We start from the raw sequence: 196,905 nt of genomic DNA on the forward strand, positions 1-196,905 counted from the left end.
GCCCCAACCTCCAATTGCTAGTCTGACTAACAAAAAACCTATACTCATATCCGAGTTGAAAGGAGGTAGCTGCACTTCCGATTAGTCCCAGTCTGACAGATCCAAAATGTCTCGGAAGGGTGTTTGAAGGTTCACTAACCTGAGCGCTAGCGCATAGGGAACTTAGCAGTATTAGAAAACAGACGAGTCGTTTCATAGAGAGAGTATTAGAAATTCTCGAATTATCTGCGTGAGCGAACTTCGCTCGATATGATTATCCTAAAATAGCTATTTCAAGCTGAGCTGGATAGGCGTGCAAGTGCCTTTGGTTATTACCTGGAGCAAACCCGGTAAGGTGTCACCTTCAGCTTCTTTTAGTTCGTTGACATCGTAATCCGACAGTAAATCAGTCACGTCTTTACTTAGGCCATTTGCTAACCAAGGGTGCATGTTCACCGGAGCATTGATCATGTAGATGGCCGTATCAGCATCGTAAACCGCCACATCAGCGGTGTTGTAGTCACAAGAACCACCTTCTTTGTGTCGTATTGTGCAACTGAAGAGTACAAGCGATAAGCTTGCAATTGCTGCTATGCGAAGCGCTTTGCTCATGATGCACTTTCGATTTGAGATTGTAGCTCTTTTTTCTCCTTTTCCCATGATTTCTTGTCAGCCTCATGCGCCTTGCGAGCAGCATCTAGATCACCTTCTAATTCGGCAACTTTCGACTCCAAAGAAGAAACTGATTTCTTCAATTTCACAATGGTCTCATCGCGTTCCGCTACGGTGTGAATGAGCTCGTCACGTTTCTCTTCAAGACCATCAATCATCTGTCGACTGCGTTGCTGCGTGAGGAAGACATAGCCCACGTAAATAGCTACGCCGACACCCAAAGCATACTGCATGTACGTCATGGTCTTAGGAGAGGCCGACGAGAAGAGCAGCGCGGCATATGCTATAGCGAGTAGTACGGCTACGGAGAGGACGAATAGTTCAATCTGCTTGATTTTCATCGAGGTAGGTCTTGGAGTTGTTCGTTGTTCTAGTGGTCAAGTTAACAATTCTCTCAATTCCTACTTCATTTTACACTTGTCTTCTTCTCAATAAATAGGGCGGAGGATACCCGTAGGCGTGCAGCACCCGCATTCCTACCACCAGGTGAATATCAGTATAACGGTCTACGGATATCCCCACGCCACATTAAGTACTAATCAACTGCTTCGTCCGAATTCGTCTCAGTAGCGCCCAAGTACCCACCACACTCCCCAAAAGAAGGAGCACAATCTCAAACTCATCTAGTGGAGCAGGAGTTGCTGGGTTGTCGGGCTGAGCGATCACAACGAACGACAGGCACGTGAATAGTCCCATCATTACTTTTCTTTTCATTGGCTGGTGATGTTTTGGTTTGATGCAAACATCCTCCATTTCGCAGGTTAATAACCGAATCTCACGGGGACAAATCGTGGACAATCACATCTTTTGGGTGGACGGATGGTGGACAAGCACGTGATTCAGGTAGGCATCAAGCGAAATTCCATCGGGAAGGTCTAGTTTCTTTTTAAGTCTGTATTTCGACTTTTTTACACTGTCTGAAGCCATGTAAAGCTCCTTTGCTATGGTGTGGTTCGACAATCCACGCGCCGTAAGAAGCGCAATTTGCAGATCACGTTCGCTTAGGTGGGGGTTCTTCGACATCAAATGCAATTCAAAGCTCACGGGTGGGCGACTGCTTTGCCACTTGCGATGCCACAGTATCGCGGTTGACAGTACGAAGAATAGGTTGAGGAGAATGGATACGGCTTGCCATCCTCCGATGCCAAGTTCGAGCAATGTAGTTTCCATGGTTGTTTGATTTGGTAGTAGCAATTTACCTCAAACCAAATGGGAACATTGGATTCTCAAACCACAAAAAAAGGGAGACACTTTGCAGTGGCTCCCCGGTGTTTTAGTCCCTAGAAGTCAGAACTTAATCTACATTGTCATGTAAGAAGCTGTTGTTGCTTCTAAATTCGAGATCATCTCCATCGCCGCCAATGCTCGTACCGCCCATGCGGCTTTGCGTACTCTGGCGAGAATGGTCGATCTCAACGCCTTGGCGCTTATACGCCGGCTCCTTTTCGCTGTCAATCAAGTTGCTCTGCAAATTTTGAAACTTGTAGTTGAACTGCTTCAAGCGTTGGCTGCGCTCTTCATTTCGTTGGCGCATAGCCTCTTCAATCGGACGTTCGAGCGGATCGGCCTCGGTTTGAGATGAAGCTGCGGCTGGTTTAGATTCAGCTTGACGTACTTCAAACTTCAAAGCTTCGTCTTCCTCCTCTTTTGGTTTTTCAACTTTCGTTTGACTAGAAGACATGCCCAATCGCTGCTCTAGTTCGCGAAGGTCGTCCAGCGTATGTACAACTCTGTCGCCCTTTTGCTTAGGCTGAGGTTCTTCGGAAGCGCGAGGGAGTTCTGCTTGTTCCTCTTCAATCTCATCGTTGAGGTTGAAGCGAACTTCCTCATAGTGTTCCTGGCTTGGGATGTTTTCTTCCTCTGAAGTTACTTCAGGTTCAGATTCATTGGTGTTCACAACATCCCATTCCATGGAAGCTTCTTCCGCAGTTTCTCCAGTAAATGCCTCGTCAATCGAGAAGTCGAATACATCTACTTCTTCGGTTTCGGCAACCGGTTCTTCTTCAACTTCTGGCTCAGCAGATGGTTCGTCTTCAATCACGAAGTCGGTCTCCGCATCGAGCTCAAAGTCGCCTAGTTCAAATACTACGCGCTCTTCAGTTGAGTTTGATTCAGCAGGCTCCTCGATGTCTTCGATTTCCGCTTCAGGAGTAGAAACCTCTGGCATCACAGCTTCGGCCGTTGGCTTAGGTGTCTCTACTTGTATCTCTTCGTCGATGGTTTCATTGATGGTTTCACCAATTACCTCTGGAGTTGGCTCCACTTCAGGAATTGGCTGATCCATTGGGTCAACAATCGCCTCTGGTTGTGCTGGAGCCTGCGGTTCGTCTAAATCAAAGAGTCCTCTTTGAACAACGGCTTGCTTCGGCTCCTCAGGCTTTTTTTCTTGCTCAGGTTTTTCAGAGATAGGTTGGTCTGTTGCAGGGGCGTCGTCTAGCGTGTGTACAACTCTTTCTGGGGCGCGTGTAAACGGTTGAACCGTTGCCTGGGCGCTGAATCCAGTGGCGATAATCGTGATGCTTACCGCGTCGCCGAGTTCTTCATCCTGACCGATACCCATGATGATGTTGGCGTCGCCGCCAGCTTCGTTTTGGATGTAGTCGTTTACCTCACCAATCTCGTCGAATGTGATTTCGTGATCGTCGCTACCACATACGATAAGGAGTAGCACATTCTTCGCACCAACAATGTGGTTGTCGTTTAGCAGTGGAGAATCTAAAGCGCCTCGGATGGCATCCATCGCGCGGGTTTGTCCCGATGCTTTTGCAGAACCCATGATGGCCGTACCTGAATTAGCCAATACGGTCTTGGCGTCCTTCAAGTCAATATTCGCCGTGTAGTGATGGGTAATTACTTCGGCAATTCCCTTTGCTGCGGTAGCCAACACTTCGTCTGCCTTTGCAAACCCAGCTTTGAAGCCTAGGTTGCCATAAACTTCGCGAAGCTTGTTGTTATTAATAACGATGAGCGAGTCGAGATGCTGCTTGAACTTCTCAATACCGTGCTTGGCTTGTTGGAGGCGAATCTTTCCCTCAAAGGCAAAAGGGATAGTTACGATACCAACGGTTAGGATGCCAAGTTCCTGCGCAACACGAGCGATAATGGGTGCTGCTCCTGTTCCAGTACCACCGCCCATTCCGGCAGTGATGAACAACATCTTGGTGTTGTGTCCTAGTACTTCTTTGATTTCCTCTACGGTTTCAAGTGCGGCACGTTCCCCAACTTCGGGGTTAGCTCCAGCCCCCAATCCTTCGGTGAGGTTGGCCCCAAGTTGGATTCGGTTTTCAACCGGACTGTGTTCTAGTGCTTGAGCGTCGGTATTACACACCACGAAGTCCACTCCATTGATGCCCAAACGCTTCATGTGATTCACGGCATTGCTACCGCCACCACCTACGCCAATCACCTTGATTACGGATGATCTGTTCTTTGGTAAATCGAAATTCAATCCTTCTTCCATCACTTACTCAAATTGCCTTTGTTGTTACTCTAGCTCTGGATTCTATACGTCGTTATCTAAAAACTGCTTAAACTTTTCAACCCAACTTTCGAAGACACCCTTTCTCGGTTTTGCAGGGGTAGTAGGCTGTTCTTCTTCGTTGGTGTCATCTTCGTTCTCTGCGGTAGCTTCTGCCTCTGCTTCCTCTTCGGCAGCTTTGGCGTCTTCAACTTCTTGAGCCGCTTTCACCGCTCGTTGTATTTCTTCTGGATCTGCCCCTGGCTCCGTTGCCATGATGTCTACCTGATGCGAGGTGAGTCCCTTCATAAGTAGACCGATGGCCGTTGCATACTGCGGTGAGCTGAGGTCTTCATCCGAGCCGCTTGCCAAATGCTCATTTGGGAAGCCAATTCTGGTGTCCATACCCGTGATGTATTCCACCAATTGCTTTACGTGTCGCAATTGTGAACCTCCACCGGTTAGAACGATGCCGGCAATGAGCTTCTTGCGTTGCTCGTCGTATCCGTAATTTTTAATTTCTTGAAAAACCGATTCAATGATTTCCACACATCGTGCATGGATAATCTTCGACAGCATTTTCAATGAGATTTCCTTCGGTTCTCTGCCTCGCAATCCAGGGATAGAAACGATTTCATTCTCCTTGTTTTCGCCAGGCCATGCCGACCCAAACTTGATCTTTAATAGTTCGGCTTGCTTCTCGATAATCGAGCAGCCTTCCTTGATGTCGCTAGTGACGATGTTGCCACCGTATGGAATCACGGCGGTATGACGGATTATACCATCCTTGAAAATGGCGATGTCCGAGGTGCCGCCTCCAATATCGACAAGAACAACCCCAGCTTCTTTTTCTTCCTGACTCAAGACAGCCTCTGCAGATGCCAATGGTTCCAATGTGATATTGGCAAGCTCGAGACCAGTATTTTTCACACAGCGACCAATGTTCTTGATGCTGGATATTTGTCCCACTACAATGTGGAAGTTGGCTTCTAGTCTGCCGCCGTACATGCCTCGTGGTTCGTGGATTTCAGGCTGACCATCAACTTTGTATTCCTGAGGGAGTACATGGATGATTTCTTCACCTGGCATCATGACCAGCTTATGCACGTTTTGAATGAGGTTGTCGATGTCGGCATCCTCAATCACACTTTCAGCGTCCTCACGCGTGATGTAATCGCTGTGTTGAAGGCTGCGGATATGCTGTCCAGCTATGCCTACAACCACGCTTCTGATTTTGAGGCCAGAAGCCTCTTCGGCCATAGTAACGGCCTTTTCGATTGATTCGATGGTCTGCACGATGTTCGTGACCACACCGCGCTGAACACCAAGGCTCTTCGCCTTGCCGATGCCGAGCACCTCAATTTTGCCATGCTCGTTCAGCTGACCCACTACTACCACAATTTTGGTAGTACCGATGTCTAATCCGACTGCTATGCGTTTCCCTTCCATATCGTGGTCAAAACTTCGTACTTACTACTTGATCATTGAACCTGAGGTCAATGGTCTTTACTTCGTTCATCTGCCCTTCCTTCTCGAGGAATGAGTAGAAAACAGCCAACTTCTGGAGCTTAGATTCAGAATCTTCTAAATCACCCCAAATGATGTGATGCCTTCCGATTCGTGGATACACCGTGTAGTGCCCAGTTGAATCGCGCTGTAATGCTTCGAGATTTCCACCGAGCCAAGAAGAGTCGTCGAGCAGCTGGAGGAAGTGATATGCTTCCTGCCAATGACTGCTGTCGATGTGCCCGGTAATCATGGGTACGTTGGCTGAGTGGTTTTTACTTCGTGGAAATCGCTCTCCATATTCGTTCATGTAAACATCTTCGCCTCCAGAACGCACTCGCGCTATGGCTCGATGCTGCACGACGTCTACAGATATACGACCGTCCAATGTGAAATATACCTCCGCTTCATTGATAAGCGGGTGATTCTCAAGGCTTTCTTCTAACAATGCAGTGTTAATTAAATTCAATGCCTTGCCAACTATGCTATCTTCTTGATTATCAACTATTTTAGATATATTTTCTATTGTGAGGAAGTACTGGTTTTCAGGTTGTTCTAGGTTGATATTCAACTCAGTAACCACCGATTCATCTTCCTGCGATGACGCAAATCCCATTGCAACCGCAAAAATTGCGATCCCTAAAAGCCAAGATGCGGCCTTCAATATCCGTTTCATTTTCATGATTGGAGGGCGTTTACAATGGGTTCAACTAATCTATCGATATCCCCGGCGCCAAGGATTAAGAGCAGCTCCGGATCTAAAGCGCAAATTTCGTCAACTGCCTCTTCACGAGAAAGTACCTTGCCACCTTCAATCGTGCACTTTTTCAACAATGTCGAACTCGTGATTCCAGGGATAGGTTCCTCTCGTGCTGGGTATATTTCTAAGAGCCGCAATTCATCAACTTCGCTGAGCACCTTTGCAAATTCTACCAGAAAGTCTTTCGTCCTAGAGAACAGGTGTGGTTGGAACATCACCGTAAGTTTTCTGTCGGGGAAGAGCTCTCTGGCCGACCCGATGATGGCTCTTAACTCCTCCGGATGGTGTGCATAGTCGTCTATAACAACACGATTGTCCTCGCGCAACACGAAATCAAACCTGCGCTTTACACCTTTAAAGGTTTCAATGCCGCTTGCAATGTCTTTTGCTCGTGATCCGGCCAAATAGGCCAAGGCCGCGGCTGCTACAGCATTTTCAACATTATGTCTACCCGGTAGCCCCGCCTTAACGCCCTGAATGGTCATGTGGGGGAATTTCAGGTCGAATACAAACCAGCCGTCTTCTACCCGAACGTTTTGCGCGGTGTAGTCCGCATCAACCTCAACTCCATAACTCGGTCCTTCCAACGGCAGCCCATGGCGGTGTATAACCGTTCCACTTTGGCTAGCCTGACGAGCAAAATCGTTGTAGGTGGCTACCATTTGTTCCGGACTTCCATAGATGTCCATGTGGTCTGGGTCCATAGACGTGATAGCGGTATGCTTCGGATGGAGCCACATAAACGAACGGTCGTATTCGTCGGCCTCAACAACTACTTGCTTAGCTCGGCCAATGACCAAATTGCTGCCGAAGTTGTTGGCGATACCACCTAAGAATGCGCTTGCGTTTATGCCTGCATGATGTAGGAGGTGTGCCGCCATACTACTCGTGGTCGTCTTTCCATGCGTTCCTGCAACCGCAATACCTTCGCCGGCGTTCACAATCTCCCCGAGCACCTGGCTACGTTTTCGCATTTCGAATTTATTCTCAGCGAAATATTTGAAGAGGTTGGTGTTCTTTGGAACTGCCGGGGTGTAGACAATCAAGGTCTTCTCTATATCTCTAAAGTCACTTGGCAGATGACTCCAGTTGTCGTCCAAGGTGACCTCAATGCCTTCTTCTCTCAGTTTATTAATGAGGGGAGAATCGGTTTTGTCGTACCCAGCAACAAGCTTCCCCTTTGCATGGAAATACCGTGCAAGGGCGCTTACGCCAATCCCTCCGATACCGAGGAAGAAGATATGGTTGTACGAACCTGTTGTCATCCGATTAATGGCTCAATTAGGTCTACTATGCGTGTTGTGGCATCTGGAATTGCCATTTTTTTCAAATTCTCTGAAAGTTGCTTTCTCCGAGGTTCGTCGTTTAACAACCGCTCTAAGTCTGCCTCTAATCGCTCATCTATTTCACTTTCGCGGATGAGCAATGCCGCCTTTCTTTCCACCAGGGCCAAGGCGTTTTTAGTTTGATGATCTTCTGCCACATTAGGCGATGGGATCAATACCGTGGGTTTCCCCACTATAGCCAGCTCACTGATAGTTCCAGCTCCAGCTCTCGACATAATGATATCGCCTGCCGCGTAGGCCATTTCCATCTTGCTGATGAAGGCGTGCAAGTGAACATTTGGATTGTCTCCTATGCGCTGTTCAAGCTGCTTGTAGTAGAGCTTCCCACATTGCCACAGTATCTGAAGTCCCGCCTTTTCGGCCCAAGGCATAATTTGTTCAACGGCTTCATTAACCCTGCGAGCGCCAAGGCTACCGCCAAGTACTAGGAGGGTTTTCTTTTCTGGATTCAATCCGAAATAAACAAGCGCATCCGCTTTGCTGGCGTGGCTGTCTACAATAACTGGACGTACCGGATTGCCGGTGAGGTAGATGCTATCCTTCGGGAAGAAGCTCTCCATTCCTTCATAGGCCACACATATAGCTTTTGCCTTCGCGCCAAGTCGCTTATTTGTAATGCCAGCGTAGCTGTTCTGTTCCTGAATGACCGTAGGAATCCCCATTCGTTGAGCCACGTAGAGCAATGGACCGCTTGCAAAACCGCCGGTTCCTATCACTACATCTGGACGAAATTCTTTGAGGATTTTTCGGCATTGGGCAACACTTCGAATGAGCTTCACTGGAAACTTCAAATTCGCTGCAATGCTCGATCTGTTCAATCCTACTATGGGAAGACCATGGATTTTGTAACCTTCTTTTGGAACACGGTCCATTTCCATTCGCCCTTCCGCACCCACAAATTCAATGGCCGCGTCTGGATAGCGACTCTTCAATTCGTTGGCAATAGAAAGTGCCGGGAAGATGTGGCCTCCGGTGCCGCCACCACTCACCATAAATCTCTTCTTAGGCATAGGCATCTTGAGGAATACTTTCGTTAAACATTTCCGTGTCGTTCACAATCTCTGGGGAGGCATTTAAGCCTCGCGCCACACTTTGAACCATTCCGAGAGCGATACATGTCATCCACAAGGATGATCCACCCGATGATATGAACGGAAGTGGTTGTCCCGTTGTGGGCAAAAGGTTCACCGCAACGCCCATGTTGATGAAGGCCTGGAAGGCTACGCCTAATCCAACCCCAAAGGCGAGTAATCGGCCAAACTTATCTTGGGCTTTCATGGATATTCGAATCACCCTTAAGGTGAGCCATACGTACGCCATGAGTATGAATAGCCCGCCAATCAATCCAAATTCTTCATTCACAATGGCGTAAATGAAGTCGGATTCGCTTTGAGATAAAAAGTTCTTTTGAGCGCTTTTGCCGGGACCTGTTCCAAATACGTTTCCACGGGCTATGGCCATCTTGGCGTGCTCAACTTGGTAGTTGGCTTCTTCATCTCCTGAAATGAAGCTTTCTATCCTCGTTTTAGCCGTGTCAATCCGGTTGCTCATGTTTGGGAATGCCATCACAAGGAGCACGAATAGGCCGAGTCCCGCGATGCCGAGTCCGAAAATGCGCATCATATACTTCAATGGGAATCCACCCACAAAGAGAACGATCATGCTCAAAGCAAAGACTATGGCGGCTGTACTGAAGTTTGCAGGAAGAATCAATCCGCAAACAACCGCTATGGGTAGCAATCCGCGCATGATGGTCTGGCCAAAGTTTTCTATGGATTCTCTATACTTCGCCATATATCTTGCGAGGTAGGTGAGGAGTACAATTGAGGCTAGTGCTGATGGTTGAAAAGTGACATTAACGATAGGAATCTTTATCCATCGACTAGCATTGGCAACTTCATGTCCGCTCACCAATGTAACGGCCAATAGAATCGCGATCAAAGGCAGAATCAAAAGGCTTAGCGGGGCGAAATATTTGTACTGAACTCTGTGAACCAAATACATCAATCCCAAACCAAGCCCCATGTAAACCGCGTGCTTAATGAGCATGCTCATCACATGTCCGTCACCAAAGCGGAATGCAATGTTGCTGCTTGCACTATACACCGGTAAGAAGGAGAATAGTCCGAGCGCGAAGACAATCACCCACAGGGTTCTGTCGCCATCGAAGTATTTGAGCGTTCTGTTCATTAAAGTGCGCGCACTTCGTCTTTAAATTGTCGACCTCTATCCTCGTAATTCTCGAACAAGTCGAAGCTCGCACAAGCTGGAGAAAGAAGCACTACATCGCCTTTGTCGGCAAAGCGGTAGGCTGCTTGAACCGCGTCTTGCATGCTCTTCACGTCTGTGATGAGCTCTACTTCGCTTTCAAATTCGTCGTGAATTTTCTGAACGTTCTCACCGAGACACACTATGGCCTTTACATGCTCTGAAACAAGCGGTGTAAGCTGACTGTAGTCGTTTCCTTTATCCACACCACCTACAATCCATACCACCTGTTTCTTCATGCTTTCGAGGGCGTAGTAGGTGGAGTTTACGTTGGTAGCTTTTGAATCGTTGATGAATTCAATCCCGTGAATTTCCATTACAGGCTCGAGACGGTGCTCAAGGGCGTCAAAGTCGGAAAGGCTTTCGCGTATAGTCTCCTTGCGGATTTGAAGGAGTCGGCTTGCCATTCCGGCAGCCATGCTGTTGTAGGTGTTGTGTTTGCCTTGTAGGGCTAGTTCGTCAATGTTCATTGATTCCAAGTCTATCGTTAGTACTATTTGTTCTTTTTCAGTGTCGTAGTATGCTCCGTCATCCACCTTATGTTCAAGGCTGAAGGCGTGCGCATGTGGTTTGATTTTGAATCGACCAAGACCTTTGATCGTTTCCATGTCATCACCGCAGTAGATGAAGTGATTGTCTCTTTTTTGAGCTTGAATGATTCTGAACTTCGAGGCCACATAGTTCTCCATCTTGTTGTCATACCGGTCCAAATGATCTGGAGTAATATTGGTGATGATGGATATGTGCGGAGCGAATTTGTAGCAGTCGTCTAGCTGAAAGCTGCTTACCTCAAGCACGTAGTATTCATGAGGATCTTCGGCCACCATCCGGGCAAAGCTCTTCCCGATGTTTCCTCCTAATCCGACATCTAAACCGGCATTTTTGAGGATGTGATGGGTCAGGCTAGTGACTGTGGTTTTTCCATTCGATCCTGTAATGGCAACGATGGTTCCGCTTTGGTGCAGGAAACCAAATTCAATCTCAGAGATGATTTCTTTTTCCCTCTCGCGAAGCTTTTTAATCAGTGGAGCTGTCTCCGGTATCCCGGGACTCTTCACTACGAGTTTCGATTTGAGAATGCGCGCTTCGTCGTGCTGCCCACTTTCAAATTCAATACCTCGCTTTTTAAGCTCTTCGGCATAGTGCTCGGCAATAGCTCCCTTGTCGCTCACAAACACACGATACCCGAGCTTTTTCGCCAGAATAGCTGCGCCAACGCCGCTTTCGCCAGCGCCCAGAATGGTGATATTTCCTTTCTTCGAGCTCAACTTATCTCAGTTTCAAAGTGATGATGGCGAATACCGCGAGCATGATGCTCACGATCCAGAATCGGTTTACAATCTTGGCTTCGTGGTATCCTTTCTTTTGGTAGTGGTGATGGAGTGGTGACATCAAGAAGATGCGCTTACCTGTGCCCGTGCGCTTCTTTGTGTATTTGAAGTAGCTCACCTGCATAATCACGCTGAGGTTCTCAATCAAGAATACCCCGCAGAGGATTGGGATAAGAAGTTCCTTTCTAACTGCTATGGCAAAAACTGCGATGATTGCGCCAATGGCCAAGCTGCCCGTATCTCCCATAAATACCTGGGCAGGGTAGCTGTTGTACCACAAGAATCCGATACATGCTCCGATGAATGCGGCAGCGAAGATTACCATCTCGCCCGAGAACGGGATGTACATGATGTCAAAGTAATCTGCGAATATGACCGAGCCGGAAACGTAAGCCAGTACAGCTAATGCCGTGGCGACAATAGCCGAGGTTCCCGTGGCTAATCCGTCGAGGCCATCCGTTAAGTTCGCGCCGTTCGATACCGCCGTGATTATAAAGATGATAATCGGGATGAAGATGATCCACGTATATCCTTCGAGGTCCTCATCAATCCATGTAATTAAGCGGTTGTAGTCAAATTCGTTGTTCTTGAAGAACGGAATGGTAGTCTTAGTCGACTTCTCAGCATCCATAAATACGGGAATCGACTGCACATTGTCGCCGTATAATTCAGAAGTTGATTGTTGATCGGCACCACGTGCTTCTTCCTTAATCGTAACATCCGGATGGAAGTAGAGCATAGAGCCTATGATGATGCCAAGCCCGACCTGGCCTATCACCTTGAACTTGCCACGTAGTCCTTCCTTATTCTTCTTAAATACCTTGATGTAGTCATCAATGAAACCAATTGTTCCCATCCATAGGGTTGTGATTACGAGCATCTGGATGTAGACGTTCTCTAGGCGGGCAAAGAGCAGAACTGGAATTAGAATGGCTGCCAAGATGATGATTCCCCCCATGGTCGGCGTTCCCTTCTTCAAGTCTTCGCCTTGAAGGCCAAGCTGACGCACCGTTTCGCCGATTTGTTTGATTTGAAGGAAGCGAATGATACGCTTGCCAATGATCATGGAAACAATCAACGAGGTAACTACTGCCATGGCAGCACGGAATGAGATGTATTGGAACAGTCCGGCTCCTGGGAAGTCGAAGTTCTGCTGCAAGTATTCGAAGAGGTATGTCAGCATTATTTCTTGAATTCAGTAAAGGCGTTGTTCAGTTCGGCTAGATCGTCAAATGGGTGTTTTACCCCGTTTACGTCTTGGTATTTCTCATGACCTTTCCCGGCCACAAGAATGATGTCTCCTTCGGATGCGAGTGAACATGCTGTTCTAATCGCTTCACGACGGTCAGTTATAGTGAGTCGTTTTCCGCTGTTTTGAGCTTCCACGCCTTTCTCCATATCACGTAGAATTGCCTCCGGATCTTCCGTCCTCGGATTGTCCGAAGTCAGTATGGCCTTGTCTGCCAATTGGGTGGCTATCTTGGCCATAACCGGACGTTTGGAGGCGTCGCGGTCGCCGCCACACCCTACGAGACAGTAGACCGTTTCATTGCCCGTGCGAATTCCGTTGATGGTTTCTAGCACGTTCTTCAATGCATCGGGAGTGTGGGCGTAATCCACAATGCCAATAAGGCCTTTGGGAGAGCGCACATATTGGAATCTTCCCTCTACTGCGTTGAGTGTGCTTAGGGCGGTTAGTGTTTGTAACTCGTCAAAGCCCAGCTCCATAGCTACGCCAAATACAGCGGCCATGTTGTACGCATTGAAGTCTCCAATCAGCTTGGTCCAGAACTCTTTCTCGTTGATGCGGATAAGCGTACCATTGAGCTGTTGCTCCATGATGCGCGCTTTGTAGTCCGACGGTTTTTTTAGTGCGAAGCTTTTCTTTTCGGCCTTCGTGTGATGGAGCATGGTGTCGCCATGTCGGTCATCAATATTCACAAGGGCAAAGGCATCCTGCGGAAGGATGTCGAACAAAATCTTCTTGGCTAGAATGTAATCGTCAAATGTCTTGTGATAGTCAAGGTGGTCGTGGGTGATGTTCGTGAATACTCCGCCCGAGAATTTCAATGCATGAACTCTCTTCTGGTGCAAGCCGTGTGAGCTAACTTCCATGAAGGCATACTTGCAGCCATGATCCACCATGTCGCGCAAAATGCGATTGATGGTTACAGGGTCGGGGGTCGTATGTGTCGCTGGAATTTCGTGCTTTCCAATCTTGATTCTTACCGTGCTGATGAGTCCGGCCTTCTTGTCAAGCGCCGTGCACAGATCGTACATCAAAGTAGTGGTGGTGGTCTTTCCGTTCGTGCCCGTTACGCCTACCAGCTTAAGGTCCTTGGAAGGTTCGTCGTAGAAGTTGCTTGCAGCTTGTGCTAAAGCCTCGGCGGTATTCTTCACCAATACAAAGGTCACCCCGTCTTTCAGGTTCTCCGGTGTCTCTTCGCAAATAATAGCGCGAGCTCCGAGTTCAATGGCCTTGGCGATGTACTTGTGTCCGTCTACCTGAGTACCTCGCATAGCCACAAATAGGCTGTCCTTCTTAACGGCGCGAGAATCGAATACGATGTTTTGGATAGCCACATTCGTGCTGCCCTCAACATGAACAATCCCAGTTTTGTACAGTATGTCCTTTAGTATTTTCATCCCAATCGTAATCGAATCATTTGTGACTTCGGATGTGCCGTTCCTGCGCGTGGCCATTGCGACTGAACGCGTCCGGCTCCTTCAATTTCCACACGGTATCCCATGTTTTCTAGCGTGCTGATAACGTCCATTCCATTGAGCCCCTTGAGGTTTGGAATAACTCCTTCTTCTACCTGGTTTTGCCAGTTAGTTTCCACGTTGTCAGCTAGCTGAGGTTCTTCAATTACCTCTAGTTCCGTTTCCTGCGGTGTGCTTCGGTACACTTCGTCAGCAATCTCCCTGAATACCGGTGCTGCTACAGTAGAGCCGTAATATCCCTTGAGAGGGTTGGGCTGGTTTACTACCACAATGCAGCTGTACTGCGGATTATCCGCAGGGAAGTAACCCGCGAATGAAGCCTGGTAATCATGTGTGCCAGCAATCCAATAATTCTGTTGACAAGTCCCTGTCTTTCCAGCCATGCTGAAGGTTTCAGAGCGGATGTTAGTAGCCGTTCCTCGCTCAACGACCCCCGCGAGAAGTGTCTGGAGTTGTCGGAGAGTAGACTCGCTACAAATTGATGGATTGAGAATTTCTGTCGGGAATTCCTGAACCGTTCTGCCGTGCTGGCGAATCTCGCTTACAAGCTTTGGTTGAACCATCTCGCCATCGTTGGCAATGGCATTGTAAAATGCCAGTACCTGTAATGGCGTCATTCTCACTTCATACCCAAATGCAATCCACGGTAGGCTGGTGCCAGACCATGATGCATCACTTGGGGTGGGGATGCGTGGTTGAGATTCACCTTGAATTTGGATTCCCGTTTTTTCCTGTAGACCTATCTGATAAAGGCGATCGATGAAAGCCTGTGGATTGTCTCGATACTGCGGGTAAATGGCCTTGACAATTCCTGTGTTCGAAGATTTTCTGAAAGCTTCGGCAAGAGAGATTTCACCATAGCCGCCGCGACCCCATTTCACATTGGAGTCCTTCACCTTTCGATTGTAAATCTGGTAGATTCCATTCTCTGTGTCAATGATATCCGCAGTGTCGACAACCCCGTCTTCGAGTGCAACCATCAAGGAGGCAAGTTTGAAGGTGGAGCCAGGTTCCGTACTTTCCCAAACCGCGTAGTTCCGCGCTTCATAGTAGTTCCCGTCTTCGGTTCTTCCGAGATTGACAATCGCCTTGATTTCACCAGTGCTGACTTCCATCACAACAGCGCAGCCATGGTCCGCTTCGTAATTCACGAGTGCCGTGAGCAAGCTGCGGTGAGCCACATCCTGAATTCGGGTGTCTATTGTGGTTACCACATCCTGACCATTTCTCGGTGCGATGGCATTTGCGTCGTCAAGCGGCTTCCAGTTTCCATTGGCGATTTTCTGCATAAGACGATGACCATCTCGTCCCGATAGATAGCTTGAAAAGGACCCTTCAACTCCCGCTTGATCTGTTTCGCGCTCGTAGCCAATGGTTCTCTCCGCAATGCGGCCAAGTGGCATCATGCGGTAGTGTTGTTGCTCGGAAATCAGTCCGCCTCTATACTTCCCGAGTTTGAAGAGTGGGAAGCTGCGCACCTGCTGAAGCTGACTAAACGTGAGGTCTTCGCCGAGCCTTACATATCGATCTCCGTTGTCTCGTTTCGACTTCAAGTAAGAAGCCCATTGAGATGCGTTTTTTGATGGAAAAATGCGGCCTAGCTCTTGACTAAGTGCATTGATGTTTTCGTAGAAGTCGTCGTCCGATGGAGCCCCTGGGTCCATGAAGATGTCATACACCGGCATGCTCGTCGCCAGGAGTTTACCGTCTGCAGAGTAGATGTTTCCACGCTTGGCTTCCAGCACCATGTCGCGTGTAGCAAGTCGGTCTGCTCTTTCTCGAAGAGCTGGACCTTCTGCAAAAAGCACGAGGGAGAGTTTGACAACTATCGAGATCGCAAACACTCCCATGAGCACGCCAATTACAAGCGTTCTTTTGGTGATGATATTTGATTTCTGTTCAGTCATCCGATGCTCTGAGCTTTACCGGTGGGTGTTCAGGTGTTTCTAGTCCGAGAGGAGCTACCCGCTCTTCTACTTTTGATTCAAGTCCCAACTGCATGAGTCGAGACTTGGTGTCGTGGTGTTCCGACTCTAGCTCGTCTACTTGAGTCTGTAGTTTTTGAATTCGGTGAACTTTGCGATCTGCGCTATGGGCACTGTAGATAGCTACTAGGGAGAGGAGTAGGATATAGACCATTAGCGGGAAATGCCGTGTTACTCGCTCATTGGCGAGAAAACTTCCGCGGAGAAATGCGCCTATGTTATCTCCTATTTTGCTCATTCTACTTTTAGGTCGGTTCGTTCTGCAATTCTCAATCGAGCGCTTCTAGCGCGCGAGTTTGATTCTATTTCTTCTTCGTTGGCTACGATTGCTTTTCTAACCACGGGGTTAAAAGGCACGAATCGATTGCCGTACATATCTCTTTCTGCTTCGCCTTTGAATACACCTTCGCGGATGAATTGCTTCACCATTCGATCTTCCAGCGAGTGGTAGCTCATAACCACCAATCGGCCGCCTTCCTTTAGCACCTTTGGGGTGGCTTGGAGCATTTGCTCTAGCACTTCTAACTCTTTGTTCACCTCAATTCGAAGAGCTTGAAAGACCTGAGCTTGAAACTTGTGTCCTTTGAACTTGGGTGTCCATTTTTGAATCACCGAAAGCAGGTCATTCACGCGTACGATTGGCTCTTCTTCTCTTCGCTGTACGATTGCTCGCGCAATGGGACGTGAAGCTTTCACTTCGCCATATCGGTACAGGATGTTGGCAATGTCTGCTTCGTCGTACTCAGCGAGAACCTCTGCAGCAGTTTGCCCGGCCGTTGGATTCATTCGCATGTCGAGATCCGCGTCGCCACGAATGGAAAATCCACGCTCGATTTCATCGAATTGATGTGAGCTGACGCCTAGGTCGGCCAAGATTCCATCTACGGGAATGGCCTTGTAAAAGCGAAGGAACTTTTCGAGCAGTGCGAAATTCTGAGCGATTAGTGTGAACCTAGGGTCGTTCGGAACATTCGCCTGTGCGTCTGGGTCTTGATCGAAAGCGAAAAGCCTTCCATTGGGGCCTAGTTTCTCGAGAATAGCACGGCTGTGGCCGCCGCCACCAAAGGTGAGGTCGACATACGTACCGTCAGGATTGATGTTCAATCCATCGATGCATTCTTTGAGTAATACGGGATTATGATAGCTCATGGTCGGCACTATTAGCACCGCCCATCACATCCTCGGCCAAGGACGCGAAATCAACTTCAGGATCGTCCAGCACGGCTTCGTAAGCCGTTTTGTCCCAGATCTCAATCATATCTACCGAGGCGGAAAGGACGAGGTGTCCTGACAATCCGGCGAAATTCAAGAGGTCTTTTGGAACGAGGATTCTTCCTGAGCCATCAATCTCGATAACCTTGACTCCAGCAGTGAACATGCGGATGAAGTCATTATTCTTCTTGACGAATCGATTGAGTTTATTCACTCGACCCATCACAGTTTCCCATTCAGTCATTGGGTACAGCTCAAGGCATTTTTGAAAAACGCTACGCTTGAGCACGAATCCGCGATCCAAAACCGGCAAAAGCTGCTTTTTCAGCCCTGCTGGCAGGAGTAAACGCCCTTTGGCGTCCATCTTACATTCATGTACTCCTATGAGGTTCAATTAGTTGGATTTTGGATTCGCTTTGACTCAAAAGTAGAAATACATTCCCACTTTTTCCCACCAAATAGTCTACTGTTGATAACTTTCTGTTTATCGAGATATTGTTACCACTCCAAAAGTCCTACAAATACTGGAAATATGCAAGTGGGGAAATGTGGGAAGCAGTTGATAACTTGATAGACGGGGGTAGGGTGTTCATCGCGCACGTATGAACCCAAGGGGTATCATCTGTGGTTCACTTACATACCCTACCTTTGCGGCATGTCAAAAGAACTCTTTCCAATACACAGCGCAGACTTCGTAATAAGTAGTCCTCGCGCGGATAAATGTCCCGAGCCAGATATGCCCGAATTCGCGTTCATCGGAAGATCGAACGTGGGTAAGAGTAGCTTGATTAATATGCTCGTGAACCGGAAGGATTTGGCTAAGACTTCCGGAAGGCCTGGGAAGACCCAGCTCATCAATCACTTCCTTGTGAATGAGCAGTGGTACCTCGTCGATTTGCCTGGGTATGGCTACGCCAAGGTGAGTAAGGAAGACCGCAAGAAGTTTATGGGGATGATCAATCACTACGTGAAGGAGCGCCCGAATCTCATCAACCTTTTTGTGCTGATCGATTCGCGCCATACCCCACAGAAAAACGACCTCGAGTTCATGGCCATGCTAGGTCGCGAAGGGATACCATTCAGCATTGTATTTACCAAAATCGACAAGCTGAGCAGTAACCAAGTTCGCAAGAACATAGCTGCATATGGAAAGGAAATGCTGAAACAATGGGAGGAGTTGCCACCTCAATTCAAGACGTCGGCAAGCTCCAAAATTGGACGCATGGAAATTATGGCGTACATCGACAACCTCGTGGATGCCACCAAGGAGCATTTCAACAAAGGGCCGAAGCCCCTGTAAGTTACTTTTTGATCAAGTCGAGCTTGTCGGCAAAGTGCGCTGCGAAGTCACGCATATCGGCCGCCATATTTTTCTCGTCTGTTGCACGCTCAAAGCTATCTGCTAAACTCAAGATGGTTTGATGGTAGAATTGCTTCATTTCGTCCATCAACATATCCTTGGTCCACAAGTCGATGCGCAACGTATTCTTCGTTTTCTCGTCCCAAACACCAAGCATAATGGCTTTCGCTGCTTCGTTGGAAATACCACCATCTGTTGCATTCCAGTTGATCTTCTCTGGAACTCGATTTACGTCGAGTTCTACATCGATGGTAATCTGTGATTTATGACTATTGCTCATGTCTTAAGGCTTGTAGTTTGAATCTCTAAATAGTTTGCGGAAATCCGATGTGCTGAGTAATTCCTGTAGCGTCACATCATCGTGTTTGCGCATGTATGAATCAACAATATTCCAACCTATCCATTCGGCAATCCTGCCAGGGGTTTGATTGTCGATGTCTGTATAAAATTTTGAAAATGGCGCCTCCATCACAAAACGTCTCTTGAGGTCGATGTCACTTTCAAAGAGCATCATTCCCTCTACAAAGTAGCGCCATATGTTGAGCTCGTATTCGCGACAAAAGGCCAACTGCTCAGGTGTGTAGCCGAAAATGACTTCGTGCGGAGTGTTGCGCAATACGGCTGTCTGAAAGTACCGCACAATGCCCATCTGAACCATGTCTTCAATTAATCCCTCTTCTGAAGGTTGTGCCATGTGCGACTTCGCAATTTCTTCGAAGACATCTGCCGCAATGTGGCTTGGGTTAAGCCTGCGGGATATGTAGCTCGGGATATTCACATACGCTGGGTGATCGCTGCCGAGGTAGGTGTCTTTGGCGATAAATACCGAGTTCAGACTGTCGACGTATAGAACCGGGAAGTCGAACTGCAAGTTGCTAAGGTAGGTGTACACATCGTGCGACTCAGCCTCAGGGAAGTGGTAATAGTAGTGTTTAAACCCGTTTTCAATCTCGGATTTTACACTCGCTTCTACACCTGCAGTGAATGCGATTTTTGAATCTTGCCAAAGTTGGTTGAGCTGGCGGTCGAAACGCTGGTCAACCCAAATCATACTATCAGAGCCACGAAAGAAGTGTGGATATTCTTCCACCATCTGAGGCAAACGGGCAAAGAACGTAGCAGAGTCATTCTCGTAGTACATCTCCGCAAAAGCGTGGAATGTAGTTTCCTGCGGCACTTTGGAAACATCAACATCCCAGCGGTCTTCGCTGCATCCGCCTATGAGTAAAGCGGCTGAAAAAAGAAGGATGAACCGTATTGAATTTCGCATTGTTCTCTTTTGGTAGTCGTATTTTCGCTGCAAATGTAGCCACAAAGGTCGAGTCATGAATACAGAAGGAGTTATCAATCACATTGTAAATTGGATGAAGTCATACGCCGCGCAATCTGGCACAAAAGGATTCGTGGTTGGTGTGAGCGGTGGTATTGATTCAGCCGTAACCTCTTCACTTTGTGCCCTTACTGGATTACCCACTCTTTGCGTTGAAATGCCTATTCATCAGGCTGAATCGCAAGTAACAAGAGCCCAAGAGCATATCGCCCAACTACGAAGACGCTTCCCTAATGTGGAGGAACAACGCCTCGACCTAACGGGTATATTCGACGCTTTCGTATCAGCGCTTCCTGAGCCAGATAGCGATATGCACGACCATAGCCTGGTGAATACCCGAGCTCGTTTCAGAATGACCACACTCTATTACTTTGCTGGCCTGCGCAGTGCCCTAGTTGCCGGTACGGGGAATAAGGTGGAAGACTTTGGGGTAGGTTTCTACACAAAGTACGGCGATGGCGGAGTAGATTTATCGCCTATTGCAGATTTGGTAAAAACAGAGGTGTTTGCTTTGGCCAAAGATCTCGGAGTGCCAGAAGCGATTCAGGTTGCACCTCCTACAGATGGCCTATGGGGAGATGATAGAACGGATGAAGATCAGATTGGTGCGTCATATCCCGAGTTAGAATGGGCTATGGCGGAAGCCGACAAAGGTGCCAAAATTGATGATTTTGAGGGCAGAAAGCGAGAGGTGTATGAAATCTATACCCGCCTCAACAGATCCAACAAACACAAGATGGAGCCCATTCCAGTTTGTGAAATCCCAGATGAGCTTCGTTAAGCAACTACCGCCGGTTCTTCCTGTAAAGGGAACGAGAGCTCTACGGTTGTCCCTTTTTCTGGTCGGGATCTGAAGGCAATACTACCGCCATGGAGCGACACTAGGTCTTGAATAATCAATAAACCTATACCATTGCCCTTTTCGTTGTTCGTTCCCGGACGTGTATAGTGGTCGTTAATGTCGAAGATTCGTTCAATTTCCCCTTTGCTCATTCCCACGCCTTCATCTTCTACAAGCACGCTACAGGTATCACCATTGCGCTTCGCCTTGATTCGAATCGTTCCTCCGTCTTTCGAGAATTTGATGGCGTTGCTGAAGACATTTTGTAGCATCAGTCGCAGAAGGTGGCGGTCGGCAATTAGTTCAAAGCCTTCATCAACGAGATTCTTCACTTTTAACTCCTTGGTTGCAAAGAGCGGGGACTGAATCTTGATTTCTTCGTCGATTAACGACGTTACTGTAAACCTTTCCGGATTGAACTGGATTTCGGCATTTTGTTGCTTCGACCATTTCAGGACATTATCGACCAAATCGTAAAGCGATTGGGAGGTGTCGAGGATGGCCATTGAGGAATGTCGCAGCTCTTCGTCGCTAAGGTTATCCCAGTTTTTATCTAGGAAGTTGGATACATAGTGTAGGTACTTAAGCGGCCCTTTTACATTGTGGGAGATGATTGACATAATCTTCGCCCTGGTGTAATTTGTGGTGCGCAGTAAGTTCTCGGCGGCCTTTAAATCGTCGATATGGGACGCGAGGTCCTCCTTCTCTTTTAGGAGAATTTCGACACGATCTTCTAGGCTGCCAATGACGGTTGCAGACTTCTTTAATCGCTGTACTAGCCATACTACGGCTATCAATAGGAACGCAGAAGTCGCAATTAAAATTAGGTCAATAATTGACATTCTGGTGGTCTAGTTCAATAAGGTGTTCTCTTGCTCTCTTCTCAAAAGTCGCAAAAATTTTCCGATGTATAACATCCCACACATAATCCTTACATTAGCTTCAAAGCATTAAAAAAATGATCCACGTAGGAATCGCTGATGACCATGCAGTAATCCGGAGAGGAATACAGCTTTTCATTTCGCAAGAGTCGGAAATGACTCTAGTCATGGAGGCTACAGATGGAGAGGATCTTCACGCCAAATTAGCCGAAAAAGATGTAGATGTCTTGCTTCTAGACATCGATATGCCACGCATGAATGGCATCACTGCTATACGCGACATTCGCGACAATTATCCGGAGCTTAGGGTAGTTATTTTAAGCATGCACCCAGAAGAAATTTACGGTGTAACTGCCAGAAAACTAGGGGCTAGCGGATACGTGTCTAAAGATGTTGATCCCGCCGAAGTTATCAAGGCCATCAAGCTTGTAATGCGCGGTGATGAGTACTTCAATGAGAACCTCTACCGCAAGAATCGCCGTGGCGAAGTAAGCGCCATGAAGTTGTCTAAACGCGAGAGCGAAGTATTGAAACTTTTGAGCAACGGACTCACCAATAAAGAGATCTCAAATCAACTTGATATCTCCGAAAAAACGGTGAGCACATACAAGATTAGATTGATGAATAAGCTAGGTGCCAAGAGTGTGGTTGACCTAGTGAATTTTGGCCATCGCTTCATGGAAATGGAGGACTAAGCCAATTTTTTTTGTCTCTTTTTTCTGACCGATTCAGGATCAATTTGTCAGACTAATCTGATGAAAATGAGACTTCAAAGCACAAAAAAGCACGAGATATCCTCGTGCTTTTTTTGTGAAGTTATGTTGAGTTACGCTTTAGTTACCTCCGCCCGAATTTCCACCCTGGTTTGCGTTGTTTCCCCCGTTGCCATTTCCATTGTTTGGAAGGGTGACACTCTTGGCTTTAGAAGTAAAGATGGTCGCTCGGTCTTTGGCAGTCACCTCTCCATCCATATCCACATCAGCAGGGTCATATCCAGAGCTATTGCGCGCATTCCATGCGTTGTTGTAGCTGTTGTTGTCTACCTCAAAGCTAGTGCCGTCTGCTGTAGATTGACCTGACGAGGACATGATCGTACCATCGTCGCTCAATTCGGCGCTATTTCCATCAAACCATGACGACGGGTCACCCGCAAAATCGATTTTGTAGCGCAAGTTTCCGTCCAATGTCAACGTATCACTACTCACAATTGGCAGGTGATTTCGAGTGTATAGAATGGCAATGAATGAACCCGGATTATCGAACTGAATTTCTGGGAAACTCGTTCCATCCAAGGCTACAATTTGTCCGTTTTCTTTTAGGAACAAGGCACCGCGATAGGCGATTGTATTTTCATCTGCACTGTTGGTTGACGTAGCTCTTCTCAATTCCAACAGGCACCAATCGGCGATATCGTTAGCCGGGATACTCACCACACTTTCAGTTCCCACATGATTCCATGGGGCACTGCCAAAAGGATGGGAAGTAGGTAGTAGTCCTTTTTCTGCAAGCTGACTCACCATTCGGTTAGAGTCTGGATCGTAAACCCCGCCGAGGATAACTTTCATGTCCAGCTCAAACGGCGTGCGCAACGAATCAATTGAAATCGTGTATGAATCAAATTCGGCGTTGTCCAACGTGCCTAGGTATCCAACCGCTTGGACGTAGTAGTTTCTATTTGGACGCAGATTGCCAAGGGCTAGTGAGTCATTTTGACCTGTGTGTATGAGGCGACTTCCGTCGGACAAGGTGTCTCCTACATTTACTTGAGAACTGATGTCGGACGGGTTAAGAACTGGTTTGGTACCACTCCTCAATAGCACTACCGCACCGTCGGTTGATTCAACATTCACCTTAATGGCTGATTGCGTAGGAGTGATAGGTGTTTTTGCCTTTCCCACCGCTACTTTCGACATAGCTGCCTTCGCGTAGAGGTATCTTTTCGTGTGATTCGAACTGATACTCAAGTTGTTCACCGTCCCAATGAGGTTGTTGAACACGAAGCGATATTCGTCGAGGTTGTGGTTCAAGCTGTCTTGAAGCGTGAGGAAAATGAGTCGGCTATTCGGATTAGAAGCTACCGATACTACGCTATTGTTGTTATTTACCGAATAGTTGGAGACGTTCAAGACGGATGCCTGAGTGATTGGCTCGCTCATCTCAAATCGTACAACGAATGGAGATACAGAGGATACGCGGCGAACGAAAGGTGCTTCAGATGATATTTCATAAGCTCGGTCAGTGAGCACGCCCTGAATCTCTACGGTGCGCTGCATGGTCAAATCGAAACTCGAACCCGCACCCATCGTGCAAGAATTGAGGATTTGAACGTTGCTTACACTTGACTGTAAAGTGGTGTTGCCGTCCACAACCACATTGTAGAAGCTGACGTCTCCAGTAATGCTCTGCGAGGTTCCGCCGATGAAGTTTACGACTGAACTGTCTGCTGCAAAATCGGATTTTGTCCACAAACTCATGTCGCCATGAAGGTTGATAGAAGTCTTTCCAGCTGTAAACTGGGGATCGCCTTCTCGGATATTAAGCAGACCGTGAACATTGAGTGTTCCAGTGGTGCCCGTGAAGGTTCCGCTCTGTTCAAATTTGGCCTCCGAAGAAAGTGTAACAGTCCCTCCATTCAGGTTTATACCCCCACTTTGCTTTGCATTGTAATCTCCTCCTATGGCAAGTGATCCAGTACCTACATTGATGAATCCAGACTGCTTTGTCTCGGTCTTTCCAGAGATAGAAACGGTTCCTGCGCCAACATTCAAAACACCATTGTGGCTGAGTTTACATTCATCGTAAACGTTGAGTGAACCGGTGCCTAGAATACTTAGTGACGCTGTGTGTTTGAGTTCTAGCTTTTCTGATACCTCTAGGCTTCCGTCTTGTATGGTAATGGTTGCAGAGCTTTCAGCTTTCAGTTCATCGCTAATGTCAAAGTTTGAATTTTCAACGTGAAGTGTTGCGTTACTACTGAAGTCAAACTTGTCCAGAGCTCTAATTTGACCGGTTCCAGCATAGAGGACACCACCAGATTTAATCTTTAGGTCATCCTCAAAATCCACATCGGCTCCGTCAATATCCATAGTGCCCTCTATCTCACATTTATCCTTAAACGTGATGGAGCCACTTCCAGCAATAAAGCTCTTATTGCTTGAAACTTTTACATCTTCTTCAAAAGTGACAGTAGCATTTCCGGCATCGAATGTACCGTTGATGTCCATCTTCAGATGTGAAATGAACGTGCCCGACACTAGGTTGATGCGTGCATTCGTATAGGCAAATTCGAATGTGGCTTTGTTCTTTGTTTTGGTGAAGGATATGCTTCCGGAAAGCATTTTCAACTCGGCGTTGTTTACCAGGTTGACGTCTTCCTTCACGGTTAGAGAACCCCCGTCTACAGTGAGAATTGTGTTGTTATTCCAATCGCCAATAGTAAGGTTCTTTATCTCCACAGTGCCCGTGATTACTGGACTGTGAGGCGTGTTTCCAGGGATTGTAACAGTCGAATTAGAGCTAGGAACATTACCGCTCCAGTTGGATGAGTTCGACCAGTCTGAGGAGGACGTGCCGGTCCAAGTCTGCGCGTGGCCAAGTAGGCCAACACAGACACTCATTAAGAGGATGATGTGTTTTGCTATCGGTTTCAATTCTGTTGAATTGTAGGTCTTGTCCTACAAAAATACAGAAAATCAACTGCTTAGATGGGCAATTCGTCCTATTTCGATGGTTACACAGCAGGTTCTACGAACGGTAGCATTTCCTCGATGAATGGCAGAGTTATTCCGATTTATGGATTTTTCTTGCCGGGAATATTGGCGGTATTACCTTGCGAGTTGTATAGTTTCGCACGGTCGGCAGCAGTAACTTCACCATCGAGGTTAACGTCATATTCTGAGTATCCACTGCCATTTCTATTGTTCCATGCCTCCTGGTAATCGTCAGATTCTGGAACAAAACCTTGGTCTACAGCACGGCTGCTAGACATGAATTTTCCATCTCCACTCACTTGCGCCGCATTCGAATCAAACCAAGCGCTGAAGTTCGATGAGAAATCAAGCTCATACACCAAACTTCCATTGAGTTGAAGTGTGTCGGAGCTCATTGCAGGAAGGTGGTTGCGGTGATAAACAATGGCTACCAGCGGGTGGGCCGTGTTTAGTTTGAATTCAGGAAGTGAAGTTCCATCTACAGATACAATTCGTCCACTTTCGAGAATGAAACATGCCTTTCTAGCTACAATTGTGGTATCAAAGGCCTGGCTCGCTACGGTAGCTGATCTAAGCTCTACTAATATCCAATCAACGATAGTGTCGCCCGGTAAGCTAGTTACACTTTCTGAACCGCCATAGTTGAAAGGCGCCACATTGAAGGGTTGAGACAATGGCAGTAGATTTTGCTCAGCTAAATCGCTGTGCATTTTGCCTGTAGTTTCATCATAGGCTCCTGCCAAAACGTTTTTCAAGTCGAGCTGAAAGGCAGTACACTCCGTAAGTGTGCGCACATCCGTCACATTGTAAACTGCAGAAAGCAAACCAGATCCGTTGAAGGCATATGCTTTAAAGAAGTAGTTCTTATTCGGCTTTAGACCTTGGATGGTTACAGATGTTCCCGAGCCTGAGTAGACAGCGAACGAACCATCCGTCAAGCTTGTGCTCTGTCCATATGTGGAAGACACCTCCAGAAGTGAAAGGTTCGTTGGCACGAAACTCGGCATAGAGTTTTCCTTGGCTATAATCAGCACACCACCCGCTCCATTTAGGTTCCAATCAAGGTCTAATGAGGTCGTTTGCGTATTAACTACTCGGAAATTGATAACTCCATCACCTGGATTTGGAGTTGCAGGCTCGTACGTGTATCGGCGTGTGTGATTCACGCTCACGAGTTGTCCGTTGATAACTCCCGCTAAATTGTTAAATACAAAGGAATATTCTGTTCCTACAGTCATATTCCCAGAAAGGGTAACATGAATGATAGAAGCATCCGATTGTTGCGCTACCGCCGTTACTGTCAATCCTTGGTTCACGCTGTAATTGCCAACAACACCTGCAGTGGCCGTCGTGATATCCTCACTAAAATCTACTTCAATTTGATTCGGCGCAAGAGCTGTGATTGTACGCACATATGGACCGGTAGATACGGCTTGCTCATTCGGGTCAGTCAAGTTTCCTTGCACTTCCAAAGTGTTACCACTACCAACATTTAATGTCGCGGACGTATCAATTTTAGCATCGTTCAGTACGGTAACATCACCATTTGTGGTAAGTGTTCCCTCCGTTTCGAAGTTTACATTATAGAATGTTACATCCCCATTAATCGTCTGGGAACTTTGACCTGAGAAGTTAACTGTCGATGAATCGGGGTTAAATGTCCCATTGTTCGTGAAAGTTCCCCCTTCGAGGTTGATTGTGGAGCCACCAGCGTTGAAGACAGAACCGTTGCTTCCAAGAGTGAGGTTACCAGAAATATTAATGGTCGCGCTGTCTGCGTTAACAGTGCCGCTCTGATCGAAATTGGCATCTCCCGTAATATTGATTTCACCAGAACCAACATTCAAAGTACCAGACTGGCTGAATGTAGCGTTTCCGGAAATGCTCACAGTACCGTCGTCGATGTCCAATGTGCCACCTTGTTGGAAGTCTACATCACCAGAAATACTCAGATTACCACCACCAATATCTAGATTACCGTTCTGCTTGAATTCACCATTACCAGTGATAAGCACGTCACCTGATCCGTCTACTCTCAAGGTTGCACTCTGAAAGAGGTCAACATCACCTTGAAATTCGATCGAACCGTCATTTACAGTAATTAAAGCTGAATTCTTTGCTGAGATACTATTTGCAATTACAGTAGTCGCATCTTCACCGTTGTATGTACCATTGCTACCTACATCGAACGTACCGTAGATGTTGATATCACCAGAGCCAGCGTTCAACACACCGCCGCTTCCAATATCCAGTGTTCCATAAACGTTTAAGTCACTCGAACCTAAGTCAACAGTACCGTTTACAATGAAGTTCTGATTCATTGTCCAAGTACCACCATTCCCAGACGTAGCCACTTTGCCGGAAGCGATTGTAAGGTCTCTGTTCATCACAATGTCGGCCGTTCCAGTCGTCATTGTGCCGTTCACCTGAATCGCAAGATCGGATGTAAAGGTCCCTCCGAGCAGTGTCAATTTCGCATCTGTGTAAGCGAATGAGAACGACGCGTTGTTCTTGGTGCGGTCCAATAGAATCGAACCAGAAAGCATCTTGAGCTCACCGTAATTCACGATGTTCACATCTTCTTTCACAGTAAGCGAACCACCATCAACCGTTAGCGTAACTGGATTGTTCCAATCACCAATTTGGATATCCTTAACCGTTACCGAAGAAGTAATTACGGGTTGATTCGGACGATTTCCAGGGATGGTAGGAGTAGAGTTCGAACCTGGTACGCCACCACTCCAGTTTCCAGAGTTGGTCCAGTCGCTATTCACGTTACCGGTCCATGTTTGACCAAATGACGTTACCGTTCCGAGCATCATCATGCCCAGAACTAAAAAGTTCAAAATAGTATGTCTACTTCTCTTTGCGCTCATAAATGGAGGTGGTCACAAGTGTATACGCGACGTTTTCACCTTATGTACGCGAATGTAGAAGTCTTGGTTTTTTAAATTTTGAACTTTTCGATGTTATGCTGTCAATACTCGATGAATGGTAATGCCTCTTCGAGAACCTCGCCAAAAGCAGCGTGAGGTAGAGCGGTTCCAAGCATCAACGAGAGGGTGGGAGCGAGATCAACAACATGTACTTTGCGGTATACATTCCCAGCTGGAATCGACGGCCCCATCAGTAGCATTGGTACGTGAGTATCATACGTGTAACCCGATCCATGGGATGCACCCACACTGCTGTAAATGTAATTTCCGTCCCTCCATTCAATGAAGAGGCCGGCCGATCTTTCGTCCACAAGGTTCCTTCTCAATTTGGCTTGATACGAATCCGTAGAATTGATTTCTTCTAGGGTCCAAATTTTCTTAAATGCATCTACCTGAGAAAGCCCTAGCGCCAATTTCTCGCGAATTGCCGACTGTTCAATTCCTAACGAAACTACCTGACTTTCATCTAAATAGAGTGAGTTGTTATAGAATTTCTCAATGACATTTACGCCGAAGATATCCTCCGAGATTTCGACCATTTCCACCATTAAATCTGCACTAGAATGGTTGGTGGCATTCATCCTGAGCTCCTCACCAAAATGATTCGGGTTTTCCGCAACGCCATGGTCAGCCGAAAGAAAAACAACCCAGTTCCCTTCGCCATATTTGGCATCCATGGCATCAAAAAGTCGCTTTAATTCCAAGTCCAACCTCAGGTATGTGTCCATCACCTCTCTCGAACGCGGACCATACGCATGGCCGATGTAATCTGGAGATGAATAGCTAACAGAGATGAAGTCGACGTATTGATCATCTGCAATCTCGGCAGGAATGTTATCAATCATCGCTGTGGCAAAGTCGGTGAGGTATTGGTTCCCATAGGGGGAGGCTAGCATCGCCTTTGGACCTCTGGTTTTCACCCATTCAGACACATCGTGCGGAAAGGCTGAGCTGGAATTGCCAAAGGTCGATTCGTACGGGTTGTCATCGGGTAAGCAAGCCGAATATGCCTCTTCTTCAATCATGTAGTCCCAAATTCCGGTGTAATCGGCCAGACTGGCGTTCTTCGCATGAAAGCTTTGAACCCACTCTGGGGTTTCATCCGTATAGTATGTGCTCGTTACAAATTGGCCGGAGCTACCAAACCAATAGGCCTCATCCGCGGCGTGACCTCCAGGAAGGATGGCGCCTCTGTCTTTTATTGAAACCGCGCCGATGTACGATTGTCCGCCCGTCGATAAATGAAGCTCGTCCGTAACCGTCGTCGTACGTAGGTTTCGCGGTGACTTCATTCCATCACCTTCAGAAGTGGAAATACCTATGGTCGATTCAAGGGTATCCTCCACACAGTAGTGCTCCGTTTTGGTGATGGGGTCGTACCAATCGTTTCCAATTATACCGTGGTCTCTAGGCTGTGCTCCGGTAAAAATGGTGGCGTGACCAGGAGCTGTGTACGTTGGAATGTGGGAATAATGACAATTGCGGTAAATAAGTCCGCTAGATAAGAACTGCTGAAAACCACCTGTGAAGTGCGGTGCGAACCGCTCGAGATACTCTGCTCTCATTTGGTCGACAGTAATGCCGACAACAGCTTTGATCTCGTTTTGAGCAAGTGCAATTGTGCTAAAGAAACTAATTAAGACAAGGACTCCAGCTTTTCGTGTGTTTCTTCCCATGATTCCATTTTGGCGTGAAGATCGGACTTGGTCTTTTCGTAAGTGTTAAAGAAGCCATCTTCTTCACTGAGTTTCTTGTAGGTCTCCGGATCTTGAAGCTGTTCGTCCCATTCTGCCACCTGAGCTTCTAACTCTTCGATTTCCTTTTCGATGTTGGCAAGCTGACGTTCGTATTTTTTCCGCTCCTTTTCCGCTTCTCTAGCCGCTCTTTGGTCTTCTCGTGGATCTTTCTTCTTTTCCTTCTTCGCCTTCTCTTCCGAGCGTTTTTCAAGCAAGCGCATGTCTTCTACTTTTCGCTGTTCCAAGAAGAACTCAATGCCGCCAAGGTATTGCTTGATTTTCCCTTCGCGGAATTCGTAGGTTTTGTTTACCAATCCACTTAAGAAATCACGGTCGTGTGACACGAGAATTAGCGTGCCATCGTATTGTGCAAGCGCCGCTTTCAACACGTCCTTCGCACGCATGTCAAGGTGGTTCGTCGGTTCATCAAGCACGAGTACATTGGCTGGTTCAAGCATCATTTTACAAAGCGCCAACCTTCCTCGTTCACCACCTGAAAGCACTTTTACTTTCTTGTCCACATCCTCTCCAGAGAACATGAAGCTGCCCAGAATATTCCGTGCTCGCTTTCTTGTTTCATCATCAGCCGCATCTTCGATGGTTCTCAGAACGGTCTTATCACCATCCAGTGCATCGGCCTGATTTTGGGCATAGTATCCAACCTTTACCTGGTGTCCTTGGGTTACCTTACCACTGTATTCTACTTGCTCCAGAAGTACTTTTACCAGTGTGGTTTTACCCTGGCCGTTTTGTCCAACAAAGGCAAGCTTGTCACCACGCTCGATTTCAATGTCCACATTGGTAAGCACTTGCTTCTCACCATAGGATTTATGGATGCCCTCGCCCTTCAATGCGACCTTTCCTGAATGAGGTGCAGGAGGGAAGCGGAAGTGCATTTCGCGATCGTCGACTTCGTCAACTTCAATGACGTCCATCTTGTCCAATCGCTTGATCAAACTCTGTGCAAAGCTGGCTTTACTGGCTTTCGCACGGAATTTATCAATCAGTTCCTGGGTTTGCTTTATCTCTTTCTCCTGATTCTTCTTGGCGGCAATTTGCTTTTCGCGGATGTCTTTTCTCAACTCCACGAATTTGTGGTAGGGCACCGGGAAGTCATAGCTACGTCCGAGCGATATCTCAATGGTCCGGTTCGTTGCATTGTTGAGGAAGGCCCTATCGTGTGACACAATAATGGCGGCTTGCTGATTCTCTTTCAGGAATTCCTCCAACCACATGATAGATTCGATATCCAAGTGGTTCGTCGGCTCATCCAGGAGGAGAAGGTCATTGCTTTGCAGTAGAATCTTTGCAAGTTCTACGCGCATCTGCCATCCTCCAGAGAAGGTTTCGATGTTTCGTTTGAAATCTTCTTGGGTAAATCCCAAACCTAGAAGTACGCGCTCCATATCGGCTTGATACGTGTACCCGCCGAGTAGCTGATAGCGCTCTTGAAATTCGGTCAAGTCGTGGACGAGATCCATGTACGACTGGCTCTCGTAATCTTGGCGCTCGGCCAACGCGGTGTTGAGCTCTTCGAGTTTGCGTTCTAAAGATTGTATCTCCTCAAAACTGGTCGCCGTTTCCTCCCAAATGGTAATACCTTTTTTATGTTGAATATCCTGGGTTAGGAATCCAATCTTGTATCCGTTCGGTCGGGCAATCTCACCTCCGTCTTGACTAATCTTACCAGCGATGATTTTTAATAGGGTAGACTTGCCAGCCCCATTGCGACCAATAAGGCCGATTCTATCGCCAGGATTGATGAGGAAAGAAATGTCCTGAAACAAAGTCTCACCCCCAAAGTGTAATTCTATCTTGTTTATGCTCAACATCGGTGACAAAAGTAACACAGCGATTGTGCTCATGCATTACCTTTGCTTGAAAATCCAGACCCATGCTCGGAAAAGGGACGAAAGTCTACGGTATTCTGAAGAATAAATGCCCTCGTTGTCATGAGGGAGACGTGTTTCCAAACAAGAATCCTTATCAATTAAGCAAGCTCACTAAGGTGAATGACCACTGTGATGTGTGCGGGCAAAGTTTTGAGCCGGAGCCTAATTTCTATTACGGAGCGATGTACGTCAGCTACGGATTCAATGTGGCGCTTTTCGTAGCCTCATTTGTGATAGGCAAGTACATTCTTGGCTTAGAAACAGCCGGGGTAATTGCGCTCTTGGTGGGCGTAGTTCTGATTCTGACTCCTTATATCTTTCGCTTGAGTCGTATTACTTGGCTTCACATCAACGTGAAGTACAAGAAAGATGAGCTCACGAAAAACGACTGATGTTTACTTCCGGCGGTAGGTTCGTACCATCGGTAAGGTAGTTTACCATGTGGTTTGCGAGCCAGGGTGCCATGAGTATGCCGCGCGATCCTAGGCCGTTGAATATATATGAGTTCGGAATTTCATCCGAACGGCCAAGTAATGGTTTGCGATCCTTCACATTTGGCCGCACGCCAGCCTCGTGTTTCACAATCTCAAAGGGGCAGTCTACAAGTTTGGACCAAGCTTCTACAAGTTGCTCTTCTCCCTTGGTCGTGGGTTCCGTATCCAGCTGATCCCAAGAGTAAGTAGCCCCAACCTTGTACAGGTCACCTCCCCATGGCATGATAAACATGTTTCCATGCAAGATGTGATCGAGTTTTAGCTCGGGAGCTTTTACAATGAGAACCTCACCTTTAGTTGGACTAAAGGGTAAGTGAGGGAAATGGGCGTTTGCAGAGACAAAACCGTTACACCAGATAATATTACTGTATTGATTGCCATTCCATGTCCACACATGCTTGTAGTCAAGGTCTGCCATTTTCACTTGGTCCTCAATAAAGCTGTCTTGAGAGCTTAGAAACGCCTTCCAGGCCTCTATCATTCCTTCAACGTTCACTCGTCCGCTGCCACTTACTTCGCCTAGCTTGTGGGCGCGAATGCGTGGGTTGGGGTTAGGAATGATTTCGCCGATGAGTTCTTCGAACTTGGGCTTTTCGCTGAGCGCATCCCAATCATTTTCAGTACCAGGGTCTGGCAGAATCTCCCAAACGGGTTTGTGCTGCAGAAAGTTGGAATTAGTTAGCCGTTCCATTTCACGGTAGAAGGGAAGAAGGGCATTCAGCATGGCATGCGCTTGCCAAACTACTCTGCGTCGTTTTAATACAAGTGGATTGTACAAGCCGCTAGCCACTTTAGATGCCGTGCTTGGTTTGACATGGTCGACGACGTCGAAGCTCAACCCGCGCTTGTAAAGTTCGAAGCTGAGGGTTGTTCCGGCTATGCCTTGACCGATGATGAGATAGTCCTTCATGTGAAAACAAAAAAGGCCGCCCTAAGGGCGACCTTTTAAAATATCTGTTTGCTTAGAATTCCCACAAGTCGTGCTCGTAATTGCGCAATCTTTCTTTGATGCGTTGTGCCTCTAGGAGCTGATCCATTGCGGAAGCTCGTTTGTAGTCGGCTACGGTACGATCATATGTATTGTCTTCTTTGTAGATGACAGAGTTGAACATACGAAGGTGGAAAATCTGATCGAAAGTCAAACGCTGCTGATTGTTGTACGGGTTGTACGCTACGTGAGTAGCGAGAACCTGACGAGCATCTGGGAACCAAATCCAGAAGAGTGGATAGGTTACAGACTCGTTTTCGAGGTCACGTACAACAGGAGCAATTCCGATGATTCTGTTCTTCATCTCTCCACGCTGCTTGTCGAAGTACCAATCCGACTTAATCTGCCAGTAAACAACACTGTTAGATTTAATCTGTAGGGTATCTGTCGTCAAGGTGTCCATCGGGTTATCTGGATCCGTAATCGCGTTGATTTTGAATACAGACTGCTCGATTTCGCTTGGAGAAAGAGGAAGTGTGAACTTGTCATCACGGAAAACCTCAGTGATTTGGCCTTCTTCAACGATTCCATCGATAAGAGCTGAAAAGAGGCTCTTACGATCTGGAAGTGGCTGAATAGGATAATACAGCGGGTGATTAATCTTCTCACGGACGTCGATTCTCTCCCAGTGACGGGTTGACCAGAAGATATCGTCCTGACGCAAGAATGGGTAAGGAATCACACGGCTGTTCTGATAGTGCAACCCAAGGTCTCCCTCGCGAGGAACGATACCATCGTCCTCCGGAGTTAGTGCTTGTGCATGGGCTGCCAGTCCGAAGCCGATAAAGGCCAGACTGAGAATCCACTTATGTGAGCTGATTAATCGATTCATAATCGTTTCTTTTTCTCTTAGTTAAGGTCTAGAGGTAACGAAGCAACGTTCGTAACCTTGTTGTTAGTGCCCTTAATAACTGCCTCTACGTTTCTAATGATGATTGTAGAACCAGTTCTTGCAGCTTCGATGGCAGCACGAGCGTTAGACGTCATGCGGTTACCGTTGATGCGGAAAGGAGCGCTACCAGGTACGATAACTTCGAACTTAGTTACTTCCAATTCGAGGTCAAACGCGAAGTCTGGATAAGCAGCTTCGATTGGTGCACTTGCAATTGCAGATGCAGAGTATGGACCAGGAGTGCTACGACGGTAGATGCGTGCTTCCGCTTTCGGGAGACCCTTGATACGGAATGGACGTGAACCTACGCTACGAACAGTACCATCATCTTCACGAACACCTACTGAGATAGTAATCTCACGTTGGTTCAAAGTAGTAACGTCTGCTTCGTACACACCAGGTGACTTTTGACGTACACCAGGGCCATTTACTACGAGATTCTCTGGTTGTACACCTGGTACAGAAATCTCCAATGGGTTCTTCACCTGACGGTAAAGTACGTTCATCTTAGTTGGAGAGATTACTGCAGTTGGTGGAGCAACGATGTAAGATCCTTCGAAAGTAATCGCTGAATCAGCACCTGGAAGTAGAATAGAGCCTGAGAAGGTCTTTTCTCCAACACCAGTTCCTGGAAGTACAACTCGTGCACGACCTGCTTCGATATCTTCAGCAGCAATTTCCTGACCGTTCAATGTGAACGTAGGGTTTTGTGAATCGTCGTAAGCAGCAAGGAAGATTTCAGCTTCAAACTGGTCACCTTGGGTGATGTAGTTCGATTTAGCATCGATGAATGGACGAACCGTAGTAAACTTAACAGTTCCCATGTCGATACCTTGCATGAACTCTTCGAGCATGTCTGATTCCGCACGACGAACGTTGGATTGAATCTCGGTCAAGTTCGTGATCACACCTGCAAGTGGAAGTTCGGCAAACTTGCGCTCTTCCCATTGCTTCGGAGTGTCTTCGCCTTCAACCTTAACTGGATCGAAGTTGAACTTTTGCTCGATGCTTGCAATCATCGCAGCATCGTTACCAGCGTTTTCAAGTAGGAATGCTTTGTAACGCTCAAGTGCTTCGCGAATTTCTTTTGCTTTACCACCACCACCGATGTCTTTTGAATTCAACATTACGTTGGTTGGGGTGTCGCGGTCGTCAGAACCTTTGAACATCCCGTCCTCAGCTCTACCACCGGTTTTCTCAATCATTTCGCGTTTAACGTCCTCGATGAGCTGCCAGGTGCTTTGAGCAATTGGCTTCAACTGCTGAGCTCTCTCATTCCACTCTTCGGCACGCTTATTTTCTTTAGCCTCATTTGCTAATGAGGTATAGAGGACTTCGTTACCTCTGTCCACAGTGCTCACCGTTGCCTCCATACTGTCGTTAATCTCAGTAAGAGCTCGGAGAATCTCCTGTGATACGTTCAACGCCAGCATCGCTGTCAACACGAGATACATCATGTTGATCATCTTCTGACGTGGTGTTAATTTACCTCCTGCCATTTTTATTTACTTCAGTAGTGTTTACGTTCAGTTTAATGACAGGTGATTATGAGCGGTTTCCGCCCATAGCGCTCAACATGTTTCCGTATACGTTGTTGAGGTTGCTGATATTCTGGACCAATGAAGAAACTTCAGTAGCGAGTTTCTCAGAGTCGTTCATAGAAGTACCAAGCTTTTCCATAAGGTTGTTTTGCATCTCAACCTGGCTAGAAGTGTTTTCGAGTTGAACAGCGTAAAGTGCGTTCAAAGACTCCATGTTCTTGCTAGCTTCTAGAAGTTGAGTGCTGTATTCTTGAGTTGCACCGGCCGCATCAACAGCTGTGTTGAGGCTCGAGGCAGTGTCACCCAATCGACGCATTCCGTCTCCAAGGCTTTGAATCAATTCTGGACCAATCTTAGCGTCTTCGAGCATTTTGTCAAGCTCTTGAGTAGCGCTGAGTGCAGGAGTGTTACCTCTGCGATCGTCCATGTCTGGATCCTCCATTCCAGCTAGTTCAGGGTAAACCAATGCCCAATCGTACTCTTCGTGTGGCTTCTCAAATGCAGAGAAGAAGAAGATTACTGATTCCGTTCCAAGACCTACAATCAACATGTAGTTTGCACCTGGAAGGTGAAGAATTTTGAAGAGTGCACCTAGGATTACTACCGCTGCACCGATACCGTAGAGCTTCGCCATGAAGTTCTTGAAGCCCTTACCATTTACATCAATTAATGCCATTTTTCCAACAGATATTTAAGGGTTAGCAAATTTTTGGGGTACTTGGGAGAGATTTAGAAATCACCCGGATCTCTACCCAAGAAGTTTTGGACAGTACGGAAGCCGATGTAGCTCTTCGCGGTGTCCTGGAACTCGTATGCTCTAGAACCATTCTGCATGAAGTAAGCGATGTCTTTCCAAGATCCACCGCGAATTACTTTACGCTTCATAGTTTCAGATTCATAGTCGTATGCGTTGTATTTAAAATCAGGGTTGAAGTCGTTTACATAGTAGTAAGACGCTTCCTCATAAGCTGTGCTTGTCCACTCTGCTACGTTACCACCCATACAGTATAGGTTGTAGCCATTTGGTGAGTAAGAAGTAGCCTTCACTGGATAGAATCCTCCATCAGCAGTGAGGTTACCGCGCATCGGCTTAAAGTTGGCCAAGAAGCAACCAGAGCTGTTCGTAGCATATGGTCCACCCCAAGGGTACATAGTCAATTCTGATCCTCCACGAGCAGCGTACTCCCATTCAGCCTCAGTAGGAAGACGGAATTCGTGCTCTTGCATCATTTGGTTACGTGCAAGGAAGTCGTGACGATACTTTGAACGCCAGTTACAGAATGCATTTGCTTGCTTCCAAGTCACACCAACAACCGGATAGTCATCGTATGCTGGGTGCCAGAAGTACTTATCGTGCATAGGCTCGTTGAACGAGTATGAGAAGTCAGCAATCCATACCAAGGTATCTGGATAGATATTGATCACCTCTTTTTCGAAGAAGCTCGAACGGTCAGAGATTTCCTGGTTATCCTTGATATAATCCTGGTAGTTCCAAGTTCTTTCGTGGAAATCGTTGTCGTCAGACGGCTCTGGATCCATCGTGTAGTCAAACTCGGCACGGTTAGACTTACGCGCTGCCTTCACTTTATCGATCCAGAAGTATACGTAGTTCAACTGACGCGCATCAATCATCTTTCCTCCGAGGAAGCGCTCCTCAAATGGCAAGTACATTGACTCGATTACTTCGGTGTACTCAGGGCTGAGGTAGTTATCCTCTTCCCACTCTAGGTAAGGCTCCCAATTGAGGTGCTTTACCAATGAATCGTTACGAACACCTGCGAGGTACTCTTCGTAGAATGATTGTTCCCCGCCATCGCGTGGTCCATCCGCAGGGTTGATCCACTCAAATCCTTCAATTTCTTCCTCAGCGAGGCGGAAACGAGCGATTGAATCTCGAACCCATTGTACGAACTGACGGTACTCGTTATTCGTGATTTCAGTTTGATCCATGTAGAATCCACTGATTGATACCGTCTTTGATGGTGCGGCAAAGGCAGCCGGAACATCTGGGTCAGAATGGCCCATGTTGAACGATCCGGTGCGAACATACACCATACCATAAGGCTCCGTCGGGTACCACTCCGGGCGGTTTTGAACACCCACTAGTTCTCCGTGATCCGAGCTGGAACACGACGCCAACAAGGCGACTGAGATGATCGATAGTCCTAATTTATTCATAGCGAAACGGTGTTTCCTGTCTTTGTCTGATTCTCCTTCGAGTACAGCCTGCTATATTACATTAACTGATTGATAGTTACAATAACCAAGTTGGATTAGCGTAACGACCCGGCTTGCGCTCCGGAATAGCAATCTTAAAGCAATAGTTTACAGAGATCTCGTGACTACCACTACTCGAAGAGTTAAGGTCACTGGTAGTCAAGTCGTAAGAGTAGGCGAGTTGCAATTCTGGCAAAATTCGATACCCCGCCATAAGGGAAATCGCATCCTGCACACGATATGTAACGCCACCCCAAATTTGATTATTGTACATGGCCGATAGATTGATATCAGCCTGTGGATTCAATGCGCTTTCGTCAAACTTCACCATAGCCGCCGGCGTAAGAACGATGTTCGTGCCCGACAATGGGATGTCATATCCACCCATGAGGAAGTAGTGACGTGTATGCTGAAGCTCAGTTACGCTTCCAGCTTGTGAGTCGAATTCGGTTGTCGCACCAATCAATCGACGTGTACTAGCACCAAACCACATTGGTCCACCCTGGTAGTAGATACCAAAAGTTCCATCAATTGCAGTTCCAGAAGTTCCCTGGTTAATGATGCTTGGGTCAAGTCCCGCACCCGGATCAGGTACGATATACGATTCCCCAGACTTAATTTGGTTCGTGTATATGTCTACCGCTACACCAATGCCCAATGTTCCTTCACCCATTTCCATCTGGTAAGCATACCCCAATCCAGCGTAAACATTTTGGAAGAATCCAATCTGATCATTTACAATGTTTAGGTAAACCCCACCGTGCAAGAGCTTAATCGGAACATCTACATTCAAGTTTTGCGTAACAGGAGCATTTTCAAAACCCACCCACTGTGAGCGGTGCATACCTGTTATACAAATACTGCCGGAGCTACCCGCAACCCCAGGATTGTAGTACAAACGGTTATTCATAAACTGAGTAAACTGGATGTCCTGCTGTGCGAAAACGGGAACACCAGCACCCACTAGAAGTAGGAATAGTAGTTTCTTCATATGAGCGTGCTCTGAGCTAAATTCAGCCTTGTAGCCGCCTAAGATATCAATATTATTTCTCTTAGAAGGTTTCACGACGGCAATTTAAGTTGAAGAATTCTCACACATTGTGCGTTGTTTCGCACATAGTATCTTTTTTCAACCCCGAAAATCCCTACAAATCAGCAGTTTCTAAAGACCCTTTTGTTGGGCTTTCCACCACCTGTCTGGGATTTCGCCTTCCATCGCCGCTTCGTAGTCTTTTGCATTACATGGGATTAATGCGTGTCGCATGTGTTGCGCCTGACGAATCGGAACCTCGATCCACCACCTTTCACTAAGTGGACTTTTATAGAAGATAAGTTCAAGTTCACCTTCATCAATTAGAACGGTGAATTTCGTGTAGTCTTTCTTACTCGCAAAAGGATAGTCTCCTCGCCTTTGCTGTACCCCTTCAATAAAGTACCACGCCATCTGCGCCATCAAATGTGCGCTCATGCCCTGGAAGTCCAGGGCCGGATTAAACTCAAAAATCCCAAAACAAGAGACCTTATCACTCAATCCTACATATCTTGATATGGCACAGGCCTCCTCTCCCGAGAAGCCGTTCGGAGATGGCATTCCATGCGCCGGCGAGTCACCCTGGCGAACAGCGCTCATGTCGAACGTCACCATATCCGCATCGCGAACCACCGGTTCAACTTCGCTCATATCAGCACGGAGCTTCCCTATCCTGTGGGTTTCAAAGTGCATGCGCTCCATCAAGTCGATTTCTTCCGGTGGGATGAAATACGATTGGTAACCGAGGTTCGAAAAGTTAAAGAGGTTGTACGGCTTGTTCAGTACAATGTGGCTCAAATAATTGTGCGAGCCAAAACCGTCTTGATGCTGGCCTAGGTCAAACCGACTGTCAATAGAAACAAGGTTTACCGTTTGCTCCAACTTATCATATGCACGGTACATGGCATAGGTCAAATCTTGACTTCCGCCTATAACTAGTGGTATGACGTCTTGTTTGCGAAGCTCCTCGACAACAATGCGCAAACCCGCAATGCTGTCTTCAAGCGTTTCACCTTTATATATGTTACCGAGGTCGGCTATTTCGAACCCCCAGTGACCTAGCATGAGTTGGTAAAGGTACTGACGAACCTTATCGGGACCATCCGCAGAGCCTCTATTGAAATGGCTTCCGCGATCTTCCTGAACGCCAATAATGCCAATTTTCACTTGCTCGAGATCCGGCAGGCCAGAAACCTCAGCATGAATCTGAAGCTTTCTTCCAAGCGTGCCCGGATGCAAGTCCTCCGCTGCAGAAAGTATATGTCCAGGTACCGGAGAGAGGATGTCAGTTAGCATACCCTACTATTTCTTAGCCTTGCGAGGAGCGCGCTTTGGCTTTTTCTCTCCCGCTTCGGAAATGATTTTTTGAGCTTCTTCCAATGTCAATTCCTTCGGCTCAGTGTCCTTCGGAATTTTAAAGTTGCGTCGACCTTGCTTGAGATATGGGCCATAGCGACCGTTCAATACTTCAATGATTGGGTCAACATCTTCAAATACCTTGATGTTTCTATTGGCTACCTGCTCACGCTTTTCCTCAATCAGTTGAATTGCCGTTTCAAGGTCAATTGTAAGCGGACTCAATTCTCCCTTAAGTGAAGCAAAGATTTTCTCATGCTGAACATATGGTCCAAATCTACCGATAGCGGCCTTCACTGGTTTGTCTTTGTATTCCCCAACCACTCTTGGAAGCTTGAAGAGCTCAAGTGCGTCTTCCAATTTAATGGTGTCGATGTGCATTTCTTTCGGGATGGATGCAAACTGTGGCTTTTCTTCATCTTCCACATGTCCCATCTGAACCATCGGTCCGTAGCGACCCACTTTCGCGAAGATTGGCTTACCTGTATCCGGATGGTCGCCAAGGTGTCTTTCACCTGAGGCGCGTTCCGCATCTTCGGCATCCTCAATTTTCGGGTGGAATTGCTTGTAGAACTCATCAATCATATCAACCCAACCTTCGCTTCCGTCAGCGATACGGTCAAATTCAGATTCTACCTTCGCCGTGAAGTTATAGTCCAAGATTTGTTCAAAGTGTTCTACCAAGAAGTCGTTCACTACCATGCCGATGTCTGTAGGCATCATTTTGCCTTTGTCCGCACCTGTGCGCTCTTCCAGCGTATTCACTTCAACATTTCCCGCTTCCAAGACGAGTTGCTGGTACTTTCTCAATTCACCTTCGAGGTCCGATTTCTCTACGTACCCTCTTTTTTGAATGGTAGAAATGGTTGGGGCATAGGTAGATGGTCTACCAATGCCTAACTCTTCGAGCTTCTTCACGAGACTTGCCTCGGTGAAACGCGGAGGGTGCTTTGTGAATCTCTCGGTTGCAGAAATGCTCGTGTATTCGAGGACTTCATCGACGTGAAGTTTCGGCAGGATGTTTTTCTCTTCAACTTCTTCATCGTCCGTACCTTCTAAATACGCGCGAAGGAAACCGTCGAATTGGATAACCTCTCCTTTAGCCACGAACTTGTATGGGTTGCCATCGATTTCAATATGGACCGTCGTTCTTTCGAGCTTGGCGTCTGACATTTGAGAAGCGATGGTTCGTTTCCAAATGAGATCGTAAAGTCTTTTTTGCTGGCGATCGGCACCTGCGGCATGACTCGCCATGTTGGTAGGTCGAATCGCTTCGTGAGCTTCCTGCGCACCCTTGTTCTTTGTCGAATATCTGCGAGGGTTGCTGTACTCTTCACCGTAGTAGCTGCTGATCTCTCCCTTGGCTGCTTCAATGGCGTCATTCGAAAGATTGACGCTGTCCGTTCTCATGTAAGTGATAAGTCCACCTTCGTAGAGCTTCTGGGCAACCGACATGGTTTGAGAAACTGAGAAACTCAATTTTCTGGAAGCTTCCTGTTGAAGTGTAGATGTCGTGAACGGTGCCGCAGGTGAGCGCTTCGCCGGTTTAGTTTCTAGGTCGGCAATAGACAACTTCGAGTTCTTGCATTGCTCCAAGAACTTGAGAGCGTCTTCCTCTTTCTCAAACCTGTGGTTGAGCTCGGCTTGAAGTGTGTCGCCTTTGCTGTTGGTAAGCTGGGCAACCACTCTAAAGCTGCTAGAAGATTCGAAGTTTCTGATCTCGCGTTCACGTTCAACGATGAGACGAACGCTCACACTTTGGACACGTCCGGCGCTAAGACCGCGACGAACCTTCTTCCAGAGAACAGGCGACAACTCGAATCCAACTAAGCGGTCGAGCACGCGACGTGCTTGTTGTGCGTTTACGAGGTTTTGATCGATTCGACGAGGAGTTTGAACGGCGTTTTGAATGGCCGTCTTGGTGATCTCGTGGAATACGATGCGGTTGGTCGTAGCTGGATTGAGATTGAGAGCCTCGGCTAGGTGCCAGGCAATCGCCTCTCCTTCGCGGTCTTCATCGGAAGCGAGCCATACAGTTTCTGCTTCTTTGGCTAGCTTCTTCAGCTTTTTAACTACATCCTTTTTCTCTTTCGAGACTTCATATATGGGCTTGAAGCCATTGTCGATTTCAACACCCATTCCTTTTGAAACAAGGTCACGGATATGTCCGAAGCTAGATTCTACCACAAACTCATTTCCGAGAATTTTCTCGATGGTTTTGGCTTTAGCAGGGGACTCGACAATTACTAAGTTCTTCGACATTCGGTACTGATTTGGTCTTTAGCTCTCCTACGCGTACGTATGTGTGCGCAAAGTAAAGGACAATTTTTTTGAGGTTATGTTTCTCAAAAGTTAGGATTGTCTCCTACACCATATATATACGTACAGGTTCAAATTACGGTTCCATTATGATTTGCTGTCAATTTGACAGACCACACTTCATATTTCCTACATTTGCAATCTTCAACGAAAACGGAGTGCGTAATGCAGCAGGATAAGCTCGAAGAAAAAGTGATGGATGAGTCTCGCCAGGGCGAGGCATTGGTTATTGAGGGACAGCTCACTGGCAAAAAGAAGCTGTACATAGAATCGTACGGTTGCCAGATGAACTTCTCCGATTCTGAGATCGTGGCATCGATCCTACACAAGGACGGTTACGAGACCACGAGGAATATGGAAGAGGCTGACCTCGTTTTGTTGAACACTTGCTCTATTCGCGATAAGGCCGAACAAACGGTTCGCAATCGTCTCGCGAATTTCAATACCATTAAAAAGGAGAACCCCGATATGAAAATCGGCGTGTTGGGCTGCATGGCCGAGCGCGTGAAGAGTAAGCTTCTCGACGAAGAAAAGCTTGTTGACCTGGTGGTTGGTCCTGATGCCTATCGCGATCTTCCAAACCTCCTCGAAGAATTGGACGAAGGAAGAAAGGCTGTGAACGTCATTCTTTCAAAAGAAGAGACTTACGACAATATCGCGCCGGTGCGCCTTGGTGGGAATGGAATTACTGCCTTCATTTCAATCATGCGTGGATGCGACAACATGTGTACGTTCTGTGTGGTGCCATTTACTCGCGGACGTGAACGAAGCAGAGATCCCCAAACAATTCTGGAAGAGGCCATCGATCTTCGCGATCGTGGGTACAAAGAAATTACGTTGCTAGGTCAGAACGTTGACTCTTATTTATGGTATGGAGGCGGTTTGAAGAAGGATTTCGATAAGGCTTCTGACATGGCTAAGGCCACCGCGGTAAGCTTCGCCGGATTGCTAGAGAAAGTCGCAGAAGCTGTTCCTGAGATGAGAATACGTTTTTCGACAAGCAATCCGCAGGATATGACAGACGATGTGCTTCATGCCATCGCCAAGCACGACAATATTTGCAACTACATTCACTTGCCGTTCCAATCTGGAAGTACTCGCGTTCTTGAATTGATGAACAGAGGACACACGCGTGAGCAGTACCTCGATTTAATTCAACGTGTACGCCGAATCATTCCAGATTGCGGGATTTCTCATGATATAATCGCTGGATTCCCAACGGAAACGGAAGAAGATCACGAAGATACACTGAGCTTGATGCGCGAAGTAGAGTTTGACTTTGGATACATGTTCTTCTACAGTGAGCGTCCGAATACCTTCGCGGCCAGAAAGCTCGAAGATGATATTCCGCTGGAGGTGAAAAAGCGCCGACTGCAAGAAATTATCAAAACACAAAACGAGTGCGGTCAGCGCAGACTTCAGCGATTCGTTGGCACTGATCAAATTGTCTTGGTGGAGGGCACTTCGAAGAAATCCGACGACGATTTGTTTGGCAGGAACGACCAGAACAGTGTGGTAGTTTTCCCACGTGAAGACTATCAGCCTGGAGATCTCGTTAAAGTATCCGTAAAATCATGTACATCGGCCACGCTACTTGGTGAGGCCAAAGAACTCATTCGTCGATGAGAATTATACTCTGTATTTCATTTTTGATTGCCTCTCTTTCCTCCATTGCCCAAGTACAACGTGAAGACGGAACATGGTATGATGAGAACCTAGCCATCCGTGTGATGGAAGAGGATATTCGAAATGAAGGTACCCTCGAAATTTGCATTTACAGTACTACGAACGACCGCTGTATTCACAATCTCAAAACACCCTACGAAGTACTCGTTTACAACGAAGATGGGGAGCAGATTTGGAATTCAGCCTGGACGGGTCAGAAGATGAGCATCAAATTCAGCACTCCGCTGAGAGGCGCCGCTTACATTGTGGTGAATGCGAAGAATGACTACGTAGTAAATACCCTAACAGGCGAACGCATTTTTACAAATGGCGTTATGTCTGTTGAATATGAAATAGAATGACCGCTCAAGAGGTTAAGCAAAGATTTGGATTGATTGGTACTTCTGCGGGTTTAGACCGAGCAGTTGCGAAGGCTATTCAGGTGGCTAATACCGACATTTCTGTCCTCGTCACTGGGGAAAGTGGTGTAGGTAAGGAGTCCATTCCAAAGATTATCCACCACCTCAGTCATAGAAAACACGCTCCATACATCGCTGTGAACTGTGGTGCTATCCCAGAAGGCACGATAGATTCAGAACTCTTCGGACACGAGAAAGGCGCTTTCACAGGTGCAACATCTTCTCGCAAAGGCTACTTTGAAGAGGCTGATGGAGGTACGATTTTCCTCGATGAAGTAGGAGAACTTCCATTGCCTACCCAAGTGAGGCTGCTCCGTGTATTGGAGACGGGCGAATTCATCCGTGTTGGTTCATCGAAAATCCAAAAGACCAATGTTCGTGTGGTTGGCGCTACAAACGTTGGGATGATTGAAGCGATCCAGCGAAACAAGTTTAGAGAAGACCTTTACTACCGATTGAACACGGTGGAAATTCACTTACCGCCACTTCGTGAGCGTGTGGAAGACATTCATTTGTTGTTCCGAAAGTTCGCGATGGATTTTGGTGACAAGTACCATACGCCAACGGTTCGTTTGAGTGACGAAGCAGTTAAGGTTCTTGAAGATTATAGATGGCCGGGTAACATTCGTCAGCTACGCAACTTGGTAGAGCAAATCTCTGTTGTTGAAGGCGATCGCGAATTGGATGCCTCTACTCTGAAAGAGTATATCCCGGACATTACAGCTACGCGACTCCCTATGAGATTGGACGCTGCGGGAGGTGCTGCGGCATCTGCCAGTGGTGGCGATTTCGGTTCCGAAAGAGAAATCTTGTACAAGGTTCTTTTCGACATGCGTCAGGATATCACCAACTTGAAACAGCTCGTCTCAAAGTTGATCGACAAGGGGGATATTTCGAACGTTCAGGAGGAACACCCGCAGTTGGTGCGCGAGATCATTGGGAATTCGGGTGACGATACATTTAGAGACTTTGGCGAAAGCTACGTTCCAGTTATTGAGAAGCCGGGTGAAATCAGCAGGCAAGAGTTTGAAGAAACCGAGACTGTTGAAGATGAAAACCTCTCGCTTCAGGATAAGGAAGTTGAACTCATTCGCAAGGCCTTGGAGCGCAATCGTGGAAGAAGAAAAGACGCTGCAGAGGAGCTAGGAATCAGTGAGCGTACGTTGTATAGAAAAATCAAGCAGTACAATTTATGATGACTAGGTTCCTGACTTTCGTTGGAGTAGTTAGTCTCCTTATGTTCACGGGTTGCACAGGTGGATATTCATTCACGGGTGGAGATGTGGGTAAAGCCGAGACTATTTCGGTTGACATCTTTCCAAACTATGCGGATTACGTCAATCCCCAATTGAGTCAGGCCTTTACCGAAGAGCTACGTCAGATTTTTGTCCAGCAGACGCCACTTTCGCTGGTTAGTTCTGGAGGTGATTTGACCTTTGAGGGGTCGATTATTGGCTATCAGATTTCTGCAAAAGCGACAACGACTTCAGAAACTACGGCTCAAAACCGACTTACCATTAGCGTGAACGTTATATTTACGAATGAACTTGAGCCCGATAAAAGCTTCGAGCAAGTGTTCTCTCGCTTCCGTGATTTTCCGGCTGACCAAGACTTCAGTGCTGTAGAGGCTGATTTGGTGAGTCAGATTAACCGAGAATTGGCGGAGAACATTTTCAACCGGGCACTCGTGAATTGGTAAAACGTGAGGAAACAGGATCTGCATCAATGGTTGAATAATCCGGAGTCTATCGATGAAAAGGCGACGGAGAGTTTGGAAGGCGCGCTGCGTGATTTTCCTTATTCGTCCGTGCTTCAGCAGCTCTATTTACGCGGACTTGAAAATCAGAAAAGTTACTTGGCCACAGCTCAGCTCAAGAAAGCTGCTATGTGGTCTCCCAATCGTTTCAAGCTAAAGGAGTGGTTGGAGATTGATGAAGATTTGAGTGGCAAACTGGGAGATATTCCTGAGCCACCTAAACGTCAGCCTCAACCAAAACCAACACCGCCGCCGCAAGTCACATCACCCAAGCCTCAAGAGAAGAAAGTTGAAAATCCTTCCGTTGAGGTTCGCAAAGAGCAGCCAGCTCCTAAGCCAATTGAAGTACCTAAACCCACTCCGCCTCCAGCTCCGAAGAAGAGTGAATCGACTGTTGAGGCGCACCGCACTCAGTTAGGGGATGATTTGAGTCATCTACCGCCAAAAGTGAGGGAGATTGTAGAGAAGAGTAGGCGTTTAAAAAATCAATACGGAGGAACCGGAGTTCCCATTCCGGAAGAAGCGCCGGAGAAAGTGGAGCGGCCCGAGATTCCTCCAGTTGAACAAGTTCGAGAGGAGGCCCCTTCCGAGCCAGAAACTTTAGAAGAAGTAATAAAGGAGGTCGCCGAAGAGCAGGCGGAAATCGCACCGACATTTGATGAGCAGGTAGATACTACGGAGACGGAACCTATCGAAATAGATATGTCTGGGGTGACATTACCTCCATTGATTGACGTAGATCTAGTAGAGGAAGATGAGGAGGTTGAAGAGCGCACTTTTGCCAGACCTATTATCTTGGATGAATTAACGGAGGTTTCGAGACAGGAGGAGGCGGTTGAATTGGACTTCACTGCATGGTTGAGGATGAAGGCGGGCCGTTCTGAAGAACCTGTTGAAGAGGAAAAGCTGGAAGAAGTATCAACCGATATTCAATGGTCTGAAGTTGCAGAAAGTGCTACGGAAAAGGAGCCTGTTGAAGAGGTGGAAGAGGAGAAGAAGGCAGATTCGAAGTTGAAGAAGATGCAGTTGATCGATAAATTTATTGAAGATCAGCCAAAAATTTCTCCGATGAAGAAATCGGAAAACGTCAGCATCAATCAGCATGAAAAGCCCAAGCGCATTGATGTTTCGGCTATGGGAAGTGAGGTAGGCGATGACTTTATTACGGAAACTCTGGCTCAGGTATACAAGCAACAAGGAGCGCTCGATAAAGCATTGAGCGCCTATGAGATATTACGTTTGAAATATCCTGAGAAAAGTAGTTTCTTTGCAGACCAAATTTCTGAGATACGCCGATTGCTGCGTAAATCTGGGAATTGAAAATTGACTACGATAAGACGATAGATATGTTATTAGTTGTTAGTATTCTGATTGCGCTTGTATGCGTACTCCTCGTTTTGATCATTTTGGTTCAGAAGCCAAAAGGTGGAGGACTTGGATCATCATTTGGTGGTTCTGCGAACATGTTAGGTGGCGTTCAGAAGACGAATCAGTTTTTGGATAAAGCTACTTGGGGATTGGCTATTGCTCTTCTCGTTTTGGTGCTTACCACAAACTTGGGTGCGGTTGGTGATTCAGTACAGGGCCAGGAAGCTGGTACTTCTGTAATCCAGAGTGAAGATGTTCAAAACCAGGGACAGAGCTTTAGCCCTGTTGACGGTGCGGGAACAATCAATACCCAAATCAATACGGAAGATCAACAGGAGCCAATGGAGCCTGCAGAATAATATTTGACAGTTTTTTGTCAGACTCAGAATGCCACCCCTGTCAGGGTGGCATTTTTTATTTCCCCATTTCTGCCAAATGGCATCTTTACAGGTGTTGGCACATTTTCTGACTAATGGTCTGCATCTAATTAGTAAGTAATAATTGGTCTAACCAAAACACTAGATTCCATGGCAGACATTAACATCCGCCCAATTGCAGGAACGAAGAACAGAGTAGTAGTTGAACCTGCGGAAGCTGAAACTAAGACGGCTTCGGGAATCATTATCCCAGACACAGCTAAAGAGAAGCCACAGCAAGGGTTTGTACGTGCGGTAAGCGACGACGCTGAAGACGGCAAGCCTTCTGTGAAAGTAGGTGACCGCGTTTTGTATGGCAAGTACTCTGGAACGGAGTTCAAGTACGAAGGTGGAGATTACCTCATCATGCGAGAGTCTGATATCCTCGCGATTATCTAAACGAACACGAACGAAGTATAACATTTAACCTAAGGTAAAATGGCTAAGAACATCGACTTTGATGTAACCGCTCGCGACGGCATTCGTCGTGGTGTTGATGCACTTGCAAATGCAGTAAAAGTTACCCTCGGACCAAAAGGTCGCAACGTGGTAATTGAAAAGTCTTTTGGATCACCGCACGTGACAAAAGACGGTGTAAGTGTTGCTAAAGAAATTGAACTAAAAGACAAACTTGAGAACCTAGGGGCTCAGATGGTTAAAGAGGTTGCTTCCAAGACTGCTGACATTGCAGGTGATGGAACAACAACGGCTACTGTGCTTGCTCAGGCGATTATCAATCACGGTTTGAAGAACGTCGCTGCAGGTGCGAATCCAATGGATTTGAAGCGCGGTATCGACAAGGCTGTGGAGAAGATTGTTGCTGAGCTCAAGGCTTTGAGTAACGAGGTAGGTGACAACATCGAGAAGATTGAGCAAGTAGCTTCAATCTCTGCAAACAACGATGCTACAATTGGTAAGTTGATTGCTGAGGCGATGGAGAAGGTAACCAAAGAAGGCGTTATCACCGTAGAAGAAGCAAAGGGTACCGATACTTACGTGGATGTAGTAGAAGGTATGCAGTTCGACCGTGGATATTTGTCGCCATACTTTGTGACTGACACCGAGAAGATGCAGACGGAGATGGACAATCCACACATCTTGATCTACGACAAGAAGATCAGCACGATGAAGGAGTTGCTTCCTATCCTTGAACCAGCAGCTCAGTCTGGAAAAGGATTGTTGATTATCGCTGAAGACGTTGAAGGAGAAGCGTTGGCCGCTTTAGTGGTTAACAAACTGCGCGGTGGATTGAAAGTAGCTGCGGTTAAGGCGCCAGGATTTGGTGACCGTCGCAAAGCTATGTTGGAAGACATCGCCATTCTAACGGGTGGTACTGTGATCTCAGAAGAGCGCGGTTTCACTTTGGAAAATGCGACTTTGGATATGCTTGGTTCTGCTGAGAAAGTGAGCATTGATAAGGACAACACTACGATTGTGAATGGTGTTGGAAGCAAAGAGGATATTCAGGGGCGTGTGAATCAGATTAAGGCTCAGATTGAGTCGACAACATCTGATTACGACCGTGAGAAACTTCAGGAGCGTTTGGCTAAGTTGGCTGGCGGTGTAGCTGTACTTTATGTAGGTGCGGCCTCTGAGGTTGAGATGAAAGAAAAGAAAGACCGTGTTGATGATGCGCTTGCGGCTACTCGTGCTGCCATTGAGGAAGGAATTGTTCCTGGAGGTGGTGTTGCACTTGTACGTGTAAGCGATAGCATTGCTACCTATGAAGGAGACAATGCGGATGAAACAACAGGTGTTCAGATTGTATATCGCGCAGTTGAAGAACCGCTTCGCCAGATTGTGGCAAACGCGGGATTGGAAGGAAGTGTAGTGGTTGCCAAAGTAAAAGAGGGCAAAGACGACTTCGGTTTCAATGCGAAGAACGACGAGTACTGCAACATGTATGAGAAGGGTATTATTGACCCGACTAAGGTTACCCGTGTAGCATTGGAGAATGCTGCATCGGTTGCAGGCTTGGTTCTTACAACTGAAGCTGCGATTACAGAGATTCCAAGTGAGGATGGTGGAGTAGGAGCTGCTGCCGGAATGGGTGGTGGCATGCCAGGAATGATGTAATCCTCACCACTTGAGAATAGGAAGCCCCGCATTTTGCGGGGCTTTTTGTTTTAGTAAGAACCGCAAATTCGGTTTTCCATTAATTCAAAGGAACATCTTTGGGTTGAGGTCGACGATAGCTGAAGTCTTTAGATGTCTTTCTGGACAAATGCTAAGACCGATGTTATCTGGGTTGATGAGTCGGGGTGAACAGTCGACTGTGCACGCTGCGCTTGATTGGAACTCAAAAATGGAGGGTGATAGAACAAGTTTGTCTCCATCTATTTTTAAGAAGGAAATCAATTGGTGAGTGGTATTGTTATAGGTGGATTCACCCCGAACCAACAGGATGTCTGGAACTGAGCATGATTCAATTCTAATGTTCTCAATATCCGACTGAATTTGAAAGTTGTACTTCCAGAAGTTAACGACCTCCCTCTTTGAAAGTAGGATGAATTCATTTTGATAGAAGTAACCCGTCTTTAACAAAAAGGCTGGCTCTTCTTTTTTTGAATCAGCATTGGATATATCGTTAGCGCTAGTGCAGCTCATCGCGAGAATTGAGCAAAAAATGAATGAAAGAATAAGTCGGATCATAATATGTTTTATTTGTTTCACGGTTGTTTGATGACCAGTGAGTTTATGAGTTCTGGTCCTAGTTCGGTTTTGATTTTCACGACATACTTCCCGGGAGGGAGATCATGTATGGGGATATGTTTACCACTAGAAGCCTTACCGCTATGGAGACACCGTCCGTTCAGGTCGAGAATCGAGAACTCAGCGCTCGTCACGGCATGTGGTAAGTTGATTGAAAAGTAGTCAGAAGCGGGATTTGGATAAACATCGACTTCTGCTTCTCGCACGAATGCTCTTTCAGATAAGATTGAACCCTGATTGTCCAGAATCATCACGTGCACGCTAGTGTTTGGACTGGAGTAATTGGTCCAATCGTATTCATTTAGGACTAGGACGTAACGGTTTCCCGGGAGGATGTCGGTTGAAATTTGATTCCCAGTAGAATGCCGAGTGTAGATTCGACTCCAGTTTAGGGTATTTGTGTTCGTGTTGAGGTTGTACAGATAGACTTCATTGAGGGGTTTGATTTCAAAATGAGAACCGAACACTTCTTGTCCGGCGATGGCAATGAAGCAGCTATCTGTGTTGTTCATGGAGATAGCGTCGTTTCGAGGTTTGACACCCATTGTATTGAGGGTTCCGTCCAAGTGAGTATTGGCACCAGAGAATGCAAATGTGTCGATGGATTGAACTTGAAATTGACTCGTCAAATTGACTACACCTAAGTTGTAGTAAAAGTCAGCATATACGGGAGGAGGAAGGTTGTGGCTGAAGTGATTTACCGTTGTAATGAGTCTTGTGGTACTGTCATTGGATCGGACGAAATATCCTTCGTTATACGTTCCAAACTCGGGTTTAATGGGGTCTTGGATCTTTATGGTTGAAATGACATTCATATTGGTGTCTAGAAATGTCAACGGTCGATAGTAATCATAAGCAGAGATCATGGAGATGGCAAAGACACTGTCATTGTACATGGTTAAATCAGCAAAATGAACTGGGTAAGACTTGTCTCCTGCAATGTCAACAGATTCGAATCTTTCAATCGAACTGTCAAAAGATTGTTGGATTATAAGACTTCTTTGATTAGCATATGCGGTATCCCATATTGCACCTGTATAGAAAATTTTGCCGTTTGCGATGGAGATATCGGCTAGGGATATATTCAGGGAATCACTTCCGAGAATAATCGTATCAAGAATATTTAAAAAGGAGTCAACTTTGAGGATTACCGCCTCGTACCTGGGGTACGAGTTTCCTACATAATAGAACGAGGTGAGCAACACATGTAGCTGCCCATTTATACTCTCAATTTTCTCAACGTATAGCGACTCATTATTACGGTGATGATTCAAGCCTGAAATATCCACGCTGTCAATAACCTCGAGTGAGTCATTCAGCTTGATGATTGCCTGACCATGTGCATCCCAATTAAAGTATCCGTGATTTCCAACATTCAAGTACAAGTGATTGCCAAGGACAGCACAACTTGTAGAATAGGTGAAGGTGTGTGGGTTTAGGTAGCGCTCTGTCTCTTGACCAAAAGAGATACTGGAGATAAATGAGGCTATCAACGTAAGCATGAAAATCTTCTTCATAACAATGAGAGTTGAGGAGCAAAGGGAGTACGTATTTGATTAGCACTCCCTTTGCCAATTGATCTATTTTAGAACAGATTATGAGGTTCCATTCTTTGATGATTATTTGGAATTGAATACCACTTTAGAAGTTTGCATTTATAACCGTAATTGACTGAAGTGTTTCGGACGTTACCATTGTCGACTATCAGGTCCTTAACACCTTCATAGTTAGGTATGCCAGGTTTTCCAATAATGGTAGATAGTTGATTGACAATCTGCTGTGTATAGTCGTCATTTTGTGAAGCCGTCATGCATTCCGTTACATGGCAAACCGGCCTGTGGTTTAAGTGAATAGAATTCACGTGTCCTGGCAAATATGTTGGGTCAACTTTTCTCGAATTGGTTGCATCATAAGCTGCCGTCACCGTAAACACATTCGTCACCGACTTTAATCCATTTGGGAAGAGCAAAGTTCCATATTTCGAAGGTGGCATTGCCGCAAGGGCGTTGTTTCCCATTTCTTTCCATACCCCGATGTTGTTGAGGCCAGTGCCGCCGCATGCTGTTCGCTGACCTACCATGCCGTCAAACGTGGCCGGAGGAACTGGACCTGTGCCACCTAAATAAGGCGTTGTTCTTGGAGTTTGGAAGAAAACAGATACCACCTTTAATTTTGCAAGACCATCTGTAATACCCCAAAACTGCACATCTGTAATGCTGTGATTCAATCCCGCGGCTTCCTTCAAGATGACCAGATCGGAAGTGCTTTCTATTGCAGTTCTTAATGCATCGTTGGAGACATTTCCATTGTCTAGGGCAAGCTCAAACTCTACTGATTCCTCTATTCGCTTGTCATATTCGCTTACGAACACATTCGAAGAAGCAGTTACCTCGTCGATATGCAAGTAGTTAATCCCAGTTTCCCACGTCCAAATGGCCTTAGTGAGATCGGTATTTCCATTTTCAGCAGCTTCTGAGAAAAGGAAACGAAGCTCCGTCTCTAGCGCCTCATAAGGATGCTCTGTTCCCCAATTGTAATACTCGTATTCCGGATTCAGTTCGTGATCAGAATAGTTATTGTGACCAGATTCCGCTTGTAGTCCAGAGAGTCCCTCTGGAGTGTCAAATCGTTGAGTTTCCTCAATTTCTGGTGTGCATGCAATGAGTCCCGAGAGAAGTAGGACTCCTGTAATTTTGTTGTTTAACATGAAGTTTCGTTTGGTGTGCCTACTCTTATGGCTTTTCAGCTGCCGCCAATCTCAACCTTTGAGATTAGTGTAAAGCACAGAAGAAAATGCAGGCAGACGGTGCGCTAAAAGTTCAATGATTGAACTTCTAGCGCACAATTTTCATGTTTGAAATGGGCACTTATCCCGATTTGATTTCGTATCATCGGGTTACTACTAACTACACAGTTGATAATCTCTCATCAAAGTGTAGATCATGGAATATTCTCTCGTCGGAAATAGAATCCGACAAATCCGGGAACTGAAAAACATCAAACAGTCCTACCTCGCCATCCAACTCGAAATCTCAACTCGAGCATATTCGAAAATCGAAAGTGGTGAAAGTCATCTTACCGTCAGCCGATTGTATCGAATCGCACAGGTTCTGAATGTTGACGTTGCCGATGTCGTAAGTGCGCGCCCTATTAATACCGAATTCATCTCTGGCTCTCGGTACCAAGAATCCATTGTACATCAGCTCAATACTATCTCGCAAGAGCTATCATGGATCAGAAAACGTCTAGAATGTGATCAGGATTCAGAAGCCGAAGGTTCAACCTGAGTGTCAAGGATAGGAAGAGCATCCAATTCCGATTTAATCGGTCGCATGAATTCTAAATAGGTCGGACGTAGCTCCTCAGCAATCGGTTCAGCATCCGGTAGCTTTTGTCGAAGTGGATCAACCTGAACGCCATTCTTCCAGAAGCGATAACAAACATGCGGACCCGTAGCCAGCCCGGTAGACCCTACATACCCAATAACCTCACCTTGTTTCACGCGAACGCCTGCCTTAATTCCCTTAGCAAAGGCACGCATATGCAAATACTGGGTGCTGTAGACCGAGTTGTGACGAACCTTCACGTAATTGCCATTTCCACTTGTATAGCCAGCTCTTTCAACCACACCATCCGCTGTTGATAGAATTGGAGTTCCCGCCGGCGCCGCATAGTCCGTGCCCAAATGTGGTTTCCACCTTTTTTGAACCGGATGAAATCTCCTTCGCGTATATCGAGATGAAATTCTTCCGAATTGAAGCGGAGCTCTCAAGAATGCCTTTCTCAAACTCTGTCCTTCGTCGTCATAGTATTCCATGGTCCCATAGGTGGTATCCATGAACGCAAATGCATACTCTTCCTCCCCCATATGTGTAAGAGAGCTCGCAATGATTCTTCCCGTACCGACGAAGATGGTGTCATCAATGTATTCTTCCTCGAAAATTACCCGATACGTATCTCCCTCTTGAATGCGGAAGAAGTCGATTGTCCAGGCGTAAATCTCACTGAGTTTAACGGCCAAAACTGGACTTACATCCTGCTCCTGAAGCGATAGATATAAGCTTCCTCTAATGACCCCAGCGGCTTCACGTCTTTTGATGGTGATTTCACGCTGACCTGTTTCAACCCAAATAGAATCTGTCAAATGAAAGACTACATATTCTGTTAACGACTCTTCGTAAACAAGGTATTCCGCGGTGTTGAGAGAGTCGCGCTTTTGGAAGACTTTGTAAGGTTTGCCAAGCTGAACGTAACGGATGTCGAATACTGTGTCGAACTGACTCAGCGCGTAAACCGTACTGGAAGGAACACCATATCGGTCAAGAATTGCTCCGAAAGTCTCTCCCGATCCAATCGTCGCATCCGTGATATCGTACTCATCGATATCGATACCATATAGAGTGCGCGCCTCGATGGAGTCTTGAACGGCCGGTGCATTTGGGGTCTTGCTAATGACCGTGTCTTCCGGTAAGAATTGAGAAATCGCCGCAATAGCTACAATGGCCAACAATCCGCTTATTACTGCAAAGCGAATGGTGTTCTTCTTCCACTTCATTACTTGTCTGACTTCAAGTCATTCAATACATCATTCACCCAACCGCGGCCCCATTCAGCCTTCTCTGCATCTGTCCAAATCTCAGGATAGAAGATTCGCTTTTGAAAGCGTGGTGGCAAGTATTTCTGCCAGTTTGTACCCCCTGTGGCTCTCACGTCTTCATCCCTGCGGGCAAGATAGCGTACAGCTGAGCGGTAATGTTCAAGCGGCCAATTGATGTTTACGTTTACATCTAGCTGCTTGAGCTCTTTGATTAGGCCTTCATTCTGTTGGTCTTCTGCGCTCAGTTGTTTGAACTTTTGCCAAAGTGTTGAACCTCTCCATGCATCTGCCATTCGGATGAGTTCGTCGCTGTACTTTTCTTCGAACTGCTTTAGCGTAAGTGTCTTTTCCCCACTTGCAGCAATGGTAGCGCCATCCTGCCAATAAATCTCTTTGTACATCTCTGCGATGCTAGAGTCATTGTTGAATTCGGCTCGCTTTTCAGGCTTCACCAATTGGAAAAAGTCAGTAGAAGCGATTTCTATTTTGCGGTATTGTACGCTTTGAAAACCGCTGGCTGGAATGAGTGCCATTCTAAATTTTAAGAACTGCTCGCGGTCCATTCCATCTACCATTACGTTGAAAGAGTGTGTAAGAGCACCGAAGTAGCGGTTCATTCGGCGCACTTTCTCGCGCAGAAATTCTGCTGTAGGAGATGGATTGTTTCTCACTTGTTTCAGCTCATGTAAGGTGAGCTTGAAGTAGAGTTCCGTGATCTGGTGATACATGATGAAGATCTCCTCATCTGGAATTGGAGTCCTCGGTGTTTGCAGACTCAGGAGGGTGTCCAAGTGGATGTAATCCCAATAAGTAATGTAGTCTGCGTAAAGGAGTCCATCGAGAAAGGCAAGTAGTTCTTGGCCAGATGCCTGGTACTTTTCCGAGAGCTTCTCGATGCGGTCTTTAAGATCTTCGCTGAATTCCATGGAATGCTCAAGTGATTTCGGCGAATGTACAAACTTTTACGCCCTTCTACCTTGTCGATAGAAGGGCGTTTTAAGTGGTGGTCGGCATTTAGTTCCGACGTCTATTCAATGGATGAGCTAAGTTTTGGTAGCTCGACAAATCAACCTTGATGCTGCCAACAGCGAGTTCGGTTTGAAGGCGAACAGGTATTCTATTCTTGTCATTCGAAACCCAAATGGTCATCGTTTCACTTTCCTTGAATACTCGTCCTTCCTGTACTACCGGAAGAAATTTCATGCACGAGATGGTGAAATCTTCGAGCTCTACGTTCTCAACGCCCAAGTACTTCAACTTGAAGGGGAAGTTTTCGTGGTCTAAGAACACATCAATCACAATTTCATCTCCAATTTGAATCTCATCAACATCCATACTTCGCGCATAGTAGAAGGCGGAAAAGATGTCTTGCATGTTCTTTTCAAAACTGAATACCGTGTCTGTGCGATAGACGTCACGTGCACTCTTTTCGGCATGATTGAAGATAATGTGACGCTTAATTTCGAATCCTCCTTCGTCGATATCCCGGATGAACTCTACCGGGGCAAGGGAAGAGGTGTCTATGTAGGTTTCGTAACGATCTCGAGTGCGAAAGAACCAGTCCGTCATTCCAGTAGTTCTCCCGGTACCTACCATATGATAGGAAGGTTTGCTTCTTCTATTGGTAAATCTCTTTACTTCCAGAGTGGCTTCGCCAGCTTTTACAAGTCCGTAGCGAATGTTATAATCGAGTTTCTCTCCCACTTTAAACGGGAGGTCTTTGTTGGCTACTGGCTCAAACGTACTAACACCACCTGCGCGGACGCCGGCAGAGTTTGAGAAGGCCAATAATTGAAAAGCCAGTAAGCCGATGATGATGTTTAATCGTTTCATGATGTTGATATTTGTGCTAATCGATTAGCGTAAATCCAATTCTCGTGCCAGATTCTCATAATTTAGAACGCAAGCGGATTCTTTTCCTTGTCCTCAATTGGGGATTAGGACACGCTACACGTTCTGAGGTGTTAATCAACGAACTACTCCATAGAGGATTTGAGGTTCACATTGCCAGTGATGGTGACGCGCTACACGTTCTTCAAAAGAGCTTTCCCGAGCTCACTTTTCACGAGCTGCCGGGTTACGGTATTAAGTACGGCACGGGGGCTACCAATCTTCTCAAGTTGCTTTTGCAAGCACCTACAGCAATGGGGGTCATGAAGCGAGAACGAAAGCTTATTCAATCCCTACACGCTGAATTCGATTATGATGGATTGATTTCAGATAATCGCCCTGGGGTTGCTATTGAAAGTATTCCTTCGGTATATATCACGCATCAACTTAACATTAAAGCGGGATTGATGTCGAAGCAGGTGAGTGCCGCACACGCTAGATTTTATCGCTCCTTTGATGAGGTTTGGGTTCCTGATGATCCTGTGAGGAGCATGTCAGGGGATCTTTCAGAATCGGAGTCAAGTCTTCGCGTGAAGTACATTGGAACACTTTCCAGGTTGCGAAAACTGCCGATTCAAAAGCGTATTCCGTGGGCCGCAATTTTAAGTGGTCCTGAGCCAGCACGATCGGAGTGGGAGAGTGAGTTGAGGGCTGTTCGGAATTCCTTACCAGAGGGTGGAATCATTGTAAGAGGCAAACCGGGTGAAGGGATAGTAGAGGAAGGGGTGGTAGATTATATGAACAGCGAGGAGTTGTCACAGCTCTATGCCGATGCTGAGGTTATCATTACCCGATCTGGATACTCGTCATTGATGGATTTAGTCACATTGGGAAAGAAGGCACTTTTGATTCCAACACCTGGGCAAACGGAGCAAGAATACTTGGCGGTTCATCAATCGATGGTGGGGTGGAGCGCTTCGAAACAAGGAAGCTGTGATTACCTGAAGGAAATTGAAAAGCTACGCGACGAAACCGCCCCGAAACCTATTTCATCTGCCTTGCCGGCTGATTTATTTGGCCTTTTTGAGCGTGAAAGAGAAGGTTGATCCTACGCCTGAGGTACTGCGCACATTGATGGTTTGCTTGTGCGCATCTACGATGTGCTTCACAATGGCGAGACCTAATCCTGAGCCACCAACATCGCGGGAGCGGCTTTTGTCTACACGATAGAATCTTTCGAAAATTCTAGGGATATCAGTTTCCGGAATCCCCATTCCGTTATCCGCTACTTCGATGAGGAATTTGTCATCCATGTCGAAAATTCCCACTTCAACATATCCTTTTTCCTTTCCGTATTTCACGGCGTTCACAACCAGGTTGGCGAGAACTTGCTCGATGCGATGTGGGTCGCCTTCAACCTTCATCGGTCTGTCGTAATCCTTTTTAAGCTTGAGCTTGATGGACTTCTCTTCGGCCTTGTCTTCGAGCATTTCGAAAACGTCTCGGATGGTCTTGAGCACATCGAACTGTTGCTTGCGAACGTCCATTACGCCGGATTCGAGCTTGTTGAGAACGTCCATGTCTTGAACAAGAGCAATCATGCGATCTACGCTTCGGTTGGCACGATTTAAATACTTCTTGTTGATTTTCGGATCGTCAAGAGCGCCATCCAGAAGGGTGAGGATATACCCTTGAATATTGAAGATTGGGGTTTTCAATTCGTGACTTACGTTGCCGATAAACTCACGTCTGAATGCTTCACGTTCTTTCAGTTCGCGTATTTCGGTATTGCGTTCTTCGGCCCATTCCGAAACTTCGCGTTCGACCATTCGCAAGTCGGAAGTTCGAGCGATGAGGTCTTCTTCTTCATCGCTACCTAATTTCAATTCGTGAATGTTCTTGTAAATCAGTTTCACCTTGGCATAGATGAACTGTTGAATCACAAAACGAACGAAGATGAAAGTTAGGCTGGTAACGCCAATGAGTAAGGCTAACGCGAGGACATAATTGAACTCGATGCTCAAAATTGCCGTACCGAGCCAATATCCACCAGAAGTGAGCAATCCAAGTGCGATGGCAACAAGGGTGGCCAGTACTTCCGGCTTTTCGATGCGCATGGGTAAGATTTAGTCCTCGAATTTGTATCCCACACCTTTAATGGTGCGAATCTTTTCATCTCCAATTTTCTCTCTGAGCTTGCGGATGTGCACGTCGATGGTACGACCACCTACGATGACATCTGTGCCCCAGATTTTGTCCATGATTTCTTCACGGGAGAAAACTTTGCCTGGACGAGAGGAGAGGAGAGATAGCAATTCAAACTCCTTTCTTGGGAGGTCGAGTTTGTTTCCTTTGAGGCGAACTTGATACTTTTCTTGATCGATGACGAGGTCGCCGAATTCGAGCTTTGTTGAGCGTTCTTCTTCGCCGTTGTTGATGCGGCGCATGAGCGCGCGAATGCGGCTGATGAGAACTTTTGGTTTGATGGGCTTGGTGATGTAGTCATCAGCTCCTGCTTCAAAACCTGCAACTTGGCTGTAATCTTCACCTCTCGCGGTTAAGAAAGCGATGAGAGTGCCGTCGAGTTCAGGAATCTTTCTGAGCACATCACATGTTTCGATGCCGTCCATTCCTGGCATCATCACATCTAGAAGGATGAGGTGCGGTTTGTGCTTCTTCGCTTTTTCAACGGCTTGTTCGCCATTGTTTGCGGTTTTGATTTTGAAACCTTCTTTCTCGAGGTTGTATCCCACGAATTCTAGGATATCTGGTTCATCATCAACCAGTAGAATTTTCATGTCGCTCGTCTCCATACTATAGGATGAGTGTAGGTATAAATGTAGGCAAAAGCCTGAATAGACAGCCCAAAAGTAGACAATAATCCAACTAAGCCCTTGTGTTAACAATTACATAACCAAAGATTACATACAGTTCAAAAATGACGGGGTTTGTGGTGTGGAAGCTGTGAATGGATAGCACAAGTTTCAATCTGAGTTAACGAGGGCTTAACGTTCTAACTGAACCTTTGCACCGTTCGAAACACAAACAATTCTTGAAATGAACACAATCAAAAAATTCGGAAAGTACGCAGCTATGGCAGCTGTTGCTCTCACTTTTGCTTCTTGTGGTGAAGACGAGCCACCAGTAGTTAAAAAACCAGACAACGAAACACTTGCTGGACTTATCGCTGAAGATATGACTTTGACTAGCGACCGCGTATGGGAGCTTGCAGGTCGTGTTGTAGTTGACAACGGTGTTACTTTGACTATCGAGCCAGGAACACTTATTAAAGGTCAAACTGCTACAGGTTCTTTGGCTTCTGTATTGATCGTTGCACGTGGTGGTAAGATCATGGCTGAAGGAACTGCTGCTGATCCAATCATCTTTACTTCTTTGGCTGACAACATCGAAATTGGTCAGAAAGTAGGAACAAACCTAGAGCGCACAAACAACGAGCTTTGGGGTGGATTGATCATTTTGGGTGATGCTCCAACTTCTGCTGAGAACGGAGACACGGAAACAAACATCGAAGGTATTCCAGCTAACGAGACTTACGGTCTTTATGGTGGAGCAAATGCTTCTGATAACTCAGGTGTATTGAAGTACGTTTCTGTACGTCACGGTGGTACTCTTATCGGTGAAGGTAACGAGATCAACGGTATCACTTTCGGTGGTGTTGGTAACGGTACTGTAGTTGACCACGTAGAGGTTTACGCTACTTTGGACGACGGTATTGAGTGCTTCGGTGGTACAGTAAACATCTCTAACGCATTGGTATACTACCAAGGTGACGACGGTGTTGACCTTGACATGAACTACTCTGGTACATTCGACAACTTCGCTGTAATTCACGGTGACGGAATCGGAACTGACGAAGGTCTTGAAATCGACGGACCTGAGAACTCTACTTACACTGACGGTCTTTTCACTTTGATCAACGGTACTGTTATGACAGAAGGAGAAGGTTCTGCAGCTGACCTTAAGTCTAAGGCTCAAGGTACTTTGAACAACATCAAGTTCTCTGGATACTCAAATGGTGCTACTTTGAAGATCCGTGCTTCTTACCAGAACGATTGCGCTGACGCTAAGGAAGACGCTTTCACTCACTTGACAGACGCTACTCCAACTTTGATTGTTACTGGTTCTGAGTTCAACGCAGTTAGCGTTTACACAGGATCTACTGACAGCAACGACGACGATTGTACTGTACCTGCGGCTGACCAAACTGCTGCTGAAGCGTTGGTAGTTTCTACTACTGCTACAGGTGCTGACTTGAGCGTATTCGCTGGATGGACTGCTGCTGACAACAAAGGTCAACTTCCTCAGTAATTATAATCCTCTTCGGATTTAACAGAAGATAAATAAAAGCCTATCGCGGACTCGTGCCGCGGTAGGTCTTTTTCAATTAGAAAAGGAATGAAGAAGGCAATTTTCACCCTCACTCTAGTTCTCACCGCGCTACTTGGAAACGCACAGGACGGTTTCCTTCGCGGAACAGTTGTAGATCAAGATTATGGCGAGCCAGCCGTAAACGCAACCGTTGAGATTGAGGGAACAGCTATCAAAGGCCTGACAGACTTTGACGGCAACTATTCAATCACTCTTCCAGCCGGTACGTACAATGTGCGCTATACCATGTTCGGTATGCAACCCGTTGTAGCCAACGTTACCATTTTGGAAGGTGAAGTAACTATTCAGGACGCGGTTCTACAATCCGGATCACAAGTGATTGGTGACGTAGACATCGTTGTTCAAGCTACTCGCAACAGCGAAGTAGGACTCGTTCTTGAAAGAAAGAACACGTCTAATGTGATGGACGGTCTATCATCACAAACCTTTAGAAAAATCGGCGATAGTAACCTTAGTGGTGCGATTGGCCGTGTAACCGGTGTTTCTGTACAAGACGGAAAGTACGTTTATGTACGTGGTCTTGGCGACCGTTACACCAAAACAACTTTGAATGGAATGACGATTCCGGGTCTCGACCCAGATAAGAACTCTGTTCAAATTGACATCTTCCCTACGAAAACACTCGAGAACGTAATGATTTACAAGACGTTCTCAGCCAACCTATACGGTGACTTCACAGGTGGTTTGGTGAATGTTGAAACCAAGTCGTTCCCTGAAGTTCCAACTACTCAGATCAGTGTTGGTGCAACCTATTTCCCAGCGATGCACTTCAACAGTGATTTCATCCTTTATGATGGTGGTAATTTTGACTGGGCCGGGTTCGACGACGGTACCCGTGCATTCCCACTTTCTCAATATGAAGACGTTCCGGCTAACCCAACGTACCCACGTTCTACCGACCTTACCAATAGCTTTGGTAAGACTATGGCCGCGGAAAGTGCGCTTGCGCTTCCGAACTTCAGCTTGAGTTTCAATACGGGTGACCAAATCAATACGGAGAATGTAACCTACGGGTACAACTTCGTAATGAACTACCAGATTCAGAATACATACTACGACGAGTATGTTTCAAATGTGTTCTTGAAGCCAGTTGGTAGCGAGAACTACGAGCTCTTCCAAGACGAAGGTCGTGAGGGTAACCTCGGACAACGCTCTGTACTTTGGAGTGCGCTCGGTTCCGGTGCCATGAAATGGGGAACAAACTCACTCGAGGTTCTTCTACTTCACAGCCAAGGTGGTGAGTCTTCAGCATCACAGCGTTGGTCTCAGAACTACAACCAAACAGGTGCACTTCTTCGCGAAGAAATCCTCACGTATACTCAGCGTTCATTGACCAACAACATGTTGATCGGTAAGCACCAGCTTGATGACAACTGGAAGCTTGAGTGGAGAAACTCATTTACAGTTTCTAGAGTATACGACCCTGATTTTCGCACCACATCGATTTCTTACACTAGCGGCTCACCAACACTCAGCGTGGGTGATGGAGCAGGTATCAACCGTTTCTGGAGAGATTTGAACGAATGGAACGAGAGCTTTAGAGCTGACGTTAGCCGCAATTACGGCGAAGGAGGAAAAGTTAGCTTCGGTGGTGTAGTTGATTTCAAATCACGTGACTTCGTGATTTACAACGCAAACTTCCGCCGTCGCGAGACTTCAAACATCAGCGAGGATCCAAACTGGTTCTTTGAAGAAGAGAACATCTTCTCTGATGTGAATCCAGATGGCACCTACGTTCGCTATAACTTCGAACCTTCGAATGCCTTCACATCATCACAAAACATCTTCTCTGCATACGTATTGAATGAGCACTATCTCTCAACTCGTATCAAGGCGATTTACGGATTGCGTGTGGAGCAAGGCTTGATGTACTACACAGGAGAAACACAGCCTGGTCCGAGCTACGAGCAGTTCAACAATGCGAATACGCTCAATGAGTTGAACTTCTTGCCAAGTGCTGCTTTAGTATACGATTTGAACGAGAGCATGAAGCTTCGTGCATCTTACTCGATGACTTTGGCGCGTCCTTCATTTAAGGAGAAGTCTGCAGCTCAGATTTTCGACCCGCTTACGAAGCGTACCTTCATCGGTAACCTCGATCTAGAGCAAACGAACGTTAACAACTTCGACTTGCGTTACGAATGGTTCTTCGAAGGAGCTGACCTCTTTGCGGTATCAGGTTTCTACAAGACTTTTGAGAACCACATCGAGCTTGTGTCGTTCCAAACCGCTCCGGATAACATTACTCCTCGAAATGCAGGAAGCTCAACCGTGTTTGGAGCTGAGGTTGAAATCAGCAAATCACTTGAATTCCTTGCGGAGTCTCTGAAGAACTTCAAGTTGGGTGGTAACTTCTCGTATGTTGAATCACGCGTTGACCTTCACAGTGTAATTGTTGACGCAAATGGTCAAACTGAATTCGAACTTCGTCAGGCTAACTTGCGCGACGGTGAAGAATTGAAAGAATACCGTCCGATGGCTGGTCAGGCTCCGTACACCTTGAACTTGAATTTGAACTATGCTCACCCTGAATCGGGATTGAATTTGAGCGCAGCTTATAACGTTCAGGGAACTTTCCTAGCGATTGTAGGATCTGGTCGTGTTCCAGATGTGTACACGGTTCCTTTCCACAGCTTGAACTTCAACGCGTTCATGGACTTTGGTGAAGAATCAAGACACAGAATCACCTTGGGTGTTAACAACGCATTAAACGGTGAGCGTCACAACGTATATCGTTCGTTCCGCGCACAAGATGAAACGTACTCCCGCTTCCTTCCAGGAGTTGGAATTAGCTTGAAATACGGCTACCGTTTCTAGACAACACAAAACCTAAGCACACTAATGAGTAAGTCCCGCATTTAACGCGGGACTTTCTTTTTTGTGAACTTTTAAACTTCACGTAACAGTAAGTAAGTGGTTTCCGACGATTCTGTCTCGTATATTTGGGGGCATTATAAAATCCAACTGATGAGGAAGTTATACACACTACTTTTGACCAGCCTAAGCATCTTTGCCTTGGCACAGACAGGTCACACTGTGTTGGTAGGCTCTGGCGGCAACAACTTTAGTCCGTCGGCACTTACTATTAACCAGGGTGATACTGTTTATTTTGATTGCGTTTCCGGATTCCACAATGTGGACGGAACCACCAGTTCATATCCTAACAACCCAGTAGGGTTTGGAAACGGAGCGGCAGCTTCGGCTCCTTGGATGTACCAATTTGTATTTAATACACCGGGTACCTACGACTACGATTGCACACCACACGTAGGTTTGGGTATGGTAGGCACCATCACAGTAAACGCGGTAACTCCGCCACTTTCTGGAATGGTAAGTCAGAGTTTTGAAGGTTCTGATACATGGACTTACACCAACACTCCGGCGACATACAATACTTCAGGCGATATCTGGGATATTGTTTCTAGCTTGTCTTCTATCTCTCCTAGCGACGGATCTATGTTCTGGGGAATGCAAGACCTCAATAACGGAAACGGCGGTGGAGCATTCGACCACATCTTGGAGTTTGATCCTGTAGATGTGAGCGGTGTAACCAACGGATATGTTGAGTTCGACTACTACACAATCGGTTTCGACAGCTCGGATTCACTTCGTTATATCCTCGAATTCGACAACGGTACTACTTGGGGTCCAGCCACTCAATTGACCAAAGACTCTCAAGGTTGGATTACTGAATCTGTACAGATCCCGGCTAGCGCGCAGTACGTTCGCCTTCAGATTATCGGCTACCAAAATGGCGGTACCGATTACGCAGGTATCGATAATGTTAGAATCGCTCAGGGACCTCCAGTTCCACTTGAGCCGATTTCAGCTATCACTCCTAACGATATGAACAATGTGCCAACGCGTGACGGCGATACCGTTTATGTTGGAGGAACGGTCTTCACTATCGATTACGACGGAAGCGCAGGATACTCGTTCTACATTCAAGATGGAACTGACGGTATCAACATTTTCAATTTCAATGACCTTCCAAACTACACCAACCCACAAATTGGGGATAGCATCGAAGTATTTGGTCGCGTAGACTTCTTCAACGGTCTTACTGAAATCTTTGCAGATTCAATCAACCTAGTTTCTACCGGTAATAGCGTAGGAATGCCAATGGTTGTTACAACGCTTGACGAGACTACGGAAAGCAGCTTCATTCGCATGAACAACATGATGATTGCGAACCCATCCCAATGGTCTACTTCAGGTGGATCATTCAACGTAGATATTACGGACGGTACGAATACGTTCACTATGCGTATCGACAGCGACTGCGAAATTGCAGGAACTCCGGTACCAACAGGTATGTTCGATGTGATTGGTGTTGGCGGTCAGTTTGATGGCAGCAGCCCTTACACTTCAGGATATCAAATCTTCCCTAGAATTGCGGAAGACATCGCCTACCACTATGTTTCTCTCGACACAATCAATGCGGTAGACGCTAACGGTGTTGCTTCGCACGATGGTGATACGGTTCTTGCAACAGGTACTGTATTTACGGTTGACTACGACGGAAACACGGGTTATTCCTTCTTTATGCAGGATGCTACCGGTGGAATCAACATCTTCAACTTCAACGATGTTTCTGGTTACCAGGTGAACCTCGGCGACTCTATCCGAGTATGGGGTAGAGTTGATCAGTTCAACGGTCTTACTGAAATCGTTCCTGATAGCATTCAGTTGATCGCTTCAGGCAAGAATGTCGGAGCGCCGTTGGTTGTAACGACTTTGGACGAATCTACAGAGAGCGAATTCATCCGTATGAACGGCATGACACTCGCAACACCTTCACAATGGTCTACTTCTGGTGGGTCATTCAACGTGGACATCACTGACGGAACGAACACATTCACAATGCGTATCGACAGCGACGTGAACATTCACGGTACACCTGCTCCAACAGGTACGTTTGACGTGATTGGTGTTGGTAGTCAGTTCGACAGCAGCAACCCTTACACTTCAGGTTATCAGATTCTTCCTCGCTTTACAGCGGATATTATTCCTGCTGGTGCGGTTCGCTCTATTGATCCAATTGTTACTGTTGATCCAGCAGACGCAAACGGATTGGCTCTGCGTGACGGCGATACCGTAGCTATTCGCGGTGTTGTATTTACAGACGACTTTGACGGAAATACTGGCTATAGCTTCTTTATTCAAGATGCTACAGGTGGCGTAAACGTTTGGGACTTCGCTGATCAGCCAAACTACTTGACTCCAATGCGTGGAGACAGTTTGGAAATCATCGGTACTGTTACTCAGTTCAACGGTCTCATCGAAGTTCAACCAGATACTATCATTACACTCGGTACAGGAACGATTAATGGTCCAACTGTAGTTACCACACTTGGTGAAATGACAGAAGGTGAGTTTATCAGAATGAACAATGTTTCATTGGTTAACCCATCGCAATGGCAGACTTCTGGTTCATTCAATGTGGACATCACAGACGGTACGAATACGTACACGATGCGTATTGATTCTGATGCCAACTTCGGTACGTTCCCTGCTCCATCTGGTGCGTTCGACGTAATCGGTGCGGGAAGCCAGTTCGATAACAGCAATCCGTACACAAGCGGATACCAGATTCTTCCGCGTGATACGAATGATATCATTCTAGTTGCGCCTACTACGCCAACTGTGAACTTCGTATCCTCTTTGGTGAGCGTTTCAGAAAGCGCGGGTACGGTTGACGTTGATCTTTACATCAACCCAACCGTAGGTACTGCTGAAACGGTTGATCTTCAAGTTACACTCGGACCTGGCGTTACAATTCCAGGCGATGGTAGCATCACTCCTATGCCAAATATCACTACGGGTATCTTCACATTGAACGTACCAGCTAACGGTGATACAGTGAGCTTCCAAGTGAGCATCGTGGATGACATCATCACAGAAAGCAACGAGTACATCGATATCACGATCAACTCCGTTTCTTCTGGATTGACAGCTGGTATTATCGACAGCATGCGTTTCGAGGTAATCGACAACGACATCTTCATTCCAACTTACACAATCGATCAGATTGACGGTAGAGATGCTGACTGTGCTATCGACTCACTCCTTTCTTATGTTAGATTGAATGCAGTAGTAGTTGGGGTTGACCTTCAGGGTGCAGCTTCTTCGAACAGTGCATTTACCATTTGGGACGGTGAAGGCTTCGGTGTATTTGCCGGAGGTTTGAACTTCACAGTGAACGAAGGTGATTCAATCACACTTGTGGGTGAGCTTGATGAGTTCAACGGCCTTGCCCAAATCTACCCAGATTCAATTCGTGTATTGAAGAGCGGGTCTACATTGCCAACTCCGGTAGTTATCACTTCTTTGGATGAGACTACAGAATCTGAATTGGTTCGATTTAACAACGCCGAATTGGTTGACCCATCACAGTGGAGCTTGACAGGTTCATTCAACGCAGATATTACTAACGGAACTGATACCATCACTATGCGTATCGACTCTGACGTGAATATCTCGGGTACACCTGCGCCAATTGGCAAGTTCGACGTAATCGGTATTGGTGGTCAGTTTGATAACAGCACACCACGTTGTGACGGTTACCAGTTGTTGCCACGCTACTTGATGGATATCATCCTTCCTGAGCCGCCAACGTATGACCTTCACATTTCTGAAGTGATGGCGAACTCAAATGATCCGAATGGTTTGAACTTCGATTGGTTCGAGATTACGAACTACTCGACTACCGAAACGTACAACCTTGAGAACTTCTCGTTCGACGACAACAGCGAAATCGACGGATTGAATGTACTTCCAAACGTGAGCATTGCTCCAGGTGAAGCTATCATCGTGTTCGAAGGAACTGCTGCTGACGAGGCTGCTTGGATTCAGAACTGGAACATCGTGAACGGTGCACCACAGATCGTAGCGGTTGACGAACTACTCAATGGTTCATTCCCAGGATTGAGCTCTACAAGCGACGCGGTAGTGTTGTACGACAGCTCTTCTAATGTGATTGAGATCTGTAAGGTAGATTACAACAGTACCCTTCCAGGTCAGTCGCTAGAATTCGACACTGCATGTGCCTTTGTAGGATTTGCAGTTGATGGAACAAACGGAGCGCACACTGCTGATGGTGGTGATGTTGGTTCTCCGGGTAACGTTGCTCCAGGTATTGGTCTCGCTGAGGCACAATTGAGCAGCATTCGTATCTATCCTAACCCTGCTGTTCAGAACATCTTTGTTGACATGCCATTCGAAGGCGTGAAGGCAATTACGTTGATGGACATTCGCGGTGCGGTTGTAGAGGTTCTTCAAACAGAAGAAACACTCCTCAACATGGACTTGGCGAAGTTCGATGCAGGTGTTTACATGCTACAGATTGAATCAGGAGATGCGCAACGCACAGTTCGCGTGATTCTTCAGTAATCTGCAGACAAACATTTAGGGAAGCCGCTCCGGGAAACTGGGGCGGCTTTTTTTTTGAGTTTTGGACTGATGTACCGACCGAAGGGAGGTATCCCGAGAGGCGCAGCCGATTCGGGAGAGGGTTGGACTGCTAGAGGGTTAGATGGCCAGAGGGTTAGACTGGCAGACTGATGACCTTATTGGAGGGGGCGCCCAGTGAAGCGGTGCCGAAGTGGGAGACTATGATACTGCTGGTTGAACCACGACAGTAAAGAATGGGGGCTGATTGCCCCGCCCCGTCCTCAAGCTACGAATCCAGAAGCCGCTAGTCGGATTGTAAACGTTTACAATCGGATAGTTATTCACTTCGAGGAGTTGTCCTCTTTTTGTCCATGATTCGGATGAAGTTGTCCACCAGAAGTCCACGTGAGATCAGTTAGAATGTCACTAAAAGAATTGAACTTCGCCACATGGGGTGGGGTTGGGGCCCCCACAGGAGGAGGGTTAGAGGGTTAGATGGCCAGAGGGTTAGACTAGCAGACTGATGACCTTACTGGAAGGGGTGTCCCGTGAGGCGCACGCTATGCGGAGACTGTTAGAGGGTTAGACTGGCAGACTGATGACCTTATTGGAGGGGGCGCCCAGTGAAGCGGTGCCGAAGTGGGAGACTATGATACTGCTGGTTGAACCACGACAGTAAAGAATGGGGGCTGATTGCCCCACCCCGTCCTCAAGCTACGAATCTAGAAGCCGTTAGTCGGATTGTAAACGTTTACAATCGGATAGTTATTCACTTCGAGGAGTTGTCCTCTTTTTGTCCATGATTCGGATGAAGTTGTCCACCAGAAGTCCACGTGAGATCAGTTAGAATGTCACTAAAAGAATTGAACTTCGCCACATGGGGTGGGGTTGGGGCCCCCACAGGAGGAGGGTTAGAGGGTTCGATGGCCAGAGGGTTAGACTGGCAGACTGATGACCTTACTGGAAGGGGTGTCCCGTGAGGCGCACGCTATGCGGAGACTGTTAGACTGTTAGAGGGTCAGACACTTTGATTGATGGGCTGATGTACCGACCGAAGGGAGGTATCCCGAGAGGCGCAGCCGATTCGGGAGAGGGTTAGATTGTCGAGGCAAACACCAACCGTTAGCTTGAAGTCTTTCAAGGGCTATTCTAAAGTCCGTTTATATATTATTCTGTGGACTTTGTTAGTTTTGTCCAAACTCTCATCGCATGAAAAAGCTTCTCTCTATTGTGCTGTTCGCACTATTGTCCACTCCAGGATATTCCCAAACGTTGTCTGGAAAGAACTTTGTCGCATCGACGTATGCTGGCGTAGCACCTAAATGGACTTGGAGTAATTTGGGTTTCTCCGGGGGGATTGGCTTTCAATATCAGCACAGCGCATTGCCTGGAGTTTCAGTGGCCATGCAAGTTGGGACGTATACTCGAACCATCACTTTAATAAGTTTTGTTGATCCAAATTATGGGTTTTGCCGAACTGGTTGCGAGGAAACCATCGACTTCAACGTGTACAGTTTCTACCCGCGAATCGATCTGCATCCTATTTCTTGGTTCAGCCGAGAATTTCCGCTAGACGTTTACTTCGGAGCCGGCTATGGATATTTTTTTCACGACTATGACTCGGTAGACCTCAGTTCGTGGGACTACGCCATGCAAGGTGGCATCCGCTATTGGATAAACGATAGCTGGGGAGTGTATCTTGAATCAGGTATTCGCGACCAATCACAAGTGGTGATCGGCGGAAGCTTCGCCTTCTAGAGTGAAACCGATTCAGTCCAACAAGCCCCCAGCCCATAGCTTTAAGGCTGAGGCCTGTCACCTCCTTATCCTACAACGATATTCACAATCCTGCCAGGTACCACAATCACCTTGCGGATGGTCTTTCCTTCCGTCCACTTGGCGCTGCGCTCATCGGCCAATACAGCCTCTTCAATCCCTTTTCTATCGAGATCAGCAGCCACGGCGATATTGAAACGAGTCTTCCCATTGAATTGCACCGGATACTCGATGCTGCTCTCAACTAAGAATTCTTCGTTGTGCTCCGGATAGCTCTGCTGCGTTACACTTGGCTCGTGACCTAATTTTACCCAAAGCTCCTCTGCTGTGTGTGGGGCAAATGGCGAAAGTAAGATGGTCAACGGTTCTAGGATCTCGCGCTTACCACATTTGGCATCAGTGAGCTCGTTTACACAAATCATAAAGGCACTTACGGAAGTGTTGAAGGAGAAGTTCTCAATGTCCTCATTCACCTTTTTGATGGTCTTGTGCAACGTCTTGAGTTCATCTGCTGATGGCTTATCATCATTCAGGTTCTCAAAGAGTCGGGTCAATTTGCGAAGGAAGTTGGAAACTCCAGTGATTCCTTTCGTGTCCCATGGCTTCGATTGTTCAATCGGACCAAGGAACATTTCGTACATGCGGAAGACGTCGGCACCATATTGGTCGACCATGTCATCTGGGTTAACCACATTACCCCAGCGTTTTGACATTTTTTCCACTATTCGTTGAGCATAGAACTCCGATCCTTTGCTGATGAAGTAGTTTCTCTTACCAGTGTTATTGAGCTCCTCGCGTTCGAGTTTTTCGGTATCTACGATATCAGTAATGTCATCAAAGAATGAATTAAAAATGCGAACATCTTGCGGTTTTGAAATGACCTTGAATTCTTCTCGTGTTTGTCCACCTTGGAGTTGTTCCGATATCTCTTCCGCAAAAATCTTATTGATCCTTTCAAGTATCCAATCTTCTTTGTTGATCAAGGCCTTTTGTGCATCTCGATCAATGAAAATATCGAAATCAGAAGGGTTCAGTAGAGTAGCATCATCGGAAGAAGAGTCAGTCCATAGAACTGCATTCTTAATTACTCTGTACATGTATCCACTCACCCCTTGAATCATCCCTTGGTTTACCAATTTTTGAAACGGCTCCTGAGTGTTTACAAATCCTCTATCTGCCAAGAATTTGTGCCAGAAGCGAGAGTAAAGTAGGTGACCCGTAGCGTGTTCCGAACCTCCCATGTAGAGGTCCACATTCTGCCAGTAGTTTACCTTGTCTGATGATGCAAACTCCTCCTTGTTTCCGGCATCCATGTAACGCAAGAAATACCAACTACTTCCAGCCCAACCAGGCATGGTGGTGGTCTCAAGAGGATGTCCATCAGCCGTGTGCCAATTCGTCGCTCGGGCCAACGGCGGTTCGCCATCTTCCGTTGGCAAGTATTTATCCACCTCGGGTAAGGTCAATGGCAATTGATCTTCAGAAAGTGTCTTTGGAATTCCGTTTTCGTAATATACCGGAATCGGCTCGCCCCAATAGCGTTGGCGACCAAAGATGGCGTCGCGCAAGCGATAGTTGGTCTGTCCAGTTCCAATGCCCTTCGCTTCAATTTCAGAAATGGCTTTCGCAATAGCATCCTTCACCTCAAGTCCATTGAGGAAATCGCTGTTCATCACCTTGCCCTCTTTCGCATCAACGGCTTCTTCTTCAATGTTTCCGCCTTCTACAACTTGGACGATGGGTAGGTCGAAGTGCTTTGCGAAAGCGTGGTCTCTACTATCGTGACCTGGCACCGCCATCACAGCACCCGTACCGTAGTTTGCAAGCACGTAATCGCCAATCCAAATGGGAACTTTCGCTCCGCTGAATGGATGTATTACGTAAGCGCCTGTGAATGCACCCGAAACGGTTTTCGTATCCGTCATACGGTCGCGCTCACTTTTACGAGCTGCGGCTTCTACATAGGCGTCTATTTCCGAACGCTGTTCATCCGTAGTAATCACATCAACCAAGTCGTGCTCTGGAGCCAACACCATGAAGGTTACCCCAAAGATGGTATCAGGACGAGTAGTAAACACCTCCACGTTCGCATCGTGGCCATCCACTGCGAATTGAACACTCGCGCCTTTTGATTTTCCAATCCAGTTACGCTGTGTTTCTTTGAGGGCTTCCGACCATTCTATATCGTTCAAGCCTTGAAGCAAACGTTCCGCATATGCAGAAATACGCATGCTCCATTGCATCATTTTCTTTTGAATAACAGGGAATCCGCCTCGTTCGGAAACGCCGTCTTTGACCTCGTCGTTTGCGAGCACTGTTCCCAATTCTGGGCACCAATTAACCATGCTCTCTGAGCGATAGGCCAGTCGGTAATTGAGTAGAATCTCGCTCCGCTCGGATTCATTCTTAGCTTGCCATTCGCTTGCCGAAAAGCTCAGCTCTTCGTCGCAATGAGCATGTAGATTCGCTGTCCCCAAAGCCTCGAAGTGGGCTTCTAATTCTTGAATCGGACGAGCCTTGTCCATCTCGGTATCGTACCAAGAATGAAAGAGCTGAATGAAAATCCACTGCGTCCATTTATAGAACTTGGGGTCACTCGTGCGTACCTCGCGGTTCCAATCAAAGCTAAATCCGATTCGGTCGAGCTGCTGGCGATAACGCGTAATGTTCGCCTCTGTGGTAATTGCAGGATGCTGACCCGTTTGGATGGCATACTGCTCAGCGGGAAGACCAAATGAGTCGTATCCCATAGGATGGAGAACGTTGAATCCTTTGTGACGCTTGTAGCGCGCGTAAATATCGCTGGCAATGTAGCCTAGAGGGTGACCAACGTGCAATCCTGCTCCGGAAGGATAGGGGAACATGTCGAGCACATAAAACTTAGGTTTACTCGAATGATCTTCTGCTGCGTACGTATTGTTGGCTGCCCAGTACTGCTGCCACTTTTGGTCTATCTCGCGATGGTTCTCCATTGTTGTCAATTGTGACCGCGAAAATAGAGCTTTCCTAACGGATGCTCAAGCGTTTTGAGACTATCGGAGGTCTCTGCTAATCATCAAGCGCGCATTCGCCAGTAAGGTGATTCCCAACCAGGCAAGGGCAGGGTATACGTTCGACCATTGGACATGTTCGTGCACATACCAAGTGATGTACTTTCCAAGGGGAGAAGGAATCAAACTCCATGAAGCATCAATCGGTAAGAACACGGCCAAATCTGCCCATCCCTGTTTTGCGTGCATGAATCCCAAAATGCCCCAAGCCACAGGCTCTATGAAGTACATGTAGAGCAGGAAAATCAGAATAGTGAGGCCAACTTTTCGCATCAAGTTTATCGCCAGCATGGCAATGTTTAGATGTAGGAAAATGTGCAGCCAATAGGCGAAGAGGAAATCAATGTGAGAAACGATTTCATTCCAAGAGAAACCGCCCGACATGGCCCCTCCGAGAACTAACCCGAGGATGAGGAGCAGTGTGAAACTCAAGAAGCTCAAAAAGGCAAGTAGAATAACTTTCGAGAAAAAGTATTCGGTTCTACTCAGTCCATCAATCACGTTTTGGCGAATGGTTTTCTCCTCCCATTCTTGCCCTACATTCACAATGACAATGATGCACAGGAGCGGTGTGATGAGCTTGTATATGTAGCTCAAGTTGTGCCAAATGTCAATAAAGTAGAATACCGGAAAGTCTTCTGGCTTCACCCCTAAATCGGTAGAGATAAAGTCAGAACTATCGTTAATCCATGAGAGGAACTGGTCGATTCCGAATGGGACAACCAAGAAGGCGAATAGCCATAGTCCCATCATCCACTTGAAGTATCTCGAACGAGAAATCTTCAGCCATTCGATGTAGAATAATCTGATCATTGGTTGCTTTTCAAGAGTTCGAGGAATTTTTCTTCAAGGGTGTTGCGGCGCTCAGAGATTTGGCCCAAAACAATCTGTTTGTCGATGAATGCACGATTAATCGTTTGGCCATCAACATCGTCACCCACTTGAATGAGAAGTGAATCTTCTTGTTTCTCAACCTCTGTAATGAAGTTGATTTCACGGGCGGAAACTGCGAGTTTCTCGAGATCCGATGAAGATATCTCCCATCCGCCGTTTCCAGATAGGTCTTCTTTCACGTTCCCCTTGTGAATGCAGGTTCCTCGTTTCAGGACCGCGTAATCTTTACAAACACGTTGTACTTCATCGAGCAGGTGTGAAGCGAGCACGATAGATTTTCCGCTTTCTGCAATTTGTGTGATAAGATCTCGGATGTCGTGAATTCCTTCTGGGTCCAATCCATTCGTAGGCTCGTCAAGGATGAGAACTTCCGGATCTCCAACGAGTGCAGATGCTATTGCCAAACGCTGTTTCATGCCAAGGGAGTAGGCTTTAAAAGGATCTTTGCCTCGCTTTCCTAGCCCAACAAAATCGAGAACTTCCTCGATTCTGTCTGCACCGCTCTGTTTTATCGATGCGGCAATTTTCAAGTTCTGTGCTCCTGACAAGTGGGGGTAAAACACGGGGTATTCAAGGATGGCACCAACTCGTTTTCTCGCTTTCGATCCCGTTTGGCCATCAAACCAATGGAAGTCGCCTTCGGTAGGGCGAATGGCCCCGAGCACCATGCCAAGCGTTGTGGTTTTTCCACTGCCGTTAGGTCCCAATAGTCCGAATACCGTTCCCGCTGGAATGTCTAAATCAAGTTTGTTGACCGCTCGAATTCTACCGTAATCCTTCGTTAGTCCTGTGGTAGTAAGTACGCTCATTTTCCGAAGGGTAGAAGATTAGTTGATCCTGACTGTAATCCAGCGCGCATGAGCGACAACATTTTGTTCTGGAGGTTGTCACCCCGCAATTCGACGATGTGCAAGCCCTCATCATTTTGAGTGGCGATCAGGATATAATTGAGGCCGTTGTCTGACTTGTTTCCCAATAATTGAAATGAACCGGTGCCACGGTATACAGGTGGCAACAAGCTCTCGAGCTCCATGGCATCAATTTTTTCCATGATTTCGGTCGGGATGGAGTACTCGGTTGAGTCCAAGCGCTCCATAGTTATGTCGTACATGCAGGCATCGTGTATGCCGACGAACATCTCGCTCATGGAGCTTGAAGAATCCATGTTGGAGGCGGCCATGATCATGCTTGGTGAGAAATAGGAAAAGTTTCCTACTCTGGTATACTCTTCGTGAATGTCGGGCGTGACCAAATCAGGATAATCAGAGGTGCACGAGACGGCCAGGCATGCAAAAAGAAGAATGGCGATGTATTTGGGCATCGTCTATCGGTTAGAGGTTGAATTACGAATATCAGAATATTCTCGTAGCAGAAGGGATGTTAAATGTACGAACGGATTTTCTACCTTTCTGGTATGACATGGACCCCAGACCAACAAAAGCTCATCAATAGATTAAATAATCAGCTGGCATTTCGCTTCTTTACGAGGAAAATGGTGCCTGCCGCAGCGCACGCTGGAGTGCGTTTTATCAAGTTTGATGAACGGGAATGCCAGATTGCTATGCCGTATCGAAAGCGGAACAAAAATCCGTTTCGAAGCATGTACTTCGCGGTTCAAAGTATGGCTGCCGAAATGAGTACGGCTCTGCCAGCCATGATTCACATGAAGAAACACGATGTTTCGATTGCTTGGATTGTCATCGATTTCACAGCATCTTTTCCAGCAAAGGCCACGGGCGATGTAGTGTTTACTTGTCAGCAAGTCGACGAAATCGGTAAGGTTATAGAAGCCGCAAGCCAGTCAGATGAGGCGCAGACCATTGCCGTAAAAACCGTGGGCAAGATGTCAGATGGAACAGTAGTGAGTGAATTCACGTTCCACTGGTCTTTCAAAAGAAGAGCAAAGCGCTAGTCTGCCTTCGCGTACGTTTGAAGTATCTCAACTTCCAGCTTTTCTCCATTTGCAGCCTTGTCGAAATGAACCGTGCTACTCGTTATGAGTGAATCTTCAGTGAGTTTCACGATTTGATACGCAACGGTGTCTCCGAAGTTGGTAATCAATAGTTTTTGATCATTGACATACCACTTGCCATCGGTGCTCGTGTGGGTAGTCATTTCTTGAAAACTGTACGTTTTGTTTTCGCTGAAGTTCAGAACAGAAGACTTGTGAAGACTGTATTGCTTTTTGAAGATGCTGACGAGTGACGGGTCACTTGTAACTATCTCAACATCATGACCACGCCATGCGCCGGTGAGGTCGGATTCATCAAAAGATTCATTAGAGCAAGCAGCTGTGAGCAGGAGAATGCTCATCCATCCAAGTGTACGTTTCATCGGTAGCGAGTTTGAGTTAAAATAAACAGGAATTGTTAAATATTCCAAGCGCAGACCCGCACATATTTTATCAGGCTCTATTTTGCCTCAAGTGTTCACATCAACTCACTCTCCGTCTTATTCGCCAATTGTCCACATGCAGCATCGATATCCTGTCCTCGGCTTTGTCGAACTTTTGCAATTACCCCAACATCTTCTAGAGCTTTGATGTAGGCATCTACGCGCTCTTGAGGAGCTTGGGTGTAATCACCATTGTCGATAGGGTTGTATTGAATGATGTTCACTTTGGACGGAACCTTCTTTACGAAGGAAACGAGTGCGGCGATCTCTTCATCCGTATCATTCACACCACGCCAAACTACAAACTCGAAGGTCACCTTCCTGCCAGTTACTTTGTACCAATGCTGAAGCGAGGCAAGCAGATCATCCAAGTGGTTTTTTGAAGCTAATGGCATGATGCGTTCGCGTGTGCTCTGAATAGCTGAATGAAGGGAAACCGCAAGATTAAAACGGACCCCGTCGTCAGCCATTTTAGTGATGAGTTTAGGAATGCCTACGGTGCTGAGCGTGATGCGGCGTGCTGCCATGCCAAGTCCCTCCGGAGAGGTGACCTTATCCAATGCCGCAATTACATTCTTGTAGTTGAGTAGAGGTTCGCCCATACCCATCATCACAATATTCGTAAGCGGACGATCGAAGTATTTTTCTCCTTCTTTTTTAATGGCTACAACCTGGTCATAGATCTCATCTGGGTTGAGATTGCGCATGCGTTTTAGTCCAGCGGTTGCGCAAAAATCACAGTCCAAACTACATCCCACTTGGGAGGAAACACAGGCGGTGATTCTCTTTTCGGTGGGGATAAGAACACTCTCTACGATGAGGCCGTCGTGAAGTTTGACGGCATTCTTTATGGTGCCGTCAACACTGCGTTGCATTTGATCAACCTCTACATTGTTGATGACAAAATGGGCGTCGAGTTCTTCACGTAAGGCTTTGGAGATATTCGACATCTCATCGAAACGAACGTGCGATTTGTTCCACAGCCAATCGTAAACTTGGTTGGCGCGGAAAGCAGGGTGACCGTTCTCGGTGAACCAAGCTTTCAGTTCTTCTCTGGATAACGCTCGAATATCTTGTTTTGCCATGGGGCAAAGGTACAAATAGCCTACGTGGCAACGAAAGTTTGAAACAAAGCGTAAGGATTGATGTTGATCATCGTATTAGAGTTGTGGCCAACTTCAAAATATATCCATGAAACACATTTTACTCTCCGTATTTAGTCTGCTTACACTTGCTTCAACCGCTCAGGTTCAGAAAGCAATTGTAGTGGAACATTTCACTAATTCGCGTTGCGGAATTTGCTCGAGCCGAAATCCTGCGTTGTTCACCAACATTGACAATACAGGTGGTGTGATGCACATTGCGTATCACCCTAGCTCACCTTATTCTTCATGCATTTTTAGCCAGCACAACTCTAGCGAAAATGATGCAAGAACGAATCATTACGGCATTTATGGTGGTACACCCCGCATCGTGATAAATGGAGATGTGACCAATAAAAGTTTTGGAGACAACACGCTCTTCACTCAGTATCAAGGGCAGACTTCGGAGTTTGATGTTCGTATGCAGCACACGATTACAGCCGACAGTGTTTTGATTCGCTTGGTAGTTGAGAAGGTGAGCAGTGGAGCTTCATCTTATCAGCTTACAGTTGGATTGGCTGAAGACACCATTAATTATAACGCACCGAATGGCGAGGATCTACACAGGAATGTGTTCCGTGAGTTTGCCGTTCATGACCAGATGGAAACCGCTCCAATGATGAACGACTCCATCGTTTATACTTACAAAATTGAAAGAAGAGGCGCTTGGAACCCAGATGCCATTTACGCCTATGCTTTATTGCAAGAATCGAATGACGACCTCCTTCAAGCTGGACGAAGCATGAAAATGTCGAACAGTGTAGGTCTCGGAGAGATGAGCGCGGATGACTTCCGCGTATATCCGGTACCAGCGAATGACGAGGTGAAGTTCGACAAGTTTGTACACTACCGATTGGTAGATTTAACTGGAAAAGTAATGGCTGAAGGATTCAGTGATAGACTTAATGTATCCTCGATGCCAGAAGGATTGTACCTCTTGAATGTAAACGTTCAAGGGTCAGAGAGAACACTACGTTTGCCCGTAGTGCATTAGTTCGTGAGAATTGAGAGAGAGAGGAAGCTCCCTTGGCGAAAGCTGGGGGAGTTTTTTTATTCCGCCAACTACGAAAAAGGGTTACTCGCCAATCGTTCAATAGCCTCCCACATCGCCACCGCTTCACTGGACGCCCATTCCAATAAGGTCATCAGTCTCCCAGTCTAACCCTCTAACCCTCTGGCCCTCCAACCCTCTATTAGTCTCCCGAATCGGCTGCGCCTCTCGGGATGCCTCCCTTCGGTCGGCACATCAGTCTGCCAGTCTAACCCTCCGGCCATCTAACCCTCGAACCCTCTCCCGAATCGGCTGCGCCTCTCGGGATACCTCCCTTCGGTCGGCACATCAGTCTGCCAGTCTAACCTTCTGGCCCTCTAACCCTCGAACCCTCTCCCGAATCGGCTGCGCCTCTCGGGATACCTCCCTTCGGTCGGCACATCAGTCTGCCAGTCTACCCCTCCGGCCATCCAACCCTCGAACCCTCTACCTGAGGGGGCCCCAACCCCACCCCATGTGGCGAAGTTCAATTCTTTTAGTGACATTCTAACTGATCTCACGTGGACTTCTGGTGGACAACTTGATCCGAATCATGGACAAAAAGGGGACAACTCCTAGAAGTGAATAACTACCCGTATGTAAACGTTTACAATCCGACTAGCAGCTTTGAGATTCGTAGCTTGAGAACGGGGCGGGGCAATCAGCCCCCATTTCTATACTGTCATGGGTCAACTAGCAATATCACAGTCTCCCAGTCTAACCCTCCAACCCTCTAACCCTCTCCCGAATCGGCTGCGCCTCTCGGGATACCTCCCTTCGGTCGGCACATCAGTCCAACCCTCCAAAAAAAAAGCCCAGGCTTTCAACCCAGGCTTCTCATATCGAAAAAGGAGCTTATCCTTAAATAACCATAATCGCATCGCCGTAGCAAAGGAACTTGTAGCCCTCTTTAATAGCGACGTCGTACGCGTGCATGGTGAGCTCGTGACCCGCGAAGGCGGAGGTCATCATGAGTAGTGTAGACTGCGGCGGGTGGAAGTTTGTGATCAAACTATTGGCTACCTGGAAGTCGTATGGAGGGAAGATGAAACGGTTCGTCCAACCTTCGTACGCCTTTAGTTTGCCTTCCGTAGTAACGCTAGATTCCATGGCGCGCATTACAGTTGTGCCAACAGCACAAATACGCTTTTTACCTTCGATGGCCTTGTTTACCTTCTCTACGGTTTCATCGTAAATCCAGTACTGCTCGCTATCCATTTTGTGCTTGCTGAGGTCTTCTACCTCAACCGGACGGAACGTTCCGAGGCCAACGTGGAGAGTGAGTTCTGGGAACTCAATTCCTTTGATTTCGAGGCGCTTCATCAATTGCTTGGAGAAGTGAAGTCCAGCCACTGGAGCTGCAACGGCACCTTCAACACTTGCGAAGATTGATTGATAACGCTCTGCATCAAGTGCGGTAGGCTCGCGGTCGATGTACTTCGGAAGTGGTGTTTCGCCAAGTTCGTTCAACTTGTTGCGGAACTCCTCATAGCTTCCATCGTAAAGGAAGCGAAGTGTTCTACCGCGGCTAGTAGTATTGTCAATTACTTCGGCAACGAGGCTATCGTCCTCTCCGAAGTAGAGCTTATTGCCAATTCTGATTTTACGCGCTGGATCCACCAATACGTCCCACAAGCGTGACTCTGAATTCAACTCTCGAAGCAAGAATACCTCGATGCGTGCACCCGTTTTCTCCTTGTTACCCCAAAGACGGGCAGGAAAAACCTTGGTGTTATTCAAAACCATGGCATCGCCATCGTCGAAATAGTTGATTACTTCATTGAATTTCTTGTGCTCAATTTCACCAGTGTCGCGGTGAACGACCATGAGACGAGTATCGTCGCGGTGAGTGGTTGGTTCCTGAGCGATGAGTTCCTTAGGAAGCTCATAATTGAAGTTGGATAACTTCATTTTCATAGCTTACGGGCTTTGAAAGTGATACAAAATGGGAAGCTGCAAAGGTAAGAATTTTCAGCATGCGAAAATCAGTTTACGAGAAGTGGGTGCAACAAAAAAATCTTGAAGTCCTTTTGAACTTTGTGAACAGCTAATTGGTTTCCAGTATATTGTATCGACGAATTGAAATGCACGGGATTATGATGAGAGTGAATTTGCCGGAAGCGCTACAAAGAATTAGAAAAAAGGCGGTCGATTACCGTGAAGATGATGTCCTTGCAGCGTTCCGATCTATGCTTGAAGAGGATTCTCTAATGGAGATCAATTTAGAAAACGCTCTTCAGTCTCCACCCAATGAAAATCATGCTAAAGTAGACGCCTCTCAGCTCGATGAGAGTCGAGTATTCCATCTCGCACACATTAAAAGGCTCGCCACGGCATACCGTCTTCGTTTTTTAGATGCCCACTTATTTAAAGGCGAAATCCCATCAGAAGCCATTTCTGAATTGAAGAGTATCCAGCGTCGACAACCTGAAGCTCTCAATAACTTTAAGATTATGGCACCGGCTTCCTTGTTCGAGCTGAGTTATCAGGATAAAGATCCAATGTTATTCATGCCACTCGGAAACAATTTGTACTACCTCGTTCATCAGTGGGGTAAGGATATGAATCCACTGCGCAAGCTGATCGTGTATCCGTTCAGAAACGTCGGCACGCTCATCAAATCGATGTTTGTTATCGCATTCCTATTTCAAATGGCAATCCCTACCAACATTATGATGGATGGTTTGGGAGATTCAGAGTTCGCAATGCGCATTTGGATGACGCTTCACGTGTTCATCGCCCTTGCGGGAATCGTGGCCATGTTCGGATATCCTTACGTGAAGAATTTTAACTCTGTGCTTTGGAATAGTAGGTATTCGGACTAGGAAATAATCATCCAGTTTGCCCAGATTGGCTACCTTGGTTGAATGGACAAGCTCTCTCAAACCTTTGTATTCGCTAAGCGAAAATGTAGTCTCGTACTCGGCTGCGTCATTCTTCTCGGATTTAATGCTTTTTCTCAGGTTATCTTATCCGATGAGATTTATTCTGGATTTACACAACAATATCCGGCCTCAGCTGGCTTAAGTGATGCGGGTACGTCAGATATATGTTATACAGCGCTATCCAAAAGTGGCGTTAATTACGTCATGTCTTTGAGGCTTTTTGACAAGGTGACCTTGCAGAAAAAGGATTCACTGTTTATTGCAACCTTTTCAACAGATGCTATAGCGGGCTGGCGAATTGACCAGGTTGATAATCAGTATTTTGCGATAAGTTTTGGGGACAGCAACAGTACAACGCTTCAAATATTTGATCTAGATTTCTCCAATGTGACCTCAAATAAGGTTGTGGATACAGTTTTCAGTACCGGTTTTATGGCTGTCACTAGCTTCGCAACTTTAGGGAATGATCATTTTGTTCATTTAGGTAGAGGCACTGGAGGTGATTCATCACTCGCGGTAGTTTATGATTCAAATTGGCATTTCAATAGATCAAAGTATTATTGGCGGAATGCGCCACTTGAATCAACTTTTCGCTACGGCAATGGACCTTATTTAAGTCCACGAGATCCCACCGAAATTATATTTGGAATTGATGCTAGAGCACTATTCATGGATTTGCAATCTCTTGAAGTTCAGAGTATTTTGAATCCTGTAGCGTTCGATCCACATTCTTCCGCCACTTATTCAGAAGGTTACTCCTTCCGTAGTGATGGTTTTTATTATGGTGGGACAGTCGTCCACGATTCCGATTTTTTCACAACTGGAAATAGTCACGTGTTTCAAACTTTTGTGGCATTTAGAGATTATGAGAGTGATACCGTCCATTTGAAAAGATTTGGAAATATTCGTATCAATGAAAGGTGCTACGCATACCTATACAATGAAACAAGTAATCAGCATATTACCGCCTCTTCCCGCCCTTTTGATAATCCCAATCTAGGTGCAATCGAACAACGAACGGTAGTGATTAGAAAGTCAAATGAATGGGGAGTAGATAGTATTGAATTGTTTGGCAATGATAACCACGTAGTTCTTGATTTACTTAGTGTTGCAGACGATGTTTATGGCGTGGCTCGATATTTTGAACAGAATCAACAGCGATTTGAAGATATCATTTTCAAGTTACCCAGATTCGCTCTTGGAGAATCCGAAGAGGTACGAGCACAGTTCTCTGTTTACCCTAATCCAACGAAAGACTACATTATAATATCGGGAATTGAAGAGCTGACAAATGCTCAAGTAGTTTCCGCTGTTGGCCAATCGATACATCAGAAACTAGAATTTGAAGGAAACAGGATTAATCTAGAATCTTTACCTGAAGGAGTCTATGTGCTTTCATTGACACACTCAGATGGTGAGTACATGACCAAAATTGTCATTGACCGCTAGCTTCCTCCGCCCAAACCCTCTCACAAACCTGTTCTACCGTGTAGGCGCCGTCTACCGAAACGTCTCCAATCGCGGTTCGACGTAGACCTATAAGGTAACCTCCGCTGTTTAGCGCTGCGCCTAAGTCGTGTGCCAATGAGCGTATGTAGGTGCCTTTTCCACAATGGATGTCCAAAATGAGTTCATCGTTCTTGAAACTCAAAATATCAATGGAGTGAATGACAATCGGACGCGCCGGAATGTCTACTTCCTCTCCCTTTCGGGCCATTTCATACAACCGTTTCCCGTCTTTCTTCAAGGCCGAAAATACGGGTGGGACCTGCATAATGTCGCCCGTAAATTGTGGGAGTGTTGCCTCGATTAACTCCCGAGTGATGTGCTTCGTCGGGAAGGTTTCATTTGGCTCCGTTTCCGTATCGTAACTCGGTGTAGTTTCTCCAAGTTTGATTGTAGCGACATACCGCTTCGAGCGCCCCATGAGCTCGGGGATCGTCTTAGTAGCTCGACCTATACAAATGATGAGAAGTCCCGTAGCCTTTGGGTCTAACGTGCCTGCATGTCCAACCTTAAACTTCTTGAGCTTATGCGTTTTTCGAATGGCAAACTTAATCTTGTTCACCGCGTCGAAAGATGTCCAATCGAGGGGTTTGTCTACCGCAAGGACCTTTCCTTCTCGGAGTCCTTCGAGTGACCAATCGTCCATTAAACCATGGTGTAAATGAGGGCGCCAACGCCTACTACGAAGCAGTATATGGCAAAGTAGGTGAGCTTAGCTCGCTTCACAAGGGCAATCATCCATCTACAAGCGAAAAGTCCAACGACAAACGCGGCAATAAAGCCAATGATCAATGGTGTTGCTGAGGTTTCTGGGACCTGCATTTCTCCACTGAAAATGTCCTTCAAGTCGAGGAGCATTTTTCCGAGGATTAGCGGGATAACCATCAAAAAGCTAAAACGAGCAGCTTTGTCTCTATCGATACCGAGAAGTACCGACGTTGAAATTGTCGCACCAGATCTCGAAATGCCTGGAGCAATGGCTACTGCCTGAGCAACGCCGATGATGATTGCTTCGAATCCGGTAACCTTCTTGTGCGTCTTTTTTGCCCTGTCGGCCAGCACAAGGAGTAGGCTGGTGATGATGAGCATCAAGCCAACGAGCGTTAGTTCACCTTCGAAGAAATAATCTATCTGATCCTCAAAGAAGAGTCCGGCAATCGCCGCAGGAATCATAGACAATGCAATGAAGGTGATGAACTTGGTTTCATCATTCCAGGCAAACTTGAAGAGTCCTTTAAACAGGCTAACAATGTCCTTTCGATAAATGACGATGGTGGAAAGTGCCGTAGCTCCGTGGAGGAAAACCATGTAGAGCTTGTTCTCTTCGGGTAGGTTGTCGCCGCCCATGATGAACTCTGCAATCGTAAGGTGACCGCTGGAGCTAACGGGTAGGAACTCGGTTAGGCCCTGGATGATTCCAAGGATGATGGCTTCAATAACACTCATGAACTGAGCTGTGTAGGTTGCTTATTTTTCGGCTGACTCTTCTTCGGTCTTCGAAGGTGTCCACATGATAGCGAAGATTTCTACTACGAAACCTACTACCAAAAGAGCAGGCGCTACGGCGATGCGTGTTTTGCTGAAAATCTCTGGATTGAATACTTCAGGATCTTCCGAACCTCCACCAATCATCAATAGGTAACCTAGGGTGATGATGGCCAATCCAACAAACATCAAGATGTAGTTCATTCTTCCGAACAGAAACGTGGCTGTTTTCATATCCTTAGTTGTATAAATCGTCAGTTTTTAAATTGAGATAGCGGCTTACCGCGAAGATTGTACATCCCCAAACAAGCAGGGTTCCGAACACAATCATTCCGCCACAGATGAGTGCAAGCTCTAGCGGAGAATATACAAGTCCAACCTGCCAAAGCTCAGCCTTGCCGAAGTAGACACCTGCAACCAACATCGCTGATGACAGAACGCCGCCTACAACGCCGAGCTGCAGACTGTTCTTCATAAACGGACGTTGGATAAACGCTTTGGTAGCACCAACCAATTGCATGGTTTTTATGGTGAAACGCTTGGAGTAAATCGATAGTCGGATGCTAGAGTTGATCAAGGCAATCGAAACCAAAATCAACAATATAGAAGCAATGAGAAGTCCGCTGCCAATCTTGCGAACAAAAGCGTTCATCAATTCCACAAAATCGGGATCGTAAACGACGTCGGAAACCACAGGGTTTTCCTTTAGCTCAGCGCTGAAGGCTTCCACATCATTCATGTTCACAAAGTTGGCCTGCATCTTAATTTCGATAGCATCACTCAACGGGTTTGAACCGAGGAAGTCGACGAATTCTTCTCCGAGAAGTTCTTCGAGTTCTTCCGCTGCTTCATCCTTTGTAATGAACTCGGTTGAAACAACTTTTTCAGAAATCTCAAGCTCCTTTTGAAATTGGCGAATGTCAGCTTCTTGCGCGTCGTTTTTGAGCATTACCGTGAAGGCATACTCTTCGAGCATCTTATTTCGCATGCTATCGGCCTTCATGACCAATGTTCCGAAAACGCCCAAAATGAAAAGCACAAGCGTGATGCTTATCACAACCGAGAGGTAAGAAGATCTGAGTCTTCTCTTGTGAAATTTTTCTTCTGATTTCGCCATAGCTGCGGCTAAGGTAAGGAATGACTATCTATGCTGTCATGTAACGAAAAGTTAATTTCCACAGTACACTTCAACACACTTGTTTCAAACAGTACCTCCTTTTACCTGTTAAGGAGTACATAGGTCGGATGACTGTTTAGAATCGTTCTTACTAGGCGTCTATTTCGTACCTTTGCACTACCTTTTTTTAAGCAAATTGATGAAGTACGATAAGTCTCAGATATACAGCAGTTTGAAGCATGTTCAGGCCACCGAAGGCGATCAGAATTTGATCGATGCCGGACACGTGCGTAACATTCAAGTTTTTGGCGATGAAGTGGAAGTTGATGTGATCAGCATGAACCCAACTCTTCAAGCTAAGAAGAAATTAGAGGTGAACATCCTCAAAGCAGTTCACGAACACGCTTACCCTAAAGCGAAAATCAAAGTAAATGTAATCGTTCCCGAAGAGGCAAAGCAGAAAGCGGCCGCTCAACAGCAAATTCGCGGCGAGGAGCTTCCTGGCGTGAAGAATATCATTGCCGTTGCTTCTGGTAAAGGAGGTGTTGGGAAGAGCACACTTACCGCCAACTTAGCGGTATCGTTAGCCAAAATGGGATTCAAAGTAGGTTTGGTAGATGCCGATATCTACGGTCCCTCCATGCCGATTATGTTCGATGTTGTGAACGAACGCCCTTCGAGCATTGAAGTGAATGGCAAGAAGTTGATGGATCCAGTAGAAGCTCACGGGGTGAAAATGCTTTCGATCGGATTCTTTGCCGGTACCGACCAAGCCGTAGTTTGGCGAGGTCCAATGGCCACCAAGGCATTAAACCAAATGATTCGCGATTCACATTGGGGCGATCTCGACTTCATGCTAATCGACCTGCCTCCTGGAACAGGTGATATCCACCTAAGTCTAGTACAGGCCGTTCCAGTGACCGGCGCTGTAATCGTCAGCACACCACAGGCAATTGCCCTTTCGGATGCGCGCAAAGGCGTAGCGATGTTCGGCATGGATTCTATCAATGTTCCAGTACTAGGAATCGTTGAAAACATGTCCTACTTCAGTCCGGAGGAGCTTCCTGATAACAAATACTATATCTTCGGTAAGTCGGGTGCGAAGAACCTGACCGAAGAACTAAAAGTGCCTTTCCTCGGCGAAGTGCCACTCGTGCAGAGTGTTCGTGAGGCGGGTGACGTAGGTAGACCAGCCGTGATGCAGGAGAATACTCCAATCGCCGAAACCTTGAAGAAGGTGGCTCAAAACATGGTGGAATCGCTCGTGGAGAGAAACGAGAATCTTCCTCCAACTGAAGCTGTTCGCATCACAACTATGGCCGGTTGCTCACCTAAAAAAGAGAAGACAGTATGAGTGCAAGAACACAAACTGTAGATAAAATTCTTAATGCCCTCGAAGAAATTCGTCCGTTCCTCAAGTCAGATGGAGGCGATATTACCTTCGTGGAGCTCACCGACGATAATATTGTTCGTGTTCAGCTTCACGGCGCATGCACGGGTTGTTCAGTTAACCAAATGACCTTGAAGTCTGGTGTTGAAATGACCATCAAGAAGCACGTTCCGGAAATCGTTCGCGTAGAACAAGCGGTCGAAGCATAAGGAGTAGACCTCATGAGTCAGCACGAAGTTTCTAAAGTCACCATTCTATTTTCAGGGGATTCGGGCGACGGTATTCAACTTACCGGATCTGAGTTTTCCCATACCGCTGCGCTTTATGGCAACGACCTCAGTACGTTTCCAGATTTCCCGGCGGAGATCCGTGCCCCGCAAGGTACAGTTGCCGGTGTATCAGGATTCAAACTGAATTTTGGAAGTGAGGCGATTTATACTCCAGGAGGCAGTGTAGATGTCTTAGTGGTGATGAACGCAGCTGCACTCAAAAAGAACTTGTCCGATCTCAAGGAAGACGGATTTATCATTGCGAATTCTGCAGGTTTCGATAAGCGCAATCTGAAATTGGCTGGATATCCGGACGACTCCGATGTGCTTTCTGAACTTAGGGAATCGCATCGGGTGCTCGACCTCGATGTAACTAAGTTGACGCGCGAAGCACTCAAAGATTCAAGCTTAGGAACAAAAGACCGCGATCGTTCTAAGAACATGTTTGTCCTTGGTTTCCTCTATTGGATTTACGGAAGATCGCTCGATAGAACCACCCAGTTCCTCGAAACCAAGTTTGCCAAGAAACCTGAAATCGCAAGCGCGAATATTACCGTGCTCAAGGCCGGTTATCATTATGGTGAAACGATTGAAGCTTCTCTTCCACGTTACATCGTGAAACCAGCAAAGCTCGAAGCAGGCACGTATAGAAACATCTCAGGCAACCAGGGATTGGCCATCGGATTAATAGCCGCGGCTGAGAAATCAAACCTGCCTCTTTTCTACGGATCATATCCAATTACTCCGGCAAGTGATATTCTGCACGAGTTATCACGACACAAGAACTTCGGAGTAAAAACTTTCCAGGCAGAAGATGAAATCGCTGCCGTCACCAGCGCCATTGGTGCGAGTTTTGGCGGGAATCTCGGCGTTACTGCTTCATCTGGCCCGGGTATCGCATTGAAAACGGAAGCAATTGGACTCGCCATTATGCTCGAGCTTCCACTTGTGATTGTCAATGTGCAGCGAGGTGGACCATCAACAGGTCTTCCTACTAAAACAGAGCAGGCAGATTTGCTTCAAGCGGTTTACGGTAGAAACGGAGAGGCTCCCATGCCCGTCATCGCGGCCCATAGTCCATCCGATACATTTAGTACGGCCATTGAAGCATGCAAGATTGCTATTGAGCACATGACACCGGTAATGGTGCTAAGTGATGGATACATTGCGAATGGTTCGGAACCTTGGAAGTTTCCAAATGCCAAAGACTTGCCGACCATCAATCCTCCAAAAGCGAAACTCGACGGTGGCGAATATCTTCCGTACCAGCGCGACGAAAAGCTCGTTCGAAGTTGGGCCGTTCCCGGCGAGGCTGGTGGAGAGCACCGCGTAGGTGGACTCGAGAAAGAAGAAAATACAGGAAACGTATCCTACGATCCTGAAAACCACGAGAGGATGGTGAAAATCCGCGCTGAGAAAGTGCAGAGGATTGCCAACTCTTTTACGCCGCTAGAAATGGAGGAAGGTGAGACTTCCGGCGATATCCTCGTTTTGGGCTGGGGTTCAACCTTCGGCGCGATAAAAGTGGCCGTACGTGAACTTCGCGGCGATGGAGTACATGTTAGTCACCTCCACTTACGACATGTTTCGCCTTTCCCAAATGACCTTGAAGAGCTGTTGAAGAGCTTTAAACGTGTGTTGATTCCGGAGATTAACAACGGCCAACTCGTAAAGCTTATCCGTGATCAGTATTTGATTGATGCGAAGTCGCTCTGCAAGATTCAAGGTTTGCCTTTCCGCTCTTCAGAAATTAAAGCGGCGGTAATGGAAGAAGTTAGAATACTCACCCAAATGCAAGAATCATGAGCGAGGAGAACATCACCTTGACGCCCAAAGATTTTGCAACGGACCAGGATGTACGCTGGTGTCCGGGGTGTGGCGACTATTCCATATTGAAACAAGTTCAGACCATCATGCCTGAGCTCGATGTGCCGAAAGAAGACATCGTTTTCATTTCGGGTATCGGCTGTTCGTCTCGCTTCCCATATTACATGAATACCTATGGAATGCACAGTATTCATGGTCGAGCTACGAGCGTAGCTTCTGGCTTGAAGCTGGCAAATCCCAATACGAGTGTTTGGGTGGTGACAGGCGATGGCGACGGACTGTCCATTGGGGGGAATCATCTTATTCACTTATTGAGGAGGAACCTCGATGTGAATATTCTTCTCTTTAACAATGAGATTTACGGTCTCACAAAAGGCCAATACTCTCCAACATCTCCGGTTGGACAAGTCACGAAGTCTAGTCCGATGGGGGCTATCGACCATCCATTCAATCCACTTGCCTTAGCCCTGGGGGCTGATGCTACTTTTATTGCCAGAACGGCTGATCGAGACCCGTTGCATCAGCGCGAGATGTTGTTGCGTTCCCACAAGCACAAAGGCTCTAGTTTCTTGGAGATTTACCAGAATTGCAACGTGTTTAACGACGGTGCCTTTGAGGTAATGACGGATAAGAAGGGCCGACCATTTACTACGCTTTATCTCGAGCATGGCAAACCTCTCGTTTTTGCAAATGGAGAGAAGGGAATTATCCTCGATGGGTTAAAGCCGAAAGTGGTGAATCTGGGAGCTGATTACAGCGAATCGGATTTGTGGATTCACGACGAACACGATCAAACCAAAGCGTATATCTTGACTAGGATGTTCGAAGATCCTCAAGACGGATTGCCTAGACCATTCGGGGTGTTGTATTCGGAGGAACGTCCACTTTATGAAGACTTGCTCGAAGGTCAGTTGGTTTCAGCCAAGGCCATCAAAGGGGAGGGAAACCTGGATGCATTGATTGCAGGTTCGAATACGTGGGACGTGAAATAATTACTCGGCTGGTTCGTAGCCAGCGAGATTTAACGTGTCCAAATCAACTTCAGTGATTGTTGTGCTAACGAAGCCCTTGCTGATTTGCACAATGCGCTGTGACTCTGTCCCGTCTTCCTCTTCGCGAACCTGAAGCTCTATTCTATCCGTTGCTCTTCCCACTTTGAAATAGAGAACTCGATCGGTGTGGTATCCATCGTATTCGGATAGTGGATTGTACTGCTTCATGAGGAGTACAAATCCGGTTCCGATCACAACGGTAATGAGGACAATGAGAAGCTGTGTGCGAGGTTTCATGAACACAATTTTTACAAAGGTAAGGGTAGAAATACAACCCTTCGGGCTTTACGAGGTTCATTTACGAGGTGACCAAGAAATAGGCTAGTAGGAAACCCACATTTACGTATACGAGCAGAGATACTAGGGCCGCAAAGAAATATGCAATCCATCTGTACCATGGCGTGCTTCCCATGGTAGAGGCCATCATGTACATGAGATAGCCAATCAAGATGAACAATTGAATCTGATTGTAACGAACATCGAAAGTATAGTTGAACAGCATGACGAATGTTCCATAGAAGATATAGAAGCCTGTTGTGTAGAAGGCCATGCTCAGGAATTCGGCGAAGTTGTAACGTTTCCAGAAGAAAAGCTTCATACCGCCTCCGATGGCGAAGACGAGCACAAGTAGGAAATTGTCGATGTGACTCACCATGTAATAGGCGGCGAGTTTTGAGTTCTTCTGAATACTGTCAGGGTTACCTTCTGGCACATCTACAATTTGTCCCTTCAGTGGGTCATATTCGAGCAGTGCTCTTAGTATGATATAGATTGCGGTCAGTACAATGAAGAAGGGAACAGGCTTGTAATACAGTTGCCGCCTTCCTTCAATAAAGGCCTTCATGACGGTGCCCGGCTGAGTGAACAAGTGTTTGATTGTGCGAAGCAGAGGGCCATCTAGAGAAAGGTATGCTCCTAGGAATTGAAGGAAAGTATCTTTTACCGTAACTCTTTTCGCGCCAGCTCTTTGACCGCAGTTTGAACAAAAGTTTCCGGTGACAGGCTGACCGCAATTCAGACAGTTCATGGCAGGGGTAGGTTGGGTTGGATGGATTTACAAATTATGAATTTTGAGAATAGGATTCGGCGTCGGGAAAATTGATAGCTTTAGCCAACGATTAAAAACTTCATCCATTGAACCGCCTTAAAATCCTTTACAGAGATCCACGTAGAAAGCAGCCGACAAAAGTGCTTTTGAAAATGATCTTCCTTCACGTTTTGGCCATCATCCCAATTTTGATCTTGGAGCAATCCGAATGGGTGAAAGACAATATGTTCGACCCGAGCGAAAGTGGAATGCTAGATGCCGTCAGAGAAATTCCGGTAGGGTATTTTGTGCTCTATGCGAGTATCGTTGCACCACTTATGGAGGAAGCAGTTTTTAGAGCTTGGATGGGCTTGCATGCTGCGGCGATAGTCCTCTTTACAACCGGGGCAACGGTTTATGGAGGATTGGTAATCTCCCCTTCATTTGCCCTAGGTGCTGGTGTAGTGGTTCTGATTCTCACGCTGATATTTCTTCCGCACATAAAGCGGAATATGGACATACGATTCCAGCGCTGGTTCTATGGAAGCGCTATTCTCTTCGGAGCAATTCACCTCGGAAACTTCGGTCTGGCGGCTGGTGCGCTTTTGTTCATTTTACCACAGGTAATTTTGGGATTGACCATCGGGCTCGTTCGAGTGCAAAGAGGCTTTTGGTTTGGCGTCCTCTTTCACGCGTTGTGGAATGGAACGATTAGTATGTTGCTCCTAGTTCCCTATTTCGATTCAGAGGAAAAGGTCGAAGAGGGCGATGCGTTTTATGCAACATGGGAAACCAGCGATGCCTTCAGCTTTGGAAGTTCTTCGTATTTAAGTTCAGATTCTGTCAACTTTGAGAACGTACTTATTGAAGAGTGCTTGAAGGCTATTCACAGATCTTTGGACAGTGAAGTCATCGTTGAATTAAATGGATTTTCCGGCGTTCGAATAAACCTGATGATTGAAGGCGATGTGCAAGCGGGCCTCGAGAGGCTGTCGGAAGTTTGGAGTGACAAATACAATGTGAAAGTGAATGCTTCGGAAGGGGAAGAGGATGTCTACATACTCTCCAATATAGAAGATTGCGAAGCAGAGGAAATCCCAGGGGAATCGAGGGATGTACTCCAGCTCTTGGCAAGGTATAAGAATGATGCTTTCGGAAATAGTATAGCGCGCAGAATGGAATCGCTTTATGAAGTGAAGGTTCGATTCGAAGGGGATGATGCGTTTTACACGCCGGTTATTTACCCGTCAGAGGGCCTCGATTCCGCTTTACATGCTGCGGAATACTACAGCTGTTTGTCTACCAAAGTGGTGAAGGAAGAGGTGAAGAGGATTGTGGTGGAGGCGGGGGAGTTTTAAGTTCCGCCTAAGGCGGATAGGACTCGCTTTGCTCGTAAGTTTCGCTTCGCGAAAAATACCGAGTACCTCGGTAAGAAGCCTTCGGCTAAGGCTCGCTAGGCTCGCAAGTTTCGCTACGCGAAAAAGACCGAGTGCCTCGGTAAGAAGCCTCCGGCTAAGACTCGCTTCGCTCGTAAGATTCGCTTTGTGAAAAGGCCGAGTGCCTCGGTAAGAAGCCTCCGGCTAAGGCTCGCTCCGCTCGTAAGTTTCGCTACGCGAAAAAGACCGAGTGCCTCGGTAAGAAGCCGTCGGCTAAGGCTCGCTTCGCTCGTAAGTTTCGCTTTGTGAAAAAGACCGAGTACCTCGGTAAGAAGCCTCCGGCTAAGGCTCGCTAGGCTCGTAAGTTTCGCTACGCGAAAAAGACTGAGTGCCTCGGTAAGAAGCCTTCGGCTAAGACTCGCTAGGCTCGCAAGTTTCGCTACGCGAAAAAGACCGAGTGCCTCGGTAAGAAGCCTCCGGCTAAGGCTCGCTAGGCTCGCAAGTTTCGCTTTGCGAAAAAGACCGAGTGCCTCGGTAAGAAGCCGTCGGCTAAGGCAGTTCGGTTTGAAGCTGGGGCATGCAAAGTAGGCTTGCGTATCGCCGGGAGGCGTTGCGCCTTATCCGCCAAGAGGCGGATCTTAAATCACGACGACAGGAGAGATTTCTTATGCGCAGCATTATCTCTCTCCCAATCCATATCTTTGCCCTTTAACCACATTACTCTATGGGACGCGCGTTCGAATATCGCAAGGCAAGAAAAATGAAACGTTGGGCATCAATGGCCAAAACGTTTACGAGAATTACGAAGGACATCATCATGGCTGTTAAGGAAGGGGGAGATAGCCCTGAAGCTAACTACCGCCTGAAGATGCTCATGCAGAACGCCCGCGATGCGAACATGCCTAAGGACAATGTGGAGCGCGCCATCAAAAAGGCGATGTCCAAGGATCAGCAGGACTATAAAGAGGTTGTGTACGAAGGGTACGCGCCGCACGGAATTGCTGTTCTCATCGAAACGGCCACTGACAACACGACTAGAACCGTTGGTAACGTTCGCTCGTATTTCAACAAGGCCAATGGAAGTCTAGGCACAAGTGGCTCAGTAGAATTCATGTTCGAGCACAAGTGCCACTTTAAGATTGCTGCTGAAGGAATCGATATCGAAGAGTTTGAACTCGAGATGATTGATTACGGCGTTGAGGAGATTTTCGCAGATCATGACGATGAAAAGGAAATGGACATCATCATGCTTTACGGCAACTTCCCTGATTACGGCAATATTGCAAAGGGTCTCGATGAGAAAGGCATCGAAGTGCTTTCTTCTGGTTTTGAGCGTATCCCAATGGACCGCAAAGAGCTTTCGGAAGAAGAGCAAGCGGATGTTGACAAGCTTATTGAGCGCATCGAAGAGGACGATGACGTCCAGGCAGTTTACACAAATATGGCCTAGACCTTACCTAGATTTTCTAGCACTTTCACTAACTTCTTGGTCTCATTAATACCGTAGTAGACCAATGGAAACCAAAGAAGTTATTGTTGACTATACCGATGGGATGTCATTCGACGGCCATGTGGATGAGTATTCTATCACCATGGACGCGAAAGACGATGTTGGAGGTAGAGGACTTGGCCCCACACCAAAGCCCCTTTTGCTCGTTTCGCTTGCGGGTTGCACCGGTATGGACGTAGTGAGCCTGCTCAAAAAGATGCGTCAAGAATACGATTCCTTCCAGATAAAGGTAACCGCTGAGCAAACTGACGAGCATCCAAAGCATTACCACAAAATCCACATCGACTACATCTTCGAGGGATCGAGTCTTGACAAAGACAAGGTTCAAAAGGCTGTAGACCTAAGTCAGGATAAATACTGCGGCGTGAGCTACATGTTGGGCAAGGTGGCGAAGATTACCTACGAGATTACTATTCAGTAATCACCTGGTTCATACGCTGCCACAATTCCTCAGGAAACTTGGTAGGCACCAAGCTCACATCCGGATCTTCGCCCATACGTACCACAACCATGTTCATCGACGGTACCACCATTAGTAACTGACTGTTTTTTCCCATTGCAGCGTACATATCGCTTGGTGCAGAAGGAACGAGGTTTCCACTAAAAGTAAGCTGACTTCCAGGTAGCATGTAGGTTCCTTGACCGTTCAACCAGTAGAGGTATCCATAGCTCGGGTTGAGTACTTGGCTAGTGGTGGTGAAAAGATCATGGTTAGCTTCCGATAAAATCTGGGTACCATTCCAGTTTCCTCGATTGAGATTGAGAATTCCGAACCTCGCCATCGAGCGAGCATTGCTGAAATAAACGTGGTTCGATCCAAGCCAATACCAAGTACCTGACATCCCAATTTTGAGGGATAGCGAATCGCGGAAGTAAGAGGTAAACGTTTCACCCGTAGCACCACCAATCACGTCCTGTAACAGGGTGTACGGCGCATTGTGATATGCCCATCTAGTACCTGCATCCGCTAGATATTCCAAACATGGAGGATCTGTACAATCTGGATCCGCAACACCATCGTTCAATCCAGAAGTCATGGTGAGCTGATTGCGAACCGTAATATTCACTTCTTGTGCGCTCGAGGCGTTTGTCCATCCTGTTCCTATGTAATCACTGGTAGAGGCGTCAAGGTCGAGCGAGCCATCTTGCATCGCAATGCCGCAGACATAAGCGGTAAGGGTTTTTCCAGCCGAAGCCCAATACCAATTTGAACTGCGCTCGAAAGGTTGGCCATTGAGACTTTGACCATTGTAGTGTTCAATGACCATTCGGCCATTTACCAATACTAAGAAGGCCCTCGTATTCGTCGAATCGAGAAAGTCGAGCATGGGTTGTATGGCGCCCGTGTTCCAGCCGAGAACTTCAGGATCAATGGTTTCCCAATCGCCCGACCAATTTGCAGGGAAGTACATGGAAGGCTCTGACGGTTCCGGTGGGGAAGGTGGAGGTTCTTTTTCACAAGAAACAAACAAGATGACCGCTAAAATGCTCCAGTACTTCATGCCTATACTAGTTTGCAATATCTACGTTCGAAGCCGATGAAAAGTTGCTAGCACCATGATTCGGGAAGCTCAAGGAGAACCGAGTTTCTACGTCTGGGGTAGAGGTCACCGTAATCGTTCCTTGATGAATTTTCATGATGTTCTTACTCAAACTCAACCCAATTCCAGTTCCATCGCGTTTCGTGCTATAAAAGGGTATGAAGATTCTTTGAAGCTTGTCTTTGTCAATACCCGACCCATTGTCCGAAACATTCAAGGCAATTCTCTTTTCAGAAACATCAGCATGCACTCGGATAGTCGGATTATCAACATCTCTCAGCGCCGCAAAGCTGTTCGTCATCAAATTGATAAGCACCTGTTCTATCAGCTTTCTATCGCATCGGATGGCCAAGTTTCTATTGCTACACTGCATGTCGAAGGCAATTTCACGCTTTTCCAATTCTCCTTTCAACAAGGCTTGAAGGTCCTCAAACATGTCGCATACCTTCACCAATTCAAATGACGGTGCCGGTATCTTCGTCAGCTTGCGGTAATCATTTACAAACTCCAACATCCCAACGCTACGTCGGTGTATGGTGTTTAGCGCCAACAGGATGTCCTCAACTGTTTCATCATCCAAATCTTTGGCTGACTTTTGCTGACCATCATCGTCTTTTAATAAACTACGCATGGTTTCGGTCAGGGAGGTCACCGGCGTAATGGAGTTCATTATTTCGTGTGTCAATATTCGGATGAGTTTATGCCAAGCCTCGATTTCCTTTTGCTCAATTTCATCCTTGATGTCTTGGAAGGCGATGATGTAATGAGTCGTGCCTGTAAGTCGAACGGGGTTCACGTCAATCGACAATTCCTTGATGCCGGTAATGTCCTCAAAGGGGACAAGTCGCCTACCGCCATGTTCGAGCTCTTCCACCGCTTGGCAAAATTCCGGGTGGCGGGCTTTGAGTCGATCCCATTGTGCAACTTGTGGACTATTCAATGTAGTCCCGGCCGCTTTGTTGAGAATACCGATGTGCCCTTCTTCGTCAACCGTGATGATACCGACATTGATCTTCTCGAGTATGAGCTTGAAGAGCTGAAACTGACTCTCCTTTTCAATTCGAGCATTTTTAAATTTCTCGATAATCTCGTTGAACGTTACGTTGAGGTCCGTAAAGCTTTTGCCCATTTTTGGGTCAGAAAAACTCACGGAGTAGTCTTCATATTTGACGGCATATAGGAATTTGGTCAGCTCTCGGTTTGTTCTATTTACATAGTGTACGATTTCATACACCTGTATCAATAGGAGAATGAAGAGGCTGATGGAGGTAAACCAGAAGTTTCCATTCGTAATGAGGAAGGCCATCAATACCAAATTGCCCAGCATGATCACAAGCCGGACGATTAGGAATAGATTGAAGCGATTAAATTCCATGCTTTTCGAGTCGTCTGTACAGCGCTGCACGTGTGAGTCCTAAGTCGGAGGCTGCTTTGCTGATATTTCCTTTGTGCTTTCTGATGGCCTTATCAATCAAATAGCGCTCCATATCATCCAAATTGAGCGTGTCGAGTGCCTCGTCATCGGATCCTGCACTTCTAAAATTGACCATATCTGAAGTGAGGTGTGAAGAGTCAGAAAGGATAACCATCCGCTCTATAGCGTGCTCTAGCTCTCGGATATTTCCTGGCCAGTGGTAATCCATCAGGCTGCTCATCACTTCTTTCGACATGCTCAACTCGAGTTTGTTGTACTTCTTTCCATAGCGCTTTAAGAAGTGGTCAACCAGAATTGGGATATCCTCAACGCGTTCACGCAGCGGTGGTATCACAAGTTCTACAGTATTAATACGGTACAAGAGGTCTTGCCTAAATTCACCATTGTCCACATGTTGGTGAATGGGCATATTCGTAGCACAGATGAGGCGGACGTCAAAATTGAACTCCTTTGTATCGCCTAGTCGCTTGAGTTTTCTGTCTTGAAGAACCGTGAGCATCTTCGCTTGTAGATGAAGAGGTAAGTTTCCGATTTCATCTAAAAACAGTGTGCCTGTGTCGGCTAGTTCGAACCTACCCGCTCGATCTTGATGCGCATCGGTAAATGCGCCTTTTTTATGTCCGAAGAGTTCACTCTCGAATAGGTTTTCGTTGAGTGCGCCAAGGTCTACATGTATAAATGCTTCGTTGTTTCGCAATGATGCGCGATGAAGTGCGCGGGCTACGAGTGTTTTACCCGTTCCGTTTTCACCGAGTATAAGCACATTGGCATCCGTGGTCCCTACCTTTTCGATGGTCTTCATCAGATTCAGCATGGCTTCGCTTTCTCCAATGAACTCGCCTAGGTCGCGATCGCGATCCTGCTCCATGCTTTTGCGTGTTTCTTCGAGGCGGGTGACTTTCTTATTTGATTTGCGGAGTTGCAATGCAGAATTAATGGTGGCAAGCAGCTTCTCATTCTTCCACGGTTTGAGTACGAAATCGGTTGCGCCTCGCTTGATCGCGCTCACGGCAAGTTCTACATCGCCATAGGCGGTCATGAGAATTACAAGGGTATCTGGAGAAACTTCTTTGATGTGGTTCAGCCAATAGATTCCCTCCCTTCCATCATTGTCACCTTTCGTGAAATTCATGTCGAGGAGAATGAGGTCTACATCCGATTTGCTCAACACACCGTTGAGTTCGCGTGGATGTTTCTCGGCATCTACTTGAGTGAAATGGTGTTTGAGGAAGAGTCTTGCCGTAGTGAGAACATCGGGATCGTCGTCTACAACGAGAATATGTGCTTTGGTTTTTTGCATGTGAGGTTGGTTTTCGCTCCTGTGAATGTACGGAAACGAACGGCAGAGTGTTCGCTTTCGAACAGTTTTTCAGTTTGGCACGAAAGGTTGAAAAAATTAAAATGTTGAAAAACAGGTATTTACATTTTTGGCACGGTAGCGAAGCCGAAACGGCACATGCATTGTCTAATACCTGGCAACAAAACTAAAACACAGTCGACGAGAGGGTCTCGAAGACAAAAATGAAAAAACTAACTGAAATGAAAACGTTGCGCCACCTTCTTACCGTCGGACTAGTAATGGCAGGATCAATTGCCGGATATGCAGAGGAAGCCCCTCGTCCGATTCGTCAAGTTAACACACTGAAGTCAGTGATGTTGAACAAGATTTCAGAGCTCAGCCTTGAGAGATACAATATTGATGAAGTAGAGCTCCAGGTATCATACACCGTTAATGAGAACGGTCAGGTAACAGTAACCAAAGTAACAGGAGCGAGCTGTTTCGTAAACGAATACGTTCGCATGATGATTGAGAAAGACGAGGTTCCTGTATCAGACGCTCTTGTTAACCAAGAAGTGACCATGAACATCAAGTACGCTCGAGTATAAATCGAGCACCGCTTAGAGAGTCGTGATCACTAATGAGCAAAAATAGATAATTCGAACAGCCCACGAGACTGACTAGTCAGCGTTCTTAAGCCAAGTATAACAGTCAGTTCAAGTAGCAGAACATTAGGGTTTTGACGTCGGTTTCGACGGGCCGTTTCGAGTTACGATCACGATACTAGAGAGCTCCGCCTATCACGGATGCGTCCACCTTCAAGACATCAACGGGTAAATTTTGTGTTAAACGTGCTTCATTCACCCAGCGAGAATCTGAAACTACAAGACGCTCTTCCAACCGATGGTAGCGGAGCTTTTTCTTTAGATTGAGAGTAAGGAGAGTGGGATGAGCTGCGCAGTTCATCCCTCTTTTCAGCAAAGACCCACGCTATTCCTTATTTTCGAACAAATAACTCTAACGCGCATGATTGAGATTGATAAGCTTTCGAAGATTTATCGTTCGAATTCTGTTGAAACCGTAGCCCTTAGTAATGTTTCTCTCACCGTAAAAGAAGGTGAGTTCGTTTCGATTATGGGACCTTCCGGTTGTGGCAAATCGACCCTCCTGAACTTGCTGGGAATGCTCGATACACCAAGTACGGGTTCCTATCAATTTAATGGAATCGACGTTTTCAGTCTCAAAGAAACCGAGCGCGTTGCGCTTCGCAAAGTCAACATCGGTTTTGTCTTCCAAAGCTTTAACCTCATAGATGAGCTCACCGTCGCCGAGAACGTTGAGCTTCCCCTCGTTTATCTCAAACGTCCAAGTGCCGATCGCAAAAAGCGCGTAGCCGAAATCCTCGATAGAATGGGGATGATGCACCGCGCCCAACACTACCCGGGTGAGCTTTCTGGCGGACAACAGCAGCGTGTTTCCGTTGCCCGTGCAGTCATTGCTAATCCAAAGGTGATTCTTGCCGATGAACCTACCGGTAACCTCGACTCCCTTCACGGAAATGAGGTGATGGAGCTCCTCAGCGAATTGAATGCCTCCGGCACCACCATCGTCATGGTAACACACAGTTCCCACGATGCGAGTTACTCCAAGCGTATTGTCCGTTTACTTGACGGCGAAGTAGTTTCAGAAAACAACCTGATGCATGTTTAATACCTCGTGGCGGTTCTTCATTCGGGCTATTCTTCAGCACCGAACCTATACGCTGCTCAATGTTCTTGGGCTTGCGATAGGATTGGCCGTTACTTTATTGGTTGTTCTCTTTCTTCGCTCCGAACTCACGTACGATAAGCACAATCCAGATCACGATAGAATCTACCGACTCACCAGCCTTCTCTATTTGGAGAACAAAGTGGACCATTTCGCGCCAACGAGTGTTGGCTTGGCTCCGCTTCTACAGGAAGAAACAGATGCGATTCAAGATTACGTTCGCATTGGTTCGGCTGGGGAAAATATCCTCCTAAAGTCGGGTAGACAATCCTTTTATGAGGATGGCATTTTCTATTCCGACACCACCTACTTCGATTTATTCCCGGCCGAGTTTATTCTCGGATCAAAAGAAACCGCCTTCGACAAAGAGCGGAGCATGGTTCTCACCAAAAGCCTTGCAACGACCATTTTCGGGGACGAAAACCCCATTGGGAAGACTCTTCGCACGAACAATTCACGATTCACCGTTTCGGCCGTAATCGCCGATTTGCCGGAGAATAGTCACATCAAGTTTAAGGCACTGCTGCCAGCTTTTCCAGAAACGTTCTCTCGCGAAGAGCTCATTCAAAGTCTATGGGTAGCTTCTATGTACACGTATGTGCGACTGAAGCCGGATCGGGATATTCGCGAGGTCAAAGAGGCTTTCAATGTCCTTCACGATAAGTACATGGTAAGCCTAGCCAGGGCAATCAATACAGATTACGACATCAAGCCAGAGGCGCTAGCTGAAATACATTATAACTCCACGGCTGAGTACGACTTGCCGCGAGGTAAGGACGAGTACTTGATGGTGTTCAGCGGAATCGGGCTTCTGATTCTCGCACTTGCCATGATCAATTACATGAACTTGGCAACGGCCAGAGCTTCGGGTAGAGCGAAGGAAATTGGTGTACGAAAGGTTCTGGGAAGCACACGCAGAGACCTCGTTTGGCAATTGCTTATTGAATCGGTCAGCCTTACGCTCATCGCGCTATTCTTAAGCGTGATTTTGGTTGAAATCATCATTCAAGTTCCCTATTTCCAGGATCTCATTCAAAAGGAGCTATCGCTAGACCTTCTAGCTGAACCTTGGCTCATTTACTTCGGTATTCTCACCACATTAATTGTAGGTGTGCTCTCCGGATTGTATCCTGCGCTCTATCTATCGAAGATCCCTGCGGCCTCTGCATTGAAAGGAAGTTTTAAAGCTGGAAGCAAATCCAAACGACTCCGAAAATTCCTAGTGGGAATTCAATTTACCATTAGCGTTTCAGTGGTCGTATTGGCACTCCTCATGACGGGGCAAATGCAGTATATGTCAGACAGATACTTGGGATTCAATAAAGAAGACTTGGTTATTGTTCCGATTCAAGACACGGCATTGCAGAGCGAGATTCCTCAAATGCTGGAAGATTTGAGAGAAAAGCCTCATGTGCTTGCAGCGAGTTATGCTCAGGCCTCGCCTGGCGGACGTGTAGGAAGGATGGTGATGTCTGAAATCACCCAACACGATGAAGAAGCACAGCGAGAAGCAGTAGATTACCTGAAAGTGGGTGACGGCTATTTCGAAACCATGGAAATCGGATTTGTGAAAGGCGGAACTTTTCAGCCAGAAAGGCATATCGACACCATGGAAACCGTCATCGTGAATGAGCGGCTGGTGGAATTCTACGGATGGGACGAGCCGATCGGACAAAGATTGGTTTGGGGTGTTTCTGAAACAGGGAGACCTAGCCAAATGGCCGAGGTTGTTGGGGTTATTCGTGATTATAATATCATGAGTCTGCACAACGAAATAAAGCCAATGGTCATTTTCAACGAAAACGACGGCCATGGCCTGTTACACATTCGAGTAGATTCAGAGCGACTTAAAACCGCCCTAGCAGAAATAGAAGCGGTGTGGAATTCGAATGATGTAGATAGAGATTTTGAGTTTAGTTTCCTCGATAAAACGCTTGCGGAGTTGTACCGCGACGACCGACGTCAGACCCGCTTGATAACCACTTTCACGCTCATTACCATACTGATTTCATCGCTTGGCCTGCTAGGACTGACCTCGTACACGGCCCAGCAACGATACAAGGAAATTGGTGTAAGGAAGGTCTTGGGAGCTACCGTTCAACAAATTGTCAGCTTGTTGTTTAGAGACATTGCTGCTCTCGTTGCTATCGCAGTTGTGATTAGCGTGCCACTGAGCTATTTGGCTTATCACAATTGGGTGAAAAACTTTGCCTTCTTGGCTCCAATGCACTGGTACCTCTTCTTTGTGACGGGCATTTTCGCTGTGATCATATCGTATGCGATTGTGAGTTTGCACTCGCTGAAGGCCGCCAGAACGAATCCGGTTAAGTCGCTGAAATACGAGTAATCATGTGGCAGCATTACTTGAAAATAGCATGGCGTAACCTCACGAGAGATAGGGCATATACCTTCCTGAATATTTCCGTGCTCGTGATTGGGATGGCTTCATTTCTATTGATTGGCTTGTACATCAAGGATGAGATGAGCTATGATCAATACAACGACAACAGCGACCGCATCTACCGTATTTGGACAAACCTAGAGGCGGAAGGTTCGGGTGAGCAGTCGGCTTCAATGAGCTTCCCGGTAGCTAATGCTCTGGAAGAAGCGTACCCTACTTATGTCGATGAAGCCGTGCGTTTCTTCAATATGCAATCGCCCTTTATCACCATGGGGCGGGATAGCCTTCGTTTCAATGAGCCGCATGTATACTTCGTCGATCCGGAAGTGTTTGATGTCTTCACCTATAAATTCATAGAAGGCGATAGAACCGCATTACTTGATACACATGGTGTTGTGCTCACACGAACCATGGCTGTCAAATACTTCGGAACTACGGATGTTCTGGGGGAGGAGATGTATGCTGAAAGCAATATACCAGTCACGGTTACTGGAGTGGTGGAAGATTTGCCTTCTTCTTCGCATATGCCTGTTGACGCACTGATCTCCATGTATCTCATTGATCGAATCTTCAGCGAGGAGCTTACCTCGTCGAATTGGGTTTGGAATCCTTGCTGGACTTATCTCTTGTTGAAAGATGAGAAGTGTGCTGCTGATCTTGAAGCGAAGTTGCCGGAGTTTATCGCCGCGAACTATCCAGAACTCATGCGCAACAGGATGCATGCCTATCTGATGCCTTTGGAGGATATTCACCTCAACTCACATCTTCAATATGAGATTACGGCTAATGGCTATCAGGAGAATGTGCGCCTTTTCAGCATAGTGGGCTTTTTTATATTGATAGTAGCCTGTATCAATTACACAAACTTGGCAACTTCACGAGCAACTAGAATTGCGAAGGAAGTCGGTGTTTCCAAAGTATTAGGAGCAAGCCGAAAGGAGTTGATATTCAGATTCCTCGGGGAGTCAGTGCTCACAAGTACCATTTCGATATTCGCATCACTCGTAGTGGTGGAGGTGTTTTTGCCGCTTTTCAATACGCTCACAGGTAAAGACTTGGTGTCTGCTTCGCTATTCGAACCCTTGAACCTCGTTGCGGTATTGGCTGTAGCCGTTGGCGTAGGCATAGTCGCCGGTTTTTATCCCGCCTGGATGCTTAGCAAGCTGTCGCCGACAGTCATTTTGAGTCGTTCCTCAAAGTCGACGAGCGGTGTTCGCGTTCGCAAAGCCTTGGTACTCGTTCAATTCTGCGTAGCTCTCGGTCTAATCATTGGGACAACCGTAGTTAACCGGCAATTTGACTACCTGCAAAGTCAGGACATTGGCTTCGATCATGAAAAACTTATTATGGTTCCGGTGAAGTGGGATGCCGCGAGAACCTATACTGAAATGCGTGAGCAATTGATCGCGTCTGAAGCCATAGAGAACGTCACCAGAATGAACGATGTGGTCGGCGTGAAGCACAACATGCACGAGTATAATCACACAGGGCTTGAGGAGTCCGATTACATGTATTTCGCTTCGCTCATTACGGATGAACATTTCACCGAAACGGTAGGACTAGAAGTGATTGCAGGTAGAGCTCTTGGTCAGCCTGGGGACGATTCTGCCGCAGTGCTTGTAAACGAAACCTTGGTCAAGCAAATGGGATGGGGAAGTCCAAGCGAGGCGATTGGCAAGCTCTTTCGAACACCTCAAGGCAAGGAAGTGGTCGTGGGTGTAATTAAAGACTTTCACTTCGTTTCACTCTCTCAACAAATTCAGCCTTTCGTACTCGACGTAGTTAAGGGCGCGCCAGAAGTGTTCTTTACCCGTTACTTCTGTATTCGAACGAAAAGAGGAATGGAAGATGAAGCGATTGCCGAACTCAAAAAGGCGTGGTTGAAGTATCATCCAAGTCAACCGCTTGATGAATTCTTCCTTAGCGATGCTATCAACGAAGCGTATAGAAGTCAGAACACCCTTCGTGATTTGATGGCCATCTTTTCAATTGTTGCCGTAGCCATTGCCTGCTTAGGTCTATTCGCCTTGAGCGCCTTCACTGCAGAACAAAAGACGCGTGAATTGAGTATTAGAAGAATTATTGGAGCTTCAAACTCGGAACTATTCAAGGTAGTAGCGATTGATTTTGTCCGAATGGCAGTGGTTGGAGTGTTGATAACCGCGCCAGTAACGTATGCCGTGCTGTACAATTGGTTGCAGGGCTTTGCTTACCATGTGGAATTGGACTGGATGAGCTTTATCTTAGTCTCGCTCTTTGGTGGAGCACTTGCATTGTTGGCCGTTGTTTTTCAGGCTTATAAAGCAACTCGACTTGATCCGATTGCGGCACTTCGTTATGAATGACGAACTTGTGGCTCCCAAATTCGAAATTGTATGAGAAAACACCTCCTCACACTCACCCTACTTCTTCCCTTATTTTCATTGGCTCAGCAGCGAGCTCTTACACATGATGATTACGACGGTTGGAAGGCCATCACCAATTATACATATACTCACTTCGGCGACCATATTGCGGTGGAAACCTCACCCCAACGCGGCGATAGCCATGTTGAGCTTTTCAGAGTAAGAGGTGGACGTGTAGTGGCGACCTTAGAAAGAGCGAGTAGCCCTTCTTTTACTGCTGATGGGAAATGGCTCTTTGTAAACGTGAGCCCGCCTTACGCGGAGGTACGCGCGCTCAAACTAAAGGATACGAAGAAGGAGGATATGCCAAAGGATCATCTTGTTCGTGTGAATGTGCGCAATGGTGAAATGGATACCCTATTCAATGTGGCATCATTCAAGGTTCATTCAAACCACGGTGCAGTAATCGCTATTACGCTGGAGGATGAGCCTGAAGTTGAAGAAGAAGAGGAGGCAGATTCTACCGAAGTAGAGGTTGAAACCGACTTCATTGTAGATGGAGACGACGAACACGGTTCTGGGTATTTCTCCAAAACGGCAAAGCGCCTTGTGGTATGGAATCTTGAAACAAATAAGAGAGATACCATTGATAGAGTAACCACTTTTAAGTGGGCGGAAGATGTTGACATTATTGCGGGGGTTCGCTCGGCAGGAGACTCAACACAGCCTTCCGAATTCTTCACAGCAAATGCGGCAACGGTAGGTAATTCACAAGGCTGGATGTCTGTGATTGACACCGCCTTTGAGGACATTTCGCAATTCACATTAAATTCTACCGGAAGTAAGATTGCTTGGTTGCGCACCTCTGATTCTGCAGACGCCGATGTGCGATATTATGAATTGAGAACCAGCGACGGTGCGAAAATGGGAGCGACCATCATTGCGACTGACGATACCCAGATGCCGGGAGGATGGATGCTTTCGCCGCATAGCTCCTTGAACTATTCCAAGGATTCGAAGTCGTTGTATTTAGCAACCATGCCAGTTCCATTCGTGCCTGAAGAAGACACTACGGTTTTGGATGAAGAAAGAGTGAAGCTCGACATCTGGTCGTGGAACGATGAGGAGATTCAACCCATGCAGAAGGTAAATGCGGATTCTGATAAAAAGCAATCGTATACTGCCCGACTCAACCTCGCAAACTCGAAGTTATTCCAACTCGAAACCGAGGAATTAGAGAATGTATCTGTAGATGCAGATGAAACCGTAATGTATGCGGTCGGATATCAAGTACCTCATGCCGAACGTGCGTCGTTAAGCTGGAATTATCCTACTCGTAGAGATTTCTATTTGGTGAATGTAATGACAGGAGGTCGTGAGCTCGTAGCGCGCGGTGTGCGCTCTTGGCCGAGCTTGAGCCCAGACGAAAAATATGTCTATTGGTGGGACGGTTCTGCTAAAAATTGGATGGCCTACCGCGTGGCGGATGGTCAGGAGATAATCCTAAACGCCAACATTCCTACTCCAATGTGGAATGAAGACCATGATACTCCAAACGACCCAGGGTCTTACGGCATGGCCGGCTGGATGGAAGACGATGAGGCGGTTGTTTTGTATGATCGTTTCGATATGTGGAAGGTCATGCCTGGTGGCGATGCCGTAAATCTTACCAAGGGCATTGGTCGACAAAACGAAACGTCAATTCGCTATCAACGCCTAGATCGTGAGAACAGGTTTTTGTCGACCGGAGATTGGATCGTTTCGACATTTGACGACCGCGATAAGTCTACTTCCTACACTGAGTTCCGCTGGAAAGAAGGCAAGTTCGAAGAGTTAGTTGGTGGCGACTACCGACTGAGTTCACTACAGAAAGCAGACTCTGCCGATATCTACTTTTACCGAAAGGAGACAATCTCACAGTATCCAGAAATTTACGCGGTAAGGGGAGACGATTTAGCCGATGCTAAGAAACTGACTAGCACCAACCCACAGCAGAGTGAATACCGCTGGGGAACAAGCGAGTTGGTAAAATGGACTTCCCCTCGTGGTATTGAGTTAGAAGGATTACTTCTGAAGCCAGAAGATTTCAATCCAAATAAGAAGTATCCTGTTCTTGTGTACTTCTACGAAACCTACAGCGACTTACTGCACAACTACTGGAATCCGCGTCCGTCGGCCAGCACAATTAACTTCCCGTATTTCCTCAGTAACGAGTATGTGATTTTCATTCCAGATATCGTGTATCAGGAAGGATATCCTGGTCGAAGTGCTGAGGAATGCATTATTAGTGGAGCTGAGATGATTGCTGAATTCCCTTGGGCCGACGCTTCCAAGATGGCCATTCAAGGTCAGTCTTGGGGTGGCTATCAAGTTGCGCATCTGGTTACACGCACAGATATGTTTGCTTGTGCCATGGCAGGCGCTCCTGTAAGTAACATGACTTCCGCGTATGGAGGCATTCGTTGGGGGTCTGGTATGAGCCGAGAGTTTCAATATGAAAGAACACAGAGTAGAATTGGCGGGACGCTTTGGGAAAGAAAGGATCTTTACCTCGAGAATTCTCCTGTCTTCTATGCGGATCAGGTGAGCACTCCACTACTTATCATGCACAACGATGGCGATGGAGCGGTGCCGTGGTATCAAGGTATCGAGTACTTCATGGCGCTTCGCAGACTACAAAAACCAGTATGGATGCTCGTGTACAACGGGGAGGAACACAACCTCATGCAGCGCCATAATCGTATGGATTTGAGTGTGAGAATGGGACAGTTCTTCGACCACTATTTGAAAGGCGAAGCTGCGCCAGAATGGATGGTGAAGGGAAGACCATATTTAGAGAAAGAATACAACGAGGCTACAGAATTAATCACAGAATAAATCGCAATAAAAACATGAAACGCAACTTGATTTCAGGAGTCCTGATGTTGGCTTCCACCCTTTCATTCGCGAGTTACGACCCCGTGCAAGAGTCGGGAAAGTACCGAGTGCAAGTAGATATTGTAGACCTAACGGATGATGAGGTTTCCGTAACCGTAGTGCCGCCTGTTATGAACGCGGATACTGTGGTTTACGCACTTCCCAAAATTATTCCAGGTACATATGACATCTCGGATTTTGGTCAGTTTGTTCGAAACCTCAAGGCGTTTGACAGCATGGGAACTGAGCTGAAAGTAGAGCGCCTAGACGATAACCGTTGGGCGATTTACGAGGGCAAGGAACTCTATAAGATTACTTACTCGGCGGTAGATACGGAAGAGGAAAGAGGCGCAGGCATCTTCCTTCCGGGAGGTACTGCGATTAAGGAGGATGCAATTATGCTGAATGCCTTCGGCTTTATCGGCTTTATGGTAGATCATGATAAGATGCCTTATGAACTAGTGGTTGTAAAGGGCAATGATTTGAAGCCGACCACTACCTTGGATATTGTTGAAGAAGGTGGAGACATGGACCGCTTTTACGCGAAGGACTATTTCGAATTGCACGATTGCCCGATTCTTTACTCGGTTATGCCGAATGCAAGTGTAATGGTGGCAGGCGCTGAAGTAACGGTAGGTGTTTACTCGCCAACTGGAAACTTTGTTGCAAAAGATATTCTTGAGGAGATTAAGCCAGTATTCGAGGCAACTGCTGCATACCTTGGTGGAGATCTTCCAACCGATCGCTATGCCGTCCTACTTTGGGGAAGAACGCGAACCGACTTCATGCAAGATGGAGCAGCAGGTGCTCTTGAGCATTTTACCAGTACAACCATGGTAATGCCAGATTTTCCAGGTCTGGAAGAAGATATTCGTCACATTACGGCTCACGAATTCTTCCACATTATCACACCGCTTAACATTCACAGTGAGCACATACACAGTTACGACTTTTTGAACCCGCAAATGAGTGCACATCTCTGGTTTTATGAAGGTGTAACCGAGTACAACAGCTTGATTGCGCAGGTTCGCGGTGATGTAATGACTGAAGAGGACTTCTTGGATCAAATGCTAGATAAGATGACTTCGGCGGACGGCTTCAATGAGCATATTCCGATGACCATAAGAAGTCAGCATGCTTTGGGGATTTTCGCAGACCAGTATTTAGATGTCTACTCAAAAGGAGCCCTCATTGGTATGGCTCTAGACATGCACATTCGCAAAGAAACGAATGGCGCTCAAGGTTTGGTCGATCTTCAAATCAAACTTAAAAACATGTATGGTCCGGATACATTCTTTGTAGACGATAAGTTCTTTGATATCATCATTGAGCACTCGCCAGAAGGAACGGAGAACTTCTTGTACGAGTACATTGCAGGTACAACACCACTTCCATTCGAGGAAATGTTTGATGCAATGGGATATAACTATACGGAGAGCGAAAAGACCTACAGCGTAGCCGATCCAGACTGGAATGTTACCTACATCTCTAGTAGAAGCAAATACTATATCGTGAGCAACTTCAACAACGAAGATGCATTTACAGCTGGCTTTGGATTCCAGAAAGGGGATAAGATTAAAGAGTGGAACGGTGAGCGAGTAAAGGGCGGAGAACTAAACGAAGTTCTCGCTGAATGGCGTGAAACTGCCGCTCCGGGTTCTACCGTTGAGGTTGAGGTGATTCGCACGGATGCCGATGGAGATGAAGAAGAGGTGATCTTAACGAGTACGGCCAGCGTGACGTACACCGAGGAACGCCACATTTTGGAAGAGAAGGCGAACCCAACTTCAGAAGAGTTAGCTTTGCGAAAGGCTTGGTTGAAACAGTAATATATCGCTCAGAAATATGAGAAAAGTAGTTTTAAGTGCATTGGGAGTTGCGGCAATCGCCGTGGCATGCACGCCAAAAGGTGAAAGTGAAGTAGATCCGAATACTGGATTTGAACTTTCTTCCCTGGATAGTTCGTACGCACCATGCGACGACTTCTTTCACTTCTCTGCACAGGGGTGGATTGATCAGAATCCAATTCCGAATACGGAATCGTCTTGGGGTAAATTCAACATCCTGGCACGAGAGAACCAAACTCGCGTTCGAGGAATTTTTGAAGACCTACTAGCGGCTGAAACATCTGCAGAAAAGGGGTCTGATGCTCAACTTGTTGGTGACCTTTACCGCTCAGGAATGGATTCACTTCGTATTGAAGAGCTGAAATTCCAACCCTTGGAAGGAATGATGGCACATATCGATGAGGCCACGTCTGTAGAAGATTGGTTCCGCCGAGCTTCTGAACTTCAGATGTCTGGAATCGGAATGCCAATTAGCAGTTATGTGAGCTCCGACGATAAGAATGCAAGCATGAACGTGTTGCATATTGGTCAGAGCGGATTGGGTCTGCCAGATCGCAGCTACTACTTCAAGGAAGATTCGCTATCCCTTTATATTCAGTCAGAATACCGCAATTTCATCACCAAGATGTTTGTGATGAGTGGTATGGATGGAGCTGAAGCTGAGAAGAGTGCAATGGACATTTACATGTTTGAAAAGCAGCTTGCGGGCAACATGCTAACACGTGAGCAGCGTCGAATTCCTGAGCTCCGCTACAATAAGATGATGTATTCGGAATTGAAGTCAATCGCACCGGGAATTCCTTTGGACGCTTACTTCAAGGCAAAGAATATCGAACCAAAGAACGTGATTGTTACCTCTTTAGATTACATCAAATGGATGGGGCAAGCAGCGCAAAGTTGGGACTTGAACACCTTGAAAGTGTATTCGAAGTGGAACATCATTAATGGATGGGCTGGAGAATTGCACCACGATGCGGTTCAGGCCAACTTCGATTTTTACAGTGCAACCTTGCGCGGTAATAAGGAATTGCAACCACGCTGGAGAAGAGTTCAAGGCGCAATGGGTGGTCTCGACGAGCAAATCGGTCACCTTTACGTTGAGGAGTACTTCCCTGCGGAATACAAAGAGCGCATTGAGGGTATGGTTGAGGATTTGCGCTCGGCGTTCCGTGTGCGCATCAACAACCTCGAATGGATGAGTCCTGCCACGAAGGAAAAGGCCCTGGAGAAATTGGAAAGCTTCACGTATAAAATTGGTTACCCAGATAAGTGGGCCGATTGGAGCGATCTTGATATCAATGCGGAAGACTACGTAACCAATCTTGCTAACCTCAGCGCATACATCACGGCGGATAACTTCGCTAAGATGGATCAGCCTGTAGATAAGAGCGAGTGGTTTATGGGTGCACACATCGTGAATGCATACTACAATCCGAACTTTAACGAAGTGGTATTCCCTGCCGGAATCCTTCAACCTCCGTTCTTTATGCCAGAGGCTGATGACGCAATCAATTACGGCGCAATTGGCGGTGTGATTGGTCACGAATTCACCCACGGATTTGACGATCAAGGTGCGAAGTACGATAAAGATGGCAACCTCGAGAGCTGGTGGACATCTGAAGATAGTGCTCGTTTCCACGACTTGACGCACAAGGTGGTGGAGTTGTACGATAGCTACGAAGCCCTTCCGAACGAGTACGTGAATGGTCAGATGACTTTGGGTGAGAACATTGCAGACCTCGGAGGATTGACCTTGGCTTACCATGCTTACTTGAAGCATATGGAAGGTAAAGAAGCGCCGGCGCCAATTGGCGGATTTACGGACAAGCAACGTGTATTCCTTGGCTGGGCTCAGGTTTGGCAAGTGCACTACACAGAGGAGGCATTGCGTTTCCGCCTGAATAACGACTATCACTCACCGGGTGAATTCCGTGTGATTGGCCCAATGAGTAACATGCCAGAATTCTGGGATGCGTTTAGCTGTGACCCTGGGTCGCCAATGCATCTGCCAGATTCATCGCATGTTGTGATTTGGTAATACATGAACCCCGGCGAAAACGTCGGGGTTTTTCTTTTGTTGATATTGCCAAAGTGACGAACGTCACTAAACGTGCGAAGCGAATCACATTATCTTTGTGGCTCGTTTAACACGACATTTAGAGAACACAGTAGAAACAAGTAAAACCGTTTGATATGAACGAAATCATCAATAACCCGAACGCAACGATTGTTGACGTTCGCACTCCGGGAGAATTTGCCTCAGGCAACGTGCAAGGTTCAGTTAACATTCCATTGAATGAGGTTCCTGAGAGAATTGAAGAATTCAAACAGATGAGCAAGCCACTCGTACTATGTTGTCTTTCTGGCGGACGTTCAGGGCAAGCCGTTCAGTTCCTAAAAGCGCAAGGCGTAGAAGACATTTACAACGGAGGCGGCTGGTCACAAGTTGCTGTTCACAAGCTCTAATCTATGGGATTGCTAGGTAAACTTTTCAATCGTTCAAGTCCAGATTACAACCAGTGGTTGTCGGAGGGCGGCGTCATTGTAGACGTCAGGACGCGTCCGGAATATAAGTCTGGGCACATCAAAGGAAGCAAGAACATTCCTTTAGATGAAATCAGCCGAAGCATGCATAAGCTTGACAAGCACAAGCCTGTAATTGTATGCTGCCGAAGTGGAATGAGGAGCGGACAAGCTTTGGGCATTCTTCGTCAGGCTGGCTTCGAAAGAGTTCACAACGGAGGCGGTTGGATGAATCTTCAGCGCAAGTTGGGGTAATTCAAAACTCATTAACTTTATAACTATGAAAGCAACATTTTTCGCGATGTTGGTAGCGTCACTGGGCCTTGCGGCATGTGGGCAGACCAAATCAGAGAACACAGCAGCACAATCTGAAATTCAAACTGAGCAAGAGGCTACGGAAGTAATTCATGTAGGTCCGGTTGAGTTTGAACAGCTGATGGCTGATGAGCCGGGACTACTCATTGACGTTCGTACGCCAGGAGAATACGCTGGAGGTCACCTTGAAGGATCGCAACTCATTGATTACAATGGGGAGAGTTTCCGATCTAAGATTGATGCACTCGACAAAGATCAAACTGTATATGTGTATTGCCGCTCGGGTGGTCGCAGTGGTAGATCTGCGAATATGATGCGTGACATGGGATTCACCAAGGTAGTTGACTTGTCAGGAGGTATCATGGCTTGGCAAGATGCCGGCAAATCGGTGACTACAGAATAAGGATGACAAGATTTCTGAAGAATAGATTTTTCTGGTGGGGCGTTGGTATCATTACTGGCGCCCTTGCTGGTTATGCGTATTACTACTTCTACGGTTGCACGAGTGGCTCGTGTGCCATTACATCAAACCCTTGGCGCAGCTCAGGATATGGTGCGATGATGGGCGTGCTTTTGTTTGACGGCTTACACAGAAAAGGCAGCTGGGGCAGGGAGGAGTAGAATGTAGGAATGTACTTTAGGATTATTCGAGGTAGACAGTCTTACTTTAAAGGTTCGTCGGTTCTAGCTTAATCTAAACGATTCCTCATGAAAAACACCTACCTAAAATCAGTATTGGTCGCATTAGGCATCCTGATGTCTGCATCGAGTCTAATGGCACAAATCTATTCTGAGTCAGAGATCCAAGATATCTACATGTCTTTTTTGGAAGATGAGGAGATTGAAGGATTCGTAGACAGTGATGGTGACGTTCAGTTCGAGTATCATGGCAGAAAGTACTATATTGAAGTAGATGAAGACAACCCTAACTATCTTTCGATAGTGCTTTGGGATTTTTGGCCGATTGAATCGACCTCAGAAGCTGTGCAAATAGCCATTGCTTGTGATGTTGTGAATAGAGAAACGAAGGTTGTGAAGGCCTTTTCTGAAAATGACAATGTTGTGCTCGCTTGTGAGCTTTTTGTTGAGAGTCCAAGAGACATGGCATCAGTATTCTCCTTGTGTATTGCCTCGATTGAGGCTGCGGTTGATATCTTTGTAGATGAAATGTAACCCCCTATGAAATCACTTTGGATTGCCTCAGTATCACTTGCCTTATTCGTGAGCTCTTGTCAGTGTTCTGACGACCAATCTGGAACCGCACCTTTTATACCGGTGGAGCAAGCAGCGTCTGAAGGGGCATTGATTGCGGATGCGAGTCAAGGTGCGCTGGCTTCAGCATTGATGAAGCAAATCAACAAAGACGGTTTTGAGGGAGCGGTAACATTTTGTCATGAAAATGCATTGCCGCTTACGGATAGTCTTGAGCTGATATACAACGCGGACATTCGCAGGACATCTTTCCGTTTTAGGAATGCAGGGAATGAGCCGGACTCCTTAGATGTGGTTGTTCTTTCAGAATTTGAGCGCATCCATGAACTGGATTCCGTTCCTCAGCCTAAGGTTGTAGAAACTACGAGTGGAACCTTGAGATATTACAGTCCAATATTCGTCGCTCCCGTATGTTTGAACTGTCATGGTATGCCTGGCGAAGACTTGACTGCTGATTTACATGCGCTCATACTTGAGGAATATCCTCAGGATGAGGCGGTGGGTTTTGAAGTCGGCGATGTGCGAGGTTCATGGGTTATTGAATTCGCGGAAGCGTTTAACTCGAATAGATGAGCAAATTTGGAGAGCTTGTCCGCGAGGGCAATGTGTTGGTCGACTTTCATGCGACGTGGTGCCAGCCATGTAAAATACTAGGGCCGATCCTTCAAGAACTCGCTAGAGAGTGGGAGGGGAAGGTTCGAATCATCAAAATAGATATTGATAAGAATCCCGCGATAGCTCAGAAGCTAGCTGTTCAAGGCGTTCCAACAATGATCTTTTATAGCAATGGTGAGCAGAAGTGGCGCAGGTCAGGAGCTTTGCCGAAGCATGTTATAAAAGGAGAATTGGAGGGGTTTTTAGACTGTTAGACTTTTAGACCGTTAGACCTTTAGAGGGTTAGAGGGTTAGAGGGTCGGAGGGTTGGACTGGTAGGCTTCTGTTCCGACTGAAAGGAGGAATCCCGAGAGGCGCAGCCGATTCGGGAGACTGATAGAAACTTTGAGGGTTGGAGGGTTGGAGGGTTAGACTGGTAGGCTTACGTTCCGACTGAAAGGAGGAATCCCGAGAGGCGCAGCCGATTCGGGAGACTTATAGACAGTCAGACTTATAGACAGGTTAAACTATATTCAGACTGAAAAGAGACGTTCTGAGATGCATAGCCGACTCGGGCGTCATTTAAATTGATATTTCTACCAGCAGGTGGAGTTCTGGGAGGGGTGATCACGCTAGTAGACGGCTAGGCTTGCAGCGATAGCTGCCTTGCTGAGGAACGAAGCATTTCCGCCGGAAGGCGGACTTGCCGAAGAATGAGGCTATTCCTCCTCCAGCGCCGGCGGATCAATATCCGTTTCCACTATAAAGGCGCCAGGGAATTCCTTGCGAATCGCTTGCAGCGCTTCTTCTGCTTCGTATAGGGTGCGGTAATTTCCAACTTGTAGTTTGTAATCAGGCGTCTCAAAAATGACCATGCTTAGCATATCTGGAAAAAGGCGCAGGCACTTCGTGCGCATCTCATTCGCGGTGCTTCGTTGACCATTGAAAATCTGCACGCGATAGCCTTCAATCTTTCTTCTTTCGTTCATGCGAACGTAATTGCTCATCGATCTGAAGAAAGATGGTTCGGCATTTTGCTTGATTTCGCCTTTGGTTTGGGCGGAGACATCATTCGCGAAGGCGAAGATTAGTATGCAGAATGTGAGGCGAATGAACTTCATAAAAGCCGGATTTGTTGCAAAGATAAGTAACCTAGGATTCTTGTAATTATGCGGACTCCCTCTTAATTTAGAACCGTTATAAATTACCAGAAGTAGTCAACAATGCATGTTCCGAGGCCATCTATGTGTTAAATTTGCCAACCGAAGTACGGAATCGTATCATTTGAGGTCCCTTATGAAAAATCTTTACCGATTTCACATTCGCCTAATCCCATTGATGCTTAGCATTTTTGCGATGGGATTTGCAGCGAATGCCCAGAGCATCGAAGGCGATGCAGCCGCGGGCGAGAAATTGTTCAAAACCTATTGTGCATCCTGCCACAAGCTCGATAGCAAGGCCATTGGTCCTGCGCTCGGGGGCGTGACCGACCGTCGTGAAACCGACTGGTTGTACAGCTGGATTAAGAACAACGCAACTTTCCGCGCTAGTGGTAATTCAGATGCAATTGCCATTTTCGAAGAGTATAATGGTTCTGTGATGCCGCAGTTCGAGTACCTCAGTGATGAGGAAATCGGCAACATCTTGGCGTACACGGCTAATCCACCTGCAAAGCCTATTGTTGTTTCAGACGGTCCAGTGGTTGCTGGCGGCGAAGCTGACAATAGCGGCATGCAGATGTGGGCCATGATCATTCTTGGAGCCATCTTCCTCGTGTTGGTGTTCATCCTTGCAACCGTTCGCAACACACTTCGTGTCGTGAAGGGCGAGGAGCCAATCACCGTTGTAGAGGACGCTTCAAATTATGCTAAGTTCCTTCGCAAGAACACAGGCTTCATGACGGTATTGACTATCGTAGTTGCTGTGGCCTTCCTCAACGTTACTTACTGGTACCTTATGGATGTAGGTGTTGAAGGTGGAAAGGGAATTGAAGCTAGCTACATGCCACCACACCCAGAGCCAGGTCAGGAAGCGCAATACGGAGAGCAACCAATTGCTTTCTCTCACAAATTGCACGCAGGCGAGAATCAAATCGACTGTAACTACTGCCACAGCTCAGCGCGTCACAGCAAGACTTCTGGTATTCCATCTGCAAACGTTTGTATGAACTGCCACATGTATGTGAATGGTTCTGAAATTACAGACGAAGCTGGAAATCCTAAGTACGGAGGTGAGCGCTCACCAGAGATTCAGAAAATTTATGATGCAGTAGGTTGGGATGCCGACAAACTCGCATACATCGAAGGGTATGAAGAGAAGCCAATCCGTTGGGTTCGCATTCACAACCTTCCAGATCTAGCATACTTCAACCACGCACAGCACGTGACCGCAGGTCAGGTAGAGTGCCAGACTTGTCACGGTCCGGTTGAAGAAATGGAAGTTATGTATCAATACAGCTCACTAACTATGGGCTGGTGTATCAACTGTCACCGCGAGACAGAAGTTAAAGTGAATACGAACGGCTACTATGAGCCACAGCACGACAAGCTCGTTGAGAAGTACCACGGTGAGAACATCACTGTTGAGAAAATTGGCGGTCTCGAGTGCGGTAAGTGTCACTATTAATAAATCCGGATCATCATAATGGCTACGACAAAGAAATATTGGAAGAGCTTCGACGAACTGGCAGGAACACCTACTGCACAGAAGCTCGCTCAAAATGAGTTTGCTGAAGAGATTCCGGTTGAGGATTTCCTCGGTGACGACAACGCCCTGTCGAATTCAAATACAAGTCGTCGTGACTTCTTGAAGTACCTAGGGTTCTCTACAGCCGCTGCTACACTTGCAGCCTGTGAGTCTCCAGTGGTAGAATCAATTCCATATGTAGTTAAGCCTGACGCAATCACTCCAGGCGTTCCTAACTACTATGCATCTACTTACTTCGACGGTAACGACTACGCTAGCATCCTCGTGAAGACTCGCGAAGGTCGCCCTATTAAGGTTGAGCCGAACGATATGGCTGCCTTCAACGGTGGAACCAACGCTCGCGTTCAAGCTTCAGTTCTTTCCTTGTACGATTCAGCTCGTCTGCGTCAACCAATGAAAGGCGGCGAAGCAATGTCTTGGGGCGATGTTATGTCTTCACTTCGTTCTGAATTGAAGAAGGCGAACGATTCTGGAAAAGAAGTTGTGCTTCTTACTTCTAGCATCATCAGCCCATCTACAAAAGAAATTATTGCCGAACTCGGTAACCAGTTCACCAACTTCCGTCACGTTTCTTACGACCCAATGTCGTACTCAAACAAGCTTGACGTTTGGCAGAACATTCTTGGAGAGCGCGCGCTTCCAAGCTACCGTGTTGAGAATGCCGACTTGATTGTAGGTGTAGGCGCTGACTTCTTGGCCAATTATACAGGTCAAGACGTAGCAAAAGCTTACACGGATCGTCGCACTCCAGGTAAGGATATGAACCGTCACATTCAAATTGAAACTCAGCTTTCATTGACGGGTTCTAATGCCGACAAGAGAATTAAAGTGAAGGCTTCCGAGCACGGTGCTGTTCTCCTTCACCTTTATAATACGATCGCAGGTATGAAGGGTGGTACTTCACTCGCCTCTGCGAACCTTCCAGAAGAGAAGAAAACTATGATTGAAGGCGTTGCCAAGGAGTTGGCGAACGCTGGAAGCAAAGCGCTCGTTCTCGCTGGAAACAACAACTTCGCACAGGAAGCTCTAGCTGCTGGCATCAACCGAATGCTCGGCAACTTTGGAACGACTGTGGACACGAATACTCCAGTTTATCTTCGTCAAGGTGACGACAAGGCAGTTGCCTCGTTGATCGCTGGAATGAAGTCTGGAAACGTTGGTGGATTGATTACATGGGGCGTTAACCCAGCTTACAGCTTGAATGGCTTCGCTGAAGGCATCGAGAAGGTAGGCGTTACCGCTGCACTTACAGATCGTATCGACGAAACTGCTTCGAAGTTCGGCTACCAACTTCCAGTGAACCACTTCTTGGAGAGCTGGGGAGATTACATGCCAACTTCAAATGTTTATTCCCTTGCACAGCCAACTATTCGTCCGTTGTTCGACACCATGCAAGGTGAAGAAGTGTTGATGAACTTGGCTGGTATCGATGGAAGCTATCACGCTTACCTCAAAGGATTCTTTGCGGCTAAGGTTCAGATGGCTGCCCCAATGCTTTCTTGGAACACCGTATTGCATGATGGCTCTGCTGAAGTGCCGAACATGTATGCCGCTTCTGAAGCAATGGGCACTATTGATATGAATGCTGCGGCTTCAGCTGCCAACAACGACGTTAAGTCGGCAGGTGAAATGGAGATCTTCTTCTATCAGAAGACGGGAATGGGCGTAGGTAACCAGGCTAATAACCCTTGGTTGCACGAACTTCCAGATCCAATTAGCCGTGTGTCTTGGGACAACTACGCAACCATTTCTCAAGCAGATGCTGAGAGATTGGAGATTGCTACGAAGGCAAACAGTATGGGTGCATACGACGGATACACAGTTACCCTTAAAGTGGGTGACCGTACGTTGAATGGCGTTCCTGTATTTGTTCAGCCTGGTCAAGAATCTGGAACCATCGGTTTGGCCGTAGGATACGGTCGTACCATGGTAGGAAAGGCTGGAGACAATGTAGGTGTGAATGCATTCGCATTGATGTCTGGTGATCACTATGCAACTTCTGCTGAGATTTCTGAAATCAGCTCAGATCGCGATCATGGATTTGCCTGCATCCAGTTGGCTCACACGATGATGGGACGTAAGATTGTAAACGAGACTACGAATGACGTTTACATGACTGCGGCTCCACAAGAGTGGAATGAGCTTCCATTGTTTGAAACATTCAAAGGCAAGATGGGTCCAGATAAAGTGAACCTCTGGGAGGATCACGATCACGAGACCGGCCATATGTGGAACATGTCGATGGACTTGAACAAGTGTATCGGTTGTGGAGCATGTGTGGTAGCTTGTCACCTTGAGAATAACGTACCTGTTGTAGGTAAGGAAGAAGTGCGTAAGCACCGCGATATGCACTGGTTGCGTATCGACCGCTACTACTCATCTGAGGAGAGCTTTGCGGCTGACGAAGAGAAGGTAGAAGAAATGAGCGGCTTGTGGGGTGAGAACGGATCATTGGGTGGATTTGGTGAGCTTGAGAAAGCTTCTGAAAACCCTGCTGTAGCGTTCCAGCCTGTAATGTGCCAGCACTGTAACCACGCTCCGTGCGAGACTGTATGTCCGGTTGGAGCTACGGTACACTCAAAAGAAGGTTTGAACCACATGGCTTACAACCGTTGTATCGGAACGCGCTACTGCGCAAACAACTGTCCGTACAAGGTTCGTCGCTTTAACTGGTTCAACTACAAAGGAAATGAGGACTTTGCTGACTTCAACCCATCGCAAGATGAGTATGGCAAGATGGTACTCAATCCGGATGTTACTGTTCGTGCACGTGGTGTTATGGAGAAATGTTCACTCTGTATCCAACGTATTCAATACAACAAATTGGAGGCTAAGAAAGCCGGTAAGCCAATTGAAGATGGTCAATTCACAACTGCATGTGCTCAAGCATGTGGAACGGGAGCGATTACCTTCGGTGACGTAAATGATACGAACAGTGCGGTATATGCAGCGAAAAATGATACTCGCGCATACCACTTGCTCGAAGAGATTGGAACGCAGCCATCTGTGTTCTATCAGACGAAAGTTCGCAATACTAAAGAAGCCTAATTCAACCTGACTAAAGGAGATCGCTGATGCATTACGAAGCGCCTATACGTGAGCCCCTTATTATAGGAGACAAATCGTACCACGATATAACAGTGGACGTGGCTCGCCCAATTGAAACGGCACCTCCCCGTTCTTGGTGGATTGTTTTCTCCATCTCACTAGTAATGTTCTTGTGGGGTGTGGGATGTATCCTCTACACCATTGGCACCGGTATCGGTGTTTGGGGACTTAATAAAACTGTAGGATGGGCATGGGATATCACCAACTTCGTTTGGTGGGTAGGTATCGGTCACGCCGGTACTCTTATCTCTGCGGTACTCTTGCTCTTCAAGCAAAAGTGGCGTATGTCTATCAACCGCTCTGCAGAGGCGATGACTATCTTCTCTGTAATCCAAGCGGCGTTGTTCCCAGGAATTCACATGGGTCGTATTTGGTTGGCCTATTTCGTATTCCCAATCCCGAACCAGTTCGGCTCACTTTGGCCAAACTTCAACTCACCACTTTTGTGGGACGTGTTCGCGATTTCAACGTACTTCTCAGTATCAATTGTATTCTGGTACGTAGGTCTAATTCCTGACTTTGCCGCGATTCGCGACCGTGCTGTTCGTCCAGTTACGAAGCACGTGTACAAGATTCTTAGCTTTGGTTGGGGCGGTAAAGCCAAGCACTGGCAGCGTTTCGAAGAGGTTTCTCTCGTACTCGCAGGTTTGGCTACTCCACTCGTACTTTCAGTACACACTATTGTATCCATGGACTTCGCAACATCGGTGATTCCAGGATGGCACACCACCATCTTCCCACCATACTTCGTTGCGGGTGCGATCTTCTCGGGATTCGCCATGGTACAGACGCTTCTCATCATCATGAGAAAGCTCTTCAAGATGGAAGACTACATCACAATTCAACACGTAGAAATGATGAACATTATCATCATGGTTACGGGGTCGATTGTGGGTATCGCTTATATAACCGAGCTATTTATCGCATGGTACTCTGGTGTTGAATACGAACAATACGCGTTCCTCAACCGTGCTACTGGTCCTTACTGGTGGGCATACTGGTCGATGATGACGTGTAACGTATTCTCTCCACAGTTAATGTGGTCTAAGAAGCTCCGTACTAGCTTGATGTTTACATTCTTCATTTCGATTGTAGTAAACATCGGTATGTGGTTCGAACGATTTGTAATTATCGTGACTTCACTTCACCGTGACTACTTGCCTTCATCATGGTCAATGTTCTCTCCAACGTTCGTTGACATCGGCATCTTCCTCGGTACAATTGGATTCTTCTTCGTATTGTTCCTTCTTTATGCACGTACCTTCCCGGTAATTGCACAGGCGGAATTGAAGACGATCTTGAAGTCATCTGGTGAAAACTATAAAAAACTCCACGAGCAGCATGGCGACCACTAGTAGCAAAGAAATCATCCGCGCTCTATACGACGACGATGACGTGATCTTGAAGGCCGTCAAAGACGTTCGTGAGAAGGGCCACCGCGTAAGCGAAGTTTATTCTCCATTCCCAATTCACGGATTGGATCACGCTATGGGCTTGAAGCCAACGCGTATCGCTATCGCATCATTCCTTTATGGTTGTGCAGGTCTAACAACTGCCATCCTCATTACTTGGTTCATGATGAACCACGATTGGCCACAAAACATTGGTGGTAAGCCAAGCATGACTTGGGCTCAGAACATGCCGGCATTCGTGCCTGTGATGTTTGAGCTTACGGTATTCTTCGCAGCTCACCTTATGGTGTGGACGTACTTCGCGGTAAACAAGCTTTACCCGGGGGCTGAAGCGCAAAACCCAGACAAGCGTACTACAGATGACAAGTTCATGATGGAAGTACCAGTATCTGGCAATCGCGACGAGTTGGTTGAGCTTCTCAAGTCAACCGGAGCTATTGAGATTAATGATGTTAATGAAAATGCGTAAATCCATAGCTATGAAGATGACCACTGTCATCCGCGCAACACTTGCGGTTTCAGCCATGGCAGTCGTAGCAACGTCATGTAACTACGACAACTCGACACCAGGCTATACATACATGGACGACATGTATACTTCGCCTTCTTTGGAAGCCTATTCAGCGGCTGACGAGGATATTCTCAAGAATGGTATGTCGGCGCAAAAGCCTGTTGAAGGAACTATTCCACGCGGATACCACCCTTACGAGGTGCCAAACACGAACGAAGGCTATGCTTGGTCTAAACAACACAGCGATGTTGTTCCAGCTGGCTTCGCCGCTATGGATCCTGCCGAAGGCAAAGAGTTGTACACGATTTTCTGTGCACACTGCCACGGCGACAAAGGAGACGGAAACGGAATCCTTGTACAAAATGAAAAAATCCTCGGTGTACCAGGATACGGCTCAAGCCGTCTTCCGGACATCACTCCAGCTTCTGCATATCACGTTGTGATGTACGGAAAAGGTGTGATGGGTTCACACGCATCGCAAATCAACTACGACGAGCGCTGGAAGATTATCCGCTACGTGTGGAGCCTTCGCGCTGAGCAAGACGGCACTCCTGACATTGGAGAGTCTGTACAAGTAGAAGAGGAAGAAGCGCCAGCTGAAGAAGCTGAAGCTACTCACGAGGAAACTGAAGAACACGCATAATCTGACCTGAACGAAGAGCCATGTTTCAATTCACTTCGAAGGCAAAAATCCTAGCTTATGTGCTCATCGCCCTTGGCGCTGTGTCACTCATCATAGGGTTTACATCTGTTCCCGGCGATCATCACGCAGAGGGACATGACACGGAAATGCACGCAGAGGCCGGTCACGGTGACGCTCACGCGGAAGACACCCATGCAGAAGAAGCACATCACGATGATGCTCACCACGGCGATGATCACGCCGAGGAAGGTCACGGTGATGCCCACGCAGCTGCTGGCGATGATCACGGTCATGCTGAGTCTCACGGCGCGCACGGCGATCATGACGCCCATGCAGAGCACGCTCACCACCAACAGCAGAACCGCCCGTGGTCTGCATTCTTAGTTAACACGATCTTCTTCCTTGCAATCGGTATCGGTTCAATCTTCTTCCTAATGATCCAGTACGTAGCACGTGCAGGATGGACCGTTGGAATGTTCCGAATCTTTGAAGCAGTTGGTCTATTCGTAGCCATCCCATTGATCGGTATGTTGATTATCGTTTTCACAGGTGCGGCAGACGTTCACCACATCTGGCACTGGATGGCGGACGGTATCATGGACCCTGAGTCAGCAAACTACGACGCAATCATTGCGGGCAAAGAGGGATATTTGAATAACACATTCTTTATCATTCGCGCAGTAGTTTACGCTGCTGTTTGGTTCGGAGTTATCTACCTCGTTCGTAAGAACAGCTTGAAGGAAGATCAAGAAGGTGGAACGAAACGTTACCACAAGATCTTCAAGATTGCAGCATTCTTTACTGTATTCTACGGTGTTACATCTTCTACGAGTGCATGGGACTGGATTATGTCAATCGACACACACTGGTTCTCAACACTCTTTGGATGGTACACATTCGCGGGTATGTTCGTAACCGCATTGGCAACATTGAACTTATTGGTTGTGTTCCTCCGTTTCAACGGCTACACACCATGGTTGAATGAGAATCACCAGCACGACTTGGCAAAGTTCATGTTCGCGTTCTCCATCTTCTGGACGTACCTATGGTTCTCCCAGTTCATGTTGATTTGGTACTCGAACATTCCTGAAGAAGTTACGTATTACATGCAGCGCTTTGGTCAGTACAATACCTTGTTCTTGATCATGGTTTCCATGAACTTCATCGCTCCAGTATTGTTAGTAATGTCACGCGATTCTAAGCGTGTGATGGGATTGGTTTCATTCACGGCTGTGATTGTATTAGTAGGTCACTGGTTAGACCACTTCATCATGATTATGCCTGGATCTGTAGGTGAATATTACGGATTCGGTTGGGCTGAGATTGGTGGATTCATGCTTTACGCAGGACTATTCATTCTAGTGGTGTTCCGAAACCTTGCAAACGCTCCGCTTCTCCAGAAGAATCATCCAATGGTGGTGGAAAGCAAACACTTTACACTCTAATCGCATAATCGAAGGATAAGATGTTTGAAATTATTGGATTCATAGTTGCCGTCCTCGGTATCATAGCCATCGCTCAAGTAGTGAAGGTGTATGAGGCTTCTTCAAAATTGAAGGAGAAAGACGGCAATGACGTTACGTCTAAAGACAACAACACGCAGGGTCGCCTAATGCTACTCTTCGGTATCCTTTTCATGGTTTCTTTTGTGGCCATGATTATTGGTTGGGGTGATGTAATGCTCGATACTCCGGCTTCAGAGCACGGATCAGATTACGACTTCCTTTGGGACGTCTCTATGGCTATCATCATTGTTGTGTTCGTTATCGTGCAGCCAATCTTGTTCTACTTCGCATGGAAGTACCGTGGTACGAAGGGACGCAAGGCTACTTACTACGAGCACAACAACCGCTTAGAGCTTATCTGGACCGTTGTTCCAGCCTTGACATTGGCTGTTCTCATCATCTACGGATTGACTACTTGGTCGAACGTGATGAACCCAGATAACGAAGATCAGGAACCAATTGTGGTTGAACTTTACGCTCAGCAGTTCTACTGGACTGCACGTTATGCAGGTGAGGATAACATCCTCGGTGAAGCGAACGTGCGTTACATTGGAGGTTCTAACGTGGTTGGTATCAATGATGCCGACGCGAATGGTCACAATGATATCATCACAAGAGAGCTCGTTCTTCCAAAAGGACAGCCGGTACTTTTCAAGTTCCGCTCACAGGACATTATTCACTCAGCGTACTTCCCACACTTCCGTGCACAGATGAACTGTGTGCCAGGTATGGTTACTCAATTCCAATTCACTCCAACCGTTTCTACTGAAGAAATGCGCAGAGATCCTTCTATCATGCAGAAAGTAAAACGTATCAATGAGATTCGTTCTGCAGAAGGCAAAGAATCATGGGAATTCGATTACGTTCTTCTTTGTAACAAAATTTGCGGTGCGGCACACTACAACATGCAGATGCCAATTCGTGTTGTTGAGCAAGAAGAATATGATGAATGGATCAGTGAACAAAAGACCTTCCTAGAGTCTTTGTAAGATATAGTGCTGAAGAAAGAACTTTAAATGGGTAATAGTATGTCGGCAGAAGCACACGCACACGACGAACACCACGAGCACCACGAGACCTTCTTTACGAAGTATGTGTTCAGTATGGACCACAAGATGATTGCCAAGCAGTTCCTGATTACAGGTATGATTATGGGTGTCATCGGTGTGGCAATGTCTCTCCTTTTCCGCCTTCAATTGGCATGGCCAGGAGAGAAGTTCGAAATCCTAAACGTATTGTTGGGTGATCGTTTCGCTCCAGATGGCGTGATGGATCCTAACATCTACCTAGCCTTGGTAACCATTCACGGTACCATCATGGTATTCTTCGTACTAACTGCCGGATTGAGCGGTACGTTCTCAAACCTCCTAATTCCTTTGCAGATCGGTGCGCGCGATATGGCTTCAGGTTTCATCAACATGTTGTCTTACTGGTTCTTCTTCGCTTCGAGCGTTGTTATGGTAGCTAGTTTGTTTGTTGAGGCTGGACCAGCATCTGCAGGTTGGACGATCTACCCACCATTGAGTGCATTGCCACAAGCAATCCCGGGTTCAGGTGCAGGTATGACGCTTTGGTTGGTATCAATGACCTTGTTCATCGTTTCATCTCTTATGGGAGCGCTGAACTACATCGTAACCGTACTCAACCTTCGTACGAAAGGTATGAGCATGACACGCTTGCCACTTACAATTTGGGCGTTCTTCGTAACAGCCATCTTGGGTGTGCTTTCATTCCCAGTTCTTTTGAGCGCAGCATTGCTTTTGTTGTTCGACCGCAGCATGGGAACGAGCTTCTACCTTTCTGATATCATGATTGCCGGTGAGGTTCTTCCGAACCAAGGTGGTAGCCCTGTATTGTTCGAGCACCTTTTCTGGTTCCTCGGTCACCCAGAGGTTTACATCATCCTTCTTCCAGCACTAGGTATCACCTCAGAGGTTATTTCTACCAACTCACGTAAGCCAATCTTTGGATACCGTGCGATGGTGGGTTCAATCCTAGCAATTGCATTCTTGTCGTTCATCGTGTGGGGTCACCACATGTTCGTAACAGGTATGAGTCCGTTCTTGGGTTCAGTCTTCACCTTTACAACCTTGTTGATTGCGATTCCATCCGCCGTAAAGGCATTTAACTACATCACCACCCTTTGGAAGGGTAACTTGCAGTTCACTCCTGCGATGTTGTTCTCTATTGGACTTGTATCTACGTTTGTTGCTGGTGGTCTTACCGGTATCATCCTTGGTGATTCTGCTCTAGACATCAACGTTCACGATACCTACTTCGTAGTTGCTCACTTCCACATTGTAATGGGTCTATCAGCCATCTTCGGAATGTTCGCCGGTGTATACCACTGGTTCCCTAAGATGTTTGGTCGACGTATGAACAAGATGCTCGGGTATCTACACTTCTGGATCACATTTGTGTGTGCCTACGGTGTATTCTTCCCAATGCACTTCACTGGTCTAGCAGGTCTACCACGTCGTTACTTCTCTAACCAAGAGTTCCCGATGTTCGACGACCTTCAAGACATCAACGTATTGATTACTTTCTTCGCAATTGTAGGCGGTATTGCACAGGTGTTCTTCTTGTTCAACTTCTTCTACAGCGCGTTGCGTGGACCAAAGAGTTCACAGAACCCATGGCGTTCAAACACTTTGGAATGGACTACTCCAGTGGAGCACATCCATGGCAACTGGCCTGGAGCAATTCCAGAGGTACACCGTTGGGCTTACGACTACAGCAAGCCTGGTATGGATGAAGACTTCGTTCCTCAGATTGTACCATTGAAAGAAGGAGAAGAGTCAGGTCACTGATTACCTTCCCCATGATATAAAGAAAGTCCTCATCATTCGATGGGGACTTTTTTGTTTTGTGTACCTCACAAAGAGGTGGACAAGCTCGTCCATTGCCCTATCCAGCCTGCTTTGAAAGATGTCCACCAAATGTCCACCATGAGAATTCACAACTTCGTTGGATAGACCGTATCTTGTGTGGTGATGGGGTGGGGGAAATCCCACCAAGGTATGCTCAATCTCTCGCCATGAAACGTCTTCATATCATTATTGGTGTCCTACTTACAGGTCTAATAGTTTCTAGCTGTAGCTCTGATAGGAAATCAGATGCAGTTTTTCCTCCTGCCGATGTGGAAGTCCATGAGGAGGTCGAAAGAGATTCTACTGTGCAGACATGGTCTCACCCAGATTCATTGCTTTCCGACTTTTACTACCGCTACTTACGTTACGATTGGCGGATGAGTTCCGTTCCTGAAGGTTACCTGTCCGATCGTTTACAGTTGGCTCTCATGGTTTCTGGAATTGATTGGGACCCTTTCATAAATGGGCAAGATAATAGTCCATTTTGGATTGAAGAAGAGCCGGAGTTTCGTCCTATCTCAGAAGACGGATTTACTCACCGCGTAATTCTTGGGCCATCAAGTGAAAACCCGCATGAAATCTTCTTAAGGGTTTCAAAGATCAATGGAGATTACAGAATTGACTCACTTGACTTCATGTCGGAAGATGTGCTCCGAACCCTTCAGCTATGGAAGGATATGAACCCAGATAGTGCCAACATGTTCCTCGAAGAGGTGATTTCTCATTTCAAATCGGAAGATTGGGACAGAGCCGAAAACTCTGAGTACTATTCTAAACGATATCAAAAAGCGGTGGAGGTGTGGAACCTGCCGGGCATCCCGTTGCTCGGCACTTCTGATTGGGGTCCATATGTGAGGACTTGGAACTATGATATTTACTTCAGTCAAGAAGCGACTTTTACACATGAGATTGGATGGGTAAGCGAAGGAAACTATTGGACGATACCAGTGAAGGTGATTGTCGAGGATGGGAAATACGTGGTTGATTCAATATCGGAAATAGATGAAGATCGGATGACGGCTATCAACCTCATTGGTACTTACGTGCTGCTAGATTCCCTCTTCGATAACTGTGTAGAAGCCAAAGTAACTCCAATTGAATTTCTACGTCAGGGTAAGGTCGATCTCGATAGCCTTGTAATTCATGCGAATATGCGCGAGCTGATGATTGAAGAAGGAGACTCCTTAGTTCCATATATCCCCAATGACTATTTGATCCTCGAATCAAACATTGATCTGGGCCATCTCGCCTACGTTTATTACCCTGAGTTTAACCTCAAGGAAATTGAATTGGATTGGATTCAATTTGAGAATACGTCGACCAAATGTGATTCAATTCAAGCCGTTCTGTCTAGTTACAGCCTGTTTTACGTTGAGGATTACTCTATGGACGTCATTTTTTTAAAGCCTGTGTTTCTTCCTTAGTTGGGTATTCGATCTCAATCATGGGTTTCAATGACCATCATCCCTTATGCGAAGTCCAAATCCATAGCCAAAAGCTTTTCCATCGCCCCAATTTGATCTCTCAGCTTTCGAAAGAACTCGGATCTCTGCTTCTCAGCGCTACCCGAGATCAGCACTCCTAAGTTCGCATGTTGTCGAAAGGCCTTTTCGTAATCTTCACAAAAGTTGGGGTTTGTAGTATTCACGAAATTGATGCCGTTAAATGCTACCCAGGCCATTCTGTTGGGACCAAGCTTAGCCATGGCTCCATTGGCCATCATGAGAAAATCACATGAGTACAGCTCGGCCTTAATCTTTTCCTTCTTCTCATTCTCTCTGGCTCTCGTCTCGCGTTCATCGATAAGCTTGCGCACGTCTTCTAAAACATGCTTTGCATCTTCTTTGTGTAGTAAGCCAGAACGATAATAGTATTGAATCTGTTCGAACACATTTGCCATAGTTCTTGGAGTCCATATCTCCGAAGTGGGCATGTCGTAATACGTTTGATTCAATTTATACCCAAGCTCCAATAGTTCTTTGGGAACCTTGTTGAAATCGAACACTTCATTACGTTCCATCAAATCGCTACCTGCATCCTTCAGCCATACTAATATTTTGAATGCTCCAAGGCTTGGAAACCTGAAATAAAAGAATAGCGGAAGGTCTCTAGCCGCATAGTATAAGGTCGCCTCAGGAATATTTCGGAGAGTTTCTAGCTGCGCGAGTGTAGTGTGGAAGTAAAGCTCCATGGTTTCGAGCGATACCACCTCTTGAGTTTTTTTGAAAATAACAACCTGACTGGGATCTGAATACATGGCCTCGTCAAGCGATATGAGATATCTTTCGCATAGCGTTGTCAGTTCCTCCGTACTAAACGGCGACTTCCCGCTGAGCTTTCTATAAGCTGATGCGGTGGAAATACCTAAGTCGGAGGAGATTTGATCTGCTGGTTTGGTGTGCGCTGGAAGTTGACGTTCTAATAGGCGAACGAACTTCGAATGAAATTCAGTAGCAGTCATATTTCTTTTGCGTGTAAAGAGAATTCTGGTGAAAAGATTCTCAGAATCTGAGAATTCCAATCACTCCAAGAAGCAAATTATCAAAATTTGAGAAAATAGTATTCTGAATTCTCGTTTTTTGAGAATTGATTGCGTTTCGTTCTCATCATTTGAGAATTCAATACACCAATTCAGGTTACTTTTACACCAGAACCTAGAAACCAAGTTGGCCTCACATCCAAAGAATTATCGACTGACGAAGGTCTCTCACAACCTCTCAACCCGCCAGTCGACCTAAGCGGAAAAGCCCATCGAAACAAATCGGTGGGCTTTTTTTTGCTCATACTTTCAAGGCAACATCTGCATCTAGAAGTCCGTCCGCAAGATGTGTCAGTAAGTTTCTAATGGCTTCAAATGGCTTCAAATGTGATTTGATCATCGGAATGATGAGGGGCCGGATAAACGGGGAATTGTCATCCCCTCCCCGTTCTCAAGCTACGAATCTCCCTGGATCTACTCGTGTGGTAAACGCATACAAACGTTTAGTTATCAACTTCACACAATTGGACAAATTTGTCCACCTGAGAATCAATCGTGAATGATTATTCCGTTGTAATTTGAAACCGGGGAGGGGCTAACCAGCCCCCGAGAAGAATCCAGCTCTTCCCAGCATTGATACCATCGTATTTATGTGCCATTCACAATGAACCTCTCTGGTGTTCCCAAGTGTTGAGTCCATTTTGATGGCTGCTAACTATGTGACTTTACTTTTGAATAGAGAAACGCACTACCTCCACCTGTAATCCCGCGATTCCCTACCTTAGCATTATGAACAGAATGCTCGATGGGGACGAAGAAGCTTTCTCTCCCGAAGAACTCGATGTAGAGAAAAAATTACGGCCCGCCTCGTTTGATGATTTTGCCGGGCAAGACAAGGTTCTTGAGAATCTCCGTGTATTCGTAGCTGCCGCCAAGGGCCGAGGTGAAGCCCTCGACCATGTTCTCCTTCATGGTCCTCCCGGACTTGGGAAAACTACCCTTGCAAACATCATTTCAAACGAACTTGGAGTTGGTATAAAGGTGACCAGCGGTCCAGTACTCGATAAGCCTGGTGATCTTGCTGGGCTATTAACCAACCTCGAGGAAAACGACGTTCTGTTTATTGACGAAATCCATCGACTTAGCCCAATCGTAGAGGAGTACCTCTATTCGGCCATGGAAGATTTCAAGATTGACATCATGATTGAAACCGGGCCAAATGCGCGAACCGTGCAAATTGGCCTGAATCCATTCACCTTGATAGGCGCTACGACACGTTCCGGCCTACTCACTTCTCCTCTTAGAGCTAGATTTGGAATCAATTCACGACTTGAATACTACAATACCGAATTGCTTTCCAATATTGTAGAGCGCAGTGCGGACATCCTCGAAGTTGAGCTAGACCCAAATGCAGCAGTCGAAATCGCGCGTCGAAGTCGCGGAACACCGAGAATTGCCAATGCCCTACTTCGCAGAGTGCGAGACTTTGCACAAGTGAAAGGAAATGGTGCGATTGATATTGAAATCGCGAAGTACGGCCTCAACGCACTGGATGTGGATGAGCATGGCTTGGATGACATGGACAACAAAATTTTGTCCGCCATCATCGACAAGTTTAGAGGTGGCCCAGTTGGTCTCACCACGCTAGCTACAGCCGTTTCAGAGCAAGCGGATACCTTAGAGGAAGTTTACGAACCCTATCTCATCAAAGAGGGATATCTCGTACGCACTCCTCGCGGAAGGATGACTACCGACAAGGCATACAAGCACTTAGATAGAACCAAACCCGCAGATCAACGTGGTCTGTTCGATTGATGTCGAACCCAACCGAAAATGCCCAACTTATAAAACGTAGAGCACAAGAGCTTGGCTTTACAGGGTGCGGTATATCAAAGGCAGAATTTCTAGAAGACGAAGCTCCACGTCTCGAAAGGTGGTTAAATCAAAATCACCACGGTACCATGAAGTGGATGGAGAACCATTTTGACAAGCGGCTCGATCCAACTCTTCTTGTCCCAGGGGCCAAAAGCGTGATTAGCTTCACATTGAATTACTTTCCAGAAAAAGTTCAACATGGTGATGCTCCGAAGATAGCTAAGTACGCCTACGGAGAAGATTATCACTATGTCATTAAAGACAAGCTTCGCGAGCTGATGAATTTCATCACGGAAGAGATTGGAGAGGTGGACGGACGTGCTTTTGTGGATTCAGCCCCAGTATTAGATCGCGCATGGGCGGCAAAAAGTGGACTTGGATGGATCGGAAAGCACAGTTTGTTGCTGACGAAAAAGGAAGGTTCTTTCTTTTTCATCGGTGAACTGATTCTAGATTTAGAACTCACACCTGACCCACCTACCACCGATCATTGTGGTTCGTGTACGGCCTGCATGGATGCTTGTCCTACCGAAGCCATCATACAACCCTATGTTGTAGATTCTAAAAAGTGCATCTCGTACCTCACAATTGAGTTACGCGATGCCATCCCTGAGAGTTTTGCCGGTGAAATGAATGATTGGGCCTTCGGCTGCGATATCTGCCAGGATGTTTGTCCGTGGAATCGTTTTTCTAAACCCCACAGCGAACCTCGATTTAATCCCAAACCCGAACTTCTGGATATGAAGCGGGAAGAGTGGATGGAGATAACACGCGACGTGTTCAATGAAGTTTTTCGTCGCTCTGCAGTTAAGCGCACAAAGTATGAAGGGTTTGTGAGGAATCTTGACTTCCTTCAAAAGTAGAAGTAGGCCGCCAGCGACATCGTGACGGTGCGCGAGCCTTTAATCCAATCGTTGAAGAAGCCAGGAGGGCGTTGAACGATGCGCGTATCCCGAATAGGAGTGAGGCCGTAATGGGAACGAAGATTCAATGCGAAGCCTTCAGTTACTTGGTAATTCACCCCGATAATGCTGTTGAGCACAAAGGTGTTGTATGGTGGATCTGGGCCGAATTCACCATAAATGTTCTCCTCTGAAGTAATCACATTTATGTCACCCGAAATACCTGCCTCAACGCTTATTTTATCCCAGTGATAAACTGCCACGAGAGGAATGGAAATCTGATGAAGGTCTGTTCTGTAGAGTCCAGATGTATCTGAGACCGGTTCTCTAGACCCTCGCCAGATATATTGAAGTTCAAGGCGTGCCGACCATTTATCGGAGAAAGTTCGTTTGGCGAAGACGCCGATCTGAACTCCCACGTGGTCATATCCGCCTAGTCCGTCTCCATCAATCTGATTTCCGGTCAAACCGGCAAAGAACCCCCCATCAAAATTTTGGCTCCAACCCACAGTTGATGTGAGAAGGAGCCAAAATAGAATCTTTATCCTAACAGCCATTATTGAACGTCTGCTTGTACAACCTGCATCACCTCTTGGTTGCTATCATCAATCAAAATGACAACAATTTGCAGATTTGAAGAATCCCAAGTGCCGTCAAGCGGCGTGGTGTATGACTTCGTAAAGCTTGCGCTATCGGCAATGGCTCCACTCGCGAGGGCCTCGCCCATTGGAGCGGTAATGGAAGCTCGGAAGACATTCTCGTGAATATAATCGGGGTCCCGCGTGTCATCCGGCAGTAGCTGCGGCGCCACGATTCCATTCTCCTTGAGGTAAACGGCAATTTTATAGGTGCCGTTTTGAGCGCCCATGTAAATCACTTCGGCGTCAGTTTCAATAGTACCTCCATTGATGGTTGCACTGGCGATGATGTCTGCTATAGCAACTTCATCAATTCGAGTGGCGGTTTCACCAGCCCAAGAGGAGTACGTTTTGAAATGGCTGAACCCTGAACCGGTATAATCCACACGGCTTACCATACCGATCGGTTGTGCTGGAATACCTCCGAAGAAAGCGGCAATGTCATCGCCATCTTGTGTGGTGAAATCGGTTGGGTAATCAGGTGGATTTGGATCCGTAAATGTGGATGCTCCCGAGTGAATAGCCAATGGGATTACTCGCTCTCCATATAGACCAACAATTTGCTCAATTGCTTTAGTCGCTTTTGGGCAGTTCTTGCAACGGTGGCCGGTGAAATCTTCAATAAATACATTTCTATACACCGTATCGTTTCCTGGAGGTGGATTTACAGGTCCATCTCCCTTAATTGGATCGTCAATTACATCACAGCTAAGCACCCCCAGCGAAAGGATGCCGAAAATAGCCGCAACTCTTATCATTCCTCTATTCATCATGCTCCAATTAGAAGTTTGTTGTAACCGAGAGGCTCAAGCCATTACTTGGCGGAACTACTCGACAGATACCTCCAACGCAGAAGATACCCGCCTGTTGTCTACCATAGCTCACCTGAATTCGGGTTTGTCCTCTGAAGTACGTAACAGAACCTATTGGGTAGGTCAATTGTAGATCGGGATCTGTATGCCCGTAGTTGGAAATTACCTGTGCAGAGAAGAACCAATGTGGGCTCCAGCCGTACTCGAGAAGCAACATGGCCATGTCGCCACGATACTGCTCCGAGAATGCGCCTTGTAGCTCCATTCGGATACTGTGACGAGGCTTGAAAGTGTAGATCAATTCGAGAACACCAGCGTTCACGTAGGCGATTTCTTGAACATCAGGATTGTCCATAATCACTTGGTCTGTAACACCGTCTTCCAATACTGACTTGTTATAAGCGAAGTTGTAATACGAAGCAATCATCTTCCACTCTTTGGAGATCTTCTTCGTCACAATCACATCAAAGTCGGTGTAATAGTGAACTTGACCTTGCTTGAACCAATCCGTTACATATCCATCAGTACCGGCTTCGCCGATAGGCTTTGTCTCGTCAATCGGTTCTTTGTAAATACTGTAGGCATCCGCGTAATTTATGGCAACGTGGGTACCGTACTTTCCGCCAAAGAATGAACCTCTTTGGAACTTGTAAGCCACTTGAAGCTGGCGACCTACTTCGCCATTGATTTGTGTGGCGTACGGGAATAATGCTGGTAAAGCGTACGTGTGAAGCTGAGTTGTAGGAGGGAGGTAGTTGATGAAGGCTTCGAACTCCTTACCGTATCGGTCACTCCTAAAACTCATGTTGTCCAATCGCTTGAAGTTTGCGCTAATTGCGAATCCTCTTTGTGAATATGACAACTCGGAAAGGAAACCTAGTCCATCGCGGAAGATGAGACCGTTGTCAGCAGACGGATCATTTGCTTTGTAAACGAACTCAGCATTCCAGTGAAAACCACCCTTTTGGATGGTCAATCGACCTGAACCAGCGCCTACGTTTTCCGGTAAATTGTAAAAAGGGTCATTTGCTTCTTGATACTTGCTCACGAAGCTACCTCCTACATTGATTCTCCAAGTACTCTCCGCGAAAGAAGGGAAGAGTTCATTCAAGCTGAGGTCGGCATTGATACCACGCACAACTCCAGGGGCTTTGTCGAAGTAGACACGCTGCTTTCCGAGTACTCCGGTTAATTGGAGACCGGCAACAGGAGTGTATCTAATTCGAACACCGTCCATCACGTTGTCGAGACCAAGTCCGCGCTCTTCGTAAGCCCGGAAAATCATACCTGAACCGAACTGTTCATAGAAGTTGCCGACAGTGATGTCGAGATCATCTTGAACGTATTGGAGGTATCTATAAGTGATTCCTTCACCTCGAAACCCTTCGGGGTAACCGAGGATTACATTTTGATAGTTTTCGTAACGTACACCAGCACGGAAATTTCCGCGGGTGTAGTTGAAGTTTGCAAAACCTTGACCTAGGAAGCGTTCATCTGGATAGAATTCTCCTGCGGGGTCGATGGCTTCATCACGGACATAAAGTTGACCGTCGAACTGGAAATTCCCGTGAAGGGTTCCCCAATCCTCAGATTCTCCTTGTCCATCTTGCGCGGTTAGGCTTGCAGAACAAATCAGGGTCAGTCCTGCAATCAAAAGCTTTTTCACTCTGCTGCTTCTCTAATCACTTCCATGAGATGGAATTCATCCCCTGGAGCATATTTGTTGCTCGTATAAACTAATTCTCCGGCTGAGTTATAAACCATAGTGTGAGGAACGTTATTCACACCCATGGCTCTTTTGAGATCACTGTTTGTATCGAGATATACATCGTAATCCCAAGCCTTGGAGTTAACGGTATTGATTACTTGCTGAACCGTACGTGGATCATCGATTGAGATAGCAATGACCTTCACGTTTGTCTCGTCTACGAGGTCGAGGTAGTATTCAGCTAGAGCGTCGAGTTCCTTTTTACAAGGAGAGCACCACGTAGCCCAAAAACTCACTACAACCGGACCGTCGTGTTCAATGGTAGCGGCGTCAACTGACTGCCCTTCCATTGTTTTCACTTGAACATTTGGGAAAATTTGTGCCTCAGCGCTGATGGCTGCAATGGCAAAGCTAAGGATGAATAAGATTCTCTTCATGGTGTTGTATTAAATGAGGAACACCGACAGATTCGCTCTGCCGGTGTTCATTATCATTTCAATGTCCGTGCCGAACGCTTAGTGCGTTACGTTCAAGCGGAGTGTAGATACGTTTTCGTTCTGTTGAACTTTCACCATGTACACGCCAGCTGGAAGGTCAGCAACATTCAATTGAATGCTCTGAGCACCTGCAGTGATGTCCTTACTGATTGTGCTAACAGCACGACCGTTGATGTCAAGTACAGTTACGTTAACCATGCCAGCCTCAGCAGCTTCGAAAGAAAGCTCAGCTGAACGGTCAGCAGGGTTAGGGAACAATACTGCATCAGCTACAGTGTTCTCTTCAACACCAATCTTGTTGGCAGCAATGTTCACATCGTCGATGAAGAGGTTGTTTCCGTAGTCAGAAGTACCCACGAACTTCACGATCAACTCTGTTGAGTTCTGAAGGCTAGCAGGGATGTAAGCAGTAGATGCTTTCCAATCTGTAGGATCGTTAGCGAAGAATGGGCTTGTGCTTGTTGGCGTTGGAGTTGTGATAAGGTCAGATCCAGACTTCATCCATACAGAAGTCCAAGTCACACCACAGTCACCAGAAATCAAGATTTCAAGCTTGTCGTTCTCACCGCTGTAAGACTGGTGAGCCCAGTTAAAGTGAATCTTAGCGTTCGCTTCTCCAGAGATATCAACCTTAGGGAAGATAAGTTCACCTACTTCACCATTCTGAAGGTAGAAGAATCCAAAGAGCATTGACTTGTTAGAAGCGGCGAAACCACCATACTGACCAGTTCCGTTGATGAAAGCAGCATCAATTACAGTGTTGTATGTAGTGTTACCGTTCAAGATCATGTTGTTCGGTACGCTACCAGACTGAGCGTTCTCGAAGTTTCCAGTGAATGGTGAAGGATTCACGATTGGTGAAATCACGTTCACAGAGAAAGGATCGATGTTGTTGTTCAAGCTGTTCACGTCACGTGATCCGTTTGGATTAGCAACACGAGCTTCGATAGTGTTTGTAGCGAAAGGAAGGTTCGCTTGTGGGAATGTAACTGTCGCAGTTTGGTTCTGGCTAAGGCTACCAGTCCAAGCTTGAGTTACCCATGCACCACCGTTAATGCGGTACTGAACGTCAGCAGTAGTTGCAGTTGCAGCACTGATGTTTTCAATCTCAAACTCAGGAGTGATTGTACCAGCACAAAGGTCGCTGCTAGAACCAGTCGCGTTAGAGATAGTCATGTCAGGAATGTTAGTTGGAGCAGGAACAGCAGGGCTGAATGACGCCTGGTGTACGCTCTTGTCTCCGTCTTCCTGAATGTACGCTACTACAGCTACTTCGTTGTAGTTGTAGATGTGCATTGGCAACTCTTCAGCATATGTGAAGGTAGTCGCAGCACCGTTAGCAGGCCAAGAATCAGCAATAGACATACCAGCAGGGCTTGGGTACATCTTGCGGTTCACATGGTAGAACTCAGTCTCACCATTAGTACCTGGAGCTGTAGCAAACTGCATATCTTCTTCAATAACAGAAACATGTAGTTTCAATGAACCTGCACTCTGAGAGTTAACAGTGAATCCGTCAACGTTCTGAATAGTTACAGTGATGAAGATTGAGTCAAGGTCAGCAGACAAAGTGTGCGAAGTAGTCATGCTAAACGATGAAGTAACAGCGGCTCTTGAAGTCAAGTCGCTCTGTGTGAAACTTCCAGGGTTGTTACTTCCTGCTCCTGGAGCCAATTGACCTCCGTCCATGCGGCCGTTTGGTGCGCTGGTTACGGAGTAATAAGACCTACGATCATCAGAATCTGTAGTCCATCCTAGGTAAATAGGACCAGCAGAAGGAATCGGCACTTGGTGCTTCAACATTACTGCTGTATTCGGGTTTGCTGAGACAATTGCATCGAACCCAGGATTGTATTGGGCGCAAGGAGGGCAATTCTCTCCGGTAAATTCTTCAATCAAGACGACGCGGTTCGCCTGACCGAAACTCGCTAGCGACAAAAGCGCCAACGAAACTGTGTAAAGCTTCTTCATGGAAACAAACAATTAAGGGTTATCGCGGCACAAATTAAGATTTGTTTAAATTTGTAACCACTCTTTTCAGAGTTTTTTACACTTGAAGTTACGAAAATGAAGAAACTTTACACGCTGATTCTCGCCACCTTACTGGTTTTCGGAGGAAAATTAGGAGCTCAAACTTTAGAGCTTACACAATACGATGAAACCACAAATGCCAACTCTACTTATTTACACGAAGTAAAGGCGCACGTGACTGTTACCAATAACGGAGCTGAAGCAACTTACCACGTTGCTCGCATTGACAACGGTTATTCGAGTATCGCAGATAGCAACTATTTCTGCTGGGACCTATGCTACGGCGTTGGTACGGATAGCAGCAATTTTGGAGGCGTGACTATCCCTGCAGGTGGTCGCAACACAGACTTCTACATCGGTGTATATGTAAGAGGGAACAATGTTTCAGGAAATGATTCTTTGGTTTACCGCTTTTACAATACGGCAGACCCAAGCGATTACCTCGATGTAACGTTCCAGGTAAACGTTTCACCTACCATCTCAACAATCGAAGTTGAAGCGAAGGATGTGAATGTATATCCAAATCCAGCAAGTGACTTTATCAATATCAGCCTCCAGAACATGTCTGAAGGTACAGTTAGGTTAGTAAACCTTGCTGGCGTTACCGTGAAGTCACAGTCTTTCTCTGGATTGACAGACATGAGAATGGATGTGCGTGAATTGCCAGCAGGCGTGTACATGCTACAAACCATTTCCAGCGGAAATCTACAAGACACTCAGCGAATTGTAATCTCTAGATAAGATTCTTCGCAACTCAATATAGAAGGGGCTCGATATTCGAGTCCCTTTTTTATTTCCCGCCATTTTAAATTTCTTTTAACACGGTGTACGATTTTCATACTTTTGGCGTTTTCCAGCCGCGCCGATGTCGAAGTCGCTGCCTTAGAAAGATTTAAAGACAACCTGAATGTACCATCATCTCAGAGGACGCCTCGTTGAGAAGAATCCAACCTTTGTGGTCGTAGAATGCCATGGAGTGGGGTATTACGTGAATATTTCGCTGAGCACCTATGCTCAAATTGGCGATGATGAAAACGTAATGATCTACACTCATCTCGCAGTTCGAGAAGACGCACACGTGTTGTACGGATTCGCTCACGAAAGTGAAAGGGAAATCTTTAGACTACTCATCAGTGTTTCGGGGGTCGGTGCGAATACCGCCAGGATGATCCTCAGCTCTCTTTTACCTGACGAAGTGGAAATGGCAATCAGGTCAGAAAATATTGCACTGTTAAAAGGCGTTAAAGGCATCGGAGCAAAGACGGCCCAACGCATCGTTGTTGATCTCAAAGATAAGGTCGGCCTTTCGTCTGAATCAGGTTCGATTTCGACGTCAGTCTCGTCATCTAGAGAAGAAGCAATTGTCGCATTGGAGGTGCTCGGATTTTCGCGTAAAGCCATCGAGAAGGTGGTAAGCGCGCATCTTGCACAGGAGCCAGAGGCTTCCGTAGAACTGATTATTAAAAACGCCCTTCAGAAACTATAGGCTTGAGACTATCTGTCGCAAAACCTTTATTGCCTATCCTCATAGCGCTTCCTTTGCTCTGGTCCTTCAGTACCTCGAGCGAGTTCGTGTCTGGATATGAAGCCCCCTCTGCCATCGCGTTAGTCGATACGGGCGACCCCGACTCCCTCATCTATCCTATTCCAGACGGAGAGTCCGGCGGCGTATACCTCAACGATCCATCAAATGTCCGCGAAGAGGTTACTTTCGATCCCGCAACAGGTTTCTACACCATTCAGAAGTACATCGGGAACGTACCATATGGCGATCCCATCATTCTTACCTCACAACAGTATTATGATCGCGTTTTCACTGAAATCGATCAGGAGTACTTCCCGGAAAGAGTCGAACAGACCTCTAGAGCTACTTCCAGCGGGGGTAGCGGTGACGACAGAGAAAGTGACGGCCTCATCCCAGATATCCAAATCAACAGCGAAACCTTCGCCGATATCTTTGGAGGGAATACCATCGAAATCCGTCCACAAGGTACCGCCGAAATTAGATTCGGAGGTCGCTATCAGAAAATCGAAAACCCCATCATCCCTGTCCGTAACCAGCGCACTTTCGCGTTCGACTTCGACCAACGGATTCAGATGAACATCACCGGAAAGATTGGAGAACGACTCCGATTGAGTACGAACTACGATACCGAGGCAACATTCGCCTTTGAGAACAAGATGAAATTGGAATTCCAGGGACAGGAAGACGATATCATCAAGAACCTCGAAATGGGTAACGTATCACTTCCTGTGAACTCTTCCCTTATCACTGGTGCACAGAGTCTCTTTGGGGTGAAGGGTAAGTTCCAATTCGGAAAGACCACAATCACCTCCGTATTCTCAGAACAACGCTCTCAATCACAGTCCCTAAGCATTCAAGGGGGCGCAACTCAGCAAGAGTTTGAAATCTGGGGCGATCAATACGAAGCAAACCGCCACTACTTCCTCAGCCAATATTTCCGCAACCACTACGAAGAGTGGTTGTCGACCATGCCGGTGATTAACTCACCCATTCAAATTACCAAAGTTGAGGTTTGGGTTACAAATAGAAGATCGGTAACGCAGGATGTGCGTAACATCGTGGCTTTCATGGACCTTGGTGAAAATCAGAATGCGGCCTATCGAGACGGCAACCGTCCACTTGGAGGCCCGGATATCTTCCCTGGTTCATCTACTTCAGAGTTCCCTAATAATGGGGCCAACCAACTTGATCCGGCAGAATTGACGGCCCAATACCCAGGAGTTCGCGATATCGGCGATGTAAATGCCGTCCTGAATTCAGCTGGATTCATCGAGTCGACCGAATATGTTGAGCTTACCAACGCGAGAAAACTTCAACCTTCGCAGTATAAGCTCGACCCTCAACTAGGTACGATTTCCCTTAATGAGGCACTGAATCAAGATGAAGTTCTTGCCGTTGCATTCCAGTACACCGCATTTGGACAAACCTATCAAGTAGGTGAATTCTCCACCGATGGTGTCAATCCGCCAAGCACACTTGTCGTAAAGATGTTGAAGAGTACCATTTTGGATGTGAAGATTCCAATTTGGGACTTGATGATGAAGAACGTTTATTCACTAGGAGCATTCCAAGTGAGTCGCGAAGATTTCCGTCTTCAGGTTCTTTACATGAATGACGAAACAGGAACGCCAATTCCATTCCTTCCTAATTCAAACCTCGAAGACACGCTACTACTCAACGTGATGAAGCTCGACCAGTTGAACTTCAACAACGACCCTGTTCCCGATGGTATGTTTGACTTCGTTGACGGAATCACCATCAATCCTCAAAATGGTCGACTATACTTCCCAGTACTCGAGCCATTCGGTCAGAATCTTTCAGACAACCTCGATACAGAAGAAGCGAGAGATCAATACGTCTACCAAGAACTCTACGATTCAACCCGATTTAGAGCACAAGATCAAACCGCAAAGAACAAGTTCCTCCTCAAAGGTCAATACAAATCCTCCTCAGGTTCCGTCATTCAACTTAATGCCTTCAATATTCCGCAAGGGTCGGTAACTGTTTCCGCCGGTGGCGCCAAACTAACAGAAGGACAAGATTATACGGTCGATTATAACCTTGGACAAGTTCGTATCATCAACGAGAGTATCTTAAACTCGGGTGTTCCAATTAACGTGAGCTTTGAGAACAACAGCCTGTTCAACTTCCAAACAAAGACCTTCGCTGGAGCAACCTTCGACCACCGTGTCAGCGACAATTTTAATGTCGGCGGGGCAATTCTCCACCTTCGCGAGCGACCGCTAACTCAGAAAGTAAACATTGGCGATGAACCTATTGCCAACACTATTTACGGTCTGAATACACAGTACAGCCAAAATGTGCCGGTGCTAACACGCATCGTGGATGCAATTCCTTTTATCGATACCAAAGAACCTTCAAGCATTCAGTTCCAGGGTGAATTCGCACACATGATTCCAGGATCTCCAAGCGGAATTAAGATTGGTGATGATGGGGCTACGACGTATATCGACGACTTTGAAAGTAGCCAGACGAATATTGATATCCGAGGAGCGACAAGCTGGCTCTTAGCGAGTACTCCGGCCAATCAACCCGCTCTATTCCCCGAAGGTGATTTGAGTCAGGATCTAGCGTACAACTACAACCGTGCGAAACTTGCTTGGTACATTATTGATCCAGTTTTTTATGCAGATAATGCGCAAACTCCAGACAATATCCGCGCAGACAAGGACATCATTTCCGATCACAGACAACGTCCTGTAGATATACAGGAGGTTTTCCCGAATACGAGTCTCCAACAAGGAACTACTGTGCGTAACATCGCCATGTTCGACTTGGCGTTCTATCCGAACGAACGTGGCCCGTATAACTTCGAAGTAGAGCCAACGAACTATTCAGCCGGTATAAATGCGGATGGTGAGCTCCGAGATCCAGAATCGAGATGGGGTGGCATCATGCGACCGCTTCAGGTAAATAACTTCGAGGAACAGAACATCGAGTTTATTCAGTTCTGGATCATGGACCCATACCTTGAAGCAGATGATGCCAACAACCCTGGCGGTGATTTGTACTTCAACCTTGGATCCGTTTCTGAGGATATCTTAAAGGATGGCCGACAAAGCTTCGAGAATGGATTGGCCGCTGATGGCTCAATTGGGTCACTCGATTCAACGGTTTGGGGTTATACATCGCAAAACCAGCCTATCGTTGATGCCTTCGACAACGATCCAGATGCGCGTCCGAATCAGGATATTGGTCTCGATGGATTGACCACCGAACAAGAACGCGGATGGTCGTATCAAGGTAGTCAGACCTACCTCCAGAGAATTGAGGCGGCTTTCGGAACCGCATCGAACGCATATGCTTCGGCGAACAATGACCCATCTGCCGATGACTTTACCTACTATCGAGGTCAGGCGCTAGACGATGCCAATGCAGATGTCCTCGAACGCTACAAAAATTTCAACGGTACGGAAGGTAACTCAAGTACAGATCAAGTGGGCGGCTTCCCTGCGTTCGCGACAAACCTTCCGGATAAGGAAGATGTAAACCGCGACTTGACCTTGAGCAAAACGGAAACTTACTTCCAGTATCGAGTATCACTCAGGAGAGAAGACCTCCAAACGGTAGGGGAGAATTACATCACCGACATCTACGAAACGAACGCTCCTACGCCAAACGGACAAAGTCGTCCAACCCGCTGGATTCAGTTTAAGATTCCAATCTTTGAACCCGATCAGCGCATTGGTCAAATCAACGACTTCCGATCTATCCGATTCATCCGTATGATCATGAGGGGCTTTGCCCAGAAAACCGTTGTGCGTTTTGCACGTCTTGATCTAGTGAGAGGTGAGTGGAGAAGATACCAATTCGACTTGGCGAACCTCAATGAACAAGTTCCAATTGACGGCTCCACGAATACTATCTTCAATGTTAACGCAGTAAACCTCGAAGAGAACGGAGATAGAGATCCAATCAACTACGTGCTTCCTCCAGGTATTGAGCGACAGATTCTATTTGGCAACACTTCAACGGTACAGCAAAACGAGCAGTCGCTTTCTATGTACGTATGCAACCTAGAGGACGGTGATGCCAGAGCGGTTTTCCGCAACCTCCAGCTGGACATGCGTATGTATGGTAGACTAAAGATGTTTGCCCACGCGGAAGCGGGTTCTGCAAGCGAGATATTGAAGGATGGAGACATCAACCTCTTCGTTCGTTTGGGATCTGACTACAACAGCAACTACTACGAATTTGAACTTCCACTTACAGTTACCCAGTGGGGCGATAACAATCCGAACAACGTTTGGCCAACGGCGAACAATATCGACTTAGACTTCGACGATCTGACCGATGTGAAATTGGAGAGAGATCGTGCGATGCAGGGTGATCCAAACATGAACCGCCAGACGCTCTACACCGTTTCGCGAGGAGGAGGACAAATCGGCGTACTCGGTAGTCCGAACCTAGGGAATGTTCGAACGGTGATGATCGGTATTCGAAATCCGAAGCGCGTGTTGAATGGCCCTGATGACGGTCAAGCTAAGTGTGCTGAGGTTTGGGTGAACGAGCTTCGAATGACCGAATTTGACAACCGCGGTGGATGGGCAGCCAATGCTCGAATGACTGCGAAGTTGGCCGACTTTGCCAACGTTAGCGTTACGGGTAACTATAGTTCGGTCGGATTCGGAAGTCTGGATCAAGGGCCTCAAGAACGGAATCAGTTTGAGGCGCTCAGCTACAACCTTCAAACAAACGTAGAACTAGGGAAGTTCTTCAACGACGACTATGGAATTCGAGTTCCGGTGTTCTTCAACTTGAGTGAAGAGTGGAAGAATCCGATGTTCAACCCACTTGATCCGGATATCGAGTTCCCTGTGGCGGTGGAAAACTTAGAGACGCAAGCCCAAAGAGACAGTTTGAAGCAAGCCTCGCAGGACTACACAATTCGACGTGATGTGAACTTCACAAACGTTCGCAAAGAACGAAGTGGAGCAAGCGGTCGGGCACCTCAGATTTATGATATCGAAAACTTCTCGGTCAGCTATAGCTTCTCCGAAGTGTACCGCAGAAACATCAATACGAGATTAGATAGGAGGGTTGACCACAGAGGAACCTTGAACTATACTTATCAAACAAACGCGACTAAGCTGAAGCCATTTGAGAGTATGATCTCGAGCGAGTATCTCGCATTGATTCGGGACTTTAACTTCCAACTCTATCCACAGCGATTCAGCTTCAGAGGTGACGTGGTGCGCTCCTATCAGCAGCTACAAATGCGTAATGTGGACAACCCTGATCCGAAGTTCGCCCTTCCAGTGAACTGGAACAAGAACTTCACGATGGATAGAAATTACAACCTCGCTTGGGACTTTACGGAGAGGTTGAAGATGGACTACAATGCGGTACAACGCGTACGATTCGATGAGCTTGCCGGTCCAATTAATAATCCGAATGCGCAAGAGTTCCTAAATAACAACCTTCGCGACTTCGGACGACCTACACAGTTCCACCAGCAGATTAACTTGACGTGGCAACTACCGATTGACAAGATTCCATACCTCCAATTCATCAATGCTAGTGTTCGATACTCGGGTGATTACGATTGGAACGCCATTTCACTGAGAGCTCAACAGGATACGGCCTTGAACTATGGGAACACCATACAGAACAGTTCAAATTGGCAGGGGAACTTAAACTTGAACATGACCACACTTTATAACAAGTTTGGTTTTATCAATCGCCTTTCTCAACCTTCACAACAGATGCGCAGGAACGGACCTGTTCGTCGTCAGCTTCCGGGAAGCAATCAGCAGCAGAGTACGTTAGAAGAAGATGAAGACGATGGCAAGGAAGGCTTCGGCATGAAGGCAGCTCGATTTGGAGTTGGGCTCCTTACCATGGTGAAAAACGTTACGGGAACATACACCCTTACGGAAGGAACCTTGCTCCCGGGATACCTTCCGGAGCCTGTATTCTTCGGTATGAGCGATGTTAATGGATGGGCTCCAGGAGTGCCATTCGCCTTTGGTTTCCAAACGCCGGTTGCGGAACAGTTGGCAGAATTGGAACTTTCGGAATCTCCTGGAGAAGGCGACAACATCTATCTCACGCAAAAGCGAGGTCAGCCTAATCGCTACACAGAGACGCGCAACACCAACTTGCAAATTCGCGGTACGGTGGAGCCGATCAAGGACTTGAGAATTGATCTCAACTTTACACGTCAAACCGGATATAACTTTAGCAGTGTGTTCCGATATGTTGGAGATCACCCGGATGACCAAGTCTTACGTGATGCCTACGGCGAAGGATTCCAGTTTTTGAATCCTATGGCGATGAACACCTACAACATCTCTTGGATTGCATGGGGAAGCGCTTTTGAATCTGCGGGTAGTGAATCGGCTGCTTACGATAAGTTCTTGGAGAACCGATTTGTGGCTTCAGAAAGATTGGCGCAAGACTACTTCAATAGTGGACAGGATCCGAACTACCAGCTGATTGACCGCCAGGACAGTGGCTATGTCGGATACTCCGTTTATTCCCAGCAGGCGATGATTCCATCCTTCATATCTGCTTACGGTGGAGATCCAATTGATCAAGTAGGGTTGAGCTTGGATGAGCTTCCAAGAATTCCGATGCCGAATTGGCGAGTGAACTACACTGGATTGATGCGTTTGGAATGGTTCAAGGAGAAATTCTCAAGCTTCACGTTGAGTTCTTCGTACAATTCTACAATGCAGATTGCGAACTATCAGACTAACCTGTTGCGTCAGCAGGCAATCCTAGAAGATCCAACAGTTAATCCGATTGATCCAACGGGTGATTTTATGCCGGAGAATCAGGTAAGTCAGGTTACGATGTCCGAGAGCTTCCGTCCTCTTGTAGGGTTCAACATGAGAATGAAGAACAACACAACCTTCAAGATTGACTACAACCGCGATAGAAACATCTCATTGAGCTTGGCGAACCAACAGATTACGGATACAAAGGGCAATGAATTCACAATCGGCGCCGGTTACATTATCAAGGATGTGAAGTTCAACTTGATTCGCACTGGTAGAAACCGAACGGCTGTCAACTCTAACTTGGAGTTACGTCTCGATTTGTCGATTAGAGATAACATCACGGTAATTCGTCGTATTGCGCAGGGTGACGATCAGGTGACAGCGGGTCAGCGTTTGACAACCATCAAGTTTACAGCTGATTACAAGCTTTCGCGAAGAATCACGGCACAGTTCTACTACGATCAGAACATCGCGACATTCAAAACTTCAAGTGCCTTCCCGACCAACCGTGTTCAAACCGGTATTGCAGTTCGTTTGAGTTTAGCAAACTGATGCTTGCAAGTCAGGGTCGGAATCTCATACATTTGTGAAAAATTTACACTCATGAATATTCCAGCTGAACTCAAGTACTCTAAAGATCACGAGTGGATTCGTGTAGAGGGAGATGTTGCCGTAGTAGGTATTACAGACTTTGCTCAAAGCGAGCTTGGTGATATTGTTTTTGTTGATATCGATCAAGAAGGCGAGACGCTCGATTCGGAAGAAGTATTTGGTTCGGTAGAAGCCGTGAAAACAGTTTCTGATTTGTTCATGCCAATTTCTGGAGAGGTTGCGGAAGTGAACGAACTTCTAGCGGATGAGCCAGAGAAGGTGAACGGAGATCCATACGGTGACGGATGGATGATCAAAATTAAGATGAGTGATAGCTCGGAGGTGGACGGATTGATGTCTGCTGACGAATACAAAGATCACATTGGGGGCTAAGAAAGCATCCTTTAAATATTACACCCCAGTCGTAAGCTGGGGTGTTTTTATTTTGGTGATGAGCTTATTGCCATCCCAAGAGCTTCCGAATACACTTGTGGAGATGAATGATTTGGTGATTCATGGAGGCATTTATGTGGTGTTTTCTGCGGCATTAAGTTGGGCATACTTCAAAATGGGTGTGCTAGATTTTCGCAAGACCTTATTTGTGTTATCCAGTTCAATACTCTTTGGGGTATTCATTGAATTTGCCCAGGCTTCCCTCACTACGTACCGCCATTTTGAGTTTGCAGATATAGGAGCGAATTCAGTCGGAGCCATTCTGGGTTCACTAGTTTCATTTTTGATTTACAGACGACTTGTAAAGACCGCTTAAAAGTTGGTCTGGTTCTTGTGTTCTGTTGAGTGAATCAATATTCCTCATTATGGCACGTAAAGAATCCTCTGCAAGCCTTGAACGTTATCGAGTGACGTTCTTTATGGTTGGACTAGTGCTCGCTCTCGTGGCAGCTCTCACCACACTCGAATGGACCTTTATCGATAAAGAGGTGGCTGTATTGCCTCCTGCACCCCGGGATACGGATGTGGTCACAATTATTCCTCAGACCTATCGACAGCAAAGAGAAGTTCCCAAAGAGACCAATTACGATCAGGTGAACGACGAAATCTTCACCAACTATGAAGAGCCTTCGTTCGTAGATACTAAGACTGATTTAGGATTGGGCGATGATGATCAATATGCGGTCATCGAACCTATTCCAGGAATCGACTACACCATTCCGGTCGACGAATTTGCGCTTTCGAGACTTCCGATATACAGCGGTTGTGAAACGGTGAGCGCCGACGACAGAACGGAGTGTATGCGAGAATCGCTTCGTCAACAGATTCAAGAAAAATTGAAAATAGACGACTTCAATGTGCCGTACACAACAACAGTTTACATTGAGTTCGTTGTAGATACACAGGGCAAAATCAGCAGTGTGCAAGTGCTTCGCGCTCCATCGGCACACATTGAGATCCAACTAAAGGAAATCATGATGAATTTGCCGCCATTTATGCCGGGACAGCGAAATGGACATGACCAGGCGGTTAAGTTGTACTTACCAGTGCGACTTAGTCGATGAGATGACAAATTATTCTAGGAATCCTATTATCTTAGCACCAGAAATTTCTTCGTATGAAATCGAGAAAGACAGAAAAAGCAAATCTTGAGTTGAGAAGAGGCCTCTTCCGTGATATCGGATTGGTACTCGGGCTTGTAGTGATCTACGGGCTCATGTCAGCTAAGTTCTACCCAGAGAAAGTAAAAGGTCTCGCTATTGAAGGCGGAAACATTGAAGAGGAGGTAATTCCAATTACCAAGCCTGATATGCCTAAGCCACCACCACCGCCAGAAGCTCCGCCTGAGGTGCTCGAAGTTGTGGAAGATGATATCGAAATCGACGAAATCGAGCTCGAGTCAACTGAAGTTTCAGAAGACACTGAGATCGCTTTGATCGAGGAAGTTGCCGAAGCATCTGATGAGGTATTTGACTTTGTTCGTGTAGAAGCCTACCCAGTATTCCCTGGATGTGAAGGTGAGCCAACAAATGATGACAAGTATCGTTGCTTCGAAACTCAAGTTCGTTCACGCATTGGTGCGGAGTTCGAGTTCCCTGCTATCGCCCGTCAAATGGGTACAGGTGGTAAGGCGTATGTAAACTTCATCATCGAACGCGACGGAAGCATCTCCAACGTACAAATCGTTCGTTCTTCTGGTGATGCGAGTATCGACCAAGAAGCGGTTCGCTCTGTAAAGGCAGCCCTTCCTAAAATGACTCCAGCGAAAGTTGGTGGTCGAGCAGTACGTATGACTTACACAGTGCCAATTAACGCACGTATTCAATAAAAGCATAAAGGTATGTACCTTTGAAACCTCCCACCTTGGGAGGTTTTTTTATGCCGAAAATCGAAGCCTAGAATGGACAAGTACACATCCGCAATCCACGCAACACTAGACGGTGGAAAAGCTATCCTCGACGTTTACCACAAAGAAGAAACTATTAAAGTTCTCGAGAAGGAAGATAAATCTCCGCTCACGGAAGCCGATATGGCTGCCCATACGGCCATTATGAAATGGCTTGACCAGACGGATATTCCGGTATTGAGTGAAGAAGGAAAGTCGATTGCCTTCGAGGAAAGGTCTGCATGGGGAACCCTTTGGGTTGTGGACCCGTTAGACGGAACTAAGGAATTCATCAAAAGAAATGGTGAATTCACTGTGAACATTGCCTTGGTTGAGAATGGTGTGCCTGTGTTCGGAGTGATTTACGTTCCAGTGAAACACACACTTTATTTTGGCGGGACAGCGATAGGATCGTTTAAAGTTGAGCGCATTTCGTCAGATACGCAGTTTGATTCGATGGACGAACTAATGACGGCAGCGACCAAGCTTCCGGGCAATACACCAAAAACCTTCACGGTAGTTGGAAGCCGTTCTCACATGAACGACGATACAAAGGAGTACATCGATTCACTTAAGGAGGAGCACGGTGATGTTGAAATCATGTCGAAGGGCAGCTCATTGAAGATATGTATGGTCGTTGAAGGCGAGGCGCATGAATACCCGCGTTTTGCTCCGACCATGGAATGGGATACAGCGGCTGGACATGCCTTGGTTTTAGGTGTTGGGAAGCAGATGGTTATCCCAAGTTCTGGCGAGCCGTTGCAGTACAATAAGCGTGATTTGCTAAATCCTTACTTTCTAGTAAAGTAGGAACAATATCGTCTTGGTAACTGTTCTACTGTGCAGTATCTTTGCGGTCCGAATGAAAGAGAGCTCTACCACATATTTGGGTGGGTCGCGAACTTTACAAGCGCGACTTTCAGATTACACGCAACTTCTCAAGTTTCGACTCACATCGAGCGTCGTTTTCTCGGCCTCTGCTGGATATCTTCTTGCTACAGATAGCTTTAACTGGAGCGTGTTCGTTGCGCTGGTTTTAGGAGGCTTCTTAACGGTAGGGGCTTCGAACGCTTTCAATCAGATTTGGGAGAGAAACCGCGACGCCTTGATGAACCGCACCAAGAATCGTCCATTGGCAGCCGGAAGGATGTCGGTAACCGAAGGCTTAATTGTTAGCACGCTCGCTCTGATTGCTGGCGCTGTATTGCTCTTTAGGATTAACCCGATGAGCGCATACTTCGGTTTGTTGTCGGTCGGACTATACACCTTGGTGTACACACCGATGAAGGCGCGGACCCCGTGGGCTGTGTTTGTAGGAGCTTTTCCTGGCGCTATTCCATTCATGCTTGGATGGGTGGCTGCAACAAATGACTTTGATATTGAACCAGGGCTTCTTTTTGCTGTTCAGTTTTTCTGGCAGTTCCCTCACTTTTGGGCTATTGGTTGGGTTGCGTATGAAGATTATGCAAAGGCCGGGTATTATCTTTTGCCTACACGAAAGAGAGATCAGACCTCGGCTAATTTGATTATCACCTACACCATCTGGACCATCTTTGTGAGTCTGTTGCCCGTCTTCTCTTTTACTGGAGCTTTGACGCTAAGTATACCATCTGCAATTGTAGTTTTCCTCTTGGGGTTATGGTTGTTGAGTAAGGCTATAAAGCTCAAGAGAAATCCGGGTAGAGAGGCAGCTCGAAGCTTGATGCTGACGAGTGTTGGATACTTGCCGCTGGTACAAATTGTTTACGTCCTCGAACGATACTTGTTCTGATTATGACTGATGCTACGTTAAAGCAACAAAGGAAGAGAGCTGCTAAGCCCATGTTGTGGATTGGTATTGCCTCTATGGTGATGATGTTTGCTGGATTGACCTCTGGTTACATTGTTTCTCGATCGTACTTGATGGATGAAAGCGGATGGTTGATGTTCGAGATTCCGTCAATTTTCTACGTTTCTACAGCTGTTATTTTGGCGAGTAGCGGTACTATGATGCTCGCGGTAAAATCCAGTCGGAAGGGTGATTTTTCGGCAACAACCCGATGGATCTTAATCTCTGTGGTCTTGGGAACAGCATTTGGCTTTTTGCAGTTCTTTGGATGGAACGAACTCTTCAATTCAAACATATTCTTTGCTGGAATTCAAGCGAATACGGCAGGGTCGTGGTTCTACGTGATCACAGGATTTCACCTGCTTCACGTGGTAGGTGGATGGATAGCTTTGATTGTTACTGCAATTAAGTCAACTATAGGAAAGTACACGGTTAATGACTACCAAGGAGTAGAGATGGCAGCAATTTTCTGGCATTTCGTGGATATCTTGTGGGTGTTATTATTACTGTTTTTGGCAATAAATCGTTAAACTTGCAGCGAAATTTAATCCACTAAACATGGCGACGACTACGTCAATGGAAATGCCTCAAGACGAAAAAGTTTGGGGCGGAGGGAACCAGCCGATGGGCGCGAGCTACGGCAAACTAATGATGTGGTTCTTCTTGATTTCTGATGCCTTGACATTCTCAGGCTTCCTTACCGCATACGGTTTGATGCGATTCAAGTATGAAACTACTTGGCCTATCGCGGAGCGTGTATTTACACACTTCCCTGGCTTAGAAGGTGATCAACCGCTACTCTACGTAGCCTTGATGACGTTCATCTTGATTATGTCATCCGTGACTATGGTACTAGCGGTACACGAAGGGAAAAACAACCGCAAAATTCGCGTTGGCCTCTGGATGCTAGCGACCATTGTTGGTGGACTTATCTTCCTCGGATCTCAAGCTTGGGAGTGGTATCACTTCATCATTGGAGACAAGGGAGGTATCGAATTGGCTACAACTGAAATTGTACGTCCAGCTGATGCCGATGGCAATTTCCTTACTCTTTCTGAACTCGTTCACGGTGAAGCTGGTGGCCATGGTCATCACGAACACTTCACTATCAAGCAAGTACAAGATGCGTTTGCTCACGGAGATTACACACTTCGCTTCCCTGGAAAGGATAAAGAGTACGGTGTGATGAATCCAGACAACCTAATCGCACACGACGAGGCCGTAGAGCTTCTCGCTTCTGCAGATGTGGTTCAAGGTGCAAATATGACACGCAACGAGTACGGTCATAAGCAGTTCGCAAACTTCTTCTTCTTCATTACTGGCTTCCACGGGTTCCACGTATTCTCTGGAGTAGTATTGAACTTTATCATTTTCTACAACGTAATGTTGGGGACATACCAAAGAAGAGGACACTACGAAATGGTAGAGAAAGTCGGTTTGTACTGGCACTTCGTCGACCTTGTATGGGTATTCGTATTTACCTTCTTCTACCTCGTATAATTTTAGATATCCAAGGAAATTATGTCAGATAATCACGCACACGGAGGAACACGCAGATTGTGGATGGTATTTTTCATCCTTCTCGTCGTAACTACAGTAGAAGTAGCATTGGGTATCATTAAGCCAGAAATCTTGATGGGATCACCTGGTGGTTTCACAAGCTGGTTGAACTACATCTTCATCTTGTTGACGTTGTTCAAGGCCTACTACATCGTTGAAACATTCATGCACTTGGAAGGAGAGCGCAAAAGCCTTCGCCTAGCCATCTATCTTCCAGTACTCATCTTGATACCTTACTTGACTTTCATTCTCCTCGTTGAAGGAAGTGCATTGTTCGCAAGTTAATGTCATCTGTGTTTAAAAAGATTCAACAAAGGGCAGTGCTGGTACTACTACTAGCACTGCCCGTTTCAGTTTATGTGCTCTCAGTTGTCTTCAGCGGTGAGCTCAATTTCAAGGTTCTCGAAAAGATCGGACCTAAAGAAGTGGTAGAGAATGCCGACGGCACTTTCGATACCGCTTATTACAAGATTCCCGACTATTCTTTCGTCAATCAGTACGGTGATACAGTGACACGTGCCGACATGGAAGGCAAAATCTACGTGGCGTCATTTTTCTTTACGACTTGTCCAACCATTTGCCCAAGCATGAACTTTCACCTAAAGGAAGTCTATTCGCGCTTGAGCTCCTTCAAGGACGTTCGTTATCTATCTCATTCTATTGACCCGACTCACGATAGTGTTCCAGTTCTTCGTCAGTATGCAAGAGATCTAGGTGTGGAGAACACAAACACCTGGTACTTTGTTACAGGAGATAAAGAAGAGATATTCTCCATGGCCGATGCCTATTTCCTTGCAGCGCAAGAAGATTCGCTCAGACAAGATCACGGAGGGTACTATCACTCTTCGCAAGTGGTTTTGGTGGATTGGGACGGACATATTCGTAGCCGCAGAGACGATAACGGAAATATCGTGGGCGCATACGACATCAGCGAAGCCAAAGACATCAAAGCAATTGTTGATGACTTACGCGTACTCACCAAGGAGTATCGCAAGGTGAAAATGGAACGATGAAAGGACAAGATCAAATCTGGAAGCCAGTAATTATCGCCCTGAGCGTAATTGTACCCTTGGCAGTTGCTGTTTTATTTATGCTGCCGGAGGACATGAAACTCAATATGGGATCAGCGGACCTACGCAGTTTGCCATTCTTTCATGCCGCCCTCAATGGCAGCACGGGAATTTTGCTTCTTCTGGGATTGTTCTTCATTACAAAAAAGCAAGTCAAGTGGCACCGCTTGAGCATGATGGCAGCATTTGGGCTCTCCTCTGTCTTCTTGATTAGCTATGTAATCTATCACTCTAGTACGCCTCAGAGCACGTACGAGGGTGAATGGGGGATTATTTATTATCCCATACTCATCTCTCATATAGTCTTATCTATCCCTGTGTTGCCTTTGGCCATGTTCGCTATTTACAGAGGCTTGACCAATGAGGTGATGAGACATAAGAAAGTAGTGCGTTGGGCCTATCCTATCTGGCTCTATGTTGCGTTCACTGGAGTGTTGGTATATGTATTCATGGCACCGTATTATGCGTAAAAAGGTTGTTTTCATATTCTTCATTCTGGCATTGCTTGCCAGTTACAATGTGGACGCACAATGTGCTATGTGTAAGGCCGTTGCCGAAAGTAATTCTGGAGCTGGTGGAAGTGTGGCTAACGGTCTCAATAGCGGCATTCTATACCTTATGGTCTTTCCATATTTGATGATGGGTGTGGTCGCTTTTTTGTGGTACCGACACAACAAGAAGACTCGCACTCCGCAATCCTAGGCATTCATTGTCGCTTTCCATTGGTCTATACAGTTTGCAAATCCTATATTTGTTAGGCTACAGAACTGCTCATGCCAACAGAAACCAATGAAGAAACACGCTTTCCTTTTTCTTCTGTGCCTCATTTTTACGACTGCCTCTTATAGCCAACAAAAGAAAGAGTGGACATTCGAGGAGTGTGTGAATTACGCACTTGAGAACAATATTGATATCCGCCAGTCACAACAAGATGTGGCCATGGCCGACTATAATCGCGATGCAAACATTGCGAATTTTGCTCCCAATTTGACATTATCCGGCGGGTACAACTGGAACTTCGGTCTTTCGATTGACCCCGTTACCAACTTGCCTTCACGCGCCGACCGACAAACGGGTAACCTCACCCTGAGCTCTTCGTGGGTTCTGTTCGATGGATTGCGAAATATCAATCAATATCAACAGGGTAGAATCGATTATTTGGCATCGACGTATCAGTTATCGGCTATTCGGAATGACGTGACGGTCAACGTGGCGTCCAACTACCTCCAAATCGTAATGAACAAAGAGGTATTGACGGTTGCTACGGAGCAGTACAACAATAGCGTTCGCATGTACGAACAAGCTCAAAAGCGTCGAGAAGCCGGAGTGATTGCAGAGGGCGAACTGCTTCAAGCGGAATCTCAAATGGCTTCGGATGAACAACGAATGGTTGTTGCCGAGAATAATGTGATCTTAAGTCGACTTGCGCTTGCACAATTGCTTCAACTTGATGACCCTTCGAGCTTTGATGTTTCATCTCCAGAGATGGACTTGCCTGAAGGAGCAATTCTTGCTAGGTCTCCTCAGAGTATTTACGAATCCGCACGCGAAGTACAACCCGTAATTCAAGCATCACAGCTCAATGTGCAGAGCGCAGAACTCGCTCTGGATCAATCACAAGGTCAGATTTGGCCTACGATTTCTCTTCGTGCAGCAGTGAGTACGAACTATTCAGATCAGATTCCAACCTTTGATGGGACTCAATCCGTGGTTTCACAAATTGGATATTGGGACGACATGGGCAATCAGGTTCCAGTTTTTACTCAGGTATCAGTTCCCACAGGCAGAGAAGTGAAGGCTGTAGGTCCTCAGCTCGAGGATAACTTGAATCAATTCGTTGGCGTAAACCTGACATGGCCGATTTTCAGCCGCTTACAGGTGCGCAACGATATCCGCAGACAAGAATTTCAGGTGACACGTGCGGAGCTTGAACAAGAACGTCAGGAGAACCAACTTCAGCAAACGATAGAAAGAGCACATGCCGACGCGAAGGCGTCGCTAAAAGCCTATAACGCCTCTACTAAGGCGGCAGATGCAGCCCAAACGAACTTAGACTTTGCAACAATCCGAAGAGAGGAAGGGGCAATTAGTCAGTATGAGTTTGAAACTGCCCGGAACAATTACCTAGCAGCGAAATCACAGCAGCTGCAGTCGAAGTACGACTACATCTTCAAGATTCGAGTGCTAGAATTTTACCTAACCAATCAACTCTAACTCCATGAGTAAGAGAACCTGGATTATAATCGGCGTAGTTGCCGTTGCCCTTATTGCCTTGCTCACTTTGGGAAAAGGGAAGAATTCCAATGCCATTTCGGTTGAAACAGGTGAGGTTTCTGTTCGAACTATCGTAGAGACGGTTAGTGCGAGCGGTAAGATTCAGCCCGAAGTTGAAGTGAAGATTTCACCGGAAGTAAGTGGTGAGATTATCGCGTTGCCCATTGAAGAAGGCCAAACAGTTGAGGCGGGTGATCTCTTGGTGAGCATCAACCCTGATCTGTATCGAGCAGCAGTGAATCGTTCAAGAGCTGCTGTAAATTCTGCACGAGCCGGCAAATCACAAGCAGAAGCGCAATTTGTGGAGGCCGAGAAAAGTTACAATAGAAGCAAAAGCCTGTTCGAGCAAAACGTGATTTCTCAGGCCGAGTGGGATGCAGCCCAGCGTGCCTTTCGTGTGGCAGAACTAGGGGTTGAATCTGCTGAATTCCAACTTCAAAGCGCTGAAGCAACCTACAAAGAGGCTCAAGATAACCTGAAGCGTACGACGATTGTCGCTCCGGTTTCAGGAACTATTTCGGCATTGAATATTGAACTTGGCGAGCGCGTCGTTGGAACTGCACAGATGGCCGGTACCGAGCTCATGCGTATTGCAAATTTGAATGATATGGAAGTTCTCGTAGAAGTGAACGAGAATGATATCGTGAAAGTAGGCTTAAACGATACCGCTACTATTGAGGTGGATGCCTACCTCGGCAAGAAGTTTACCGGTGTGGTTACAGAGATTGCAAATAGCGCGAAGATTGACGGAATGACGGCCGATCAGGTAACCAACTTTGAGGTAAAGGTTCGCATTCTCAGAGAGTCTTATGTGGATGAGAGCGAGACTCAACCATTTCGTCCGGGTATGACCGCTTCTGTTGATATTCGAACCAATCGTAAAGCTGGAATAATTACCGTTCCTATCGAGGCCGTTACGGTACGCGACGATACCGTTTCTATGTCGGCAGCCGAGAAAATTAAGGCAAAGGTTGACGATTCCAAGGATGACCCTTATGAGGTTGTTTTCGTCCCTGACGGCCGTAAGTCAAGACTCGTAGTTGTGACTACCGGAATTCAGGATGAAACTCATATTGAGATTCTTACTGGTTTGGAAGAAGGACAAACCATCATCACGGGTCCATATGAGGCGGTGTCAAAAAGCCTGAATCCAGATGACCTCATTGAGTACGATGATGAGTCAAACGAAGAAGAGGAGTGACATCCACAGTTTTAAGTATTGAAACCTCTACACTAAACTGTAGCGTAGCCATCCATCAAGATGGTGTACTTCTGTCCTGTGTGGAAGAGTCTAGCTCGGCATACATCCACGGAGAGAAGCTTCATTTGTTCATTGAGCAATGCGCAGCTGAGGCAAACATCCAACTCTCGGATTTGACCGCCGTAGGAGTGTCGAAGGGCCCAGGGTCGTATACAGGATTACGCATCGGTGTTTCTGCCGCTAAAGGACTTGCATTCTCTTTGAATATTCCTCTCTACTCTGTTGATAGCCTGGATGTACTTGCGAATTCTGAATTCCTATCTAGACCGAAAGACTCAATAATCCTTGCGAATATTGATGCCCGGAGAATGGAAATCTATGGAGCCTTTTACGAGGTAGATGGCACTCGAATCACAGAGATTTCAGCCGATATTGTTGAGGAGGATATTTATACCTCTATCCATCGTGGCCGAAAGGTTGAACTCGCAGGTGATGCACAAGAGAAACTTCTGGAAGTGCTGCCTTCAGAAATTTATGCAGGTTCCAAGTCCGTATTTCCTTCTGCAAAAGATATGGGAAGCTTGATTCAAGCCAAGATAAAAGCGGGTCGCGAAGAGGACGTAGCTTACTTCGAGCCTTTCTACCTCAAGGATTTTGTGGCAGGTAAGCCGAGGAAGTCCCCTCTCAACCTTTAGGCTTGAAGTCGCAGTCTACAACGTGATCATCAACAATGCCGGTGGCCTGTAGATGTGCGTAAATAGTAGTGCTACCTACGAATTTGAATCCGCGCTTTTTCATGTCTTTGCTTATCGCATCCGACAATTCTGTTTTCGCGGGCAAATCTCCCATACCTTTAGGATGGTTAACGATGGGCTTACCGTCAACCCAATTCCAAAAATACTCAGATAGACCAAGGCCTTCCTCTTGCATCTTCATGACTACTTGGGCATTGTTGATTGCGGCTCGAATTTTTTGTTGATTTCGAATGATTCCCGCATCGGCTAACAATTCTTCCACCTTGTTTTCATCGTATGCGGCAATGATTTCTGGATGAAAGTTGTCGAAAGCGCGTCGAAAATTTTCACGTTTCCTAAGAATGGTAATCCAAGATAGCCCCGCCTGGAAGGTTTCGAGGATTAGGAATTCAAACATTCGATGGTCGTCGTTAAACGGCTGACCCCATTCTTCATCGTGGTATTTCGTGTACAGTGGATCATCGCCACACCAAGCACATCTATTCATGGGTTTATAAGTTTGATGGCTTCGTCAACTTTCTCTACTGGAAGTTGACAAGCTCTTTGTTCACATACAAAGATGCGCGTTCCAAAATCGGCGAAGCGATTCTCAAAGGGTGATTTTTCAGAATCTTTAGTTATACCGAGTAAGATGATATTCGGAAGGTAAGTTTGACCAATTTCTGACACTACGGACACGGCTTTTGGTCCGGCAACAACTACTTCTTTGAAGGGCCCGTGAATATCGAGTGCGGTTTGCGCCCATTGGGTAAATCCTTCCGGATACCTTTCAGCTTGTGACAGGGCAATTTGTGTCATTTCGATAGAACGCTCTTCCCAATCTGCGTTGCCTCGTGCTCTTCCCAATCGGAACAGATTTGTTGCCATCACGGCATTGGAAGATGGAATCACGTTGTCGTCTGTTTCATGCGACCTCGAAATGAGTGATTCGGAGGAGTTGGAGTTGTACCATAAAAGTGGAGAATTCGGGTCATTAAACAGTGCTAATGCCTCAATCAGTAATGCTTCTGCGCGATCGAGCCAAACTTCATCGGCAGTTAAAGTATGAAGATCGATATATGCCTTAATGGTCAGCGCATAATCATCACAAAAACCATCAATATATCCACCATCTTCTCCGAATGCGTGCCATATTTTGCGTCCATCTACAAAGCTTTGATGGAAGGAGGTGCCCAAGGTTATGGCCTGAGTTTTTAGCTCAGCGTTGTTAAGTGCTAATGCTGAATGCGTGAGTCCGCTTATGAGCAGGGCATTCCAGCTCGATAATTGCTTAGTGTCTACACCCGGCTTTTCTCGTTTTTCTCGTTCAGCGAACAGGAGCTTCATCCAGTGTGACCACTTTGGGTGCTCGATGGAATTCGAAGCCTTTAGAATCACGTGATTCTCGCCTTCCCATTTCGCTCTATCGTCCCAAGAAGCGACCGCTTTGAACTCCTCTGCTTCGGAGCCGAGAATGCGGTTCATTTCATCGTTTGTCCAAACGTAGAACTTGCCTTCCTCTCCTTCGGTATCTGCATCGAGTGCACTGTAGTAGAGGCCGTTTTCTGAGCGCATTTCGCGCTTCAAGAACTCGGCTGTTTGAAGGATAATATCTGCGTAGGATTCTTTATTCCACATCCTGAACCCATTGGCGTAGAGTTCCAGTAGTTGCCCATTGTCATAAAGCATCTTTTCGAAGTGAGGGACACGCCATTGAGCATCGGTTGAATAGCGTGTGAAACCACCACCTACATGGTCGTAGATTCCCCCTTTGGCCATTGCGTCTAGCGTTCTCTCTACTTGGAGTAAAGCCTCATGATCTTGATATTGGAACCCATATCTGAGGAGGTATGCGTAGTTATTGGGAAGTGGGAATTTTGGAGCTTTGTTTGGACCTCCTTCTAGTGTATCCCACCGTCTCGACCAATTGTGTCGCATCACGTGGAAGAGTTCCTCATCTATCGCGGGTGAGTCTTCGGTTGGTGCAATGGTGCTGCTGAGTTGAACACCTTCTTGCAGTTTTTGCGCGTAATCTTCGACACTTTCTGGGTCGTCTTTTCGAACCTCTAGAATTCGTTCTAGACTTGCTATCCAGCGGTCTTTCGGGAAATAGGTGCCGCCCCAAATTGGCCGTCCATCTGGTAGTGCAACAACATTCAAAGGCCACCCGCCTTGACCTGTCATCATCTGTACAGCTCTCATGTAAACTTGATCTATGTCGGGACGTTCTTCTCGATCTACTTTTATGGATACGAAGTGCTCATTCATAAAAGCTGCGGCACTGTCATCATCAAAAGTTTCGTGAGCCATAACGTGACACCAATGGCAGGTTGAGTAGCCAACTGAAATGATGATCAGTTTATCTTCCTTTTTGGCTTTCTCTAAGGCTTCATCACCCCAAGGGTACCAGTCCACCGGTTGATGTGCGTGTTGAAGGAGGTAAGGGCTTGAGCTAGAGGCGAGATGGTTTGACATATGAGAGTCTGAATTTGTACAAGAAAATAGTCCGGTGACTATTGCTACTGCAGGAAAGAAGGACTTAATTCGCATCATTGTAATGTGTAGGGTACAACTAACCGCAGTTTTGGTTCATTGGGGCAGGTAGAATTAACGTACAGTTAAGGTAGCTCCTGTCGAGTGCATCTATTTTTGCCGAAATTTCCATTCATGGATAACTACCTCATTCTTGTTTACTTGCTTTTCGCCTTGGCGATAGTCGACCTTGTAGTAGGTGTTAGTAACGACGCAGTAAACTTCCTCAATTCAGCCATTGGCTCTAAGGTAGCGAAGATTCGCACCATTATGATTATTGCCAGTTTGGGAATCTTGGCTGGAACGCTGTTTTCCAATGGGGTAATGGAGGTTGCAAGAAAGGGCATCTTCGTTCCAGAATTCTTTACGTTCGACAAGATTATGGTCGTCTTCTTGGCGGTCATGCTCACCGATATTCTGCTTCTAGATTTTTACAATACACTCGGACTACCCACGAGTACTACGGTTTCTATCGTATTCGAACTCTTAGGTGCGGCCTTTACGGTGGGCATGTTGATTTCCTCTTCGTCGGGTATAGACATTGAGTTTGCCAATTTCATCAAGTTTGATAGTGCCACGAAGATCATAGGCGGAATCTTCCTGAGTGTTCTGATAGCCTTCACCTTTGGTGTAATTGTCCAATACTTGGTCCGCCTTGTGTTCACCTTCAATTTGGATAAATCATTAAAGAAAGGTGGAGCTATTTTTGGCGGAATTGCTATTACAGCAATTACCTATTTCTTGCTGTTTAAAGGCGCGAAGAATACGAGCTTCCTCGCAGGAGATGTGAAAGAGTACATCTCTCAGAACATCTATGTGCTGCTATTGATTTCTTTCACTTTCTGGACAATTGTAACGCAAACGTTGATGTGGATGGCAAAGGTCAACCCACTCAAAGTGGTTGTACTTATGGGCACTTTTGCCCTCGCGATGGCCTTTGCAAGTAATGACCTCGTAAACTTTATCGGCGTAGCCGTTGCAGGCTTGCAGTCGTACGAGGCTTGGTCAGTAGCAGGAGTAGCTGCGGAATCCTTCACCATGGAAGCATTGTCAGAGTCTGTCCAAACCGACATCTCTCTTTTGATTGGAGCTGGGGCTATTATGGTAATCACGCTGTGGTTCTCAGGAAAATCAAGAAAAGTAACCGAGACTGAGGTGAACTTGGGTCGTCAGAGTGAAGGTGAAGAACGCTTCAAGCCGAACTTGGTTTCACGAGCTGTAGTAGGAGGGGTGATGGCTATCGGAAAAGCTTCTAACTCTATGGTGGGAAGTGGAATCAAAGAAAAAATCGGTTCGCGATTTGAACCTATGAAGGTGCAACGCGCAGTAGCGGAAAAAGATCAACCCGCATTTGACTTGCTGCGTGCGGCTGTAAACTTGATGGGCGCGAGTATCATTATCGCCTTCGCGTCTAATGAAGGATTGCCGCTTTCTACGACATATGTGTCATTCATGGTAGCCATGGGTACGTCGCTCGCCGACCGTGCTTGGGGGCGAGAATCTGCCGTATATCGTGTAGCAGGTGTACTCAATGTGATTGGTGGTTGGTTGATGACAGCCATAATCGCCTTTGTGGCATCAGCCATCATTGCTCTTTTGCTTTATTACACAGGTATTGCTGGAGCATTCTCTGTTGCAGCACTAGCTGGATTGGTGCTTGTTATGAGTCAGCGTAGATTCAAACGCGCTCAAACCGAGAAGAAAGCAACCGATGCAAAACTTGCTCGTCAGCTTGCCAATATTGATGATGTAATCGCCTCTAGCCGAAAGGAAACAGTTGAGCAGCTTGAAAGTATCAACAACCTAGTTTCCTTGAGCATCCGCTCTTTGATAGGACAGAATGGGGACGTTCTGAGTCGAAACCTTAAGCTTCTTGAGAAGCAGTATAATGCCACCTCGAAGGCCAAGGGTAAACTCATGAAGTTTGTCAAGAAAATGGGCAAAGGACATACTGAAGCTGGCAAGCTGTACATTACTGTTTTTGACTTGATGGAAGAGCTTCAAAGCAACTCTATTGCGGTCGCTCAGTTGTGTAGAGATCACGTGAACAATCACCACGCTCCGCCGAGTAGGGAGTTTTTAGATACCATGCTCGATGTGGAAAGTCGTCTTGGGCGGTTCATTGATAATGTCAGCCGTAGTATCGACAATTTGGACTTTACCAATGCCGACAGAATTGCTGAAGAGAAGCGAGATTTGTTAGACTTTATTTCGGAGAACTTGGATACGCAGGTTACGCTGATTCAAGAGGATGAGGTAACGAGTAGGCTTGGGTCGCTTCAGACGGGACTTCTATTGGAGACCAAGGACATGGTGGCTATTGGGGCTCGTATGTTGAAGTTGTATACGCGCTATGCGTATCGTGAAGTTGAGGAGTGAGAATAGGCCAAAGCTGAATGGAAGTTCTAGCTTTGGTGAAAGCTTCGAATGGAACGGGGTTTCGAAATAGGGGCCTCCACCTCCTCGCCCAGGAGTAAGTTCGGAATTTCCTGGCCATTTTCGTGAACCTCAGACCAGATTCGAAAGAAAAATTCAAGAACCGTTTTTAAACGTTTACCCTCCGACTAACTTCGGCGGGAATACCGAACTTGCGATTGGGGTCGCGGGAAGTGACCCCGGGCAGCTCAACCTCCACGCTTAAAGCCTCCGCACTCGAAGACTCGCCTCACGAAATCCCATCACTCGAACTTTCGCTCACCGAAGCCCCACCGCCCAGAATCTGACCTCTCGGCATTCCCCTCTCAAAACCTTCCCATTTCCGCACACCTAAACAAAAAAAATCCCCCGCTCTAAAGCAGAGGATTTCATATTTCAATCTCATTATAACTAAGGGACTAGAGAGCTCTCCAAGTCAAACCCTCTAACCCTCTATTAATCCAATAGTCTATAAGTCCGATAGTCCATTAACCCATCTCCTTCACATACTCCTCAAACCACAGTGGAATCGTCTTGATTCCCATAAAGTAGTTGCGGACACCGTAGTGCTCATTTGGAGAGTGAATGGCGTCTGAATCTAGACCAAAGCCCATCAAAATCGATTTTGCCCCAAGCTCTCTTTCAAAGAGTGAAAGGATTGGAATAGAACCGCCTGAGCGCATCGGAATGGCCTCTTTGCCGAATGTGGCGGACATGGCCTTTGACGCTGCTCTAAATCCTGGGTGATCAATACCCGTCACGTATGGCTCGCCACCATGGTGCGGACGTACCTCTACAGTGACACATGAAGGTGCAATACTCTTGAAGTGCTTAGTGAAGAGTTCCGTGATTTCTTCCGGATCTTGATCTGGCACGAGTCGCATAGAAATCTTTGCTTCTGCGTACGACGCAATAACAGTCTTTGCGCCCTTTCCAATGTAACCGCCCCAAATGCCGTTTACGTCAAGAGTCGGACGAATACTTGCGCGTTCTATTGTGCTATAACCTTTCTCCCCCCAAACATCAGGCAGATCAAGCGATGCCTTGTAAGCCTCAAGTGAGAATGGAGCCTGCGCCATGGCAGCTCTTTCTTCATCACTTACTTGCTGCACCTTGTCGTAAAAACCATCGATAGTAATGTGGTTATTCTCGTCATGCAAACTCGCAATCATTTGATTGAGGATGTTGATCGGATTTGCGACAGCACCACCGTAAAGGCCAGAATGAAGGTCGCGATTCGGGCCGGTTACCTTAACCTCAACATAGCTCAATCCACGAAGTCCTGTGGTGATTGATGGTTGATCTGGACCAATCATTCCAGTATCGGAAATCAAGATTACATCACAGTTCAACTTTTCTCGATTGCGCTCAACATACCAGCCGAGGTTGGCCGAGCCTACTTCCTCTTCACCCTCAATCATGAACTTTACGTTGCATGGTACGCCACCATTGTTCATCATGGTCTCGAAGGCTTTGACGTGCATGAAAAATTGCCCTTTGTCATCACAAGCACCCCTGGCAAAAATGGCCCCGTCAGGGTGGAGTGCTGTCTTTTTAATGACAGGCTCAAAAGGAGGGCTGTCCCAAAGTTCAATTGGGTCGGCAGGTTGCACATCGTAGTGACCGTAAACCAGGACTGTAGGCAAGGAGCTGTCGACAATCTTTTCACCGTAAACAACGGGCAGACCAGGAGTTTCGCAGACTTCTACGTTGTCGGCACCCGCATTTCTGAGATGTTCCGCTACCTTGTCAGCGGCCTTTAGAACATCTTCTTTATAATCAGAATCTGCAGAAACAGATGGGATACGTAAAAGCTCGAGAAGCTCGTCGAGCATTCTGTCTTTGTTACCATCAATATAATTGGAGTAAGAACTCATATGTATGCTTTTGAAGTGATTGAAATTCGAAGGTACAATGTCTGCTCTAGCCTAAAAAGGATCGGGCCTGACCAAACAGAGGAATGGCCAAAATGCTTAGTACGATAACTGTCTTTATCGCATAATTGAAACGCGTGTAGCCAACCGGATTTTCTTCATCAGAAGGCTTTAAGATGAAGGCCGTTAAGCCCATTATTCCCGTTAGCGCTAAAGGGACAAACCGAACCCATCCGATGTTAGAGAGTGCGAACATCGCCGCAGGCATGGCCGATAAGCCAATGAGGCCGTAGATTAGTTGAGTGGTCTTGTTCACCCCCCAAACGGCAGGAAGCGTCTGATAACCGTAAATCATGTCGCCTTTTAAAGCTTCTACGTCCTTTGTGAGGTTGCGGATAACTTCTACGAAGACGAGGAAACAAACGTACAGTACGACATCAATACGTTGTAATCCATAGTAAAAGAATACTGCGAAGAAAGGTAGAATAGATAAGGCTGCAGCCGCTACATTACCGAGCAATGTGATCTTCTTGAACTTGTGCGAGTAGAGCCACAATCCAGCAGCATAAACGGCAAAAAAGGCGAATGCTCTTAAGGATATCAGCAATCCAATTGCACTGGCTACAAAGTTGAAGAAAAGGTACAACTGAAGTATCTCACTCTTCTTCAAGATGCGTTCGAAAAGCGTTTGATTTGGCCGGTTTACCAAATCCTTCTCCATGTCATAATAACTGTTGATGATGAATCCGCTGGCCACAACAAGTCCAGATGCAAGTACAATCAAGTGCAAGCGCCAATCCCAAAGGGTATGCAGATATTCGCGAGGGTCGTTCATGATGAAGATGCTCGCCAAATACTGCGCGATAATCATCAATAGAATGTTGTACCAACGTACAACCGAGAGAAGTGCAATTCCCTTAAGAGTGGTCGAATAGCGTTTCTTTCCGACCACCGTTTTCAAAATCGATAGATAACCTCTGGATTGTGCTCTTCTAACAATGGCAATGCCTCTTCGTAGTCACGGGTGAAACCGAGTAAGTAGCCTCCGCCACCTGAACCACAGAGCTTCAAGTAATAGGCATTAGAGTCAATACCCTGTTTCCACAAATCGTGAAACTTGGCAGGAATCATCGGAGAGAAGTTCTCGAGCAACAGGTGGCTCAAGTGCTTGAGGTTTGAGAACAATGGCGACATATCACCTTTCAAGAAGGCTTGAATACAGGCGTCATTGTATTTTTTAAACTGCTCCTTCATGAGCTTGCGGAAGCCCTCTTCCTTAAGCTTGTCCATGAAGATGTTTACCATTGGTTGGGTTTCTCCAGGCTGACCAGAGTTGATCAAGAAGATGGCACCTTGTCCGGCTTTTTCAGCAGGAATATCTACAGTACCTAAATCGTCTTTCCCTTGAATGAGAAGCGGAAGATTCAAGTAGCAAATGGTAGGGTCAATTCCCGAACTCTTCCCATGGAAGAAGCTTTCCATCTGGGCAAATTGTGCCTTGAGTGCAATGAGACTTTCGCGGTTGATATCTGTTTGAGGATCAACCTTGTCAATCGCATATCTGTCATAAATCGCAGCAACAAGGGCGCCGCTCGAACCAACGCCAAAGCCTTGCGGAATGCTAGAGTCAAAGAACCAGCCAGCATCAATATCACTTTTGAATGCCGCTAAATCAAGCTTGGCTTTCAATTTGCCTTCTTGTTGAAGACTCAATAAGTGATTGTGAAACTTGGCTAAGGATTCGTTCGACTTACGTGTGCGTTCGTCTTGCTCTTCTGGAAGCTGAAACGCGCCTTTGTAGTAGTTGTAGGGGATAGAAAGCCCCATGGCATCTTTGATGATGCCGTACTCTCCAAAGAGGAGAATCTTGGCGTAGAACAATGGGCCTTTACTCATTCGTCTAAACGTTTCGGTCCGCTTCCAACACGGTCGTGAATATAACGACCATCCTTGCAGAACTGTTTTAGTTCTTGCTCAACAAAGGTATGGACTTTTTGTTCTACGTGGGCAGGGTAGAGCAGGTGTACGTTTGCGCCTGCGTCTAAAGTGAAGTGTACCGGAACCTTTTCCGTTTCTCGGTAGTTTCTAATCTTCTCTAAAATGGCAATGGTATTCGGTCTGAAGAGCATATACCCAGGTCTGCTCGTCATCATCATTGCATGTAACGATAAGGCTTCTGCTTCAACTAACTCGCCAAAGCCATTCAAGTCACCCGTTTGGAGGTGCTTCTGAATTTCGCTCATGTTAGCCTTTGCTTGCTCGAACCTTGCCTCGGCATATTCATGGCCTACCATTAGACCATGACCTTTCGTGCTTGAGACGGATTTTTGACCGACCTCAACCAATAGTACCGTGTCGCGATACGTAGTGAAAACGTGTTCCACATGGTGAGGGTACTCCACAGCAAAACTGTCGCTACTGCCCGGAACTTCTGCATGTTGGCCCCATACAACTAGACCACCATAAACCGATCTGCTGGCGGAGCCACTGCCTAATCGGGAAAGGATAGAGCAGAATCTGTTGAAATTGTTTTCGTCGAGTGCGCCGTGTTGCAAAGCAATGTCACCCATGCAAAGTGCCAAGGCACTCAGTCCGCTTGCCGAACTCGCTATTCCGCTTGAATGAGGGAAACTGTTCGACGTACGAATGATCATTTTGGTGCTGGGGAGAAACGGAAGTAGATCTGCCGTTCTTTGGAAAAAGGTTTCAATTTTCGGTCGAAATTCTGGCGAAGGCTCATCATCCACGAAAATTTCGAAATGGAAGGGAGCGCCATCGGCTTCGATTGGTTCCCACTCCACAGTAGTTCGAGTATGGCAATTGTCCAACGTAAAGCTAATGGACGCGTTCGCTGGAATTTGTCCTGCTTTTTTGCCCCAATATTTAACGAGGGCAATGTTGGAGGGGCTTTGCCAAGAAACCTTATTCTTTAAACTCATACTCCAGCAGTCTCTACCTGAGGAGCAATCTTTTTCACCAATCCTTGAAGAACTCTTCCTGGACCAACTTCGGTGAAATGGGTAGCACCATCTTCAGCCATCTTGCGCACTGATTGCGTCCATTTTACTGGAGCTGTAAGCTGATGAATGAGGTTCAATTTGATGTCCCCAGGGTTGCGAACCGCATGGGCTACAGTATTTTGATAGATCGGAGCGATCGGCGTGTTGAAGTCAGTTTCTTCAATGGCCGCGGCTAGTTCTTCACGTGCCATTTCCATAAGCGGGCTGTGGAATGCACCGCCAACAGGAAGCATTAAGGCGCGCTTGGCTCCTGCTTCCTTCGCGAAAACGCATGCTTGCTCTACGGCAGGAATGTCACCCGAGATTACAAGCTGACCAGGACTGTTGTAGTTTGCCGGTACCACGATACCGTCAATCTTATCGCAAATTTCTTCAACAACATTGTCTTCTAGACCGAGGATAGCGGCCATGGTAGAAGGCGTAGCTTCACAGGCTCTTTGCATCGCATTTGCGCGCTTTGCAACAAGTTTTAGACCGTCTGTAAAAGACAGTGCCTCTGCTGCGACAAGGGCAGAAAATTCGCCAAGAGAGTGACCTGCAACCATGTCTGGCTGAAAATCTTTCCCCATCATGCGGGCAGCAATAGTCGAATGAATGAAGATAGCCGGCTGTGTTACGTTGGTTTGCTTCAACGCCTCAGCATCTCCTTCAAACATTGTTTTGGTGATATCGAAACCAACAATGTGGTTGGCTGCTTCAAAAAGTGAACGTGCCTCCGACGATGCGTCGTAAAGGTCTTTTCCCATTCCGGTGAATTGAGAACCCTGTCCAGGGAAAACGTATGCTTTCATAATCAGTGGTGGATTTATCGATGTAAGGTAAGAATAGCTTACTCGCCGTAGTACTCTACGGAGTTGTTTTCAGTTTCAACAAGTCGGATACAATGAAGTTCAACCCCATGCTTGGCAATTTCGGGTTGTAGAATTTTCCACGCTTCAATGGCAATATTTTCGGTAGAAGTCATTTTCCCACGAAGAAAATCTACATCTAGATTGAGGTTCTTGTGGTCAAGCTTATCGGTAACCTTGCCTTGAATGATGTTCTTGAGATCAACGAGGTTCATTACAAAACCCGTGTCTGGGTTCACCTCGCCCTTTACGGTCACAATCATTTCAAAATTGTGTCCGTGAAAATTCTGATTGGCACATTTCCCGAAGACAGCTTCATTTTGCTCTTCCGACCAATTCGGGTTGTACAACTGATGGGCCGCGCTAAAGCGCTCACGCCTCTGAATGTAAATCATGCGAATCGCCTGTTTTGACGCTGCAAAGATACACATTCTAAATGCGAAAAACCCACGAACTATCTAGCTGATAGACTCGTGGGTTTTCCCGAACTCCCTGAATGAGGAGAGACTAGAGTTTATAACCGAGACCCATATTGTAGGTGTATGCCCCAGCTCCACCTGGCTGTGATCCCCAAGCGGCTTTAATGTTGAAGTCAAGTTTTGAGGAGAGGGCCGTGTTTAATCCCAGCTGAAATCCAAAAGGAACGTATCCAGTAGGTCCCGCTATCGGGTTTCCGCCTTCTTCTACGCTCGAGTTGATTCCAACGTATCCGAAATTCGCTCCTACAAATAGCCCCTTAAAAGCCCGAGAGAAGTAGAAATCGATACTTCCGCGGAAATCTAATACGTCTCTGTCAACATACCCTGCTCCAGAAGGAATGTCACGACTATACCAAGCCATATCGCCATTGAGTACCCAACGCTGACTAAGAGGGGCGGAAATACCTACTCCACCACCGAAGTAGGTATAATCGTTTCCCCATTCAATTGGTGCGAGGCCTCCGCCAAATACGCGGATTTGTGACTTGGTTTCATTGGTTTGGGCAAGGCCCGATAAGCTGATTATGGTGCAGGCTGCGAGAGTAATTAGCTTTTTCATTTTGATAGGTTGTTTTGTTTTGCTCCCTCAAAAACAAACGGCATGCCAAAAGATGTCCCTTTATAATTTCAGAGGTTGTTTAAAATGAAAAACGCGCGATAAGCAGTTGCCCATCGCGCGTTTTTAGCTTGTGCGAATATCTATTATTCAGCTGAAGCCTCTTCCTCCATCGCTGCAAGAAGCGGCTTGATCTTTTTACTTTTTTCGTCTCCTTCTGGATCATCCTTGTAAACTACAATGGCCTGATCTGGGTTCAACTCAGCATCCGTTGTTGTAGCCAAAATGAAGAACTTCGGATATCCTTTGAGATTGAGTAGGGTGGTAGAACCATCCGTATCCACAATTTTAAACGTGGCACTCTCACTCGCACCTGTTTCTGTGTTCATCAATTTAACATCGATTATCTCCAGGTAGTCCTTCGCATCCTTTTCAATAACCATTTGATATTGAATACGATTGCCTTCAACCATGCTCTTGGAAGAGTTCACTTGTTTGAACGGTGAACACGAAGCCATCAAAAAGAGGAGGGGTAAGGCTAGGATCAGAAGTCGTGATTGCATTTTCATAATCTACTTAAATAAGTGATAGTCCCACAAATATGGGATTTTCCACGTTACAATTCTCAAAAGAGGACGTCAGCATATTCTGTCTTTTTATCAAAGACACTCTTTGCAAACGGACAAAGCGGTAGAATCTTGAGCTTGTGTTCTCGAGCACGTTCTACAGCTTTTCCAACCATCTTGTAACCAACACCTTGTCCGCGTAATGATTCATCAACCTCCGTGTGGTCAATAATGAATCGCGTGGCTCCAGAGTTGATATACGTCATTTCAGCGATGGTTTTCCCATCTTCTTCAACGTACCATCGACCTCCCTTTTCGTGGTGCTCTTCTTTTATTTCAGCCATATCTTTTGCTTTTACCAACTTCCCGAGGCGCCGCCTCCACCGAAACCACCACCTCCGCCGAAGCCGCCGCCAAAGCCGCCACCTCCGCCAAAGCCACCGCCTCCGCCGAAGCCACCCATTCCTCCGATCCAGTAGCCACCGCCCATACCGCGTCTGCCGCCATATGAACCGCCACCGCCACCGCGTCGGAATAAGAAGACGAGAATGACAATTACCAGAATAACAATTAAGCCGCCCGGACGTGTACGTCTGGATCTAGCTCGTGGTGTTCCTTCAAACTGGCCATTCAAGACCTGTGTAATGGCAAGAACGCCGTCGCGAATGCCAACATAGTACTGCTGATCCTTGAAGTTGGGCGTAATGATTTCGTCAATAATGCGCCCCGTCATGATATCGGTCAATGAACCCTCAAGACCATATCCATTTTGGATGGTGATTTCACGATCATCCATGGCAATCAGCATCAAGCAGCCATTGTCGAATCCACTCTGGCCAATCTCCCATCTGTCTGCCAACTCCGCGGCGTAAAAGGCGATATCTCCTGGAACTCTATCTACAATATAAATGACGATTTCCGTAGATGTCGTATCCCTATATTTCTCCAAGAAAACCTCAAGTTGATTTTCCTCAGAACTGGACAGCACATTGTAATTGTCGATAACCTTGCCTTCGCTGTCATTCGGCTTAGGCGGATAGGTCTGCGCAAATGTGCTTAGGGAAAGGACTACGAGTAAAAGAACATGGATTACTTTCCTCATAGTTTCCCTTTTGATATGTCGTCCGACAATTCATTCACATCATCTTCTTGATAAGGGAAATGCTCCGCAAGGGCGTCTCCGCATTTCAAGATTCCATCTACCATTCCACCCGAAAAGTCGCCTTCTTTGAACTTCGAAATAACTGCATCTCGAATGCTGTCCCAAAAGCTCTGTCCAACCTTTTCGTGGATTCCTTTGTCTCCAATCAATGCGAATTGATGGTCGTCTGTAGAAAGGTAGAACAAGATGCCATTGCGAAGCTCGGTTTTAGTCATTCCCAACTTCTCAAAAGCATAAACGGCGCGCTTGTAAGCGTCGCCGTTTGATTTATGCTCTACACGTACTCGAATTTCTCCCGAGGTAGCTTTCTCAGCTTTCCCGATAGCATTCGTGATTTCACTCTCTTGCTCCGGAGTGAAAAAGAAGTGTTGATCACTCATTATTGCTGAGCGTTATCTCTCAATCTGAGTCCTTGTTCCGAACCTTGCTCCGCTTCAAATCTTGCCTTTGGCTCAAATCCATAGAAGTTTGAAACAATGCGGTTTAGGAATCCTCTGAGGTAAGTGTTGTATGCGCCAACGTCCTCATTGTAACGAGTTCGTGCGACAGCAATTCGGTTCTCCGTTCCCTCCAGTGAGTTCATCACATCGCGATAGCCTGCAACAGCCTGAACGTTTGGATAGCGCTCCATCGTAAGCATCAATCTAGATAATGATCCAGAAAGTTGTGACTGTGCCTCTTGGAATTGAGCCATGTTCGCCTCTGTGAGGTTGTTTGCATCAATCTCTATAGAAGTGGCCTTTGCGCGAGCCTCAATCACACCCGTCAAGATCTCTTTTTCGAGTTCACCCGACTGCTCAGCTATGTATAATAGGTTGTCGATGAGGTCATATCGACGTTGGTATTGGGTTTCAACTTGCGACCAAGCTGTGTTTACACCCTCTTCCATTTCTACCATCTTGTTGTAGCGCCCACCAAACATGAACACACCGATGATCCCGAGAAGGGCAACAAATACTACAATACCTATGAGAAGTTTCTTCGCCATTTTATAATTCGCGTTTTAGTTTCATTAATCGTTCTCTGATAGACATCAAACGGTTTACCACTTCCGCTTCCTGTGCCACATCGTCAGCATTCTCACGGAGCTTCTTTCGCGCTCCCTCTATGGTGAAGCCCCTTTCCTTTACCAAGTGGAACACCAAGTGAATCTGCTCAATATCCTTGGGTGTATAAGCACGGTTTCCCTTGTTGTTTTTCTTGGGATGTAGCTTGGGGAACTCCTTCTCCCAATACCTCAAAAGTGAGGTGTTCACATCAAAAATGTCGGCTACCTCACCTATCGAATAGTATCGCTTTGTGAGCTCTGGAAGTTTAAAATGCATCCTCTAAAAATAGCGTTTGTCCACGGTACATCAAAGATGCAGCCTTTTTTTCACACGCAGAAATCTGCCAAGTTGTCTTTAGTTGGCATATTCCATCGCCCCAATACATGTATGAATTAATTGGTTGAATTACTTTTGCGGCATGATTAAGGACAAAAAGGTAGTCATCGTATTGCCAGCGTATAACGCGGCTAAGACGCTCGAGCGAACGTACAATGAGATTCCATTTGATATTGTAGACGATGTTGTTCTCGTAGACGATAAGAGTTCCGACGACACCGTTGAGGTGGGTAAGCGATTGGGAATCAAGCATATCATCTCTCACGAGCAGAACAAAGGATACGGGGGAAACCAAAAGTCTTGCTACAATAAGGCCGTCGAGATTGGTGCCGATATCGTCGTGATGCTTCACCCAGACTATCAGTACACGCCTCAGCTCATCCAAAGTATGAGTCACCTAATCGCCAACGATGTTTATCCGGTTGTCCTCGGCTCACGCATCCTCGGAAAAGGTGCACTCAAAGGCGGAATGCCATGGTATAAGTACGTTGCAAACCGCATCCTTACTCTGTTCCAGAATATTTTGATGGGACAAAAGCTATCAGAATACCACACCGGTTACCGCGCGTTCTCACGCGAAGTTCTACAAGCTGTAGATTTCAATACAAACTCAGATGATTTTGTGTTCGACAATCAAATGCTGGCGCAGATTTTCTACAAAGGTTTTGAAATCGCAGAGATTACTTGTCCAACCAAGTACTTCGCTGAAGCGAGCTCAATCAACCTCAAACGCAGCTCCATTTACGGATTGGGTGTGTTAAAGGTGAGCTTGCAGTACCGCCTTGCAAAATGGGGCCTCATCAAGCCAGCTTACTTGCTTAACGCCGGTCGCTCGAAAAAGTAGAATCCATTTTTGCTGTACAAGAATACAGCCTCCGGATACTTTTCTCTGAATTCTTGCTCTTTGTTGATTTTTACAGAGATCAACACGGGCTTATCGATTTCTCCATGGAATAGCCACCTTCTACTAGTGGCCGAATCGTTCTGATACGGTTCTGGTCTATTGTAGAACCATGGCACGTAGGATTTATATCCGTACGTCGTAACGTAGACCTCTTCTCCCGCCCTCTCTTCAAAGAATTCAACATTCGCGTACTGGCTAATCCGCTCAATTTTGGCGACAAAAAACACAAGTGCGAGGAGTACCCAAACGCCAGTGCCATAGAAAAGCGCTCTGACGGCGATGAGCCCTTTTTTCTTTGCCAAAAACAAATAAGTCGAAAGTGCCAGTGCAATCCAAATGGCAGGCACATAGTCAATTGTCGACCACCAAGTTTCAGCCTCCATATTGGCGGTTGCAAATGGATCAGCTTCCATCAAAGGAAGGATGAGGTCCGGGTGCATGCCGGCATAAGGCAGAGCAATCGAGATGAGCAATACCAAGACCCCAATGACTACGACCCCAATGTTCAACCCTCTGGTGATTTCTTTCTTTTCTACTAATCGCCAAAGGGTGAGCGCCGATAAGAAGGTAATCGGATAGTAGGCCATGGAGCTGTAGTGGATAATCTTCGTGCCTACCAGACTGAAAAGAATGAGTACAACCCAGAAAAGGACAATCATCCAAAGTTGGAAATTAGCGAGATGGGCTGGAATGTCTGCTCTTTTCTTGAGGCTCGACAATGCAAAGATGCTCGCTGGGAAACATCCGAAGAGCAACACGACAAAGTGGTACCCAAAGAATCCACTGTGTCCAGCATCTCCAGTCGTCAAGAGCTCCCACTGTCTAATTGTAAATTCAATGATGAACTCGGGACCGCGAGCAATTAAATCGACCGCAAACCACAATAAGAATACGCCAAGCGCCGACAACGAGAACTTCACGAAGTTGACAAACTTTACAGGTATCACGAACTTGTGAATAAGCGCGTATACGGCATACGTCAAGAATACGATGAGGTAGGCTACCGGACCTTTCGTCAGAATTCCAAGACCGATGAAGGCGCCGCCGACAAGTAGAAGCTTCAATCTCGACCAACGAATTTCGAAATCCATTTGCCCATCCTTCCAGGAAGATAAAATGAGGAACAGTATTCCGTTGAAGATGAAGAAATTGAAAAACGGATCAATGATTCCACTTTTAAAGTAGAGGAAGGGCAAGATGCTTCCGAACCAACTCAAAGCCCAGAACAATCCGAATCGCTTATCGACCAAAAAGCGCCCGAGGCGATACAGATACGGCAAAACCAAGGTGCCTAGAAGTGCATTTGGGAATCGCGCAGCGAATTCATTAACGCCAAAGATCTCCATGGAGGCTGCTTGAAGCCAAAAGAAGAGAGGTGGCTTCTCCGTAAACACCTCATAATTGATTTGCATCTTGAGCCAATCGCCCGTGGCGACCATCTCCCGTGCTATTTCGGCGAAGTTGTTTTCATCCCAATCAAAGAGGTGTACACCGCCCAAGAAAGGAACGAAGAATACCACCCCAAGGATGAACCAAAAGAGGGGTGACTTGTCGATTCGCTTCATATTTCGATTTGTTGTCTCCAAAAGTGTATTCTTCTAGGCAGTGCGAAATTAACTTTTACTTGGCTAACACCGAAGTTGAGCGAATAGAGAAAATCCGATATTTGCATCGAAATAATCTCACAACGTCTTGAAACACTTTCTATTAGTAATTGCATCCGCCGCTTCAGTTTTGGCTTTTGCACAGCCGAGGAGATTGGCTGAGATTACGCCTTCAGTTTCAGAAGGAGCTATTGTTCCTTACCTAAACCCAGACTTCGTTGAGTTCAAAGCCTTTACATGGGCTTGGGATCACAATGAGTGTCATGTAGATTCCATCGATCTTTCACTTTCCACAGATACCATCCATTTGAATTGGGTTAACCGTCGCCACCCTGAATTCCATATGCCAGTAGGCGGGGAGCTAAGAAGCCAGTTTGGCTGGAGGCGATATCGCTACCACTACGGGGTAGATCTCAAATTGAATCGAGGAGATACAGTTTATGCAGCTTTCGATGGAAAGATTCGCTACGCACGTTACAATTACGGCGGCTATGGAAATCTAGTAGTTGTTCGACACTACAACGGTGCTGAAACTTACTATGCGCACTTGAGCAAGTTCCTCGTAGATACAAATGATTATGTCAAAGCCGGGACCCCAATTGGACTTGGTGGTTCAACTGGACGTTCAACTGGGCCTCATTTACATTTCGAGATTCGCTATTTAGGGAATGCCATCAATCCAACGGATATCATCAACTTCGAAACTGGCGAACTCGTGAACGAAGACATGGATATTCACAGCGATGTTTTCAAGTACAAGAAGGAAATGCGCGAGCGCAAGTATCACCGAGTTCGCTCCGGTGAAACACTTTCTGCCATTGCTCGCAGGTATCACACAAGCGTAAATTCTATCTGCAGATTGAACGGAATCCGTTCAACAGATATCATCAGAATTGGTCAGAATCTTCGGGTGAGGTAATTAGTCGAATGACTGGTTACTCTGCGAACTGATTTCGATGAGGCGATCGTACTCTTCTGGAGTAAGATCGTTGTAGAAGAAGTTAATCGGATTGATCTTTGAACCGTTCCGTATCACTTCATAGTGCAAGTGTGGAGCGGTTGATCTTCCCGAGTTTCCAACGTACCCAATCACATCACCACGCTTCACTTTCTGGCCTCTACGAACCGAAACTCGGCTCATGTGTCCGTACAGTGTTTCGTATCCAAAGCCGTGATTGATTTGCACGTACCTGCCATACCCCGAACCATTGCGAGTTCGTGCCACGGTTACGGTGCCGTCTCCAGTCGCGTAAATAGGTGTGCCAATTTCCGCAGAGAAATCAAGCCCGGCGTGAAGCTTCCTCACTTTGTAGATCGGGTGGATTCGATATCCGAATCCCGATGCAATTCGCTTCAAATCAGTATTAGAAACAGGTTGAATGGCCGGGATAGCGGAAAGGAGTTCTTCTCTGTTTTTAGCCAAAGCGATTACCTCGTCGAATGACCTGCTTTGAACAACTACGCGCTTGGTCAACTCGTCGAGTGTCATGGCGTTTTGCTTGAGAAGGTCTGTATAAGTCAAGCCCTCTAGGTGTTCATATCGGTTGGCACCTCCGAATCCAGAGTGACGAACTTCGTTGGGAATAGGTTCTGCTTCAAAAACTACCCTCCAGATATTGTTGTCTCGATCTTCAAGCTCGGTAACAACGCTGTTGAGGTCTTCCAACCTGTTTTCCATGAGGTTCAATTCGAGCTCCATGGCAGCCAGTTCTCGTTTGAGGCGGCGCTCTTTTGGAGAATCGAACAGATTATCTGAAACAAAAAACAAGATTCCAGCAAGGACTATTGCCGAGAGCAGAAACGCACCAGTGCTGCGAATTCTGTCATTCCAAGTACGCTCAATCTTGCGATATGAAAGTGTTCTTGGGTCGTAATAGTATTTCACCTTCGCCATGGGCTATCCTTTTCCTATTTTTGCTGCATTATACGCCTTATCGGCTGGCATCTGAATGTCAAAGTTATTCATTTTTCCACCGAGAGGGCCAGATAGTTTTCAACCGACTGAATTACGGTACATTGACAGCTAAAGAAATACGTCAGGCATATCTCGACTTCTTCAAGTCGAAAAATCACGAAGTAGTCCCTTCTGCACCTATTGTGGTGAAGAACGATCCAACCTTGCTTTTTACCAATGCAGGGATGAATCAGTTTAAAGATGCTTTCCTCGGAAATGCAGAACCGAAAGCCGCCAGAGTGACAGATACGCAAAAGTGTTTGAGAGTATCGGGTAAGCACAACGACCTTGAAGAGGTTGGACATGATACCTACCACCACACTATGTTCGAGATGTTGGGCAACTGGAGCTTCGGAGATTATTTCAAGGAAGATGCTATTGCCTGGGCTTGGGAACTTCTAGTAGATGTATTCAAGTTAGATTCTGACCGAATCTATGTGACCGTTTTTGAGGGAGATGAATCAGAGAATTTGTCCTCAGACGACGATGCCAAGAACTATTGGCTAAAGTGGGTTTCTGAAGACAGAATCCTAAACGGAAACAAGAAGGATAACTTCTGGGAGATGGGGGATCAAGGTCCATGTGGCCCATCGTCAGAAATTCATTTTGACCTTCGTCCACAGGAGGAAAGAGAAAAAGTAGACGGTAAGTCGCTCGTGAATATGGACCATCCCGAAGTGGTTGAGATCTGGAACCTCGTGTTCATGGAGTTCAACCGTAAGGCAGATGGTTCGTTGGAGCGCCTGCCAGCTCAGCATGTCGATACAGGTATGGGCTTCGAACGCCTGTGCATGATTATTCAAGGCGTTCGCTCAAACTACGATACCGACGTTTTCACGCCAATCATCTCTCAAATTGAACGACTTTCCGGGAAGAAAAAGACGGATAGCGAGAAGACACTTGTTGCAATGCGAGTCATTGCCGACCATATTCGTGCGATTGCCTTTGCTATCGCAGATGGCCAATTGCCTTCGAATAACGGTGCCGGCTATGTCATCCGCCGCATCCTTCGCAGAGCTACGCGCTACGCATATTCTGTACTAGACCTCAAGCAGCCGTTTATGCACGAGCTGATTGCGGTTTTGGCAAGTGAAATGGGCGATGCCTTCCCAGAAATTATCAGTCAGCAAGGTCTTGTCGAAAATGTGATTCAAGAGGAAGAAACCTCTTTCTTGAGAACACTAGAGCAAGGCTTGAAGCGACTAGATGACATCATTGAGCAGACGAGCAGTACGACAATCGACGGCGTCAAGGCTTTTGAGTTGTACGATACATTCGGCTTTCCGGTAGACCTTACCTCGCTTATACTTCGCGAAAGAGGTTTGGACTTGGACCAAGCCGGGTTTGATGCGGAAATGACCGTGCAAAAGAATCGTTCACGTGCCGCTACCAAAATGAGCACGGACGATTGGGTGGAAATTAGAAAAGACGCTCGCGAGGAGTTTATCGGCTATGATAGCCTCCAGAGTACAGTGCATATCGCTAAGTATCGAGAAGTAAAAACACCTAAGAAAACCTTCTATCAAGTGGTGTTTGACCACACTCCATTCTATCCTGAAGGTGGTGGACAAGTAGGGGACAAAGGTGTTTTGAGGTCTGATAGTGAGGAGCTTAGAATCTGGGACACCAAGAAGGAAACCGGAATGATTCTTCATTATATGGATAATCTTCCAGAACAAATTGAAGCCGCATTTAAAGCTGAAGTTGAAGAAGATCGAAGAAGATTAACGGCAAACAACCACTCTGCTACACACTTGTTACACGAGGCACTTCGCGAGGTTTTAGGTACACACGTAGAACAGAAGGGTAGCTTGGTGAATGAGAAGCATCTTCGCTTTGACTTCTCGCATTTCCAGAAAGTAACGGAGGCAGAGATTCGAGAAGTAGAAGATTTGGTTAATGCCCGCATTCGAAAGAATCTTCCACTTGAAGAGTTCCGTCATATCGGAATGGAAGATGCCAAAGAGATGGGAGCTATGGCTCTCTTCGGAGAAAAATACGGAGATACAGTTCGAGCTATTAAGTTCGGCTCTAGTATTGAACTCTGTGGCGGTACTCACGTGCCTTCTACAGGTGCGATTGGACATTTCAAGATAGTTTCCGAAGGTGCCGTAGCATCTGGAGTTCGTCGTGTTGAGGCCCTCACAGCCGAGGCTGCAGACGAATGGATGCGCGAACAGCTCGACCGACTTCACGAGATTCAACAGGAACTCAAGGCTTCTGATCCGGTGAGTGCGGTTCAAGCTTTGAAGAAAGAAAATGCCGAACTGAAGAAGGAAGTTGAGCAACTGTTGAAAGACAAAGCAGGAAACCTGAAAGGGGAGCTGCTTGACAAGTCTATCGACGTTAATGGCGTGAAGTTCGTGGCAGAAAAGGTAGCCCTAGATGCAGGGGCGATTAAGGATATGGCATTCGAGCTTCGACAAAAGCACAATGACCTGTTCATGCTTCTGGCCACTGAGAATGGCGGCAAGGTTCAGCTGCATTTGTTGATTTCAGACGCGCTCGGAAAAGAGAAAGACTTAAACGCAGGCAAAATCGTTAAGGAAATTGCTGCCCACGTGAAGGGTGGCGGTGGAGGTGCTCCATTCTTTGCTACGGCAGGTGGAAAAGACCCCGCTGGTATAGAACGTGCTTTTGAAGCCGCCAAAGACTATCTTTGATTTATGAAGAATTGGACGCTTACACTTTTCGCTCTCGCCCTTTCATTTACGGCGTTTGCGCAACCCAAGGATAAACCTATTTATTATACCGACAGTGACGTAGAAAATCACTTCGTGAGCTTTGGGGTTAATTTCGATCCACTATTCACCCAGCGAAGACTGTTCTCGTTTAACACTTCAGGTGCGAATAACGGACTTACTAGAGAAGATTATCCTGCCACTGGTGGCTTTGGATACAATTGGGGTGGTTATGTTAACTTCAATATCAATTCAAGCTTGAGGCTCGGTATTGGTGCAGGTAGAACTCAGCTCAATTTCCGTCTCGACGACTACCTATACGAGAATAATGGGGATACCGCACGCGTAGGATTGAATACCTCCACATTGTACAACACGTTCCCCATTCGAGTAGGATTCACGACTCCTATGAACGATGCCTGGGATCTTGAGATTTGGATCCCGATTGCCTACAATTCACTTGTGTCTTATACCGAGAACACGACATTCCAAGGCACGGAAATCAATGAAGACCTTACGGAGGAAGCGAGGTCGTCAAACTGGTCGGTAGCCATTCAAGTGGGTGGAGCGTTTTACTTCACGGATCAATGGGCCATTACTGGAAGCGCACAATTCCGCTATTTCACAACGCCTATTATCGACAAAACTGACCGTCCGGCAGAAACTCCGTACGGAACTGGGCTGTCGCTAGGTATCCGTTACCAGCCTTAAAGAACTGCCAGAAGAGATTCTAGCTGCATTCCTCTCGACCCCTTCAAAAGGATAGTAGAGTGTTTGATGGGAGCATCTTGTAGTGCTCTAAGACATCCCGTTGTTGTCTTGTGCACTTCGAATGATTCAGGTGTGTGCGACTGCGCAAAATGCTCTCCGACAAGAATTACTCTGACAGACTCTTTAGCGCATTGGTCCACAATGGCCTGATGTTCCTTTTCAGCATCTTCGCCTAATTCGAACATATCTCCTAAAATCAAAACCTTTGGCGATTTAGCTTCTTCGATGAAGGAGATAATGGAAGCAGACATGCTACTCGGGTTTGCATTGTACGCGTCAAGCATGATTCGATTTGAATCGGTTTTGCGCCATTCAGATCTGTTATTCGTCGGCTTGTACGCCTGAACGCCCGTCACAATTTCTTCCGATGAAAGCCCGAGGTGAAGACCTAGTGCCACGGCAGCGCCAATATTCACAGCGTGGAAACTGCCCGTTAGCTGTGATTGAATTACTACTTCTTCAAGAACAACGCTTGCCGGAAAGTTGATGTCGGTAAAAGACATGGGATAGGTGCTATCTATCGAACCGTAAGTGATTCGCTCAATGCCCTCCGACTTTTCCATTTGCTTTGTGTCGTTGTGATTAACCAACGCTACTCGCTTGTTTGATCTGAGGAACTTGTAGAGCTCACTTTTCCCCTTTATTACACCTTCAATACCTCCAAATCCCTCCAAATGAGCTTTGCCAAAATTGGTGATGTATCCAATGTCAGGTTGCGATATGGAGGAGAGTAGAGCGATTTCCCCTTGATGGTTTGCACCCATTTCCACAATGAGATACTCAGTGTCTAAGGGAGTACGCAGAATAGTCAATGGAACTCCAATATGGTTGTTGAGGTTGCCGACTGTAGCCTTTACATCATACTTCTGGCTAAGGACTGATTTGAAGAGTTCTTTGGCCGTGGTTTTGCCGTTACTGCCGGTAAGGCCAATAACCTTACCTGAAAGCTGATTTCTATGATGTTTGGCCAACTCTTGAAGCGTGGTGAGAACATCTTTGACTTTGAAGGAAGTGGAACCTTCGGGAAGTTCTACCTCTTCATCTACAACCACGGCTATGGCACCCGCTTCGAGTGCTTGAGCTGCAAACTTGTTTCCATTGAACGAAGGGCCTTTCAGCGCGAAGAATACTTCACCTGAACTCACGGATCTCGTATCCGTATTCACACCAGAGGCCTTGAGATAAGTGGAGTAGAGTTGTTCGATGTTCATTGAGCCAAAATAAAATATTGGGCACAAAAAAAGGCCGTCCGTAGACGACCTTTTTTGAATGTTATCATGACTTACATGCGATAGCGACGGAAGTCGTGGCGAGCAGGAGCCTCGTGACGCTTTTCGCGATCCTCTTCGAGGTTCTGGAAGCCAACGCGGTCCATTGCACAACGGAAACCTAGGAAGTCAGTTGCCTGATCTTCTTCGAGGAAACGACGAGTGCCTGGGCTCAACCAGTAAGCACGGTCCTTCCAGCTACCACCCTTGTATACACGGGTAGTGTTGCCAATCATAGTAGTCTGTGCATAGTCGTACATAGCAGCTTGACCTTCTTCTAGCTCGTCACTTTCGTAGTAGATAGAAGATTGGATGTCACCGTCAACGTAGTCGCGGTAATCGCTGTATTGATAGTTACGACGATCGAGGTTTTCTTCAACTGTAACGTCGCGCTTTGGAAGCTCACCTGGTAGACCAACGAGAACGCTGTCACCATCCTCGGTACGCTCGTACTGCGGTTCGTAGTTTTTAGCGAGGAAGCCATCGTCTTCTTCGTCGAATGCTTGGAATTCGTTACCACGGAATGCACGGTGATCTTCAACGTCCATTGTAGAAAGTGGACGGTAAACATCCATCACCCATTCTGAAACGTTACCGGCCATATCATAAAGACCGTAATCGTTTGGTGGGTAGAAACGTACCTGCATGGTGATGTCGGCTTGGTCGTTCAACCAACCTGGTCCACCCATATTATCGCCATCACCACGTTTGTAGTTTGCAAGCATGTCGCCACGCTCGTCTTTGCTACCGTTACGGAGTGAAGATCCGTTCCAAGTGTATTTGTTCTGGTCTGTTGAGCGGTCGTATACACGAGCACCGATGTTACCGTAAGCGGCAAATTCCCATTCCGCTTCTGTGGGTAGGCGGTATTTAGGAAGAAGGATTCCGTCCTCGATTCTCACGCGTCGACCTTCAGGACCATTAGGGCTATTAGGACGAAGATCTTCGAGACCTTTGTTGTCCTGTAGGGTATAAGGCTCTGAACTGTACAAGTATACTTCAGTGCTGAAGTGGTCAGTAGATGTCTGATCGTTACTTGGGTTCAAGATTCCTTCGTCAATAAGGATTTGCTCGTTTACGCGATCCGTACGCCAAGCGCAGTAGCGTGAAGCTTGAATCCAGCTAACTCCAACAACTGGGTAGAAGTTGTATGCTGGGTGACGAAGGTAGTTTTCTACGTATACCTCGTTGTACGACATCTCGTGACGCCATACTAGAGTGTCAGGCAAGGCTGCCTCGTATACTTCTGGGTAATCGTACTTGTATACGCGGTCTAACCAGTAAAGGTATTCGCGGTAGTCTACGTTAGTTACCTCGTTCTCATCCATGTAGAATGAAGAAACGGTAACACGACGTGGTACGTTGTTCCAGTCTTTGATAAAGTCTTCTTCAACTTGTCCCATCACGAAGTTACCCCCTTCGATGAAGACCAAACCAGGACCGGTTTGCTGACCTTCATAGTCGAGATTAACTTGGAAACCACCGCTTTCACGGTCGTTATACGCCATTCCGGTCGTATTGGAAGATTCGTTTCCGCACGAAGCCAAAAAGAGGCCAGCGACCCCTAGTGACAAATACGATTTCATTGTTCCCAATTTCATATGCGTGTGATGTTTCTCTGCTAGATTTTAGAAGGTAGGACACTTGAGTTCTTGTGCCCTTCTTGTTCTTGTGATACACTTGAAACGGTACGAAAGTGAGATTTCGTGTGCACCGTTACCGCCTCCACCAAAATTAGAGATAGTGAAGTCGTAGCTATACCCAAACTGGAATGGCCAGTTCGGTGGTGTAATACCCACGATTGCAACAATTGCATCTGGGTTGGTTTCACTGTTGCGGTAAGCCAAACCACCGGTGATAAATCCACGGTTGAATGAAAGACCAAGTGTAAGCTGACCCACATTACCCTGACGCTGATACACGACGTTTGGAATTAGGTAGCTCTGTGTGCTATTTGCCAATCGCTTGCGTCCAACAGGGATAGAAGCCCCACCGTGAACGGTCAACTTAAATGGCAATTTACTTTCTGTGAAGAATGCTTCGTTTGGTTCTGTCAAGTGGTGACCAGAAACTCCGAAGTAGTAGTTCTCACCATATCCGAGCAATCCTACGCTGATGTCAACGTGCTGATTGGTTGGCTGATCTGGTGGGATTTCGTTAGTCGGACGAACAAACCCGTAGAAAGGGTCGATTTGATCCGGGAATGTCAACGCATTGAAATCAAGTCCACGCTGACGGAACGTTGCTTGGAAACCAGTTAACAAGGTAAACTTGCGACTGATGTTCAAGTGATACGAGTAAATTAAGCTTGCTTCTGTCAAGTTAAGCGCACCATTAGCAGCTTCGTCTCGCATAACGAGGACGCCTAAACCGCCATGTAGAGCAGACACATATTGGTCGTACGAAGCAGAAAATGTTTCGTAAACACCAAGTGTCGGATACTGGTTCCGATAATTGAGAGTGAGCTTAGGGCACTTGTCAACACCCGCAAACGCAGGGTTGAGGTATAGCCTGTTCGCATAGAACTGGCTAAAGTGCGGGTCCTGAGCAGAGGCCATAAAGCCTGTCAGGAGCATAAGTAGTAATATTCGAGCCGTTTTCCGGTTCATTGAGCCGCGAGTTTTCGAAACACAATTATACAACAATTTTAACAGCACATCGCCAGTGTCGGGATATTCGGACAGAAATGTGCCTTTGTGCTATATAAGCAACGCTGAAAGGATTTAGTGCGTATATCGTCCTTACAGAATGTTACTTTGGAGCCGCAATATCTTAAAATTACGAATTGCTTTTGCACCATTGCAACAATTTGACGCGTAATAGGTATATACTTGCATACGAAACATGAAACGGAACCGTTCTCAAATGGCAAAATTGACTGACCCCATGAAATTACTCTCACTAGTCTTAGGGGCTTGTTTGTCATTTTCTGCTTTTGCTCAAGAATTCCAGTTAGAATGGGAGATTGAGCGCCGTGCAGAAGGAGAACAAGTGTCCGCTCTCACCTTCCAGGGCGCCACATATAACGAGGTTGGGCTGCCCCAAATCGCCAACGAATACACACTTCCAGTTTCCGGAAATGCCTCACTAGAACTTTTTGCACCAGAGTTCAAAGAATTGTCTCCACAAGAGATTTCTGCACTAGGTTCTCAAGCTGGATTTATTTCAGAGACCCTATTATTTGATCAGGCCTATACTTCTGATGGAGCATCAGAATTCATCACCTATAGGCTGACCCCACTCCGACGAAACCCTGAGTCTGGCAAACTCGAAAAGCTCGTAAGCTTTGATTTTATGCCGGTTATACTCAACAATCAGTCTTTCAAATCAAGTTCTTGGGCAACTACCTCTGAACTTGCTACTGGCACGTGGATTAAAATGCCTGTCAGTCAATCCGGCCTGCATGTGGTCCAGGTCGAGGATCTCATATCCGCTGGTATATTGAGCAGCGGAGCATCATCCTCATCACTTCTCGCGTTTCACAATGCTGGAGGTACGCTTCCCGAAGCCATTGCAGCAGGTAGATACGATGACCTTCGCCAAATCGCGATTCACATTGAAGATGGTGGAGACGGGACACTCGAGTCAGGAGATCAAGTTTACTTTTATGCTCAGGGTCCAGACGAGATTCGTCAAAATGCCAACAATCCAGGACAACTCACACATTTGAGAAACGTTTATGCGAGAAGGAGTTTTGTCTTCTTCACCCATAACCCAACTAGATCAGGATTGCGAGTGGCCATTCAACCTTGGACAGGCGGAGCAGCAACACTGACTTCTCAAGGGTTCGATGAACTCAAATTTCACGAGGAGGATACCAGAAATATTGTAGGTACGGGTAGGGAATGGTTCGGAGAAGTATTCGACTTCCAGCTGACACATACGTTCAACTTCAAATTCCCAAATAGAATTACTTCGGAGCCCGTACGTGTTCGATTCAAGTCAGCTGCATCATCACCTGCTGCAGTTACTCGATTTGAAGTAGAGGAGAGCGGAGTGGCACGCATTTCAACCGTGATGAACGCTTCTAATGGGACGTTTTTGTACGCTTCCCAATCCAGCAACACGACCTTCACAAGTACTGCGAACGACATGAATCTCACCATCAGATATAGTCGCGGTTCAGCGCCTTCTTCTGTTGGATACTTGGATTACATTTCCGCGCAAGCTCGAAGATCTTGGCAATATTCAAATGGCGGATTTATCGCAAGAGATTTAAGCGTGATTTCGTCTGGCGACGTTGTCTCTTATACCGTTCCACAGTCGGATGTCTGGGTGTGGGATGTTACGGAACCGACACGTCCATTCGCTCCTCAAAGATCTGCCGCAGGTACATGGTCGGCATATGCAGATAGCCTGCGTACCTACATGGTATACGATAAGTCGGATGCCATTTCACTTTCGAACTATTCGAGGGTAGACAACCAGAATCTACACGGTTTGACAGACGTTGATATGCTCATCGTTAGTCACCCGAACTTTTTATCGGAAGCCCAAAGGTTGGCAGATTTTCATGCGACAAACGACAATCTCAAAGTTGAAGTCATTACACCAGAAGTCATCTACAACGAATTCTCAGGTGGTGCTCAGGATGTGACGGCGATACGAGACTTCGCACGAATGCTGTACAAGCGGAATCAGAATCCGCTCGAGTACCTCCTGTTATTTGGAGACGCCTCCTACGATTATCTCAACAGGGTGCCGAACATGCAGAACTTCGTTCCGATTTTCGAATCCGTGAACTCTAACTCACTGTATACTTCGTTCATGACCGACGACTACTATTCTTGTCTGGATGACAATGAAGGGGTGAACGTCAGCCTGGAGAAAGTGGATTTGAATACAGGGCGACTTCCAGTAAAAACATCAGTCGAAGCTAGAGCCGTAGTTGACAAAATTATCAACTATGCCGTAGCAGAGAATTCATTCGGGGAGTGGAGAAATCGACTGTGCTTTGTGACCGATGATGTAGACGAAAGTTGGGAAACAGTACTTACCAGAGAACCAGAAGCCATATCTCAAATGCTAGATACGGTTCACCCTACATTTAATATCGAGAAGATTTATTCTGACAGCTACTCGCAGGTCAGTACCTCTGGCAGTCAAGCGTATCCAGATGCGAGAGAGTCATTATTCCGTGCCGTGGAGCGAGGAAACCTTGTGACCGCATACACTGGGCACGGTGGTGAGGTGGGCTGGGCTTCCGAGCGATTGCTTCAGCTTCAAGATATTGGTAGATGGTCGAATGGAACGGACTTACCGCTCTTCATCACGATTACATGTGAGTTTACAAGATTCGATGATCCTTTCCGCACCTCTGCAGGAGAACAAGTTTTCTTGAATCCAGATGGGGGCGCTATTGGATTGATTAGTACAACTCGTGTTGTGTTCGTTCAAGGCGCCATCGATTTGAACGATGCCGTTTTCAATACGATGTTCGAACGGGAAAACGGAGAATACCCAACGTTGGGTGACATAGTTCGCAGGTCTAAGAACGAGGTGACGGACGCAGACCGTGTTCGATTCAGTCTTATCGGAGACCCAGCACTTCGCCTCAATATCCCGGTTCATGAAGTTGTACTCGACAGCATCAATGGAATAGAAACGGCACTGGTCGACACCATTCGCGCCAGAGAGACGGTTACTCTCAAAGGACATGTTGATCGCGATGGCGGTGGATTGTTTGCCAATTTCAACGGCGAGGTAGTAGTAACCGTATTCGATAAGGCCGTTGATCAGGAAACGAAGCGAAATGACGGCGTAGGCAGTAAAGTCAGTTTCTCTCAACAAGAGAATGTGATCTTTAGAGGTAGAGCAACCGTGGAGAACGGCTATTGGAGAATCACTTTTGTGGTTCCGCGCGATATCAACTACACGTACGGTCAAGGAAAGATTTCGCTGTATGCGGAAAATGGTGTTACCGATGCTAAAGGCGCGAATAAGACCTTCTATGTTGGAGGTTTGGGAGAGCCAGGATTTACCGATATCGACGGTCCTGAGATTCTTCTCTTCATGAATGACACCAATTTTGTGAACGGAGGTTTGACCGACGAGAATCCAATCGGACTCGCACTTCTATATGATGAATCTGGAATTAATGTGGTTGGCAATGGACTCGGACACGATGTGATTGGTGTGCTAGATGATGATCCAGCAAACTCATTCAGATTGAACAGTTATTACGAAGGAGACTTGGATACTTATAAATCTGGTCGGATTGAATATCCTTTCTATGAATTGGAGAATGGCCCGCACACCTTGGATGTTCGTGTTTGGGACGTAATGAATAACGTAAGTGAGGCACGAGTTAACTTCGTGGTTGCTGATAGAGCGAACCTCGTGATTGAGGATCTTTTCAATTATCCGAATCCGTTCTCTGACTTCACAAGATTTAGTTTTGAGCATAATAGACCGGATGAAGACTTGGAAGTTGAACTCTTCATTGTAGATTTGACCGGAGGCATCGTGAATCATCAATCACAAGAACTTTCGCCTACTGGGACAAGAACTTTGAATATGACGTGGGACGGAACCGGAATGAATGGAACAAAAGTTTCAACCGGCTTATACGTTTTCAGGTTGGTTGTTCGTTCGAAGGCAGACGGAAGTCAAAGTGAAATGAGTGAACGACTTGTTTACTTGAAATGATAGCTTCCAATCTAACGACCTATATTTGTATCCTCAATCGATATAGAAGTATGAAAATTAAAAGCCTTATTGCAGGCGCATTAATCCTAGGAGCGCCGTCGGTATCGAAGGCACAGACTGCTTTCGGCGACAATTTGAACGTCGTAACTACCGCGGTTCCAGTACTCGCAATTGGTCCTGACGCACGTCACGGTGCCCTTGCGAATGTCGGTGCAGCTACATCAGTTGACGCAAATGCGATGTTTTGGAACACTTCAAAACTTGCATTCCTAGAAGAGGGAACGACCGATATCGCCATGAACTATTCTCCATGGTTGAGAAGACTTGTTCCTGACATCAACCTTTCTTACGTCAGTTTCGCTACTTCCATAGATAAGAATCAAGCTATCGGTGCCTCGATTCGCTATTTCTCGCTAGGTGAAATTACTTTCAGAAACCAGCAGGGCGATTTCCAAGGAACGTTTAGTCCTTACGAGATGTCGGTTGACGTAGGTTATGCGCTTAAGCTTTCAGAGAACTGGTCATCAGGTATCGCATTGAGATATATCTTCTCAGACCTTACACAAGGTCAAGCAGCGGGCATCAACCCTGGACAGAGTGTGAGCACCGATTTATCGGCTTACTACCGAGGCGATTTGAAAAACTTGCCTGACGGTCAAAAAGGTCGATTTCTATTTGGTGCTGCAATTACCAACTTAGGTGCGAAAATTAGCTACAGCGATGGAGGTACTGAAGACTTCTTGCCTACCAACCTTCGCATTGGTGCGGGTTACGAATGGCAATTAGACGATTATAATTCATTGACTGTGTTGGCTGATGTGAACAGACTTCTTGTTCCGACTGCTCCAGTGAGAGATCCGCAAACAGGCGAAGTTCTTGAAGGTCAGGATGACAATGTAGGTGTAATTGCTGGTGTTATTCAGTCTTTCAACCCGAACGCCAAGCCGAGAGGTTGGGAAGAATTCTGGGAAGAGAATATGTACAATATCGGTCTTGAGTATTGGTACGACGGCATCTTTGCGGTGCGTGGAGGTTATCAGTATGAAGATGTGAACAAGGGAAATCGCAAATTCTTCACCATGGGTATCGGAATTCGCTACTCTAGTTTTGGATTCGATTTCAGCTACTTGATTCCGGCGAACAGTTCAGTTCGTTCACCACTCGAGAACACTTTGCGCTTCTCGCTGTTGGTTAATCTCAACGGAATTTCAGGTTAATGAAGAAAAATACTTGGTCAGTAGAATACACTTTCGGGAAACTCGAAGATTTGAGTGTTGCAGATCGAGCGTTAGTAAATAAAGCATTTGAGAGTAGGGAGCATGCATATGCTCCCTATTCTTTTTATAAGGTTGGCGCAGCTGTACTTCTGAAAGATGGAGATGTAGTTGTGGGGTCGAACCAAGAGAATGCGGCCTATCCATCAGGGCTATGTGCCGAACGCGTTGCACTCTTCGCGGTTGGTGCACAGTTTCCAGGAAAATCGATTGATACACTCGCAATTGCTACTGCGGCGCACGGAGAAGTTCCGGCGACAAGTTGTGGTTCTTGCAGGCAAGTAATGCACGAGTTTGAACACCGTCAAGAAAAGCCCATCCGGGTCATTTTTGCCGATGAAGAAGGAAATGTGTTGATAACCAACTCTGTAGCCGACTTAATGCCTTTTGCATTTGATGCAAAGCGTTTAGGCTGAGTTCCACTCGATTTGTATTAGATTTGCCATTCGAAACGTACATGTACCTATGGCTAAGAAAAAGCTCACCAAAGAGGTTTATTTGAAGTGGTACGAAGACATGCTCTTCTGGAGAAAGTTCGAAGACATGTCCTCAGCCCTTTATATCCAACAGAAGATTCGTGGATTCTTGCACCTGTACAACGGTCAAGAAGCTGTCCTCGCCGGCGCCCTATTGGCAATGGAAGAAGGAGATAAGATGATTACTGCTTACCGTAACCACGTTCAGCCAATTGGACTTGGAGTAGATCCAAGGAAAATTATGGCAGAGCTCATGGGAAAGGTTGACGGTACATCTCGCGGTAAAGGTGGTTCCATGCACATGTTTAGCAAGGAGCATCACTTTTACGGAGGACACGGTATTGTGGGCGGACAAATTCCTCTAGGAGCAGGTTTGGCGTTTGCGGATAAGTACAAAGACGATAAGAATGTTACCCTTTGCTATATGGGTGACGGTGCCGTTCGCCAAGGTGCCTTCCACGAGACGATGAACTTGGCCATGCTTTGGAACCTTCCGGTTGTTTTCATCATTGAGAATAATGGATACGCAATGGGTACGTCGGTGGAGCGCACAGCGAATCACACCGACATCTACAAATTGGGTCTAGGATACGAGATGCCTTGCAAGCCGGTTGAAGGAATGGATCCTAAAGTGGTTTACGAAGAAATGCAAGAGGCGATTGATCGCGCCCGCGATGGTGGTGGTCCGACCCTTCTAGAGATTCGTACTTACAGATACAAAGGGCACTCCATGAGTGATGCCCAGCACTATAGAACGAAGGATGAGGTAGCCGAATACCAAAAGATCGATCCTATCATCACTGTGAAGGATGTGATTACAAAGAAGAAGTGGGCTACGGAAGAAGAAATCGCTGAGATTGATCAGCGTGTGAAAGACTTGGTGCAAGAGTGCGTTGACTTTGGCGAACAATCACCGTTCCCAGATGCAAGCGAACTTTGGAAGCACATCTACGTTCAAGAAGACTATCCATTCATTACCGAATAAGCCAAACGGCAAAAGAACAACTCTATGGCAGTAGTGATTAACATGCCTCGCTTGAGCGACACCATGGAAGAAGGTGTTGTTGCGAAGTGGCACGTGAAAGTGGGAGACGCAATCAACGAAGGCGATCTTCTCGCCGAGATTGAAACTGATAAGGCGACGATGGATTTCGAAGCTTTTCCTGGTCAAGAAGGGAAATTGCTCTACATCGGCGTTGAAGAAGGTCAAACCGCTCCAGTAGATGACGTCCTCGCTATCCTAGGTGATGATAATGATGATGTTGATGCAATCCTAGCCGAACAAAAAGGCGGAGGTTCTTCGGATTCCAAGGAAGAAGCAAAGGATAATTCAGCAGAAGAGTCTTCAACTTCAACCGAAGAATCAAAATCAGAAACTCCTTCACCGGCTCCGGCTGCTTCTTCTAACGGAGGAAGAGTGAAAGCTTCTCCATTGGCGAAGAAAATGGCCGAAGAGAAAGGTATCTCCCTCGACCAAGTTCAAGGTTCAGGAGAAGGTGGTCGAATCGTCAAGCGCGATATCGACGACTTCAAGCCGAGTGCAGCTGCATCTTCAGGATCAGCCCCTGTTGCAGGTCAGGAAAGCTACACGGATATTCCGGTAACGCAAATGCGTAAGACTATTGCTCGCCGCCTTGCGGAAAGCAAGTTTACCGCACCACACTTCTACCTCACACTTGAGATTGACATGGATAATGCCGTGGCAACGCGCAAGCGCATCAACGATAGAGGCGATGTGAAAATCTCATTCAACGATATGGTCATCAAAGCAGTGGCGGCTTCGTTGAAGAAACATCCAGCAGTTAATTCTGCTTGGATGGGTGACAAGATTCGTCAGAACGACCACGTACACATCGGTGTTGCCGTGGCTGTAGAAGACGGTCTACTTGTGCCGGTTGTTCGTCATGCCGACATGAAAGGAATGGTGCAGATTTCAAGCGAGGTTCGTGAACTAGCTGGCAAGGCGAAAGACAAGAAATTGCAACCGAGCGAATGGGAGGGGAATACCTTCACTATCTCAAACTTGGGAATGTTCGGAATTGAAGAGTTCACAGCTATCATTAACCCACCTGATTCATGCATCATGGCAGTAGGCGGTATTCGCCAAGTGCCGGTAGTGAAAGACGGACAAGTAGTTCCAGGAAACGTGATGAAGGTAACAATGTCTTGCGACCACCGCGTGGTTGACGGGGCAACAGGAGCTGCATTCTTGCAAACCTTTAAGCAGATGATGGAAGAGCCAGTGACGATGTTGCTGTAATTTCCACCTTGATAAATTGATGAAAGGCTGTCCGTTGGGCAGCCTTTTTTTGTTGGTAACTGCCGAAATTGTGAATAGCTCAGAATTTTCCAAGAATCATGTCAAAAGTCATGGTTTTAGTACGATCATATGTCGTATGTTTGCATTACTTATAATCAGTCTAAATAAAGAAGATGCGATTTAAGAGTGCGGCAGATTTACGTGTAGGAGAGCGAGGAGTAATTCGCGAGTTGAGCTTGGACGAGCTTCCGGTGAAACTTTTGGAGATGGGTTGTTTGCCTGGAACCGAGCTTGAAGTCAAGCACGTGGCCCCTTTTAATGGTCCGATCTACTTTAGAATGGCCGACTACCACCTAGCGATTCGCAGAGAGCTGGCGAGACTGATTCTACTCGAAGATTCTGTAGAGGACGTAGCATGATTGGAGGTCGAAAGGCCCTCAAGGTAGCGCTGGTTGGAAATCCAAATACGGGTAAATCCTCCCTATTCAATGCGCTAACAGGGCTCAATCAAAAAGTAAGTAACTATCCGGGTATTACCGTAGAGAAGAAGTCGGGGTTTAGCAAACTCGATCAGCGCTCCATTGCGGAAATGGTCGACCTTCCGGGTACGTATTCGCTTCACCCCTCATCTATTGATGAAGAAGTGGTGCTTCGAACGCTCACGGAACCGGATAATCCTGATCGCCCCGACGCGATTGTTGCGGTTGCCGATGCGACCAACCTCAAACGAAACTTATACCTCTTTACTCAAGTTCTAGATTTAGGTCTGCCGACTATTCTTGTGTTGAATATGGTTGACCAGGTTCAGCGCAAGGGTATTGAAATAGATGTTGAGAAGCTGGAAGAAGCCTTCGGAGTGAAGGTGGTTTTAGTAAATGCGAGAAGAGGAGAAGGGATTAACGTGTTGAAACAGTCCATTCTTGAACTCTCCCATGAACTTCGTGCTCCAGTTTTTGACATTAGAAAGGATGCGCCGAACTATGCGGAAAGTGCAAGAAAGATCTTGAATCTGAATGGCGACTATGCCGCATGGCTTATTGCAAGTCAGGTTTCCGAGCTGTCCTATCTCTCCGCATCAGAAAAAGATCAGCTTGAACAGCTCACCTTGAGGTCAGAAGTTGACACGAAGAAGCTGCACATTCGAGAAACGATTCAGCGCTATAAGATTGTCAACGATCTATTAAAGGAAGCGGTAACCGTTTCACCAGAGAAAGACAGAAGCTGGTCTGGCCGGTTAGACCGCATTATTACACATAAGGTATATGGAGTTCTGATACTGTTAGGACTTCTCTTTCTCATCTTTCAGGCGATTTTCTCGTGGGCAGAGCTGCCTATGAATCTCATCGATACCGTTTTCAACGAATTGTCCATTTGGATAAAGGATACCATGGAGCCGGGTGCGTTGAGAGCACTGATTGCGGATGGAATAATTCCGGGCATTGCTGGAGTAGTCATCTTTCTTCCACAGATATTCATTCTATTCACCTTCATCACATTGATGGAAGAGACGGGGTATATGGCAAGGGTCGTATTCCTCATGGACAAATTGATGAAGCGCTTTGGATTAAGTGGAAAGAGTGTCGTGCCGCTTATTAGTGGAACAGCTTGTGCCATTCCGGCGATTATGGCAACGCGGAATATTGAAAGCTGGAAGGAGCGTCTGATTACGATTTTTGTCACGCCATTTACGACCTGCTCGGCTCGCTTGCCGGTATATACGGTGCTAATCGGATTGGTCATTCCTTCTGAAAAGATCATGGGAATCAATCTGCAGGGAATTGTACTCATGTTCATGTACCTGTTGGGCTTTGGTACGGCGCTGGGTTCTGCGTGGTTGATGAGTAAGATGATACCGACGAGAACGGCCTCACACTTTATTGTTGAGATGCCGGCCTATCGCGTACCGCTTTATAAGAACGTACTTCTTACGATATGGGGTAAAGGGAAATCCTTTGTGACCAATGCCGGAAAGATCATCATTGCCATTTCCATTATCCTATGGGTTATGGCGTCAAACGGACCGAATGAGCACTTCACTGAAGCGGAAAGATTTGTGGCAGCGGAAGTAGATACTACGCAACTTACACCGGAGGAGTTCGCGAGTGTGGTAGATGGATATCGTCTTGAGCATTCTTATGTTGGATATTTGGGTCAGGCTATCGAACCTGCTATTCGTCCACTTGGTTACGATTGGAAGGTTGGTATTGCATTGATATCCTCTTTTGCGGCTCGCGAAGTGTTCGTCGGCACAATGGCCACTATATATAATGTAGGGTCGGAGGATGAGATGACGGTCATGGAGCAGATGGCTGCGGAAAAGAACAAAGAGACGGGTAAGCCGTTCTTTACATTCCCTGTGGGGATGTCGTTATTGATGTTTTATGCCTTTGCGATGCAATGTGTGAGCACATTTGCGATTGTGAAGAAGGAGACGAACTCCTGGCGCTGGCCGATTATGCAGGCTGTGTTTATGTCGGGATTTGCGTATGTAGTTTCATTGATCACCTTTCAATTGTTGAGCTAATGAATTGGCAGGAACTCGTTGTAGGAGCAATATTCTTTTGGGCGGTTTGGACGATCGTGAGGGTTTTTGTGCCCCGCAAGAAATCGGCAGGCTGTGCGAGTGGAGATTGTGCATGTGGTCCTGAGGTGAATATGAAGAAGTCCAATCGCTTTAGCCTAAACCGATGAGCAAACAGGTAGTATTGGTTACGGGGGCGAGTAGAGGTATAGGTTATGCATTGGCTTTGGAGTTGCATAGGCGAGGGCATCATGTTGTCGCTACGGCTAGGTCTGAATCCAAGCTTCGGCAATTGGCTGAGGAATGTGGAGATGACCGATTAGAATTTGAGGTTTTGGATTTGGGGGATCGCGAAGCTGTGCAACAGTGGGCGAATCGACTAAAAGATAAAGGTTACCGAATTTCTCACATGATCAACAATGCGGGTAGTTTGGTGAATAAGCCGTTTGCAGATATTTCGCCTTACGAATTGCGTCGTGTTTATGAGGTGAATGTCTTTAGTGTGTTTGAGCTCATCCAGAAAGTAATGCCATTATATAGTGATGATGTTCATGTGGTGAACATATCGAGTATGGGTGGATACCAGGGCAGTCAGAAATTCCCTGGGCTTACAGCGTATAGTTCTAGTAAGGCGGCGGTAGCTAGTTTGACGGAATGTTTGCAGGAAGAATTGGGAGAAAGAGGTTGGACATTCAATGCATTGTGTTTGGGAGCGGTTCAGACAGAGATGTTGGAAGAGGCGTTTCCGGGCTTTGCAGCGCCGACTACTCCGGGGGAGATGGCGACGTTTATCGCTGACTTTGCGGAGGGTTCTCAAAAATTTATTCGTGGTAAAGTGCTGCCAATCAGCAGTACTACGCCATAGCCTCAAAAAAACTCTCGCAAAGCACTTGCGGGAATGAAAACCTAT

At 46.6% G+C, this 196,905-nt stretch carries 169 protein-coding genes (1 of these 169 cut by a window edge); 85 read left to right on the plus strand and 84 right to left on the minus strand.

Annotated elements, in window-relative coordinates:
• The 18 genes from F8C67_RS05665 to F8C67_RS05750 all read right to left on the minus strand — a co-directional run.
• Nucleotides 1-196 carry the 5' portion of a hypothetical protein gene (locus F8C67_RS05665; RefSeq protein WP_151666850.1) on the minus strand. It extends 299 nt beyond the left edge of the window, so the window shows 196 of its 495 coding nt (coding positions 1-196); the start codon lies at nucleotides 194-196; its stop codon lies beyond the left edge, outside the window.
• 71 nt (nucleotides 197-267) lie between these two features.
• Nucleotides 268-591 (minus strand): hypothetical protein, encoded by a 324-nt coding sequence (locus tag F8C67_RS05670; protein WP_151666851.1) that lies wholly within the window; start codon nucleotides 589-591, stop codon nucleotides 268-270.
• On the minus strand, nucleotides 588-992 hold the full coding sequence (locus F8C67_RS05675; protein ID WP_151666852.1) for a hypothetical protein: 405 nt from the start codon (nucleotides 990-992) through the stop codon (nucleotides 588-590). The genes F8C67_RS05670 and F8C67_RS05675 overlap by 4 nt, the downstream gene beginning before the upstream one ends.
• 187 nt (nucleotides 993-1,179) lie before the next feature.
• On the minus strand, nucleotides 1,180-1,365 hold the full coding sequence (locus tag F8C67_RS05680; protein ID WP_151666853.1) for a hypothetical protein: 186 nt from the start codon (nucleotides 1,363-1,365) through the stop codon (nucleotides 1,180-1,182).
• A gap of 84 nt (nucleotides 1,366-1,449) precedes the next feature.
• Nucleotides 1,450-1,821 (minus strand): LuxR C-terminal-related transcriptional regulator, encoded by a 372-nt coding sequence (locus F8C67_RS05685; RefSeq protein ID WP_151666854.1) that lies wholly within the window; start codon nucleotides 1,819-1,821, stop codon nucleotides 1,450-1,452.
• Between the two features lie 124 nt (nucleotides 1,822-1,945).
• Nucleotides 1,946-4,111: a cell division protein FtsZ gene (gene ftsZ / locus F8C67_RS05690; RefSeq protein ID WP_151666855.1), complete on the minus strand. Its 2,166-nt coding sequence runs from the start codon at nucleotides 4,109-4,111 to the stop codon at nucleotides 1,946-1,948.
• Between the two features lie 42 nt (nucleotides 4,112-4,153).
• Nucleotides 4,154-5,557, minus strand: a complete 1,404-nt coding sequence (ftsA, locus tag F8C67_RS05695; protein WP_151666856.1) for a cell division protein FtsA — start codon at nucleotides 5,555-5,557, stop codon at nucleotides 4,154-4,156.
• Nucleotides 5,558-5,564: 7 nt separating this feature from the next.
• Complete coding sequence (locus tag F8C67_RS05700; protein WP_151666857.1) at nucleotides 5,565-6,290, minus strand: cell division protein FtsQ/DivIB; 726 nt, start codon at nucleotides 6,288-6,290, stop codon at nucleotides 5,565-5,567.
• Nucleotides 6,291-6,292: 2 nt separating this feature from the next.
• A complete protein-coding gene (murC, locus tag F8C67_RS05705) occupies nucleotides 6,293-7,639 on the minus strand; it encodes a UDP-N-acetylmuramate--L-alanine ligase (RefSeq protein ID WP_151666858.1) in 1,347 nt (448 codons plus the stop codon).
• Nucleotides 7,636-8,730 (minus strand): undecaprenyldiphospho-muramoylpentapeptide beta-N-acetylglucosaminyltransferase, encoded by a 1,095-nt coding sequence (gene murG, locus F8C67_RS05710; RefSeq protein ID WP_151666859.1) that lies wholly within the window; start codon nucleotides 8,728-8,730, stop codon nucleotides 7,636-7,638. The genes murC and murG overlap by 4 nt, the downstream gene beginning before the upstream one ends.
• Nucleotides 8,723-9,910, minus strand: a complete 1,188-nt coding sequence (locus F8C67_RS05715; RefSeq protein WP_151666860.1) for an FtsW/RodA/SpoVE family cell cycle protein — start codon at nucleotides 9,908-9,910, stop codon at nucleotides 8,723-8,725. Before F8C67_RS05715 ends, murG begins: the two co-directional genes overlap by 8 nt.
• The gene (gene murD, locus F8C67_RS05720) at nucleotides 9,910-11,256 is read right to left on the minus strand and encodes a UDP-N-acetylmuramoyl-L-alanine--D-glutamate ligase (RefSeq protein WP_151666861.1); all 1,347 of its coding nucleotides are present in this window, start codon (nucleotides 11,254-11,256) and stop codon (nucleotides 9,910-9,912) included. Before murD ends, F8C67_RS05715 begins: the two co-directional genes overlap by 1 nt.
• Nucleotide 11,257: 1 nt before the next feature.
• Nucleotides 11,258-12,502: a phospho-N-acetylmuramoyl-pentapeptide-transferase gene (mraY, locus tag F8C67_RS05725; RefSeq protein ID WP_151666862.1), complete on the minus strand. Its 1,245-nt coding sequence runs from the start codon at nucleotides 12,500-12,502 to the stop codon at nucleotides 11,258-11,260.
• A complete protein-coding gene (locus tag F8C67_RS05730; protein WP_151666863.1) occupies nucleotides 12,502-13,965 on the minus strand; it encodes a UDP-N-acetylmuramoyl-L-alanyl-D-glutamate--2,6-diaminopimelate ligase in 1,464 nt (487 codons plus the stop codon). Before F8C67_RS05730 ends, mraY begins: the two co-directional genes overlap by 1 nt.
• The gene (locus tag F8C67_RS05735; protein ID WP_151666864.1) at nucleotides 13,962-15,950 is read right to left on the minus strand and encodes a penicillin-binding protein; all 1,989 of its coding nucleotides are present in this window, start codon (nucleotides 15,948-15,950) and stop codon (nucleotides 13,962-13,964) included. Before F8C67_RS05735 ends, F8C67_RS05730 begins: the two co-directional genes overlap by 4 nt.
• Complete coding sequence (locus tag F8C67_RS05740) at nucleotides 15,943-16,266, minus strand: FtsL-like putative cell division protein (protein WP_151666865.1); 324 nt, start codon at nucleotides 16,264-16,266, stop codon at nucleotides 15,943-15,945. Before F8C67_RS05740 ends, F8C67_RS05735 begins: the two co-directional genes overlap by 8 nt.
• Nucleotides 16,263-17,177, minus strand: a complete 915-nt coding sequence (gene rsmH, locus F8C67_RS05745) for a 16S rRNA (cytosine(1402)-N(4))-methyltransferase RsmH (RefSeq protein ID WP_151666866.1) — start codon at nucleotides 17,175-17,177, stop codon at nucleotides 16,263-16,265. The genes F8C67_RS05740 and rsmH overlap by 4 nt, the downstream gene beginning before the upstream one ends.
• Entirely contained in the window at nucleotides 17,164-17,634 is a 471-nt protein-coding gene (locus tag F8C67_RS05750) for a division/cell wall cluster transcriptional repressor MraZ (RefSeq protein WP_151666867.1), read from the minus strand. The genes rsmH and F8C67_RS05750 overlap by 14 nt, the downstream gene beginning before the upstream one ends.
• 261 nt (nucleotides 17,635-17,895) lie before the next feature.
• On the opposite strand from F8C67_RS05750, the gene yihA reads away from it, so the two are divergent.
• Complete coding sequence (gene yihA, locus F8C67_RS05755; protein WP_151666868.1) at nucleotides 17,896-18,540, plus strand: ribosome biogenesis GTP-binding protein YihA/YsxC; 645 nt, start codon at nucleotides 17,896-17,898, stop codon at nucleotides 18,538-18,540.
• Between the two features lies 1 nt (nucleotide 18,541).
• On the opposite strand, the gene gldC is transcribed toward yihA, so the two are convergent.
• Complete coding sequence (gene gldC, locus F8C67_RS05760) at nucleotides 18,542-18,880, minus strand: gliding motility protein GldC (protein ID WP_151666869.1); 339 nt, start codon at nucleotides 18,878-18,880, stop codon at nucleotides 18,542-18,544.
• A gap of 3 nt (nucleotides 18,881-18,883) precedes the next feature.
• On the minus strand, nucleotides 18,884-19,870 hold the full coding sequence (gene gldB, locus F8C67_RS05765) for a gliding motility lipoprotein GldB (RefSeq protein ID WP_151666870.1): 987 nt from the start codon (nucleotides 19,868-19,870) through the stop codon (nucleotides 18,884-18,886).
• Nucleotides 19,871-19,925: 55 nt separating this feature from the next.
• On the opposite strand from gldB, the gene nadE reads away from it, so the two are divergent.
• Nucleotides 19,926-20,711, plus strand: a complete 786-nt coding sequence (gene nadE / locus F8C67_RS05770) for an NAD(+) synthase (protein ID WP_151666871.1) — start codon at nucleotides 19,926-19,928, stop codon at nucleotides 20,709-20,711.
• Here the strand turns inward: nadE and F8C67_RS05775 are convergent.
• Nucleotides 20,708-21,613, minus strand: coding sequence for a sensor histidine kinase (locus F8C67_RS05775; RefSeq protein WP_151666872.1), 906 nt, complete (start codon nucleotides 21,611-21,613; stop codon nucleotides 20,708-20,710). The two genes, nadE and F8C67_RS05775, sit on opposite strands and share 4 nt — an antisense overlap.
• Nucleotides 21,614-21,729: 116 nt before the next feature.
• Here F8C67_RS05775 and F8C67_RS05780 point away from each other — a divergent pair, with 116 nt between their 5' ends.
• Nucleotides 21,730-22,347, plus strand: a complete 618-nt coding sequence (locus F8C67_RS05780; protein WP_151666873.1) for a response regulator transcription factor — start codon at nucleotides 21,730-21,732, stop codon at nucleotides 22,345-22,347.
• Between the two features lie 138 nt (nucleotides 22,348-22,485).
• On the opposite strand, the gene F8C67_RS05785 is transcribed toward F8C67_RS05780, so the two are convergent.
• From F8C67_RS05785 to F8C67_RS05800, 4 genes are all read right to left on the minus strand, one after another.
• Nucleotides 22,486-25,269 carry a hypothetical protein gene (locus F8C67_RS05785; RefSeq protein WP_151666874.1) on the minus strand — a complete coding sequence of 928 codons (2,784 nt, stop codon included), beginning with the start codon at nucleotides 25,267-25,269 and terminating at the stop codon, nucleotides 22,486-22,488.
• A gap of 173 nt (nucleotides 25,270-25,442) precedes the next feature.
• On the minus strand, nucleotides 25,443-28,238 hold the full coding sequence (locus F8C67_RS05790; protein WP_151666875.1) for a translocation/assembly module TamB domain-containing protein: 2,796 nt from the start codon (nucleotides 28,236-28,238) through the stop codon (nucleotides 25,443-25,445).
• Nucleotides 28,239-28,339: 101 nt separating this feature from the next.
• On the minus strand, nucleotides 28,340-29,974 hold the full coding sequence (locus F8C67_RS05795) for an alkaline phosphatase family protein (RefSeq protein ID WP_151666876.1): 1,635 nt from the start codon (nucleotides 29,972-29,974) through the stop codon (nucleotides 28,340-28,342).
• Nucleotides 29,935-31,899, minus strand: coding sequence for an ABC-F family ATP-binding cassette domain-containing protein (locus F8C67_RS05800; RefSeq protein ID WP_317132315.1), 1,965 nt, complete (start codon nucleotides 31,897-31,899; stop codon nucleotides 29,935-29,937). The genes F8C67_RS05795 and F8C67_RS05800 overlap by 40 nt, the downstream gene beginning before the upstream one ends.
• A gap of 29 nt (nucleotides 31,900-31,928) precedes the next feature.
• Here F8C67_RS05800 and F8C67_RS05805 point away from each other — a divergent pair, with 29 nt between their 5' ends.
• The gene (locus F8C67_RS05805) at nucleotides 31,929-32,318 is read left to right on the plus strand and encodes a DUF983 domain-containing protein (RefSeq protein ID WP_151666877.1); all 390 of its coding nucleotides are present in this window, start codon (nucleotides 31,929-31,931) and stop codon (nucleotides 32,316-32,318) included.
• On the opposite strand, the gene F8C67_RS05810 is transcribed toward F8C67_RS05805, so the two are convergent.
• The 8 genes from F8C67_RS05810 to topA all read right to left on the minus strand — a co-directional run bounded on the left by F8C67_RS05810 (nucleotide 32,302) and on the right by topA (nucleotide 42,706).
• Nucleotides 32,302-33,330, minus strand: coding sequence for an NAD(P)/FAD-dependent oxidoreductase (locus tag F8C67_RS05810; RefSeq protein WP_151666878.1), 1,029 nt, complete (start codon nucleotides 33,328-33,330; stop codon nucleotides 32,302-32,304). The genes F8C67_RS05805 and F8C67_RS05810 overlap by 17 nt on opposite strands.
• A gap of 52 nt (nucleotides 33,331-33,382) precedes the next feature.
• Nucleotides 33,383-34,240 carry a type IX secretion system ring subunit PorN/GldN gene (porN, locus tag F8C67_RS05815; RefSeq protein ID WP_151666879.1) on the minus strand — a complete coding sequence of 286 codons (858 nt, stop codon included), beginning with the start codon at nucleotides 34,238-34,240 and terminating at the stop codon, nucleotides 33,383-33,385.
• A 17-nt stretch (nucleotides 34,241-34,257) separates the two neighbouring features.
• Nucleotides 34,258-35,799 (minus strand): type IX secretion system motor protein PorM/GldM, encoded by a 1,542-nt coding sequence (gene porM, locus F8C67_RS05820; RefSeq protein WP_151666880.1) that lies wholly within the window; start codon nucleotides 35,797-35,799, stop codon nucleotides 34,258-34,260.
• Between the two features lie 46 nt (nucleotides 35,800-35,845).
• On the minus strand, nucleotides 35,846-36,517 hold the full coding sequence (gene porL, locus F8C67_RS05825; RefSeq protein WP_223277519.1) for a type IX secretion system motor protein PorL/GldL: 672 nt from the start codon (nucleotides 36,515-36,517) through the stop codon (nucleotides 35,846-35,848).
• Between the two features lie 53 nt (nucleotides 36,518-36,570).
• Nucleotides 36,571-38,019: a T9SS ring complex lipoprotein PorK/GldK gene (gene porK / locus F8C67_RS05830; protein ID WP_151666881.1), complete on the minus strand. Its 1,449-nt coding sequence runs from the start codon at nucleotides 38,017-38,019 to the stop codon at nucleotides 36,571-36,573.
• A gap of 76 nt (nucleotides 38,020-38,095) precedes the next feature.
• Complete coding sequence (locus F8C67_RS05835; RefSeq protein WP_170266377.1) at nucleotides 38,096-39,124, minus strand: PorP/SprF family type IX secretion system membrane protein; 1,029 nt, start codon at nucleotides 39,122-39,124, stop codon at nucleotides 38,096-38,098.
• Between the two features lie 96 nt (nucleotides 39,125-39,220).
• The gene (locus F8C67_RS05840) at nucleotides 39,221-40,384 is read right to left on the minus strand and encodes a formimidoylglutamase (RefSeq protein ID WP_151666883.1); all 1,164 of its coding nucleotides are present in this window, start codon (nucleotides 40,382-40,384) and stop codon (nucleotides 39,221-39,223) included.
• 6 nt (nucleotides 40,385-40,390) lie between these two features.
• A complete protein-coding gene (gene topA / locus F8C67_RS05845) occupies nucleotides 40,391-42,706 on the minus strand; it encodes a type I DNA topoisomerase (protein ID WP_151666884.1) in 2,316 nt (771 codons plus the stop codon).
• Between the two features lie 222 nt (nucleotides 42,707-42,928).
• Here topA and miaB point away from each other — a divergent pair, with 222 nt between their 5' ends.
• From miaB to groL, 8 genes are all read left to right on the plus strand, one after another.
• Nucleotides 42,929-44,389 carry a tRNA (N6-isopentenyl adenosine(37)-C2)-methylthiotransferase MiaB gene (gene miaB / locus F8C67_RS05850; RefSeq protein WP_151666885.1) on the plus strand — a complete coding sequence of 487 codons (1,461 nt, stop codon included), beginning with the start codon at nucleotides 42,929-42,931 and terminating at the stop codon, nucleotides 44,387-44,389.
• Entirely contained in the window at nucleotides 44,386-44,790 is a 405-nt protein-coding gene (locus F8C67_RS05855; RefSeq protein ID WP_151666886.1) for a hypothetical protein, read from the plus strand. The genes miaB and F8C67_RS05855 overlap by 4 nt, the downstream gene beginning before the upstream one ends.
• Entirely contained in the window at nucleotides 44,787-46,043 is a 1,257-nt protein-coding gene (locus tag F8C67_RS05860; RefSeq protein ID WP_151666887.1) for a sigma-54 interaction domain-containing protein, read from the plus strand. Before F8C67_RS05855 ends, F8C67_RS05860 begins: the two co-directional genes overlap by 4 nt.
• On the plus strand, nucleotides 46,040-46,546 hold the full coding sequence (locus tag F8C67_RS05865) for an LptE family protein (protein WP_223277520.1): 507 nt from the start codon (nucleotides 46,040-46,042) through the stop codon (nucleotides 46,544-46,546). Before F8C67_RS05860 ends, F8C67_RS05865 begins: the two co-directional genes overlap by 4 nt.
• A gap of 3 nt (nucleotides 46,547-46,549) precedes the next feature.
• Nucleotides 46,550-47,923, plus strand: a complete 1,374-nt coding sequence (locus F8C67_RS05870; RefSeq protein ID WP_151666888.1) for a hypothetical protein — start codon at nucleotides 46,550-46,552, stop codon at nucleotides 47,921-47,923.
• Nucleotides 47,920-48,330, plus strand: a complete 411-nt coding sequence (gene secG, locus F8C67_RS05875; RefSeq protein ID WP_407675834.1) for a preprotein translocase subunit SecG — start codon at nucleotides 47,920-47,922, stop codon at nucleotides 48,328-48,330. Before F8C67_RS05870 ends, secG begins: the two co-directional genes overlap by 4 nt.
• Before the next feature lie 168 nt (nucleotides 48,331-48,498).
• On the plus strand, nucleotides 48,499-48,786 hold the full coding sequence (locus F8C67_RS05880) for a co-chaperone GroES (protein ID WP_151666889.1): 288 nt from the start codon (nucleotides 48,499-48,501) through the stop codon (nucleotides 48,784-48,786).
• 39 nt (nucleotides 48,787-48,825) lie between these two features.
• Nucleotides 48,826-50,463, plus strand: coding sequence for a chaperonin GroEL (gene groL, locus F8C67_RS05885; RefSeq protein ID WP_151666890.1), 1,638 nt, complete (start codon nucleotides 48,826-48,828; stop codon nucleotides 50,461-50,463).
• Between the two features lie 84 nt (nucleotides 50,464-50,547).
• Here groL and F8C67_RS05890 read toward each other — a convergent pair whose 3' ends face one another.
• The 3 genes from F8C67_RS05890 to F8C67_RS05900 all read right to left on the minus strand — a co-directional run bounded on the left by F8C67_RS05890 (nucleotide 50,548) and on the right by F8C67_RS05900 (nucleotide 53,806).
• Nucleotides 50,548-50,994: a hypothetical protein gene (locus F8C67_RS05890; protein ID WP_151666891.1), complete on the minus strand. Its 447-nt coding sequence runs from the start codon at nucleotides 50,992-50,994 to the stop codon at nucleotides 50,548-50,550.
• A 62-nt stretch (nucleotides 50,995-51,056) separates the two neighbouring features.
• Nucleotides 51,057-52,616: a T9SS type A sorting domain-containing protein gene (locus tag F8C67_RS05895; RefSeq protein ID WP_151666892.1), complete on the minus strand. Its 1,560-nt coding sequence runs from the start codon at nucleotides 52,614-52,616 to the stop codon at nucleotides 51,057-51,059.
• A gap of 68 nt (nucleotides 52,617-52,684) precedes the next feature.
• Nucleotides 52,685-53,806: a hypothetical protein gene (locus F8C67_RS05900; RefSeq protein WP_151666893.1), complete on the minus strand. Its 1,122-nt coding sequence runs from the start codon at nucleotides 53,804-53,806 to the stop codon at nucleotides 52,685-52,687.
• A gap of 235 nt (nucleotides 53,807-54,041) precedes the next feature.
• Between F8C67_RS05900 and F8C67_RS05905 the strand changes: the two genes are divergently transcribed.
• Complete coding sequence (locus F8C67_RS05905) at nucleotides 54,042-54,386, plus strand: helix-turn-helix domain-containing protein (RefSeq protein ID WP_151666894.1); 345 nt, start codon at nucleotides 54,042-54,044, stop codon at nucleotides 54,384-54,386.
• On the opposite strand, the gene F8C67_RS05910 is transcribed toward F8C67_RS05905, so the two are convergent.
• The 3 genes from F8C67_RS05910 to F8C67_RS05920 all read right to left on the minus strand — a co-directional run bounded on the left by F8C67_RS05910 (nucleotide 54,356) and on the right by F8C67_RS05920 (nucleotide 57,529).
• Entirely contained in the window at nucleotides 54,356-55,654 is a 1,299-nt protein-coding gene (locus F8C67_RS05910) for a peptidoglycan DD-metalloendopeptidase family protein (RefSeq protein ID WP_151666895.1), read from the minus strand. The genes F8C67_RS05905 and F8C67_RS05910 overlap by 31 nt on opposite strands.
• Complete coding sequence (locus F8C67_RS05915; protein WP_151666896.1) at nucleotides 55,654-56,622, minus strand: tryptophan 2,3-dioxygenase family protein; 969 nt, start codon at nucleotides 56,620-56,622, stop codon at nucleotides 55,654-55,656. Before F8C67_RS05915 ends, F8C67_RS05910 begins: the two co-directional genes overlap by 1 nt.
• Nucleotides 56,623-56,710: 88 nt before the next feature.
• On the minus strand, nucleotides 56,711-57,529 hold the full coding sequence (locus F8C67_RS05920; RefSeq protein WP_151666897.1) for a DUF3108 domain-containing protein: 819 nt from the start codon (nucleotides 57,527-57,529) through the stop codon (nucleotides 56,711-56,713).
• A gap of 44 nt (nucleotides 57,530-57,573) precedes the next feature.
• On the opposite strand from F8C67_RS05920, the gene F8C67_RS05925 reads away from it, so the two are divergent.
• On the plus strand, nucleotides 57,574-58,632 hold the full coding sequence (locus tag F8C67_RS05925) for a glycosyltransferase family protein (protein ID WP_151666898.1): 1,059 nt from the start codon (nucleotides 57,574-57,576) through the stop codon (nucleotides 58,630-58,632).
• Here the strand turns inward: F8C67_RS05925 and F8C67_RS05930 are convergent.
• Both F8C67_RS05930 and F8C67_RS05935 read right to left on the minus strand, forming a co-directional pair.
• Nucleotides 58,597-59,643, minus strand: coding sequence for a sensor histidine kinase (locus tag F8C67_RS05930; protein ID WP_151666899.1), 1,047 nt, complete (start codon nucleotides 59,641-59,643; stop codon nucleotides 58,597-58,599). The two genes, F8C67_RS05925 and F8C67_RS05930, sit on opposite strands and share 36 nt — an antisense overlap.
• A gap of 9 nt (nucleotides 59,644-59,652) precedes the next feature.
• Complete coding sequence (locus F8C67_RS05935) at nucleotides 59,653-60,339, minus strand: response regulator transcription factor (RefSeq protein ID WP_151666900.1); 687 nt, start codon at nucleotides 60,337-60,339, stop codon at nucleotides 59,653-59,655.
• 244 nt (nucleotides 60,340-60,583) lie between these two features.
• Here F8C67_RS05935 and F8C67_RS05940 point away from each other — a divergent pair, with 244 nt between their 5' ends.
• From F8C67_RS05940 to F8C67_RS05955, 4 genes are all read left to right on the plus strand, one after another.
• Complete coding sequence (locus F8C67_RS05940) at nucleotides 60,584-61,855, plus strand: hypothetical protein (RefSeq protein WP_151666901.1); 1,272 nt, start codon at nucleotides 60,584-60,586, stop codon at nucleotides 61,853-61,855.
• A gap of 87 nt (nucleotides 61,856-61,942) precedes the next feature.
• Nucleotides 61,943-64,753, plus strand: a complete 2,811-nt coding sequence (locus F8C67_RS05945; protein WP_151666902.1) for a TonB-dependent receptor domain-containing protein — start codon at nucleotides 61,943-61,945, stop codon at nucleotides 64,751-64,753.
• Nucleotides 64,754-64,903: 150 nt separating this feature from the next.
• Complete coding sequence (locus tag F8C67_RS05950; RefSeq protein ID WP_151666903.1) at nucleotides 64,904-69,328, plus strand: DUF5689 domain-containing protein; 4,425 nt, start codon at nucleotides 64,904-64,906, stop codon at nucleotides 69,326-69,328.
• Between the two features lie 1,209 nt (nucleotides 69,329-70,537).
• On the plus strand, nucleotides 70,538-71,086 hold the full coding sequence (locus F8C67_RS05955) for a hypothetical protein (protein WP_151666904.1): 549 nt from the start codon (nucleotides 70,538-70,540) through the stop codon (nucleotides 71,084-71,086).
• 65 nt (nucleotides 71,087-71,151) lie between these two features.
• Here the strand turns inward: F8C67_RS05955 and F8C67_RS05960 are convergent, their stop codons facing one another.
• From F8C67_RS05960 to F8C67_RS05975, 4 genes are read right to left on the minus strand one after another with little or no spacing between them, the layout of a single operon-like run.
• Entirely contained in the window at nucleotides 71,152-74,076 is a 2,925-nt protein-coding gene (locus F8C67_RS05960; protein WP_151666905.1) for a leucine--tRNA ligase, read from the minus strand.
• Between the two features lie 60 nt (nucleotides 74,077-74,136).
• Entirely contained in the window at nucleotides 74,137-74,967 is an 831-nt protein-coding gene (locus tag F8C67_RS05965; RefSeq protein WP_151666906.1) for an ABC transporter permease, read from the minus strand.
• Nucleotides 74,964-75,857 carry an ABC transporter ATP-binding protein gene (locus F8C67_RS05970; RefSeq protein ID WP_151666907.1) on the minus strand — a complete coding sequence of 298 codons (894 nt, stop codon included), beginning with the start codon at nucleotides 75,855-75,857 and terminating at the stop codon, nucleotides 74,964-74,966. Before F8C67_RS05970 ends, F8C67_RS05965 begins: the two co-directional genes overlap by 4 nt.
• Entirely contained in the window at nucleotides 75,854-76,369 is a 516-nt protein-coding gene (locus F8C67_RS05975; protein ID WP_151666908.1) for a hypothetical protein, read from the minus strand. The genes F8C67_RS05970 and F8C67_RS05975 overlap by 4 nt, the downstream gene beginning before the upstream one ends.
• A gap of 63 nt (nucleotides 76,370-76,432) precedes the next feature.
• Here F8C67_RS05975 and F8C67_RS05980 point away from each other — a divergent pair, with 63 nt between their 5' ends.
• The gene (locus F8C67_RS05980) at nucleotides 76,433-76,960 is read left to right on the plus strand and encodes a PaaI family thioesterase (RefSeq protein WP_151666909.1); all 528 of its coding nucleotides are present in this window, start codon (nucleotides 76,433-76,435) and stop codon (nucleotides 76,958-76,960) included.
• Here the strand turns inward: F8C67_RS05980 and F8C67_RS05985 are convergent.
• Complete coding sequence (locus F8C67_RS05985) at nucleotides 76,957-77,382, minus strand: lipocalin-like domain-containing protein (RefSeq protein WP_151666910.1); 426 nt, start codon at nucleotides 77,380-77,382, stop codon at nucleotides 76,957-76,959. The genes F8C67_RS05980 and F8C67_RS05985 overlap by 4 nt on opposite strands.
• Nucleotides 77,383-77,477: 95 nt before the next feature.
• Nucleotides 77,478-78,527, minus strand: coding sequence for a 23S rRNA (adenine(2503)-C(2))-methyltransferase RlmN (gene rlmN, locus F8C67_RS05990; RefSeq protein WP_151666911.1), 1,050 nt, complete (start codon nucleotides 78,525-78,527; stop codon nucleotides 77,478-77,480).
• 106 nt (nucleotides 78,528-78,633) lie between these two features.
• Here rlmN and F8C67_RS05995 point away from each other — a divergent pair, with 106 nt between their 5' ends.
• A complete protein-coding gene (locus tag F8C67_RS05995) occupies nucleotides 78,634-79,578 on the plus strand; it encodes a T9SS type A sorting domain-containing protein (RefSeq protein WP_151666912.1) in 945 nt (314 codons plus the stop codon).
• Nucleotides 79,579-80,475: 897 nt separating this feature from the next.
• On the opposite strand, the gene queA is transcribed toward F8C67_RS05995, so the two are convergent.
• Nucleotides 80,476-81,525 carry a tRNA preQ1(34) S-adenosylmethionine ribosyltransferase-isomerase QueA gene (gene queA / locus F8C67_RS06000; protein ID WP_151667013.1) on the minus strand — a complete coding sequence of 350 codons (1,050 nt, stop codon included), beginning with the start codon at nucleotides 81,523-81,525 and terminating at the stop codon, nucleotides 80,476-80,478.
• Nucleotides 81,526-81,710: 185 nt separating this feature from the next.
• On the opposite strand from queA, the gene F8C67_RS06005 reads away from it, so the two are divergent.
• On the plus strand, nucleotides 81,711-82,439 hold the full coding sequence (locus F8C67_RS06005; RefSeq protein ID WP_151666913.1) for a hypothetical protein: 729 nt from the start codon (nucleotides 81,711-81,713) through the stop codon (nucleotides 82,437-82,439).
• A gap of 42 nt (nucleotides 82,440-82,481) precedes the next feature.
• Nucleotides 82,482-83,948 carry a T9SS type A sorting domain-containing protein gene (locus F8C67_RS06010; protein ID WP_151666914.1) on the plus strand — a complete coding sequence of 489 codons (1,467 nt, stop codon included), beginning with the start codon at nucleotides 82,482-82,484 and terminating at the stop codon, nucleotides 83,946-83,948.
• Here F8C67_RS06010 and truB read toward each other — a convergent pair.
• The 4 genes from truB to F8C67_RS06030 are packed head-to-tail and all read right to left on the minus strand — an operon-like array spanning nucleotide 83,935 to nucleotide 86,607.
• Nucleotides 83,935-84,651 (minus strand): tRNA pseudouridine(55) synthase TruB, encoded by a 717-nt coding sequence (gene truB, locus F8C67_RS06015; protein WP_151666915.1) that lies wholly within the window; start codon nucleotides 84,649-84,651, stop codon nucleotides 83,935-83,937. The two genes, F8C67_RS06010 and truB, sit on opposite strands and share 14 nt — an antisense overlap.
• Entirely contained in the window at nucleotides 84,651-85,451 is an 801-nt protein-coding gene (gene uppP, locus F8C67_RS06020; RefSeq protein WP_151666916.1) for an undecaprenyl-diphosphatase UppP, read from the minus strand. The genes truB and uppP overlap by 1 nt, the downstream gene beginning before the upstream one ends.
• A 21-nt stretch (nucleotides 85,452-85,472) precedes the next feature.
• A complete protein-coding gene (locus F8C67_RS06025; RefSeq protein WP_151666917.1) occupies nucleotides 85,473-85,724 on the minus strand; it encodes a DUF3098 domain-containing protein in 252 nt (83 codons plus the stop codon).
• Between the two features lie 4 nt (nucleotides 85,725-85,728).
• On the minus strand, nucleotides 85,729-86,607 hold the full coding sequence (locus F8C67_RS06030; protein ID WP_151666918.1) for a cell division protein FtsX: 879 nt from the start codon (nucleotides 86,605-86,607) through the stop codon (nucleotides 85,729-85,731).
• A 199-nt stretch (nucleotides 86,608-86,806) separates the two neighbouring features.
• On the opposite strand from F8C67_RS06030, the gene F8C67_RS06035 reads away from it, so the two are divergent.
• The 4 genes from F8C67_RS06035 to F8C67_RS06050 are packed head-to-tail and all read left to right on the plus strand — an operon-like array spanning nucleotide 86,807 to nucleotide 91,085.
• Nucleotides 86,807-87,961: an Mrp/NBP35 family ATP-binding protein gene (locus F8C67_RS06035; protein WP_151666919.1), complete on the plus strand. Its 1,155-nt coding sequence runs from the start codon at nucleotides 86,807-86,809 to the stop codon at nucleotides 87,959-87,961.
• Complete coding sequence (locus F8C67_RS06040) at nucleotides 87,958-88,206, plus strand: NifU family protein (RefSeq protein ID WP_151666920.1); 249 nt, start codon at nucleotides 87,958-87,960, stop codon at nucleotides 88,204-88,206. The genes F8C67_RS06035 and F8C67_RS06040 overlap by 4 nt, the downstream gene beginning before the upstream one ends.
• A 12-nt stretch (nucleotides 88,207-88,218) precedes the next feature.
• On the plus strand, nucleotides 88,219-90,072 hold the full coding sequence (locus F8C67_RS06045; protein WP_151666921.1) for a 2-oxoacid:acceptor oxidoreductase subunit alpha: 1,854 nt from the start codon (nucleotides 88,219-88,221) through the stop codon (nucleotides 90,070-90,072).
• Nucleotides 90,069-91,085 (plus strand): 2-oxoacid:ferredoxin oxidoreductase subunit beta, encoded by a 1,017-nt coding sequence (locus F8C67_RS06050; protein WP_151666922.1) that lies wholly within the window; start codon nucleotides 90,069-90,071, stop codon nucleotides 91,083-91,085. The genes F8C67_RS06045 and F8C67_RS06050 overlap by 4 nt, the downstream gene beginning before the upstream one ends.
• On the opposite strand, the gene F8C67_RS06055 is transcribed toward F8C67_RS06050, so the two are convergent.
• Together F8C67_RS06055 and F8C67_RS06060 are read right to left on the minus strand one after the other, a co-directional pair.
• Complete coding sequence (locus tag F8C67_RS06055) at nucleotides 91,086-91,382, minus strand: hypothetical protein (protein WP_151666923.1); 297 nt, start codon at nucleotides 91,380-91,382, stop codon at nucleotides 91,086-91,088.
• Between the two features lie 61 nt (nucleotides 91,383-91,443).
• The gene (locus F8C67_RS06060) at nucleotides 91,444-92,172 is read right to left on the minus strand and encodes a DUF3667 domain-containing protein (RefSeq protein WP_151666924.1); all 729 of its coding nucleotides are present in this window, start codon (nucleotides 92,170-92,172) and stop codon (nucleotides 91,444-91,446) included.
• A 107-nt stretch (nucleotides 92,173-92,279) separates the two neighbouring features.
• Between F8C67_RS06060 and F8C67_RS06065 the strand changes: the two genes are divergently transcribed.
• From F8C67_RS06065 to F8C67_RS06075, 3 genes are all read left to right on the plus strand, one after another.
• Nucleotides 92,280-93,530: a CPBP family intramembrane glutamic endopeptidase gene (locus F8C67_RS06065; protein ID WP_151666925.1), complete on the plus strand. Its 1,251-nt coding sequence runs from the start codon at nucleotides 92,280-92,282 to the stop codon at nucleotides 93,528-93,530.
• A 742-nt stretch (nucleotides 93,531-94,272) separates the two neighbouring features.
• Nucleotides 94,273-94,998 (plus strand): YebC/PmpR family DNA-binding transcriptional regulator, encoded by a 726-nt coding sequence (locus tag F8C67_RS06070; protein ID WP_151666926.1) that lies wholly within the window; start codon nucleotides 94,273-94,275, stop codon nucleotides 94,996-94,998.
• Between the two features lie 64 nt (nucleotides 94,999-95,062).
• On the plus strand, nucleotides 95,063-95,479 hold the full coding sequence (locus F8C67_RS06075; RefSeq protein WP_151666927.1) for an OsmC family protein: 417 nt from the start codon (nucleotides 95,063-95,065) through the stop codon (nucleotides 95,477-95,479).
• Here the strand turns inward: F8C67_RS06075 and F8C67_RS06080 are convergent.
• The 3 genes from F8C67_RS06080 to F8C67_RS06090 are packed head-to-tail and all read right to left on the minus strand — an operon-like array spanning nucleotide 95,469 to nucleotide 99,334.
• Complete coding sequence (locus tag F8C67_RS06080; RefSeq protein ID WP_223277521.1) at nucleotides 95,469-96,560, minus strand: serine hydrolase domain-containing protein; 1,092 nt, start codon at nucleotides 96,558-96,560, stop codon at nucleotides 95,469-95,471. The two genes, F8C67_RS06075 and F8C67_RS06080, sit on opposite strands and share 11 nt — an antisense overlap.
• Before the next feature lie 7 nt (nucleotides 96,561-96,567).
• On the minus strand, nucleotides 96,568-97,974 hold the full coding sequence (locus F8C67_RS06085; RefSeq protein ID WP_151666928.1) for a sensor histidine kinase: 1,407 nt from the start codon (nucleotides 97,972-97,974) through the stop codon (nucleotides 96,568-96,570).
• Entirely contained in the window at nucleotides 97,964-99,334 is a 1,371-nt protein-coding gene (locus F8C67_RS06090; RefSeq protein ID WP_151666929.1) for a sigma-54-dependent transcriptional regulator, read from the minus strand. The genes F8C67_RS06085 and F8C67_RS06090 overlap by 11 nt, the downstream gene beginning before the upstream one ends.
• 239 nt (nucleotides 99,335-99,573) lie before the next feature.
• Here F8C67_RS06090 and F8C67_RS06095 point away from each other — a divergent pair, with 239 nt between their 5' ends.
• From F8C67_RS06095 to trxA, 14 genes are all read left to right on the plus strand, one after another.
• Nucleotides 99,574-99,921 carry a hypothetical protein gene (locus F8C67_RS06095; protein ID WP_151666930.1) on the plus strand — a complete coding sequence of 116 codons (348 nt, stop codon included), beginning with the start codon at nucleotides 99,574-99,576 and terminating at the stop codon, nucleotides 99,919-99,921.
• A 418-nt stretch (nucleotides 99,922-100,339) separates the two neighbouring features.
• Nucleotides 100,340-101,023 carry an ABC transporter ATP-binding protein gene (locus tag F8C67_RS06100; protein ID WP_151666931.1) on the plus strand — a complete coding sequence of 228 codons (684 nt, stop codon included), beginning with the start codon at nucleotides 100,340-100,342 and terminating at the stop codon, nucleotides 101,021-101,023.
• Entirely contained in the window at nucleotides 101,016-103,427 is a 2,412-nt protein-coding gene (locus tag F8C67_RS06105; protein ID WP_151666932.1) for an FtsX-like permease family protein, read from the plus strand. The genes F8C67_RS06100 and F8C67_RS06105 overlap by 8 nt, the downstream gene beginning before the upstream one ends.
• Before the next feature lie 2 nt (nucleotides 103,428-103,429).
• On the plus strand, nucleotides 103,430-105,826 hold the full coding sequence (locus F8C67_RS06110; protein WP_151666933.1) for an FtsX-like permease family protein: 2,397 nt from the start codon (nucleotides 103,430-103,432) through the stop codon (nucleotides 105,824-105,826).
• Between the two features lie 30 nt (nucleotides 105,827-105,856).
• Nucleotides 105,857-108,703 carry an alpha/beta hydrolase family protein gene (locus tag F8C67_RS06115; protein WP_151666934.1) on the plus strand — a complete coding sequence of 949 codons (2,847 nt, stop codon included), beginning with the start codon at nucleotides 105,857-105,859 and terminating at the stop codon, nucleotides 108,701-108,703.
• Between the two features lie 14 nt (nucleotides 108,704-108,717).
• Complete coding sequence (locus F8C67_RS06120; protein WP_170266378.1) at nucleotides 108,718-110,571, plus strand: M61 family metallopeptidase; 1,854 nt, start codon at nucleotides 108,718-108,720, stop codon at nucleotides 110,569-110,571.
• 16 nt (nucleotides 110,572-110,587) lie between these two features.
• Nucleotides 110,588-112,627 (plus strand): M13 family metallopeptidase, encoded by a 2,040-nt coding sequence (locus tag F8C67_RS06125; RefSeq protein ID WP_151666936.1) that lies wholly within the window; start codon nucleotides 110,588-110,590, stop codon nucleotides 112,625-112,627.
• 155 nt (nucleotides 112,628-112,782) lie between these two features.
• The gene (locus F8C67_RS06130; RefSeq protein WP_151666937.1) at nucleotides 112,783-113,055 is read left to right on the plus strand and encodes a rhodanese-like domain-containing protein; all 273 of its coding nucleotides are present in this window, start codon (nucleotides 112,783-112,785) and stop codon (nucleotides 113,053-113,055) included.
• A 3-nt stretch (nucleotides 113,056-113,058) separates the two neighbouring features.
• A complete protein-coding gene (locus F8C67_RS06135) occupies nucleotides 113,059-113,367 on the plus strand; it encodes a rhodanese-like domain-containing protein (RefSeq protein WP_151666938.1) in 309 nt (102 codons plus the stop codon).
• Nucleotides 113,368-113,392: 25 nt separating this feature from the next.
• Entirely contained in the window at nucleotides 113,393-113,830 is a 438-nt protein-coding gene (locus tag F8C67_RS06140; RefSeq protein WP_223277522.1) for a rhodanese-like domain-containing protein, read from the plus strand.
• Nucleotides 113,831-113,832: 2 nt separating this feature from the next.
• Nucleotides 113,833-114,048 carry a DUF6132 family protein gene (locus F8C67_RS06145; protein WP_151666939.1) on the plus strand — a complete coding sequence of 72 codons (216 nt, stop codon included), beginning with the start codon at nucleotides 113,833-113,835 and terminating at the stop codon, nucleotides 114,046-114,048.
• Between the two features lie 87 nt (nucleotides 114,049-114,135).
• On the plus strand, nucleotides 114,136-114,600 hold the full coding sequence (locus F8C67_RS06150; RefSeq protein WP_151666940.1) for a hypothetical protein: 465 nt from the start codon (nucleotides 114,136-114,138) through the stop codon (nucleotides 114,598-114,600).
• A gap of 6 nt (nucleotides 114,601-114,606) precedes the next feature.
• Nucleotides 114,607-115,212, plus strand: coding sequence for a Tll0287-like domain-containing protein (locus tag F8C67_RS06155; RefSeq protein ID WP_151666941.1), 606 nt, complete (start codon nucleotides 114,607-114,609; stop codon nucleotides 115,210-115,212).
• Nucleotides 115,209-115,508: a thioredoxin gene (trxA, locus tag F8C67_RS06160; RefSeq protein WP_151666942.1), complete on the plus strand. Its 300-nt coding sequence runs from the start codon at nucleotides 115,209-115,211 to the stop codon at nucleotides 115,506-115,508. The genes F8C67_RS06155 and trxA overlap by 4 nt, the downstream gene beginning before the upstream one ends.
• Nucleotides 115,509-115,952: 444 nt before the next feature.
• On the opposite strand, the gene F8C67_RS06165 is transcribed toward trxA, so the two are convergent.
• A complete protein-coding gene (locus F8C67_RS06165; protein ID WP_151666943.1) occupies nucleotides 115,953-116,354 on the minus strand; it encodes an SPOR domain-containing protein in 402 nt (133 codons plus the stop codon).
• A gap of 175 nt (nucleotides 116,355-116,529) precedes the next feature.
• Between F8C67_RS06165 and F8C67_RS06170 the strand changes: the two genes are divergently transcribed.
• The 9 genes from F8C67_RS06170 to F8C67_RS06210 all read left to right on the plus strand — a co-directional run bounded on the left by F8C67_RS06170 (nucleotide 116,530) and on the right by F8C67_RS06210 (nucleotide 129,412).
• The gene (locus F8C67_RS06170; protein WP_151666944.1) at nucleotides 116,530-117,858 is read left to right on the plus strand and encodes a c-type cytochrome; all 1,329 of its coding nucleotides are present in this window, start codon (nucleotides 116,530-116,532) and stop codon (nucleotides 117,856-117,858) included.
• 18 nt (nucleotides 117,859-117,876) lie between these two features.
• A complete protein-coding gene (locus F8C67_RS06175; protein ID WP_151666945.1) occupies nucleotides 117,877-120,987 on the plus strand; it encodes a TAT-variant-translocated molybdopterin oxidoreductase in 3,111 nt (1,036 codons plus the stop codon).
• A gap of 26 nt (nucleotides 120,988-121,013) precedes the next feature.
• Nucleotides 121,014-122,402 carry an NrfD/PsrC family molybdoenzyme membrane anchor subunit gene (gene nrfD, locus F8C67_RS06180; protein ID WP_151666946.1) on the plus strand — a complete coding sequence of 463 codons (1,389 nt, stop codon included), beginning with the start codon at nucleotides 121,014-121,016 and terminating at the stop codon, nucleotides 122,400-122,402.
• Nucleotides 122,389-122,928, plus strand: coding sequence for a DUF3341 domain-containing protein (locus tag F8C67_RS06185; RefSeq protein ID WP_151666947.1), 540 nt, complete (start codon nucleotides 122,389-122,391; stop codon nucleotides 122,926-122,928). Before nrfD ends, F8C67_RS06185 begins: the two co-directional genes overlap by 14 nt.
• 10 nt (nucleotides 122,929-122,938) lie before the next feature.
• On the plus strand, nucleotides 122,939-123,613 hold the full coding sequence (locus tag F8C67_RS06190) for a c-type cytochrome (protein WP_223277523.1): 675 nt from the start codon (nucleotides 122,939-122,941) through the stop codon (nucleotides 123,611-123,613).
• A 20-nt stretch (nucleotides 123,614-123,633) separates the two neighbouring features.
• Nucleotides 123,634-125,058 carry a quinol:cytochrome C oxidoreductase gene (locus F8C67_RS06195; RefSeq protein WP_151666948.1) on the plus strand — a complete coding sequence of 475 codons (1,425 nt, stop codon included), beginning with the start codon at nucleotides 123,634-123,636 and terminating at the stop codon, nucleotides 125,056-125,058.
• 20 nt (nucleotides 125,059-125,078) lie between these two features.
• Nucleotides 125,079-126,107: a cytochrome c oxidase subunit II gene (locus F8C67_RS06200; protein ID WP_151666949.1), complete on the plus strand. Its 1,029-nt coding sequence runs from the start codon at nucleotides 125,079-125,081 to the stop codon at nucleotides 126,105-126,107.
• Between the two features lie 39 nt (nucleotides 126,108-126,146).
• On the plus strand, nucleotides 126,147-127,928 hold the full coding sequence (locus F8C67_RS06205; protein ID WP_151666950.1) for a cytochrome c oxidase subunit I: 1,782 nt from the start codon (nucleotides 126,147-126,149) through the stop codon (nucleotides 127,926-127,928).
• A 227-nt stretch (nucleotides 127,929-128,155) separates the two neighbouring features.
• On the plus strand, nucleotides 128,156-129,412 hold the full coding sequence (locus F8C67_RS06210; RefSeq protein ID WP_151666951.1) for a hypothetical protein: 1,257 nt from the start codon (nucleotides 128,156-128,158) through the stop codon (nucleotides 129,410-129,412).
• Between the two features lie 44 nt (nucleotides 129,413-129,456).
• Here F8C67_RS06210 and F8C67_RS06215 read toward each other — a convergent pair whose 3' ends face one another.
• Nucleotides 129,457-130,509: a helix-turn-helix domain-containing protein gene (locus F8C67_RS06215; RefSeq protein WP_170266379.1), complete on the minus strand. Its 1,053-nt coding sequence runs from the start codon at nucleotides 130,507-130,509 to the stop codon at nucleotides 129,457-129,459.
• Between the two features lie 747 nt (nucleotides 130,510-131,256).
• On the opposite strand from F8C67_RS06215, the gene ruvB reads away from it, so the two are divergent.
• Nucleotides 131,257-132,282 carry a Holliday junction branch migration DNA helicase RuvB gene (ruvB, locus tag F8C67_RS06220; RefSeq protein ID WP_151666953.1) on the plus strand — a complete coding sequence of 342 codons (1,026 nt, stop codon included), beginning with the start codon at nucleotides 131,257-131,259 and terminating at the stop codon, nucleotides 132,280-132,282.
• The gene (queG, locus tag F8C67_RS06225) at nucleotides 132,282-133,205 is read left to right on the plus strand and encodes a tRNA epoxyqueuosine(34) reductase QueG (RefSeq protein WP_151666954.1); all 924 of its coding nucleotides are present in this window, start codon (nucleotides 132,282-132,284) and stop codon (nucleotides 133,203-133,205) included. Before ruvB ends, queG begins: the two co-directional genes overlap by 1 nt.
• On the opposite strand, the gene F8C67_RS06230 is transcribed toward queG, so the two are convergent.
• The 5 genes from F8C67_RS06230 to F8C67_RS06250 all read right to left on the minus strand — a co-directional run bounded on the left by F8C67_RS06230 (nucleotide 133,196) and on the right by F8C67_RS06250 (nucleotide 138,870).
• Nucleotides 133,196-133,801: a porin family protein gene (locus F8C67_RS06230; protein WP_151666955.1), complete on the minus strand. Its 606-nt coding sequence runs from the start codon at nucleotides 133,799-133,801 to the stop codon at nucleotides 133,196-133,198. The genes queG and F8C67_RS06230 overlap by 10 nt on opposite strands.
• Nucleotides 133,801-134,655: an Omp28-related outer membrane protein gene (locus F8C67_RS06235; RefSeq protein WP_151666956.1), complete on the minus strand. Its 855-nt coding sequence runs from the start codon at nucleotides 134,653-134,655 to the stop codon at nucleotides 133,801-133,803. Before F8C67_RS06235 ends, F8C67_RS06230 begins: the two co-directional genes overlap by 1 nt.
• Before the next feature lie 7 nt (nucleotides 134,656-134,662).
• Nucleotides 134,663-136,360, minus strand: a complete 1,698-nt coding sequence (locus F8C67_RS06240; RefSeq protein ID WP_151666957.1) for a DUF6029 family protein — start codon at nucleotides 136,358-136,360, stop codon at nucleotides 134,663-134,665.
• Nucleotides 136,357-136,839 (minus strand): TlpA family protein disulfide reductase, encoded by a 483-nt coding sequence (locus F8C67_RS06245; RefSeq protein ID WP_151666958.1) that lies wholly within the window; start codon nucleotides 136,837-136,839, stop codon nucleotides 136,357-136,359. The genes F8C67_RS06240 and F8C67_RS06245 overlap by 4 nt, the downstream gene beginning before the upstream one ends.
• A 78-nt stretch (nucleotides 136,840-136,917) precedes the next feature.
• Nucleotides 136,918-138,870 (minus strand): T9SS-dependent choice-of-anchor J family protein, encoded by a 1,953-nt coding sequence (locus F8C67_RS06250; protein ID WP_151666959.1) that lies wholly within the window; start codon nucleotides 138,868-138,870, stop codon nucleotides 136,918-136,920.
• Between the two features lie 96 nt (nucleotides 138,871-138,966).
• On the opposite strand from F8C67_RS06250, the gene F8C67_RS06255 reads away from it, so the two are divergent.
• From F8C67_RS06255 to tsaB, 18 genes are all read left to right on the plus strand, one after another.
• Complete coding sequence (locus tag F8C67_RS06255; protein WP_151666960.1) at nucleotides 138,967-139,671, plus strand: T9SS type A sorting domain-containing protein; 705 nt, start codon at nucleotides 138,967-138,969, stop codon at nucleotides 139,669-139,671.
• A gap of 166 nt (nucleotides 139,672-139,837) precedes the next feature.
• Nucleotides 139,838-140,416, plus strand: a complete 579-nt coding sequence (gene ruvA / locus F8C67_RS06260; protein ID WP_151666961.1) for a Holliday junction branch migration protein RuvA — start codon at nucleotides 139,838-139,840, stop codon at nucleotides 140,414-140,416.
• Between the two features lie 86 nt (nucleotides 140,417-140,502).
• Nucleotides 140,503-147,753 (plus strand): T9SS outer membrane translocon Sov/SprA, encoded by a 7,251-nt coding sequence (gene sov / locus F8C67_RS06265; RefSeq protein WP_170266380.1) that lies wholly within the window; start codon nucleotides 140,503-140,505, stop codon nucleotides 147,751-147,753.
• 51 nt (nucleotides 147,754-147,804) lie between these two features.
• Entirely contained in the window at nucleotides 147,805-148,185 is a 381-nt protein-coding gene (gene gcvH / locus F8C67_RS06270; protein WP_151666963.1) for a glycine cleavage system protein GcvH, read from the plus strand.
• Nucleotides 148,186-148,243: 58 nt separating this feature from the next.
• Complete coding sequence (locus tag F8C67_RS06275; RefSeq protein ID WP_151666964.1) at nucleotides 148,244-148,561, plus strand: VanZ family protein; 318 nt, start codon at nucleotides 148,244-148,246, stop codon at nucleotides 148,559-148,561.
• 49 nt (nucleotides 148,562-148,610) lie between these two features.
• On the plus strand, nucleotides 148,611-149,309 hold the full coding sequence (locus F8C67_RS06280) for an energy transducer TonB (protein ID WP_151666965.1): 699 nt from the start codon (nucleotides 148,611-148,613) through the stop codon (nucleotides 149,307-149,309).
• Between the two features lie 53 nt (nucleotides 149,310-149,362).
• The gene (locus F8C67_RS06285; protein WP_151666966.1) at nucleotides 149,363-150,073 is read left to right on the plus strand and encodes an energy transducer TonB; all 711 of its coding nucleotides are present in this window, start codon (nucleotides 149,363-149,365) and stop codon (nucleotides 150,071-150,073) included.
• A 72-nt stretch (nucleotides 150,074-150,145) separates the two neighbouring features.
• Nucleotides 150,146-150,940, plus strand: a complete 795-nt coding sequence (gene cysQ / locus F8C67_RS06290; protein ID WP_151666967.1) for a 3'(2'),5'-bisphosphate nucleotidase CysQ — start codon at nucleotides 150,146-150,148, stop codon at nucleotides 150,938-150,940.
• A 52-nt stretch (nucleotides 150,941-150,992) separates the two neighbouring features.
• Nucleotides 150,993-151,901 carry a heme o synthase gene (gene cyoE, locus F8C67_RS06295; protein WP_151666968.1) on the plus strand — a complete coding sequence of 303 codons (909 nt, stop codon included), beginning with the start codon at nucleotides 150,993-150,995 and terminating at the stop codon, nucleotides 151,899-151,901.
• 2 nt (nucleotides 151,902-151,903) lie between these two features.
• A complete protein-coding gene (locus F8C67_RS06300) occupies nucleotides 151,904-152,488 on the plus strand; it encodes a cytochrome c oxidase subunit 3 (protein WP_151666969.1) in 585 nt (194 codons plus the stop codon).
• A 28-nt stretch (nucleotides 152,489-152,516) separates the two neighbouring features.
• Complete coding sequence (locus tag F8C67_RS06305) at nucleotides 152,517-153,458, plus strand: cytochrome c oxidase subunit 3 (protein ID WP_223277524.1); 942 nt, start codon at nucleotides 152,517-152,519, stop codon at nucleotides 153,456-153,458.
• A gap of 21 nt (nucleotides 153,459-153,479) precedes the next feature.
• Entirely contained in the window at nucleotides 153,480-153,803 is a 324-nt protein-coding gene (locus F8C67_RS06310) for a cytochrome C oxidase subunit IV family protein (protein WP_151666970.1), read from the plus strand.
• A 35-nt stretch (nucleotides 153,804-153,838) separates the two neighbouring features.
• Nucleotides 153,839-154,531: an SCO family protein gene (locus tag F8C67_RS06315; protein ID WP_170266381.1), complete on the plus strand. Its 693-nt coding sequence runs from the start codon at nucleotides 153,839-153,841 to the stop codon at nucleotides 154,529-154,531.
• Nucleotides 154,528-155,058 (plus strand): DUF420 domain-containing protein, encoded by a 531-nt coding sequence (locus F8C67_RS06320; protein ID WP_151666972.1) that lies wholly within the window; start codon nucleotides 154,528-154,530, stop codon nucleotides 155,056-155,058. Before F8C67_RS06315 ends, F8C67_RS06320 begins: the two co-directional genes overlap by 4 nt.
• Nucleotides 155,051-155,290 (plus strand): hypothetical protein, encoded by a 240-nt coding sequence (locus F8C67_RS06325; RefSeq protein ID WP_151666973.1) that lies wholly within the window; start codon nucleotides 155,051-155,053, stop codon nucleotides 155,288-155,290. The genes F8C67_RS06320 and F8C67_RS06325 overlap by 8 nt, the downstream gene beginning before the upstream one ends.
• An 87-nt stretch (nucleotides 155,291-155,377) precedes the next feature.
• Nucleotides 155,378-156,802, plus strand: a complete 1,425-nt coding sequence (locus tag F8C67_RS06330) for a TolC family protein (protein ID WP_151666974.1) — start codon at nucleotides 155,378-155,380, stop codon at nucleotides 156,800-156,802.
• A gap of 4 nt (nucleotides 156,803-156,806) precedes the next feature.
• Nucleotides 156,807-158,063 carry an efflux RND transporter periplasmic adaptor subunit gene (locus F8C67_RS06335; protein WP_151666975.1) on the plus strand — a complete coding sequence of 419 codons (1,257 nt, stop codon included), beginning with the start codon at nucleotides 156,807-156,809 and terminating at the stop codon, nucleotides 158,061-158,063.
• Nucleotides 158,060-158,758, plus strand: a complete 699-nt coding sequence (tsaB, locus tag F8C67_RS06340; RefSeq protein ID WP_151666976.1) for a tRNA (adenosine(37)-N6)-threonylcarbamoyltransferase complex dimerization subunit type 1 TsaB — start codon at nucleotides 158,060-158,062, stop codon at nucleotides 158,756-158,758. The genes F8C67_RS06335 and tsaB overlap by 4 nt, the downstream gene beginning before the upstream one ends.
• Here tsaB and F8C67_RS06345 read toward each other — a convergent pair.
• Entirely contained in the window at nucleotides 158,748-159,305 is a 558-nt protein-coding gene (locus F8C67_RS06345; protein ID WP_151666977.1) for a DNA-3-methyladenine glycosylase I, read from the minus strand. The two genes, tsaB and F8C67_RS06345, sit on opposite strands and share 11 nt — an antisense overlap.
• Complete coding sequence (locus F8C67_RS06350) at nucleotides 159,302-161,272, minus strand: thioredoxin domain-containing protein (protein WP_170266382.1); 1,971 nt, start codon at nucleotides 161,270-161,272, stop codon at nucleotides 159,302-159,304. The genes F8C67_RS06345 and F8C67_RS06350 overlap by 4 nt, the downstream gene beginning before the upstream one ends.
• A gap of 192 nt (nucleotides 161,273-161,464) precedes the next feature.
• On the opposite strand from F8C67_RS06350, the gene F8C67_RS06355 reads away from it, so the two are divergent.
• The gene (locus F8C67_RS06355) at nucleotides 161,465-163,708 is read left to right on the plus strand and encodes an inorganic phosphate transporter (RefSeq protein ID WP_151666979.1); all 2,244 of its coding nucleotides are present in this window, start codon (nucleotides 161,465-161,467) and stop codon (nucleotides 163,706-163,708) included.
• Nucleotides 163,709-164,232: 524 nt separating this feature from the next.
• Here F8C67_RS06355 and F8C67_RS06360 read toward each other — a convergent pair.
• From F8C67_RS06360 to F8C67_RS06420, 13 genes are all read right to left on the minus strand, one after another.
• A complete protein-coding gene (locus tag F8C67_RS06360) occupies nucleotides 164,233-165,621 on the minus strand; it encodes a dipeptidase (RefSeq protein ID WP_151666980.1) in 1,389 nt (462 codons plus the stop codon).
• A gap of 46 nt (nucleotides 165,622-165,667) precedes the next feature.
• Nucleotides 165,668-166,570, minus strand: a complete 903-nt coding sequence (locus F8C67_RS06365) for a geranylgeranylglycerol-phosphate geranylgeranyltransferase (RefSeq protein WP_223277528.1) — start codon at nucleotides 166,568-166,570, stop codon at nucleotides 165,668-165,670.
• A gap of 5 nt (nucleotides 166,571-166,575) precedes the next feature.
• Nucleotides 166,576-167,514 carry a mevalonate kinase family protein gene (locus tag F8C67_RS06370; RefSeq protein ID WP_151666982.1) on the minus strand — a complete coding sequence of 313 codons (939 nt, stop codon included), beginning with the start codon at nucleotides 167,512-167,514 and terminating at the stop codon, nucleotides 166,576-166,578.
• Nucleotides 167,511-168,557 (minus strand): diphosphomevalonate/mevalonate 3,5-bisphosphate decarboxylase family protein, encoded by a 1,047-nt coding sequence (locus tag F8C67_RS06375; RefSeq protein ID WP_151666983.1) that lies wholly within the window; start codon nucleotides 168,555-168,557, stop codon nucleotides 167,511-167,513. The genes F8C67_RS06370 and F8C67_RS06375 overlap by 4 nt, the downstream gene beginning before the upstream one ends.
• Complete coding sequence (gene fabD / locus F8C67_RS06380) at nucleotides 168,554-169,429, minus strand: ACP S-malonyltransferase (RefSeq protein ID WP_151666984.1); 876 nt, start codon at nucleotides 169,427-169,429, stop codon at nucleotides 168,554-168,556. Before fabD ends, F8C67_RS06375 begins: the two co-directional genes overlap by 4 nt.
• Before the next feature lie 38 nt (nucleotides 169,430-169,467).
• On the minus strand, nucleotides 169,468-169,881 hold the full coding sequence (locus F8C67_RS06385) for a 6-pyruvoyl trahydropterin synthase family protein (RefSeq protein ID WP_151666985.1): 414 nt from the start codon (nucleotides 169,879-169,881) through the stop codon (nucleotides 169,468-169,470).
• A 112-nt stretch (nucleotides 169,882-169,993) separates the two neighbouring features.
• Nucleotides 169,994-170,524 carry a hypothetical protein gene (locus F8C67_RS06390; RefSeq protein ID WP_151666986.1) on the minus strand — a complete coding sequence of 177 codons (531 nt, stop codon included), beginning with the start codon at nucleotides 170,522-170,524 and terminating at the stop codon, nucleotides 169,994-169,996.
• Nucleotides 170,525-170,667: 143 nt separating this feature from the next.
• Nucleotides 170,668-171,090: a hypothetical protein gene (locus tag F8C67_RS06395; protein ID WP_170266383.1), complete on the minus strand. Its 423-nt coding sequence runs from the start codon at nucleotides 171,088-171,090 to the stop codon at nucleotides 170,668-170,670.
• Nucleotides 171,091-171,146: 56 nt separating this feature from the next.
• Nucleotides 171,147-171,431 carry a GNAT family N-acetyltransferase gene (locus F8C67_RS06400; RefSeq protein WP_223277525.1) on the minus strand — a complete coding sequence of 95 codons (285 nt, stop codon included), beginning with the start codon at nucleotides 171,429-171,431 and terminating at the stop codon, nucleotides 171,147-171,149.
• Nucleotides 171,432-171,442: 11 nt separating this feature from the next.
• Entirely contained in the window at nucleotides 171,443-172,189 is a 747-nt protein-coding gene (locus F8C67_RS06405) for a TPM domain-containing protein (protein ID WP_151666988.1), read from the minus strand.
• Nucleotides 172,186-172,629 (minus strand): TPM domain-containing protein, encoded by a 444-nt coding sequence (locus tag F8C67_RS06410; protein WP_151666989.1) that lies wholly within the window; start codon nucleotides 172,627-172,629, stop codon nucleotides 172,186-172,188. Before F8C67_RS06410 ends, F8C67_RS06405 begins: the two co-directional genes overlap by 4 nt.
• Nucleotides 172,629-173,237, minus strand: coding sequence for a LemA family protein (locus tag F8C67_RS06415; protein WP_151666990.1), 609 nt, complete (start codon nucleotides 173,235-173,237; stop codon nucleotides 172,629-172,631). Before F8C67_RS06415 ends, F8C67_RS06410 begins: the two co-directional genes overlap by 1 nt.
• Nucleotide 173,238: 1 nt before the next feature.
• Entirely contained in the window at nucleotides 173,239-173,574 is a 336-nt protein-coding gene (locus F8C67_RS06420) for a MerR family transcriptional regulator (RefSeq protein WP_151666991.1), read from the minus strand.
• Nucleotides 173,575-173,716: 142 nt separating this feature from the next.
• Here F8C67_RS06420 and F8C67_RS06425 point away from each other — a divergent pair, with 142 nt between their 5' ends.
• A complete protein-coding gene (locus tag F8C67_RS06425) occupies nucleotides 173,717-174,478 on the plus strand; it encodes a glycosyltransferase family 2 protein (protein ID WP_151666992.1) in 762 nt (253 codons plus the stop codon).
• Here F8C67_RS06425 and F8C67_RS06430 read toward each other — a convergent pair.
• Nucleotides 174,445-176,103, minus strand: coding sequence for an ArnT family glycosyltransferase (locus F8C67_RS06430; protein WP_151666993.1), 1,659 nt, complete (start codon nucleotides 176,101-176,103; stop codon nucleotides 174,445-174,447). The genes F8C67_RS06425 and F8C67_RS06430 overlap by 34 nt on opposite strands.
• 127 nt (nucleotides 176,104-176,230) lie before the next feature.
• On the opposite strand from F8C67_RS06430, the gene F8C67_RS06435 reads away from it, so the two are divergent.
• A complete protein-coding gene (locus F8C67_RS06435; RefSeq protein ID WP_151666994.1) occupies nucleotides 176,231-177,061 on the plus strand; it encodes a M23 family metallopeptidase in 831 nt (276 codons plus the stop codon).
• Here the strand turns inward: F8C67_RS06435 and F8C67_RS06440 are convergent, their stop codons facing one another.
• Nucleotides 177,062-178,036 (minus strand): M23 family metallopeptidase, encoded by a 975-nt coding sequence (locus F8C67_RS06440; protein WP_151666995.1) that lies wholly within the window; start codon nucleotides 178,034-178,036, stop codon nucleotides 177,062-177,064.
• A 122-nt stretch (nucleotides 178,037-178,158) separates the two neighbouring features.
• Between F8C67_RS06440 and alaS the strand changes: the two genes are divergently transcribed.
• Both alaS and F8C67_RS06450 read left to right on the plus strand, forming a co-directional pair.
• Nucleotides 178,159-180,759, plus strand: a complete 2,601-nt coding sequence (gene alaS / locus F8C67_RS06445) for an alanine--tRNA ligase (protein WP_151666996.1) — start codon at nucleotides 178,159-178,161, stop codon at nucleotides 180,757-180,759.
• Nucleotides 180,760-180,762: 3 nt separating this feature from the next.
• Nucleotides 180,763-181,488 carry an autotransporter domain-containing protein gene (locus F8C67_RS06450; RefSeq protein WP_151666997.1) on the plus strand — a complete coding sequence of 242 codons (726 nt, stop codon included), beginning with the start codon at nucleotides 180,763-180,765 and terminating at the stop codon, nucleotides 181,486-181,488.
• On the opposite strand, the gene F8C67_RS06455 is transcribed toward F8C67_RS06450, so the two are convergent.
• The 3 genes from F8C67_RS06455 to F8C67_RS06465 form a co-directional block, all read right to left on the minus strand.
• Nucleotides 181,485-182,759, minus strand: a complete 1,275-nt coding sequence (locus tag F8C67_RS06455) for a UDP-N-acetylmuramoyl-tripeptide--D-alanyl-D-alanine ligase (RefSeq protein ID WP_151666998.1) — start codon at nucleotides 182,757-182,759, stop codon at nucleotides 181,485-181,487. The genes F8C67_RS06450 and F8C67_RS06455 overlap by 4 nt on opposite strands.
• A gap of 71 nt (nucleotides 182,760-182,830) precedes the next feature.
• On the minus strand, nucleotides 182,831-184,402 hold the full coding sequence (locus tag F8C67_RS06460) for an SUMF1/EgtB/PvdO family nonheme iron enzyme (protein ID WP_223277526.1): 1,572 nt from the start codon (nucleotides 184,400-184,402) through the stop codon (nucleotides 182,831-182,833).
• 42 nt (nucleotides 184,403-184,444) lie between these two features.
• The gene (locus F8C67_RS06465) at nucleotides 184,445-185,425 is read right to left on the minus strand and encodes a PorP/SprF family type IX secretion system membrane protein (RefSeq protein WP_151667000.1); all 981 of its coding nucleotides are present in this window, start codon (nucleotides 185,423-185,425) and stop codon (nucleotides 184,445-184,447) included.
• Nucleotides 185,426-185,702: 277 nt separating this feature from the next.
• On the opposite strand from F8C67_RS06465, the gene porU reads away from it, so the two are divergent.
• The 8 genes from porU to F8C67_RS06505 all read left to right on the plus strand — a co-directional run bounded on the left by porU (nucleotide 185,703) and on the right by F8C67_RS06505 (nucleotide 196,860).
• A complete protein-coding gene (gene porU, locus F8C67_RS06470; RefSeq protein ID WP_170266384.1) occupies nucleotides 185,703-189,464 on the plus strand; it encodes a type IX secretion system sortase PorU in 3,762 nt (1,253 codons plus the stop codon).
• 50 nt (nucleotides 189,465-189,514) lie between these two features.
• Nucleotides 189,515-190,681, plus strand: a complete 1,167-nt coding sequence (porV, locus tag F8C67_RS06475; RefSeq protein WP_170266385.1) for a type IX secretion system outer membrane channel protein PorV — start codon at nucleotides 189,515-189,517, stop codon at nucleotides 190,679-190,681.
• Nucleotides 190,681-191,154, plus strand: coding sequence for a cytidine deaminase (gene cdd / locus F8C67_RS06480; protein WP_151667003.1), 474 nt, complete (start codon nucleotides 190,681-190,683; stop codon nucleotides 191,152-191,154). The genes porV and cdd overlap by 1 nt, the downstream gene beginning before the upstream one ends.
• 49 nt (nucleotides 191,155-191,203) lie before the next feature.
• Nucleotides 191,204-192,199 carry a pyruvate dehydrogenase (acetyl-transferring) E1 component subunit alpha gene (gene pdhA / locus F8C67_RS06485; RefSeq protein WP_151667004.1) on the plus strand — a complete coding sequence of 332 codons (996 nt, stop codon included), beginning with the start codon at nucleotides 191,204-191,206 and terminating at the stop codon, nucleotides 192,197-192,199.
• Between the two features lie 24 nt (nucleotides 192,200-192,223).
• On the plus strand, nucleotides 192,224-193,474 hold the full coding sequence (locus F8C67_RS06490; RefSeq protein WP_151667005.1) for a pyruvate dehydrogenase complex dihydrolipoamide acetyltransferase: 1,251 nt from the start codon (nucleotides 192,224-192,226) through the stop codon (nucleotides 193,472-193,474).
• Nucleotides 193,475-193,647: 173 nt separating this feature from the next.
• Complete coding sequence (locus F8C67_RS06495; RefSeq protein ID WP_151667006.1) at nucleotides 193,648-193,893, plus strand: FeoA family protein; 246 nt, start codon at nucleotides 193,648-193,650, stop codon at nucleotides 193,891-193,893.
• The gene (feoB, locus tag F8C67_RS06500; RefSeq protein ID WP_151667007.1) at nucleotides 193,890-195,998 is read left to right on the plus strand and encodes a ferrous iron transport protein B; all 2,109 of its coding nucleotides are present in this window, start codon (nucleotides 193,890-193,892) and stop codon (nucleotides 195,996-195,998) included. The genes F8C67_RS06495 and feoB overlap by 4 nt, the downstream gene beginning before the upstream one ends.
• A 163-nt stretch (nucleotides 195,999-196,161) precedes the next feature.
• On the plus strand, nucleotides 196,162-196,860 hold the full coding sequence (locus F8C67_RS06505; protein ID WP_151667008.1) for an SDR family NAD(P)-dependent oxidoreductase: 699 nt from the start codon (nucleotides 196,162-196,164) through the stop codon (nucleotides 196,858-196,860).
• Nucleotides 196,861-196,905 lie beyond the last annotated feature (45 nt).

It is taken from the genome of Phaeocystidibacter luteus, from assembly GCF_008933115.1.
GTDB lineage: Bacteria > Bacteroidota > Bacteroidia > Flavobacteriales > Schleiferiaceae > Phaeocystidibacter > Phaeocystidibacter luteus.

Bases quoted from the DNA above. Each gene is read 5' to 3' on its own strand.
- F8C67_RS05670 (WP_151666851.1), bottom strand. From the start codon at position 591: ATGAGCAAAGCGCTTCGCATAGCAGCAATTGCAAGCTTATCGCTTGTA.
- F8C67_RS05675 (WP_151666852.1), bottom strand. From the start codon at position 992: ATGAAAATCAAGCAGATTGAACTATTCGTCCTCTCCGTAGCCGTACTA.
- F8C67_RS05680 (WP_151666853.1), bottom strand. From the start codon at position 1,365: ATGAAAAGAAAAGTAATGATGGGACTATTCACGTGCCTGTCGTTCGTT.
- F8C67_RS05685 (WP_151666854.1), bottom strand. From the start codon at position 1,821: ATGGAAACTACATTGCTCGAACTTGGCATCGGAGGATGGCAAGCCGTA.
- ftsZ (WP_151666855.1), bottom strand. From the start codon at position 4,111: ATGGAAGAAGGATTGAATTTCGATTTACCAAAGAACAGATCATCCGTA.
- ftsA (WP_151666856.1), bottom strand. From the start codon at position 5,557: ATGGAAGGGAAACGCATAGCAGTCGGATTAGACATCGGTACTACCAAA.
- F8C67_RS05700 (WP_151666857.1), bottom strand. From the start codon at position 6,290: ATGAAACGGATATTGAAGGCCGCATCTTGGCTTTTAGGGATCGCAATT.
- murC (WP_151666858.1), bottom strand. From the start codon at position 7,639: ATGACAACAGGTTCGTACAACCATATCTTCTTCCTCGGTATCGGAGGG.
- murG (WP_151666859.1), bottom strand. From the start codon at position 8,730: ATGCCTAAGAAGAGATTTATGGTGAGTGGTGGCGGCACCGGAGGCCAC.
- F8C67_RS05715 (WP_151666860.1), bottom strand. From the start codon at position 9,910: ATGAACAGAACGCTCAAATACTTCGATGGCGACAGAACCCTGTGGGTG.
- mraY (WP_151666862.1), bottom strand. From the start codon at position 12,502: ATGCTGACATACCTCTTCGAATACTTGCAGCAGAACTTCGACTTCCCA.
- F8C67_RS05730 (WP_151666863.1), bottom strand. From the start codon at position 13,965: ATGAAAATACTAAAGGACATACTGTACAAAACTGGGATTGTTCATGTT.
- F8C67_RS05735 (WP_151666864.1), bottom strand. From the start codon at position 15,950: ATGACTGAACAGAAATCAAATATCATCACCAAAAGAACGCTTGTAATT.
- F8C67_RS05740 (WP_151666865.1), bottom strand. From the start codon at position 16,266: ATGAGCAAAATAGGAGATAACATAGGCGCATTTCTCCGCGGAAGTTTT.
- rsmH (WP_151666866.1), bottom strand. From the start codon at position 17,177: ATGAGCTATCATAATCCCGTATTACTCAAAGAATGCATCGATGGATTG.
- yihA (WP_151666868.1), top strand. From the start codon at position 17,896: ATGTCAAAAGAACTCTTTCCAATACACAGCGCAGACTTCGTAATAAGT.
- gldC (WP_151666869.1), bottom strand. From the start codon at position 18,880: ATGAGCAATAGTCATAAATCACAGATTACCATCGATGTAGAACTCGAC.
- gldB (WP_151666870.1), bottom strand. From the start codon at position 19,870: ATGCGAAATTCAATACGGTTCATCCTTCTTTTTTCAGCCGCTTTACTC.
- nadE (WP_151666871.1), top strand. From the start codon at position 19,926: ATGAATACAGAAGGAGTTATCAATCACATTGTAAATTGGATGAAGTCA.
- F8C67_RS05775 (WP_151666872.1), bottom strand. From the start codon at position 21,613: ATGTCAATTATTGACCTAATTTTAATTGCGACTTCTGCGTTCCTATTG.
- F8C67_RS05780 (WP_151666873.1), top strand. From the start codon at position 21,730: ATGATCCACGTAGGAATCGCTGATGACCATGCAGTAATCCGGAGAGGA.
- F8C67_RS05785 (WP_151666874.1), bottom strand. From the start codon at position 25,269: ATGAGTGTCTGTGTTGGCCTACTTGGCCACGCGCAGACTTGGACCGGC.
- F8C67_RS05790 (WP_151666875.1), bottom strand. From the start codon at position 28,238: ATGAGCGCAAAGAGAAGTAGACATACTATTTTGAACTTTTTAGTTCTG.
- F8C67_RS05795 (WP_151666876.1), bottom strand. From the start codon at position 29,974: ATGGGAAGAAACACACGAAAAGCTGGAGTCCTTGTCTTAATTAGTTTC.
- F8C67_RS05800 (WP_317132315.1), bottom strand. From the start codon at position 31,899: ATGAGCACAATCGCTGTGTTACTTTTGTCACCGATGTTGAGCATAAAC.
- F8C67_RS05805 (WP_151666877.1), top strand. From the start codon at position 31,929: ATGCTCGGAAAAGGGACGAAAGTCTACGGTATTCTGAAGAATAAATGC.
- F8C67_RS05810 (WP_151666878.1), bottom strand. From the start codon at position 33,330: ATGAAGGACTATCTCATCATCGGTCAAGGCATAGCCGGAACAACCCTC.
- porN (WP_151666879.1), bottom strand. From the start codon at position 34,240: ATGAATCGATTAATCAGCTCACATAAGTGGATTCTCAGTCTGGCCTTT.
- porM (WP_151666880.1), bottom strand. From the start codon at position 35,799: ATGGCAGGAGGTAAATTAACACCACGTCAGAAGATGATCAACATGATG.
- porL (WP_223277519.1), bottom strand. From the start codon at position 36,517: ATGGCATTAATTGATGTAAATGGTAAGGGCTTCAAGAACTTCATGGCG.
- porK (WP_151666881.1), bottom strand. From the start codon at position 38,019: ATGAATAAATTAGGACTATCGATCATCTCAGTCGCCTTGTTGGCGTCG.
- F8C67_RS05840 (WP_151666883.1), bottom strand. From the start codon at position 40,384: ATGCTAACTGACATCCTCTCTCCGGTACCTGGACATATACTTTCTGCA.
- topA (WP_151666884.1), bottom strand. From the start codon at position 42,706: ATGTCGAAGAACTTAGTAATTGTCGAGTCCCCTGCTAAAGCCAAAACC.
- miaB (WP_151666885.1), top strand. From the start codon at position 42,929: ATGCAGCAGGATAAGCTCGAAGAAAAAGTGATGGATGAGTCTCGCCAG.
- F8C67_RS05855 (WP_151666886.1), top strand. From the start codon at position 44,386: ATGAGAATTATACTCTGTATTTCATTTTTGATTGCCTCTCTTTCCTCC.
- F8C67_RS05860 (WP_151666887.1), top strand. From the start codon at position 44,787: ATGACCGCTCAAGAGGTTAAGCAAAGATTTGGATTGATTGGTACTTCT.
- F8C67_RS05865 (WP_223277520.1), top strand. From the start codon at position 46,040: ATGATGACTAGGTTCCTGACTTTCGTTGGAGTAGTTAGTCTCCTTATG.
- F8C67_RS05880 (WP_151666889.1), top strand. From the start codon at position 48,499: ATGGCAGACATTAACATCCGCCCAATTGCAGGAACGAAGAACAGAGTA.
- groL (WP_151666890.1), top strand. From the start codon at position 48,826: ATGGCTAAGAACATCGACTTTGATGTAACCGCTCGCGACGGCATTCGT.
- F8C67_RS05890 (WP_151666891.1), bottom strand. From the start codon at position 50,994: ATGAGCTGCACTAGCGCTAACGATATATCCAATGCTGATTCAAAAAAA.
- F8C67_RS05895 (WP_151666892.1), bottom strand. From the start codon at position 52,616: ATGAAGAAGATTTTCATGCTTACGTTGATAGCCTCATTTATCTCCAGT.
- F8C67_RS05900 (WP_151666893.1), bottom strand. From the start codon at position 53,806: ATGTTAAACAACAAAATTACAGGAGTCCTACTTCTCTCGGGACTCATT.
- F8C67_RS05905 (WP_151666894.1), top strand. From the start codon at position 54,042: ATGGAATATTCTCTCGTCGGAAATAGAATCCGACAAATCCGGGAACTG.
- F8C67_RS05910 (WP_151666895.1), bottom strand. From the start codon at position 55,654: ATGAAGTGGAAGAAGAACACCATTCGCTTTGCAGTAATAAGCGGATTG.
- F8C67_RS05915 (WP_151666896.1), bottom strand. From the start codon at position 56,622: ATGGAATTCAGCGAAGATCTTAAAGACCGCATCGAGAAGCTCTCGGAA.
- F8C67_RS05920 (WP_151666897.1), bottom strand. From the start codon at position 57,529: ATGAAACGATTAAACATCATCATCGGCTTACTGGCTTTTCAATTATTG.
- F8C67_RS05930 (WP_151666899.1), bottom strand. From the start codon at position 59,643: ATGCGCATCGAAAAGCCGGAAGTACTGGCCACCCTTGTTGCCATCGCA.
- F8C67_RS05935 (WP_151666900.1), bottom strand. From the start codon at position 60,339: ATGGAGACGAGCGACATGAAAATTCTACTGGTTGATGATGAACCAGAT.
- F8C67_RS05940 (WP_151666901.1), top strand. From the start codon at position 60,584: ATGAACACAATCAAAAAATTCGGAAAGTACGCAGCTATGGCAGCTGTT.
- F8C67_RS05945 (WP_151666902.1), top strand. From the start codon at position 61,943: ATGAAGAAGGCAATTTTCACCCTCACTCTAGTTCTCACCGCGCTACTT.
- F8C67_RS05950 (WP_151666903.1), top strand. From the start codon at position 64,904: ATGAGGAAGTTATACACACTACTTTTGACCAGCCTAAGCATCTTTGCC.
- F8C67_RS05955 (WP_151666904.1), top strand. From the start codon at position 70,538: ATGAAAAAGCTTCTCTCTATTGTGCTGTTCGCACTATTGTCCACTCCA.
- F8C67_RS05960 (WP_151666905.1), bottom strand. From the start codon at position 74,076: ATGGAGAACCATCGCGAGATAGACCAAAAGTGGCAGCAGTACTGGGCA.
- F8C67_RS05965 (WP_151666906.1), bottom strand. From the start codon at position 74,967: ATGATCAGATTATTCTACATCGAATGGCTGAAGATTTCTCGTTCGAGA.
- F8C67_RS05970 (WP_151666907.1), bottom strand. From the start codon at position 75,857: ATGAGCGTACTTACTACCACAGGACTAACGAAGGATTACGGTAGAATT.
- F8C67_RS05975 (WP_151666908.1), bottom strand. From the start codon at position 76,369: ATGCCCAAATACATCGCCATTCTTCTTTTTGCATGCCTGGCCGTCTCG.
- F8C67_RS05980 (WP_151666909.1), top strand. From the start codon at position 76,433: ATGTACGAACGGATTTTCTACCTTTCTGGTATGACATGGACCCCAGAC.
- F8C67_RS05985 (WP_151666910.1), bottom strand. From the start codon at position 77,382: ATGAAACGTACACTTGGATGGATGAGCATTCTCCTGCTCACAGCTGCT.
- rlmN (WP_151666911.1), bottom strand. From the start codon at position 78,527: ATGGCAAAACAAGATATTCGAGCGTTATCCAGAGAAGAACTGAAAGCT.
- F8C67_RS05995 (WP_151666912.1), top strand. From the start codon at position 78,634: ATGAAACACATTTTACTCTCCGTATTTAGTCTGCTTACACTTGCTTCA.
- queA (WP_151667013.1), bottom strand. From the start codon at position 81,525: ATGAAGTTATCCAACTTCAATTATGAGCTTCCTAAGGAACTCATCGCT.
- F8C67_RS06005 (WP_151666913.1), top strand. From the start codon at position 81,711: ATGATGAGAGTGAATTTGCCGGAAGCGCTACAAAGAATTAGAAAAAAG.
- F8C67_RS06010 (WP_151666914.1), top strand. From the start codon at position 82,482: ATGGACAAGCTCTCTCAAACCTTTGTATTCGCTAAGCGAAAATGTAGT.
- truB (WP_151666915.1), bottom strand. From the start codon at position 84,651: ATGGACGATTGGTCACTCGAAGGACTCCGAGAAGGAAAGGTCCTTGCG.
- uppP (WP_151666916.1), bottom strand. From the start codon at position 85,451: ATGAGTGTTATTGAAGCCATCATCCTTGGAATCATCCAGGGCCTAACC.
- F8C67_RS06025 (WP_151666917.1), bottom strand. From the start codon at position 85,724: ATGAAAACAGCCACGTTTCTGTTCGGAAGAATGAACTACATCTTGATG.
- F8C67_RS06030 (WP_151666918.1), bottom strand. From the start codon at position 86,607: ATGGCGAAATCAGAAGAAAAATTTCACAAGAGAAGACTCAGATCTTCT.
- F8C67_RS06035 (WP_151666919.1), top strand. From the start codon at position 86,807: ATGAAGTACGATAAGTCTCAGATATACAGCAGTTTGAAGCATGTTCAG.
- F8C67_RS06040 (WP_151666920.1), top strand. From the start codon at position 87,958: ATGAGTGCAAGAACACAAACTGTAGATAAAATTCTTAATGCCCTCGAA.
- F8C67_RS06045 (WP_151666921.1), top strand. From the start codon at position 88,219: ATGAGTCAGCACGAAGTTTCTAAAGTCACCATTCTATTTTCAGGGGAT.
- F8C67_RS06050 (WP_151666922.1), top strand. From the start codon at position 90,069: ATGAGCGAGGAGAACATCACCTTGACGCCCAAAGATTTTGCAACGGAC.
- F8C67_RS06055 (WP_151666923.1), bottom strand. From the start codon at position 91,382: ATGAAACCTCGCACACAGCTTCTCATTGTCCTCATTACCGTTGTGATC.
- F8C67_RS06060 (WP_151666924.1), bottom strand. From the start codon at position 92,172: ATGAACTGTCTGAATTGCGGTCAGCCTGTCACCGGAAACTTTTGTTCA.
- F8C67_RS06070 (WP_151666926.1), top strand. From the start codon at position 94,273: ATGGGACGCGCGTTCGAATATCGCAAGGCAAGAAAAATGAAACGTTGG.
- F8C67_RS06075 (WP_151666927.1), top strand. From the start codon at position 95,063: ATGGAAACCAAAGAAGTTATTGTTGACTATACCGATGGGATGTCATTC.
- F8C67_RS06080 (WP_223277521.1), bottom strand. From the start codon at position 96,560: ATGAAGTACTGGAGCATTTTAGCGGTCATCTTGTTTGTTTCTTGTGAA.
- F8C67_RS06085 (WP_151666928.1), bottom strand. From the start codon at position 97,974: ATGGAATTTAATCGCTTCAATCTATTCCTAATCGTCCGGCTTGTGATC.
- F8C67_RS06090 (WP_151666929.1), bottom strand. From the start codon at position 99,334: ATGCAAAAAACCAAAGCACATATTCTCGTTGTAGACGACGATCCCGAT.
- F8C67_RS06095 (WP_151666930.1), top strand. From the start codon at position 99,574: ATGAAAACGTTGCGCCACCTTCTTACCGTCGGACTAGTAATGGCAGGA.
- F8C67_RS06100 (WP_151666931.1), top strand. From the start codon at position 100,340: ATGATTGAGATTGATAAGCTTTCGAAGATTTATCGTTCGAATTCTGTT.
- F8C67_RS06105 (WP_151666932.1), top strand. From the start codon at position 101,016: ATGTTTAATACCTCGTGGCGGTTCTTCATTCGGGCTATTCTTCAGCAC.
- F8C67_RS06110 (WP_151666933.1), top strand. From the start codon at position 103,430: ATGTGGCAGCATTACTTGAAAATAGCATGGCGTAACCTCACGAGAGAT.
- F8C67_RS06115 (WP_151666934.1), top strand. From the start codon at position 105,857: ATGAGAAAACACCTCCTCACACTCACCCTACTTCTTCCCTTATTTTCA.
- F8C67_RS06120 (WP_170266378.1), top strand. From the start codon at position 108,718: ATGAAACGCAACTTGATTTCAGGAGTCCTGATGTTGGCTTCCACCCTT.
- F8C67_RS06125 (WP_151666936.1), top strand. From the start codon at position 110,588: ATGAGAAAAGTAGTTTTAAGTGCATTGGGAGTTGCGGCAATCGCCGTG.
- F8C67_RS06130 (WP_151666937.1), top strand. From the start codon at position 112,783: ATGAACGAAATCATCAATAACCCGAACGCAACGATTGTTGACGTTCGC.
- F8C67_RS06135 (WP_151666938.1), top strand. From the start codon at position 113,059: ATGGGATTGCTAGGTAAACTTTTCAATCGTTCAAGTCCAGATTACAAC.
- F8C67_RS06140 (WP_223277522.1), top strand. From the start codon at position 113,393: ATGAAAGCAACATTTTTCGCGATGTTGGTAGCGTCACTGGGCCTTGCG.
- F8C67_RS06145 (WP_151666939.1), top strand. From the start codon at position 113,833: ATGACAAGATTTCTGAAGAATAGATTTTTCTGGTGGGGCGTTGGTATC.
- F8C67_RS06150 (WP_151666940.1), top strand. From the start codon at position 114,136: ATGAAAAACACCTACCTAAAATCAGTATTGGTCGCATTAGGCATCCTG.
- F8C67_RS06155 (WP_151666941.1), top strand. From the start codon at position 114,607: ATGAAATCACTTTGGATTGCCTCAGTATCACTTGCCTTATTCGTGAGC.
- trxA (WP_151666942.1), top strand. From the start codon at position 115,209: ATGAGCAAATTTGGAGAGCTTGTCCGCGAGGGCAATGTGTTGGTCGAC.
- F8C67_RS06165 (WP_151666943.1), bottom strand. From the start codon at position 116,354: ATGAAGTTCATTCGCCTCACATTCTGCATACTAATCTTCGCCTTCGCG.
- F8C67_RS06170 (WP_151666944.1), top strand. From the start codon at position 116,530: ATGAAAAATCTTTACCGATTTCACATTCGCCTAATCCCATTGATGCTT.
- F8C67_RS06175 (WP_151666945.1), top strand. From the start codon at position 117,877: ATGGCTACGACAAAGAAATATTGGAAGAGCTTCGACGAACTGGCAGGA.
- nrfD (WP_151666946.1), top strand. From the start codon at position 121,014: ATGCATTACGAAGCGCCTATACGTGAGCCCCTTATTATAGGAGACAAA.
- F8C67_RS06185 (WP_151666947.1), top strand. From the start codon at position 122,389: ATGGCGACCACTAGTAGCAAAGAAATCATCCGCGCTCTATACGACGAC.
- F8C67_RS06190 (WP_223277523.1), top strand. From the start codon at position 122,939: ATGAAGATGACCACTGTCATCCGCGCAACACTTGCGGTTTCAGCCATG.
- F8C67_RS06195 (WP_151666948.1), top strand. From the start codon at position 123,634: ATGTTTCAATTCACTTCGAAGGCAAAAATCCTAGCTTATGTGCTCATC.
- F8C67_RS06200 (WP_151666949.1), top strand. From the start codon at position 125,079: ATGTTTGAAATTATTGGATTCATAGTTGCCGTCCTCGGTATCATAGCC.
- F8C67_RS06205 (WP_151666950.1), top strand. From the start codon at position 126,147: ATGTCGGCAGAAGCACACGCACACGACGAACACCACGAGCACCACGAG.
- F8C67_RS06210 (WP_151666951.1), top strand. From the start codon at position 128,156: ATGAAACGTCTTCATATCATTATTGGTGTCCTACTTACAGGTCTAATA.
- ruvB (WP_151666953.1), top strand. From the start codon at position 131,257: ATGAACAGAATGCTCGATGGGGACGAAGAAGCTTTCTCTCCCGAAGAA.
- queG (WP_151666954.1), top strand. From the start codon at position 132,282: ATGTCGAACCCAACCGAAAATGCCCAACTTATAAAACGTAGAGCACAA.
- F8C67_RS06230 (WP_151666955.1), bottom strand. From the start codon at position 133,801: ATGGCTGTTAGGATAAAGATTCTATTTTGGCTCCTTCTCACATCAACT.
- F8C67_RS06235 (WP_151666956.1), bottom strand. From the start codon at position 134,655: ATGATGAATAGAGGAATGATAAGAGTTGCGGCTATTTTCGGCATCCTT.
- F8C67_RS06245 (WP_151666958.1), bottom strand. From the start codon at position 136,839: ATGAAGAGAATCTTATTCATCCTTAGCTTTGCCATTGCAGCCATCAGC.
- F8C67_RS06250 (WP_151666959.1), bottom strand. From the start codon at position 138,870: ATGAAGAAGCTTTACACAGTTTCGTTGGCGCTTTTGTCGCTAGCGAGT.
- F8C67_RS06255 (WP_151666960.1), top strand. From the start codon at position 138,967: ATGAAGAAACTTTACACGCTGATTCTCGCCACCTTACTGGTTTTCGGA.
- ruvA (WP_151666961.1), top strand. From the start codon at position 139,838: ATGTACCATCATCTCAGAGGACGCCTCGTTGAGAAGAATCCAACCTTT.
- gcvH (WP_151666963.1), top strand. From the start codon at position 147,805: ATGAATATTCCAGCTGAACTCAAGTACTCTAAAGATCACGAGTGGATT.
- F8C67_RS06275 (WP_151666964.1), top strand. From the start codon at position 148,244: ATGAGCTTATTGCCATCCCAAGAGCTTCCGAATACACTTGTGGAGATG.
- F8C67_RS06280 (WP_151666965.1), top strand. From the start codon at position 148,611: ATGGCACGTAAAGAATCCTCTGCAAGCCTTGAACGTTATCGAGTGACG.
- F8C67_RS06285 (WP_151666966.1), top strand. From the start codon at position 149,363: ATGAAATCGAGAAAGACAGAAAAAGCAAATCTTGAGTTGAGAAGAGGC.
- cysQ (WP_151666967.1), top strand. From the start codon at position 150,146: ATGGACAAGTACACATCCGCAATCCACGCAACACTAGACGGTGGAAAA.
- cyoE (WP_151666968.1), top strand. From the start codon at position 150,993: ATGAAAGAGAGCTCTACCACATATTTGGGTGGGTCGCGAACTTTACAA.
- F8C67_RS06300 (WP_151666969.1), top strand. From the start codon at position 151,904: ATGACTGATGCTACGTTAAAGCAACAAAGGAAGAGAGCTGCTAAGCCC.
- F8C67_RS06305 (WP_223277524.1), top strand. From the start codon at position 152,517: ATGGCGACGACTACGTCAATGGAAATGCCTCAAGACGAAAAAGTTTGG.
- F8C67_RS06310 (WP_151666970.1), top strand. From the start codon at position 153,480: ATGTCAGATAATCACGCACACGGAGGAACACGCAGATTGTGGATGGTA.
- F8C67_RS06320 (WP_151666972.1), top strand. From the start codon at position 154,528: ATGAAAGGACAAGATCAAATCTGGAAGCCAGTAATTATCGCCCTGAGC.
- F8C67_RS06325 (WP_151666973.1), top strand. From the start codon at position 155,051: ATGCGTAAAAAGGTTGTTTTCATATTCTTCATTCTGGCATTGCTTGCC.
- F8C67_RS06330 (WP_151666974.1), top strand. From the start codon at position 155,378: ATGAAGAAACACGCTTTCCTTTTTCTTCTGTGCCTCATTTTTACGACT.
- F8C67_RS06335 (WP_151666975.1), top strand. From the start codon at position 156,807: ATGAGTAAGAGAACCTGGATTATAATCGGCGTAGTTGCCGTTGCCCTT.
- F8C67_RS06345 (WP_151666977.1), bottom strand. From the start codon at position 159,305: ATGAATAGATGTGCTTGGTGTGGCGATGATCCACTGTACACGAAATAC.
- F8C67_RS06350 (WP_170266382.1), bottom strand. From the start codon at position 161,272: ATGTCAAACCATCTCGCCTCTAGCTCAAGCCCTTACCTCCTTCAACAC.
- F8C67_RS06355 (WP_151666979.1), top strand. From the start codon at position 161,465: ATGGATAACTACCTCATTCTTGTTTACTTGCTTTTCGCCTTGGCGATA.
- F8C67_RS06360 (WP_151666980.1), bottom strand. From the start codon at position 165,621: ATGAGTTCTTACTCCAATTATATTGATGGTAACAAAGACAGAATGCTC.
- F8C67_RS06370 (WP_151666982.1), bottom strand. From the start codon at position 167,514: ATGAGTAAAGGCCCATTGTTCTACGCCAAGATTCTCCTCTTTGGAGAG.
- F8C67_RS06375 (WP_151666983.1), bottom strand. From the start codon at position 168,557: ATGAGTTTAAAGAATAAGGTTTCTTGGCAAAGCCCCTCCAACATTGCC.
- fabD (WP_151666984.1), bottom strand. From the start codon at position 169,429: ATGAAAGCATACGTTTTCCCTGGACAGGGTTCTCAATTCACCGGAATG.
- F8C67_RS06385 (WP_151666985.1), bottom strand. From the start codon at position 169,881: ATGATTTACATTCAGAGGCGTGAGCGCTTTAGCGCGGCCCATCAGTTG.
- F8C67_RS06390 (WP_151666986.1), bottom strand. From the start codon at position 170,524: ATGAAAAAGCTAATTACTCTCGCAGCCTGCACCATAATCAGCTTATCG.
- F8C67_RS06395 (WP_170266383.1), bottom strand. From the start codon at position 171,090: ATGAAAATGCAATCACGACTTCTGATCCTAGCCTTACCCCTCCTCTTT.
- F8C67_RS06400 (WP_223277525.1), bottom strand. From the start codon at position 171,431: ATGGCTGAAATAAAAGAAGAGCACCACGAAAAGGGAGGTCGATGGTAC.
- F8C67_RS06405 (WP_151666988.1), bottom strand. From the start codon at position 172,189: ATGAGGAAAGTAATCCATGTTCTTTTACTCGTAGTCCTTTCCCTAAGC.
- F8C67_RS06410 (WP_151666989.1), bottom strand. From the start codon at position 172,629: ATGAGTGATCAACACTTCTTTTTCACTCCGGAGCAAGAGAGTGAAATC.
- F8C67_RS06415 (WP_151666990.1), bottom strand. From the start codon at position 173,237: ATGGCGAAGAAACTTCTCATAGGTATTGTAGTATTTGTTGCCCTTCTC.
- F8C67_RS06420 (WP_151666991.1), bottom strand. From the start codon at position 173,574: ATGCATTTTAAACTTCCAGAGCTCACAAAGCGATACTATTCGATAGGT.
- F8C67_RS06425 (WP_151666992.1), top strand. From the start codon at position 173,717: ATGATTAAGGACAAAAAGGTAGTCATCGTATTGCCAGCGTATAACGCG.
- F8C67_RS06430 (WP_151666993.1), bottom strand. From the start codon at position 176,103: ATGAAGCGAATCGACAAGTCACCCCTCTTTTGGTTCATCCTTGGGGTG.
- F8C67_RS06440 (WP_151666995.1), bottom strand. From the start codon at position 178,036: ATGGCGAAGGTGAAATACTATTACGACCCAAGAACACTTTCATATCGC.
- F8C67_RS06450 (WP_151666997.1), top strand. From the start codon at position 180,763: ATGAAGAATTGGACGCTTACACTTTTCGCTCTCGCCCTTTCATTTACG.
- F8C67_RS06455 (WP_151666998.1), bottom strand. From the start codon at position 182,759: ATGAACATCGAACAACTCTACTCCACTTATCTCAAGGCCTCTGGTGTG.
- F8C67_RS06460 (WP_223277526.1), bottom strand. From the start codon at position 184,402: ATGAAATCGTATTTGTCACTAGGGGTCGCTGGCCTCTTTTTGGCTTCG.
- F8C67_RS06465 (WP_151667000.1), bottom strand. From the start codon at position 185,425: ATGAACCGGAAAACGGCTCGAATATTACTACTTATGCTCCTGACAGGC.
- porU (WP_170266384.1), top strand. From the start codon at position 185,703: ATGAAATTACTCTCACTAGTCTTAGGGGCTTGTTTGTCATTTTCTGCT.
- porV (WP_170266385.1), top strand. From the start codon at position 189,515: ATGAAAATTAAAAGCCTTATTGCAGGCGCATTAATCCTAGGAGCGCCG.
- cdd (WP_151667003.1), top strand. From the start codon at position 190,681: ATGAAGAAAAATACTTGGTCAGTAGAATACACTTTCGGGAAACTCGAA.
- pdhA (WP_151667004.1), top strand. From the start codon at position 191,204: ATGGCTAAGAAAAAGCTCACCAAAGAGGTTTATTTGAAGTGGTACGAA.
- F8C67_RS06490 (WP_151667005.1), top strand. From the start codon at position 192,224: ATGGCAGTAGTGATTAACATGCCTCGCTTGAGCGACACCATGGAAGAA.
- F8C67_RS06495 (WP_151667006.1), top strand. From the start codon at position 193,648: ATGCGATTTAAGAGTGCGGCAGATTTACGTGTAGGAGAGCGAGGAGTA.
- feoB (WP_151667007.1), top strand. From the start codon at position 193,890: ATGATTGGAGGTCGAAAGGCCCTCAAGGTAGCGCTGGTTGGAAATCCA.
- F8C67_RS06505 (WP_151667008.1), top strand. From the start codon at position 196,162: ATGAGCAAACAGGTAGTATTGGTTACGGGGGCGAGTAGAGGTATAGGT.